Origin of the sequence: Marivirga lumbricoides, assembly GCF_014636295.1 — a bacterium.
Taxonomy (GTDB): Bacteria; Bacteroidota; Bacteroidia; order Cytophagales; family Cyclobacteriaceae; genus Marivirga; species Marivirga lumbricoides.
In genome coordinates this window covers 1-163,619 of sequence record NZ_BMEC01000015.1, presented here as the reverse complement: position 1 = coordinate 163,619, position 163,619 = coordinate 1, and the positions used below count along the sequence as shown (strand labels likewise).

Genomic DNA, 163,619 nt, shown 5'->3' with positions numbered 1-163,619 from the left:
TAACCTGGAAGTACTCAAGAATGCCTTCAGGCAAAAACAACTCAATTAAACCCTGATCCACTTTAACTTTTTTTTTGTGCAAAGTTAATCCTTCATCTATAAATCCCCAGATTTTCAGATTGATCCACTATTGTCAGGTCACTTCAAGTTTGAACTAACTCTTAAGTATAAAATGCAGCAGGTAGAGGTAATTAATTGCTGGCATTGTGCTTTCATAACTCATTTAGTGGTATGAAAAATTGAGGTGTTCCACATACGTCTCTAAATACTTGAGAAATTAATAACCGTCTTCTCTCTCTATATAAGTCTGGCTATTTAATAAAATCAAAAGTAGCTGAGGGTTTAAGGTTAAAAAGTAGCGTATAATTTATATGATTTTATAATGCTGTATTTATCCTCTTAGTATTTTTCAAATTACTGATTTTTAGAAATCGATTGCGTAACTTGATTTAACTTTTTATATTTCATCCTTAATGGAGACTTATATGATGAAATTTAGAAAAGTAATAGTTCGAATATTGGTGCCAATTGTCTTTTTGGTATCCGCATGCCAGGTAAATCCGGAAAGCAAGAGTGAAGAGGCTGATGATGTGGTGGGGAATAGGCAAACATATTACCAGAACCCTATTTTAGCAGGATGGTATCCTGACCCTGCTATCACTGATGATGGGAAGGGGAATTTTTACATGGTTCATTCTACCTTTGCTTTTTATCCGGGAATCCCTATATTTCATAGTACGGATCTGGTTAATTGGAAGCAAATTGGCCATGTACTGGAAAGACCGGAACAACTGGATTTAGAAGGCTTTGGAGTGTCTCGTGCTATCTTCGCACCTGACATCAGTTATGATAATGGAATTTTTTACGTTACTTGTACGGTGGTAGATGGACAAGGTAATTTTGTGGTTACCGCAACTGATCCTGCAGGGGAATGGTCAAACCCAGTATATTTGCCGAAGGTGATTGGTATAGATCCGGGCTTATTTTTTGATGAAGATAAAACTTACTTAGTATATAATAGTGATGCACCTGATAACAAGCCTCTTTACCAGGGGCACAGAACCATCAGAATGGTAGAGTTCGATAAAGAGAATTTAAAAGTGATAAGTGAGGATAGAATTCTTGTAAATGGAGGGGTAGATATTTCTACTAAGCCAATTTGGGCTGAGGGACCGCGAATTTACAAGTTAAATGGCTATTATTATTTGATGACTGCTGAAGGCGGAACAGCAGTTAACCATTCAGAAATGATTTACCGCACCAAGGATATTAATGATGACTTCATTCCTTATAAAGACAATCCTATTCTGACGCAGCGCTCCTTAGATCCTGGCAGAAAACACCCAATAACCTCTGCAGGCCATGCTGATCTTATACAGCATCCGAATGGAAATTGGTATGGAGTTTTTCTTGCTTGCAGAGATTATGATCAGGACCACTACAATACAGGGAGGGAGACCTTCATGGCACCGGTAAAATGGGTTAATGATTGGCCTGTTTTTGATCTTGAAGGTGAAGAAATCAGATATAAATATGATTTACCGGAAGGGGTGCTTGTTGATACTACCTTATTCCCACTCAATGGAAATTTTTCATTTACTGATTCCTTCGAAGATTCTTTAGGTTACCACTGGTACTTTTTAAGAACGGTGAAAGACCCCTGGTATTCTGTTGGGGAGAAACTTGGCTTTTTAACATTGGAAACTCGTCCTGAAACTATTTCTGGAGAGAGTAATCCTAGTTTTATAGCACACAGACAGCAGCATCAGAAATTTTCAGCTGAGGTTTCGCTTGCGTTTAAGCCTACTGATCAGAATGAAAAAGCTGGAATTGTAGCTTTTCAAAATGAAACGCACTATTATTTCTTAGCTTTAGCCCAGGAAAAGGGGAAAATGTTTGTGCAGGTTTTAAAAGGAGGTGATGATGGTGAAGAATTAGTTGCTTCAAAGGAATTAGAGACAGATTCTGATGGTTTGATCAGGCTTAAAATTAGTTCTGATGTAACAAGCTATGCGTTTCATTTTGCCACAGATAACGATAACTGGGAGCTATTAAAAGAAGGGCTTGATTCGCGCTATTTAAGCACCAGAGAAGCTGGAGGATTTGTAGGGGTTAGTTTGGCTATGTATACAAGCTCATATGGTAAAGAAAGTGAAGCCAGGGCGCATTTTGGCGAGTTTACCTATAGCGGTAATGATGCGATGTTCAAATGAAATGATTTGTTAATTAACTGAGTAAATGAGTAAAATAGGTTGACTAGTGACTAGTCCTAAAAAAAAAATCCCTCAGCAAGTTGCTTTGCTGGGGGATTTTTATTTCTGCTGATTATAAACTTTTATAATGAATCGGCACTTACCATAGCATCAATTGTTTTTATGGTTCCATCATTATTGTATTGAAGTTCTGTAGCTTTTACACTCCTCAAATGGGTTTGACCTCCGGAAAGTGAGCTATCATGAAAAAACAGGTACCATTTTCCTTTGTATTCCACGATAGAGTGGTGATTAGTCCAGCCTAACACAGGTTTTAGAATAACTCCTTCATAGGTGAAAGGTCCATAAGGATTGTCGCCAATGGCATAAGCTATGTTATGAGTATCTCCTGTAGAATAAGAGAAATAATACTTGCCCTGATAAGTGTGCACCCATGCAGCTTCAAAAAATCTCTTTTCATTATCTCCTGTTAAAATCGGCTTTCCCTCTTTATCCAGAATCTTAATGTCTTTTGGTGTTTCGGCAAATTCCAGCATATTATCAGAAAGCTTTGCTATTTTAGCACTTAAGGCAGGTGCGTCATTAGCAGGATAATCATCTACCTCAGAGTAAGCCCCGCTAGTCCACTTTTGAAGTTGGCCGCCCCAAATACCACCAAAATACATATAATAGGAGCCGTCTTTATCTTTAAATACTGCCGGGTCAATGCTAAAACTTCCTTTCATGGGTTTTTCTTCAGCGCTAAATGGACCTGCCGGACTGGAGCTTTTAGCGACCCCCATTCTAAAAATGCCCTTTTCATCTTTAGCAGGGAAGTATAAATAATAGGTACCATTTTTTTCTGCTGCATCCGGTGCCCACATCTGTCTTTCAGCCCAGGCCACATCTTCAACATCAAGTACTTTGCCGTGGTCAGTCACTTTTCCTTCAATGCTATCCATAGAAAATACATGGTAATCTTTCATGTTAAAGTGACTGCCTAAATCGTCCTCCGGAATACCGGATTCATAGTCATGAGAAGGATATAAATATATTTTGCCTTCAAAAACATGAGCTGAAGGATCAGCGGTATACAAATCTGTAATTAAAGGTTTAATGGATACATCTACCTCTTCGGTTTTTGTGGTGATCGATTCTTCAGCAGAATCTCCAGTGTTATTCTCCTGCTGAGATCCGGAACAACTTACAATAAATGATAATGCTGCAGCTTGAAGCATTATAAATGGTGCTTTCTTCATTTTAAAGTGGTTTAATTAATTTGATTTAATAGTGAATACTAAAATAAACAGATTCTATCACATGTTTATGTATTCGTAATAGTGTTTATTAAAAGTAGAGAATTAACCCAGAAAACGCAATCGATTTCGTTTTAAAATTATGGCAATCGATTTCAATGTGCTTCATTAAATTTGAATTTACAAGAGATATTAAATACTTTAAGTATTAAAAGCGGTCAATTTGTAGCTAATGAGGCTATTTTGAGTGAGAGTTAAGCTCCATAAAATAATTGAAAAATTTTACGCAATCGATTTCATAAATAAAATTTTTATGTATCTTTAATTCTTGAAACTGAAATACAGACTATTTCAGTAAATGCCAAATTTTATTTTTCATAATAAAAAATAAACAATATGACCAATCAATTACTACTATTAAGAGGGAATACATTAAAGCAACATCGATTGCTTTTAAGTATGTTCCTGTTTTTTGCATCAGTCTTTTGCGCCAGTGCGCAAACGATTACAGTGTCTGGTACAGTTGCTGATAAAGAAGGGCCTCTGCCTGGTGCCACTGTGTTAGTAGAGGGTACATCCAATGGAACTGTAACAGATTTGGACGGAAGATTTTCAATTTCAGTTGATTCTGATGGAGTACTAAAAGTGAGCTATCTTGGCTATGCCACTCAAAGTGTAGCTGTTAATGGAAGAACTAACATTGACATTAAACTAGAAGAAGATTTACAGCAATTATCCGAAGTGGTTGTTGTAGGTTATGGTGTAGTGCAGCGTAAGGAATCTGTAACTGGTTCCGTTGCTTCTATACAAGGAGATGCTATACGTGACGTGCCTGCAGGTAACGTCTCTGAATCACTTCAAGGAAGATTACCAGGAGTAGAGTTTGCAAAAACTTCCTCCAAGCCTGGCGCTACCAGGCAAATTAGAATTCGTGGTACTCGTTCTTTAACGGCCAGTAATGATCCTTTGATTGTGCTTGATGGTATTACTTTTTCAGGATCACTTGCTGATATCAGTCCCAATGATATAAAAAGTGTAGACGTGTTGAAAGATGCCTCTGCTACAGCAATTTATGGTTCCAGAGGTGCTAACGGAGTTATTTTAATAACCACTGAAAGAGGGCAAAGAGGACAGCAAGCTCGTTTGAGTTATAATTCATTTACCGGAGTTCAAACTCCATTTTCTGAATTTCCAATGATGGATGGTCCGGATTTAATAGCTTTAAGAGAGGCTGCAGGTCAGTTTACAAATGGAGCTGATGAGTCAAATGATACAGATACAAATTGGCAAGACTTGTTTTATGAGCCGGGTATCATTACTAATCATGATATAGGTATATCAGGAGGAAGCCAAACTGGTAAATATAACTTTGGAATTGCCTATTATAAAGAGGAGGCTGTTATCCCTTCTCAGGAATATGAAAGGATTTCATTGCGTGGGAGCCTTGATCAGCAGATAGGGGATTATTTTTCAATTGGCTTTACAACTAATAATAATTATTCAGTTTCAGATGGCTTTAATTTAGGATTATATGGGGTTTTAAGTAGCTCACCCTTAGCAAGCCCTTATAATGAAGATGGCTCCCTTAAAAGAGTTGTAAGTCTGGCTGCTGATGATCAATGGGTTTATACGAAAGAATCGGTAAACAATATTGGAGATGGTTGGATAGATAGAAACAATTCGTTTGGTACTTATAACAGTCTTTATTCAGAGTTGAGCATCCCTGGGATTGAGGGTCTTAAATACCGTGTTAATCTAGGGTTAAATCTAAACATGACAAGAGATGGAGAATATACCGGTAGCGGAGTATTTAGTGCAACTGAAGATAATTTATCACAGGCTTCCGTAGCTAATACAATTAACACAAGGTGGTTGGTTGAAAACCTTTTGTCCTACGACAGGAATTTTGGAGAGAAACATAATTTGAATTTGGTAGCACTGTATTCTGCGGAAGAAACAGAATACAATAGATCATCAGTAGTCGCCAGGGATATACCTGCAGATTACCTTCAATTTTATAATCTTGGCCAGGCAAATGGTGAAATCTCAATTAATCCTGATGCACAAGATTATCAAAGATATGGTCTAATGTCATGGATGGGACGAGCAATCTACTCTTATGATAGCCGCTATCTATTTACGGCTACCATAAGATCCGATGGTTCATCAAGGCTCGCTGATGGAAAAAAGTGGAATACATACCCAGCGGTATCTTTGGGCTGGAATATTACTGAAGAAAACTTCATGCAGGGAATTAACAGCCTCAATCTATTAAAAATACGTGCCGGTTATGGTGAAACATCAAATCAAGCCATTGCTCCTTATGCAACATTAGGTAGTCTTAGCACCAGGCCTTATAACTTTGGCAATGATATTTATAGAACAGGTTATTATGTAACGCAATTGCCTAATGATGATTTAGGGTGGGAATATTCAACCACCTGGAACATAGGTCTGGATTTTGGATTATTGCAGAATCGCTTAACGGGTACTGTTGAATATTATAAAACGAATACTAAAGACATTCTATTAGCTGTTAGTTTACCTAGTACTTCTGGAGTAAATAGTTATACAGCAAATATAGGAGAGACTCAAAATAAGGGGGTAGAACTTTCTCTTAATGCCATTATTCTTGATAACCAGGATGGATTTACCTGGGAAGTAGGAGCCAATTTATATGCTAATAGAAACGAGTTGGTCTCACTATCTTCAGGGCAGGATAGAGATGAAGGAAATGGCTGGTTTGTAGGACATCCGATCAATGTGATCTATGACTATGAGAAGATCGGTCTATGGCAGCAGGAAGATCCATACCGTGAAATTCTTGAACCTGGAGATAATGTAGTAGGATCAATTAAAGTTAAATATACTGGTGAATACAATGCTGATGGAACACCAGTCAGAGCAATTAGTCCTGATGACCGTCAAATATTAGATACAAACCCTGATTTCCTTGGAGGATTTAATACACGTTTGGCCTACAAGGATTTCGATTTAACTGCAGTGGGAGCATTTCAAAGTGGAGGGATTATAATTAGTACACTTTATGGCTCAACGGGTTATCTTAACTTGTTAAGTGGCCGTAGAGGGAATGTAGATGTAGATTACTGGACCCCTGAAAATACGGATGCAGATTATCCTAATCCCGCAGGAATTAGAAGTGGAGACAACCCTAAGTACGGAACCACATTAGGTTACTTTGACGCTTCGTATCTTAAAATAAGGACGATCTCTTTAGGTTATAACTTTAATCAGAACCTACTTGAACGCATTGGAATTAGCAGGTTTAGAATTTATGCTACTGTGCAAAACCCTTTCGTATTATTCTCACCTTACAATAGAGAGTCAGGAATGGATCCTGAACCAAATTCTTTTGGTGATGAAAATGCAGCTACTACCGGCACTTACCAAAGTAGATTGCTAACTATCGGTACAAACACACCTGCTACGCGTAATTATTTGCTAGGAATTAATTTAACATTTTAAAAGTTTGCTATCATGAAAATGAAAAATATATATAAATCAGGCTTGTTAAGATTAGCCTTACTTATTGCGCTTTTCTCAACAAGCTGTACTGATATACTTGAAGAAGAACCACGTGATTTTTTCGAGCCTTCTTTCTTTCAAACTGAGGAGGGTGTAAGGGGTGGTTTAACTTCATTGTACGCTCATTTGAGATACATATACGGTCAGGCTTATTATTACAACACTCATCTTACAGGCACAGATGAAGTTACTTATGCACAAAGTGCAGATCAAAACTTTACTGTAATGGACATGACTGGACAAGGAGCAATTACACCAGAAAACAGTAGGTCCGATGCATTATGGGGAGTAGCCTTCTCCAATATAAATACTGCCAGTGGCATTATTGAAAATGCTGCAGAAGTAGGGATTTCAGATGAATTAATTGCGGAGGCCAGATTTTTCCGTGCTTTCGATTATTTTTTATTGGTTCAAACTTTCGGAGGAGTACCTCTAGACTTAGGAGCCGGAGTATTGACGTTTAATACCAATCCAGTAAGAACTTCTGTAAGAAATACTGTGCCTGAAGTATATACAGTTGGTATTTTCCCAGATTTAATACAGGCAATTGAAGACTTGCCTGAGATGCCTAGATTAACAGGAACTGTTACTAAAAATGTCGCACGTCTTTATTTAGCGAAAGCCTATCTTACTTATGCCTGGTGGCTTGAGAACCCGAATGGAATTCCTACCTATCCTGAAGCATCAAGGACTGACCCCGATGGAAATGATGCGCAATATTATTTTCAACAGGCTTATGATTTAGCATTAGCAGGTATAAATAATCCAGGACCCTATTCGCTTCAAGCAACGTATTATGATGTTAATGTTGGAACAAATGATCGTAATAGTGAAATAATGCTTTATGCTGATCATACTGAGACAAGTGAATTTTATAATGCAAGTAGCCTTAGTTACTCTAATGGTGAAGCACCAGAGAATTTTGCAGGATGGATGATGACCTGGAATTATACTACGCTGCGAAGTAGTTCCTCTCCTAATGAGTGGGAGCCAGTAAGCTCCGTTCAGCGTGAGGCTTCTCAAGATTTGGGGAGGCCATGGACACGGATGTGCCCTACAATAGAGGTAGTTACTAATACCTTTGCAGACAAAACAAACGATTCCAGATACGATGGTACATTTACCTATATTTTCAGAGCTAATTTTGATAAGGCAGGACTCTCAGGCCCACTTTACAATGCTAATTTTCTTGAAATTAATCCCGGAGACCCGGTTTTCACGATTTTAAAAGAAGAACCAAGTACAGCTATTGATTACCCTGAAGATGCTGGAAACAGCAATATTGGTGCGGGAACACTCCCCGGTAGAGCAGATTTTGTTATTTCCCCTAGTGCAATCAGTAGACTGAAATATCCAAAACTATGGAAATTGGGTACTTTTAGGACTGATAATAATGGAGGATTAGGTCAGCCAAATGCTGCAAGCACCAGACCTTTCAATATAGCTAAATTTTCGGAATTCTATTTTATAGCTGCCGAAGCGGCTGTTAAAGGTGCTTCAGGCGCAAGAACAGCCCGGGATTTAATCAATGTAATAAGAGCAAGAGCTGGTGTTTGGAGATGGGATAACAACGGTAATGAAGCAAAAATAGAAGATAATAGTGCTGCAATGGTTGCTGCTACACCTGGTACAATAGATATTGACTATATTTTAGCTGAACGATCCAGAGAATACTATGGAGAAGGATACAGATGGTTTGATTTAGTCCGTACACAAAAGTGGGGAGAAATTGCCTCTACTTACTCAATTTGTGGAAGTGCGCCTGGTGATCGCACCCCTCAAACTTTTACACGGGATATTGAGCCATACCTTTATTTACGTCCTATTCCGCAAGGACAAATTGACGGCATGGAAGGAGTTACAGACTTGTATCAAAATCCTGGGTATAATCAATAGTGGGTAGTTTAAATATTTAATTTAGTTAAGGTTAATAATAAATAATTTAAAGACAATTGTTAGTAGTTTAATTTTCAATAGTTTTAGATCGGTAAAAGCCACCAGTTTAGGTTCTGGTGGCTTTTCTATTCGTACTTTTTCGGAAACAAAGATTGTTTTAGCTGAGATGAACAAAAACATACTATACAAAGGTTGTCGATCAATTAGATCTAATGATTTACCTTACATTACTGCTGATGGAAAGACCTTGTTTTTCTATGACAAACACTTGATGAATGGCCTAAAAATACCCTATGCTAATTCTGAAATAAGTTTTACACTTAGAAGTGCCAAGTGAAATTACAACTACTGATTATGAGGGTTAATTAACAGGGACTTATTTTCTCTCTAAGACCACCTTTTATTGATGTGTAGTAGTGATTATGGTCTATAAAATGAGCTGGAATAATTATCTTAATGGTGAATTATCAGGTATAATGAACCGAAATAAAAATTGAAACAAAGAAGTTATAAAATCAAAACCAGATGAAAAAAACTATAATCTTAATACTTTCCTTGACGTTTACGCTTTCTCTTTTTGGACAAAAGAAAGCTACTAATGTGGAAATCAATGCGCAAAATGTAAAAGATACCATAAGCAGACATATCTACGGTCATTTTGCAGAACACCTGGGCCGAGGTGTATATGATGGAATTTATGTAGGGGAATCTGCGAAGATTCCTACTACATATGGTGTGAGAAATGACATTATTGAGGCTTTAAAGGAACTGAAAATACCGAATTTAAGATGGCCGGGTGGTTGTTTCGCAGATACTTACCACTGGAAAGATGCTATTGGCCCAAAAGAAGATAGAAAAGCGATTGAAAACATGTCCTGGGGAGGCTACAGGGAAGATAATAGCTTTGGTACCCATGAATTTCTGAACCTGTGCGAATCGCTTGGTGCTGAACCCTATTTAGCAGTGAACATGAATTCAGGTTCTGTAGCTGAGGCTGTTGATTGGAAACAATATGTTAACCATAAAAACGGATCAAGTTACCTGACGGATCTTCGGAAAGAAAATGGAAGGGAAAAACCCTGGAATGTTAAATATTGGGGAATAGGCAATGAATCATGGGGTTGTGGAGGAGAAATGACTGTTGATTATTATGTCAATCTATACAAAAGATATGCAATTGCCATGGCAGGTAATGACATGTATAGGATTGCGGTAGGGCCCGGAGAGCCGGATTATAATTGGACAGAAGTGCTGATGAAGGAAATTCCTTTACGATTGATGGAGGGAATATCAGTGCACCATTATTCAGTAATTGACTGGTCTGAAAAAGGCTCGTCAACAGCGTTTTCTACTGATGAATATTTTCAAACGATGGCCAAAGCCTGGTTTATGGAAGAGTTCATCACCAAAAACAGCGAAATTATGGATCAATATGATCCTGAAAAGAAGGTAGCTTTAATAGTAGATGAGTGGGGTGGCTGGTACGAAACTGACCCTGAAGGAAATGGAGCTTTGTATCAGCAAAACACCATGCGCGATGCCATGATTGCAGGGGTCACTCTGAATGTTTTTAATAACCATGCTGATAGGGTAAAAATGGCTAATCTGGCGCAGACAGTAAATGTTTTGCAGGCAATTATACTCACCGAAGGACAAAAAATGTTGCTTACACCAACCTACCATGTAATGGAAATGTATAAGGTGCATCAGGATGCGGCTCTCTTACCGATTGAAATGAATTCAGATGCAATGTATAGCAGAGGTGATAAAGAAATTCCAGCACTTTCAGTTTCTGCCTCTAAAGATAAAGCAGGTGTTACACATGTTTCCATAGTAAATATTCATGATAGTGAAAGCCAGGAGGTAAATTTCATGTTAGCTGATTTGAAAGGTAAATCAGTTTCTGCAGAAATTTTACAATCTGAGAAATTACAGGATCTAAATGATTTCGATAATCCTGATAAAGTAGCTCCTAAAGTATTTAAGGGTTTCAAAAGCAGACAGGGTCAAATCAATATGAATATTCCTCCTTTTAGTGTAGTAGTTTTTGAAATTAAGTAATAATCAAATGAAAGTTTTTAAAAAACGTTTAACATTATTTTTTCTTTTACTCCCGTTATACTCTGCCTTTGCTCAGGTAAAATTGCCTCAGCTGGTTAGCGATGGAATGGTATTACAACGTCAGACAGAATTAAAAATATGGGGTTGGGCTTCACCGGGAGAAAAAATAAGTATTGAGTTTAGGAAGAAGAAATATAGTGGGCAGGCCGATAAACATGGGAATTGGCAAGTGATGTTGCCTCAGCAAAATGCGGGTGGTCCTTACTCAATGAAGATAAAAGGTAAAAATGAAATCAAACTGGAAAACATTTTAATTGGGGATGTGTGGCTGTGTTCCGGTCAATCAAATATGGAGCATTTTTTTGGTGTACACCAGGAGCGCTTTGCAGAAGAAATCAGCCAGGCAAGCAATACCGAAATAAGACAATTTAATATTCCTATGACTCCTGTACTCACCGGCCCGCAGGATGATTTTCCTGTAATTCAATGGAAAGCTGCAACGGCTGATAATATCCTGGAATTTTCTGTAGTAGCTTATTTCTTTGCTAAAAACCTGCATGAAAAATATGGAATTCCTATCGGAATTATCAAATCTACTGTTGGTGGCTCTCCTATTGAAGCATGGATCAGTGAGGAAGGGCTGATGGAATTTCCTGGTATCATGAGCACAGTTGAACGCAATAAGGATACTGCTTTCGTTTTTTCTGAAAATAGAAAGGCCGATGCAATCAATCAACAGATTGCCGAAGAGCGTCCAAAAGATGAAGGGCTTACTGGTGAAAAGCATTGGTATGACCCTTCTTACCAACCAAAAGACTGGAACAGGATGAACATTCCCGGCTTCTGGGAAGATCAGGGAGTTCAAAACCTGGATGGTATCGTGTGGTTCCGTAAGGAAATAGAGGTGCCTGCCCACATGGTAGGCAAGCCGGCTAAAGTGAAATTGGGACGTATTGTGGATGCTGATGAACTGTACATCAACGGAAAAAAGGTAGGCAATACCAGCTATCAATATCCACAGAGGAGGTATGATGTCCCTGCTGATCTCTTAAAAACCGGCAAAAATGTTTTTACCATCCGCCTGACAAATTATTGGGGAAAAGGAGGGTTCGTGACAGATAAACCTTATTATTTAGCCACAGAAAATGACACCATCGATCTAAAGGGCTACTGGGATTATAAAATCGGATCTGTTTTTCCTAAAACCAAGCGCAATCCCGGAGGTATTTCTATGCGCCATCAACCAGCTAGCTTTTATAATGGCATGATTGCTCCTGCCACCAACTATAAAGTGAAAGGCTTTGTGTGGTACCAGGGTGAAAGCAATGCCGGAAGGCCTTACACTTACGAGGCACTCCAAAAGGCACAAATTAAGGACTGGCGTAAAAAGTGGAATAACGAAAAGCTTCCTTTTCTATTTGTACAGCTTCCTAACTTTATGGATGCTAATTACCTGCCTTCAGAAAGCAATTGGGCAGCTTTACGTCAAGCGCAGCTCAATGCGCGCAGTGTACCGAACACAGGGATGGCAATAGCCATTGACTTGGGGGAATGGAACGATATCCACCCGGGCAATAAAAAACCAGTTGGCGATAGGTTAGCCCTGGCAGCGCAAAAGCTGGCTTATGGAGAAACCAATGTCGTTTCTTCGGGACCACTATTCAAATCGGCCTGGATGGAAGAGGGGAAAGTTATTCTAACATTTGATCATGTAGGTAGCGGATTAATAGCAAGAGATGGGAAGCCCTTACGATGGTTTGCGCTGGCCGGTGCGGACAGAGATTTCCAATGGGCGGAAGCAAAGATTGAAAATACTCAGGTGGTTTTATCTTCTGAGGAAGTGAAAAACCCTGTTTATGTGCGTTATGCCTGGGCGGATAATCCTGATCAAGTCAATTTTTACAATTTAGAGGGCTTACCGGCATCACCTTTTGAAGCAGAACTTCCGGCAGCCAAACAACGGTGGTATGGAAAGAAAGCAGCTGTTGTGCTCACTTATGATGATGCACTGGAAGTTCATTTGGATAATGCAATTCCTGCACTTGAAGAGAGAGGCTTTGTAGGTACCTTTTATTTATCTGCCAATTATGAAGGCAGCGAAAACCGCATTGCTGATTGGAGAAGAGCCGCACAAAAAGGCCATGAGCTGGGGAACCACACTTTATACCATCCTTGTGATAATAGTGATGGCACCAGAAACTGGATTACCCCTGAAAATGACTTAGCCAATTACACTACTGCTCAAATAGTGCGGGAAGTTCATATGACCAATGTTTTCCTCAAGGCTTTGGACGGAAAGAGCGAACGGACTTTCGCATACACTTGTGGAGATACTGAAACTTCTGAAGGCTCATTTGTAGAGGCAATAGAAGATCAGTTTGTAGCACTCAGAGGTGTGCATGGAGATGTGAACCGTATTGGTGAAATGGACTTCACCAGCCTTAATTGCTATGTGGTAGATAACAGCAATGCTGATCAGTTGGTAAAATGGGCGGAAAAAGCCAAAGTGGGAAATGCACTTTTAGTTGTATTGTTTCATGGCGTAGGCGGTGGCCATCCTCTCAATATTGATTTAGACAAGCATAATGCATTTCTGGATTACCTAAAGTCCAACGAGGAGGATTTTTGGGTAACTACTTTATTGGAGGCAAGTAAGCATGCGAAGGAACATAAAAAATAGCAAAATGGATAAGTGGAGGATTGTTGTCCTATTTTTAGGCCTACCCGTTTTTAGCTTTGCACAATTTTCTCAGGCAGAAAGGGATAGCATTTACAGGTTATCTGTAATCGATCACCAGCAAATGAAAGAGCAACTGGGAATAATAGCACCTAACAGGCCTGGTCCTTCAGGCAATCCTGATGATCCAAATGCTGCCAATACGGATGAAAAGAATGTGAGAGATTACCAACTTCCTGATCCACTAATACTGAATAACGGAAAAAAAGTGACCACTTCGGAAGGCTGGTGGCAGAAGAGAAGACCAGAATTAGTCAGGCTTTTTGAAGAGGAAATGTACGGAAGAGTTCCGGAAAATGTGCCAACCGTTGCGTGGAAAGTGGAATACGTGAAAGATACTGTTGTGGGTAATTTTCCAGTGAAAGAGAAAATGCTTTCAGGTGTGGTGGACAATGCCGCCTATCCTGAAATTGAAGTGAAAATCAAAATGTTACTGGTTACTCCCGCTGATGCCAATGATCCTGTACCCGTTGTCACAGAACTGGGCTTTATCCGTTGGCCATTTGGCGATCCGCCCCAAAGGACAAATTCATTATTTTCCCCTCACGAGCCTGAATGGAAAGAGCAATTAATTACCCAAGGCTGGGGCTTTGCCATTATTAATACTTCAAGTATTCAGGCGGATAATGGAGCAGGATTGAGGCAAGGTATTATAGGTTTGGTAAATAAAGGGGAGCCCCGAAAACCTGATCAGTGGGGCGTACTGCGTGCCTGGGCATGGGGAGCAAGCAGAGCCATTGATTATTTTGAAAGGGATTCTGATGTTGATACCAGTCGGCTGGCCATTGAAGGTCTTTCCCGCTATGGAAAAGCAGCCCTGGTGGCTATGGCTTTTGAACCTCGCTTTTCTTTAGGCTTTATTGGTTCTTCCGGTGCAGGCGGTGCTAAAATTTTGAGAAGAAATCTGGGTGAACAGGTTGAAAACCTGGCTTCCACTGCAGAATATCATTGGTTTTCCGGCAATTTTATTCAATATGCCAGCACAAAAACGGTCGATGATTTGCCTGTGGATGCTCATGAACTTATTGCATTATGTGCTCCCCGACCTGTTTTTATCAGTGCAGGTTCTCCTTTTGTGGAGGGGCAGTGGATAGATGCCAAAGGTACTTTTGTGGCAGCTGTACATGCCAGCCCTGTTTATGAGCTTTTAGGGAAAGAAGGCTTAGGCGCTGCTACATTTCCATATATAGGAACGCCTATAGTTTCTGGAGAAATTGCTTTCCGGCAGCATGCAGGTGGCCACAGCACCGGCCCCAACTGGAGTACCTGGATTGCCTGGGCCAGCAGGTACTGGGAGGAATGATACATTTGAGAAGAAACTACGGTATTATTTATCTCTGGAGAATAGTTTACAAGAAGTAATACTATAGTTAAACCTTATTTACAGCTATATTATAAACTATTAATTCAAAAATTCAATTTGATTGTAAAATATTATATGTTTCAATGATTTGCATTATTTGTTTTTAAGTTATTACTTGAACAATTAAGCGAATAATTATTCAAACATAAAAAAGATTAAAATGAAAAATTTCTTGTTTACAACCTGCTTTATTCTTGTCTACACATTAAGTTATGCTCAGGATGGCCCTCTCTACGCAGTACAGTTCAAAACGGATGGAGGAGTATTACTTTCTACTCAAAATATTAGCGCACCTAAAGATTCAAAGGCCAGTAATATCGAGTTCTTCACAGAGAGTGAAGAAAACCCTACTGCATATTTTCCATTTGGAAGTATTAAAGAACTAGGTAATGAATTCGATATGCTCAAATTGTTTTCTGACAATATCCCATTCAGCTATGATGTATCTTCTACAAAATATTATCTTTCTTTTATGAAAGAGAAAACAGCTGGTAATAATTTTGTTATTCAACTAGCAAATGTACCTGTGGTAGAAAGTATTGATAAATCCAGTTCTATGTATTTTTTGCCTACAAAGTTTGAATCAAAAGTGGATGTGGAAAAGCTCGTGAAGAAGCTAAAAGCAAATTTTGACCAGAATTACTATGATAAATTTGTTTCTTTTGGAGTTAAGTAAGTGTTACTTCTGACATATTATTATGGTATACTTAGCATGGGATGGTGTGTAGTGCCATCCCGTAATTCTGAGGCTGCTGAAGGATTAATAATTGAAGTAAATGGGCAGTATTTGGGACTGTAACATGGTATAATGACTTCTGATATAGATACATGTACATGAACTGGGGGTAATAATGAAGAATTAATCTACCTGTCTAGTGGAAATGATAGCTGAGAGCAATAAGGCTTTCAAAATAAAATATTAGAAGTAAAAGCATGGCTTGAAACAATAGCTATGTGGTAGGTTAGATTATTTTAGTTGGGTTTAGCAACTTGATACGATGGACCACGAATCACTTCGATTATCCTACTGACTATAGCCTCAGAGTTAAATCCCCTCCATTCCAAAACCAAATTAATCACCCTCTTTCTCAATCCATTCACAGAACCTTATTTTCCTCGATGTTAAATGTTCAATATGTTCTGTCTGAAGATAAATCGACCATGTAAGATTTTGTAAAAATATTATTTTTCCTTTCAACTGAAAAAGCTGCTTCTGCTCTAATAAATCATTTGAGTTATAATTAATATAATATATTTAAATCATTTGAGTTATAATTAATATAATATATTGATTGTCAATTCAATAAAAAGCATTTATTAACTTTATATTCAGTATATTCTATTCTCGAAAATTCGATTTTAATGAACCTTCACACTGTAATAAAAAGCTTAAGGAACGATGAATTTCATGTAATATTATGAATTTTTAAGATATTTTTTTAATTTTAAATATTACTCGAAAAAAGCGCTTTGCCGATATTTTTTAATTTTTTGATGGGCAAACGGTAATAGCCAATATAATGAAGGATGATTTTTTAGACAGTCTTTTATTAAATTCTCTGGTTATTTAATTCTATAGAAATCACACTAGGTGTGGAACATATTTTTGCAGAAAGGTTTTCTTTCTATGCATAAGAAAGAACTATTTATATGCTGCCTATAAGCCGGGCAATGACGACTTTCTTGTAAACGAACACAGAACCATCTCCGCTCCCCTAGTGGCAGCTGTAAACTATCACCGGAAAAACCTTTTCCTGCCATGAAAAAACAAATACAAAGCTTACTGCTCATCAGCATTTTTTTAGGGATGAGTGCAAATTTATTATTAGCAATACCCCCCAACATCTCCAAAACTTTTTATAATACCTATCTGGAAGCCCTGGAAAATAGTCCATTCTCGAAAAACAAAAGCTTTGAGAAAAGGGCTTATATCGCTTCAGGTACAATAAAAGAGGGCGCGCGACAAGTCTCTCCAGGCGCTCGTGACAAAAAATCTTTGCCCCCTACTGGCTACTTTGTTAATATCGATCAGCCAAGTATCAACCTTGCTAACCAAACAGCTGTAAGCTTCACTATTTCTGATGCGGAAGTTGGTGCCACTTTTAATTATACCTTTACCAGCGATGGTGTTGGTGGAGGAGGAAGTGGAGGCAGCGGTGGTACAGTATCGGGTTCAGGAACTATTACCGCTACTGAACAACAAATTACCGGCATTGACCTTACCAGTTTAGATGACGGAACTGTTACACTTATGCTTACCCTTACGAGTGGTGGAGAAACCGGTGATCCGGTAACGGACAATGAAACCAAGGATACAGTGGAGCCGGAAGGTTATACTGTCTCTATTGATCAGAATCTAATTAATTCAACTAATGAGGATGAAGTCAGCTTCACTTTTGACAATGCAGAGGTGGGTGCCAGCTATAATTATACTTTTACTTCTAGTGGAGGAGCCGGATCTGTTAGTAACACAGGCTTCATCAACTCGCTTACAGAACAAGTGACAGGGATTGATTTAAGCACTCTTGCCGATGGTATTATTACCTTATCGGTGACCCTCACTGATATAGGAAACAATACCGGGGACCCTGCGGACGATACAGTGACTAAAGACGCAACCGCACCAACCGGTTATACTGTCTCTATCGATCAAAATCCTATTAATGCTAGTAATGAGAATGAAGTGAGCTTCACTTTTGCAGGAGCAGAGGTGGGATCCAACTATGACTACACTTTTACAAGCAGTGGTGGTGGCGGATCCGTAACAGGATCTGGAACCATAAATACTGCTACTGACCAAATTACCAATATCGATTTGAGCAGTTTGGCAGATGGAACGATCACATTGACTGTAACATTAACTGATACCAATAACAACACAGGAGATGAAGCTACAGATACTGCAATTAAAGATACAGTAGCGCCTGCTGGCTATAGTGTTACCATAGATCAGTCGCTAATAGTTGTAGCAAATGAGGAGGCAGTTAGTTAGCTTCACCTTCGCTGGGGCGGAGGTAGGAGCTACCTATAACTACTCATTCACCACCGATAGAGGTTTGGGGTCTGTTACAGGTACTGGCACGATTACTACAGGAACGGATCAGATCACAGGCATTGACCTGAGTGGGTTAGCTGACGGAACCATCACCTTAAGCGTTACGCTAACAGACAGCAATGGCAATACTGGAGATGAGGCGGTAGATACAGCAATTAAGGACACCTCCGCACCTGAAGAATATAGTGTGAACATTGATCAGACCAGTATTACTGAGGCTAATCAATCGTCAGTAAGCTTCACATTTGCTAATGCTGAGGTAGGCGCTACGTATAACTATTCCTTTACGAGCAGTGGAGGTGGAACAGAGGTTTCAGGAACATGTACTATCACAACCGCTACTGATCAAATTACAGGAATTGATTTAAGTGGCCTGCAAGATGGTACAGTTACCCTTTCAGTAACATTGACTGATAATGCCGGAAATACAGGTCCTGAAGTAACTGATACCGTAGTGAAAGATGTTGCTGCTCCTGCTGGCTACACTGTTTCAATAGACCAAACAGAGATCAATAACAGCAACAAGAATGCTTTAAGTTTCACCTTCAATTCGGCTGAAGTTGGAGCTACTTACAATTATAGTATTAATAGTTCTGGCGGTGGAGCTAATGTAACCGGAACTGGTGTAATTGTTACGCCTGCGGATCAAATAACAGGTATAGACGTTAGCGGTCTGAATGATGGATTGCTTACTTTATCAGTAACATTAACCGATGTAGCAGGAAATATTGGTGAACCTGCCACAAGTACTGTAATTAAAAAGACAGTAAGCATTGAATTCACTTCTTCAGCAAGCACAGGTTTTGAGTCGCAGCCTTCCGCCAGTATACAGGTGGAGTTATCTAATATCAGTGACAAAGATGTTACCGTGGAATATTCAGTTTCGGGAACAGCAACAGGATCAGGCATAGATTATACGCTTGCAGATGGCAGCTTGATAATTCCTGCAGGAAATGAAGCTGCTAACATTTTTATTTCAGATATTGTAAATGATACTCTGCCGGAAGATGATGAAACAGTTATTATCACACTGTCTAATCCTCAGAATGCCAGTTTAGGTTTCAATAATGTGCATACTTATACCATTCTTGATAATGATGAGATGCAAACTCAAACCATCACTTTTCCTCCTATTGAAGACCAGAGACTCATTGAAGGTCAACTTGATTTAGAAGCCAGTGGAGGAGATTCCGGAGAGCCAATTACTTTTAGTATTGTTACATCACCTGCTTCCGGTGTGGCTAGCTTATCAAACGGAACCATCATATTCGAAGGAGTAGGAACAGTAACCGTAACAGCTAGCCAGGCAGGTAATGATTTTTATTTGCCTGCCCAAGATGTAACGAGAACCTTTTCAATTCTCACAGACGAATTCTTACTGCCTACTCTGTTTACACCCAATAATGATGGGTTTAACGATGATTTATTGCTGAGGGGCGCTGCCAGAGTTGAGCGTATTGAATTTATAGTTTTTGACAGAGCAGGAAATGAGGTTTATAGTGCTGACAATATTGATGAGTTGAGCCAGCGGGGATGGGATGGTACTACAAATGGAGCTTACCAACCTCAAGGCACTTACATTTGGGTGGTTTCTGGTAATCTTACTGACGGTACCAGGATTTTAATCAATGGTAAGCAAAAAGGAATAATTGCCTTAGCCAGATAAAAATGAAGGAGACGAAAACATAAAATTAGGAAGATGAAAATTTTAAATAAATATACAATAGTATTGATCGCCTTCATTATCTGTCAATTACCGGCAGCAGAGGCGCAAACGGGTAATTTTTCGTTGTATGATTATACACCTTTTCTAACCAACCCGGGCATGATCGGGAGAACTGAACAAACCCACTTTACACTGAACACAAGGATTCAACCTTTAAATGTTGGAGAGAATTTGACGAGTACTTTGATTTCTGGTTATTTCCCTATTCGTTTTGAAAACCAGCATAAATTGGTGATAGCAGCCAGCTTTAAAACAGAGCAGGCCGCATCACTATTTGACATTAATGGCGGGCTTATAGGTTTGTCCTATGCAGTGGCATTAAGTCAGCGATCCGAATTAAGTTTTGGTGCTCAGGGAGGGTATTTCCTACGGGAAATAGGAGGTTCATTTGTAACTGACAATCAGATTACGGGCGGAATAATGGATCCGGCCGCTGCTCCATTCGACCCCGTTTTGGGGCAACAAACAACTTATCCTACTATCAGTAGTGGTATTTTCTACCGTTTAAAGGATGGTTATGGTAAAGCCGATAAAGCGTTTGTAGGGGTGTCTTTTTTCAATATGATGGAACCCAACAGGAGTTTTGTGGAAGGTGAAGCAGAGGATAATTTACCGATCAGCATTAAAGCCATTGCCGGTTATAAAGTGTATAGTAATGCCTCAATAGCAGTTTCTCCTATAGTAAGATGGATTAATCAGGCGGATATTAATGCTTTTGACTATGGAGCAAATATAGATTATACAATTTCACAGAGACAAAATTCCTTTAAGAAAATGATTTTAGGCTTGCGTTATAATTCCAACTCAGTAGGTATTCTTACGCTTGCTTATGAGCAGGAAAGAGTAATTGTAGGCGCTGGTTATGACCTGCCTATGGCTGATACAGGTTTTAATGAAGCGCAAAACGGAATTTTTGAATTAGCTGTCACTTTCAAGCTTAAAAGGAAAAACAATGAAGAAGAAACAACAATAACAAAAAAGGAAGAAGAGGAAAAGATTGAATTCGAGCCAAGAGAAGTGTCGGAAGAATATAAGGACACTCCACCTAGTTATAAATCAAAATCTAAGTTAACCTGGAGAGAAAAATGGCTATTGTCCAAAACGGCAAAGTTTAATTTAGATTCCGATGTTTTGACCGGAGACACCAAGGATTTCATAGATAATATTATTGCTATTTTAAAGGATAAGCCAGCTTATGACCTTAGGCTTGTAGGGCACACCTGTAACCTGGGTGAGCGCGAATATAATGGTGATTTAGGAATGGAAAGGGCTGAGTCTGTAAGAGATTACATGGTCAGTCAGGGAATCTCAGCAGATAGACTTGAAACAATCTCCAAAGGAGAAACGGAACCTCTTGTGAAAAATATCAATAAAAAGAACAGACAAAAGAATAGAAGAGTAGAGTTTGAAGTGATTTCTGAAGATTGATACGCTAATTGTTATAAAGATTGGAAGGAGGGGTAAGCATTATCTCCTCTTTTTTATCTCCTGGCAATGTCATTGTATACCAACTATTAACATGGCACTTATAGTGATCCGTTTTCAAATCATTTTACCAGCAATACTATTGTGTTCCGTCCGATTGTTTACTAGCTATTTTTTTTCTGTTGCTGATGCATTATGCCTTGTTCAAGTCCGCTTAAAGCAGCCAAACCATTCAGTCTTCCTGTTAAGGAATAACCCGGGTAGCTATTTTTATGCTGATCCACGGTATGCAAAAAGCCATGGTCAGGGCGCATGGGCAAGCGTAGATTTCGTTTTTGCATAGTCACTAAAATCTGCTCTACAATTTCTTCCATAGGGTTATCTCCCTCCAAATGGAGTGATTCCCTAAAGTCTCCGTTGGGTTCTTTAATTACATTGCGCAAATGCAGAAAATGTACTCGTTCTTTATGCTGATGCCATATTTCTAACAAATTATTGTAAGGGTCAGCTCCCAGAGATCCTGTACAATAGCAAAGGCCGTTTGTTGCAGAAGGTATTTCTTTAAATAACCATTCCAAATCAGCTGCATTACTTACTACTCTTGGGAGCCCCAGCACAGGAAACGGAGGGTCATCCGGGTGAATAGCTAAAACAGCTCCTGCCTGCTCCGCTAGAGGAAGCACCTCCTTTAAAAAATGAAGCAGGTTTTTACGGAGCTGAGTGGCATCAATTTTCTCATATTGCTTTAAAAAACTTAGGACTTCGCCTGCGGTAAAATTTTTAGTGCTGCCCGGAAGTCCCAGCAACACCTGTTTAAAAAGTAATTCTTTTTCAGAATCAGTTAAGTTGCTTCCATAACTTTTTGCTTCTTCAATGGCTTGCTTGCTATAACTTTTCTCAGCATCAGGCCTTTTCAACAGAAAAAGGTCAAAATAAGCAAATGCTAAGTACTCAAATGCCAAAGCCTGAGTGCCATCTTCATTTTGATATTGATGATTGGTGCGTACCCAGTCCAATACAGGCATAAAATTGTAAGTGATAATAGAAATGCCGCAGTCTGCGAGGTTTCCAATGCTTTTCCTGTAGTTGGCAAGGTATTGCGCTCTATTCTCTGCACCTCTTTTAATATCTTCATGTACAGGAAGGCTTTCCACTACCGACCATTCAAGTCCGGCTTTCCTTATTTTCTCCTGATGGGCTTTAATGGCTTCAACAGGCCAAACCTTTCCCACCGGGATTGAATGCAAGGCGGATACCACACCTTCAGCACCACATTGCCTTATGTCCGACAGAGTGGTAGGATCATTATCCCCAAACCAGCGCATTGTTTTTAGCATTGTTTGCATAAACGCTGAGTTAAAATCCTATACTATTTCCGCCATCAATTGGTAAAATAACTCCGGTAGTGTACTTAGAACCTTCCTGTACCAAATAGTTAACCGCATTGGCCACATCTTCGGGGCAGCCTAATTTCTTCATCGGTGTGCGGGCCATTACCCTGCTTTTTCTTTCAGGATCGTCATTTAGAGCTTTTGCAGACATAGGTGTTTCAATAAATCCCGGAGCTATACAGTTTACCCGAATTCCATATTGAGCTAAATCAACTGCCATGGAGCGCGTCATTCCTTCAATGGCCGTTTTGCTGGCTGTGTAGGCAATTACTTTCGGAATTCCATACTGCGCAGCCATGGAACTGATATTAACTATGCTACCGCCACCTTGCTCCTTCATCACCTTTACCACCTCCCTGCTGATGCTAAAAACACTACTTACGTTGGTGTGTAGAATGTTTCCGAATTCCTCATCTGTTACTTCCAGGAAATCCTTTTTCATATTGATACCCGCATTATTTACTAAAATATCAATTCGGCCGGCTTCTTCTTTAATAGCTTCTACCAATTTAGGGATGGCCTTCAAGTCATTAAGGTCACAAATAAGTGCTCTGGCATTTTCACCAAGCTCACATATGGCTTGAGCAGTTTTTTCCTTAGAGCGGCCAATAATGTAAGTGATGATTCCCTGCTCGCAGAAATTTTTAGCTGTGGCAAAACCGAGACCAGAGTTCCCGCCAGTTACTATTGCTATCTTTCTATTCATTTTAATATTTCTTCTATATGCTAAGGATTCTTAAATCGAATCCCCAAATTTTGTTTTCTACTATAATTGCTGGTTTATTACTACTATTTTTAAAGTAGTTTAATCAGTTTTTTAGTCCCATTTAGGTCTTATGCCCGGTGCAAATGGAAATTTTAAAGACTGATAATATTCAAGACTTTTTTCCGGCTTTTCCATTTCAGCGGGAAATGGTTTATCCGAAAATTGCTGGAAATACAGCATGCAGGCGTTTTTCCACCATTTTGCTTCTTTCAGCTGTATGGAAAGAAGCATTTCGACTTCTTTAAATTCTAATTTACTAATATATGGCTCCATTTTATGCCAGGTGCTTACCATTTCTTCTACCTCATCAACACCTTCCTGATAAGTAAGTGCCAGGTTGTTCCATAGCGTTTTTCCATTAAGCATTTGATAATCCCAGGGCACATGATGGAACCATAACAGATACTTTTGAGGAGTGTTGCTTATGTTGTTAAATTGTGCTGCTACAGGATCTGCATATTGGCTGGTCGCATTACTGCCGCTCGTTGTTCTGTCGAAACCAATTCCAATGCTGTCGGCCTTATGGTAATACACAGAAGTCCAATCGGGTCTTCCCATTTTAGAAATCCATGGACCCGGTCCATAATGGTGGTGCGCGTCCATAATGTGATGTAAACCTAAAGGAGTCATGTATTTTACTACAGTTTCCCTTGACTGAATAAGAAGCTTCTTCATGGGTTCTACAAAATCTTCATTAGTAGAAAAAGTAAGTCTGAGCCACTCCTCCGCTATTTCTTCGGAAGATAAGTAAGGATCCCATGCCAGGCGGCCGAAACCATACCAGTTGGCTTGCCCAAAGGGGTGGCCTGTCCAGTTGTCATCTGTTCCAATATTTGCCACACCTGCCATGCCTGTAAGCTTTTTGTTATGCAAAGTGCCATCTACTACCTTGGCTACTATGCTCTCTTTTCCTTTCCTGTAAGTATCTGATTGTAATACTTCTTCAAAAAGTTTCGGAAGAAAAACCAGATGTGTGCTAAAACCGAGATATTCCTGTGTTATTTGAAACTCCATCATGAGTGGCGTTTGCGGCATGGCACCAAACATAGGGTGAAAAGGTTCACGTGGCTGAAAATCAATGGCTCCATTTTTTACCTGTACTAAAACATTATCCGCAAACTGTCCATCAAAAGGAACAAACTCACTGTAAGCCTGCTTGGCTCTGTCAGAGGGGTCATGTTCTGAGTACACAAAAGCACGCCACATTACAATTCCATTATGAGGTTTAAGTGCTTTTGCCAGCATGTTAGCTCCGTCAACATGTGTTCTTCCATAGTTTTGCGGACCAGGTTGACCTTCGGAATTGGCTTTCACCAGAAATCCGCCAAAATCAGGTACAGATCGATAGATTTCATCCGTTTTTTGTTGCCACCATTTCTGAACTTCCGAATTTAGTGGGTCTGCGGTTTTCAATCCGCCAATTTCCATGGGAGCTGAAAAGCGAGCTGTTAAGTATACTTTTAAGCCATACGGGCGAAACACATCAGCAAGTGCTTTTACTTTTTCAATGTAGGACGGAGTAAGCACGAGCGCATTGGCGTTTACATTGGTTAAAACGGTACCATTAATTCCTATAGAAGCATTCGCGCGAGCGTATTCTATATATCGCTGATCAATGTATTCAGGTAGCGTATGCCAATTCCAGATAGAAAATCCTGCGTAACCCCGCTCTACTGTACGATCCAGATTATCCCAATGGTTAAGTACGCGAATCTGTGTTTTTGGAGATTGCACAATGGAAAGATCATCGATGGGTTGCTCAGTTTGCAACAGTCTTAAAAAATGAAAAGTGCCATATAACAGTCCAATATCAGTTTTAGAAGTAATAATAGTATTGCCCTCTATAGACTGAATCAGATAGCCTTCATCGGTTAACTGAGCTAATTCATTAGATAGAGAAGAACTATTTTTTCCGGATTTAAGTGAAATAGATTTAGAAATTATTAATGAGTTTGAATTTTTATTTGCTGTCGGTGTTTTTTGCTGAAGCATCGTGTTCAATGCATGTTTCACCTCCTCATTGATAATATCCAATGTTTCACTCCCCTTCTGAATGGATATTGATTGAATGGCTTGTTGGTAATCTTTTAAAACCTTTTTATTTTCAATAGTTCTGTAGTGAAGCCATAAACTATCAGTACTATTTCCTAAGGATAATTGAGAAATAAGTAATAGATAAAAAACGAATAAATGCTGAGCCTTTTTCAAATTTAAAATATATTTATGCAATCGATTTAAAATTTCATAATCCCCACAATTATAGTGATTATTGCGATTTAATTTAGTAAATAAAGATAAAATTTTAGAATATATCAAAAATTTACGCAATCGATTGTGTTTATAATTTTTTTCAGTTAAAATTACGGATGAAGCAAAAATTTAAGGATATTGAATTCTATTTCCATAAAAATTTAACGATGCACAATAATACTTTATACTTTCTAGCCGGATTTGTATTGCTCTTTTTTACAGGTTGTAATAAAGAGGAGAAGTCATCAAAAGAGAATATTGATGTCGTAGAGCAAAATACGCAACCGGATTTTCCTTTTTATGACACCTCTCTTTCCCTCGATGATAGGGTAGCCAATCTTATTGCAGAGCTTAGCCTTGAAGAAAAAGCTTTGCAGATGATGCACAATACTCCGGGCATTGAGCGTTTAGGCATTCCTCCTTATAGCTACTGGAATGAGGCTTTGCATGGGGTGGGTCGCTCAGGAGTGGCTACTGTTTTCCCACAGGCAATTGGTTTAGGAGCTACTTTTGATGAAGACTTAGCTTTTCGGGTGTCCTCTGCTATTTCTGACGAAGCACGTGCTATGCATAATGCAGCCAAGGCAAAAGGTTATCATAAACAATATGGAGGCCTCACTTTCTGGACACCAAATGTGAATATATTTCGGGATCCTCGCTGGGGAAGAGGTCAGGAGACATATGGTGAAGATCCTTACCTTACTTCCAAAATTGGCGCTGCCTTTGTAAAAGGCTTACAAGGTGACAACCCTGATTATTTAAAAACTGCTGCCTGCGCGAAGCATTTTGCTGTGCATAGCGGCCCTGAAAAATTACGACATGAGTTTAATGCCGAAGCCACTATGCAGGATATGCACGAAACTTACCTGCCTGCTTTTAAAGCTTTGGTAGATGCCGGTGTAGAGTCTGTAATGTGTGCTTACAACAGCACCAATGGAGAGCCTTGTTGTGCTAATAATTACCTTTTGGACACTGTTCTACGAGATAAATGGAATTTTAAAGGACATGTATTAAGTGATTGCTGGGCAATAATTGATTTTTATGAGCAGGAAAAAGGACACGGAGTAGTAGAAACTCCGGCTCAGGCAGCTGCACTGGCAGTAAAGAGTGGGGTTAGTTTGAATTGTGGTAGTACCTACGAAGCTTTGCCTGAAGCTGTAGAACAGGGCTTAATTACTGAAGAAGAAATTGATGAACAATTGGCTATTCTTCTCCGCACACGCTTTAAATTAGGTTTATTTGATCCTGCCGGAAGTAACCCATATGATGATATTTCTGTGGATGTTGTAAACAGCGAGGAGCATAGGGACCTTGCCAGGGAAGTAGCGCAAAAAAGCATTGTAATGTTAAAGAACAACGGTGCGCTTCCTTTAAAAAATGATTTGTCAAAATACTTCATTACCGGGCCAAATGCTGCCAATGTTGATGTACTTTTGGGTAACTACTATGGTGTTAATCCTAAGATGGTCACAATTTTAGAAGGCGTAGCTGCAGCCATACATCCCGCCTCTCAACTTCAATATAGAATGGGAGCACTATTGGATCGCGATCCTGTGAATCCGATGGATTGGGCTACAGGAAATGCCGGTAATAGTGATGTAACTATTGCAGTAATAGGTATCTCAAGCCTGCTGGAAGGTGAAGAGGGAGAATCGCTGGCATCTGCTACAGCAGGAGACAGGCTAGACTATAATTTACCATCTAATCAAATTGATTTTCTGAAAAAGTTAAGAGCTGCTGCCGGTGAAAGGCCAATTGTTGCAGTAGTAACAGGCGGAAGCCCCATGAACCTTGCGGAAGTACATGAACTGGCTGATGCTGTATTGTTAACATGGTATCCTGGCGAGGAAGGTGGAACAGCGGTAGCAGATGTGCTTTTTGGAAAAATTTCACCATCCGGAAGGCTTCCTATAACCTTCCCTAAATCTCTTGATCAACTACCGGATTATGAAGATTATTCCATGGAGGGAAGAACCTATAAATACATGAATGAAGAGCCACTGTATCCATTTGGATTTGGCCTCAGCTATACTTCTTTTAATTATAGTGACTTAAAAATTAATTCCGGCAGTGTGGCTGAAAACGACAACCTGCAGCTAAGTTTTACTATAACCAATACCGGAGATATTGCTGCCGATGAGGTGGTTCAACTTTATATTTCTGATGTGGAATCTTCATTTAGAGCTCCTAACTATGAATTGATAGGCATAAAAAGAACTAATTTGAAACCTGGAGGCAGTCAGGAAATTTCTTTCGTGGTTACTCCTGAGATGCGCTCTATAGTAAATGAGTCCGGAGAGCATATGATGGAATCAGGAGAGTTTAAGCTTTTTGTGGGAGGAGCATCTCCAATGAAGAGAAGTGAAGCTTTAGGGGCTTCTCAAATGCAATCTGTTTCTTTTACTGTAAATTAAATTAAGAGTAAGCCGGGTAAATGCTCAAGGAAGAGTATTTTTTGGAATGTGTTAACAGAGATCTACTATGAATAGATGAAATTTTTAAAATCGATGCAGATTTTACGATTTAGCTTCCTTTTTCTTCTCTTATGCTTCTCCTGTAAAGAGGAGGGGAAAGTTAAAACTATAAAACTGGCTCATAGTCTAAGCGAGGCTCACCCTGTTCATCAGGCAATGGTATTTATGGCCGGGGAGGTAGTGAAAAATTCGAAGGGCCGGTTACAATTGGAAATCTATCCCGGAAGCCAGTTAGGTTCTGAGCAGCAATGTTTAGAGCTTTTGCAAATTGGCAGTCTGGGAATGACAAAAGTATCGGCTGCTGTTATGGAGAATTTTTCTCCCAGTCTGAAAGTTTTTGGTTTCCCTTATTTGTTCAGAAATGATGAACATAGATTTTCTGTTTATGATGGTGCTATAGGCCAGCAACTTTTAAAGGAAGGTCAGCAATACTGGCTGAGAGGGCTTGCGTATTTTGATGCGGGAAACAGGTCTTTTTACACCAAAGACAAACAAATCAAAGAGCCGAAAGACCTTGAAGGTTTAAAAATAAGGGTAATGCAAAGCCCTACAGCCATTGAGCTCGTGAAAAGTTTTGGGGGCTCTCCTACGCCTATTTCCTGGGGAGAATTATACACGGCTCTACAGCAAGGTGTTGTTGATGGAGCAGAAAATAATCTGCCTAGTTTCTATTCTTCAAGACATTATGAAGTTTCCCAATTTTTAACTGTTAATGAACATTCCTCCATTCCTGATATACTGGTAATCAGCACCATCATTTGGGATGACCTGTCTGATGATGAAAGAGCCTGGCTAATGGATGCCGTGGAGGAAGCCACAATTTATCAGAGGAAGCTTTGGAAGAAAGCTGAAGAGGAAGCTTTGTTTGAAGTGAAAAAAGCAGGTGTAACAATTTATTATCCTGATAAAGAATTGTTTGAAACGCTATCATCTGGTATGGTAAAGCAACTACAAAAAACTGATCCTGAAATGTATGAATTGATAAAAGAGATTAAAAATGTAGAATAATGCGAGTAAAACTAGATACCTTTTTGGAATGGATTTTGGCCATTTTACTAGCAATTATGACGCTGGATGTTTTATGGGGCGTTTTCACTCGCTATGTGATGAACAGCCAAAGCTCGTGGACAGATGAGCTTGCCCGTTTTCTACTGATCTGGATTAGCATTTTAGGAGCAGCCTATGCTTCTGGGAAAAGATTACATATCTCAATTGATCTCATATCGTCTCATTTAAGTGACAAGAACAAAAAGAAACTTTACATCTTTGTATCTCTCGTAATTTTATTGTTTGTATTGCTGGTATTTGTTTTAGGGGGCCTTTGGTATGTTTACATAGCCTTTAAGCTTGGTCAATTATCTCCCGCACTTCAGTTGCCTATGGGTTGTGTATACTCCGTTTTACCCATTGCCGGACTTTTTATCGCCTATTATAAACTCACAGATTTATATTGTCTTTTTATTAACACACAAAGCGTAAACGAATGGAAATAGCTATTCTGGTACTCAGTTTTATTATCCTGATAGCTTTAAGGGTTCCTGTAGCATGGAGCCTTGGTATAGCGGCCCTACTTACTCTAATTGTTAGTGTGCAGGCTATTCCCACTTTCACCACTGTGGCTCAGCGAGTAATAACAGGGTTAGATAGCTTTTCCCTTTTAGCAATTCCATTTTTCATTCTGGCAGGCCATATCATGAGCAAAGGGGGGATAGCTAATCGCTTGATCAGTTTTGCCAAAGCATTAGTTGGGTCACTTCCCGGTGGGCTGGCACATGTAAATATTGTAGCAGCTATGTTATTTGGCGCTATAGCTGGTTCAGCGGGAGCAGCTGCAGCTGCAATTGGTAGCTTTATGTCTACCCAAATGGAAAAAGAAGGCTATAATAAAGAATATGGGGTAGCTGTTAATGTTACTTCAGCTACAACAGGTTTACTAATTCCGCCCAGCAATATTTTTATAATATACTCGCTTGCCAGTGGAGGAGTAAGTATTGGTGCCTTATTTCTGGCAGGCTATATTCCAGGTATTTTAACAGGACTAATGCTCATGATAGTTGCCTATATATGGGCCAAAAAGAAAGGATATCCAACAGCAAGTAAAACTTCTTTAAAAGTGCTTTTTAGAACTTTTATAGCAGCAGTTCCCAGTTTATTCTTACTAATTGTAGTAATCGGAGGGATTGTGGCAGGTGTTTTTACAGCCACTGAAGCCTCCTCTGTAGCGGTGGTTTATTGTATAATCCTTTCCTTAATTTATAAAGAAATTTCTCCAAAAGATTTTAAATCAATATTTGTGGAGTCATCAGTAACAATCTCTGTGGTAATGCTTTTGATTGCGATGTCAATTGCCATGTCATGGGTAATGTCTTATGAAAATATTCCGCAAATGGTGACAGACAGCTTATTGAGCATTAGTGATAATAAGTGGGCGGTTTTAATTCTTATCAATTTGATTCTGTTATTTGTAGGGATTTTTATGGATATGACTCCAGCTGTTCTGATTTTTACACCCATTTTTCTGCCTGTGGTAACTTCATTAGGTATTGATCCGGTTCATTTTGGAATTATCATGGTATTAAACCTCTGCATCGGCTTGTGTACACCTCCTGTAGGATCAGTTTTATTTATTGGTGTTGGCGTTGCAGATACCACTATTCAAAAAGTGATAAAACCATTGCTTCCTTTATTTATGGCAATGCTTGTGGCATTATTGCTGGTCAGTGTGTTCCCTCAATTAAGTCTCTGGCTGCCTGGTTTATTTGGGTTTTGATATTGCCTGCTTTAAGCCAAGCCTGGCCAGATAAAATGCTTACAAAGAATTTCGCTTTTCATTTGAATGGCTGCAATTATGAATATTGAAAGCCGAACACAAACTTACCCTTTCTTTTTAGAAGACTCTCTTACAATCAAATCAGTATTTAAAATAGTCACTTCTGAAACGCTATTATCATACATCTCATCCGTATGATTGAGCACCCTTTGGGCTGAAATTTTTCCCATTTGATAGGCAGGATGAGTAATGGTAGATAATCCGGGGTCTACAATAGAAGCCATTGGATCATCATTAAAACCTATAATGGCTAACTCCTCCGGGATTTTTATTTGATGCTTTTTGGCATAAATTATTGCTCCAAGAGCGGCAGTATCATTTGCTGAAAATAAGCCATCAGGTACAAGGTCTAATGACGTTACTTTTTTGGCTGCTTTATAGCCTTCTTCAAAACTCAAAGTTTTAAATTTAACAATTAGCTCCTTATCTATAGGCAGGTTATACTCTCGAAGAGCATCCAGATAGCCTTTCATCCTGTCCTTGTAAACATTTCGGTGCTGAGCTCCCGCAAAATGGGCTATCCGCCTACAACCTTGCTCTATTAAATGTTTTGTTGCTTTATAACCTGCAGAATAATTATCAATAAGCACTCGGTACGAGTTGAACTCTTCAGGCACCCTGTCTACAAATACAATGGGAATTCGTTGATCTACGAATTGCTGAAAATGAGCAAAATCTTTGGTTTCCATAGCCAAAGAAACAATTAAGCCGCTTATTCTGGTATCGAAAAGCACTTTGGCATTGTTCACCTCATTTTCATATATGTCGTCACTTTGGCTAATGATAACATTGTATCCTTCTTTACGGGCGTAATCTTCCACACCACTGATTAGGGAAGCAATAAAAGGCCTGTTAATGCGAGATATCATAATGCCAATTGTATTGCTTTTGCTGTTTCGTAAACTGGCTGCTAAAGAATTTCTTCTGTAGCCCATTTCTTCTGCAGCTTCCTTAATTATTTTTATTGCTTTTTTACTGATACTTTTATCATCGTTTAAAGCTCTGGATATAGTAGAAGGGGAGTAGTTTATTTTTTTTGCAAGATCGTAAATGGTGATCTTCTTTTTCTTATTCATAAGCAATAAAATAAATGCTACCTAGCAGTTGACGGTAGCATGCGTACTAGCTGATAAAGGTACAAATTAAATGTTATACTTATATTAAGGCAAAATTGCTTTTTTATTAGTTGATTTCAAAACTTTGAGGCGGCCCCAAATAAGTCTCTCTTAGCCCCCCTGTATCAATTACTATTTTCTGTAATACCAGTCCATTGTGCAGAGCGTAATAATTTAAAGTATGATTTCCTTTTTTAATATGGTGCGATGTAGTAAGAATTTTAATATTATTTGCTACTGACTGATTCCATGCCCTGCCGGATGTATCTTCATGGAAATTTACAATCAGGGGCTTCTCATTATCAAAACCTACTGCATATTTAAAACCATTTCCTGCAGTGTAGTTTAACGTAGGGGAAAAGTATAAATGTACCTTCACTTCTCCTTCACTTAAAAAGTTGATGTTGTAAGAAAGTCTCGGGCTTTTTTCTATATCCTCACCAAGGTTTAGTACAGCTGGGCTGGTACTTACAGACGAATTTGTTTTTCCTAAATTTGGTATGGTAATCCATATTGTACTGTCAGTCTCTCTTTTATCACTATAATTTTCAGCATGTATTGATACATACCCGTTGGTTTCAAGAAAACCGGGTTTTATTGGCTCTCCAATTTTATTAACAGGAACGGATACCTCCACCTTATCACCAGCTCCTTTTATAATAATCTCTCCAATGGATTCCCCTTCCGGAGCCTTTGACCAATCTATAGATACCATTATTTTTTCCAGTTTTTCTATTTTACCCTTCTTTTCAGATACTATTATCCAATCGTAATTACTTGAGAGCTGAAAATCAAATGGTTTTTTTCCTTTATTGAAAATCTCTATTTCATATTGAGGGCGGTTAAAGGAATCATAGTTAGGCAGTATTGCTTTTTCAGTATTAGTGGGATACACCTCTGCGGAACCTGAAATGGAAACACCCATTTTAGCTTTTTCAGTTAAGCTGATTTTTTTTATTTCTGGCATTGCGTTTACTTCCGGCTGTTGCCAGTAAGTATAGCCAATATGCGTCTGCGACATCATATGGTTCCACTTTCCATCAGCCAATTCAGTATGGTAATATTGAGTTAATGCTGCGTCTTTTTGGAATAGTTCTTCAGCTTTTTCAGCATAAGAATTAGTTAAAGCTCTTCCCTGCTTGGCATAAAGCCGGTTTTTGGCAGTTACAAAGTACAATTCATTTAAGTTGGCACTTGCTGCTACCGGGAAATAAACCAGCTGGTAATAAGCATCTTGTAATTCTGATGGGACTAACTTCTTTACTGATTCTGCTTTCTTGAGCAATTCCTGATATTCATTATTAACTCTCTCAGCTTCATTGTAATGGACAAGGCTGTAAGTATCAGCATTTAATAATTCCGGCTTTCTGCGTGCGTTATATTTAGTATAAAGCCGCATAATCTCTGCAATACCTTTTGCTTGCTCCTTACCAAATATTTCAGTTGCCCAACTTACATAATAGTCCGGCAAGTCCGGAGCGGTAAAAGCTTCCGGATTCCAGGCAAGATCAAGGAAAAACTGTGTTGGAAATTCCATAGGTTTAATATCACCTACATTTACAATCCACACTTTTTTTACATTATGCTCATAAGCTAAATTCATTTGCTCCCAGGTTCGCTCAATCTGGTTAGTATTGAGCCATTTGTAGTTTCTTGGGCCACCAACGTAGTCATAATGATAGTATATTCCGTAACCACCGGATCTTTCGACAGCCTGAGGATCAGGTAGTTTTCTGATATTTCCCCAATTGTCATCACAAAGCAATAAAGTAACATCATCCGGCACTCGCATTCCTTTATCATAATAATCCTGTACTTCTTTATAGAGTGCCCACATCTGTGGTGTTTGTGAGGCAGGTTTGCCAGTTGTTTCAGCAATAATTTCACGTTGCCTCTTCACTATATTTTCCAGCAATTCAATAGCGGTTCCTTCAGTCATTGGTTCATCTCCATCTCCACGCATACCTATTGATACAATGGTTTCGGTATCACCCATCCTTTCCATTCCCTTTCTCCAGAATTCTTCCAGTTGTTCAGGATTTGTGTTGTAGTTCCAGTCGCCCTTGCCAAATTGCTTCCATTCAGCATGTGCACGTGTAAGAGGCTCATGGTGCGATGTTCCCATTACAATTCCGTATTCATCTGCTAACTCTGCGTTTTTAGGGTCGTCAACATAAAACATTCTGCCCCACATAGCAGGCCAAAGGTAATTACCTCTCATCCGGAGGATTAATTCAAAAACTTTGTCGTAAAACTGAGCATTGAAACCACCATATCTTTCATAAGCCCAACCTGCAAGAGCAGGAGCTTCATCATTTATAAAAATACCCCGATACTTTACTTTTGGTTCTCCCAATGTGTGAATACCGCTTTTAACATATAGCTCCGGATGTTTCTGTGCAGGAATATCTGCCCAAAAATGCCATGGATGTACACCTATTTGTCTGGATAGATCATACATGCCATAAATAGTACCTCGTTTATCACTACCGGCAATTACCAGCGCCTGCTCCACTCCGGGAAAAGGCTTTTCTACAGTTTGAGTTGTAAATTTTTCCCATTTGCCCTTTAGTAGTGATACATCTAGCTTACCGTTTGCTACTAATTGATCAATCAGTTTGCTTTTACCCAGTGTCCCGATTATTACTATTTTTTTGTGAGCAAGCTTTAAGTCAGAGATTATTACAGGTTTTTCACCTGTTACTCTTAGTATATCGTTTTGTAAATGGCCCGCTACTTTTATTACTCCTTTGAAATCTGATTCACTTATCATGAATGAGGCTGCCCCCTGTTGGGTTACCAACGGAAATGAGTCATCTTTTTCTGAGAAATCCACATAGTGCTGTTCCTGTGCTAAACAGTTAACAACAGAAAGAGTACTGAAAAAAATAAGTAGAAAGGGATAATAATAAGATTTAAATTTCATGCTTTATTGATCGAATGAGGTTACTTTATAATAAGCTTTTTTAGGTTTTAATTCCTGGTCAAAAAGTAAAGGGTAGTTCTTACGGCCTTCTACAGGGTAGGTATCGAGCCAGGTGTATTGATCCGAAATATTCCAGAAGGTTACCCCTGTTAAAGTCTCTTTATAGTCGCGAAAAACACGAAAGAACATATCATACTGCTTCAGTTGTTTTTCCTCCAACTCATTTGTAAACTCGTCAGATTCCCCCGGCTTCATAGCTCTTCTTTCCTTCTCCCACGGATAAATAGAAACATCTAATTCAGTAATTTGTACGTCAAGACCTAGTGAGGCATATTTATCAATTGCATATCGTAAATCTTTTTCAGAGGGCTCAAATATGGACCAATGGCCTTGAATTCCCACTCCATGAATGGGGACACCCGCATCTTTTAATTTTTTAACCAATGTATAAATGCGATCAACTTTTTCAGGCCTTGCTGCATTATAATCGTTATAAAATAATTTGGCCTGAGGATCAGCAGCATGGGCAAACTCAAAAGCTTTGGCTAAATATTCCTCTCCTGCAATTTGATAATACGGAGATTCCTGCCTATAAACGAAATCTGAGTTATCAGAAACCGCTTCATTTACTACATCCCACGCATAAATAACATCTTTGTAGCGGTTAACCACTTCTGTAATGTGGCTTTTCATCCTGGCATATAAAGTATCCTTACTTATTTGGTCACCGTTTTCATCTTTAAAAAACCAGCCAGGATATTGTTGATGCCAAACCAGTGCATGTCCTCTTAATTTCAAGTCATTTTCCTTTGCATAATAGCTGACAGCATCTGCTGGTCCCCAATTATATTGGTTAGGGCTAGGATGAATGGGACCTGCTTTCATAACATTTTCAGGTGTCATGCTATTAAATTCTCTCAGTATAAGAGCACTTTGTGCAGAGTCTTCCAGCGCCCTTGGTGAAACCGCCACTCCTATAGGGAAATAACCGGAGTAATATTCATGAAGTCCATTTGCACTTTGTTCCTTTTCTTCGGAAACGGAAGAGCATTGTGTAAAATAAAGGCTCCCTGCACATAGTAATCCAATGGCAAGTGAATTGATTTTCTTAATATTAGTAAACATGTCAACAAGTTATGCAATCGATTTCGTAAAGACGAATTTTTCATAAAAAAATCTTAGACTTGTTATTTTATGTATTAGTCTATATAAAATTAAGAGCAGAATCTAAGGTATTGTCTTATCTTAAAGGATATTTTATCCTATACTCAGTTTACTTGTTCGCATGGATCACCTAACAAAGTAAATAATAGAATAATTAAATAGAACTAACTATTAGTCCCATTTATATTTTGAAATCTATTGATGCTTTATGCCTGTATTTATTACTAATGGTCTATGTGCGTTTCTTTTTAGCGTAAATAATCCAGATGATAAGCACTAAAACTAATAGTACAATGAAAATATCTGACAAAACCCAGTTTCAATAATTCCCTGGACCTTAAAGTAGAGAGTAGGATACAAGTATTAGATTAACCCTTCTGCTAGTTTGAAATTATATAAAACAATATGTGCATCAGGCTGATATTTAGTGAATTAGAGTTGAAAAACAAAACATACTAAATAAGCCGATGCACGATATTAAGATTAATTTCAACAAAGTTTTTCAGACTATCAAATCTCTTGATTTACCTGTTTTTGATGCAACTGATAACTTACAAAAATCAGATGCCAGGTCGCAATTTTCTGATTCAGAGGAAATTGACCTGACAACTACCTCTGAATACATGTCTTTGGACAGTGAAAATTGGCTGTTCAATAAAATCAAATCCGATTATGCCGATGCTTTTGCCCATTTGATCAATAGGTCAAGGTTCAACCGAAGGAAAAGAGGGCTTTTCAATATTTTAGAGTTAGTAAGAAAAAGCTGGCTGAAAAATTTCTGTAATTCAAAGACTATTACATCATAGATTTCATGCCTCTGGAAATTTGTAAAAATGCCAAGGAAAAGCTCGAAAATTTGCCGGGAAGTTTTTGAAACCTCACCCGAAAAAGACTTTTGCGCATCGTAAGACATGTGCTTTTACGGCTATAAACTTCAGGACGTTTGTTCAGTGAAGGGTGTTTTTCAGTCGATTGAACTCACTAAAGCAAATGTAAATAATGCTACTTTTCTCTCGCAAAGAAAACACAACTATCTGATTGTGTTTTAATTGGAGGAAAATGCTACTTGTCTTCTTACCAACAACTGGACTTATTCCCACCACTAATATAAGACTTGAAACGCCAATGCGGTCAAACCAGAAAACTATGTGAAACAAAATTGGCTGTTCAGAAAAACAAGGAAAAGGATGGAGACTCTATTTTCACAACTTTGTGACCAGTTTATGATCCGCAGAGATTATGCTAAAACTTTTAGTGGGTTTAAAACAATAATATTGGCTGAAATTACTGTCCTAACTTTAGTACAGTTCATCAATAAATTTGATTTTAACAGGCAATTAATAACTTGAAAGTTGCAATTACTTAAAATTAGCACAAGAGGTTAGATTAAATAGGTTATAATGCCTCATAAGCTTTAATTTTAAGAATCAATCAACATATAGTATTAAAGATGCATTTATACAAATTACAAAGATTTTATAGCACTTTAATGTATATTATGGAATTATACAAAATTGAAAAAAACAACTTGGCCAAGACCAACAACTTGGCCAAGTTGTTTTTTAATTATAAACAATTATTTATTAATCCAGATATTATCATTTGAGGATTACATGAGATAATTGCGGGGGCTGTGTCGGGTGTATCACCAGTAAAATCAATAGCTCCTAAATGAAATGAAGGGCTTGCATTTAAAGGATTAGTAGGATGTATCCAGCTTATTAAACCAGCACTTCCATAATAAGAATTTACATTACCTGGGTTAATATGGCAATCAAAAAATTCAGTATTATTCCATGTCCCGAAGGGAAGGAAAGTCCCATCATCAATAAAGTCAAGTCTTGCTCTTAGTTTACCTGTTATGGTTCTACTAGCATAATACCAAACACCTAAGGTTTTTTTGTACGGACGTATTAACCATTCAGAACTAATTAACCAAGGAGTATCATTATAAGACCTCTTTGCTGTGACTTCAATTCTTATGTATGTTCTATTTTTTCCATTATCCTCTCTATCAGTCATTTCTTGACCGCAATTATAAGCTAAATCTCTATTGTTATTATTTAAAATTTCGCTTCTCGTTTGTTTAATTGAAAAGTTGATTTCTGGAGGTTGGTTTTTGCCAAAAGTTTCCTCTTTTACCTCCTTCAATAAATGTAAATTATTAATATCTGTAGAGGCATATCCAGAATTAAATATTTTAACAGCTCTATCTTTTATGAGTAAGATATGATCATCATTTACTAAATAACTTTCAGGTCTATCTCTTAAAATAGTTTCTAATGTAAATTCACCATTTTCATCTTTAATTAATTCAAGATAATTACTATTTTGTGATACATAATCTTTTATTTCTTCGAGAGAGTTTAATGATTCTATATTCAAATTTTTGTATACTTCCATGGCATTCAGTCCCCATGAATTCATTTGTTTCTTTTCTAACCACTCCTTTTTTTCATCATGGTTATACTGTCTAAATTCGTTTAAGGTATTTAAGAATTCATCATATGAACTAAATTTTATATAGTTATCCTTATCTATATAAAGAGATTCTTCATTACAGGAATATAACACTGTAATGAGTAGCAAAAATTTAAATAAATTTTTCATTTTTTTTGTCTTTTTTAAAGTCTTGGTTAAAATATTTTAATGTTGGTTTTATAAAGTAAACATAATTAGATTATTTTTATTTATTCACAATGTTAGTATATTTTTTTTTAATATGAACCTGCAAAAAAAATATACTAAACTAAAAAGGCACAACTATCCGCTGTGCCTTTCGTGATTTAGACGAGGTATGTTTTAACAAACTTTAAAACTTCTCAATATCTGAAAAAAAGAAACTTCCTTCTATTTGCGCATTTTCGTCTGAGTCAGAGCCATGAACAGCATTAGCCTCAATAGATGTTGCATACAATTTACGAATAGTTCCTTCTTCAGCATCAGCAGGGTTCGTTGCTCCTATCAATTTTCTAAAATCAGCAATAGCATTGTCTTTTTCCAGAATCATAGCAACAATATGCCCGCTGGACATATATTGGCATAGATCATTATAAAAAGGTCTTTCTTTATGTACAGCATAAAATTGTCCGGCTCTTTCAGCAGAAAGCTTGGTCATTTTCATTGCAACAATTCTAAATCCTGCCTCTTCTATCATTTTGGTAATAGCTCCAATATTGTTAGCAGCCACAGCATCGGGCTTAATCATTGTGAAGGTTCTGTTTCCAGCCATGTTTTTTGTTTATTATTGTTTGAATTTAATCACAAATTTAAAGGATATTTCTGATTACAAATATTTTATCAGCTTTAAATACAGCGGAAATTCAAGTTTTAAAAGAAGCATCCAACTTTCTTTAACATTTGTTTTTCTTCAAATTCTTAGCAACTTTGCGAATCAATTTAAGCCGAAACGGGTTAAGGACTGCTCATGCAAGATTTATTAAAACTTAAAGAGGTTCTTCAATCACCTCAAAATGTTGTAATCACTACGCATCATAAACCTGATGCCGATGCTTTAGGCAGTAGCTTGGGTCTTTATAATTACCTTGTTAAGAAAGGACATCATGTAACTGTCGTTTCTCCATCTGATTACGCTAGTTTTTTGCATTGGATGAAGGGTAATGAAAAAGTGATGGTGTTTTCTGAAAACACTAAAAAGCAGGCAGAAGAATTAGTAAATAAGGCTGATGTTATTTTCTGTCTTGATTTTTCTAACCTAAGCAGAATTAAGCAATTTGGTGAATTAGTAAGAAATTCTTCAGCTAAAAAAGTACTGATTGATCACCATAGAGACCCTGAACAGTTTGCAGACTATGCTTCTCATGATATTAATTCTGCCTCAACTGCCCAATTAGTATATAAAATGATTGTTAGCTATGGCGATAAAGCCTTAATTGATAAGGACATCGCTGAATGCTTTTATGCGGGTATCATGACGGATACAGGGTCCTTCAAACACCCAAATACCAATAAAGAAGTACATGAAATAGTAGCTGAATTGATTGATTTGGGTGCCAATAACTCAGAAGTATCCCGACTTATCTATGATACTAACTCTTTAGACAGGTTAAAATTTTTGGGTTTTGCTTTGAGTCAGAGGTTAACAGTCTATCCTGAATACCATACTGCTTTTTTTGCAATATCAATGAAAGACCTGGAGAAATTTAAATCGCGAACGGGTGATACTGAAGGACTTGTAAATTATGCATTATCGATCAACGGAATTACTATGGCTGCCTTATTTACTGAAAGTGAAGAAGGGGTGAAGCTTTCACTTCGATCAATCGGTGATTTTCAGGTGAATACACTGGCAGCTCACTATTTTGAAGGAGGCGGGCATAAAAATGCTGCCGGAGGTATTTCTCATAAATCTTTAAAAGAAACAGTCGCCCTTTTTGAAGATTTAATTAAAGAATATTCAGAACAACTTAAAAATAAAACACCAATTGAAACCTATGTATAATAATATGAAATTTTTGAATTTTAGCCTGGCTATCTGTATGGCATTATTGTTTGCCTGCAACTCCAATGAAAAGAAAACTACCGCTGATGGCGTAGAATATGTGCTATTAAGCTCTGATAATGGAGAGGCATTTGAAGAAGGTGACTTTGCCATTTACTCTCTTAAAATGACAGATTCCAAGGATTCCGTATTAATTGATAGCGAAGAAGTGGGAGATATGCCATTGCAGATCGATTCAGCAGTTTTAACACAGCGAGGTCCTCTCTTTTCTGTTTTGGGGGATATGAAAGTTAAGGATAGTATTAAAACTTCTTTGACTGCCACTGAAATATTTACAAAAGGTTTCAGACAGCCTTTGCAGGAAAGTATGAAAGCAGATGAAAAAATAACTGTTTTTGCTAAAGCTAAAGAAAAATTAGATTCAGCTGGTTTTATGGATTGGCAGCAGAAAAGAAGAGAAGAAATGATGGAGAAAATGCAGAAAGATGCTGAAGCACAAAAAACTAAAGATGAAGAAATCATCAAAGCATATATAGAAGATAATAACCTGGAGGCTCAGCGTACAGAGTCTGGTTTATATTATGTAATTACTGAAGAAGGCACTGGTGAAAAGCCAGAGGCGGGAGATACTGTTAAAGTAGATTACATCGGTATGTTGTTGGATGGCTCAATTTTCGATACTTCTAATGAAGCAATAGCTAAAGAAAATGATATATTCAGCGAACAAAGACCAGCTTACGCTCCTTTGGAATTCCCTGTAGGACAAGGAAGAGTTATTCCAGGTTGGGATGAAGGCCTTCAATTATTAACTGAAGGTGCTAAAGCTACATTTATAATTCCCTCTGGTCTTGCTTACGGAGCAAGAGGTGCAGGTGCAGGTATACCACCTAATTCAATTCTTCTTTTTGAAGTAGAATTAGTAGATGTTGTAGAATAAGCGCTAAAATGCTGCGTTATTTTATATGTTTATTCTTCGCAGGTATTCTTTTGAGTGCCTGCGATAAAGATTGTGAGGACAATCCACAAGAATGTGCTGAAGAGCAATTGGCCACAGATATTGCTATTATTGAAGAATATCTGACAGAAAATAATCTTGAAGCGCAAAAGCACCCTTCAGGTTTATTTTACCATATTAAAGAGCAGGGTTCAGGAGAGCTGCCTGATTTCGGTCAAATAGTAAGTGTAAACTATGTAGGTAAGTTTTTAGATGGTCGCGTTTTTGACACTTCTGTGGACTCTGTTGCCAGAGAGGCGGGTATTTATGATGAAAAAAGGGACTATCAGCCTTTTCAATTTACTTTAGGAAGAGGTGTAATTACAGGATGGAATATCGGCATTTCGCTTTTGAAAGAAGGAGGTTCGGCTACTTTATTAATACCTTCAGGTTATGCTTATGGCCCTGAGGGTCGTCAATCAATCCCTCCTAATGCTGTTTTAATATTCGAGGTTGAATTAGTAGATATTAAATTTTAAATTAAGTTTCTAAATGAACAAAATTATTATTTGTTTAATTATTCCTGCCTTATTATTTGGCCTCTCTTCATGTGTAAAAGAAAGAGATTGCAATGCAGGTCCTAATATTTCTGATTTAGACCAAGAGCAATTACGAGAAGATATTGAGGGGATAGAAAAATATCTGGAAGAAAATAATATACCATACGAAACAGATGCCTCTGGAATAAGATTTTCAATTATAGAAAGAGGAACAGGTGTGCCTCCTAATTACTGTAGTTCAGTAATAGTTGATTATGAAGGAAGAGTTCTTGGAGAAACAGAAATATTTGATGCTAATAATCCTAATGCTGCGAGACCTTTTCAGGTGGAGGTAAATGGAAATATAATTCTAGGGTGGAAGTTTGCCTTGGTGAGAATGAACAGAAATGCAGACTATAGGGTTTTTATACCTTCTCAACTTGCTTATGGTGAAGAGGGTAGATTAGCATCTGATAGCACCTATATTATTCCTCCAAATGCCAATTTGGAATTTCGTATAAGGCTTAACAATTATTAAAGTTTTGGAACTCTGTTTTGCTACCAATAATCTCAACAAAATAAAGGAGATTGAAGCTATGCTGGAGGGAGAAGTAAAACTCCTGAGTCTGAAGGATATTGGCTGTACTGAAGAGCTGGCCGAGGATCAACAAACTTTGCAAGGCAATGCAGAACAGAAAGCAGCCTACATAGCAAACAAGTATAAAATCAATTGCTTTGCTGATGACACAGGCCTTGAAGTAGAAGCGCTGAATGGCGCTCCTGGTGTTTACTCTGCTCGTTATGCGGGGGCTCAAAGATCAAATGATGATAATATCAGGTTTTTATTGGAGAATCTTGGTGATTCAGAAAATAGATCCGCCCAATTCAGAACTGTTATTTGTGCAATAATTCAGAATGAAACTTATTTTTTCGAAGGGGTTGTAAAGGGGGCTATTGCTAAGAAACTAGCAGGAAATGGAGGTTTTGGCTACGATCCTGTATTTATTCCGGAAGGTTATGAGAAATCATTTGCTGAAATGCCTTTAGCGGAAAAAAATGCAATCTCCCATAGAGGAAGAGCTGTTCGAAGTTTTGTGGAATTTTTACAAACTAATTTTCTAAAAGCAGATTAAGCCGTAGTTTTGTACTGTTGAAGTCTGCAAAGCTAAGAATCATAACTTTGTTGCTTGTAAATACCTAAAGCTCGTAAAAATCAATTATTAAATGAACAATCCTTTCATTGTTGGTATTACAGGAGGAAGTGCGTCCGGAAAAACTATGTTTCTGAAAAGCTTGCTCAGTCACTTCAAAAGTGATGAAATTTGTCTTGTCTCTCAGGATAACTACTATCGTGACAGGCATTTACAGCCTAAAGATGCCAACGGTATAGAAAATTTTGATACGCCTCAATCCATTGAGTTTGACGAGTATGCCAGGGATATTAAAGCACTTAAGGATGGTAACCCTGTTACCCGAAAGGAGTATACTTTTAACAATCCAGATATTATCCCTCAGATATTGCACTTTAATCCCTCCAAAATAATCGTAGTGGAAGGACTATTTGTCTTTTATTTTCCAGAATTAGCTAAATTACTTGATTTAAAGGTTTTTATTGATGCCAAAGATTATGTGAAATTAAAGAGAAGGATTATCAGGGACAATACAGAAAGAGGATACGATCTGGATGACGTGCTTTATAGATATGAGAAACATGTAGCCCCCACCTATGAAAAATACATAGAACCATTTAAGTACGATGCTGATATAATTATTCCAAATAATAGTAAGTTTGACAAAGGATTGGAAGTACTCGTTTCATATTTGAAAAGTAAAAGCTTATGACCAACAGATTTGCAGTAATAGGATTGGGCCAATTTGGAGAATCTATTGCCAGAACACTTGCCGACAGAGGTGCTGAAGTGCTCGCTATTGATATAGACCTGGATAAAGTAGAGTCTTTAAAGGATGATGTGGCTTATGCGGTAGCACTGGATTCTACAGATGTGAAAGCACTTAAAGCACAGAATATCCAGGATATGGATGCTGTGGTTGTAGCAATTGGTGAAAATTTTGAAGGCTTACTTTTAACCACTGTGCTTTTGTTGGAATTGGAAGTAAAGAGAGTAATTGCAAGGGCAGCCAATTCACAACAGCGAATGATCCTTGAAAAAATGGGTATTGATGAAATTCTTTCTCCTGAAGAGACGGTAGGTAAAACTGTTGCTGAAATGTTATTGCACCCCAATATGCGCTCCTTCCTTCCTCTGCCCGATGATTATGAGATTGTAGAAATTAACACTCCTTCACGCGTGGTAGATCAAACAATCAGTGAAATCGGTCTGCGTGAAAAGTATAACCTAAATTTGATAACGGTTAAACGCTTTTTCGAAGAAAAGAAAGGCAACGAAATTCAAAAGGTAGAACACATTATTGGAGTGCCGAGAGCAGATACTTTTCTGAAAGAAACGGATATTATGATCATCCTTGGCAAATCACAGGATGTGAATAAATTTATTGAGGTGAATAAGTAGTTTATTTATACCTAACGGAGTAGTGTTAACTTCTTTGCATTCATAGGTTTTTTCCACGATTGCTTGATTTCGTATCTCAAAATCAGCTGATTGCAGTTTTCGTAATATGTTTTTTTCATCTAGTACCTGCTTTAAAAATAGTTAAAAACCTGAGTTCGATTTTGAATTTGCTTTAAAAACTCATCAGAACGTACCCACTTTGGCGGCACAAGTTATTTCGGTCACGATCAATTGAGATTACAGTTTCCTAAAAATGAAAATTAAACTGTACCTCCCCAGTGCGGTATCCGTAATCTTATTGTATTATAACTGGAAATATGCCGATTGGTCAGCACAGGTAGCAAAATTAAGACTTTTTGGAAAAGTAAATCTTAATTTTGCGGCATAGCCTGCCCCCCCTAGCGGGGACGCCATTTTTATTAATCGAACTCAGGTTAAAACCTTGCTTTTGCCCAATAATTAAAAAGAACAGAAGGTTCCTTGAGACCTTCATAACCCTCATAAATTATAACCTGCTTGGGTTTTATCATTAATTATTTAATATCTCGTCTAAAAAATATTAATTTGAGATTGCAAATGGATTCAACCGAATAATGAAACAAAAAGTAGCTTTAGTTTTAGGGAGTGGGGGCGCCAGAGGAGTGGCTCATATAGGAGTGATTGAGGCACTACTTGATAATAACTTTGAGATCACTTCTGTTGCAGGCTCCAGTATGGGCGCTGTTGTGGGTGGTATTTACGCAGCTGGTAAGCTAGGTCCTTATAAGGATTGGGTGACCAATTTCGATAAAATTGATGTTTTTAAATTATTGGATTTCACTTTCAGTCTCCAGGGCTTTGTGAGAGGAGAGCGTGTATTTAAGGAAATGAGTAAAATTTTAGGGGATATTGATATTGAAGATATGCAGATCCCCTTCTCAGCGATTGCTTCAAATATTAGAAGCCAGCAGGAAGTTATTTTCAACAAAGGAAACCTTATGGATGCTTTACGTGCCTCATGTGCCATTCCCACAGTAATGAAACCAGTGTACGTTGAAGGTGAGGAAATTGTAGATGGTGGTGTTTTGAACCCTATACCTATTAACAGAGTGAAGAGAACACCCGGTGATATTTTGGTGGTAGTGGATGTTAATTCTAATATTCCTTTTGTGGCAAAAGCTCCTGCCACAGTAGCAGAAGAGCAGGAGGTACAAAAGCATAATCAGTTTTTGGAGGAGTTTAAACTCAGAATGAAAATCATATGGCCTTCTTCACCTAAAGATTCATCTCCTCCTGCCGAAAATCACCAGTCTATTAAGAAGTTTGGTTATTTTGATTTGCTCAATCGCTCTATTGATCTAATGCAGGAAAGAATTACCGCACTTCAAATGGAACTGTTAAAGCCTGATATTGTTGTGAGAGTTTCCCGTGAATCATGCGGTACATTTGAATTTTACAAGAGCAAAGCTTTGGTAAAAGCAGGTAAAGAGGCTTTTACAGAATCACTAAGAGTTTACAGGAATGCATTGGAGAACAATTAACCAGGTACTCGGAAATATAGATCTTTATTGGCTTGACTTCATTTTAAAGGGATACTTAGGAGATAAAGACAGAATTTTAGATGTAGGGTGTGGTGAAGGAAGAAATCTGGTATACTGTATGCGACAAGGATATGATGTTTTTGGTATTGATAAGAATACTGATGCAATTAAATTTTTACGAATACTAGGTAGACAACTGAAGCTTTCTGATGTGGGAGCTCGTTTTCAGGTAATGGATATGAGTAATTTACGATTTCCAGACCATAGTTTTGATGTAATTATAAACTCTGCTGTTTTGCATTTTGCAAATGATGAAGAACATTTTCTTCAAATGTTTAAGGAATGTTTAAGGGTGCTTAAGCCAGGAGCTAAACTTTTTATTCGTACAATGACGGATGCTCATTTTGCCGATAATGAGTTCGCTATATCTGCGCAAAATCTTTCATCAGAATATGGTCATAGATTTGTCTTAAATGAAAGTCTTTTGAATCGCTTATTATGTGATTACCCCATTGGGTGGTTTGAAACCCCTAAGAATGTGATAGTTGGAAATGAACGATCTATGAGTGTTTTTATTTTAGAGAAAAAAAATAATGCATAATTACTAGAAATATTACATCAAATATTTAGGTGTTTGAACTTACTTATTCTCGTTTCAGATTAAATGAGTTCATCTTTAGTTTTAAAAGTTACAAGAAACGCACATCGATAAAAGTAATTATACTTTAAAAAAAATCCTTTAATATCAATATATAAGTATATTTACTTTGTAAGATGTTGAGGTTGTCCATTAAAGATATTGTTTTAGGAAAAAACATTCATATTCCTTCTGAAAGTGATTACAGAAAATCTCTTTTGGTGGGGGTTTGTTGTATCATTTTAGCTTTTATTTGTCTGGTAAATGGAGTGCTTAATGTTCTGGTTTGGGATCTAAATCTCACTCCCTATTTTATGATAGGAATATCCGGAGGAACTTTAGGGTATATGCTTAACAGGTTCCAAAAATTTGAGCTGGCCAAGCATACTCTTCTGTTAATTTCACTCTTTCTCATATTTATTTTTATGAGCAATGAGGGTAAATATTATGGTTCTCAGCTTTATTTGTTTACTGTTTTGGTAGCATCTATTTCCTTATTTGGCTATAGAAGGATAGGGATATGGTTGTCCTATGCCATCTTAGCATTTATTTGTTTTTCTGTAAGTGAGCTTACTAATTTTAAAGTCATTTCAGTAGATGCCGCTAGTGAATCAAAAGAAGATAAAATATATTTTATCAATTATCTCTTCACATTTGTAGGGCTTACAGTGATCATTTACTTCCAGGTAAAACTCCAATATAAATCTGAGGAGAAGTTAATAAAAAAAGATCAGCAGCTTAAGGAGAGTGAAGAACGTTTTCGTATGGCTGTGGAAGGAACAAATGCTGGCATTTGGGATTGGGAAAATATTAATAAAGATCAGCAATGGTGGTCTCCAAAACTGTATGAACTTCTTGGTTATAAACCTGAGGAAATCGAGGCTAATAGAGTAACTTTTAAAAATCTGCTAGCTCAGAAAGAAGATTACCCTAAACTAGTGAATGATTTTAAAAAGCATTTCCGGGATAAAGAACCATTTTCAGTAGAATATAAATTTAAGTGTAAAGACGGTAGTTATAAATGGTTTCATGGCTCAGGACAGGCAAAGTGGTCGGAAAATAAGATGCCTGTAAGAATGGTGGGTTCTTTGGTGGACATTACTGAGAAAAAGATTAAAGAAGAAGAGATACAAGAGAAGAATAGCTTACTGGAGAAGACAAATGCAGAACTGGATCGCTTCGTATATAGCGTTTCGCATGATTTGCGAGCACCTTTAAATTCAATTCAGGGCCTTATTAATATCAGTGATACAACTGAAGATAGCCAGGAATTGAAACAATTGATGAGTATGATGAAGAATAGGGTTAAAAAGCTCTATTCGTTTATTGATGAGATCATAAACTTTGCGAGAAATTCCAGGACAGAAATCATTAAAGAGCCGGTTAATTTATTTGCAATAACCTCTGATGCATTTGACAATGCGCAATTTAGAGAGCAGGCTGTTGCAATCGATTTCCGTATTTTGGTAGATAAAGAGTTATCAATAAATACAGATAAGGGAAGAATTAGTATAGTGTTGAATAACCTGATAGATAACGCTATTAAATACCATAGGCACTCACAACCTGGTAAGTTTATTGCGCTTAAAGCTATTAATGATACTAATGCCGTTATAATACAAATAATTGATAACGGACAAGGAATTCCTTTGCAGGCTCAGGATAAAATTTTTGACATGTTTTACAGAGCATCCGATACTTCCAAGGGCTCAGGATTAGGCTTGTACATAGTTAAAGAAATGATAGAGCGCATAGGAGGAGAAATATTTCTTCAATCGGAACCTGGCGAAGGCACTACTTTCTCCATAAAATTGCCAAAAGTTTGAATTTGATTACAATTTTTAAACTTTCACTTCCAATCAGTTAATGATTTAATTTATCTTTGCCACATGGCAAAAAATGAACAAATTTCAGAAAATACTTTATTTAAAGATATTGTATCACATGCAAAGGAATATGGTTTTGTATTTCAGTCCAGCGAAATATATGATGGATTACAGGCTGTATATGACTACGGCCCCTTTGGCGCAGAATTAAAGAAAAACATCAAAGATTTGTGGTGGAGTACCATGACTCGTTTTAATGATGACATAGTAGGGTTGGATTCTGCCATATTTATGCATCCGGATACATGGAAGGCTTCAGGCCATATTGATAGCTTTAATGATCCGATGATTGATAATAAGGATTCCAAAAAAAGATATAGAGCTGATGTTCTTTTAGAAGAAAAAGCTGCTTTGTATGAAAAAGAAGGTTCTCCTGAGAAATCTGAGGCATTATTAAAGAAAATGGGGGAGCTATTGACAGCAGAAGATTTAAGTGGAGTACGTGAACTCATCATTTCAGAGGGAATTGCCTGCCCTGTTTCAGGTACTACTAACTGGACAGAAGTTAGACAGTTCAACCTGATGTTTTCAACACAGATAGGAAGTCTTGCTGAAGATTCCAATAAAATATACTTAAGGCCTGAAACTGCTCAGGGTATTTTTGTTAATTTCCTGAATGTTCAGAAGTCTGCCAGAATGAAAGTGCCATTCGGTATTGCGCAAATTGGTAAAGCATTTAGAAATGAAATTGTAGCCAGACAATTTATTTTCAGGATGAGGGAATTTGAGCAAATGGAAATGCAGTTTTTTGTAAGGCCGGGGGAAGAATTACAGTGGTATCAGAAATGGAGGGATATGAGAATGCAGTGGCATGTAGCTCTGGGGATTCCTGAGAGCAAGCTACGCTATCATGATCATGATAAGCTTGCTCATTATGCCAATGCTGCAGTAGATGTAGAGTTTGAGTTTCCTTTTGGTTTCAAAGAAGTGGAAGGTGTACATAGTCGAACGGATTTTGACTTGAAGAGTCATCAGGAAGTATCCAGAAAGAAGATGCAATATTTTGATCCGGAAGTAAATAAAAACTATATCCCGTACGTGGTTGAAACTTCTGTAGGCTGTGACAGGCTTTTCCTAATGTTGCTCTGCAATGCGTACACAGAAGAGGTAAGTGGAGATGCTGATAATCAAAAAACAAGAATTTATTTAAAATTTCATCCTGCTTTGGCTCCTGTTAAGGCGGCTATTTTACCTCTTACTAAAAAAGATGGTCTGCCTGAGAAAGGTCAGGAGATTTATAAGAAGTTAAAAGGTAGTTTTAATGTAATTTATGAAGAAGCAGCATCTATTGGTAAAAGGTATACCCGGCAGGATTTAATTGGTACTCCATATTGTATTGCAGTTGACCACCAAACGCTGGAAGACAATACAATTACTATACGCCACAGAGATACTACGGAGCAAGAGAGAATAAGCATTGATGATTTGGAACCATTTTTACAAAGAGAGTGCTCTTTCAACAGGATCTTTGAGAAGCTGAGTTAATTAAAAAAGTAATTTGTGCACTACAACCTTTAGATTGTTTTTATCTATAGGCTGATGAGCAATATTGATTATGCTTAATGAAACTAAGTGCTAATTTTGCGTTATTAAACATAAACATAAAAGCGATGATTGAATTAACTGAAGATAACTTAAAGGAAATAGTTGAAACTAACGAGATGGTGATGGTACAGTATGGTGCTACCTGGTGTGGTAATTGTAAAATCACTAAACCTAAATTCAGAAGATTAGGAGATGAAAATGAAAATATAAAGTTTGTCTATGTTGATGCAGAAAAATTACCTAATTCCAGGGCTTTGGCCGAAGTGAGTAATTTACCCACCTTTGCAGGTTTTAGAAATGGTAAATTAGTGAATTCGGTAGCAGGAAATAAACCAAGTATTATAACAGATTTACTCAATGAGGTTACCAATAATTAAGCACGTAGTAGAATTCATAGAGAAAAACGATGAGGATTATGTCGTTGAATCTATGGAGCTTTTGGAAGATTTAATCGAGGCAAAGGGCATCAAAGATGAAGAGCTTGATGTAATTGGTGAGCTTTTGTCTAATTTTTCAGGAGCTTTAGAGGTAAGTAAGGAAATAAAAAAAGGAACCCCTCAAAAAGAAGCTTTGAATGGCTTTATGAAAAGAGTGATGGGTTCAATTGATAAATAGTTTATTACACTTTTAGAAGTGAGAAAGCATGGTTAGTAGTAGCCATGCTTTTTTTATTCTGGATCTGTTAAAATATAGCTTTAATATATATTCCTTACATGTGTTATGATTATGAGGATTGAGCCAATTATTTAAGTAAAGAAAGTACTTCTTTTATATTGGAATCCTGTTGAGTTTAAAAAAATAACCTCAATTAAAATATAGTGTTATGAAAAAAATATTAAAATGTGCTTTTGTTAATCTATTAATTGCCATGGTAGGAGGTTTTACTTCTGTATATGCACAGGCAACGGGTGATTCTTTTGCAACTGCCTTAAAGAATAAGAGTGCTAATCTTGTATATATTTATTCAGAAGCACCTGGTTTTGCCGCTGAAAAAGGAGGTAAAGTAGAAGGTGTTACTGTAGATGTAATGCGGGATTTTGAGGCGTTTCTTCTGGATAAATATGGAATAACAGTTCAGTCAACTATAAATAAACAGCATGCTAACAATTTCACCACATACCTTAGTGCGGTAAAAAGATCTAGTGGTGGAGTATTTGGTTTAAGTAACACAACTATTACAGAAGCAAGAAAGAGGGCCTATACTTTCAGTCCTTCTTATATTTCTAACATAGCTATGCTATTGACTCATAAAGATGTGCCTACCTTAGGAAGTCTTCAACAGATAGCTGAAGCTTTTAAAGGCAAAACAGCAATTACAATTAAAGAAACCACCAACGAGGATGAAATACTTAAGATTAAAGCTAAATATATGCCTGCTTTAAAAATAGAGTATGTGAATTACTTTGATGAAGCTATGGTGAAGATTAGTAATAGCACTGACTATTTCACAAATGTAGATTTCACCTATTACCTAAATGCTCTAAATACCAAAAAGCCAGTCAAGAGACATCCGGTTGGAGATAATGCAACAGAGGAATTCGGAATAATAATGCCTAAAAATAGTGATTGGGTGGAACCATTTAATGAATTTCTAAATGAAGATTACCAGACAGGTTCAAATTATAGAAAAATTATAGCAACTCATTTAGGACCTAATGCCCTCCAATTATTAGACGCAATTACTTTAAGTAAGTAATGGCTCCTTGATAAATAGAATAGAAAATTTGGTTCATCATAAAAAAAGCCATCCGCCATAGGGCGGAATGGCTTTTTACTTACCAAAACATCAACCATTCACTATGAATTAAACTATTATCTATTAAAGAGAAAATAGTTGTTTTTAGTTCCTGTATTTAATAAATATTTTTTTCATGTCATCTTCAAGAAGCAAATCTGCATTTCTTAAGGCTTTCGGATCGACATTTTCTTCAAGAAAGCTATAAAGTAATTTCCCTTCAGGTGTATAAATATCAATCGTTTTTCCGAAATTGAAATCTTCGATCTCTACCTCTTCTAATGATTTAATAACTTCATTTATCAGTTTTGCTTCCTTGGTCAATTCTTTATCGTCTGCGAAAACGTTACTGTTTGTAGCAATTAATAAAGCGAAAATTAGAATAATGTTTTTCATTTTATTTGGTTCCATTTGTTTTTATTACCTGACGCTTGCCAATATCATTTAGTTGCATGGTATTTTTAATATTTTATTTGGCTCATGTAAGTTGTGTGTAATATTTTGGAGTGAATTCACGTAAAATGAAAATTTTATAATATTTTAAGTTTTTTTTGCTCATTTAGTGTAAAATTTTATTTCGTTGAAAGGTTTATTTGCATGATAAAATGTGTAATTTTTAATGTAGAGTACTATATATATTCACCTCTCCATGTTAAATTGACCTTTTGATAAATAAGAGAGCAGATGTATTTAAATTTTCTCTTTTAATCAAAATCACTGTTATCTCGTAGAATAAACTGAATCCTAAACATCTTTTTATGGAAGTAAATGACATTCTAAAAATACCAAAATCAGACAATCCAAGAATAGTAATTATAGGCGGTGGCTTTGCAGGCATCCAAATGGCAAAAATGCTGGATAAAAAGCCGGTTCAGGTGGTGTTGTTTGACAGGCACAATTACCACACCTTTCAGCCGCTTTTGTATCAGGTAGCAACTGCCGGGCTGGAGCCTGACGCAATTGCCGGACCATTACGAAAGATTATTGAGAAAAGTAGAAATGTGCATTTTAGGATGGCCATGGTAAATGAGATTAATACGAATGAAAATACAGTGTATACTGAGAAAGGCAACCTACAGTATGATTACCTAGTGATTGCCGCGGGATCTAAAACCAATTATTTCGGAAATTATGAAAATTTAAAAAAGGCTTTTCCTCTGAAGCAGGTTCCTCAGGCTTTGGATTTGCGAAGTCATATACTTCAGAATTTTGAGCAGGCTGTTTTGACTTCTGATGAAGAGCAACTGAATAAGTTATTGAATATTGTAATTGTAGGTGGAGGGCCTACGGGGGTGGAATTGGCAGGCGCAATAGGTGAGTTGAAAAAACATGTAATGCCTCATGATTATCCTGAGCTAGATCTTTCTAAAATGAATATATATTTGGCGGAAGGATTAGATAGGTTGTTAGCTGGAATGTCAGAATTTGCGGATAAAAAAGCTCAACAGTATCTCAAGAAATTTGACGTTCAGGTAAAGTTGGGCTCAATGGTTACTGAGTTTGATGGTGAAACTGTTACTTTTAAAAATGGAGAAAAGCTTACTTCCAGTACTTTAATTTGGGCTGCAGGGGTGCGAGGTAATTTAATTAAAGGAATGCCAGAGACCAGCATTGAGAAAAGCATGTACATAGTAGATGAGTTCAACAAGGTAATTAATACTGAGAATATTTATGCTGTAGGCGATAATGCTTTTATGAAATCTGATAAACGACCCAAAGGCTATCCTATGCTTGCACCAGTAGCTATGCAACAAGGTGAAAACTTGGCTAATAATATTTTAAGAAAGATAAATAATAAAAAACTTAAGCCTTTCAAATATACCAATAGAGGTACGATGGCTACAATCGGTAGAAACCGTGCGATAGCTGAACTGCCAAATAAAATAAGGTTTGGAGGTTTTTTTGCATGGATTGCCTGGATGTTCGTTCATTTGATTCAAATTGTGGGTTTTAGAAGTAAAATCGTAATTCTCGCAAACTGGATTTGGAATTATTTTACTTATGACCGAGGCACCCGATTAATTATAAGACCATATACCCCTCCGAAAGTTGAAGATTTAAAGAAGGAAGAAGAGACTGACAGATGATTTGACAGACGGTTTCTTAATCAGATAATTTCCTGTTATTTTTCCGACTAGTAACCTGTAAAGTAAGCAGGTTACTTTTTATGTAATTTAATGAATAAGAAATCACTTTACTGGACTTTACAAATTATTGGATGGACTGCCTATGGATTGCTAAACATTTATTTAGCATTTCTGGGAGAAAGGCTTTCTACTGAGCAGGCGATAGGTCAATTAACACTTGTACCTTTTTATATAGGAATAACCCATCTATATAGGAATTTTATAGTAAGAAACGGCTGGCTGCAACTTATTATCCAAAAACTGGTGACAAGAGTAATATTGGCATGCTTTGTTCTTAGTATATTGAACTATGGCTTTCTGTTTATCATCTCTTCTATCTTAGGATTACTCAATCCTGAATATGACCTTAACCCTATAGTAATATTTCTAAGTATTTTAGCTAACCTGATTCTTTACTTCCTTTGGTCACTGGTTTATTTTATGTATCACTATGTTGAGAATTATAACCGTTCCTTAAAATACAATGCAGCTTTATACGAGATAGAACTGAACAATTTAAAATCGCAGCTTAACCCACATTTTATTTTCAATGCATTAAATAGTGTAAGAGCTTTAGTAGATGAAAATCCCGTAAAAGCCAAAAATGCTATTACTCAATTATCTAATATATTGAGAAACTCCTTAATACTTGATAAAAAAAGATTGATTAATTTTAATGATGAATTAAACACTGTAATTGATTTCCTGGCCCTGGAAAAAATAAGGTATGAGGAAAGGTTGACAACAGAGTTCACCATTCATCCGGAATCCTATAAATACCAGGTGCCTCCCCTCATGCTGCAAACCCTGGTTGAAAACGGAATTAAACATGGTATATCTAATTTAACTTATGGTGGCTTAATTGCTATTGAAACAACTGTTGAGCAAAATCATTTGATTATATTTATTAGGAATTCGGGTCAGTTAATTATGGATAAAAAGAAGAAAAGAAAAGGTTTTGGTATAGAAAATACCAAGCAAAGATTAAAATTAATCTTTGATAAAGCTGCTTCGTTTAGCATTAAAAATGAAACCGATGAGTTAGTTTTGACAACTGTGAAAATTCCACAGTTAAATTATTAGACTGTAAATTTATAGATAGATGAAAGCATTAGTAATTGATGATGAAAGATTGGCCAGGAAAGAACTTATGAATTTGTTGGCTGAATATAAAGATGTGGAAATTGTAGGAGAAGCTGTAAATGCTGAAGAGGCGGAAGATTTAATAGATAAGTTACAGCCTGATCTTATCTTTCTGGATATCCAAATGCCAGGAAAAACAGGTTTTGAGCTTCTTGAATCGCTGGATAGAACACCTAAAGTTATATTTACTACCGCCTACGATGAGTATGCACTTAAAGCTTTTGAGTTTAATGCTCTTGATTACCTCTTAAAGCCTATTGAGCCTAAGAGATTAGGTGATTCCATTGAAAAAATAAGGAAAGAGATTCATACTGTTGATGAAGTTAAAAATAACAAATCCAAACTGACAATTAACGATCAGGTGTTTGTGAAAGACGGTGACAACTGCTGGTTTGTCAGGTTAAGGGATGTAAGACTTTTTGAATCGGATGGTAACTATATCAAGGTTTACTTTGACAAGTATAAACCCATGATTCACAAATCTTTGAATGCATTAGATGAGCGGCTAGATAATAAATCTTTCTTCAGAGTAAGTAGAAAGCATATCATCAACCTAGACTGGGTGGATGAAATAGAAACCTGGTTTAATGGAGGGTTAATGGTAAAGTTAAAAGGTGGAGAAAAAGTGGAAGTGAGCAGAAGGCAAGCCACAAAATTTAAGGACTTAATGAGTCTTTAATCTACAAGGAATAAATCAGCAGCTAACTTGTCGGCCAGTAATTTTCCTTCTGGCGTAAGGATTATTTTCTGTTGATTTACTTCGCATAGCCCCTGCTTTCGCCATTGATTGATGGTAGAAGAATTTTCCTCTTGGAAGTTGTAATTGTACTTATGTTGTAGATAATCTAAGTCGCAGCCTTCGGATGTTCTTAAAGAAGTCATGAGGTATTCATTAATCTGGTCGTTGCGGCTTAATATTTCTTTTTCAAATGGCAATTTCCCTTCTTTAATTGATCGGATAAACAAAGCATTATTAGCAATATTGAACTGTCTGCTAAAACCATTATAAGAATGTGCCCCGGGACCTAATCCTAAATATGGCTTCTGCTGCCAATAGGAGCTATTATGTTTTGATTCAAATGTAGGAAGGCAAAAATTAGATACCTCGTAGTGCTGATATCCAATAGCACTTAAGTAATTGGTCAGTTCCATAAATTGCTCGGCAGCATAATCCTCAGAAGCCTCTGATAAATCTCCTTTTTTTTGCCACTTCCCAAAAACAGTGTTAGGCTCAATAGTTAAGCAGTAGGAAGAAATATGAGGAGGGTGATATTTTGTAAGATTTTTTAAATCTTCAGCCCACTTGGCATGCGTACTAATAGGAATTCCATAAATGAGATCAACACTATAATTTTTAAATGAGCTGTCATTTATCCACTTTAGGCATTGATGTGCATGTGTAGCATCGTGAGCTCTATTCATCCACTTCAAAACCTTCTCATCGAACGATTGTACACCAACACTGAGTCTGTTAATTCCCGCTAAATATAAATCAGCTAATTTTTTAGGAGTTATGTCATCCGGATTTGCCTCTATAGTAATCTCACTTTGCTTACTAATCGCAAAGTACCGATAAAGCGTGTCCATTATTTTACAGAGTTGCTTTTCACTTAGTAAAGAGGGTGTGCCTCCTCCAAAATAAATTGAAGTTATTTTTTCATTTTCCAAATAATCTTTCTGGAGCTTGATTTCTTCACAAATAGAATTTGCCATTTCATCCTTTAATGCCATATTGGTAGAGAAATGAAAGTCGCAATAAAAACAAGCTTGTTTGCAAAATGGAATATGTATGTATATACCTGCCAATGTTACTACAAAGTTAACCCGAAATATACTAAAAAAGGGCTTTTGCTTCTGTCTTTATTTATTTAGTATAAATGTTTTGGCCCAAAATTATTCGTTTCAAAAAATAAGAGAAGAAACTGCTTCTGGCACTAAGGAATTTAAGCCTTCTGTTGTAATAGATTCTTTACAATTGATAGGGTTTTTATCAGCGAATTTTGAAATAAGTGAGACCGATTCTTCTACTATTTATACTTTTTATCCAAATGAAAGATATATGTGGGGTGGATTAAGTTATCGGATGAATGGAGTGACAGAAAAAAGACTTTTTAAAGAACTTGAAAATGGAAAATATGCTAACAGACTATTATTAAAAAAGAAACTCAATCAATACCTAAAAGAACAAGCTCATAATAAAGGGTATCCATTTGCTGAGGCAAACTTAATTATTGACAGTGTTATTAAAAAGAGTGTCTTTGCTACTGTAGATATCGACTTTAAAAATCAAATTGTTTACGATTCCATAGAGGTAGTATCAGAAAATGAAATAGTAAAAGTAAATTACCTGCAAAATTTCTTAAATATGCCGGTTGGGAAATTATTTAATACGTCCGATTATTTGAACATCCCTGATAAGCTAAAACAGCTTCGGTTCATTAAACTCACCGAACCCCCTCTCATAGAATTTAGCAATGGAAGAAGTCAAATCACCTTATTTGTAGAGAAAATTAAAAATAGCCAGCTCGATGCTTTTATCGGTTTAGTGCCTGAAGGTGAGAGTACTTATGTTACAGGGCAGGTGGATGTATCTTTTCAAAACCTTTTTAGAAGAGCAGTTAATTGGCAGTTGAATTGGCAGAAGTATAGTGCCAGCTCACAATTTCTTTATACCCAATTGTCTCAAAAATCTGCTTTCAAAACGTCTTTGGGAATTAATTCTCAATTTGGATTGCTACAGGAAGATAGCACGTTTCTACAAAACTCTTTTGAATTGGGTGTATTCTACCCAGTAACCGAATCTATTACATTGGGAGTAAGTTATAAAGGTATTTTTAATAATCTTATACGGGATTTTGACTCAACAGAGGTAAGTCAAAATAATGATCCTTTTCGAAGTAGCAGAATAAATTCTGCAGGTTTCTCTGTTGCGTACAGGCAGAAAGAGACCTATCCTGTTTTAAAAAACAACCTTTACTTTATTTTGAATTTTGATGTTGGTTTAAAAACGTTAAGAAATGTTGAAAATTTGCCGGAAGAATGGAGCAATGTGCCAGTTAGTAGTACAAATTATACAGGTATGATTGAACTCGGAAGCCAGCAGAAGTTGAGCAAGAGGTTTTTGCTTGAAGAAAAGTTGCAAATGGGTATAGTGGAAAATGAGGCTTTATCTCATAATGATTTGCTTAGGCTTGGAGGCCTGCAAAACCTTAGAGGCTTTGATAGAAACTTTTTCTATACAACTTACTACGCAATGCTTAATTTAAATTACAGATATTTCTTGGACAATAATTCAAGTTTTTTTTTATTAACTGATTTAGCCCAATTAGATAACTCCATAGGCAGTGTATATGCCTTTGGCGCTGGTTTAGACATAAAATCAAAGAATGGATGGTTTCGACTGATCTATGCAATAGGATCTCAGATAGACGAACAAATAAATTTTTCTACTGCAAAAGTGCATTTTGGATATATAGCAGTATTTTAGCATTTAATTTTGAGCGCCTTGAATAAATATTTAATCATAATCATTTTTTCTTCTTTCATTAGCTGGCCTGGAAATAGCCAATCACCTTCTGGAGTGTTCAGTTTATTTGCTGAGGAAGACTCTGGTCAATTTAGATTGGAATGGCTGGAGAAACATAGCTTAAATTTAGATGAAGATAAATATGTGATCGGTCTTTCCACACATAAGCAAGAGAATAGCCGCCTGTACATTCATTCCGATGAGGAATTCTATATTTTTGATAATTCAGCTTTAATTGGTAAGTCTTCCAATAACAATGTTATTGATGTAGCACTCGATAGCTTAAAAAGAGTATATACTTCTGATTCAATTACCATTCTATTAAATCCAAAAGCTGAAAACTTACACTATGGAGTGTATCATAAAATTAAAGGGAAAATAGCTACGGTTGCTTCTTTGAATATAACCCCAAAAGAAAGTGACAATCACTTAAATAATATTTTTATGATATTATTGTTACTATTTTCTGTTTTGCTTGTAAGTCTAAAGCTAAGCTTTTCTAAAAGGTTTGTTGATGTATTTTCAGTTTCGAGAAATTTTTCTTTCCGGCCTTATGAGGGAGATAATCTACGTGTAAGACTGTTCGATCAGGACGGAATATTCTTATCAATACTATATACTTTCGCTACAGCTATAATTATCTACCTCTACTTTCAACCTGCAGACACAAATTATAACATTTCAGATAATATTGATGTGGTCTCGAGATTCTTGAGATACTGGGGTGCAATTGTGATTCTTCTGGTGCTTAAACTACTCCTGATTTTCACAATGTCATTGTTGTATAGGTCGGGCAGAATCAATACGTTCTATATCAAAGAGATGCTTAATATTAGTACTCTCCTCATTACTTTATTGATTATTTTCACAGCAATTGTTTATTTGTTTAATGGATTTCTGCCAGAGATATGGTGGAGTTTGGTAAGGAACATTTTGGTATTATTCTATATAATAAGGGTATTTTTAGTCTATTTTAAAATATTAAAACTGAGTGGTTTTACTAATGTATATTTATTTTCTTACTTTTGCACCACAGAAATATTCCCATTTGTAATAGGACTTAAATATTTCTATTGATTCATCTTTTTATTGTAGAACCGAAAATATGTCAACAACCACAAAGGATCGTTTTTATCCCGTAAAAAGTATTTTAGTTTCACAGCCTGAACCTGCCGATATTAGTAATTCCCCTTATCACAAGCTAGCGGATAAATATGGAATTAAGATCGACTTTCGTCAGTTTATAAAGGTAGATCCCATAAATGCGAAAGACTTCAGAAAGCAAAAGATAGATATCTTAAAGCATACTGCTATTATATTTACCAGTAGAAATGCTGTTGATCATTTTTTCAAGATTTGCAAGGATAGTAAAATAGAAATGCCTCCTGAAATGAAGTATTTCTGTATTTCAGAGCAAACTGCTAATTATTTGCAGAAATATATAGTGGTAAGAAAGAGAAAAGTATTCGTGGGAGAAAGGACCGCTCAGGATATCCTTGATGTAATTAAAAAACACAAGAATGAAAAGTATTTATTTCCTTGTTCCAATATAAGAAAGGATGATATCCCTTCTTACATGAACGATAATGGCTATAATTTTACAGAAGCTATTATTTATGAAACTGTAGCAGCAGATTTATCAGATCTTGATAATGTTAGCTACGACATTATCGCTTTTTTCAGTCCATCAGGAATTAACTCACTATTTGTTAACTTTCCTAAATTCCAGCAAAATAAAACCAGAATAGCTGTATTTGGCCCTACAACAGCCCAGGCAGCAAATGAGGCAGGTTTAATTCTGGATATTGAAGCTCCTTTGCCTAATGCCCCTTCAATGACAGGTGCTTTGGAGTTATATATTAAAAAATGCAATGGTCTTAAATAGCTGTTATTAAGTATTTTAAATGCTTGATTTTATACAATTACTTTAAATATATTACATAATTACTTGCACGGAGTTAATTTTTATTATATTTATCCCCTAAAGTAAATAGTCTATGAAATAAGGGAGTTATTTCTTAACTTACTTTTAAGAATAATACTCCTTGTTTCTTAGAACTAATCAGGACTTGAAAATTGTTTGCCTGAAACTAAACGTTATAAAATGAAGCACTCTATACATAAATTATTTTTTGTATTTATACTATTTGTTGCATCCGCAGCAAAGGGGCAAGGTCCTCAGTTTTCTCACTATATGTTTAATAACATATATAATAACCCGGCTTACTCAGGAGTGGAGGGTTATACGAAACTTACAGCTCTACACAGAACCCAGTGGGCAGGTTATTCAGCTACCAATGGCCTGGGCAATTCACTCAATACTCAATTGCTTTCTATTACCTCTCCCATTAACAGGCTCAATAGTGGCTTTGGTTTTTATGTATTAAATGATGATGTCCAAAACTTGAACTTTATTCATGTTCAGGCATCGGGAGCATATCATTTAGGAATTAAAGATTCAAAACTAAGTATTGGTTTTAGAGCTGGAGCTATAACGCTCACTACTAATAAAGATGGCTATATCGTTATTGATGATGAAGACCAGGTGGTTGAAAATATTCAGGGCACCGAAGTAAGACCAGACTTTTCTATGGGCTTGCATTTTCAGCATGAGAAATTTTATGCAGGGGTATCTTTTAATCATATGATAGAAGCCGACTTTGGTTTTGGTTCTGATGCAGAAAGAAATAGTTACCCTCAAGAGTTAATTTTTACCGGGGGATATACTTTTCCGCTTACTTATGATGTAAGTGTTACGCCAAGTGTGTTAGTTAGGTCAACTGAATTTACAAGTTACACATTCGATATTTCAACAATAGCCACTTATAAAGATAAAATTTGGGGTGGTTTGTCATTTAGGCAACAAGAAGCTATAATAATAATGGCCGGATACAGTTTCTTTAAGGAGAACTCTTTAAGGTTTGGATATGCTTTTGATTATACAGTAGTGGCGCAGGATGCAAAGAGTTTAACATCGCATGAAGTGATGCTAAGCTACAGGCTTCCTGCAATATCTACATCGGGTAAAAAGGTAGTAAGAACGCCCAGATTCCGACATTAATCGTAAAATATTTGCTTAATATATCTTTTTTGTGAAGATTGTGAGTAGATTTCTATATTTTCTTTAATATACAATAAAACCTTACAAGTGAGGGTTTTATTAATAAGGTGTGAAACGTTAAATAAATAAATAGCAATATATTAGCGTTTAGTTTGAAACAAATAGGTGTTATGAATAATAAAAGTGTTTTGAAAAATGTAAGCCTATCACTGGTGTTTGTAGCTACATTATTCCTTCAAGGCTGTGGTCTTTTTGGAGGTGGAGCAGGTGATCAGGGAGAGCTAGTTGGTGTAGCAGGCCGGGAAGGCTGGTATATGTCCGTACCCTATGGAATGGTTCCCGTTCCCGCTGGTACTTTTCATATGGGCCAGGCTGACGAGGATGTTGCACATTCGCAAATCAACTTCAACAGGCAAGTAACAATCGGTGGATTCTACATGGATGATACCGAAATCACGAACAATGAGTACCGTCAATTTATTACCAGAATGTTCGAAGATTCTGCTTCAACATTAGGTAATGACTATATAAAAACGGAGTTGTATCCTGATACCACTGTCTGGATGAAAGATTTTACCCATCATTTAGGAGATCCAATGCAGGAGTATTATTATATGCATCCGGCTTTTGATGATTATCCGGTTGTTGGGGTGGACTGGGAAGCTGCAAAAGTTTTCTCAAAATGGAGAACAGAATATCTGAACTCTTACAGAGAGTCTTTGGGGGAATTTCCTATGCCTGCCTTCAGGTTACCATCTGAAGCAGAATGGGAGTACGCTGCCAGAGGAGGACGAGATATGGCTAAGTATCCTTGGGGTAATCCTTATGTGAGAAATGCAAAAGGATGTATGCTTGCAAACTTTAAGCCTGGCAGAGGTAACTATTTTGATGATGGTTTTGCCTATACAGCACCAACCGCTGCTTATTTTGCAAATGACTTTGGACTTTATGATATGTCAGGAAACGTATCTGAATGGTGCGAAGATGCATATAATCCAGCTTCAGTTCCATTAGTGTGGGATTTGAACCCTACGTTCTTTGATGAGACAGAGCCTAGAAAAGTAATCAGAGGTGGCTCATGGAAAGATATAGCTTATTATCTTGAGACAGGTACCAGGGCCTTTGAAAACAAGGATTCTACAAGGGCTTATATAGGTTTCAGATGTGCTATGACTTATTTAGGAAGATCAGCAGGTTCAGAATTTTAATTAAATTATCTAAGAAAAATTTAAAAGTTATAAAAAGCATTAACCATTAAATATCTACAAACATGAGCAATAAGAAAGGCGGATTTCAGGAATTACTTTTTACTACCATAATGCCTAAGGTTTATGGGATTGGTGCGGCAATCGTAATTGTCGGTGCCATGTTCAAAATTTTGCACCTTCCGGGAGCAGCTTTAATGCTAGGTGTGGGTCTTACCACTGAAGCAATTATATTCCTTTTAAGTGCGTTTGAACCTAAGCACGAGGAGCTTGATTGGAGTAAAGTTTACCCTGAATTATCAGAAGACTATGATGGCGCCCCTAGAAAAAAAGCAATTGCTACTACTACTGGAGGACCTTCAACAGCACAGCAATTAGATAAAGTTTTAGAAGACGGTAAAATCGGACCTGATTTGGTTAAAAGTTTAGGTGAAGGGATGAAAAGCATGGCTGAGTCAGCTAAGCAAATGTCAAACCTAAGCAGTGCAGCAGTTGCAACAAATGATTATGCAAACAATGTGAAAATTGCTAGCAAATCGTTATTAGAAATGAATAAGTCTTACGATAGCACTGTTAAGGCGATGTCAGAAATGTCAAATGCATCAGTTGACGCTAAACAGTATCATTCTCAAGTACAGGCAGTTACTAAAAACCTATCAGCTTTAAACCAGGTTTACGAAATGGAATTGCAGGATTCTCAGAACCATGTAAAAGCAATGAATAAATTCTATTCAAACCTTTCTGTGGCTATGGAGAATATGACTCAGGCATCTAAAGATACCGAGCAATTTAAAACTGAAGTTAAGAACCTTACAACTAATCTATCCCAATTGAATAAAGTATATGGAAATATGCTTTCTGCAATGAAGGGTTAATTAATTGTTAATTATTAAATAGAAATCTATGGCTGGAGGAAATGAAACCCCAAGACAGAAGATGATTGGTATGATGTACCTGGTGTTAACAGCCCTGTTAGCATTGAACGTAAGTGTTACGGTACTAGACAAATTCATCGACATAAACAACTCACTTGAAGTGTCTTTAGAGGCTGCCAAGGAGCAGAATAATAATACTGTAAAGAGAATAGAAAATGCTGTAGAGGAATCTGGAAACAGAGCAGCAGATGTTGCTATTCTTAAGAAAGCGAAAGAAATAAGAGAGAAAACTCAAGCGATGGTTAGTGAACTTTCCACTTATAAAGATAAGTTCATTGAGATCACGGGAGGATACAATGAGGATGGAGAGATTCTAGGTAAAACAGATTATGATATGGTTGGTAACTATATGATGCCAGAGAATCAAAACAATGGGGAAGCACTTAAGCAGTCATTAAATGAGTATTCTACATATCTAAATAATACTGTCAAAGATCCAGCAGTATCTTTTCAACCTTTGGCTTTAGATGCAGACGAGAATCCGAGGTTCAAAAATGATCCCAACCAAAAAGGTAAAGATTGGGCTACTTTAGAGTTTATGGATACCCCTACTCCTGCTGGTTTGGCTACAATAAGCGATTATCAAAATAAAGTGATGGCTTATGAGGCAAGAGCTTTAGATTTATTGGCAAGAAAAGTGGGTGCAGCAGATTTGAAATTTGACAACATTAATTTGGTTGCCTTACCGGAATCTAAAATTGTTGCTGCAGGAGCTAAATATAAAGCCCAATTGATTGTAGCAGCTTCTTCTTCTGCAGAGGATCCTGAAATGACTAGAGATGGTGCACCAATTCCTGTAACAGGAGGTAAAGGAGAAATTGAATTCACTGCAACTCCGGGAAACTATGATAAAGACGGATTAGTTAGAAAGACTTATGTTGCTACTGCTAAATTAAAGGACAGTGTTTACAGAGATGAGATAGAGTACTTTGTAGCAAAACCTGTAATTCAGGTGCAATCTGCTTCATTAAGTACTTTATACTTAAACTGTGGTAACAAATTAAACGTAGCTGTTCCTGCTTTAGGGACTTCCTATAGCCCTACTTTCAGTGTAACAGGTGGTTCGTCAATAGCTGGAAAAGATATAGGATTGGTAACCATTGTACCAAATGCACCTAAAGTAAAGCTGGGGGTTTCTTCAGGAGGCAATAAAATTGGAGATGTTGAGTTTGATGTACAAAGAATCCCTAAACCAACAGTTGAAGTTTATAATGGCTCTAAACCAATTAATAAGAAACAAGGTGAAAGCATTAGTGCTTTAAGAATTTTAAGAACTGCTGCAATTGCAGAAGACAACTTCAAAAGACAGTTGCCTGATGATGCGCAGTACAAAGTAACTCAATGGACTATCAGATTGGCAAGAGGCCCAAGACCAATTGGCCAGCCAATCAAAGCTACTAGTGAGACAGTTAACCTTTCTCAATTAATGGGTGATGCAAGACCAGGAGATAGGTTGGTAGTAGAAGTGGTGCAGGTGCTTAGAAGAAATTTCAGAGGAAATACCGAAGAGGTTAATATTGGTGAATTTACTGAAGTAATACCTCTTAATTAAGAATTTAAATATTTGTGTTATGAAAAAGTTTGTGTTTTTATTTGTGATACTTCCGGCATTATTTTCAGTGCCAGTAGTCGCACAGGAGTCTCAGAGTGATGGTTTTAATCCTAATTCTGTGCATCCTATTCATGAAGATGATATGATGTACAAAAAGAGGGTTTGGCGTAGAATGGATTTGAAGGAGAAGCAGAATAAATCTTTTTTTGCTAGCGGCAACGAAATTACTAAGATAATTATTGATGCAGCAAAAGCAGGTATATTACCTATCTATGCTACAGATTCTTTAACCTCCAGGTTAACAAAGGAAGAGTTTTTAACTAACCTTGAGAATCCTCAGTTAAGAGGTATGGATGAGCAGTTAGGCGGTGGTGGTGATGATTGGGGCGGTGGCGCTGATGATGGTTGGGGAGATACTGGTGGCGATGACACTTCCGGGGGAGATAGTTGGGGAGATGAAAGTACAGCTTCAGCAGACATAGGCCCTATAGATACAAAATTTGCTCCTAGAGACGTTTCTGTTCTTGAAATTATTGAAGATATGATTTTCGATAAAAAGAGGTCTGTTTTGGTATGGGATATTCAAGCAATTAAACTTGTTATTCCTGCTGAGAAATTTACTGCTGGAATTTTAAGAGAGGTTGGAGTATTTAAGTACAAAGATCTCGTGAAACTATTCAGAAGTATGCCAGATGAAGCTATCTGGTTTAATGCTCAAAATAGTGCAGCTCACAAGAATCTTGCTGATGCATTTGCTTTGAGATTATTTAACGCAAGAATCATTAAAGTAGCTAACCCTAATGATGATGCTGTAATTGATGTTTACAGTGAGTCTCCAAGACAAGGCATTCTGGCTTCTCAATGGATGGAGTATGAATTGATGGAGAAAGAGCACGAATTATGGTCTTACTAAGATTTAAATATCTATAAAATAAAAAGGAGAGTTGTTACAACTCTCCTTTTTTATTTTGCAATGACCTGACAAGAATTTCTGCTTGAGTTTGACACGATATTGAGTTAACATATTGATATACAGATAAATAATATTTTGCTTTCGATATACAATTATTTACAAGTATTTGGTTACCTGATCTTTAGGAAAGAGGTCTGGCAAATCCTTTTCAGATACTGCCTGTAGTAATTGTTGGCTGATTTCGGTTTTCCTGGAGCGCAGATAAAAGAGGTTTCCTCCCTGGTTTACCAGGCTTACTTGCATTTTTGATAGGTGATCCCTGATTGTTTGCTCGCTGTGTTTAGAACCGTTTTTTGCAAGTCTTAGCTGAAGGTTGTTCAAAAGACTGTAGGCCATGTAGCACAGACAAATATGTCCCTCTATTCGTTTGTTGGTCCAATGGAACATAGGCCTTGTTTCCAAGTAACTTTTGAATGTTCTGAAGCTGTGTTCTATTTGATATAAATGGTGATAATGGTCGAGGGCCTGCTCGTGTGTAATACCTTTGGCATTATAAGCGATGGCAAGGATACCATCATATTTTTCATTGTTCTTTATTTTTTCATCACCTACCTCGTACTTTTCCCCTTCTGTATTTTTCAGGTAGTAATGACTGGCTTTTTTCTTTAATTGAGAAGGGTTTTTGAGTAGTTTATCAGCTTTGATAAGTTTATCTTCCCTCTCTTTTTGATCTTTTTCCTTACGCTTTTGACTAAAAGTGCCTATAATTTTCCTGTCCTGGTATTCTACTACGGTGTAGGATACCTTTATAGGGTCCGATGAGCTGCTTGTCCAGTTGTGCCTATAATCTTCAAGATTAAGCAACTTTTCCTTAACCGACTTTGGCAATGTCTTGAGCCTTTCGCCCATTATAAATTCATATCCCTTCTCCAAGGTAGCTTCCAGATTGACTTTATTGATCATTCCCCTGTCTGCCACCAGAATAATATCATCGATAAGGTATTCCTTCTTCAGCCTCTCCACCATATCTTCATAGGTTTTGCCTTCCCACTGGTCGCCCTTGTAGAGTTGATAGCCGATCGGCTGTTTGTATTTATCTATGAGCATACCAAATACTACTTGGGTCTTGCCAACCTTGCCGTCTTTACCGAAGCCTTTTTGACGAAGGGCATCTTCTTCTTCCTGTTCGGAATCAAAATAAAAAGTGGTCACATCGTAAAAGACCACATCAAGGTGCTGGTTAAAAAGGTTTCTTCCTGTCTGGTAAATGCTTTGCTGGATAAGCTTATTATGGTCAGCCAAATAGTCTAGGCACCTATAAAGGTGTTGCAAGGGTACGGCTGGGAGGCCTAAGTATTCATTTTGATGGAAAAAGCTGCTTCGTTTGCTACATGGGTCGTTCAGGCGTTCAACAAGCAGCAGCAAAACCACATCCACAAGCGAATATGTAAGTTTTTTCTTTTTGGTGATACGCTCCAAAATACGGTCAATACCAAAATGGCACAATATTTTCCGGTAAACTAAAACAAACCCGTAATTGAACCTTCCTTCTTCCTTTACCTGCTCTCCAAGCAGGTCTTTTAAATCTCCGCCTCCCAACTGGTACAACCGCTGCCCCATTCGTTTAAGAGATTCAGGAGAAAAACTGTCAACCCTGCCCAAACTGAAAAGCGTCCGGCTTCGCGGCTTGCCTAACTCATCACGGTAGGACTCCACTATCCGAATATATTCTCCCGATGGCTTTTTATCGATAATGATACTTGGCATAAATCACCGATTATTCAGCAAATTTCTCCAAATAAACAGAAAAAATCAAGAGGTCTTTCGATATACAAAATTCCTGAAAAGCATCAAAAATCACTCAATAATTCCATTAATCACAGTCTTTTAAAAGTAGCGTGTCAAACTCAAGACAACTCTCCTTTTTTATTTTGCAATGACCTGACAAGAATTTCTGCCTTTGAGTTTCCCACAACTTTACTCAGCTCTTCAAAGGAGGCATTCTTAATTTTTGTTAAGGATTTAAAGTGGGATAGTAGTTCATCAATAGTTTTTTCACCGATTCCCTGAATCCCTTCAAGTTCGCTTACAAAAGTTTTTTTACTCCTAATATTACGGTGAAAAGTTATGGCAAATCTATGCGCTTCATCTCGTAACCTCTGTAAAAGCTTTAGCGACTCACTTTTTTTGCTAATGTGAATAGGGTATTGATCTCCTGGAAAATATATCTCTTCTAATCTTTTAGCTATGCCTATGATGGGAATTTCTCCGTAAAGGTTTAATTCTTTTAAAGCGATGCAAGCGGCATTAAGTTGTCCCTTTCCCCCATCAATCACAATTAAATTGGGCATAGGACGGTTCTCTTTTTGTAAGCGAGAATATCTACGGCCTACTATCTCAGTCATTGAAGCAAAGTCATCTGGTCCAACAACGGTTTTTACATGGTAATGCCGATATTCATTTTTAGCCGGCCTTCCATTTTTAAAATGCACCATTGAGGCTACCGGATTAGTGCCCCCCAGGTTAGAGTTATCAAAACACTCAATTCGCAAAGGAAGATCTTTTAATTGTAAATCTGCTTGAAGCTGCTTTACCACCCTAAGTTCTTTAATCTTGCTTGACTCATTTTGATTTAACTTTTCCTTTTTAAAGAACAGGGCATTTTTTAAGCTCATTTCAACCAGCTTCTTTTTATCACCAATCTGTGGCGTTATAGTATGGAATTCTTTAAATATATTTTCTACTTCAATATTAGTCAGAATTTCTTTTGATTCACTTTGATAGAGTTGCTGAAGATCAATAATTCCCATTAGCAATAACTCCTCATCGGTTTCCTCAAGTTTTTTCTTAATTTCTATAGTATGAGTTACTATGATGCTACCATTCTTAATTTTCATATAATTAAGAAAAGCTGATTTTTCCTCTGATATAATTGTGCATACATCAATATCGGTAAGTCTGGGATTTACTACCAGTGATTTTGATTGGAATTTCTCCAGAAGCTCCAATTTTTCTTTAAATTTCTGAGCTTCTTCAAAATTAAATTGTTCTGCCTCTCTCTCCATATGTTCCCTGAAATATTGCTTAGGAATATTTAGGTTACCTCTGAGAATTTGTTCCGCCAGGGATATATCTTTATTGTAACTTTTTTGATTTTGCAGTCCTTCACAGGGGCCTTTACAATTGCCTATATGATATTCCAGACACACTTTGAATTTATTGGCCTGAATATTTTGGTCTGTTAAAGAAAGCTTACACGTTCTGATGGTGTATAGCTTTCTTATTAATTCAAGCACATTATTCATAGCTCTCACGCTGGCATAGGGACCAAAGTAAGTGCCATTCCGGGTATTTTTATTTCGGGTAGCAATTATTCTCGGGAATGGCTCATTAGTTACACAGAGATAAGGGAAAGATTTATCGTCCTTAAGTAAGATATTATATTTTGGTTGAAGCTCCTTAATGAGGGAGTTTTCCAATAAGAGTGCATCAAACTCTGAATTTACTATGGAGATTTCTATTTTGTGAATTTCCCTTACTAGCTTGAGGGTTTTTCTATTGTGTGTTTTTGACTGGTTAAAATAACTGGAGACTCTGTTTTTTAAGCTTTTAGCCTTACCAACATAAATAACAATCCCTTCACTATTATGAAATTTGTATACGCCTGGGGCTTGAGGCAGTAAATGAAGTTCGCTGGTTTTAAAAAAGGGAGATTCATACATAGAAAATATAGTAACTCTAACCTTTGGTCAAATTCTTAATTATGAGCTTTAATAGTAGTTCCTCCTTATAATTTATAAAGAAGAACTACTTTAGTGATGTGAGAAGATCAACCTTGGCCTCTCTGTTTATTGAATGCCATCTACATCAAATTGGTTCACTTGTTCTACAGAGTCAGATAAATTCATCTGTTGCATGTTGTATTCTTCGCAATTCAACTGAATTGAGAGATTAGCTGGTCTTTTAAACTCACCTTTAGTAATTCCCAGTTCTTCATCGGCATACACTTTCTCCATAAAAAGTTCCCATATAGGCATTGCCATTCTTGCTCCTTGTCCTAGGCTGATGTTCCTAAAGTGAATACTTCTGTCGTCTCCACCTACCCATGCTCCTGCTACCAAATCTTTTGTAACCCCCATAAACCAGCCATCAGAATAGTTCTGCGTGGTACCAGTTTTTGCGCCTATTTCATTATCAACCCTTAGCTCTCTATCCAAACCTAAAGCAGTACCGCCTGAAATTTCAGTGGCACCTTTAAGCATATATAACATGGCGTAAGCCGTTTCCGAACTTAGGGCTTCATTTGTTTTAGGAACAAACTGCTGTAGAACACGACCATTTTTGTCCTCTATCCTATCAATGTAAAAAGGCTTAGTATAAAAACCTTCATTAACAAAAGTACTGTACGCACCTACTAATTCATATACTGATACATCCGAAGTGCCCAAACAGAGTGAGGGTACTGCCTCAAGAGGACTTTCCACACCCAATCTTTTTGCATAATTTACCACAGTTTCAGGCCCTATTTTTCGCATCACATAAGCTGTTCCTGAATTTAATGATCTTGCCATAGCCTGTCTGATAGTCATGGTCTCTCCTGTATATTGTCCTGTAGAATTTGCTGGTGTCCAAGTTGGTGGGTCACCTACTACTTCAAAAGTAACGGGTACATCCTGAATTTGGTAACATGGGGAGTAACCATTATCAATTGCTGCTGCGTATACTAAAGGCTTAAAAGTTGACCCAGGCTGCCTTCTTCCCTGTTTTACGTGGTCATATTTAAAATATTTATAATTTATTCCTCCTACCCAGGCTTTAATGTGACCATTGTGAGGATCCATTGCCATAAACCCAGTATGCAGAAACTTCTTGAAGTATCTGATGGAATCCATAGTACTCATTACTGTATCTATTTCGCCATCCCAACTAAAAACAGTCATTGGCTTAGGTTCATTTAATTTTTTTAAGATCTCATCTTCATCATTTCCATATTTCTTTTTTAAGGAGCGATAGTATTGAGTTCTCTTAGCTTCATTGATTAGGAAATTTTTAATCTCGTTTCCTTTTTCATCTCTCCATGGGTTTTTGCCTGCCCAGTGCTCATCAAATAATTTCTGTTGATAAGCCATATGTTTCTCTACAGCCTCTTCTGCATATTTTTGCATACGACTATCGATGGTTGTATAAATTTTTAAACCATCTTCATACAAATCGTATCCGTTTTCTTTTGACCAGGCAAGAAGATCCCATAAAATAGTTCCTCTGAAGTAAGTAGCTAAACCGTCATTTTGGTTTTGAACATCGTAATCCAGCTCGATTGGCTTAGTCTTTAATGAATCAAAAGCAGCATCATCAATATAACCATACTTATGCATTTGCGCTAATACGGTATTTTTTCTATGAAATGCATTTTCCGGTTGATATACCGGGCTAAATAAGTTAGGGTTTTTACAAAGCCCTACTAAAACGGCTGCCTGTTGCTTTGTCAATTGATCCGGAGTGGTATTGAAGAAAGTTTTAGCAGCTGTTTTAATACCAAATGCATTGCTTCCGAACTCGAATGTATTAAGGTACATAGCTATAATTTCCTTTTTAGTATAAGACTGCTCCAGCTTCACTGCAACAATCCACTCTTTCATTTTTGCTATTACCAATCCCAAACCTGGCACATCATTTAACGAGCCGTTGGAAAGGTCACTTCTGGTCCGAAATAGGATTTTGGCTAATTGCTGAGTGATGGTACTCCCACCTCCGGAGCTCTTGTCAAACATTAGCACTGATTTAAAAAACACCCTGCCTAATCCTCTTAGATCAATGCCGGAATGTTCTGTAAAACGAATGTCCTCAGTGGCAATTAGTGCATCTACAACATTAGGAGAGAGTTCGTCAAAAGTGATAGAGCTTCTGTTAAAACGGAAATACTTTCCCATTTCTACATTATCAGCAAAATACATTACGGATGATAAATCGCTTTTAGGATTTTCCAACGATTTTAAGCTGGGTAATTCCCCATACCATCCATTGAAATTTATACTGATGGAATAAATAAATATAAATATGGCGACTAATCCGCCTAAAAATATTGCCCACAGGGCTATAATTGCTTTTCTAAGCAGTGATTTTTTCTTTTTTTCTGATGTCATGGTATGAGTTTGTAATTCTCTTTGAAGAAATCGTTATAACTATCCGGCATTTTAGCTTGATAAAAAATCTGAAAATTATCTTTAGATATTATAAAATTACTAAAATTTAATGAGCTGAAATTTTTAACAGGTGATAAATCGCTATTAAATTTTTTATAAAATGCTTCTGCTGTTTCTTTATCTTTAAATTCACTTAAAAGTATCATTGAATGATCCTCATCAAAAATAAGATTTCCTGCATTTAAGTTCTCATTCGGGAAGAATTTTTTAGCAAAATCTTCTATTTCTCCTGGAAGTATTGTAGATATCGCCTTATTATTTTCGTAAAGCAAAACAAAGTAATGTGCCTGCTTAAAATAAGGAACATATTTTATTTCATTCATTGCTCGCTGCTTTTTCTCCAGCTGGTCAACAGAAGCCAGAAGCTGCTTGGCAAAGTCTAATAACTCACTTTCAGGATAGTTACTAATAAACTGTTGCAGCTTGTACACATAATTATTTCTACCCTCTGTTTTGCCAATAATTAATGCCTCCAATAACTTAAGGTTATCTTCATAATCATTTTCCGGGTACTCCTGCAGGCCTCTTTCAATATGTGAGAGTGCCGTTTTGAAGTCATTTACATTATAGGCTTTATAGGCATCTTCATATATTAGTTTTACTTTGGCACTTGCTAAATTACTTTCTTCCTGATAATTAGGGTTCAAAATTAACTTTGCATAAATAGTTTCCGGGAATTTTGTTGTTAATTCTTTAGCATATGTTTTTGCTTTAGCAGGATCAGTTTCCTGATGATAGATGTAAAGTAAATATAGAACTTCAGGCTTATGCTCTGTGGAAGGATACCGGTTAAGAAGGGTAGTATAGGCTACTACAGCGTCATTTTTCTCTTTTAAATCAAAATTGTAAATATTTCCTAATTTAAAATAGGCCTCTTCAATTTCTTTATTAAGAGTGCTTTTTTGCTCCTCCGAAAAAGGAATATTCGCAAAAAATGTATTTCGCTCCTGCAAAAGTTGGGCCTCTTCCGATGCTGGTGCTGCAATATCGCCTTGTGAGACATTGGCAATATTATTTTGATCTTCAGTGCTTGCTTGCTGCTGAGTTATTACATTTTGTTTAGTACGCCAATTATCTTGCAGGGAGCGGTCTCCCCATACTCTTTTAAATTCATTTCTTCCTGAGGCCACAGTGGTTGGATCATAGAAATAAAACTTGCCATTACTTGAAGCAGTAGTTTGTTGAAATGAGGGTGCGCCAAAGGTATTTTGTTGATTAAGCGATGCTTTATTCCTTTCCTCCTTACGCCTCTGTTTTAACTCCTGCTTCTGTAGTGCAATTCTTTTTTCCCTTTCACCAATAAATATTTTATCTAGTTGGGCAGAGTCAAGCGTTGCTAAATGTAATAAACTGTCATTTACCTCTATGGTATTTATTTGCTCAATGAATTCTTCTAATACTGCTTGCCGTGAGGCTACCTGAGGATAAATTTCCTCATCCTGAGGCATTATGCTTGCAGCACTGTCATAATAAGCTTTTGCTAAAGGGTATTCTTTGAGCTTGTCGAAGTAAAGAACTCCCAGTTTATGATAAGCAAAAGATTTCTGGCGCGGATTATTTACACTTTCCTGAATAGAAGACTTATAATAAGGTATAGCTTTGTCGATATTGGACTGTTTCATTTCAAATTCAGCCATTTCATAATAAATCTTATCTCTGAACTCCGTATTTTTTCCATCCTTGAGAAGCTGCTCAAAGTACTTCCTTATTTTTTTAACATCTGCTCCTTTACTCAATTCTGTTACCTGTGCGATATTTAATCTTGCGTAGAAGGAGAATTCATAAGGAGGCTGGTTTTTTAATACTTTTTGGTAATTTTCATAAGCCATTGCATCTAGTCCTACTTTTTGAAAAAGTTGAGCTAATATATAATGGATTTTAGCTTTCTCCTCTCCCTTAGGCATGAGTTCAACTGCTGCGCTCAGATATTTTATTACATTATTAGGATCGTTAGTGATTTGATAAAAATAAGCAGCATTTAAATAAAGTTTTTGCTTATTTTCTTTCGTCAGCTTTTGTCTGTTCAGATAGTCTATTACAGCAAGAGCATTATTTAGCTCATTATATTCAGTAAATGTTCTTACTAAATTGATTAAGGCGAGATGCTTAGTAGCATCATCTTTACTGTTAACATTTACATATTTTAATGTCTCAATTGATTCTTCGTATTCCCTATTAAGCATTCTGGCAATCCCTACCAAAATATAACTATCATCCACCCACTTACTTACTTTGTGTCTTTGAATAGCAATAGATGCTTTTTTAATTATATCAGCAATTTTTTCTTCATTAGCATTTACCACATTAGTATCAATAGGGGCAAATACTTTCAGCGTTTTATTAAAGTTATGTATATGGGCATTGTTAATTTCCAGTAAAACTTCATCTAATTTTTCTTTTGCAATAAAATAAGCGTTGAATTTTGCCGTAACATTATGATAAGCATAGCTTGTAACACCGGTATTGGCCGGAGAGCAGGCAGACGCTGCCATAATAAGGAGATAGATGAGGACTCGATATTGATATAAAATTGTTTTCACAGAGAGTATAAACGACTAAATTGCATGATTCATATAATTTTACTGTTGAGACTGATCGATATTATGTAAATTTGCTCAAAATAAATAAAATTAACCTTGCGCATAAGAAAAACAATGTCTAATTGGCTCACTACACGTTACCAAATGGTAGTGAGAAACGAAGAAAACCTCGCGGAAGTCTCTTCTTTTAACTTTACCTATGCAAAGGTAATAGTTATAAGTTTATTGCTCTTCATTTTACTTTTTATTGCTGGTCTTTTTCTTGCTCAAACCGTACTTTCTCAATGGTTTGATCCCAGGCATCAAACAATGGAGTATAACCGTCAGCTTTTAACACTTACTACAGAGTTGGACTCCTTAAAAGGAAAGCTTCGTGCTCAGGATAGATTTATTAATAATTTTCAAAACATTTTGAACGGAGATGTCCCTTCTGGTTCTGTATACAAAACGCCAGATAATATTAATGCTGAAGGTCTTAACAGGGATATGAACCCTGCTAAAATCTCTGAAGGAGACTCATTAATAAGAGAGGAATTTGAACAGATTGAGGTTTCTCTAACAAGCTACAACAGAAATAATTATTCGGAAGAGCTGAAAGATATTTTCTTTTTTACCCCTTTGCAGGGAATAGTAAGTTCCCCTTACGATTTATCAATTGATCATTACGGGGTAGATATTGTTGCAAAAAATAATGAGCCGGTAAAATCTATTGCCGATGGCACCGTTATACTTTCATCCTGGACACAGGAAGGTGGCTATGTAATTGCCGTACAGCATAGAGCAAATTTAATCTCCGTAATAAGACATAATTCTGCTTTATTAAAAAAAGTTGGTAATTTCGTGAATGCAGGAGAGGTAATTTCAATAATTGGTAATTCCGGGGAACTAACTTCAGGTCCTCATGTTCATTTAGAACTATGGTACAATGGTAACCCGGTAGACCCTGAGGAATTTATAACATTTTAAAAAAAGGGAAACGAGATGTTTAATAAGAAACAAGACAAAATAATGGCACAGGATATAACTAGTTCAAGTAATACTGTTGGAAAAGGGACTACAATAAATGGAGATATCGAAACTTTCGGCAATATACGTATTGATGGAAAGGTGATGGGAAATATTAAAACCAAATCTAAATTAGTACTAGGGAGCACTTCTCATATTGAGGGAAATGTACTCTCACAGAATGCTGAAATTGAAGGAGAAGTAAAAGGAATTGTGGAAATTACTGAGCTTTTAGTATTAAAGCCTTCTGCAGTTGTGCATGGTGATATTATTACTAATAAAATGATTGTGGAGTCAGGTGCTACTTTTAACGGGTCATGTAAAATGGGAGTATCAACAAAAACTATTAAAATAGGAGAAGAAGCAGTTAAGGATAGCAATGGCCAAGCAACCCCAAAAATCAAAGAAGCAAAAGCAGTTTGATTCTTATATAAAATATTCCGGTCTCGCATTTCAAATGCTGGCCACGATCGGCATTTTTGTTTTTATAGGATATAAACTAGACGAGTGGTACGATAAGACCACACCTGTAAACCTCATTATATTTTCTTTAATAGGTATTGGAGTTTCTCTTTACCAGGTGATAAGAGAATTTGTTTGAACAATTTCAATGCGTTGAAAAAAATACTATTAGAATTTTTAAAGCTTCTGCTAATTGCCATAGTACAGATTAGTCTGATTTTTATTTTCTCAAGTACAGAATCATTAGCTTTTTTAGTGCATGAGTCAGCCTATTTAATGGTTGGCTTTCTTTTTGTCTCCATGAGTTTTATACATTTTGTTAATGGTATAGCTTTTAGATTGGAGCCTCACAAAAGAGGGGGGCAGCTTTTTGCAGCTATAATAATGAGGCTATTAATGTCATTAGTGTTTGTGCTGATAATGGTTTACTTTGGTATAGAGCACAAGGTAACTTTTGCTCTCAATTTTTTTGTATTGTATTTATCATATATGTTGTTTGAAATCAAAGGTGTAATGACTAACTTGCGCGAAATTTCAGCAACAACTGATAAAGCATTCAAAAATGATTAAAAACAACCATTTTAGGTTTATATCCTTGGGATTTATTTTTTTATTTTCGTTTTTATTTATCGAAAACGTTAACGCTTCAGGAAGCGAAGGGGATTTTAATGCTAATGAGATGATTATGCATCACATTGCTGATTCACATGAGTTTCATTTGTGGGGTGAAGGACAGGAAAGCTTATCTATTCCTCTTCCTGTAATTCTATGGACTGAAAATGGTCTTGATATATTCATGTCGGGTAAATTTCATCATGGTGAAGAAACGGTTACAACGGATAAAGGTTCTTATGAGTTAATTCATGATAAAATTTATTATGCAGGTACTTATTCAGAAGAAGCGCACACTGGTGAACAACCGCTGGATTTTTCAATTACCAAGAACGTATTTACTTTAATTCTTTCTTCTATATTAATATGTCTCATATTTATTACTGTTGCAAAAGGTTATAAGAAAAGGCCAGGTGCTCCAAAAGGTCTTCAGTCATTAATGGAGCCCTTGGTGATATTCGTGAGAGATGAAATTGCTATTCCTAATATTGGAGAAAAGAAGCACCATATATTTATGCCGTTTTTATTAACCGTATTCTTTTTTATATGGTTAAATAACTTAATAGGCTTAGTTCCTTTCTTTCCTGGTAGTGCCAACTTAAGTGGGAACGTTTCTTTTACAGGTACTTTAGCAGTTATTACACTGTTTGTGGTAAATTTCAGTGGTAATAAAGAATACTGGAAACATATTTTCTGGATGCCAGGTGTGCCTGTTCCGGTAAAAATTCTTTTAGCTCCTATAGAGCTGATAAGTGTGTTTGCCAAGCCTTTCGCTCTGGCAGTTCGTTTGTTTGCAAACATTACGGCAGGGCATATTGTAGTATTATCATTAATCGCATTAATTTTTATCTTAGGTTCATATGCAGCTTCTTTAGTAGCGGTGCCATTAGCATTATTCATTAACATTCTTGAATTGTTAGTAGCATTTTTACAGGCGTTTGTATTTACCTTACTGGCAGCATTGTTCATTGGCCAGGCAGTAGCAGAACATGAACATCATTAATTTAGGATTCGCATTTTCAATGTTTAATTAAATATAAATAAAAATGACAGGAACGTTAGCAGCAATCGGAGCAGGTCTTGCAGTAATAGGTGCAGGATATGGTATTGGTAAAATTGGTAGTTCAGCAATGGAATCAATAGCCAGACAGCCGGAAGCATCAGGTAAGATTCAGGGTGCAATGATTATTGCCGCAGCCTTAATAGAAGGTGTGGCTCTATTCGGCGTGGTAGTTGCCTTATTACAACAAGGTTAATTTGTATGATAATTAAAACCTGCAGCGCTAGGCTGCAGGTTTTTCAACACTCCAGAAAGTCATTTGTAAAAAAAGTTAAAGAAAATGGATTTAATAACCCCTTCAATAGGTCTTGTATTTTGGACAGGCCTTGTATTTTTGATTTTAATTATCATTTTACGTGCATTTGCATGGAAACCAATACTTTCTGCTTTAAAAGCACGTGAAGATAGCATTGAAGATGCCTTAAAGTCAGCTGAACTAGCCAAGCAGGAAATGGCCAAGCTTCAGGCGGATAATCAAAAGTTATTACAGGAGGCCAGAGCTGAGCGTGATAAGCTTTTGAAAGAGGCTACTGATGTAGCTACAAAAATTAAAGAAGAGGCTAAGGCTGACGCTTCGAAACAAACGGAGAAAATGATCGGTGATGCTAAGAAAGCAATTGAATTAGAGAAAAATGCTGCTTTAAGAGAAGTTACTGTTAAAGTTGCAGAGCTTTCACTTGAGATTGCCGAAAAAGTTTTGCGTAAAAATTTATCTGATGATAAAGAGCAAAAGGCTTTAGTAGATGATTATATAAAGGATTTAAAACTCAATTAATCTGATCTATGTCAGAATTTAGAATTGCTTCAAGGTACGCTAAATCGCTTTTGGATCTTTCAGTAGAGAGGAATACTCTTGATGAAACCAAAAATGATATGGATTTATTTTTAAAGGTAAGTGAGCAAAATAGAGACTTCGTCCTGTTACTGAAAAATCCTATTGTTAAAAGTGCGAAGAAAAGTGCTATTATCAAGGAGATTTTCTCAGGTAAAGTTTCTGATTTAAGTTTAGCCTTTTTCGATATCATAGCAAAAAAGGGAAGAGAATCTTACTTACTTGATATCACTCAGGCTTTTCAAACACTTTATAACAAGTATAAAGGGATTATGAAAGCCGAGGTTACAACCACCTTCCCTCTTACTGACAACTTACGTGATGAAGTTAAAAGACTTGTTAATGAGATTACTGGTAAAACTATAGATCTTAAGGAAAATATAGATAAAAGTATAATTGGCGGTTTTTTATTGAAAGTAGGTGACAGGCAGATAGATGATACGGTAAGCGCTAAATTGAGTGCTTTAAGAAGAGAATTGACAAAGAATCAATACATCAAACAGATATAAAATTAATTAACCTATAATAATATAATAATGGCAGAGGTTAGACCAGATGAGGTTTCGGCAATATTAAGAGAACAACTTTCCAGTTTCAAAACAGAGGCTGAATTAGAAGAAGTAGGCACCGTACTCCAAATTGGTGATGGTGTAGCTCGTATTTATGGCTTAACACAAGCACAAGCAGGTGAGTTATTGGAGTTTGAAACAGGATTACAAGCTTTGGTATTGAACCTTGAAGAAGATAATGTTGGAGCTGTATTGTTAGGTGAATCGAAAGGTATTAAAGAAGGCGATACTGTAAAACGTACAGGAAAAATTGCCTCTATCAAGGTTGGTGATAGTATTATGGGTAGAGTAGTTAATGCTCTAGGACGACCAATTGATGGAAAGGGCCCAATTGAAGGAGAACTTTTCGAGATGCCTTTGGAACGAAAAGCACCAGGTGTTATCTTCAGAGAGCCAGTAACTGAGCCTTTGCAGACCGGTATTAAACCAATTGATGCCATGATTCCTGTAGGAAGAGGTCAAAGAGAGTTGATCATTGGTGACCGTCAGACTGGTAAGACAGCTGTTGCTATTGATACCATTATTAATCAAAAAGAATTTTACGATGCAGGGAAACCTGTTTACTGTATTTATGTTGCTATCGGGCAAAAGGCTTCTACTGTAGCTCAAATTGTAGCTGAGTTAGAAAAAGCCGGAGCTATGGATTATACAACAATTGTCTCAGCATCGGCTGCTGATCCTGCTCCTTTGCAGTTCTACGCTCCTTTTGCAGGTGCTGCTATAGGTGAGTTTTTCAGAGATACCGGAAGGCCTGCTTTAGTGGTTTATGATGATTTATCTAAGCAAGCTGTGGCATACCGTGAGGTTTCCCTTCTTCTTAGAAGACCGCCGGGTCGTGAGGCTTATCCTGGGGATGTATTCTACTTACACTCTCGTTTGTTGGAAAGAGCCGCTAAAGTGATCAATGATGATAAGATTGCTAAAGATATGAATGACTTACCTGAGACTTTAAAAGATAAAGTAAAAGGTGGTGGATCATTAACTGCATTGCCAATTATTGAAACACAAGCTGGTGACGTTTCTGCCTATATTCCTACAAACGTGATTTCAATTACTGACGGACAGATTTTTCTTGATACTGACTTATTTAACTCTGGTATCAGGCCAGCTATTAACGTAGGTATTTCTGTATCTCGTGTAGGGGGTAATGCTCAGATTAAATCAATGAAGAAGGTTTCAGGTACACTGAAACTAGATCAGGCTCAGTTCCGTGAATTAGAGGCTTTCTCTAAATTTGGTTCTGACCTTGACCCTACAACAAAAAGAGTAATTGAAAGAGGTAAGCGTAACCAGGAAATTTTGAAGCAAGCACAATACTCTCCTGTTTCCGTGGAGCAGCAAGTGGCAATTATTATTGCCTCTACTAAAGGCTTTATTGATAAAGTTCCGGTAAATAAGGTGAAGCAATTTGAGAAGGAATTTGCCACCATGATGGAAGCACAGGAGCAAGAAACCTTAAACGCTTTTAAAGCAGGTAAGCTTTCAGATGAGCTTATTGCTAATGTTGAAAAAGTAGCTAAAGACTTAGCTTCTAAGTATTAAGTTAAAATTATGGGAGGAGTAGTTTTGCTACTCCTCCTTTTATGAATAGATTATTTATTGCCTTATTTTTTTAGGGAATAAAACTTACTCAAAGGCTGTATGGCAAATCTTAAGGAAGTAAAGAACAGAATTAATTCGGTAGTTTCTACACAACAAATAACCAAAGCCATGAAAATGGTGGCGGCAGCAAAGTTGAAAAGAGCGCAGGATAGAATTACTATGATGCGTCCATATTCTCAGAAATTATCGGCTATTTTGCAGAATGTAAGTGGAAGCGAAGATAGCAGTATGGAGAATCCGTATGGTGAGCATAGGCCGGTACAAAGAGTACTTATTGTACTGGTTACATCTGATAAAGGATTGTGTGGTGCTTTCAACAGCTTTGTAGTTCGTAAAGCCAGAAGCTTAATGGAAGGCAAATATGCTGATTTAGTAACTGCAGGGAATCTTGAATTCTTACCTGTAGGGAAGAAGGGTTTGGAATATATTAAAAGAAACAAGTTGCCATATAATGGTGAGTTTGTAAACCTTTTTAATCCCCTAAGCTTTGAAGACTCAAGCAGGGCTGCAAGATATATAATGGAGGCATTTAAAAAAGGCACTTACGATAAAGTAGAAATAATTTATAATGAATTTGTAAATGCAGCTACCCAGGTAGTGAATGTTGAACAGTTTCTACCAATTGAAAAAAGTGAAGAGGTTGATAAAAATCAGGCTTCTTCTGCAAATGACTACATCTACGAACCTTCAAAAACATATATAGAAGAGGAGTTAATACCTACTTCATTAAAAACGCAGTTTTTTAAGGCTTTGCTTGACTCTAATGCATCTGAGCATGGTGCAAGAATGACTGCAATGGATAAAGCAACAGAAAACGCTGGAGAGCTTCTGAAAGACTTAAGATTAACGTATAACAGAACTCGTCAGGCAGCAATTACTACAGAAATTCTTGAAATTACTGCAGGTGCAGAAGCTTTGGCAGCTAAGTAATTTTCAGACATAATATTTCAGTAAGCCTCATTTATTAATTAAGTGGGGCTTTTTTTATTTTGTGCTTGAAGTGAAGAATGCTTAGTGCTTCCAGTTAACTTCTTTCATGCTTTGCACGGCTCGCATAATATCTCTTTGACTTATCTGCCCGATAAGTTTTTCCTCTTTAATTACAGGAAATCTCCTGAAACGCATTCTTAAGAACATATTTGCCGCTTCAAAAATGTTTGTTTCCGGTGGAATAGAGATGATGTTGGTGGCCATATGATCCTTCACTAAGCCCGGCAGTTTCGGAGTATTATTATATTTCCCTCTTACTATTTCTTTAAGACAATCTCCTTCGGATATTATGCCAATGATTTCGTTGTCTTCATTACAAACTGGTCCACCAGAAATTTTATTTTTGAGTAGAAGCTCCATCACTTCATTTATCGGTTGGTACTCCTTAAACGTAATTAGTTTTGTAGCCATATAATCCGCAACAGTCACCGACTGGGGCTCCTCTATTTGTGTGCTCTTCATTGTGAATGCACCCTGATAACTTTTAACCATAGTTGAAAAAATTTTAAGTTTCTCTTAATATAGGAAAAAGTAAAACGGAATACAATTTAATGTACTACTAATCAAAGGATTACTTATTGTAGAGAGTAGTCAACCTTCCTGATATTTCAAATTTTTCAAAATCAAAGTGTTTGCAAATCCATTCAAATGTATCGTTCTGGTAGAAAAACACATGAGTAGGGTCATTTTTGTAGTACCACTCTGCGAAGTCGATTTCACCTTTAAAAAGGTCAGTCATGATGAATAAGCTTCCTTTGGGATGCAGTAGTTTTTTAAGTAATTTAAATTCTTTGGCCGGCTGATGGAAATGCTCTGCTACTTCGCAACAAGCAATAAAATGATATTTTTCATTTAGTACTTCAGGTCTGTAATCAAAAAATGGGTCATAGGTGTTTATTTGATACCCCTTTTCTCTGAGAACTTCAGTAATCACAGGGCCTGATCCGCAGCCAAAATCAAGCCCTAGATGACTATCCCTGAATGACGCCTGTACAGCACCTGTAATAGGACTAACAAATTTTCTGTAGCGTGGGTCAGTAGTGTCATTATTATGAGCTTGATAGCGCTCTTCTTCAGTCTCAGCATCTAAAAGGTAAGATGAGTCGACAAATATACCTTTGCAGGTGGGGCATTTAAAAAACCTGGACGTTTCGGATTGATGAAATAATTTGCTTTTGCTATCACATAACCTGCAAATTGCCTGCTTGTCAAATGAATCTTGTGTTTTCATCAATTCAAGTACTATTTTTTACATCTATAATAATAAGTATCGCGATAATGAAGTTAATTGATATTAAATTAGCCTTTTTCAGAAGTGCTATCAGGCAGATCTCTTAGCTGATAGAACTCATATTCTCTAACGATTCTTGCAGCAATTTCATATTCTGAAGCTTTTGATATAAAGGAATTATCTAAATTCAGGTATTCCATAAAATCTGTGAGCTGATCATCTTTTAAACCAGTTAAGGATTCCACCAATTCTCTGTTATACTTATAAGAGTTACTAATGCTATTGCTTTGTGAGGCTACTACTTCGTAATATTTCACCTTTTCTTTATAGCTTTTGTTCAGCTTTTTTGTGATGAAAGAAACAGGCTTGTTAATAATATACCCGAGGCTGTTCGTCACATTCTTATCATAATTTGCAGGGATTTTGCCCATTGGTTTCCCGGGCGTCACTCCGTAAGGCAGGAAGTTGCCATTATCTTGCATGGGCATATCAATAATTCTTTTTTTGAAAGCTTTTTGTGTTGCAGGCATATTAGTCACTACCACTTCATCAAGTTGTATATCTGCGGGCGTTAGCCATATTTCTACTTCTCTTGAAGAGCCCACAGTAAGTTGCTTTGTATTAAAGCTGATGTTACTAATTACTAACGTGTCGCCACTGCTAGCTTCAATTGTAAAAACTCCAAGCCCTGAGGATATGGCCATTTGATTTTTAGTGGTGTTGATAATGTGGGCTCCTTCTATTACGGTATTGTCTTGTTTTGAAAATAATGTTCCTGTTAACTGTGCTTTTAATAAACCATTGCAGAAAATAGTAAAAATTAATAATAGTAATATTTTTCTCATGCTTGCGATCGTAATTCCTTTAGTAGTTATTATTCTGATACTTTAAGTTAGTTAAATTAAATAATATCGCTTCAAAATCCTCACTTATTCTTCCACGCCATATGAAAACGGATTTTTCACTATGGTTAGTATGGTTGTATTATTATTTAATAATTGTAACTACAGCCATCAGTAGTAAGAGGTATTAACCTTGTAGCATGTAGAATTAAGAATTAGAATTATATGAAATTTTATTCCGAAGATCTGTCAAGCAATCGCGAATCAATGCTTTTACTCGCTCTTGCTCCTAAGTCCTTCAGCTTCTCAGTTTTTCTGATAAGATTGTCTTTCCCATCAGCTAATTTTTTCATAGCATCTGTATAACTATTTTGGGTAGTGTTCAAATTGTTTCCTATTTTGAGCAAATCCTCAGAGAAATTAACAAATTTATCGTACAGTTTCCCTGCCTGAACAGCTATGTCTATTGCATTTCTATTTTGCAAATCCTGCTTCCAGATATAAGAAATGGTTCGCAGAGTAGCCATTAATGTGCTGGTGGATACCAATACAATATTCCTGTTAAGTGCTTTTTCATATAAATTAGCATCTTCTTTTAATGCCATCATAAGAGCTGGTTCATTAGCAATAAACATAAGAATGAAATCCGGTTGATTAATTTCGTAAAGGTTTTGATAATTCTTGTCGCCCAGTAGTTTGATGTGCTGATTGATACTTTCCAGGTGACTTTTGAGGTGTTTAGCCTTATTGAGTTCATCTGTTGCTCCGAAATAATTACTGTATGCAGTTAAGGATACCTTTGAATCGAGCACAAGGTACTTTTCATCTGGCATTTTTATGATGTAATCCAGTCTTTGATTAGCGCCTACCTCATTTTTGTAGTTTTTTTCTTTTTCGTAATGCGTACCTTTTTGTAAACCTACTTTTTCAAAAATAGCTTCCAATTGCATTTCTCCCCAATTTCCTTGTGCTTTGGAGTCTCCTTTAAGTGCTTTTGTAAGGTTTTCAGCTTCTTTGGTAATTTGCAGGTTTAGTTCTTTTAGCGAGGTAATCTGCTCCTTTAAAGCACTGTTCCACAAAAGATTTTCTTTACTGCTTTTTTCTGCCCTCTCTTCAAATTTTTCGATTCTCTCCTTCAGTGGATTGAGTAATTCTCCTAAATTTGATTTATTCTGATCAGTGAACTTTTTACTTTTCTCTTCAAATATTTCCTGGGCCAGGTTTTTAAATTCATTTCTGAATTGCGCATGTATGTCTGCTATTTCAACCTTCTGTTCCTCCAGTTTTTGCCTCAGGTTTTTATAATGTGCCTCAATAGTAGATAGTTCCTTATTAAGCTGGATGTTTTTATTTCGCTCAAGTTGAAGTTCCTTTCTACCGGTGATCAGGTCAGCTCTTAAATTTTCTCTGTCATTTTTTAGCAGACTAATTTGAGTAGAATGGTTCTGGTTTTCTTTCTTTAATGCCTCAAAGTTGACGCTGCTTCTATTGTGTATAGCAAAATAGGCTATCACTGATCCTATTAATAAACCTGATATAAGCCAGAGAATTTCCATGGTAAAATACTTTTATTTGAATTCAGCAGCCAGTTTGTAACCAAACTCTTTTGAAGTATCCTTTGGCTTTAAAGTGAGCAGGTACATTTTGGTTTTGGCAGGTACTTCAAATTGGTGAGGCAGTGACTTTGTACTTTCCATATTAGTGATGGTAATTATTAATTTCCCACTCATTTTTTTGTTAAATCCGTTGTCAACATAAATGAGGGTAAAGTCATCTAAGCTTTCAGAGGTGATCTTAATGTTGTCCTTTAAACCCGATTTTTCTAATTTCTGCTCATAAAGCTTTTCATTAAAATTTGATGTTTCCTGAACATCAAAAGCCGGTTTTCCTTGATGAAATGCATAATAGGTCTTTCCTTCAGTAGGTATAATCGATTTGCCATCATAGTTAAGAAACTTTACAGGTAGTGTCAGCGTCTGAAAATCTCTGTTGTAAGTAACCATAAAATGTAAGTGGGGCCCGGAACTGTAACCTGTATTTCCACTAATTCCTATCTTATCTCCAGCCTTTACTGTTTCACCCACGTGAACCAAGCTTCCGTTCTTTTGTAAATGGACGTAGCTTGCAATTGTTCCATCCTCATGATAGATACGTATGTAATTCCCGTCTTTTTCAAACTTCGGGTTATTTCCACCTGTATTAGAATCTTCTTTTACTTCAATTACTAAACCTTCTCTTGCAGCATGCACAGCCTCACCTTCTTCTAAATTAAAATCTATTGCATTTAAACCCTGATGTGTTCCTGAGCCGTTATTTCCCTGAGCTACTCGTTCCTTTTTACCATGGCGGTAAGGAAACCAATAAGCGAAATCTGTGTCAGGTTGTTGGCCTGGTTTTCCTACTGTAAATATATAATTAAAGTTGTAAGAAGAGGCAGACCCTTCTTTAACTCTGCGTAAACGTAAGATTTCAACCTTATTACTTTTAGCGGGAGCTAAAGCAATGTAGCTTTTCAAGTCTTTATCAGGCTGTAGGTTTTTTAGTTCTTCAAAATTTAACTTTACTGAATATGGAACCAGAGCAGTATTATCGGCATAAAAAATGTATCCGTTATCACTTTTTTCCTGGTATATTTTTAAGTCGTCATTTTGAGCTGAAGCATCGGTATGAATAAATAAATATACTAGTGTTAAAAGAATTAAGTTTATTTTCATCTTTATAGGGTTGTTTGCTGTTCAGTAAAGTTAAAAATAAGAAAAATGATTCCTTCCTTTAAGTTAAAAACCTGTTAAGAAGCAGGGTTTAAATTGAGGCTAAGAAAATAGTTAAAATCGAATTACTTTTCTGAGCTCTTTTTCTTTGATAGAGGCAGATAGTAGCTGATATTCACTGAAGGAACCTGGTTTGTAGAAACTGCTGGGTTTTCCGCAGTTATAGGATTTCTTGGAAGAATATTAGCAAAACCGGTTTTAAAGCTACCTTCCAATTGAATAATACCGAAAGGAAACTCATAGGATACACCACCTCCCATGGTCAAACCAAAATCTCCTCTATTGTCTGTGTCAATATTGTACTGAAGTACCACCCTATCAAGATCCTGATCAGTTTGTATAGTTCTTTCGGTGCTGATGGCATATGCCACATACAATCCTGCATCAATGTTGAACTTCAAATTGCTTTTTCCTAATGCAATATGCATGTAAATAGGCACTTCAAGATAGTTGATGTCTGTTCTGACAGCATTGGTTTGTATTGTGCCGGTTTGGTCAAAAGTATTTTGTTGCCAGCCTTTTGCGGAGTAAGCAATTTCAGCTTGCACCCCCACTACGGGATGGTGCATATATCTATAGGTGAGGCTAAAGTATGGAGTAGTATTAATGCCGGTGCTAAACCTGTAATCCGTAACGAAGTCAGTAAAATTGACAAATGGAATATTCACTCCGCCTTTTACACCAATGTAAGACTGAGCGCGTAAATCGGGTATGCAGAGTATAAATAAAAACAGGATGAAAATGATCCTTTTCTTTTTCATACTCTATTAACTTATATTGTAATTAAAAATTATGATTCGCTTTCAGATTCTTTATCTGTATTTCTTTTGTCAATAAATATAATAGCGTTTACTAATCCTACAAGACCTGCTAAAATCCAAAAGAAAGTATTTGCTCCTTCAGTTACCGGAATATCAAAAAACATAATTTCTAAATTTAAATGTGGTTACAAAAATAAGTTAAGGTTTGCTTACTAGCAAATAAAGCAAATATTTACTTTACCTGCTTATCTTTTTCTAAATCGAACAGGTTATTTAACACATCAATTAATGTCTCAGCCTCTCCTCTTTTACAAGCTGCTTTTAGTTGTAAAACAGGAAGCTTTATGATTTTTTGCATCATGCTTTTGGTTACTTTTTCTACCAATTCACTTTCAGCGGAACCATTAATTTCCTTTAAATATCTCGCCAACTCTTCCTGACGAATCTGCTCAAGTGCATTTTTAAGGTTATTGATGGTGGGGGAAACAATCATTTCCTTCGACCAATCATTAAATTCCTCAATAGCTTCTGCAATAATTTGCTGCACTTGCGGAATTGCTTTTGTTCTTTTTTCTAAAGCCTGATCTGCTTTGCTTTTTATGCTATCTACATTGTATACAATAGCAGCAGGGTTTTCTTCTACATCAATTCCTACACTTCTCGGTACAGAAAGATCAATAAAGTATTTAAAGCTCAAAATATCCAGCTCGTCAACTTTATCTTTTGTGAAAATTGGTTCTTCCGTACCTACAGAGGAAATAATTACATCTGCCTCATCTACTGCTTCCCAAAGCTGCTCGAATGACTGCACCTGGAAATTACATTCAGCGGCAAGCTGTTCTGCTTTACTTTGGGTTCTGTTGGTGATTTTAACAGACATGCTCTGCTGACCAATCAAGTTTCTGCAAACATCTTCTCCAATTTCGCCAACACCTACTACTAAAATTCTGGGAGAGTTTATTTCTGAGGTAAGTGTTTTAACTAGCTCAGTGGCAGCATAAGAAATAGAAGCTGCGCCATCCCTAAAAGATGTTTCCTGCACCACTCTTTTATTCGAGAAGAATATGGTGTGCATCAATCTATGTAAAAAAGGACCCGCCAGCTGCAAATCAGCAGAGGCCTGATAGGCTCTTTTTACCTGATTTGAAATTTGTATGTCTCCAACCACCTGAGCTTCCAGACCCATGGATACATAAAATAAATGCTGAATGGCCTGCTCATGCTCATTAATCTTATCGAAAAAAGGTTTTATATGATCTAAATTACTGATCCCTTTTTCAATACCAATGAGTTTTATAATGTCTTCAGAAAGATCATTTTCGCTCAGATAATATACTTCTGTTCGGTTGCAGGTAGATAATACCATTACATCCGTGGCAGAAGTAAACTCTTTAAAATAATGAAGTAATCTTCCAACGGCTTCCTCACTAAGGGAAACCTGCTCCCTGATTTGAATAGGGGCGTTTTTAAAAGATAAACTTAAAGCTTTAAAATCCTGATACATATCTAAAATTACAGAATGCAAAATTAATAGTTAACTACTAAGAAAAGAAGCAGATGTAACACGTTTGTCTTATTTATCATCTGTCTAAATAGTGTTAGATATTTAGTTGTATTTTAACCAGTGCTTTAACAAGCATCACATCTATTAAATTCCACCTATTCAATCTCTTTGAGTAGAAAAAATTACATGACATGATGGCTATTATTCTGGGGTGATGGTTTGCCCGCAAATAGAAGATGTATAATTTTTTTGATTCAATTATTTCACGAAATTTGTGCAAAATTTACACTATGCAGACAGAAACTTTATTAATTATAGGTGCCGGAGGGCAATTAGGGACTGAATTGACAGCTGAATTGAGGTCTGTTTATGGAAGTGCCAATGTAATTGCTTCTGATATTCAGCCCCCTAAGCCTGAGCAGTTGGAAGAAGGCCCTTTCGAGCAACTGGATGCAATGGATGCTCAAAGGTTAGCTGCTATTATTGATCAATATAAAGTTACTCAAGTGTATTTATTGGCCGCTATACTTTCCGCTAAGGGTGAGCAAAACCCAAAGTTCGCCTGGGATTTGAACATGAAGAGTCTTTTAAATGTATTGGATATTGCAAAAGAAAAAAAGCTTTCGAGAGTATATTGGCCTAGTTCAATAGCGGTTTTTGGTCCTAATTCACCAGTAGATAATACTCCTCAGGACTGTGTAATGGATCCTAACACTGTGTATGGTATTAGTAAATTAGCAGGTGAGAGATGGTGTGAGTACTACTTTCATAAATACAATGTAGACGTTAGAAGTTTAAGATACCCCGGATTAATAGGCTATAAAACTTTGCCAGGTGGCGGTACTACAGATTATGCGGTAGATATTTTTCATAAAGCATTGAAAAATGAAACTTTCGAATGCTTCTTAAAAGAAGACTCTTATTTACCGATGATGTATATGCCGGATGCTATTAAAGCCACTATTGATTTAATGCATGCTCCATCTGAAAAACTTTCTGTGCGTTCCAGTTACAATGTAGGAGCCATAAGCTTTAGCCCTAAAGAAATTTTTGAAGCTATTAAGAAGCATCAACCCTCATTTCAGATCAGTTATAATCCTGACTATAGACAAAAAATAGCAGATACCTGGCCTAACAGTGTAGACGATAGCAGAGCCAGGGAAGATTGGGGTTGGAAACCAAAATACTTGTTGGATGGTATGGTAGAAGATATATTGGAAAATCTTCCTGTCTATCACTCCATATGATGTTGAATTTAGCAGGGGGCTAATTAAGTGTATTTTAAACTTTCTGTCTGTTTTGCGTTTTATTATCATAGTTGATAAGAAGTTTCTTTCATCATTAAGAAGAAAATATGCAATCACATTATGATGTTGTTATAATAGGAGCAGGTCCTATTGGCTTAGCCTGTGGAATAAAAGCACAGGAAGCAGGTTTGTCTCATATAATAATTGATAAAGGCACGCTGGTCAATTCCATCTATAATTATCCTTACGGAATGACCTTTTTTAGTACATCCGAAAAGCTGGAAATTGGTGGAGTCCCATTTATTTCACATAATCCAAAGCCTACAAGAATGGAGGCTCTTGAGTACTACAGAAGGGTTACTACCTCCAAAAAGTTAAACACTTCTCTTTACAATGAAGTAAAAGGTGTGGAAAAAACTGTGGATGGATTTATCGTAGAAACGAAAAAACAAACCATCCATGCAAATCAGGTTATTTTAGCAACAGGATTTTACGATTTGCCTCATCTGTTAGGTATACCGGGAGAAGACCTCCCGATGGTTACTCACTATTACAAGGAGCCTCACCCATATTTCGACCAGCGCGTTACAATTATTGGAGCAGCCAATTCAGCTGTTGATGCAGCGCTAGAATGTTATAGAAAGGGTGCCAGTGAGGTAACCATGGTTATTAGAGAAAATGAAATCAGAAACACTGTAAAATATTGGGTAAAGCCTGATATTGAAAACAGAATAAAAGAGGGTAGTATCAATGCTTATTTTGAAAGTAGTCTCACTGCAATCAGGGAAGGTGAAATTGATATAACTACTCCTGAAGGAAGCTTGACAATTGAGACAGATTTTGTTTTGGCCATGACCGGCTATGAACCAGATTATAGCTTTATTAGAAGTATGGGAATCAAAATCAATGATGAATATCCTCAGGCGCCAGTCTATAACCCTGAATCAATGGAAACCAATATTGAGGGTATATATCTTGCAGGCGTAATTTGTGGAGGTTTGGAAACTAATAAATGGTTTATTGAAAACAGCCGGGTGCATGCGGATATGATTGTAGATCATATAAAGGCCAAGTCTCTAAAAATAGTTTAATCTGGTAGCTTATAGGCATTTAATTATTTTATCCTTCATAGTTTCATATAGAAGATTTTGAGTAATTTTAGGGATTAAATGAATATCCTTTATATCCATCAATATTTCAAAACACCTGATGAAGGTGGAGCCAACCGCTCTTATTACATGGCTAAAGCCCTAGTAAAGCAAGGTCATAGGGTGACAATGCTTACTTCACACAATGAGAGTTTCAAAAAAACAAAGTCTATTGAAGGGATTGAGGTAGTTTATCTTCCTGTAAATTATTCTAACTTCTTTGGGTTTTATAAACGTATACTTTCTTTTCTGAAGTTTGTGAAGCTAAGCAAAAATTTTCTTCGGAAAAGCAATTCATACGATAAGTGTATCGCAACAAGTACGCCCTTAACTGTAGGCTTGGTGGCCTTATGGCTAAAGAGGAAATTTGAAATTCCCTATATTTTTGAGGTGAGAGATTTATGGCCCGAGGCACCTATCCAAATGGGTGTTATTAAGGATCCGCTTTTGAAATGTACACTCAGAAAGCTGGAATCCAGGATTTATAAAAAAGCTGAACGGATTATTGCGCTTTCTCCTGGAATGCGTAATCATATTGAAAAGATAGTCTCTGATGTTCCTGTGGATTTGATTCCTAACATGGCAGATTGCAAGTTTTTTGAAAAAGTAGAGACTAAGAATGAAAATCTAGTGGTGCAATTGGGTGTAAAAGATAAGTTTGTGATCTCCTATTTTGGTGCTGTGGGGCCCGTAAATGATTTAATGAGCCTTATTCATTGCGCAGAAATTTCTCTGGATCTACCCATCAGGTTTTTAATAATGGGAGAAGGAAACGGACTGCTAGCCTTAAAAAAGTATGTGCAAAATAAACAATTGAATAACGTATTTTTCATTCCTTATGGAAACAAGGAGGAGGTAAAAGATGTATTGAATGTCACTGATGCCTGTTACGTTTCTTTTTTGCATAAACCAGTGCTCAGAACCAATTCACCTAACAAATTTTTTGACGCTATAGCTTCGGGTAAACTCATTATAACCAATATTCAGGGTTGGATCAGAGGATTAGTTGAAAAAAAGCATATTGGCATTTTTGCCGATTCAGACTTTCCTGCAGAGTTTAAAGAGAAAATACAGCCCTTCCTTGATTCCCCGCAGCTTTTAAAGCAATATCAGTCTACTGCACGATTTGTTGCGGAACAATTTTTCTCCCGTGAGGAATTGACCAGTCATTTTGTTCAGGTAGTAGAAGGAAAAAGCATTAAACAACAGGCGTCTGTTCGTTCTATCTTTAGTTTAAGCGCCTAAAATTGCTGTAGGAATTCGATTACTAGCTTTTGAATGCTGTTGTAACCATATAGGCTTAAGCCCTCTGCAGTGTCATCAATGTCATGATATGCCTGTCGCCCTCCCAAAGTATAGATGAAAATGGCCGGAACCCCTGCCTGATCAAAAAGGCAATGATCACTGTTGCAAGCTTCTCCTCTTGCTTTTATTTCAGGGATGCTTTCAGGCTTCAATGCTTTGAGCTTTTCAAAGACTTTCGAATGTTTCTTCGCATTTACCACCATTATTCCTTCCTCGCCTGTTCCCAGCAAGTCCAGGTTGATTAGTAGCTTTATTTTTCTGAGGTCTACTAATGGATTTTGCACAAAAAAGTAACTTCCGAGCAAACCAATTTCTTCAGCAGTGGTGAAAAGAAAATAGGTGTCAAACTTAGGAGGGTTATCAGCAAAATGCTCCGCAAGTGTTATCAACATGGCTACTCCCGAGGCATTGTCATGAGCTCCCGGAAATATTGCTTCATCTCCCATTTTTCCCAGGTGATCGTAATGAGCAGTAAACAGAATCATTGAATCGCTGCGCGAACCGGATACTTTAGCAAAAATATTTGAAGAACTAAACTGCTCTTCAAATTGAGTTTGCCATTTGGCTGTTATTGAGTTTTCCTTAAGCTCAGCTCTTAAGTAAACTACTGCGTTTTTACTTTGAAAATTAGCCGGAAACCAGGTAAGCTTTCCGCTGTCTAAGACCAAGAGTAAAGACTTCTTGAAGTTTTTACTTTTCAAAAAGTTGTTAACCAATTCATTAACAGCAGCAGCATTTTCAGCAGTTTTTTTAATACTGTAGACTTTCCCGGATTTCACCTTCTCTAGTGAGGTGAAAGAGTCTAATGCATTAACTTCCTGGTTTTTTAGAGAAATACTGCCTGAGGCAGGGTGAATGAGGAAATCACTTCCAGGCTGATATAAGTTTTCACTCTTTTTTTCTTTAGCCGCAAGCATGATTTCTTTTGGAAAAGTATTTACCGGATAGCTGAGTGTCTGCCGGGTACTGGATATGCCGTAGGAGAAAAGTTTGTTTGATATAAATTGAGCAGCTTTTTCTTGCCCCTTTGCCACATACCCTCTCCCGGCCAGAGAATCTGAAGCCAATACCTCAATTATTTGCTTTGCCTTTTTATCTTGTGAAAAAGCATGAATTGTTAAGCTTGCTAAAATAATTGTAAGTATAATTCGCATCAGAGGCAATTGATTAGTTGTGAATTACTTATTTCAATATTTTTGTTATTTGCTTTTCGGTATACCTGACAGGCTTCTAATTCCTTTTCCATTTCAAGATAACAATTTATTAGGTATTGATAAGCTTTTTCTTTTTGTGGTTCGAAAAAGATTACCCATTCTAACAATTTAGAGGCTTCAGCATAATCTCTTTTTTGAAAATACAATTCGGCCGCTCCAAAATAAATCTTTTTATAAGTAGTAGGTGTTCTTTCAGCAGAAACCAGCAATCGGTAAGCCTCGCCATAAATCTCTTTAAACTGTTGCTTGATGGTTAATAACCCCATCTCATAATATTTCAGCGCCAGTTCTTTATCCTTCATATCCTCTTTGTATATTTTGGCAAGTAGTTCCATCATTTCCAAACGCTTGAAATCCTGGTTCATCAGGTTGTTTAAAATAAATACTGCATTAGCCGATTGACCAATTTGCCGGTAACAATTAGCAGTCCGGTAGAGCATTTCCACATCCTGCCTCCCAGTATATTCCATGTAGAAGAGGTAGCCCCAAAGTGCATCCTGATAGGCTTTGTTTTTGTAATCAATGTCTGCCTGTTGTTGCCTGAAGTTTAAATAATTGATCTCGTAAGACTTAAGTTGTGTAACAGTTTGTGAGGAAGACTTAATGTCAGAAATGTATAAAAGTGCTGCTTTTATTTTACCTGCATAATAAAGGCTGTCTGCATATTGAATCTGATTATTGAAATTCTCAACTACTTTTTCCAGCTTATGAGCCTGGTAAAATTCAAAAATTGTAACGCTAACATAGATTATAAAAGCAACTGCTCCCACCATTGCTATGGCATAAAGCGTTCCTTTTCTTTCCATTTCAGGACTAATGTGTTTTTTCTTAGGACGATAACTATAAGTTTGGCGAGGCTTATTCCAAGGCTGCTCCTTTCTTTTTTGATAGTTCTGAGAAGCAAATTTTGCTCTTCTTAGCCTTTCGCTAGCTAGTTGGTGATCGTGCTGAAACCTATAATCGCTGTTGGAGAGCATTTTGTAAGCTACAGAAATTAACTTAAAATGTTCCTCTGCTGCTGGGGACGGGTTGATATCAGGGTGATATTTTTTAGCCAGGCTTTTATAGGCAGATTTAATTTCTGCCAACGTAGCAGTTTCACTCACTCCTAATATTTGATAGTAATTATTCAAAATGAAAAAAAATTGACTTCTCTTAAACAAACTTAGCAATTATTTATTGCTAATATTGATTGATAATCTGAAATTTAACACATGGCTTACTTCACTACAGACTTCATTCATTTCTTCAAAGAATTAGCTCAGAACAACCATAAGGCATGGTTTGATGATAACAGGGAACGCTACGAGCAAAATGTAAAAAAGCCTTTTAAAGAATTTGTTACAGATTTAATTCTGGAGGTGCAGAAGTTTGATCCTGAAATAATGATTGAAGCCAAAAATGCAATCTTCAGAATTAACAGGGATGTACGATTTTCAAAAAATAAAAATCCCTATAAAAATAATGTTGGCGCTTATATTTCTAAAATCTCTAAAAAAGAAGAGTTCCCTGGCTATTATGTGCAGATTGATGCGAATAACTTATGGGTTGGTGGCGGGTTGTATGACCTTTCTACAGAAAACCTGTATAAAGTGCGTCAGGAAATTTTGTACAATGAAGCTGAAATTAAAAAGGTTCTTTCTTCAAAAGAATTTATAAGTAGTTACGGCCAACTATTGGGAGCAAAAAATAAAATTCTAAAACCTCCATTTAAAGAAGCTGCTGAGGAAACTCCTTTGTTGTTGAATAAACAATTTTATTTTATGAAGCAGTTTCCAGCAAATACCATTATAAAAGACGATCTGCCTCGGTTTGTTGCCGAAGAAATGGAAAAAGCTTATCCTTTGAATAAATTTTTTCGCACTGCCCTGGAAGATTAAATATCAAAAACAGGTCAGAAAGGGAAGATTCCCTTTCTGAATATACCGGAATACAAAGCAGCTATTTAAAATTGGTAAGCTCTTTTTTACTGTTTAAGAGAAAGGACAAAGAGAATTTTTTACTTTTGCATTCCTGAATAATCAAAAATGAATAAATTAAAACATATTGCAATAGCCGGAAATATTGGAGCCGGTAAAACCACTTTGGCTAAAAAGCTTTCCAAACATTATGGCTGGCATACTGAGTTTGAGGCAGTAGAGAATAACCCTTACCTGGTAGATTTTTACAAGGATATGAAAATGTGGGCATTCCACCTACAGGTGTATTTTTTGAATAGCAGGCTTAATCAGGTAAAAAGAATAAGGGAAGACGAACGTACTGTGGTGCAGGACCGTTCCATCTATGAAGATTGTTATGTGTTCGCTAAAAATTTGCACCAATCAGGAAATATGTCCGACAGGGATTATCGAAATTACCTGGATTTGTTTGACTCTATGTCGCCTGTGATAACGCCACCTGATCTCTTAATTTATTTACGAGCGGATATTCCTAAGTTGGTGGGACAGATTGAAAAGCGAGGAAGAGAATATGAAGAGAGTATTCGTATAGATTATTTGAAGACATTGAACCAGCATTATGAGGAATGGATTAAGCAGTATAACCTGGGAAAGCTGATAATCATTGATGTAAATCAGCTGGATTACTTGCAAAATGTGGAGGACTTCGCACTCATCATCAGTAAAATTGATACTGAAATGCACGGTCTTTTTTCACACCAGCGATAATCAGCTGCAGGTAATCTTCCACATTTCTTCATTCAACAAGTAAGAATATATTAAAAAAGTATTTATATGAACCATGTTGCTATTATCCGGGAAGATAAAGTGCCGATTGACCGAAGAAGCCCTATTACACCCGCTCAAGCGAAGGAATTGGAACAGCGCTTTGATGTCTCAGTGAAAATTCAGAATAGCAATGTACGGGTTTTTAAGGCTGAAGAATTTCTGCACAACGGTTTAAAAATGGTAGATGATGTTTCTTCTGCAGACATTCTATTTGGTGTGAAAGAAGTGCCTATTGATAAACTTATCTCCAATAAAACCTATTTTTTCTTTTCTCATACCATAAAAGAGCAAGCCTATAACAGGAGATTGTTAAAAGCCATTTTGGATAAGAAAATCAGGCTGGTGGATTATGAATGTCTTTTAGATCCTACTACTAAACAAAGAATAGTAGCCTTTGGAAGATATGCAGGCATCGTGGGAGCGTACAATACTATCCTTACATTTGGCAGGCGCTACAATCTGTTCAAATTAAGGAGAGCACATGAGTGTTTTGATTTAGCAGATATGCAATCTGAATATAAGAAAGTAAAGTTACCTGCTATTAAAATTGCAATTACCGGTGGAGGTAGAGTGGCCAAAGGAGCTATTGAAGTGTTGTATGGTATGAATATTCTGAAAGTAACACCTTATGAATTTCTGAATGAACGCTTTGACAGGCCTGTATTTACACAGTTGAATAGCCATGATTACCACGAAAGAAAAGGAGTAGGCGGATTTAACAGGGATGAATTTCATAAGAATCCGGGTGCTTACAGAGCGGATTTTTTAAAGTATGCTAAAGTAGCTGATGTATTAATTGCCTGTGCCTTTTGGGATCCGAGGGCTCCTGTGTTGTTCAACAGAGAGGATGCCATTCGTCCTGAATTCAAAATAAAGGTAATTGGTGATATTACCTGCGATATTGAAGGCTCCATACCTTCTACCAAAAAACCGGCCACTATTGATGACCCGGTGTATGATTATAACCCTGATGCAGATACAGTTGAGCCTCCTTACAGTGTGGAGAGTAATTTAACAGTGATGGCGGTAGATAATTTGCCTTGTGAGTTGCCCAGAGATGCTTCGGAGAGTTTTGGAAGAGAGCTCATCGATAAAGTAATTCCGCATTTATTAAATGGGGATACTGATGGAGTAATTAAAAATGCAACCATCGCAGAAGAGGGAAAGCTGACTGAAAAGTTTAGCTACCTGCAGGATTATGTGGATGGAAATTAATTGAAATTACTACCGTTGGTTAAATAATTTTTTGAATAATTACTCCGGTGTAAACTATTTCTGTGAAATGAATATTGGCTTCCTGCCAGTGAATTTCTTTTACATTTTCCTGAAAAGAGGTACAATCTTCTTTACTGAATTCCCTGATCATTGAGTTCTTTGTTGGTGCCGAAATAATTTGCTGTGAGTCATCATTAAAAACGAGTGTAAAATGTGGCATAACTAATTTTTTATGGAGATTAGTTTAGCAACAGCCTGTTTATTTTTAATGTTTAGAAAAATATTTTAGGATTCTCAAGAAGTAAATACTGTGCTAAATACTAATGATAAAGCAAATCCAGAATTCTCTTACTCCTTCACCTGCGCAAAAACAGTTCTGCTATCTTCACTACCATTTTCAGCAACTACTTTGAGATAGTTTTTACCAGGCTTAAAGTGAATAGCCATTTTATGATTTTCTTCTGTACTTCCCAAAAAGGATTCATTTAGGTACCAATACACTTTTTCTACAGCCTGTGTATTTCCCACTTTACAGATTACTTCCTGAATTTCCCCATCATAATCCCTGGGCAGAAATAGCTTGGCATCCAGGTTAGGGTAAATAATTTCTATAGACTGCTCTGATTTATATCGCGGACAATCAGGAAAATGCCTGGGTATAGCTTCTATGTATTGGCCATTTTCACGAAGGTAATAAGCAATATCAGGTGCATAGAGGGTCACACTTTTTTCAACAGCACCTAATTTATCCCAGCAATGGGAGCATGTTTGGTATTTTCCATCAGTTGAGAAATACCGGGTTTCATGGTAATCGCAGGTGCGCAATGGCTTCATGAAATAGGGTGCATCAACTGTATCTACTTCAGTGCAAGCTTTTGTGGCTGCAAAACCGGAAAGGCTGCAGATTTTTTTTGGAGTAAAATCCATTTCATTTTTAATGAACCATTTTTTACCTGGTTTTACGGGCAAGGCTTGTAATAAATCGAACAAGATAGGGCCGGCAGAAGAAGCACCACTTAAATTTTTATTAGTCTCTCCATTAAAATTACCTACCCACACTGCAATAGTGTACTGAGGATTTACTCCAATGGCCCAGGCATCCTTATGTCCAAAACTTGTGCCTGTTTTCCATGCAAATTGTTGCTGGTTGCTAAAACGTCTCCAGTAATATTCACTCCCAGGTCGCACCAGTTCCTTCATCATTTCCAAAGTAAGAAAAGAGGCTCCGGCACTCATTACCTGTTTTCCTTGCTGAGAGCTCTCCTCTTTAAGAAGGCTATTGTTTTGCACCACCCCTTCATTGGCCAAAGCCCTGTAGAGCGTTACCATATCCCACATATTTACTTCTGCCCCTCCTAAAATCAGTGGTAAACCATAGTCATCGGCACTTCGGAATAGAGTACTTACTCCTGCCATTTTTAAGAAAGTATAAAACTGAAAGATACCATAAGCATTAAGCAAGCGCACAGCGGGAATGTTGAGGGAACTCACTAAAGCCTCTTTGGCTGTAGCCACTCCCTGGAAAGTTTCATTGGCATTGCTTGGGGCAAATCCATCGAAGTATGTTGGTAAATCCCGAATAAGCGATTGTGGCAAAATCAATCCTTCATCCATACTTAATGCATATAAAAAAGGCTTCAAAATAGATCCGCTGGACCTTGCTGCCTGAACTCCATCCACCTGACCGTTATGTTGTGCATCAAAAAAATCAGGCGAGCCTACATAAGCTTTAATGGCCCCTGTTTTGGTATCTGCAATAAGGATGGAGAGGTTGTGAATGGAATAAGGAGCTAAAACAGTATGATGTTTTTCGGCTATTTGATTGCTTATTCGCTGTATTTTTTTGCTGATGGTGGTATTGAGCTCTTTCTGATCCGGGTACTTCATTTTTAAAAACCGCGAGAGATGTGGTGCATCTTTAGCGAAGGTGATAAATTGGTCAGGAACAGGCTCTATGCTTGCGAGCTGATAAGTTAATTCTTCAATTGTGCCTCTATCCAACAGCTTTTTTAACAGAGAGTTTCTTTTTACTTCTAACAACTTGCTTGGCTCTCCGGGATAAATTAAACCGGGAGCATTGGGAAGTACCGCAAGAGTGGCAGCCTCTCCCCATGTGAGTTGCTGAGGCTTTTTACCAAAAAATTTGTAAGCGGCAGTCTGGTAGCCAATTACATTACCACCATAAGGTGCATGGTTTAGGTATAGGTTCAGGATTTCTTCTTTTGAGTAGTGTAATTCAATTTTTAGCGCATCAATAACCTCCAAAAGTTTGTGAAAATAGCTTCTGCTTTTAGGGTTTCGCATTCTCGCTAATTGCATTGTGAGTGTACTTGCTCCGCTTGTGATTTCTCCCTCTTTTAAATTGTTATACAATGCCCGGGCAATAGCTGAAGGGTCTATGCCTGGGTGGCTGTAGAAAGCTTCATCTTCATAAGAAATAACTGCCTTTTTGAGTTTTTCTGGGATAATACCTTCTGAAGGTGGAAAATGCCACTGTTCTTCTTTATTGATGTAGGCGTGAAGTAAATCTCCCTGCTCATCACGTATCACTGTACTGTATTCTGTATTGAATAAAGGGTTATCAGGAGGGATAGCAAAATAAAGCAGAGCAATGGAGAGGAATGTTATTACTCCCCACTGCCATGGCTTTATTTTTTTGAGGTATTGCATGCAGAAAAATTGTTCATTAGTTAATTGGCCACTGGTAAATTAGTCATTAGTGATCAGTCATTAGTTAATTGGTTCTAGAGGATTATAAAGCTGTCTAATAACTGGCTACCCTTCCCCAAGACTAATCCTTAGTGGCTATTGACTAATTACTAATGATGCACATTTTATTCTACTATTTTACCTACATATTAATTACTTTATGCTATTTAGATGATAAAGTCTCTCTTATTTAAAAGGAGCGACAACAACTTTTTTACCTTCTTTACTTGCTTTAAAATCGTTGTTATACATCGCTTCTGTAAGCGTTCCCGGAAGCCAGAATTCACCTGCAGTTACACAATTGAGTTTAACAATGAAATCCAGCTTTTCTTTATTTGCTAAATCAAAGAACCACATAGCACGATCATCACGCAAGTCAAGGTAATCTTCTTTGTTTAAGTTCCAGCTATTGGTCCAATCTGGCATCATTTCATTGTTAAGTCTGGTGTTTTCTATTTGCCAGCCGGATGGAAAAATCTGTACTAAGGCAATTTCCGACACATTGCTTATCGGGCTTTCATTGCTTACAGTGAACCGACCATAAAATGTATCACCTTGTTTCAAACTTTGCGGATTGATGGTTTTACCTTGTCTGTCATACCAGCTTACTTCCAATCCCAGGTTTTTGCTCTTCTCAACACTTTGATCTTTTAGAGGTACACCATTGTAAGAAACCGTAGCATAAATTTGCTCAGCATTAGAAGCATTTGTCAGTTCTACTGTTATGCTTTTACCAAAATTATCTTTTATAGGAATGGTATATCTGCCTTCCTCATTAAAATCAATAGTTTGTCCGTTAGCTAAGGTAATTTTACCTGTAATTACCTGGCCGTTTGCCATGGAAATACCTGCTTTTTCAAAATATTTACCTAAAGCCAACAGCATGTATCCTGAACTTTGAGTGCTTAAATACTCTTTTCCTGAAAGTGTGGAGGCTACTGATTTAGCCATCAGTTCGGCTGTTTCCATGTCTTCCATTAGGGTAGCAGCATATAAAATGATGGCGTTGTCACGATATTTAGAGCCATAACTATAGGAGAACGGATCGTATTCCTTCGTTTCAGTGCCTGCACTATTCAAAATAGTAGTTTTAACATTTTCAACACCTTTTAAATGATAGGCTGCAGCCAGCATCCATTTTTCGGCATTGCTCAAATGAGGTAGTGAGTTTTCCATTATAAGGTTCATTTCACCAACCGGAGCCCTGTTAGCAAGCGCCAATATAAATGTTCTGTAGACCCTGGTAGTTAATTTGCCACTATGGTTTCTTGCATCAGAATCCAGATTGGAAATTGCATTATTGTATAAATAATCAGGAACTGAATAACCTGCTTTTCTTGCCTCTATAAGAAAGTGTGTAGCATAGTTACTGCCCCATTCTGAAGGTGTTTGCTGTCCCGGCCAGTAGGAGAATGCTCCGCTGCTTAGGACAAACTGTTGCAAACGTAAAATGGCTTCGTTAATATTCTTATCAATTTCACTGATTTCATCTTTCCTGAAATATCCCATTTGCTTCAGTGTTAATTGAGGGAATACTGCCGAAGTAGTTTGTTCAATACATCCGTAAGGATAGCGAATCAGCCATTTTAATCTATGATCAAAATCCATATCAGGGAAGATGTTCAAATCCAGCGTAGCATTATTTGTTCCCTCAAGCCCTAAAGCAGGAATGCTGATAGAAACGCTTTGGCCTTTTGCTACTTTTTTAGTGCTCTTATCGTACACTCTTGTAGAAGTAGGTACTACTTTAATATCAGTTTCATTATTGATTTTGATATTTCCTGCTGTTCCTAAAATAGAGATTTTTGCTTGTCCAATAGCTTCTTTTACTCTCACTTTAAAGCTGATATCTGCTTCTTCCTTTTGCGAGAAATTTACTGAGGCAGAGTTATTTCCAATTACTTCCAATGGGCCTTCAAGGGCTAATTTAAATTGTGCAGTTTTTATATCAGGATTGATCTTGAACAAGGAAACAGGAAGAATGAATTCGTCTCCCGGATTAAGTAATCTTGGAATAGTTGGCTGTAAAATAATATCAGATCGTACCGGAATAGTTTTATCTGCACTTCCGTAACTGTTGCCAGATGCGCCTACTACCATTACTCTTACTGCTCCATTATAATTTGGCATATCAAACTGAACTGTAGCTTTTCCTCTGGAATCGGTCATTAATGGCCCTTTGAACATGCTTACAGGTTTAAACCTTTTTTTTCCGTTTACCGGGTCTATCTGAGATTCACGATAATCCAATGCCTCATCCCCTCCGATGGAGAATGTTTGGAATACATCACCTTTGTTGGCACTGATTACATGAGAGAAAATATCATAGGTTTGAACGAATAAGCCGGTTTTCTTAAAGAATTCATCCCAGGGCTGAGGTGTTCTGAACTGAGTGAGGCTTAACAAACCTTCATCTACTACAGCAATGCTGAATTGTGCCTGCTGTTGATTGATGGTGCTAATTTCAACTTCAAAAGTTTTATTAGGCACTAAATTTTTAGCTGCTTTTATTTCAAACTCAATTTTAGTAGAGGGATCAATTACCATAATTGGCAATATTCCGAAAGTACGGATAGGTCTGTCGTTCATAGTTTGATCATGAGGCTGAATTACTGAAACAGTAACATAAGCATTAGGAAGCATTTCCCGTGTAACCGGAACTTCCAAAGTAAGCTCATTTGCTGTGTTTCCGGAAGGTTTTATCCATTTCCAGCTAAGCATTTCGCCACCTTTTTCAATAGTCATGAGCATATTACCTTGCTGTGGATTAGGAAGCTTTATTTTAGCTGTTTCACCTGGTTTGTAACTTTCTTTGTCAGATTTCAGTGCAAGATTACCTTCATTCAAGTCACCACCCGGCACGCTTCCATAGCGGTAGGCACTGAAGAACATTGAGGCAATGTGCCCGTTTTCTCCTTCGCTCACTTCAATTAGATACTCACCATTTTCGGCAGGGTTAAAACTGATAGTATTGTTGCTGCTTTGGGTAGTAATGCTTCCTTCAGTTTCAAGGTAAGTCTGGCTGTCTTCTTTGTACTTAAGTTGATAGTTTCTTCTGCTGTCATATTGATACCACCAGTTTTTATCGTTTCGATATACTTTATAGTAAAGTTTTTTGCCACTGATTTTATCTCCTTTGCTGTCCAAAAGCACCACCGGGAACCTTACTTCTTCACCTGTTTTGTAATAACCATAGCCGCTCGGATCCATCAATCCAACAAAATAAGGGTAAGGTTCAATGTTTACAATATTCCATCCTTCATTAGGCATTCCTCCTTTTTCCAGCACTTTAGCATTTAGTTTTGCTTTTAGCATGGAAGGTACGGAACCCATAGCAGGTAAAACCCATTCAGCTTTTACTTTACCATCTGCTCCTAAAGTAGTTTTAAGGATATTTTTGGTGAAAGACTTATATTCAATGTCTGCCCTTGTGAAGGTATAGTCCTTGTATTTCGGATAGCTTTTTTCATATGGAATTACCTCAACATCCACTTCGGCCTTTAAACTGGCTGCTGGTGCGCCAAACAGATAATTGGCTTCCACTGCATAATTAATGGTTTTGTCGGAGTGTGAGAGTGTTTTTTTCTCAGGATTAACCACTACTTTTAGTTTCTCAGCCACTACAGTTTCAATTTTTAGCGGTTGGCTAAAATAAGAGCCTCCTGCCTGGATGTTAATGGAGTAATTTCCTGTTGGTGCATTTTCACTTGTGTTAAAGCCAAATACATAGAAGCCGTCAGTCGACTTTACCTTAGTTTGCTCATAGATAATGTTGTATTCAGGATCACGAACATTGATGGTAACCGGATGATCTTTAGGGAAAGTTTTATTGCTGTTTCTGGCAATAAAGCTCACATGAACGGAATCTCCGGGGCGGTAAACACCTCTTTCTGTATAAATGAAGCCTTTGGTATTGTTGTAAGATTCATTAACACCTCCTATGTCGAAACCAGAATTACTCCAGCGCATATCATTTTTTTTCAATGCACTGATGTCATTCCCATTTCGGGCAATTACATGGTAAAAATATCTGTCAGAGCTGAAATAGGCTACCCCTTCACTGTTAGATTTGACAGACTCCACTTCATCACCATAGTAATCAAGTAAAGAAACTCTAACATTCGATAGTGGCTTAGCTGTTACTAAATCAGTAACAAAAACTCTGCTATCGTTATCAGTAATTTTAAGTGTCATGCCAATATCACTTAAAAATACAGGCTTGTAAATTTGTCCTTTTTCCTGAATATAGCTGAGTTTATCTCCTTCTACAGGAATCATTAGATCTTCAGGCGTGAAATTAATCCTGATTAAATAAATACCATCCTGGTAATTAGTGAACAGTTCTGATAAATCAAATTCATTCAGTAGCCATTCGTTTTTGTCTTTTTCTTTACCTATTTCTAATGATTGATTTTTGATAATTACACCAATAGTACTGGAGTAGCTGTCATTAAAGCCTTGATTTCTGGTTTTTGTGCTGGCTAATTGCTCAGATTCAATAAATTGGCCTACTTTTTCAGTGAAAATTTTCTTTACTTCTAAATGTACTCTTTTTAGGTTGGTAGTATAAAACTGTATTTTCTTATTGTTAGAGCTTGGTAAAATGATGCCATCAGAAGCAAATTCCAATTGTGGGGCTATATTGGAAAACTGTATTTGCTTGTTAAAAGCTTTTACAGTTTTTGTACCCCATTTACTTCTCAAGCCTTCTTTAACGTTAACCTCATAGCTTGTTCCAAACTTAAAATCACCGTCTAAAATAATGGTGCTGCCAAGCTTCTTGGCTTCAAATTTTACAGTAGGAGACACTGAAACCAAGCCGTCAATATTTTGCTCCATATCCAATTCATCAGAGAAATTTATTCTGATTCTTGGTTTTTTACCAGCTTCCTCCGCTTTTACTTCTACCGGCCTCATCTCTTTCAAAGGAACCAGTACAAACTGAGCTGTGAATACTTCTTCTAATTCTAGTTCATCATTTTCAATCTTGAAATCGTAGGTGGCTTCTCCATCAGTTCTGGTGATATCATCACTTATAAACTGAAAGGTTTTGTCATCTATTTTGCTCCAACTTAATTTAGGAGACCCTTCTCCTTTAAGGCTGGCTTCTTCTTTAAGAATTTCAATATCAGTTTTTTCAGTAAATGAGATAGTACCTTTATAGATTAAGATTTTAGGGTCATTTCTATCTTTAAGTTTCAGCTGAGCATTGAAATCAGAGATTTCTCTACCCAAAACATTTAGGTAAAACTTAAGATCCTCCAGGTCGATCTCTTTAAATCTAGCTGATAGTTTTTGAAGATTCAATGTTCCACTTATCTGCTCACGAATAGGTAACCCCTCATCCGTAATAAACTGCAATACACTTCGGGATTTCCACACGGCTTTTCCGTCAATATCAGGATCAAAATCAAAAACATCAGCCGGAGAGCTATCAATTTCGCTTTCCTCAATTACATCGGTATTAAAGATTACTTTAATTTCATCATCAAAGTGTACATCACCATTGGTTACAAAACTGATTTCCTGGGCCAGGGCTTCGGAATACTCAATGTTAGATTGCTTTACCTCTTTGTCATCAGAGCCACAAGCCTGCCAAAATACGGCAATGCTACCTATTAGTAGCCCTTTTGCTAGTTTTTGAATTGTCATTTAATTGGATAGTTAAAAAGAAAACTTAAAAGTATTGAAATTATTTTCTCTGTAAGTCACTACATCTGGTGAAAATGTATTTCACAGAAAGCAAGTATTAATCACCGGTAAAGATTAAGAGAGATAATTATTTAATGACATAAAAGTACATTTATTGTCGGAATAATTATATAGTATGTAATATTTTAAATTAAAAAAGCCATTATGAATTTTCATAATGGCTTTTAAAGCTTGTTGTGAAGCTAATTCTATTTTCTATTAGCTCTGCTCATCTCATTATCCGCAGGAGATTGACCTCTAGGTGTACTTTCTCTTCTTTGATAAAGTTCAAACCTATTAGGAATGCTGCGTGGTGGCCAATAGTTGTTTTCTTCATCCACATCAGCAGTTTCTCTTTTAGGATCAATCTGGAACTGAGCTACTTCTTTTTTGGTGATGAAGACTTTTGAAACTTCATTTTCATGCTTTCTCCATATTTCAGCAGGTACATGTACAGTTTCAGAGCTTCCATCAGTATAGCTCATTTTAAGTATGATTGGCATTACCAAACCACCTTTGTTTTCAAATTTGATTTCATAAAAGTTGTACCCCCCATCAATTAACTCCTTTTCTTTGGCAGATAGGGAAGCCCTGAAAGTTTTATAGGCTTTTTTATCTGAGTCAGTTACATCATACTCATCCCAGTTATTGTAAAAATCTTTCAGTTCAGGATGTTTCTCCACTACAGTAACAACACCTTCCTCTCGGTTTTTGTCAGGAGTAACATGATAAGCTTCACTGTCTCTCTTTTCTTTTTTGAGTTTATTTTCTACATCAGGATTTTTCGAATCTAATTTATACCACTGCACATTCTCGATGGCAATGTCCACATGGTCAGTGGAGTAAAACCATCCTCTCCAGAACCAATCCAGATCAACAGCTGAGGCATCTTCCATGGTACGGAAGAAATCAGTAGGGGTCGGGTGCTTAAATGCCCATCTTTCAGAGTAAGTTTTGAAAGCTTTATCGAATAAGTCCCTGCCCATTACAGTCTCTCTCAAAATATTTAAAGCAGTAGCTGGCTTTCCATAGGCATTATTTCCAAACTGGATAACATTTTCTGAATTGGTCATAATAGGCCGGATATTGGTTTTATCACCTTTCATATAAGATACAATATTGCCTGCCGGTCCTCTTCTGCTCGGATAATTTGGCTCCCATTCCTGTTCAGCAATAAATTGCAAGAAGCTGTTCAGTCCTTCATCCATCCATGTCCATTGTCTCTCGTCAGAGTTTACAATCATAGGGAAAAAATTATGTCCTACTTCATGAATAATTACTCCAATCATACCATATTTTGTACGGGCTGAATACGTGCCATCCGGTGCCGGACGACCATAGTTGAAACAAATCATAGGATATTCCATTCCGTTGGCAGCTTCCACAGAAATAGCAACCGGGTAAGGATAAGGAATACTCATGCGTGAATAAACTTTTAAAGTATGGGCAACAACTCTTGTTGAATATTTGTCCCATAAGCCCCATGCTTCTTTAGGGTAGTATGACATAGCCATAACTGTACGTCCTTCAATATCTACCCCCATTGCATCCCAAATAAATTTTCTGGAGGAACCAAAAGCAAAATCTCTTACATTTTCAGCTTTATACTTCCATGTTTTAGTACCTGATGCTTTACTTTTTTCTGCTTTTTCTGCCTCTTTTTTATTTACAATTAAAACAGGTAGTTCAGAAGTTTTTGATTTTTCCCATCTTTCTTTCTGCGCTGCTGTTAAAATTTCGTCAGCATTCTGTAACTCTCCTGTTGAGGCCACAATGTGATCTGCAGGAACAGTGATATTTACCTCATAATCTCCAAATGGGAGTGCAAATTCCCCGCTTCCTAAGAACTGCTTATTTTGCCATCCTTCAAAGTCATTGTAAACAGCCATTCTTGGAAACCACTGGGTGATGGTGTAAACGGTATTTCCATCTTCATCAAAATAGTCATAGCCACCTCGGCCGCCCATTCGTGCACGGTCGTTAATGTTATAATACCAGTCGATGGAGAAAGAAATTGATTCACCGGCCTTCAGAGGTTTCTCCAGATCTATTCGCATCATCGTATAATTGATGGTGTAATTCATGGCTTTTCCCTGTGAATCTACCAACTTCTGGATTTTATGTCCGCCATCATAATCAGGATAGCCCATCATAGCATCAATAGTTCCTTCTGTGGCTCTATCAGGTACTGTAGACTCATCAGAGGTATATGACTGGCTGTTTTTTGCTCTCATATTCTGATCTAACTGCACCCATAAATAGGTAAGGTCATCAGGGGAATTATTAGTGTAAGTAATAGTTTCAGAACCTTTTATCTGATTTTTTACTTCATCAAGCGTTACATCTATTTTATAATCTGCTCTTTGTTGCCAGTACATATGGCCTGGTGCTCCTGAAGCTGTGCGATAAACGTTTGGCGAGCGGAGTATATAATCCAGTTGCTCAAATTTTCCCTGGTTTTGATATTGTTGGGCTACAGTAGTAAAACCGAACAACATTAAACCTGCAATTAATAATCTTCTCATACTCTAAAATTTATTTTTACCAAAATTTAGTTTCTAACATAAGGGTAATTGCAATACCAGCTATTGCACTGGAAATAATAAGTACCCAATCTCTTCTTTTCATTCCAAACAGATCAATAAATATAAATGAAATAATCAAAAAACAGACTACAATAATGATTTGTCCTACCTCAAGGCCCAGGTTAAAGGCAAGTAGCTCACCAACAATAGAACTGTTTTTACCTAGTAAGCTTTTAAGATAATTACTAAATCCCAGACCATGAATGAGACCGAAAACAAGTGCGAAAATATAGTTTAACTGCATATTCCCTGATTGCTTCAGACTTTTTTCCTTTTTGAATAAATTAGCAAAGGCGGTTATAAATATGGTGACAGGAATCAGGAACTCTATTACTTCCGGTTGAATCACTACATAATTTAATGTGGAAAGAGCCAATGTAACAGAGTGGCCTATTGTAAAGGCAGTTACAAGGATCAAAACTTTTTTCCAATCTCTCAGCAAGTAAACTGCTGCCAAAGCTAAAACAAATAAAATATGATCGTAGCCGTTGATATCGAGAATGTGTTCGAAACCAAGGTCAAAATACACTTTAAAATTGGACATCTCCATTTATATAAATTTCGCGTTTTTTGTAAACCAAACATAATATTAACATAATTTTGTAAATCTGTAATCAGACTTTAAAAAATGATATTTAGCAATTATATAATCGGCCTTATTTGGGTGCTTAGTGGCTTTCACCCTTTCCACGTTTCAATTACTGAATTAATTTATAAAGAGGAAAGCAAATCAGTTCAGGTTATGCATAAAGTATTTGTAGATGATTTCGAACAAACTCTTAATAAAAATTATAATGTTAATCTGGATATTCTGGTAATGACAAGCACTGAGGCAATAGATTCGCTAGTAGAAGATTACTTAAAGCGTAACTTCAGTGTGGAAATAAATGGAAAAAAGCAGGACATAGTTTATCTGGGAAGCGAGCTGGAAGATAATGTACTTTGGTGTTATCAGGAAATATACAAAGTGCGGAAACCAGAGGTTTTTACTGTAACTAATTCAATTATGTTTGATGAGTTCGATGATCAATCGAACCTTGTACATACTACCGTGAAAGATAAATTGAAAACTATGCGGCTGATGGAAAGGAATAAAACGGATGTAGTGAGGTTTAATTAGAATTTTTAAAAGGGAAAAAATCATATTCATCCCATGAGTTTCCATTATGCCGAAAGAGCGTTAGTCCGCCAGCCCGGAAACTCTTTTCAAAGTTTTTATCGCAGACTTCATTCCAAAGTGGATAGAAATTTTTCTTTTTTAAATCCCGGAAGGCAATTGTAATATGAGGATGAAAACCTCTGTTTTTATGAGTGCTATTAAAAACCTGATGTTTTTTTAACATTGTTTGCAGCTTATTTTGCACTTGATCCAACTCCTGGTTTTCTTCCAAGGCAATAAACACCACCCGAGGTTCAAAAGCACCAAAACCATTCAATTCAATTTTAAAATCATATACCAGGTTTGAAAAGCCTTCAAGATCCGTTCTAAGGGCTTCTAATTTATTTGTCCCCAATTTAAATGGCATTTGTAGAGTAATATGTGCAGATGAACGAAAAGCGCCTTTTGTATCATATTTTTGACCAAACTCTATTTTTAGCCCATGAATCTCCTTTTTAAGAGGATTAGGAGGGCAAATTCCAATAAAAAATAGTTCTTTTGGCATATATTAAATAATTATTGACTTACATTTATCTTAAAAATAATGATAAATTTGAGCAATTTAATCTAAGTATGCATATGAATGTTAAGAAAGCAATTCTTTTCCTGGGTATAGCTGGCACGTTATTCATGGGCGGATGTTATTCCGAACTTGACGATCTATCTTTAGGAAACATTCAATGGAATCCCGAATTAGGGCTTCCATTGGTTAACTCTTCTTTTACTATAAAAGACTTACTCGAAGCTTCTGATTCCAGTTTTGAGTATAAGGAAGAAAATGATGTTATAGTAATTGTTGTTAAGGAAGATAGTTTGTTTAGTTCCAGCGCACAAGACTATTACAGTTTAGGAGACAAGACCTTTCCTACACTCCCTTTGATGCTTACTCCTGAAGAAGTAGATGAGTTTAACAATAACGGAGCAGTACTTGTAAACAGAGAGGTAGCAGTAGATTATGGAAGTGATTTGGATTCTATTATCATTGCTATGGGTACTATCAGCCTGAACCTTCAGGAGAATTTCCCAGCAAATGGCAGTTTGGATTTACAATTTAGTTCAGGAAGTACCCCGGGCTCAGCCAATATTTTAGACTATCAGTATAATTGGAATTATAACGGAGTTAACCCTATCACCAATGCGAGTACTCAAAATACCTTCTTTAATACCAGTTTTGTGTTTAAAGGTAATGATGATCAGGGCAAAATTATAGTTTCTTACCAATTGAGCTTGCAAAAAGTAAATGATGTTGATCTGGTAGAAGGGCAAAATAGTGTTGATCTGGATTTTAGCTTCATCAATATGGAGTTTGAGGCTCTGTATGGTGACTTAAATACTCAGGGGATCTCTACTGAGGAAAATACTATTGAAACCAATTTTTTTGATGCAGATAATGAAATCGGAGAATTTTCTTATTATCTGGACGATCCCAGATTTAAAATTATCTACACAAACACAATGGGCCTTCCTGTTTTGTTTACTGTAAATAGCTTTATAAGCTTTAAAGATGGAGAAGAAGAAGAGTTGACCTATGGTGATGATATAAACCTTCCGGCTGCCTCATTCAATAGTCCGGCGGTACAAGAAGTTGCTTTTAATGAAGCCATTAAAACATTGCTTAACGATTTACCAGATTCTGTCCGGTTGCAAATAGATGGTGTAATTGACCCTGATGATGTTGCCAATAATTTTGTTACACGTCAGTCTGCCATTAAAATCGGCTATGAATTGGAGATTCCTTTAAAGCTTTCTCTGGAGAATTTACTTTTCAATGAAGCATTTGAAGTAAGTGACTTGGATACTGAGGATGTACAATCTATCATGTTTAAATTTAACTCTGTCAACAGACTTCCTATTGATGTAAATTTAAAAGCTGTTTTTCTTGATGAAGACAGTGTTGTTCAGGAAGTGCTTTTTGATGGGTTGCTTCTAAAAGCAGGACAATCAGGTCAGGCATCAAATATTTTGGAGTACATCACGCTTAGTGATAATCCTGATACTGCGATCAATGAACTGAAGTTTCTTGAAGAGACAAAGCAAATAGGAATCAGCATTCGTGTGGCTACTTCCACTCCTGTAGACGGAGTGCAATCAGTAGAGATTTCAGCGCAGGATCAGATAGACTTTAGCCTTGCAATGCAGGCTAAATATAAAGCCACCATTGAAAACGATTAATTTTCATAAGATGAAAAATAGATACTTAATATTATTAATACTGATAGTGATCTCCTTTCATGTGAAAGGGCAATCAGATATGATTGGCTATGGACTGGCTAAAACGCTGCCTCAAGCCAATGCTTTAAACCCGGCAATCCTACCTGATTATAAATTTTCTTTAGGTCTTCCTGGTGTTTCTGGTTTTTATGTTAATGCCGGAAACAACTTTACAAGCCTGGGACTACTCACTTCAAAGGATGATGAAGGAAATATGGCAATTGACGAGGTCTATGATGGCTTGAAGAAGAATAACAGGGTAACGGGAAATGCAAACATTAATTTATTCCATTTAGGCATCAGAGGAAAAAATGGCTATTCTGCCTTCAGCATAAATTCAAGAGTTTTTGTAAGATCAAGCATACCTAAATCACTTTTAGCTTTACCCTACTATGGAAATGCTTCAGATGAGCTGGAAGATGGAATAGTTGATTTAAAGAAATTTTCTGCAAAGTCAATGGCTTTTACAGAAGTTGCATTATCTCATGGAAGAAGCCTGTTTACTGAAAAGTTAACTTTAGGAGTTCGTTTAAAATATCTGATTGGTCATGCATATGCTGATATGCCAAGTTTAGATGCCAGCATTAGAACTTTCGGAAATGATGAATTCAGGGGAGACTCAATTCAGTTTACCAGCAAAGGATTTAATGTGAGAGCCGGGGGTATTGCAGGTGCAGCTGCTAATGACGAGGATAATAGCGATGATATTGCCAATGCTTTTAACAACGGAGGGTTCGCAGTAGACTTAGGGGCAACCTATCAATTTACAGAAAAAATTCAGTTTTTCGCGTCCTTAAATGACCTTGGGTTCATTAAATGGAAAAATAATACGTATAATGCCTATATCCCTTCAACTTCTGTAACTTTTACTGGTGTGGATGTAATTGATTTGGTAAATGGCGATGACAGTGCATTGGAAGATGAGCTGGATAGTTTGGTGGATGAGCTGGAAATTGAGGAAACCAGTGGCGATGCATTTAGTACTCCGCTGACGGGAAAATTATATGCTGGAGCTTCCTATAAATTTACCCCGAGGCAAACAGCCAGTGCCATTATGTATTCTGAAATTTACAGAGGAACTATCATTCCTGCATTTACAGCTATGTATAATTTTCAGTTAAATACTTTCTTTAATTTTGCATTGTCAGGAACTTTAATGAATGGCAGACCCAATATAGGAACAGGTTTTACACTTAACCTGATCGGATTTCAATTCTACGTAGCTACTAATGACCTGCTATCATTAACAAATCCTATAAACGGGAAGATGGCCGATGTAAGAGCAGGGTTGAACTTCACTTTCGGAAAAATAAATAAAGTAAAATCAAAAAAGAGCAAGAAAGGTACAATTGACACAATTGATTTAGGTGTTGATTAAATTTTTTTAAAAAAATGTCCTATTTTGAGAAATATTCTGAAAATCAGTATACATTTAAATAATTTTTAAATTAATGTTGGATAACATAAACACAAGCAAGATGGATTTGAATGTTAATTTCATCAAGTCAGTATTAAGTTTATTCTCTGAAATGCAGGGGAATGGAATTTCTTTAGTTTATCTGGGAGAGTTCAATCATGAGATAACCAAAATGTTTACATCCATGGCTGAATCAGACATGGACCGTAAAAATGAGGATAGATATGTTAAGAAGAGAGTTTACCATGTGATGGTAGAAACGCTTCAAAACATGAATAAGCATTCTGATGAAATTACAGATGCCCATATTGGTAATGGTTTATTTATCATCGGCCAAAAGGAAGAAATTTATTATGTAATTACCAGTAATAAGGTGGCCAGGTCAAAAGTAGATGGTTTAAGAGCTGCCATAGATGAGGTAAATGCTGCCAGTGCTGACGAGTTAAAGAAAATGTATATGCAGCAGATTAAGCATGGTAAACTTTCCGATAAAGGAGGAGCAGGTTTAGGCTTAATTGATATTGCCAGAAAAACCGGAGAGCAGTTAGTTTATAAATTTCTTCCTATCGATGAAGAATTTGATTTGTTCATACTTAAAGTGGAAATTAACGGAGAAAAGATTAAAGACGAAAAGAATAAATAATTCTCCATTAAAATATTCAGTTTGTTTTTTTGCCTTCCTTCCCCTGTTATAGGTGGAGGAAGGCTTTTTATTTATAAGCCAGCTTATTCCTTTTTCGGAAGATCGTTAATTTATTAGTGTAAGAAATATTATTTTTGCCGATATCAGAAATTTTTAAAAGTATAACATGTCATTAAGTCAATTCGATAGTCAGAAGAGAATAGGTGTTTTAGGAGGAGGTCAGTTAGGTAGAATGCTTCATCAAAGTGCAATTAATCTTAATTTGAACTTGCAGATGATGGATCCTGACGAAAATGCACCCTGTGCTTCATTAATTGAAGACTTTACAGTGGGTGATCTGGAGGATTTTGACACTGTTTATGCTTTCGGAAAGGAATGCGATGTGGTGACCATAGAAATTGAAAAGGTAAATACTGATGCACTCAAAAAACTTCAATCTGAAGGGGTTTTAGTCTATCCGGAGCCTGAAGTTATCGCTCTTATACAGGATAAGAGAATACAGAAGCAGTTTTACAAAGACAACAATATTCCCACGGCAGACTTTGTATTAACAGAATCTGCAGAAGACTTAAAGCAACATGAAGATAAGTTGCCAGCTGTACATAAGATGGGGAAAGGCGGTTATGATGGTCGGGGTGTACAGGTAATCAAATCAGCCAATGATATTGAAAAAGGATTTAATGGCCCTGCTCTACTGGAGAGCTTTGTTCCATTTAAGAAAGAGTTGGCTGTGATTGTAGCGCGTAATCAGGCAGGAGAAGTTGAATCATTCCCTCCTGTAGAAATGGTATTTCACCCTGAACATAACCTTGTTGAATACCTTTTATCACCTGCTTTACTAGCCCCTGAAATTAATGAAGAAGCCGAAAAAATAGCCAAAGAACTGATAGTTAAACTAAACATGACTGGTTTGTTGGCTGTGGAAATGTTTCTGACCAAGGATAATGAAATATTAGTAAATGAAATCGCTCCGAGGCCTCATAATAGTGGTCACCAGAGTATTGAGGGCAATTTCACATCTCAATATGATCAAATGTTAAGGGCTGTTTTAAATTTACCCCTTGGTGATACAAATGTAAAAATATGCTCAGCTATGGTAAATGTTTTGGGGGAAGATGGTTTTACAGGTGAGGCGAAATATGAAGGGATGAATGAGGTATTAAAAATTCCGGGGGCACATGTTCATTTGTATGGTAAAAAGATTACCAAACCGTTCAGGAAAATGGGACATGTAACTATTACAGATCCAAGTTTAGCATCCTTAAGGAAAAAGATTGAAACAGTTAAGAACACTTTAAAAGTAAAAGCATGAGCAAGGGAAAAGTAGCTATTATTATGGGCAGCCAGTCAGATTTGAAAGTGATGAGTGAAGCAGCCAATGTGTTAGAAGAATTAAAGCTTTCGTATGATTTAACTATAGTCTCTGCTCACCGCACACCTGAGAGGATGTTTGAGTTTGCTAAATCCGCTAAATCAAATGGCTATCATGTTATTATTGCCGGAGCAGGGGGGGCGGCCCATTTACCTGGGATGGTAGCATCCCTGACAACACTTCCTGTAATAGGTGTTCCTGTAAAGTCAAGTAATTCAATAGATGGCTGGGATTCTGTACTTTCTATATTGCAGATGCCGGGAGGTGTTCCTGTGGCAACGGTAGCTTTAGATGGAGCAAAAAATGCAGGCATATTAGCTGCTCAGATTGTCGCTAACTTCGATTCAGAAGTTGATAAAGCACTCAGTGAATATAAAGAGCAGTTAAAAGAAAAAGTAATGGATTCTGCGAATACCATTGAAGAGAATGGATGGAAATCAAAGAAGGTTGGGTTTTAAAAAGCTGTTAGCATATACGCCTTCATTCTTTCATGTACTTCAGTAAAAAGATTGGGGAAATATATTTTTATATTTTCCTAATCGTATACAATTTTCACTTTCATTCAACAAAGAAACGTAATAGCATAAAATCAGGGGGTAGAAGGGGTGAGCCCTTTTGTAAACACAAATTATTGTTATCTTCTATTTTTAAATCATTTATAGTTTTGCTTACCTCCAAACAGAAAATATCCAATTATATTTATTAATCCAACATAGGAAAGGTTAGTGTAAATTCACTGAATTTATCCTTTTCTGAATTAAGACTTATTTTCCCATTTAATCTGTCAGTAAGTGTTTTCACAATGGCCAGGCCTAAGCCGTTGGAGCTTTCACCACCAGTAGGCCTTGCACTCAGTCTCTTGAATTTACCAAATATAGTCTTTTGATCTTCTTCAGTAAATCCGAGTCCAAAATCTTTTACTGAAATCCAAAATGAATTACTGTCCTTACCGGCTGACAGTATTATTTCTGAACCCAAATGTGAAAACTTAATAGCATTGGATATTAGGTTTTCCAAGATACGATTAAGGAATGCTTTATCAGTAGAGACTATAAGATCAGGGTCACACTTAATCTTAAGACCTAACTCCTTATTAGCTATCTCCACAACAAAATTAGCTCCCTGGTTTTCTAGTAATGTTTTCAGGTTAATATTTGTAGGAACAGGTTTAGATTTATCAATTTCCATAGCATTTACATCCAGTAAATCGTTGATTAAATAGGAGCCATGTTTTGAATTGGTTCGGATCATTTGTACATATTGTTCCTGTTCTATGGATAGTTTTGTGTATTTAAGAAGATCTGTTAAACCAATAATCCTGCTAAAAGGTAATTTCAAATCATGTACTACTATACCCAGTAATGAATCTTTTTCATTATTGAGATCATCTAATGTTTTATTGTGAATGGTCAGCTTATCATTTTGCTTTTTAATTTCTTCATTTTGCGCGGTAATTTTTAATTGATGAGCTTCTATTTCTTCGTTCTTATTCACGAGAATTTTATTAAACTTTTGTCTTTTTCTTGCAGTGCTCCAAATAATGATAAGTAGCAATACAACTAATGACGCAATAACTGAAAGTGCGATACTAAGAGCTCTCTGTTTTTCTATTACTGCTTTATAGGCCGATTCGTTCGATTTAAGAAGTTGATTTTCTTTTTCTGTAACTTCAATTTCCAGACGAGATTCCAGCTTCTGTATTTCTCTGGCAGCTTCAATATTGTCTGTCTTTTCTTTCATATTAGCAAAAAGCTTAAAGTTATTGTAAGCTTCTTCTACCATACCTTCATTTTCGTAAATTTTAGCTAAAAACAAAAGAGCATCTCTTTCATACACTATATCATTATTCTCTGAAGCCTGTTTTTTAACCTTTTCAAAATAGATTTTCGCACGATTAAAGTTATTTTGGGTATAATATATTAGTCCCATCTGGTAGTTAACCTTAATAAGTAAATTGTTATTATTGGATTTCTCCGCAAAATTGAGGGCATCAATCGCATTTAATAAAGCGATGCCTAAATGGCCTCTTTGCGTATTAAGTTTAGCTATTTCTAATTTAATAATGGCAAGATTAGCTTCATCGTTAATATTTTCTGCAATGTCATAGGCCTTTGTAAAATAGCTTAATGCACTATTGTAATCTTTCATTGAGATGTAAATACTGGCAATTTCAAGGTAAATGGAAATAATGCCTGATGGATCATTAAAGCTTTTTCTGATTTCAGCTGTTTTCATGGACATTTCCAGTGCTTTCTCCAGGTTATTCTGCGACTGATAGAGCTCCGAAAGGCTCTTGTATCCGTAACTTATGGCTGTCTTATCTTCGGTTTCCTCAAAAACTTCCATTGATCTCATGAAATAATTGTAGGCAGAAATATAATTACCTTGATTGAAATAGATTCTTCCAATATTATTTAAAGCATGTCCATATTGTAAAGAATCTCCATTGCTGAGTGCTACATCTTTGGCCTGACTATAATATTCATAAGCTTTAAGATTTTCACCCAGATAGTAGTAGCCAACTCCAAGGAAATTGAGAGGTTGAGCTTTATAAAGCTGATATTCTTCCTGAGAGGCAACGTCAAGCGCAATTTGACTGTAGAAAATTGTACTATCTGGATGTGATTTACGGTATTCCCATGCAATTTGATTATAGAGCTGTATGTTTTGGGCAGTTTTATCCTTGCTCAAACTCTTTTTTAAACTGTCAATGGTTGCTTTATTCTGTCCGTGAAGCACGTTGCTCACTAACAAACAAAGTATTAAAATACCGGGTAATAAACTTTTCACTATTTAGTAAAATTTGTGCAATTTACAGTCTTTTAGTGAATTACCTATTAAATTTCCGCTGTGGTACATTAATTTATCTTTAACAATATTATAGATTTTAAGTATGTCTTCCCACCATGTAATAAGAGATGAGCAAGAACCTCCCGTTTTTATTTTATCTGTTGATAATAATCTAACTTTAATTAGGCAGCTTTTAGGTTGGTCTCCAACAGTTTGGGTGTCGGAAGAATATGCAGAATGGGTAATGTCTCAAAATATAAAAGTAGATGGTGTTTTTGCTATTGATCCTTCTAATTATGTCCCTCTCGATCTTCAGACAGGAAATTATGCTGTGAAGAAATTTGATGAAGGAAATATGCTAGGTAGCCTTATATCTGTACTGGAGGATAAAGAATTTACGGGGATAAATATTTTTTGTAATAAGTTAGTGCGAGAGAAATTGCTCAAATCAGTATTTAACCAGAGTTTAAAAATTCCAATAAGTATATTTGTGGAGGAAGAAATTACTGTGGTAAGTTTTAAAAATTATTTGAAGAAATGGTATCCTTCAGGTAGCAGAATTCACATATTAAGTGGTGAACTTCAGAGTAGCAACACAGAAAAGCAATCAGAAGGGTTTGTTGTGAAAGAAGAGGGGTTCATTCAGATTGAATCTGAGAGCTCCCCCATTATTTTTACTGAATTTTAGCCATAAATATCATTCAACACTTCAGCAAGTCTAACTCCTGCTTTTAATAACTGCTGTTGAACAGTATCCCAGTTTTTGTAAGCATATTCGTATCGTAAATTTCCGTCATCACTAAAGTCGTACACCTGAGGCCTCAAAGCAATTACTTCAATTATCCATTGTTCTAAAGGATCTTTCTGCCATTTTTCAATTTGCTCTTTGGTGGAAATATTATTAACAGCGTTGGCCAATTCGGTATAACTCAATTGCTTTCCATCAATCATTTCACTGTCCCACACTTTGTGTAAGTTGGAGTTTTTACCAAACCACTTTACTTTGATCTGATTAGAGCCCTGGTCTTCACCATTACCCACATGGCATGGCTGATGGATGTCTCCTACAAGATGGAGAAGCATTTTTAAGTGCTCTTGTTCTGTTTTAGGATCAAGTCCCCCCGCTTTCAGCTCTTTAATTAGTCTTTCAATGGTCATGATGATATCACCATTGGGGTTCTTCTTAGCTTCTTCATACGTCATTCCATCCGGAATTTCCGTCCAATGCCAATCGTGAGTGTGATCATAAGCGTCATCAGATTTTATTTCATCCATCCAAACACTGGCAATAGCTAGTGACTCGCCTTGCAGAACAGTATTAATTTTTCTTTGTGCTTTTTTACTAAGATAGAATGATGCTACCTCACCCACAGCTCTATGTCCCGTTTGCCCCCATGAGAAAGCCTGTGGTACAAGAAAAATCATTAATAAAATTGTACTGATTAATTTAATGCGCATGTTTTTTAATTACTATTTGTGTGCAAATATAAATTATTAAATTTATTTACTGTCCCTCAATTTCTGTAGTTCCTGCCATTCATCGCGAAGTCTTGCTGCTTCAATGAAGTCCAGTTCTTTGGCAGCAGCTTCCATTTTTTTCTGTGTGGCTTTTATCATTTTATCCAGTCCTGTCTTATCCATATATTGTACTACAGGGTCTGCAGCAACTGAAACTTCCTCAGCTCCTGCATAGTATTTCTGCTGAGAAGTTTTCTTAGAGTCCACTGCAATAGTTTGTCCCAAAATATGCTCCCTTGATTTGAAAACAGTTTTAGGTACAATATTATGCTGTTTATTATACTCAATTTGTACAGCTCTTCTTCTATTGGTTTCATCAATTGCCAACTGCATGGATTCAGTCACCTTATCAGCGTACATAATTACCTTCCCCTTTTCATTTCGTGCAGCTCTTCCAATAGTTTGAATAAGTGATCGATGATTTCTAAGAAAACCTTCTTTATCAGCATCCAGGATAGCCACAAGTGATACTTCAGGCAGGTCAAGCCCTTCTCTTAACAAGTTCACTCCAACTAATACATCAAACTCACCTAATCGCAAATCTCTCAGAATTTCCACTCTGTCCAACGTGGTTACTTCCGAATGAATGTAGCGGGATTTAATATTTGCTCTTCCCAGAAACTTATTCATTTCTTCAGCCATTCGCTTGGTAAGGGTAGTAATTAAAACCCTTTCTTTAAGTTTTACCCTTTCATCAATTTCTTCCAGTAAATCATCAATTTGGTTGCCACTTGGCCTCACATCAATTTCAGGATCTAATAACCCTGTAGGCCTGATTACTTGCTCCACTACAGTGCCTTCCGTTTTTCTCAATTCATATTCAGCAGGAGTGGCGCTCACATATACAGTCTGGCCCATCATTGCTTCAAACTCATTAAATGTAAGAGGTCGGTTGTCCATTGCTGAAGGTAATCTGTAGCCATAGTCCACCAGGTTGATCTTTCTCGCCCTGTCACCACCATACATGGCTCTTACCTGTGGTACTGTAACATGGCTTTCATCAATCACCATCAAATAATCATCAGGAAAGTAATCCAATAGGCAGAAAGGCCGGGTGCCTGGAGCTCTTCTGTCAAAATATCGAGAGTAGTTTTCTACTCCTGAACAGTAGCCTAGCTCTCGCATCATTTCAATGTCAAATTCTGTTCTTTCCTTTAATCTTTTTGCTTCCAAAAACCTGCCATCCCTCTCAAAGAACTTCACCTGCTCTACCATGTCATCCTGTATTTCTTTAATAGCCTGATGAAGCACATCTTTTCCTGTCACGAATAAATTGGCCGGGAAAATACTAATTATTTTTTCATCAGATATCTTTTTCCCTGAATCAGGTTCAATCCTTTGAATGGATTCGACCTCATCTCCCCAGAACATGATTCTGTAAGCAAAATCTGCATAAGCAACAAAAATATCAACTGTGTCTCCTTTAACGCGAAAGGTTCCTCTTTTAAATTCTGCTGTAGTTCTGTTGTATAAAATATCTACAAAAGCAAATAATAACTGATTCCTGGGTATCTTATCTCCTTGTTGAATTCTGATAATATTTTTTCCGAATTCATCAGGATTACCAATACCATAAATGCATGAAACAGAAGCAATCACCATCACATCTCTTCGGCCTGAGAGCAATGCAGAGGTTGCACTTAATCTCAGTTTCTCTATTTCTTCATTGATGGAAAGATCTTTTTCTATGTATAAATTACTGGTGGGAATAAATGCTTCAGGCTGATAATAATCATAGTAAGAGATAAAATATTCTACTGCATTATCAGGAAAGAATTGTTTAAACTCCCCATATAGCTGAGCAGCAAGGGTTTTATTATGACTTAAAATTAAAGTGGGTTTTTGTACTCTCTCAATCAGGTTGGCTACTGTAAAGGTTTTGCCCGAGCCCGTTACTCCTAACAATACCTGGTCCTGCTCACCAGCTTCTATGCCTTTTTGGAGTTCACCAATAGCTCTTGGCTGATCTCCTGTTGGTATATAATCGCTCTTAATTTTAAAATCCATAAGTACTACAAACGGGGATTTGATAAAATGTTTGCAAAAATTTTATTTTCACTCATTCCATATCTCCCAGGCTTTTTCTGCTTGTTCCACTAGCATTTCATAGCCATTTTTAACACTAGCATTTCTGGCTATTCCTTCTTTCATGAAAGCAGTTTGTTCAGGATTATAAACCAAATCATAGAGAAAATGATTCTCTCCTATCCTATCATATGGAAGGTCAGGTTTTTCTTCAACGGAAGGGTAGGTACCCAACGGTGTTGTATTTACAATTAAGTGAAAATGGCGGAGTAATTCCGGGTTATTTAAAAGAGATTGATAGCTCAAACCTCTTGTACTATCTCTTGAGACTACTTGAAATGGAAGCTCCATGGTGCCTAATGCAAAATTTATTGCTTTTGACGCACCTCCTGTTCCCAGAACTAAGGCTTTCCCTTCAAAGTTTTGAGGTAAAAAATCTTGTAGTGATTTTCTAAAGCCATAGTAGTCAGAATTATAGCCTGTTTTTTTTCCATTATCTAACTTGATAACATTAACAGCACCAATTTTTTCTGCACTTTCATCTAGCTCGTCAAGATAAGGGATGACTTTTTCTTTATAAGGAATAGTGACGTTCAGTCCTTTCAGGTTAGGAAATGCGTTGAGTAAAGCTGGAAATTCTGAAATATCTTTTAGAGGGAATAATTGGTAATCGTAATCTGAGAGACCTTCCTTAAGAAACTTATTGCTGAAATAAGCTTTAGAAAAAGAGTGCCCCAGAGGATAACCAATTAAACCCAGTAGTTTCATTCTGCTTTTGCTTTGAAGACATTTGCTACTTTTTCTATTATCACCACCACAAGAATACCAAAACAGGCCATCATAATGGCCTCCATTAATTGCGGTTCACCAACTTGTTGTAAATACTGGTGCGGTAAAACATTATGGTCCAGGAAAGGAACCTGTTCTCCTTTGCTGTTTAATCTGAATGTATCTACTACCTTCCAGGGCCATACTTTATTAAGCGAACCAATCATAAAACCGGCCAGCATTGCAACAGTAATTGACTGATAGTTAGTAAGAAACCATGAAATAACTCTGGAGAAACTTAATATGCCAAATATACAACCAAAGATAAATATTAGAATTACTGAGAAATTTAAAGTGTGAACAGCCTCCATTACGTACTGATATTTTCCCAGAATTAGTAAAATAAAAGCACCGGAGATTCCAGGAAGTATCATAGCGCAAATGGCTATAGCTCCTGAAAGAAATACAAACCATCCTGCCTCAGTAGTTTCTGCGGGTGCTGCTTCCGAAATAAAGTAAGCTATAGCTATTCCTATAATTCCGGCAAGAAGAGCCTTCCAATCTTTTTTATCAATATCCCTTGCCACAATGATAGCGGCAATGACGATGAGTCCGAAAAAGAAAGACCATACCATAATGGGATAGGTTGCTAAAAGGTAGGTAATCAGCTTTGCAAAGCTGAATACGCTAATGGCAATTCCTCCTACCAAAGTAAGGAGAAAATTGCCATTAACATGTTCCCAGAAATCCTTTAGTTTTAACTTAAACAAAAGTCTGAAAGCTTCCGCATCAATAGATTTAATACTGCGAAGTAATTCCTCGTAAATTCCTGTGATAAATGCTATTGTACCTCCGGATACGCCCGGTACAACATCTGCACTACCCATTGCCACACCTTTCAAGAGTAGTGTCAAATAATCTTTTATTGAGCGCATTACGTTTCTAAAATTTTGTTAAAGTTTATTAAGGAAATGATGGAAAGTGTCTCCTCTTAAGCCCAATCGTATTGTTTCCAAAGGAATTACTTCATTAGGTGCGATATTCCCCAGGTTAACATTTGCCCCTATTAGCTTAATAAAATATACTTGCTGAGATTTCTGTGGAGCTTCCCAAATAATTTTTTCAAATGGAATCTTGGTAAGTATTTCCTGAACCAACCCTGATCTTACTTCACCTGAAGACCTGAAAAGCCCTACGTTACCGGCTTCTCTTGATTCCCCAATTACTTTCCATGCTCCTGCATCTAGTTCAGCCTGCATTAAAGATATCCATTGGTAAGGAGGTATAATTTTATCTTCATCCTTAGATCCTACCTCTGAAAGTACTGTAACCTGTTCTGACAACTTTCTGATGTATTCACACTTAATATCATGCGGAAGCTCAATAGAACCATCAGAAACTTCTGCAAATGGTAAGTCATATTTGTCCAGAAGTTTTCTATAATCGTCAAATTGGTCTCTAATGACAAAAGCTTCAAATAAAGTGCCTCCAAAATAGACAGGAATGCCTGCATCCTTATAAATAGCTAATTTGTCCTTCAGGTTATTGGTAACATATGACGTAGCCCAACCCAGCTTCACAATATCTACGTACTCTCCACTACCATCGATAAAATCTTCTACTTCTCTGTTGCTAAGACCTTTGTCCATAGCCATAGTGAACCCTACATCTCTTGGCTTTGAAGGACGCTCGGGTATTTGCTTTAAACTGTAATTCATTAGTGATTATCTTTTCTGAATTGATCAATAATTTTATACAATGCTTTCTGCGTTTTCACTTGCGGAAAAAAGTCATAAAGCACTGTGTGCATTTCAAAGTCCAAAACTAATGCATTTTCCAGAAAGATAAAGGCTTCTTTGTATTTACCTGATTCAATTAAATAGGCAGTCATTCTATAATAGAGTTCAGCAGCCTCAGGATTTTCATCTAATCCTTCTTTAATAATATTCATTGCAACATCTATTTCACCTGAATCAAAGTAGATGTATGACCAGTCTAAATAAATGCTAACTTCTTCAGGATCAAGTGAAACGGCTTCCTCATATGCGTCAATGGCGGCATTTTGGTTGCCTAGTTGATACTCTGCAAAACCAGCTGCCTGCCAGTATTTAGCTTCGTGCATATTTATTTTTAATGCTTTTCTTGCATAATGCACTGCTTCAATCCATTTTTCCTGTGCAGTAAGTGTTTTAGCCAATCCGTAGAAAGCTTCATCATACAGAGGATCGTACTTAATGGCCTTCTGAAAATATTTTACAGCCAAATCAATTTGATCTAACTGATCATAAGTTTCAGCCATTCTGCAATATACTTCAGCGCTGGCGCCTTCAATTCTTAAAGTTTGAGAGAAAGCATCCAGTGCTTTGGTATACTCTTCCATTTCAGCATAGCTATTGCCCATATTAAAATAGGCAGATGCAAATTGATCATCAATAGCTATAGCATATTCGTAAGCTTCAATGGCTTTTTGGTACTTTTTGAGCTTATGATATACTACTCCCAAATTATACCATGCGTGGTATGAGTAGGGGTCAGCATCTATAAACTTTTCATAGTAGGAGATACTTCCCTCCAGCTGATCTGTAACATCAAGGCAATAGGCAAGTTCATAAATGGCATTTTCAAAATCCACATTTTCTTCCAGTACCTTTTTATAATATTCTATAGCTTGCTCAAACTTAGCCATCTGTTGGTAGCACATCCCTATCTGGAAAAGAATCTCGTCTTTTTCTTCGGCAAAAGTAAGTGCATGCAACAAACTCTCTATTGCTTCATTATTTCTTTCGCAAATAGTGAGTATGTTGGCTTTAGTCATAAGTAAGTCAACATCATTAGGCTGAAAGTTTTCAGCTTTTTCCAGTACAGAAAGTGCTTCATCATATTTCTGATTGGTTGCCAGTACATGGGCATTTAATACAATCAGTTCTATTGAAAACGGATATTGTTCAACAGCAAATTCACAGGCCTTTAGTGCTTTCTTGTTGTTGTTCTCGTCCAGATAAAATTCTACAACCTGTTCCAGTTCTTCAACATCAAAGAAGTGAAAGGCTTTACCCTGAACGTGGTTTTCGAATTTCTTCACTAACTCTTTTTCTCCGTCTTTTCGGCTTCTATAAAATTCGCTCATAGGTTATTTACTATCCAATACAATTTAGTAATTACAGGGTTAAAATCAACAACGCTGGTATAAAAATTATAGTTTTTAACCAATCATTTATTTTCATTGTGTCAATGGTGTTTTTAACTGCATCAGCTAACGGGGAAAAATCTATTTTGATGTCTCTCTTTACTTTAGCTGCGCTATAAATATTTTTACTGCCTGCCATTCTTGCTGTTTCCATAGAGAGCGTAGGTGTTTTTCCTTTTATTCTACTATAAATATTTTCCAGAAGAGCTCCTGCTAATACAGCAAATTTAGGCACATTGTATTGTGGAGGTTTTACATTCATATAGTTTGCTACTATTGAGAAAAAACCTTTATAGCTAATCCATCCTCCATTCAAAATCCACTGTTGATTGATGTAACTACTCTTAATTCCTTTTATGATTGCAGAAGAAACATCATCAACGAAAATATAGTTGAGCATACCTGATGTGTAAAAGGGTTTGCCATCAGCCACATAACCGATTAGACGAGCACTACTTTGGTCCGGTTTAGCAGGGCCAACAATAATTGAAGGGTTAAAAATTAAATAAGGCAGACCTTTTTCTTTACTTAATGTTTTTATACTCTCCTCAGCAGCTTTTTTGCTTCTTCCATAATTACTGGAAAATTGATTTTTATCCCAGGGAGTGGTTTCGTCTAAAATCTTTGAAGGGTCTTGCTTCCCTATTGCAGAGATGCTACTGACCAATATAAATTTTTCCACATTAAGTTTTAATGCTGCAATGCCCATTTTAGTTGTCAGCTTAGTATTAACTTCGAAAAGCTTTGCTTTATCCTTTTTTTGATAAGAAATAAATCCTGCAGCATGTATAATATAATTAAATGGAATATTTAAACCAATTACAGATTCCACGTCTATAGAATCTATATTTATCCATGTGATTTTGCTGCTTTCAGGGCAAAGGCTTAGATCAGATTTATTTCTTTTTATAGCAAAAACGTGATAACCTTCCCGAATTAGATGGTGAAGCAAATTACTGCCCAACAGTCCGGTTGCACCAGTTAACAATACCTTTTTAGAGGGCATTAAAAATTAAAAATTTTCTTTAGTGTGGAAAGTGATTTGCTGCCATTATCATTGTAGTAGTCCTGATAATATCCATAGCTTTTATTGTCTTTTTTGGCAGCGTTAAATATGAGCGAAACATTCTCAATGCCATTGAGGTCTATACTTCTGTGTAAATCTTTAATGAAACTTCTTTTAGAATAATCAGATCTCACCACAAAAAGAGAGTAATTCGATTTTTTGAGCGCTATGATACCATCTGATACTAAACCTATTGGAGGTGTATCCAACAAAATAATGTCATACTCTTTTCTTAATTCACTCAACAGCTGAGTGAAAAGGTTACTTTCCAGTAATTCTGCAGGATTAGGAGGTATTACACCGGAAGGGATAAAATGCAGGTTCTCATTTTTAGTTTTGTGTACACAATTTTTCCAATGCACTCCCCCGCTTAAGATAGAACTTATTCCATCATCATTTGATTGAATATTAAAGGCATGTTGCGCTCTGGGCTTCCTCATGTCCAAATCCAGGATAATTGTTTTCTTACTTGATAAAGAAAGGATAGCTGCAAGGTTTACAGCTATAAAGGTTTTACCTTCTCCACTTGTGCTAGAAGTAATAGAGATGACAGTTTTTCCTTCATTAATTCCCAGAAAACTTAAGCCTGTTCTCAAGGTACGAAAAGCTTCACTGATTTGAGACCTCGGTTTTTCGAATACAATTACCCCACCTTTTTTAGCGATACTTTTTCTTAAGCGACTGATGGAAGCAATGATGGGTAAATGAGTAAGGCGTTCCAATTCATTCAAGCTATTTATTTCATCATAAATGAGGTATTTAACCATTACAAATACGAAGCTTAGTATTAAACCGAAGACCACTGCCCCCATGTACAATATTTTAGAAGAGGGGCCAATAGGTAATTTGGGTAAGCTGGCAGGTGTTAAAATGACTACTTCCGCTAAAGTTCCGGCCTGAGCAATCTGAAACTCAGTCTTTTTTTGCATCAATGCGAGATATAGCTCTTCATACAATGAATAAAAGCGCATTTTCTGGTTTAGTTCATTATTTTTAGCCGGTAGTTTATTAAATGATTCTTCTAAAGCTTTTTTTCTGGTAAGTAAAGATGCTTGCTGCTGTTCCAGAAAAGTTATTCGGGAATCAATCATTTGTTGAATACGTACTAACAGCACTTCCTTTTTCTGAGCAGTTTCAGTTATAATTTGACTTCCGCTTTTGTAACGCATCTTTGCCAACAATAAAGAGTTATTAAGCTCTATAAGTTCATTAAAATGTTGGTAGATGTTTTGAGGTAAAAGAGTAGTGTTTATCTGGTAAATTTGGATGGAATCTTCCTTAATTATTTCCTGAGTTTTATTAAGCTCTTTTAGCTGAAAGCGGTAGTTAAAAAGCATAGAATCTACTTTTACTATTTCAGTAATCAGCTTGTTTAAATCATTTGCAGGATTAACCGTTTTGTTTTCGACTGTGAATTCTTCTATGGCTGCTTCATAGCCGGAAAGAACAGCTGCGGTTTGATTGAGCTGTTCATTTAAGAATTCGATTTTTAACTGATTGGCTTTGTTTTTCTGCTCTCTGCTATATTCAATATATAATTCACTAATAGTCTCAACTATTGATTGAACTTTATACAAATTATAATCTTCAAAAGTGATTTTTATGGTGTTGGCATTTAAGTTTTCCGGAGCAACTGAAAGGTTAGATTCAATATAATCAAGTGAGCTTTCTTCACTGTTGATTGTAAAAAATAAAGTTTCCCCAACAAAGAAATTTTCTGTTTTTTGAAGCTGATAGGTACATCCGCCAAAATCAAAATCCTGGTTAAATAACCCTTTCTTCCATTTGTTTTCTTCTGGGTTGAGGCTTATTCTAAAATTTTGTTCATCAATGATATCTACAAACATCTTGAGATGTTTTGGAGCGCAGGACTCCTGGTATTTTACTCGAAACGGTACATAGGCGTATCTTTCTTCATTTTTAAATCTGCCAATAACTTCATAGGTAACATCCAAAGGTAACTTTTTGATCACTTGCTTTAGGAAAAGCTTAGAGCGAATTAGTTCTACTTCTCCTGAAAGGGTATTCAGATTAGAGCTTTCCTCTGACAAAGGATTAAAGCCAAAAACGCTGGCTTCATTTCTTTTATTAAGTTTTAACTCTGCATAAGACTGGTATTTAACATTTGTATATCTTATGTACAGAAATATCGAGAGAAGGGCTAAAGTGAAGAAAAGAAAAACCCATATTATATTCTTTTTAAGTAAGATTAAAAACTTCTTAAAATCGAACATATCATTTCGGGACTGAGCTGTAGCAGGTGCGCCCTTGGCAATGTTTCTTTGATATATTGTTTTATTATCCAAAGCTATTGAGGATCGTCATTACTGGATTGGATGTTTTGAATAACAAGCACTAGAGTAGCTATATTAGCTATTATCCCCAGAATTGGTGCGAAATCCCGCACAGACTCGTTAAAGATTCTTCTCTGCGGTTCCACGTAAACAATATCACCGGGTATTATATCAAGGTTTGCTTTTTGCATGCCTTCTATGGTGCTTAAATCAATTATTTGAACGGCCGGATTGTCCAATGGTCCTCTAATTAAACGAATGTTACCCCCTTTTGAATCTTTAGTAAGGCCTCCTGAAAGTGCTAAAACCTCTAAAAGATTCATTTTCTCGTTAGCAAGAGGAATCACATGGCCGCCCATAGCACCTAGTACTATTACTCTTCTGTTTAGAGGTGAAACCCGAACATATGGCTCTATATAAATTTCGCTATATTGCTCCTGTAAAGTTTGCTGCAATAAATTAATTGAATACCCTGTTACCTTTACTTTGCCTAATAAAGGTAAATTGATTTCCCCTGTAGGCAATACATCGAACTCCTTACTTGGCTTAGATTGCATTTGTGCCCCTGCTCCGGTAGTAGAACCAATTTCCAGATTAGGGTCTAAAACCCTTTCTCCTTTATTGGTGTATACCTCTATCATGAGCTTATCTCCTGCTTTTATCTCGTAAGCTTCCTCAACTTTCGCTATCTCATTTTGAAATTGCTCTACATTCAAATCTTCTTCAGCCTGGAGAATAATATTTTGTTTATATACTTTACAGCCACTTAAAAAAAATGCAGCTATTAGTATATAAAATGGATAAGTATAAAAGGGTGTGCTGTTGTTTTTTCTCACTAAATGTAAAAATATAACCAATTCCGCAAAAGACAATGGTTAATTAAGAATGCTTAATTATTTATTTACGTATGCCAATTCCAGCTGAGGCTTAATTTGCCCATTGCTTTCAATAGCTTTCATATATCTGTCAATAATTATATGATGGTCAAACCTGCGTTCCACAATGTCCCGACCTTCCAGGCCCATTTTCCTTTGTTCCTCTTCCCCAAGATAAAACATGTTTTTCATTTTAAGGGCAAGGTCATTTTCATCTTTAACTTTACAAAGCAAGCCATTGCGCTTATCATCTACAATATTGTTGCAGCCGGGCACATTAGTAGCTACAATTGGTTTGGCACAAGCGGCAGCTTCTAATAGCGTTCTTGGTGTACCTTCTCTGTAGCTAGGCAAAACTATACAGTCGGCATTGTGAATGTAAGGCCGTACATCATCTGTACTTCCTAAATAGTTAATATAGCCTTCCTGAATCCATTCTTCAAGTTCCTCTGAGGCAATTCCTCGTGAGTGCTCTTCATCTAAGGTGCCTAATAAACTGAATGTTGCATTTATTCCTCTCTCCTGTAGAATTGCACAGGCAGCAACATATTCTCGTATACCTTTGTCAATGATTAAACGAGATATCATCAAAAATTCAAAAGGTTTTTCAGGTTTAATTTCGGTTTTCTCTTTCGGATAAAAATGACTTAAATCTATACCCGAGCCCGGAATTACTTCGCATATATTTCTTTGGATTAATTCTTTATCAAGGAATAGCTGCAGATCCTCCTGATTTTGAAAGAAAACCTGTTTGGGAAATTTAAATGAGAAACGATAAAGTGTCAGTGCTATTTTAGAAATCCATGTATCATTTAAAAATATGGTGCCAAGTCCGCTAATATTATTTATAACAGGAATGCTTAAAGCAGTAGCTGCTAATGTTCCGTAAATATTTGGTTTGATAGTATAGTGTAATATAACATCTGGCTTTGTCCTCTTATATATGTTGTAAAGTTCATAAGTGAGCCCTAAATCCTTAAAGGGGTTGGCTCCTCTGCTGTCCATAGTTACATCTTCGAAAGAGCATCCCATCTGGATCAGTTTTTCAGTGTAATCATCATGAGGAGCGATAGCTACCACTGAGTGTCCACTTCTAAGTAGCTCTTGTATGAGGGAAAATCTAAAGTTATAGATATTCCATGATGTATTTAATGTAATAGCTATTTTCATTGTCTTAAAGAGCTTAAAATTAAGAATTTATAAAAAGCTTTCAGGGTGAATTGGGGATAATTCGATAGGGGAGAAGATATAACTGATTAAACTTTTATAAAATCCTTCAAGATTACACATTCGGTTCAAATATAATGATATAAAAACAGGAATTATATAAAGCTTTTCTATTTTTGTAAAAAAAAAATCTTCTATTATGGAAATTGGTATCCTACATTCACATGTTACTATTGTTACACTATTTTTACTTTTTTTATTGTTTAAATCTATTTTACTGTTTACTAATAAAAATCAACTTCTTAATAAAGTACGAACTAAATTCAAAATGGCAGACCCTATTTTAGGGGTGCTAATGTTAGCTACCGGAGGTTATTTACTTTATCTTTATGGAGCTGAAGCCCCTACTTACCTGTGGGTGAAATTGATTATTGTACTATTGATTATTCCCATAGGTATTGTAGCTTTTAAAAAAGAAAATAAAGCCATGGCACTTATCGCACTTTTGCTTACTTTTTATATATACGGAGTTTCTGAAGCTGGCAGTTTGACTTTTTCAAAAGAATCTACACTGGCAGAGGATACAAGTGATCCTCAACCTGAAATTTCTATGGACGATCAGCCTGGGATAATTTCCCAAAATATGGAAAATGTTTTAGAGACCGGAAAAGAGATTTACTTGGCAGAATGTAAAAAGTGTCATGGAAAGGATGGGAAAAAAGGATTGTTTAAATCCCCGGATTTAACTCAAAGTAAATTAAACCTGGAAGAAAGAATTGCGTGGATAAAGAAAGGAAAAGGAGTTATGCCAGCCTATAAGGATCAGCTTTCCGAATCAGACATAGAGGCAGTAGCTGCTTATTTAGATGAACTAAAATAATATCCCGCAGCAGGGACAAAATATGTACGAAGTTACCACAGAAAATAGTGTTGTTGTAAAGGCAGTTTTGGTAGCATTAATTACCAGAGAGCAGTCCGCTGAAAAAACTGATGAATATTTGGACGAACTTGCATTTTTAACCAGTACTCTGGGTGCAACTACTGAAAAGATGTTTACTCAAAGGTTAGAGAAACCTGATGTTCGAAGCTTTGTTGGTAAAGGGAAGCTGGAGGAAATCAGTGCTTATGTAAAAGCTGAAAATATTGATTGGGTTATTTTTGACGATGACCTAACTCCTTCACAATTGAGAAACCTGGAAAAGGAGTTGAGCTGTAAAATTTATGATCGAAGTTTGCTCATTCTTGATATCTTTTTGAGCAGGGCGCAAACTGCTCAGGCCAAAACACAGGTCGAGCTGGCTCGAAATCAATATCTTTTACCAAGATTAACCCGGATGTGGACGCACCTGGAAAGACAAAGAGGAGGGACAGGAACCCGGGGTGGTGCCGGAGAGAAAGAGATTGAGACAGATAGAAGGATGATTCGTAACACGATAGATGTGTTGAAGAAGAAGCTGGAGAAAATAGATAAGCAAAATATGACTCAGCGCAAATCTCGCGGAAAGATAGTACGAGTTGCTATTGTGGGTTATACCAATGTTGGTAAATCAACCTTAATGACATTGCTTTCAAAGTCGGATATTTTAGCGGAGAATAAATTATTTGCTACAGTTGATTCAACAGTAAGAAAAGTAAATTTTGAGGATATTCCTTTTCTACTTTCAGATACTGTTGGTTTTATCAGGAAGTTGCCTACACATTTAATTGAGTCTTTTAAGTCAACCCTTGATGAAATTCGTGAGGCAGATGTTCTTATTCATGTGGTGGATGTGAGTCATCCTGTGCTGGATGACCATATCCATGTAGTTAATAATACATTGGCGGACATAAAAGCGAGTGATAAGCCCACTTTGCTTGTTTTTAATAAAGTAGATTTGTTAAAGGATGAGGAAGAAGGACTGACAGTGAAGGAGAAAATTGAGCAACTAAAGACTACCTATCTTAATAAAGAAGAAAATGATGTAGTCTTTATTTCTGCAGCTAACAAAGAAAATATTGAGGAATTGAAAAGTAAGTTAAGAAAACTGGTGGAGGCTAAGCATTTTACTATATTCCCCAATTATTTAAAAAACACCTACTATTAGGTATTACACGTGAGGATGTAGTTTTTATTTTCTTTTTGTTGTAATCACTTAGATCCCCATAAGGAATTTGAAAATGAAATATGGGGGTTGTCTTAAATCAGCAATTTCATTACTTTTGCAAACCTAGAGAAATACACCTCTTGTACAGATTACAGAGGTTTCAACAGATGGCACCGTAGTTCAATGGATAGAATAGAAGTTTCCTAAACCCTACTTTTCTTATTCTATTTGAAACATCCTCTTCAAATACCCCGCTATTTGCTTACTTTCGGCCTTTATTTTGGAGCGATTGTTGATCAGCATCCGATTATTATGAATTATGTTCACTAATTGTTCACTAATTTTTTAAGTCAAAATGAATGTAAGTATAAGCTTTGAGTGTAAGTCTGGCTACATTTCTAGAAACGGAACTATTCCTTTAACTCTAAGAATCACTATTAATAGGAAGAACAATTACCTCAATTTAGGTCGGAAAATCAATGTTGATCAGTACGACCCTAGACTCAAGAGAATCAAACCCGGAATAAAGGGTCATACCCAAATAGTCACTTTTATAAAGAGGCAAGAAGTTAAGGTGGACGAGATTATACATGAGCTGGAAAGAACTGGTCAGACGATCACTTTTAAGCGAATAAAGGATGAATATAATGGAGTGACTGGTAAAGTAAAAAGTAACGATTTCTATGAGTATGTTGAAGCAGAATTGATCAAGGAAAAGGAAGAGACACTAATTAAGGAATCTACCTTAAAGGGGTATGAAAAGCAGTTAAATATTCTAAAAGGTTTTCAAAAAAGGCTTTCAATTCATGAAATCGATGAAGATTATTTAGGTAAGCTTAAAAAGTATCTTATCCCTAAATACGCCTCAAATACTCAGTACCATGTTTTCTCCTTTTTAAGAAAGTATACTTTAAGACTTCATAAGTCGGGGGAGATTAAAAATTATCCATTTACAAATTTTATTGTTGGCCAGCCTGAGTTGGTTGATATTAATTACCTCGAGCCCGAAGAAATCACACTTTTACACGATTTATATGATAGCAAAGAGTTGCTAAAGTATGTCAAGAAAGCTACCAGTAAACATGCGCAAGATTTTCATGTGGGTGCTCGATATCAAAGTACGCTTCAGCATGCATTAGTAGCTTGTTATTGTGGACTAAGACATTCTGATATTAAAACACTGAGGCGTGAGCATATCCAGAAGAATTATATCGTTAAGCAGATGGAGAAGGACAGGCTCGGTAAGAAAAAGACAGTTAGAATTCCAATAAAATCAAGATTGCTTTCTCTATTAAAGCTGGAAAGCAAATCCGGATTATTATTTGAACAACCTGTTCAGGAAAATGGTACAACTAATAATTATTTGAAAGAAATCTTTAAAATTGCCGGCATCAACAAGCATATTACCTTTCATGGTTTTCGCCATGCTTTTGCTATCAACTCATTATTGCTAGGATTAAAAATAGAAGTAGTGAGTGATATTCTCGGCCATTCGGAGTTAACTACTACTCAAAGATATGCAAGAGTTGTGGATCGGTTAAGGGAAAAGGAAATGGATAAATGGGATGGCTTTAATTTAGATGTGAGTAAGGAAACGAATAATAAAATTATAGCTATGCTCCCTAAGTTAAGCGCTGCTGAATCAGAGAGAGTTCTTGACTTTATTGGAGAAATAACGAATTCTAGTAATAAATAAGCCCTTGTATGGTACTAATGTTATCTAACCAATATTCAAGATTAGAAGGAGCTACACAAATTGGGACAGTTATACAAATCAGGTAATTACGAAAAAGCTTGAGCCAATCAGTTTATCAAAGCAACTATATTTGTACAAATTGAAGTGAATGATCAATTAATCACTATAAAGTTCCTCCAAAAATGATTCTCTCTTAAGCACTACCTCAAGAACAAGGTAGAAAAGCTCAGTATTTTTTACTTGGGATGGTGAAAAAGCCGTATTTCGTCACATTTCTTCATGTAATCTTTTTAATAATTAGTAAGATTCTTTGGAGTATCTAAGAAAATATTTCTATGTTTAAAGAAAAAAAGCTTGCTACGATAAATAGTAGAGAATGTTTCAATCAAATAAGTACCCTTATTTTCAATCCTTGCCTTTAAAGCATCTTCTGCTGGGGCTTGTAATATTTTGGTTGATTCAGCCTCTTCGTGCGCAAGTTTCCACTCAAAAACCGGATAGTCTATTACATTCTGCTGACAGTCTTTCGGGAGGAATAAAAGAGCCGGGAAAGCAAATAAATACTGCCCTCCATTCATTTAGCGACTCTATTAACAGCAATGTGACTTTATTTATTGATTCACTTTCTTTCGTGAATGATACTTCTTTCAGAAGAATTCAAAAGTTAATTCTACTTGAAGCTCGTGATTTGCCAGAATTAAAGGGAATCCCTCTTCCTGAAGAAAGTGCTCATAAGCTTAAACTGCCTTCTGTTTCTGGCAAAGTAAAAAACCAGATCTCTAAAAAACCATTGATAGATACTCCCCTGAAAGAAGCAAAACAGGTAAAAGCACAGCTGGATAGTGGAAACTATGAAGCATTAGAAAAAAAGTCCCAAGCTTTGCTGGTGGAGCATGTAGATGAATTTAAAGAACTCAATGCTTTACAAGCTGAAGGAGGCTTAGTTTCTGAGTTGGGAGCCAGTAAGCCCTTGGAATGGGATCCTTCCAAAGTGGCAGCCTCACAGCAAATAGCAGAAAAGCTGGGGGAGCATGCTGATAAGATCCAATCTGCATTAAAAGGCATGGAAGGGATAAAACAGAAATACAGCAAAGTAAACCTGATGAACCCTAATGGCCCGGTGCTGACCGAGCTGGATAAAAGCCCTGCAGACCGCTGGCAATTTGGCTTAGGCCTGGAAGCCAAATGGATGAATGGACTGCTCTTAAAAACCGCTCCTTTAGTGGCTTATAAATTTACTAATAAATGGTCGGCCGGCTTAAGTGGCAGTGCAGATATTTTAGTGTACCACAAAGATTCACTCGCAGCAAAATTCAACAGGGAAATCTCTTACCGACTGTTCAGCCAGTACAAGTTTTACAAAAACATTTTTGCCCATGTGGAATTTGAGCAGCCTTATGCTACTAAAAGCGAGGAACTGAGAGAAAATTGGTATGACCTTAAGCAGGTACAGCCCAAAGGCTGGCTGGGTTTGGGCATAGAATATAGAATTTACAAAAAGCTGAAAGGCCAGACACAGGTATTATATAATATAGTTCCCCCAGATTATACGAAACCATCAGAAAGTAGATTGGGGGTTAGGATTAATTTGATAATGGAATAATTTAGTTGCCATATGAAAAAAACAGTAAGTATAGTCTTTTTTTTATTCAGTATTTATTTAGGATATGGTCAGGAAGAATTTTCCCAACCGCAAATGCTTGATGTACAGCCAGTAAGTCCAGAGGCGATGCCATTTTTAAAGCATACAGATATAGACGTGAATGAGTTTACTGGAAAGCCTAATATTAATTTGCCATTGTATACATTCAAATTAAACAATTTTGAGTGGCCTGTCTCAATAAGTTATGATGCGGGAGGGCTAAAAGTAGAAGAAGAGGCAAGTTGGATTGGTGCAGGATGGACATTGAATGCCAATGGTTTAATAGGAAGATCAGTAAAAGGATTACCAGATGAGTTAGGTGCTAATAATGGGGTTTCTGTACCTCAAAAGCATGGTTATTTTTCTGACCTGGCAAAGCTTGCTTTTGTTAGTGCGGGAGCAGTAGATCATTCTAAACTAACAAATATGGATAATTATGAAAATGAAATTTCAGGATCAGCGGAATATGCGACTGGAAGTTATCTTGATTCAATTGCTGATGGCTATATTGATTTGCAGGCAGATTTATATTTCTACAATTTCGGAACACATAGCGGAAAATTTTATTTTGATCAAGATCAACAACTTAACCATCTAATGTATAATACTTTAAATTTCGTGGATTATCCCTTTAAAAATGGGATGTTTCAATATGAACTACCAGGTGAAGACTATAATTGGACTATTACTGACAATACGGGAATTACTTATGAATTTAGGAAAACTGAAAAAACCACCACTATTTCCCAGACATTTCCTTCTATAGAGCAAGTAGTTAGTGAGTATCAAAGCTCCTGGTACCTCACCAAAGTGTCTATTGGAGGAGAATATTTAATTTTTGATTATGAGAGTGATTATCATACAGATACACAGCTGTATAATGAGAGTAGAAAATTTAGTATCTCCGGTTATGGCACCACTACCTCCAGTTATTCAATTAATGATACCAACCGGTCCGGTCAGAGATTAAAATCAATAGAATCATCACGTGGTGATAAGGTGGAATTTATTGCAGCAACTGAAAGACTTGATTATGACAATAGTGAAAAATTAGACAGAATAGTAATCTACAAAAATGATGAGGTAGTCAAAGAGTGGGTTTTTTCCCACTCTTATTTTGGAAATAATGCAAAGCTTAAGCTGGATTCTGTGAGGGAAGAATCCGGTAATTCAAATTTACCTCCTTATAAATTTACATATTTTGATGCAGCCGCTGTACCTGAAACTGATAGCAAGTCCCAGGATTTTTGGGGATATTTTAATAACAACTCTTCATATACTCTCATTCCTGAATTCAAGAATGACCTTTATCACTTTGATAATCAAACAGCTAACAGAGAGCCAAGTTTTTACTATACTAAAATGGGTGTGCTAACCAAAATCACTTATCCTACCGGAGGGTTCCATGAATTTGAATATGAGTTAAATGAAGTTTACGACCCTGATTTTCTGCAAACTTATTTTTACCAGGCCATTGCCTTTGAAGGAACTGCTTTTAACCCTGAAACAGACGAAGTTATTTTCACGGTTCCTTATGAAGTAAGTGCGACATTTAAAAGCAATATTCATGAGCAGGATGGAATAGGCATGAATACATTCTCTTCAATTTATAAAAAGAATTCGAGTGGATCTTATATAGCCTTTAGTGGAGAAAATGTCAACCCTTTTGCTTATTCAAATAGAATACTTCTTCCTGCCGGAGAATATAAACTGTTTGCTACTAATGCCGGAGAAGGAGGGCATGATGAAATATCTATTAGTATTGAATTTGAATTACTGAAACCTCAGAATAAAAAAGTTGGAGGTTTAAGGATTAAAACAGTAAAGTCTAATGGAGGAGGCTTGTCAAACTCATCACAAGTTAAAAGTTATTATTATAATGATGAAGTGGATGAAACTAAAAGCAGTGGAGTCCAATATAATATACCTTATTTTGGAGGTTACAAATCAGAATATGTAATCGGGGGGATGAGAACAGATGATCATGCTCTTCCAATATGTCTTCAAGATGATAGCGAGATTGATGCAGGGATTAATGTGCAATCTTATTCAAGCAATTTATTAACTTATCTTGGTAGTCATGTTGGCTATGAAAATGTAGACATAATAGTTAGAGGAAATAAAATTCCAGGCCATTTAACTAGCTTAACAGAGGACCCTGCTGGAAAAATCAATAAAAAATTTATAGCAGAACGACCCTTTAATATGATTGACCATCCTTATATTGATCCAGCATATGTAGGACATGTAAATGGCAAACTGAAAACAGAGATTGTGAGAAACCATAATAATCTTGTGTTGAAAGAAAAACATAATTATTACAGCGAGCATCAATACAATACTAATTTTATAATCTTAAATGCTTACAGACAAAAACGCTCTTTCTGTTACAGAAAATATCCCATTATTTACTCTACTACCCAATACCGTCCTCAATATTATTTTAAGGATAGTGCCTATGTTGTCTCAAGAGATACTTTAGGGCACGAAAGCCATAGCAGGCATTTTTATCAATATGACAAGAATATTATTAAACCAGTCAGGATAACTAGCATTTTAAATGAGCATACTGCCGAAGATCAATATTTAGCCTGGTATCCGGGAGCCAGTGATCGCCTTAAATGGGTAGCTAAGTATCAATATGACAATTTAAACGAAGCAGACCCTTTCTCTCAGGCTTTATTTGAGACATTGGATTATAGAAAAGAATACACTGAATACCAATATAATAATAACCAGTTAGCGCTGAAACGCCAATGGATGAGGAATGATTATCCGATTGATTTTACTTGGGCACCTAACAGGTTGGATAGTGTGAAAATGACATATGATACGGATACGATGCTTGAAGTATATAAAGCATCTTTTGGTAGTAAAAGTAATCTCATTAAACAGAGGTATTCTCAACAAGGAGATTTGAAAAAGTTATACCAATGGGGATACAATGACAGCTATCCGATAGCTCAACTCGTTACTTCAGGGGAAAATGAGTTTTTTAAACACTATAATTTTGAAGCAGATGGAAATACCCTGACGAGTGCCACAGGATTCAAAGGGATGGCCGGCCAGCATATTATAAGTATAGGCAATGTACCAGCCGAAGGCAGTTACTATGTCTCCTTTAAGGCGAAAAAGCAAAGCCAGGATGTAGAGGTAAGCCTAAGCGGGGGTGTGGGGGGCACTATTAATCAGGAAGTGACCAGTACAAATTGGCAATATTTTAAAAGATTGGTAGGCACCGGAAGTATAGAAACTACCATTACTATTTCTATTCCATCAGGAGCTATACTAGATGATGTAAGCATTTATTCTGCAGATGCTGAACTGACTACTTTTACTTACGATGTAGGCAAAGGATTGTCAAGCATGACTGATACAAATGGAACCGCTCAATATTTTGAATATGATGCATTGGGAAGGCTGATTACCAAAAAGGATGACAATAAAAATGTCCTATCTAAAGTATATTATAAATACAAAAACCAGGCAGAATGAAGAAGGTATTATTAGTAAGTATTCTTTTCATGACCGTAATAAAAGCAAGTGCCCAAATATCGGGACAAACTTCCGTATGCCCGGGTCAGACCTATACTTATACAGTGACATCTCCTGGCGGAGGAATTGGATCAGGGTTTTATATATGGACTTTAAATGGAGTAAGAGTACCAGTAAGTAGAAATAGTCCTTCTATTGCGAATATTACCATGCCTACTACAGGCATAAGTCATACGTTATCAGTCACGGTTGATATTACAGGAGAACCTAGCCAAACGTATTACCTCACACTTGTTACTCCCTTCGCAGGTAATGCCTCAATTGAATCATCTCCTACTGTTTGCTATAATGGAGGTGCACAAATAGCAGTCAATTTACAAAATCTTGGCTATGGGGGAACAGGTAATTTTCAGAAAAGAACGGGTACCGCCTGGATAGATTTAAGCAATACAGGAACCCCTATTTATGTTAATAATCTTACTTCTGATACTGATTTTCGCTATAAAGTAAGTAATTCATGTGGTACTCTGTATTCCAATATAGTTACAGTGAACGTTAATCCAGCCCTAAACCCCGGCAGCATCAATGGCACAAAAACCATATGTTATAATAGTTCAGCAGGTACTTTAGGCAATGCATCCTCCCCAACAGGCGGAGACAATAGCTATAGCTATCAATGGCAGGTAAGTACCAGCAGCGGAGGAAGCTACAGTAATATCAGCGGGGCCAATGCTGCCAGCTATAGTCCCGGCAACCTAAGCGCCACGCGGTATTACCGAAGAAGGGTAGTTTCCTGTGGTGAAACCAAATATACCAATGCAGTGGCCGTTACAGTACGGCCTGCTTTGAGCCCGGGAAGCGTAACCGGTACCAAAACCATTTGCTACAATAGTCCGGCAGGTACTTTAGGGAATGCATCCTCCCCAACAGGCGGAGACAATAGCTATAGCTATCAATGGCAGGTAAGTACCAGCATCGGAGGAACCTACAACGATATCAGTGGAGCCAATGCTGCAACCTATAGCGCAGGTAATTTAACAGCTACTCGGTATTACCGAAGAAGGGTCATTTCTTGCGGAGAAACCAAGTATAGCAATATTGTTTCAGTTACCGTGCGGCCCACTCTGAGCCCGGGCAGCATTAATGGAACAAAATTTATCTGTTACAATACCTCAGCAGGTACTTTAGGCCATGCTTCTTCTGCGACAGGCGGAGATAACAATTATACTTATCAGTGGCAGGTAAGCAGCAGTAGTGGAGGAACCTACAGCAATATAACCGGTGCCACTTCTACCACCTATAATCCCGGCAATTTAACTGCTACCAGCTTTTATCGCAGAAGGGTTACTTCTTGCGGGGAAACAAAGTACAGCAATGTGGTGACAATAACAGTTGATATTTACATCCAGGTTTCAGCTGGCAATACTTTTTCTATCTACCAGTTTGAAGGTAATAGAAGTTTAGTTAATACCGGAGAATCCCCTTCCGGAGGTGCTTTTTCCGGAGGCTATGTGAGCAACAATACTTTTAATGCGGCACAAAGTGATCCTGGCAGTAAAACGATCACTTACACCTATACCAACGGGAATGGATGTTCCGCATTTGCTACCAAAAATATTACTGTGCTGGCCAACCCAACCATGAGCGTTCAGGGGGGCAATGAAATTGTATGGGGAGAAAACAAAGTGCTTACAGTCCCTTCAGGCTTTAGCAGTTACCAGTGGCATAAAAATGGAGCATCCATATCAGGAGGCACCAGCCGCTCCTACACAGTCACCCACCCGGGCACTTATTATGTGCGAATTACAGCTGCTTCAGGCGCTTCATTAAACGTTTCACCTGCCAATATTATCAACAAAGCCTCTCAGCAGAATGAAAACTTTGTGCAGATCATTAGCTATAAAACAGCAAAAAAGGAAGGGGAGGCCGTCTCCACTATAGGAGAAGTAATGGAACATTTTACCTATTATGACGGACTGGGCAGGCCTATGCAGACCTTGCAAACGCAAGCCTCCCCTAATAGAAGGGATATGATTAAGCCCATAGCCTATGATGAACTGGGGCGGGTAAACAAAGAATATCTGCCCTATGCAGCTAATAAAAATGACGGAGTGCTGGATCCTTCCGCTTTAAGAACTACAGGGGGAAGCTATGAAACCTCCAACCAATTCGGCTTCTATGACGGTACTGAAAGCACTGTGGCGGCTACAAATTACCCTTATGCAGAAGTCTCCTACGAGCCCTCGCCCCTCAACCGCCCCATTGCTCAATATGCCCCGGGAGAAGACTGGGCAAAAGAAAGTGGGAATAAACCAGTCACTACCGACTACTTAATCAGCACTGCTGCTGATAATGTAAAACGCTTTATAATAGTCAATGGCCAATTAACTAAAAGCACGCCTTATGGCAATGGCGCGTTCGAAAAACTGCTGGTCACAGACGAAAACGGCAATCAATCCGCCACCTTTACCGATGCCTTCGGCAAAACATTGCTTAAGCGCAATTACGGAGAGGGCACTGACCAGTTTGATACCTACTATGTGTATGATATTTTTGATAATCTCAGGTTCGTTATCCCACCGGAAGCCTCGTGGCAAATTATCGGTACCTTAGGGGCTGTGGATAGTAATCTTTTAGAACAATTTGCTTTCCAATACCAGTATGATGACCGCCAACGCATGGAGTGGAAGAAAGTACCCGGTGCCGAGCCCGTGATCATGGTCTATGACGACCGTAATAGATTGGTGCTTACCCAGGATGGAGAGCAAAGAAAGGATAGCCTTTTTAGTTTTACTAAATACGATGTGCAAAACAGGCCTATTATGACGGGTGAAACAGAAATCGTTTATTCATTGGACTCTATCAGAAATAGGTTAGTCAGAGGGAAAGAGAAGGTAGTCGGAGGACAACAATTTTTAGATGAACTTTATGAGGTATATTCCAATAGCCATCATCTCTATGGCTATACCAATAACAGTTACCCGTCAGTAAGTGAAGCAGAAATTTATACCATTACTTATTACGACAACTATGATTTTCGCACTGCTGCCGGAATGGATGGCAGCACTTACAACTATTCCACCAATGGAGTAACCAATGAGTTTGCGCAGAACAACTTGGTAAAAGGGCAGGTGACAGGAAGCCTTACCCGCGTTTTAGGCACTGCCGAAATGCTGGGCAGTATCAATTATTATGATGAGCGCTACCGACTGGTGCAAAGTATTAGTCAGCAGCCGGATGGTAAGTTTATCACTGCCAATAATGGCTATGATTTTATCGGAAACCTGAAAAAAGCCAAAACTATTTATAGTATAGGAGCCGACACCCAAACCATTACCGAGACCTTTACCCACGACCATGCCGACCGACTGATGACGGTAACACACCAGGTAAACCAGGAAAATCCTGTACTCATGGTCTCCAACGAATACAACGAGCTTGGGGAACTTATCACCAAAAGCCTGCATGAAGAAGCGGGCGCCTTCGCCCAGTCGGTAGACTACCGCTATAACATCAGGGGCTGGCTGGAGCGCATTAACCATGCCGACCTCAGCGCGGACCATGCCAATGAAGCCTCCGACCTCTTCGGGATGGAACTGGGTTATACTGATAATTTAGGTATGGGTTCGGATGCTCAGTATAATGGCAATATTGCAGCTATTAAGTGGGGCGGGAAACGTAATGATATGACTGAAGCAGAAACCATCTTGCAAAATGCCTATGGCTACGCGTATGATCCACTCAATAGAATTACAGAAGCCAATTATTTTGAAGGGCCTGCTCAAACAACTAGTCAAAAATACCAACTGCGTGTTAATGAGTATGATATGAACGGAAACATCAAATTGCTGCAACGCAGGGATGAAACAGGCGCTTTGATGGATAACCTCACCTATAATTATGCGAACAATGGCAACAGGCTGAATTATGTGACAGATGCCGGTAATATTGAAAAAGGCTTTAAAGATAGCAATACTTCAGGCAATGATTATAGCTATGATGACAATGGTAATATGATTTCAGATGCCAACAAAGATATTACTACTATTGATTATAATTACCTGAACTTACCAAAAGAAGTAATATTTGCCGGTGATAAACAAATCAAGTATATTTATGATGCTTCCGGCATTAAACACCGCCAGGAAGTGTACGAGAACAATACTTTGATAAAAGCTACAGACTATATCGGTGCCATGATTATGGAAAATGACACTTTGCAATTTATCCAGACTGCAGAAGGTCGCGTAGTGCCAAAAGCGGTAGATGGGCAGGCGAAAATGGAATACCAGTACCATTTAAAAGACCATTTGGGCAATGTACGCACCACCTTTGCGGTAAGGGATGATGATTATCCTACTGATTTTGAGACAAGTAGCAACCCTTATTTTGATAATTACGATCAGGTAACCAAGCTTACCAGCGCCTTAAAAAGGAGCGGAAGCTCCAGTCATAGACTGGCAGGTGGAAGCAATGAAACAGTGGGCTTAATGAAGTCACTCTATGTAAGCAAAGGCGACAAAGTAAAAGCAGAAGTATACGGTAAATACATCGCAGCCACTAACCAGGACGATGCCATCAATACAGGCGCATTGATTACTGCTTTGGTGAACATGCTTTCGGGCGGTGCGGTAACAGGCGAAGGCAATGTGGTATCTGACAACTTAACGGCAGGCTATACTTCAGCTGCCATAGCAGATAACTCCAATGAGCAAAGCCCGAGGGCTTACCTGAACTACATCATGCTGGACAAAGACTTTAACTACCTGAACAGTGGTTTTGACAGGCTCAGCACCAGTGCAGAAGACCCGGGAGATGGAAGTGGCAACCACCAGAGGCTCTCTTTTGAAGAAATAGCGATTGATCAGGATGGCTATTTGATTATATTTTTAAGTAATGAAAGCCAGCAGACAGTGGAAGTGTTCTGGGATGACTTCAGGATAGACCATCATCATAATGCTGTGATACAGGCTGATTCGTATTATCCGGGAGGTGGCACTTTTGATTCTTATAAAAAGGAATACAATAAAGAAAACAAGCACCTTTACCAAGGCAAAGAATGGATAGCAGATGGGGGATTAAACTGGTACGACTCTGAGGCCAGGATGTATGATCCGTATTTGTGGCGAACATCAGTAATGGATCCGCATATGGAGAATTATTTTAGTTTATCTCCTTATAGTTGGGCAGCTAATAATCCCTTACTGTATACTGACCCTGATGGGAAAGATATTATTATATATTATCAAGATGAAGCTGGTAAAAACCAAAAATTTATTTTTAATGGTTCTAATGCAAGTGATGCACCCAAGAATGAATTTGTTCAACAGTTTTTTAAAGCATATAATACTCTACAGGAAAATGGTGTAGGAGAAAACGTTAGAGCTATTGCAGAGAATTCTAAAACACAGGTTAATTTGTATAAGGCGGATAGGAGTACAAGTGAGGGGTATTCTATATGGTGGAATCCAGAAGGGGGGAGTAAAACAGATCAAGGTGTAGTAATGTCACCTGCAACAGTGTTGGAACATGAAAGCGATCATCGAAATCATTATGATTTAAAACCTGAAGAACATCGAAAACTGCAGAGTCAGAAATTGCCAGGTTGGACAAATGCAGAAGAAAAAAGAGTGATTACCGGGTCGGAATTGAGAACATCTAGAGCTTTAGGAGAGATTCCTAAAAATGGTGTAACAAGAACAAATCATAAGGGTGAGACAGTAATTACTTATGGCCCAACTTCTAATAAAGTTAACAAGAATGCTACTTATAAATATTATAAAATGATGGAGAGCAAATCTAGTTCTTCATACTATAAAAGATACTATGCGACACAAGCTGAAAAATATAACACTGGAAATTAATACTCTTTTACTTTTATTGTTCTTATTAGTTTCATGCCAGAGTAGTTCAAATCAATTAACTATTTTATACATGGGTGAAGATTCTACAGCTCAATATCCAATTCCTTGTGATGCTTTTGAACCAGAATTTGAGCCGCATTATAGAGATACTTTAATCACTGACGAGGCTATTTTGGAAAAAATCGACAAAGAAATATCATCATTGGAACGAATAGAGTCCAATGAAAAAGTTGAAGATCAGGATATTAGGATAAAACTGGTTAGGGATTATACATCAGGAAATAAAGATACACTTTGTTTAGGCTCTTTTTTTGGAACAGTACTGAATGGAGAGGTAATGAAGGACGATAAAGAGTTATTGCAAACTGTAAAGAGAATAATTTATAATAGGGAGTAAATAAATCCTTTTGAGAGCAAGCGTATCGCTGGTATCCATATCTAAAATTGAAACCCCAAGCTTATGGATAGGCTTGGGTTATTTTTTAGGCCTTGGCACCACTTCAGCAGGAACTTTTGTTCCAGGCCTTGGGTGCTGTATAGGTTCAGGATTTGTTCTAGGTGGTTGCTTAGCCATTGTCTTTTTTCTTTTTACTGGTTGTTATAATAGGCCTTGGAGCGATCTCGGCACCTTTACGAATGATGTCAGTATCTTTTTTTGATTCTCCAATGAAATCTCCACTATCTCTTCTTTTATAGTTAGGTTTTTTCTTTGGATCAGGTCTGTTTTGCTTATTGTCGTCTGCCATAATTATTAAAGATTAAGGTTAATAAATTTAATCAAAAAAATCGAACCAACCAGTAAAGCTACAATCATTGTAATATTGAGAAACCTGATCGGAAAGTTCCAATATTTTATGCCTTTATTGAAAGCTTCATCGCTCAGGTTCTGATTTTTAGCAGCCCAGGTATTGGCCAACATAGAAATAAAATGAGTAACCAAGCTCAAAAAGATAACACCTGCGTAGGTATACCATGCATTTATTAAATATGCCTTATTAACGGCAGCTTTTAAGTCAGGTATTATATCTTTTATAAATGCAAAAGAAACTACCAGCGCACCAGAAGCAATAAAGGTTATTGTCTTATCGAATTGTTCTGTACTGTATCTTAATGTCTCAGCAACGGTCTTATTATGGTCTTCATTAGCCATCTACTGCATCAATTTTTGTTGCAGGTCTTTTTGGAAGATGAAAGCGTTGAGGAGTTCTTTAACGGTGTCTCGTTGCTTGTCGGAGAGCAGTTCCACTTTTTGGAACAAGCCGATCAGTTCGCGATCTTTAATAGTCTGTTCCAGCTTTTGGTCTTTATCACCAAAAACCAGCTCATCAATGGAAATGTCCAGAGCTTCTGAAATTTTCTGTACCACATCAATAGAAGGAGTGGAAAGTCCTCTTTCATATCGTGAAAACTGCACGGCATGGCTCCCAATCTTCCTAGAAAGTTCATCCTGTGAAATCCCTTTAGCGGTTCTGTACTTCTTTAAGTTCTCTGCAAATCCCATATGATAGACTATAATACAGGTATAAAATTAGCTTATATGTATGTATAAATCAATTAATGGAGAGTGTTTATGTTTAGTCGGTGTAAAATATTAACATAAAAGTTTTGACTTAATAGAACTTATATGCTAAGTTTGATAACAAATATGCTATCACGAAAAAAAAGTTATCAAATGAGTACAACCAAAGGAACATTAGAGACTTCAAACCCCGACCACCTGACTTTTGAAAGCGGAATGCTTCAGATCACGATCCTGGGCGGTATCAGATTGGAAGGCCTGGACAGGTTGCGGGTGACATTAAAGATCGGTACGGAAGAAGGCTTTAGTGCGGTACGGCATAACCTGGACCTGTACAATGACACGCAGGTGGAGAAACTATGCAGGAAAACGGCTGAAAGGTTAGAAATCGGTACCAGCGTGATTGCCACAGCACTGGAAAACCTGACCGATGCACTGGAAGCCTACAGGCTGGAAGAAATAGAAGCAAAAGTCCAAACACAGGACAAGCGCAAACAGCTGAGCAGCGAAGAAATTAAACAAGCACAGCAATACCTGAAAGCCCCGAACCTGATGAAACGCACCAAAGAGGACATCGGGAAATCGGGCGTGATAGGAGAGGAAAACAACAGGCTATTGATGTATCTAATCTTTACCAGTCGAAAGCGAGACAATCCGCTCCATGTGATCAGCTTTGGAAGTTCAGGGATAGGAAAGACCCATTTGCAAGAGAAAGTAAGTGCCTTGATCCCCGAAGAAGACAAACTGGAAATTACCACATTGAGCAGCAATGCCTTTTATTATTTTGGTCAGCAGGAACTCAGGAACAAACTGATATTGATAGAAGATTTAGACGGGGCAGAAAGCGTGCTGTACCCGTTACGGGAAATCCAATCCAAGAAACACATTACCAAAACACTGGCGGTGAAGAATACCAAAGGGGAAACCCGGACAGTGACTTTGAAAGTGGAAGGCCCTGTGAGCGTGGCAGGCTGTACCACCAAAGAAAGCCTGTATGAAGACAATGCCAACCGCAGTTTTTTAATCTATATAGACGAAAGCAAAGAGCAGGATCAAAAAATCATGAGCTACCAGCGGAAGCTCTCAGCAGGCAAAATAGATGGAAGTGAAGAACACAAAATAGCAGAATTGCTAAAGAATACCCAAAGAGTATTAAAGCCTGTGAGCATTAGAAATCCTTTTGCTGAACAATTAAAAATCCCTGATGAAGTGTTCAAGCCAAGAAGAAGCAATGCGCATTACCTGGCCTTTATTGAAGCAGTCACCTTTTACCATCAATACCAGCGTGAAAACCAATACGACAAAGAAACGGGAGAAGAATATATAGAAACCACACTGGAAGATATACAGGAAGCCAACCAACTGATGAAGGAAGTGTTGATCCGTAAATCAGACCCATTGAACACCGCCTGCAGGAAATATTTAGAGTGGCTGAAAGCATGGCTGAAGATGGAGAAGAAAAGCACATTTACCAACAAAGAAGTGAGACAGTTTTTACGGATTAATCCCAGCAACCAGAAGCGGTATATGGTGCAATTACAGGAATATGACTACGTGGAAAAAGTGTCCGGAAAGTGCGGAAAAGCTCATGAGTACAGAATTAGCCAACTAGACGAATACGAAACCCTAAAAAACGGCATTACAAGCATACTGGACAAGATTGTGAGTAGTTTAGAAGGCGTAAAGAAGCAAAAGTGAGACTGCTCTGAGAGTAGTACTCGGTGGATGTTATAAGACACGCACCGTAACCAAAGGAATTAGGAGAAAGAGAGAAGCAGAGAATAAGAGAGAAAGCAGGACGAAATAAGTACAAAGTTCAGAGCGGTTCACTACCAGTTCATAACCACAATGAACCACTAAAAGCAAAGAGCTACAATAAGTTACAGGCAAAGTTCAAAAGTTCTGAAAACACCAACCGAAGCAAAATTAAAAATATGAAAAAACTACCCTTAAAAAGCGCATCCTTCAGGTATCTGGAACAAAGCTTTGGCGAGTGGCTGGACGTATTGGGCTATGCGCCTACCACAGTAAAGTCTTTTCCTGTGTACGTGCGTGAGTTGCTGTATTACATGGAATCCAAAGGAAAGCAGCAGGTCAACCAAATTGATATTCCTATAATCAAAAGCCATTACAGAGAGCTGAGTCAAAGAGCCAATCAAAGACAAGGCGGTGGCCTATCGAACAACTATTTAAACACCCACCTGAACGCACTGGAAAGGCTGCTGGAATATTTAAGGAAACAGGCACGGATGGAAATCCCCGCCTTAAGCATCCCGCATGAAACACCTAACCCCAAAGAAGTAATCCCGCTGAGCATTGCCCAGGTGAAAGCCCTTTATGAAGTGGCCGGAATGGAAGAAGATACCCAGCCAGTGGAAGCCTTACGGGACAAAGCCTTGTTGGCCTTGTACTATGATTGCGGGCTGAGAAGGAGTGAGGGAACAGCATTAAATATAGGCGACATAGATTTTGACAACAGACTGGTGGCCGTAAGAAAAGGGAAAGGGAGCAAAGCAAGGTACGTGCCTTTTGGCAAACAGACCGCAAGGCACCTGGAAAACTATTGCTATGAAGGCAGACCAAGGCTACTCAACCCAAACAGTAAAGAAGATGCTTTTTTATTGGGAAAAAGAGGGCGTGTATGTGGCGACACCCTGAACAAAAGACTCAAAGAACTGGTGGAGCTGGTCAATGAACAAACCCCAAATCCCCAATCACCCAATGACCCTTTTCCCAATGACCAAATTACCATCACCCAACCCGTCCACCTGCATGTATTGCGGCATAGCATCGCCACGCATTTATTGTACCAGGGCATGGAAATAGAAAAAGTATCACAGTTTTTAGGGCATGACAGCCTTGAAAGCACCCAAGTATATACCCACATCATGGAAAAATTTTACGGATAAAATGGAAGAACTCATCAATTACCTGAAGAAAAAAGGATGCTCAAAGAGTACCATAGAAAGCTACAAAGCAATCAATGACATCTTTCTGCAATGGGCAGCATCCAGGCACCTTGAACCCTGCTTTATCAAATACAGCGAGCTAATGGATTATGTTAGCCACCTGAAAAAAAGAGGGATCAGCCAGCGCACCGTACAGAGCTATATGATAGCCATAGCCCATTATTTTGAAGCCCTTCACCAGTCAGATCCGGAGAATTACCCGACAAACCCTGCAGGCTATTTAAACATCAAAAGCAAGCAGGCAAAGAAACTCTACCCGAACCTCAGCAGGGAGCAGCTGGAAGCATTGTATACAGACTATGACCTGCATTTAAGGAACACCAAGCCCACGGCAAGGGCATCAGCGATCAGGAATAAAATAGCAGTAGGCTTGATGGTGTACCAGGGTCTGGAAGTGACCACGCTATCCAGGCTGAATGTAAAAGATGTGGATGTACTGAACGGGAAAGTAAGCATCAGAAGGGGCAGGAACTATAATGAAAGGACATTGGCACTACATGCAGGACAGATTATTATGATGGATCGTTATATCAACCAGACCAGGAAAGAGCTGCAGGAAAGCTTTGGCCAACAGGACAGCGACTTATTGCTTATAACAGGTTACCAGCATTACAGGGAAATGCATATTAGGATTGTTAAGCGGTTACGGAAGCAGCAGCCCTTGTTGCAAAATGCCCACCAGGTCAGGGCAAGCGTGATTACTTTGTGGCTGAAACAATACAACATCAGGGAAGTGCAGTATATGGCAGGCCACAGGCGCATCTTCAGCACAGAAGCCTATTTACAAAACGACATGGAAGGCCTGAAAGTGGCAGTGGACAAGTTCCATCCGTTGGGATGAGGAAAATAAATTTGCAGATTGCAACTAAATATAGTTACTTTGAGTTATGTCTAAAAAGCAGAAATTAATTGACAGGTTTTTAAGTATGCCAGCTGATTTTCATTATGATGAGATGGCTAAATTACTTGGATATTTTGGTTTTGAAGAAGTGAAGATAGGAAAGACCTCGGGTTCGAGGGTAAAGTTCGAGAATAGTGAAGGGGTTCCCGTTATGCTTCATAAACCACATCCAAGCGGCATCATGAAAAAATATCAAATGAAACAAGTAAAAGAAATATTAGGGCTATGAAATATCTTGAATATAAAGGTTATACAGGAAGTATAGAGTACAGCCAGGAAGATAATTTACTTTATGGAAAAGTACTTGGGTTAAAAGGGCTGATCTCTTATGAAGGAGAAACGGGCAAATCATTAGAAGTTGATTTTAAGGAGGCTATTGATGTTTATTTAGCCGATTGCAAAGCAGCTGGAAAAACACCTGAAAAGCCGTTTAAAGGAAGCTTTAATGTACGTATACCAGCAACATTGCATCAAAAGGCTGCTCTTTTAGCTATGGAGACAAAGACCTCACTTAACAATCTTGTTGCAGAAGCAATTAGGTCAAGAGTAACAAAAGAGAGTGCATAAAGCCGGCAGTTTTACTAATATAAATCCCGTTCCAAAAGATTTACCGCTTGCAGGCGGTACGCTCCCAGCTTATGGCTGGTAGCGGAAAAGCGGTGTGCCTGTGGTGCGGCTAGCAAGGCTGCAGTCCGGAAAAATGCAAATCCTCACGCCTTAAACCACTCCACCCCGCAAAAAGGCGGGGCTCCGCTATTTAGCTAACCCTCAAAAAGCCCATTTGCATTTTCCTCCCTTTGCTTGCCATCCGCTCCTCGGCACGTCTGTTCCCTTTTATTTTTTTGATTTGTTTGATCCCTGCGGGGCAAAGGCAAAAAAACAAAACCACAGCCAGAGTTAGGCGGGCCTGCGACCACCGCCAGACACTGCCAAGCCTCTTCGCTGCGCTTCGTTCCCCCTTGGCAGGCTGGCTGGTGGTACCCGCAGTGGCCCGCGGAGCAAACAGCGTAGGTCAGGAAAGTTGAGTAGTCCCGGCAATCATTATCAAATCTTTAGTGAGTAGAAACCTTCCGCGCTCTGTTAGTAGATTTACATTTAATGGAGTGCAGCAGTTCGCTTGGAGCATCCCGATAAAAACCAAATGGCAGGAAAGCAAGTGCAAAACAGCAAAGTAAAATGATGCCATTTACTTTTTTCCGAGATGTTTAAAATTTTGATAATCAATTATTTAAAGGTGATATTTTTTGTGTCCTCTGATTAATGATGCAAATATTAGTCCTTTACTGCCGAACAAAAAATATCAGTTATTATGAATGATTATTATTTAGAAACCAGAGAATTAGAGGACTTTTTAAGTGGAGTGCTTAATCAAAACCAGAGATCAAAAACCTTAAGTGATCTAAAGGGAGCCTATCAAGCTATTAAACTCAATGAAAAAAGTAGGTTGTTAACTCCTGCAGAGTGCCGTGAAATAGTAGGAAGAGTTTTAAAGTATTTTAGTAAAGCGATTGATGTACTAATTAAAAGAAATCCAGAAATGAAGAGCAGAGGTGAAAACCTAAAATCACAAATAGAACATATGAAAAGCCCTGATGATATCTGGTATTTATATGAAGAAGTTCGAAAGATGAAATAAGAAACGTTTTTATGAACGATGTAAAAAACAGCCAAAAAATCAACACTAGTTTTTTGCATCGCTCATAAAAATGAAACAACCGAAGGGCGTTAGGCAAACACAATCGCAGTTATCCAATCGCGAAGCACGCGAGCCGTGAGAAAGCGGCCCGACCAGTTGGCGGGCGGCTGCCGAGCAAAACGCAGCGAGCCAGACACATGGTGAAGCTTATGCATTTTAAGGAAATGCCGAAGGGGACAGGAAGCAAAAAACATGACAAGCTTAAGGGATGAAAGAGGGTAAGCAGCTTGGCGGGTTTTATTGCCCTGCCTGACTGAATGCATGTGCTGAACACCTTATAACTGCGACCATCTCCATTATGAATATCAAGTAAAATTAGTATATTGAAAGCGCATTGGGCTGTTTAAAAATACCATATCGACAGGGAGGGAGAGGCACGGAAAAAAACGTGTTTTTGACAGGGAAAGCCCTGGAAAAAAGCGAAAAAGCGTTAAAAAAGTGCTTAAAGGACTACCAGTACCATTTAAAAGATCATTTGGGCAATGTACGCACCACCTTTGCGGTAAGGGATGATGACTATCCTACTGATTTTGAGACTGCTAGCAACCCATATTTTGACAATTACGACCAAATAACCAAGCTTACAAGCGCATTGAAAAGGAGCGGAAACAATAGCCACAGGCTTGCAGGCGGTAGCAACGAAACAGTGGGCCTAATGAAATCTTTATTAGTGAGCAAAGGCGACAAAGTAAAAGCAGAAGTGTATGGGAAATACATCGCGGCCACCAATCAGGACGATGCCATTAATACAGGCGCATTGATTACTGCTTTGGTGAACATGCTTTCGGGTGGGGCAGTGACAGGCGAAGGCAATATAGTGTCCGATAATTTAACTTCCGGCTATACCTCTGCTGCCATAGCAGACAACTCCAATGAGCAGAGCCCAAGGGCTTACCTGAACTACATCATGCTGGATAAGGACTTCAACTACCTGAACAGTGGTTTTGACAGGTTAAGCACCAGCGCAGCAGACCCGGGGGATGGCAGCGGTATGCACCAGAAGCTCTCTTTTGAAGAAATACTCATTGACCAGGATGGATATTTGATGGTATTCCTCAGCAATGAAAGCCAGCAGACAGTGGAAGTGTTTTGGGATGACTTTAGGGTGGATCATCACCATAATGCGGTGATACAAGCCTCAGATTATTTTCCCTTCGGCCTGACTTTTAATAGCTATACAAGGAACTACTCAAAGGCGAATAATTATCTCTATAATCAGGGAACAGGGGAGAAGACTTTTAAAACAGAAAGAGTTCCAGAATTAGGGGTAGATTTCACCAAGTTTAGAGTTTATGATCCGGCATTAGGAAGGTTTTGGCAAGTCGACCCAATGGCTGATGCAGCTGGACAAGAAAGTTGGAACCCTTACCACTACTCCTTTAACAACCCAATTCGTTACAACGATCCTTTTGGTGATTGTCCTCCAGGAACAATTTGTGATAAATATGTCCCATCAGCTAGTGTAATGACTAAGCTGTCAGCAGCTAAGCAAAGCTTTTCTAAAATATTAGATGGTAGTGTTAGTTTAAGCGGCAAGCTTTATGGGGCAGGAGGCAAAGCACAAGTAGGTCCTTTGCAACTGAAAGGATCTGCCAGTGCTGTTAGTGTTTCTGGTAAAGCTAGTCCAAACGGTTTAGAAATTGGTGCAAAAGGGTTGAGTGCGAGTGGTGAGGCAGGTTTTGCATCGGTTTCAGTTAAAACATCTGTTTCGGCTATTGAAGGTAAAGTTACTGCAAACAATGAAGGGGTAAATGTCAGTGGAGATGCTTTTAAAGAACCTACTTTGAAAGGGACAGTCGGAGAGAATGGTATGGAGTTTACGGCTGATAATTCCGCTAAAGTAGGTGTGGGGGTTCAAGTAAGCGTTGTTAAAGTTGAAGCTTCTGTTAACGTAGGTGAAGCAGTAAAAGGTATGGCCTCATTTATTGAAGCTGGTTTAGAATATACGTTCGATGTGATGTCAAAAGAAATGGAAAGTATTCAAAATAGTATTGATTTTTAAGAAAACAGAATTATGAAATTAAATAAGTATAAAGATCTACCTAGTGGATTATTTGGTAAGCTTTTTTGGAATATCTTTTTTGCTTACTTAGTTTTATTTTTGATAGTAGGATTATTATCATTATTTGGTATAAAATCAGTCAGTTTTAATGATGAACCGACCTTTGGGCTTATGGGACTATTATCTGCTTTGCTTATAGCTCCATTGACAGCTTTGTCTACATCTTTTGCGATATGGCTTCTTATGATGATCGGTAACGTTGTTATGAAGATGTTTGTGAAATAAACTTGAGCTTAATTACTCATTAAGCTCAAGTTTATTAATACGTAAAGCCTCTTCCAACTCACTATCTAATGTATCGTCAAAACTAAAGTTTTGAAGCTGCCATTTGTCATTTGGCTTATAGAAAAGAATACTAAATCGTAAGGGTTGGCGGTCATATTTTATAAAATAAGTATGCAATTCTAATTGATTTATCTTCTTTTTAGCTAAGAGTTCATATCCATAATATTCTCCTAATAATTGTACAGTGCCAGCTAATTGGCTTTTTAGATTTTGAATTTGCTCTTTTGATTCCCCCATCCAATCGTTGCTATCAAACAAATAGCTTAACGCTTCCATATTATTTTGTTCATATTTGCTAAAGAAAGTTTTGACAATATCGTCAGGAGTTTGAGATATACAGGTGAAGTGCGAAACAGTTAATATTGTAGCTATTATTATATTTTTGTTAATCATGAATAAGCAGTTTTGGTTTTATAATCTCTTATGATGAGGTCCATGTAATCAAATATGCGTTTTTTTTCTTGATCGGGCAGGCTCTCCACCTGATCAAGCCGTTTTACCATCTCTTTATCGAAGTTGGCATTTTGTCCTTCACCGAGCAGGAAATCCACGGATACATCAAAGGCTTTGGCAAGCTTTACAATGACCTCGATAGAAGGGGAGTTATCACTCCTTTCATACTTGCCAATCATTACCCGTGAAGACTCAATGCGTTTAGCCAGTTCATCTTGTGACCAGCCTTTTTGCTTCCTAAGCTGCGTTATACGCTCTCCAATGCTAACCATGTTTATCTAAAGACCTCCTTTTTGATGATAATCACTCAAATTTAGGTAAAAGAATTTACCAAAAGAAATACTTGTTGCTTGCTTAAAAGAAAAACATGCGCTACTTTTGAATCACATGTTTATCAAATAAAATTTTCTTATGAAGACTGAGAAGCAAGCCTTGGACACCACAGCCCATCCCGTACTTGACACGGGAAACCCCGACCACCTGACCTTTGAAATCGGAGTGCTGCAAATCACCATTTTAGGCGGGATAAGATTAGAAGGCCTGGACAGGTTGCGGGTGACGTTAAAGATCGGGACAGAGGAAGGCTTTAGCGCGGTACGGCATAACCTGGACTTGTACAATGACACCCAGGTGGAGAAACTTTGCAGGAAAACGGCTGAAAGATTAGAGATAGGCACCAGCGTAATTGCCACAGCACTGGAAAACCTGACCGATGCACTGGAAGCCTACAGATTACAGGAAATAGAGCGGATAGCATCCGCAGGCAATAAAAACCAGAAAAAACTATTAAGTCCTGAAGAAATCAAAGCAGCACAGCAATACCTGAAAGCCCCGAACCTGATGGGCAGGACAATGGAGGATATAGGCAAAGCAGGTGTGATAGGAGAAGAAAACAACAGGCTTTTAATGTATTTAATATTTACCAGCCGGAAAAGAGATAACCCGCTGCACGTGATCAGCTTTGGCAGCTCAGGCATAGGCAAAACCCACCTGCAGGAGAAAGTAAGTGCTTTGATCCCCGAAGAAGACAAACTGGAAATCACCACATTGAGCAGCAATGCCTTTTACTATTTTGGGCAACAGGAACTAAAGAATAAACTGATATTGATAGAAGACCTGGACGGTGCAGAAAGTGTACTGTACCCATTAAGGGAAATCCAGTCCAAGAAACATATTACCAAAACACTGGCCGTAAAGAATACCAAAGGCGAAACCCGTACGGTGAGTTTAAAAGTAGAGGGACCTGTAAGTGTGGCAGGCTGCACCACCAAAGAAAGCCTGTATGAAGATAATGCCAACCGTTCCTTCCTGATCCATATCGATGAAAGCAAAGAACAGGACGAAAAGATCATGGCCTACCAAAGAGCTGACTCGGCCGGACGAATAGATAAAACAGCACAATATGAAATAGCAGAACTGCTAAAGAACACACAGCGTATCTTAAAACCCGTGAGCATCCGCAACCCTTATGCAGAGCAGCTGAAAATCCCCGATGAAGTGTTCAAGCCCAGGAGAAGCAATGCGCATTACTTAGCTTTTATAGAAGCAGTCACTTTCTACCACCAGTACCAGAGAGCCGAAGAAGCAGACAAGGAAACAGGGGAAATATACATTAACACAACACTGGAAGATATACAGGAAGCCAACAAACTGATGAAGGAAGTACTGATCCGGAAATCAGATCCTCTGAACGATGCCGGAAGGAAATATTTAGAGTGGCTCAAAACATGGCTTAATAAACGGGATAAAGCTTTGCCTGCCGAAGCTAAAGCGAAGGCAGGCAGTTTTACCAACAAAGAAGTGCGGCAGTTTTTACGAATTAATCCCAGCAACCAGAAGCGCTATATGGTGCAATTACAGGAATATGACTACGTGAAAAAAGTGGCCGGAGAGAAAGGAAAACCACATGAATACAGGATTACGCAACTGGACGAATACGAGCAACTCAAAAACGGTATTACAGGCATACTGGACAAGATAATGAGCGGATTAGCAGGAGCAAAGAAGCAGAAGTAAAAGTCGCCCTTAGATACTACACGGTGCATGTTATAAGACAGAGCACCGACACAGTAAAACCAAGGAAGATAGGCAAGGCAGTCCACAGTGGTTCACCACCAGTTCAAAGCACAAATGAACCACTAAAGACCAAGAGCAACAGTAAGTTACAGGCAAAGTTCAAAAGTTCTGAAAACACCAACCGAAGCAAAAAACAGAGCCTGTTAGGCATTATACGAGAAACTTCAATAACTACCTGATAACCAGTACCAAATAACAATTTATGAAAAAACTACCCTTAAAAAGTGCATCCTTCAGGTATTTGGAACAAAGTTTTGGCGAGTGGCTGGACGTATTGGGCTATGCGCCTACAACGGTAAAGTCTTTTCCTGTGTACGTGCGGGAGTTGCTGCATTACATGGAATCCAAAGGAAAACAGCAAGTGAGCCAGATCGATATTCCTATAATCAAAAGCCATTACAGGGAGCTGAGCCAAAGAGCCAACCAAAGACAGGGCGGAGGGCTATCGAACAACTATTTAAATGCCCACCTCAATGCACTGGAAAGGCTGCTGGAATATCTGCGGAAACAGGCACGCATGGAAATCCCGGCCTTAAGCATCCCGCACGAAACACCTAACCCCAAAGAAGTAATCCCGCTGAGCATCGCCCAGGTGAAAGCCCTGTATGAAGCTGCGGGAATGGAAGAAGATACTAGGCCAGTGGCAGCCTTACGGGACAAAGCCTTTTTGGCCTTGTTTTATGATTGCGGGCTGAGAAGAAGCGAAGGAACAGCTTTGAATATAGGCGATATTGATTTTGACAACAGGCTGGTGGCCGTAAGAAAAGGGAAAGGGAGCAAAGCAAGGTATGTGCCTTTTGGCAAACAGACAGCAAGACAGCTGGAAAACTATTGCTATGAAGGCAGGCCAAGGCTGCTAAGCCCAAACAGTAAAGAAGACGCTTTTTTATTGGGCAACAGGGGGACAAGGATATGTGGCAACACCCTGAACAGAAGGCTGAAAGAACTGGTGGAACTGGTCAATGAACACTTTCCCAATCCCCAATCAACCAATGACCAAACCCCTAATGACTCTTTTCCTAATGACCAATTACTAATCTCCATCACCCAACCCGTACACCTGCATGTATTACGGCACAGCATTGCCACGCATTTGTTGTACCAGGGCATGGAAATAGAAAAAGTATCACAGTTTTTAGGACATGACAGCCTTGAAAGCACCCAAGTATATACCCACATCATGGAAAGATTTTACCTGTCCGACCGAAATAACATGAAGGTGGACTTGTCCAACGAAATGACATGAAATAAAATGAAGTTGAATGGATAAAATGGATGAATTAACAAATTACCTGAAGAAAAAAGGATGCTCAAAGAGTACCATAGAAAGCTACAAAGCAATCAATGACATCTTTCTGCAATGGGCAGCATCCCGGCACCTAGAACCCTGTTTTATCAAATACAACGAGCTAATGGATTATGTTAGCCACCTGAGAAAAAGAGGGGTGTGCCAACGTACCATACAGGGCTATATGATCGCCATAGCCCATTATTTTGAAGCCCTTCACCAGTCAGATCCGGAGAACTACCCCACCAACCCTACAGGCTATTTAAATATAAAAAGCAAGCAGGCCAAGAAACTATGCCCGAACCTCAATAAAGAACAGCTGGAAGCACTCTATACAGATTATGACATCCATTTAAGGAACACCAAACCCACGGCAAGGGCATCAGCGATAAGGAACAAAATAGCAGTAGGGCTGATGGTGTACCAGGGGCTGGAAGTCACTACTTTGTCCAGGTTGAGTGTAAAAGATGTGGATGTGTTGAACGGGAAAGTAAGCATAAGAAGGGGCAGGAGCTATAACGAAAGGACATTGTCACTACAGGCAGGACAGATCATTATGATGGATCGTTACATCAACCAAACAAGGAAAGAGCTACAGGAAAGCTTTGGCAAACAGGATAGTGACTTATTGCTTGTTACAGGTTATAAAAATTACCGTGACATGCACAAAAGGATCATTAAGCAATTACGAAAGCAACAGCCATTGTTGCAAAGCGCCCACCAGCTCAGGGCAAGCGTGATCACTTTGTGGCTGAAGCAATACAACATCAGGGAAGTGCAGTACATGGCAGGCCACAGGCGCATCTTCAGCACAGAAGCCTATTTACAAAACGATATGGAAGGCCTGAAAGTGGCAGTGGATAAATTTCATCCGTTGGGTTGAAAATCAATAAATGAAACTAAAATAGAAAATGAAAATGTTATCTTTACGAAAAGCAAACTTAAAAAATATGGACATAAGAGCTGAAAAACTAAGTTTATTAGAATGGTTGGCAGGATTGAATGATCCCAAGACACTCAAAGAGTTCATTACATTAAAAAAATCCAAAGAAGTTGATTGGTGGGATGAAATTAGTGAAGAAGAACGATCAGCTATTGATGAAGGTTTAGCTCAACTAAACCGAGGGGAAAGCATACCACATGAGCAAGTGATGAAAGAGGTTAGGGAGAAGTTTAAGTTATGAGTAAACCGATTGAATGGTCACCCCGTGCCAGACAAGACTATCTGAAATTACTTGACTACCTAGCGGACAAATGGGGAAACAAGACGGTCAATAAGTTTAATAACCGCTTACAATCGATTCTTAAACTTATATCTGAAATGCCTGACCTGTATCCTTCTTCAGGCAAAAGAAAACAAGTAAGAAGGTGTGTGATAAGTAAACAAACCAGCCTTTATTATCAAATCAAGAAAGATAAAATAGAGCTAATCACTATGTTCGACAACCGACAAAATCCTACAAAAAAGAAACTTTAAATCCCCCGTTCCAAAAGTTTACCGCTTGCAGGCGGTACGCTCCCAGCTTATGGCTGGTAGCGGAAAAGCGGTGTGCCTGTGGTGCGGCTAGCAAGGCTGCAGTCCGGAAAAATGCAAATCCTCACGCCTTAAACCACTCCACCCCGCAAAAAGGCGGGGCTCCGCTATTTAGCTGACCCTCAAAAAGCCCATTTGCATTTTCCTCCCTTTGCTTGCCATCCGCTCCTCGGCACGTCTGTTCCCTTTTATTTTTTTGATTTGTTTGATCCCTGCGGGGCAAAGGCAAAAAAACAAAACCACAGCCAGAGTTAGGCGGGCCTGCGACCACCGCCAGACACTGCCAAGCCTCTTCGCTGCGCTTCGTTCCCCCTTGGCAGGCTGGCTGGTGGTACCCGCAGTGGCCCGCGGAGCAAACAGCGTAGGTCAGGAAAGTTGAGTAGTCCCGGCAATCATTATCAAATCTTTAGTGAGTAGAAACCTTCCGCGCTCTGTTAGTAGATTTACATTTAATGGAGTGCAGCAGTTCGCTTGGAGCATCCCGATAAAAACCAAATGGCAGGAAAGCAAGTGCAAAACAGCAAAGTAAAATGATGCCATTTACTTTTTTCCGAGATGTTTAAAATTTTGATAATCAATTATTTAAAGGTGATATTTTTTGTGTCCTCTGATTAATGATGCAAATATTAGTCCTTTACTGCCGAACAAAAAATATCAGTTATTATGAATGATTATTATTTAGAAACCAGAGAATTAGAGGACTTTTTAAGTGGAGTGCTTAATCAAAACCAGAGATCAAAAACCTTAAGTGATCTAAAGGGAGCCTATCAAGCTATTAAACTCAATGAAAAAAGTAGGTTGTTAACTCCTGCAGAGTGCCGTGAAATAGTAGGAAGAGTTTTAAAGTATTTTAGTAAAGCGATTGATGTACTAATTAAAAGAAATCCAGAAATGAAGAGCAGAGGTGAAAACCTAAAATCACAAATAGAACATATGAAAAGCCCTGATGATATCTGGTATTTATATGAAGAAGTTCGAAAGATGAAATAAGAAACGTTTTTATGAACGATGTAAAAAACAGCCAAAAAATCAACACTAGTTTTTTGCATCGCTCATAAAAATGAAACAACCGAAGGGCGTTAGGCAAACACAATCGCAGTTATCCAATCGCGAAGCACGCGAGCCGTGAGAAAGCGGCCCGACCAGTTGGCGGGCGGCTGCCGAGCAAAACGCAGCGAGCCAGACACATGGTGAAGCTTATGCATTTTAAGGAAATGCCGAAGGGGACAGGAAGCAAAAAACATGACAAGCTTAAGGGATGAAAGAGGGTAAGCAGCTTGGCGGGTTTTATTGCCCTGCCTGACTGAATGCATGTGCTGAACACCTTATAACTGCGACCATCTCCATTATGAATATCAAGTAAAATTAGTATATTGAAAGCGCATTGGGCTGTTTAAAAATACCATATCGACAGGGAGGGAGAGGCACGGAAAAAAACGTGTTTTTGACAGGGAAAGCCCTGGAAAAAAGCGAAAAAGCGTTAAAAAAGTGCTTAAAGGACTACCAGTACCATTTAAAAGACCATTTAGGCAATGTGCGGACCACTTTTGCAGTAAGGGATGATGACTATGCTACCGATTTTGAGACTACTGAAAATCCATACTTTGACAATTACGACCAGGTAACAAAGCTTACCAGTGCCTTAAAGAGAAGCGGAAGCTCCAGTCATAGACTTGCAGGCGGAAGCAATGAAACAGTGGGTTTAATGAAGTCACTTTATGTAAGTAAAGGCGATAAAATAAGCGCAGAAGTGTACGGCAAATACATAGCGGCCACTAACCAGGACGATGCCATTAATACAGGTGCCTTGATCAGCGCTTTGGTGAACATGCTTTCAGGCGGTGCGGTTAGTGGAGAAGCTGCATTAACTTCGGAGAATTTAACAGGATTTAGCTCAGCTGCCATAGCAGACAACTCTAATGAGCAAAGTCCGAGGGCTTACCTGAACTACATTGTGCTGGACAAGGACTTTAATTACCTGAACAGTGGCTTTGACAGGTTAAGTACCAGCGCAGCAGACCCGGGGGATGGCAGTGGTACGCACCAAAAGCTCTCCTTCGAAGAAATACTCATAGATCAGGATGGCTATTTGATCGTGTTCCTGAGCAATGAAAGCCAGCAAACCGTGGAAGTGTTTTGGGATGATTTTAGGGTAGACCATCATCATAATGCGGTGTTGCAGGCAGATGATTACTACCCCTTCGGTCTGACTTTTAATAGTTACCAAAGAAGCTATACAACAGCCAATAACTTTAAATTTAATGGGATAGAAAGAGACCCTATTTTAGATCTTGACATGGCATTTTTTAGATCATA

Annotated in this window: 132 protein-coding genes and 1 pseudogene; 86 read left to right on the top strand and 47 right to left on the bottom strand. The window is 37.4% G+C overall.

Going from position 1 to position 163,619, the window contains the following annotated elements; translation table 11 throughout:
* The first annotated feature begins 485 nt into the window (after window positions 1–485).
* Window positions 486–2,213, top strand: coding sequence for a glycoside hydrolase family 43 protein (locus tag IEV85_RS21095; RefSeq protein WP_229712681.1), 1,728 nt, complete (start codon window positions 486–488; stop codon window positions 2,211–2,213).
* Between the two features lie 122 nt (window positions 2,214–2,335).
* On the opposite strand, the gene IEV85_RS21090 is transcribed toward IEV85_RS21095, so the two are convergent.
* Window positions 2,336–3,451 (bottom strand): glycoside hydrolase family 43 protein, encoded by a 1,116-nt coding sequence (locus IEV85_RS21090; protein ID WP_229712680.1) that lies wholly within the window; start codon window positions 3,449–3,451, stop codon window positions 2,336–2,338.
* A 393-nt stretch (window positions 3,452–3,844) separates the two neighbouring features.
* Here IEV85_RS21090 and IEV85_RS21085 point away from each other — a divergent pair, with 393 nt between their 5' ends.
* The 9 genes from IEV85_RS21085 (at window position 3,845) to IEV85_RS21045 (ending at window position 21,260) form a co-directional block, all read left to right on the top strand.
* On the top strand, window positions 3,845–6,934 hold the full coding sequence (locus IEV85_RS21085; protein ID WP_188467250.1) for a SusC/RagA family TonB-linked outer membrane protein: 3,090 nt from the start codon (window positions 3,845–3,847) through the stop codon (window positions 6,932–6,934).
* Window positions 6,935–6,946: 12 nt separating this feature from the next.
* Window positions 6,947–8,890: a RagB/SusD family nutrient uptake outer membrane protein gene (locus IEV85_RS21080; protein ID WP_188467249.1), complete on the top strand. Its 1,944-nt coding sequence runs from the start codon at window positions 6,947–6,949 to the stop codon at window positions 8,888–8,890.
* Between the two features lie 525 nt (window positions 8,891–9,415).
* Window positions 9,416–10,951, top strand: a complete 1,536-nt coding sequence (locus IEV85_RS21075) for an alpha-N-arabinofuranosidase (protein ID WP_188467248.1) — start codon at window positions 9,416–9,418, stop codon at window positions 10,949–10,951.
* Window positions 10,952–10,958: 7 nt separating this feature from the next.
* Window positions 10,959–13,631, top strand: coding sequence for a sialate O-acetylesterase (locus IEV85_RS21070; protein WP_188467247.1), 2,673 nt, complete (start codon window positions 10,959–10,961; stop codon window positions 13,629–13,631).
* Between the two features lie 4 nt (window positions 13,632–13,635).
* Window positions 13,636–14,991 (top strand): glucuronyl esterase domain-containing protein, encoded by a 1,356-nt coding sequence (locus IEV85_RS21065; RefSeq protein ID WP_188467246.1) that lies wholly within the window; start codon window positions 13,636–13,638, stop codon window positions 14,989–14,991.
* Between the two features lie 220 nt (window positions 14,992–15,211).
* Window positions 15,212–15,727, top strand: coding sequence for a hypothetical protein (locus tag IEV85_RS21060; protein WP_188467245.1), 516 nt, complete (start codon window positions 15,212–15,214; stop codon window positions 15,725–15,727).
* Between the two features lie 1,083 nt (window positions 15,728–16,810).
* A complete protein-coding gene (locus tag IEV85_RS21055) occupies window positions 16,811–18,043 on the top strand; it encodes a hypothetical protein (RefSeq protein WP_188467244.1) in 1,233 nt (410 codons plus the stop codon).
* Window positions 18,024–19,772 (top strand): T9SS type B sorting domain-containing protein, encoded by a 1,749-nt coding sequence (locus tag IEV85_RS21050; protein ID WP_188467243.1) that lies wholly within the window; start codon window positions 18,024–18,026, stop codon window positions 19,770–19,772. Before IEV85_RS21055 ends, IEV85_RS21050 begins: the two co-directional genes overlap by 20 nt.
* Before the next feature lie 33 nt (window positions 19,773–19,805).
* A complete protein-coding gene (locus IEV85_RS21045) occupies window positions 19,806–21,260 on the top strand; it encodes a PorP/SprF family type IX secretion system membrane protein (RefSeq protein ID WP_188467242.1) in 1,455 nt (484 codons plus the stop codon).
* Between the two features lie 161 nt (window positions 21,261–21,421).
* Here IEV85_RS21045 and uxuA read toward each other — a convergent pair whose 3' ends face one another.
* From uxuA to IEV85_RS21030, 3 genes are all read right to left on the bottom strand, one after another.
* Complete coding sequence (uxuA, locus tag IEV85_RS21040; protein WP_229712679.1) at window positions 21,422–22,603, bottom strand: mannonate dehydratase; 1,182 nt, start codon at window positions 22,601–22,603, stop codon at window positions 21,422–21,424.
* 10 nt (window positions 22,604–22,613) lie between these two features.
* Entirely contained in the window at window positions 22,614–23,354 is a 741-nt protein-coding gene (locus IEV85_RS21035) for an SDR family NAD(P)-dependent oxidoreductase (RefSeq protein WP_188467241.1), read from the bottom strand.
* 111 nt (window positions 23,355–23,465) lie between these two features.
* Entirely contained in the window at window positions 23,466–25,622 is a 2,157-nt protein-coding gene (locus IEV85_RS21030; RefSeq protein ID WP_188467240.1) for an alpha-glucuronidase family glycosyl hydrolase, read from the bottom strand.
* Window positions 25,623–25,780: 158 nt separating this feature from the next.
* Between IEV85_RS21030 and IEV85_RS21025 the strand changes: the two genes are divergently transcribed.
* The 4 genes from IEV85_RS21025 to IEV85_RS21010 all read left to right on the top strand — a co-directional run bounded on the left by IEV85_RS21025 (window position 25,781) and on the right by IEV85_RS21010 (window position 30,908).
* Window positions 25,781–28,078, top strand: a complete 2,298-nt coding sequence (locus IEV85_RS21025) for a glycoside hydrolase family 3 C-terminal domain-containing protein (RefSeq protein WP_229712678.1) — start codon at window positions 25,781–25,783, stop codon at window positions 28,076–28,078.
* Window positions 28,079–28,153: 75 nt separating this feature from the next.
* On the top strand, window positions 28,154–29,146 hold the full coding sequence (locus tag IEV85_RS21020; RefSeq protein WP_188467239.1) for a TRAP transporter substrate-binding protein DctP: 993 nt from the start codon (window positions 28,154–28,156) through the stop codon (window positions 29,144–29,146).
* The gene (locus IEV85_RS21015; RefSeq protein WP_188467238.1) at window positions 29,146–29,631 is read left to right on the top strand and encodes a TRAP transporter small permease; all 486 of its coding nucleotides are present in this window, start codon (window positions 29,146–29,148) and stop codon (window positions 29,629–29,631) included. Before IEV85_RS21020 ends, IEV85_RS21015 begins: the two co-directional genes overlap by 1 nt.
* A complete protein-coding gene (locus IEV85_RS21010) occupies window positions 29,622–30,908 on the top strand; it encodes a TRAP transporter large permease (protein WP_188467237.1) in 1,287 nt (428 codons plus the stop codon). Before IEV85_RS21015 ends, IEV85_RS21010 begins: the two co-directional genes overlap by 10 nt.
* 104 nt (window positions 30,909–31,012) lie before the next feature.
* Here IEV85_RS21010 and IEV85_RS21005 read toward each other — a convergent pair whose 3' ends face one another.
* The 3 genes from IEV85_RS21005 to IEV85_RS20995 all read right to left on the bottom strand — a co-directional run bounded on the left by IEV85_RS21005 (window position 31,013) and on the right by IEV85_RS20995 (window position 36,134).
* Window positions 31,013–32,044 (bottom strand): LacI family DNA-binding transcriptional regulator, encoded by a 1,032-nt coding sequence (locus IEV85_RS21005; protein ID WP_188467236.1) that lies wholly within the window; start codon window positions 32,042–32,044, stop codon window positions 31,013–31,015.
* A gap of 106 nt (window positions 32,045–32,150) precedes the next feature.
* Window positions 32,151–35,009 (bottom strand): glycosyl hydrolase 115 family protein, encoded by a 2,859-nt coding sequence (locus IEV85_RS21000; protein ID WP_188467235.1) that lies wholly within the window; start codon window positions 35,007–35,009, stop codon window positions 32,151–32,153.
* A gap of 3 nt (window positions 35,010–35,012) precedes the next feature.
* Window positions 35,013–36,134 carry an endo-1,4-beta-xylanase gene (locus IEV85_RS20995; protein WP_188467234.1) on the bottom strand — a complete coding sequence of 374 codons (1,122 nt, stop codon included), beginning with the start codon at window positions 36,132–36,134 and terminating at the stop codon, window positions 35,013–35,015.
* A 506-nt stretch (window positions 36,135–36,640) separates the two neighbouring features.
* Here IEV85_RS20995 and IEV85_RS20990 point away from each other — a divergent pair.
* Window positions 36,641–37,539, top strand: a pseudogene (locus IEV85_RS20990) (IS982 family transposase).
* 200 nt (window positions 37,540–37,739) lie between these two features.
* Here IEV85_RS20990 and IEV85_RS20985 read toward each other — a convergent pair.
* Together IEV85_RS20985 and IEV85_RS20980 are read right to left on the bottom strand one after the other, a co-directional pair.
* Window positions 37,740–38,783, bottom strand: coding sequence for a hypothetical protein (locus IEV85_RS20985; RefSeq protein WP_188467233.1), 1,044 nt, complete (start codon window positions 38,781–38,783; stop codon window positions 37,740–37,742).
* A 202-nt stretch (window positions 38,784–38,985) separates the two neighbouring features.
* Window positions 38,986–39,405 carry a nucleoside-diphosphate kinase gene (locus IEV85_RS20980; protein ID WP_188467232.1) on the bottom strand — a complete coding sequence of 140 codons (420 nt, stop codon included), beginning with the start codon at window positions 39,403–39,405 and terminating at the stop codon, window positions 38,986–38,988.
* 195 nt (window positions 39,406–39,600) lie between these two features.
* Here IEV85_RS20980 and IEV85_RS20975 point away from each other — a divergent pair, with 195 nt between their 5' ends.
* The 15 genes from IEV85_RS20975 (at window position 39,601) to IEV85_RS20910 (ending at window position 51,923) form a co-directional block, all read left to right on the top strand.
* Entirely contained in the window at window positions 39,601–40,635 is a 1,035-nt protein-coding gene (locus IEV85_RS20975; protein ID WP_188467231.1) for a DHH family phosphoesterase, read from the top strand.
* Between the two features lie 4 nt (window positions 40,636–40,639).
* Window positions 40,640–41,572, top strand: a complete 933-nt coding sequence (locus tag IEV85_RS20970; protein WP_188467230.1) for an FKBP-type peptidyl-prolyl cis-trans isomerase — start codon at window positions 40,640–40,642, stop codon at window positions 41,570–41,572.
* A gap of 8 nt (window positions 41,573–41,580) precedes the next feature.
* The gene (locus tag IEV85_RS20965) at window positions 41,581–42,108 is read left to right on the top strand and encodes an FKBP-type peptidyl-prolyl cis-trans isomerase (protein ID WP_188467229.1); all 528 of its coding nucleotides are present in this window, start codon (window positions 41,581–41,583) and stop codon (window positions 42,106–42,108) included.
* A gap of 13 nt (window positions 42,109–42,121) precedes the next feature.
* Window positions 42,122–42,646: an FKBP-type peptidyl-prolyl cis-trans isomerase gene (locus IEV85_RS20960; RefSeq protein ID WP_188467228.1), complete on the top strand. Its 525-nt coding sequence runs from the start codon at window positions 42,122–42,124 to the stop codon at window positions 42,644–42,646.
* A gap of 4 nt (window positions 42,647–42,650) precedes the next feature.
* The gene (locus tag IEV85_RS20955; RefSeq protein WP_188467227.1) at window positions 42,651–43,241 is read left to right on the top strand and encodes a non-canonical purine NTP diphosphatase; all 591 of its coding nucleotides are present in this window, start codon (window positions 42,651–42,653) and stop codon (window positions 43,239–43,241) included.
* A 91-nt stretch (window positions 43,242–43,332) separates the two neighbouring features.
* Window positions 43,333–43,950, top strand: coding sequence for a uridine kinase family protein (locus IEV85_RS20950; RefSeq protein ID WP_188467226.1), 618 nt, complete (start codon window positions 43,333–43,335; stop codon window positions 43,948–43,950).
* Complete coding sequence (locus IEV85_RS20945) at window positions 43,947–44,639, top strand: potassium channel family protein (RefSeq protein WP_188467225.1); 693 nt, start codon at window positions 43,947–43,949, stop codon at window positions 44,637–44,639. Before IEV85_RS20950 ends, IEV85_RS20945 begins: the two co-directional genes overlap by 4 nt.
* Before the next feature lie 253 nt (window positions 44,640–44,892).
* The gene (locus tag IEV85_RS25130; RefSeq protein ID WP_262892162.1) at window positions 44,893–45,027 is read left to right on the top strand and encodes a hypothetical protein; all 135 of its coding nucleotides are present in this window, start codon (window positions 44,893–44,895) and stop codon (window positions 45,025–45,027) included.
* A 205-nt stretch (window positions 45,028–45,232) separates the two neighbouring features.
* Window positions 45,233–46,159, top strand: coding sequence for a patatin-like phospholipase family protein (locus IEV85_RS20940; protein ID WP_188467224.1), 927 nt, complete (start codon window positions 45,233–45,235; stop codon window positions 46,157–46,159).
* A complete protein-coding gene (locus IEV85_RS20935; protein WP_188467223.1) occupies window positions 46,140–46,760 on the top strand; it encodes a class I SAM-dependent methyltransferase in 621 nt (206 codons plus the stop codon). Before IEV85_RS20940 ends, IEV85_RS20935 begins: the two co-directional genes overlap by 20 nt.
* Before the next feature lie 182 nt (window positions 46,761–46,942).
* Window positions 46,943–48,622, top strand: a complete 1,680-nt coding sequence (locus IEV85_RS20930; RefSeq protein ID WP_188467222.1) for an ATP-binding protein — start codon at window positions 46,943–46,945, stop codon at window positions 48,620–48,622.
* 63 nt (window positions 48,623–48,685) lie between these two features.
* Window positions 48,686–50,167, top strand: coding sequence for a glycine--tRNA ligase (locus IEV85_RS20925; RefSeq protein ID WP_188467221.1), 1,482 nt, complete (start codon window positions 48,686–48,688; stop codon window positions 50,165–50,167).
* Window positions 50,168–50,292: 125 nt separating this feature from the next.
* Window positions 50,293–50,604, top strand: a complete 312-nt coding sequence (locus tag IEV85_RS20920) for a thioredoxin domain-containing protein (protein ID WP_188467220.1) — start codon at window positions 50,293–50,295, stop codon at window positions 50,602–50,604.
* On the top strand, window positions 50,585–50,842 hold the full coding sequence (locus tag IEV85_RS20915) for a DUF6952 family protein (protein WP_188467219.1): 258 nt from the start codon (window positions 50,585–50,587) through the stop codon (window positions 50,840–50,842). The genes IEV85_RS20920 and IEV85_RS20915 overlap by 20 nt, the downstream gene beginning before the upstream one ends.
* 208 nt (window positions 50,843–51,050) lie before the next feature.
* Window positions 51,051–51,923, top strand: a complete 873-nt coding sequence (locus IEV85_RS20910) for a substrate-binding periplasmic protein (RefSeq protein WP_188467218.1) — start codon at window positions 51,051–51,053, stop codon at window positions 51,921–51,923.
* A 144-nt stretch (window positions 51,924–52,067) separates the two neighbouring features.
* On the opposite strand, the gene IEV85_RS20905 is transcribed toward IEV85_RS20910, so the two are convergent.
* Complete coding sequence (locus IEV85_RS20905; RefSeq protein WP_188467217.1) at window positions 52,068–52,358, bottom strand: hypothetical protein; 291 nt, start codon at window positions 52,356–52,358, stop codon at window positions 52,068–52,070.
* Between the two features lie 362 nt (window positions 52,359–52,720).
* On the opposite strand from IEV85_RS20905, the gene IEV85_RS20900 reads away from it, so the two are divergent.
* The 3 genes from IEV85_RS20900 (at window position 52,721) to IEV85_RS20890 (ending at window position 55,910) form a co-directional block, all read left to right on the top strand.
* Window positions 52,721–54,049 carry an NAD(P)/FAD-dependent oxidoreductase gene (locus tag IEV85_RS20900; protein ID WP_188467216.1) on the top strand — a complete coding sequence of 443 codons (1,329 nt, stop codon included), beginning with the start codon at window positions 52,721–52,723 and terminating at the stop codon, window positions 54,047–54,049.
* 90 nt (window positions 54,050–54,139) lie between these two features.
* Entirely contained in the window at window positions 54,140–55,171 is a 1,032-nt protein-coding gene (locus IEV85_RS20895) for a sensor histidine kinase (protein ID WP_188467215.1), read from the top strand.
* 19 nt (window positions 55,172–55,190) lie between these two features.
* On the top strand, window positions 55,191–55,910 hold the full coding sequence (locus tag IEV85_RS20890) for a LytR/AlgR family response regulator transcription factor (RefSeq protein WP_188467214.1): 720 nt from the start codon (window positions 55,191–55,193) through the stop codon (window positions 55,908–55,910).
* Here the strand turns inward: IEV85_RS20890 and hemW are convergent.
* Entirely contained in the window at window positions 55,907–57,037 is a 1,131-nt protein-coding gene (gene hemW, locus IEV85_RS20885) for a radical SAM family heme chaperone HemW (RefSeq protein WP_188467213.1), read from the bottom strand. The genes IEV85_RS20890 and hemW overlap by 4 nt on opposite strands.
* Between hemW and IEV85_RS20880 the strand changes: the two genes are divergently transcribed.
* The 8 genes from IEV85_RS20880 (at window position 57,021) to porN (ending at window position 66,423) form a co-directional block, all read left to right on the top strand.
* Window positions 57,021–58,718, top strand: a complete 1,698-nt coding sequence (locus IEV85_RS20880; RefSeq protein WP_188467212.1) for a BamA/TamA family outer membrane protein — start codon at window positions 57,021–57,023, stop codon at window positions 58,716–58,718. The two genes, hemW and IEV85_RS20880, sit on opposite strands and share 17 nt — an antisense overlap.
* A gap of 18 nt (window positions 58,719–58,736) precedes the next feature.
* Window positions 58,737–59,834: a DUF4271 domain-containing protein gene (locus tag IEV85_RS20875; RefSeq protein WP_188467211.1), complete on the top strand. Its 1,098-nt coding sequence runs from the start codon at window positions 58,737–58,739 to the stop codon at window positions 59,832–59,834.
* 28 nt (window positions 59,835–59,862) lie between these two features.
* On the top strand, window positions 59,863–60,642 hold the full coding sequence (locus tag IEV85_RS20870; protein WP_188467210.1) for a uroporphyrinogen-III synthase: 780 nt from the start codon (window positions 59,863–59,865) through the stop codon (window positions 60,640–60,642).
* A 219-nt stretch (window positions 60,643–60,861) separates the two neighbouring features.
* Window positions 60,862–61,818 carry a PorP/SprF family type IX secretion system membrane protein gene (locus tag IEV85_RS20865; RefSeq protein WP_188467209.1) on the top strand — a complete coding sequence of 319 codons (957 nt, stop codon included), beginning with the start codon at window positions 60,862–60,864 and terminating at the stop codon, window positions 61,816–61,818.
* A 170-nt stretch (window positions 61,819–61,988) separates the two neighbouring features.
* On the top strand, window positions 61,989–63,026 hold the full coding sequence (porK, locus tag IEV85_RS20860) for a T9SS ring complex lipoprotein PorK/GldK (protein WP_188467208.1): 1,038 nt from the start codon (window positions 61,989–61,991) through the stop codon (window positions 63,024–63,026).
* Between the two features lie 62 nt (window positions 63,027–63,088).
* Window positions 63,089–63,898: a type IX secretion system motor protein PorL/GldL gene (porL, locus tag IEV85_RS20855; RefSeq protein WP_188467207.1), complete on the top strand. Its 810-nt coding sequence runs from the start codon at window positions 63,089–63,091 to the stop codon at window positions 63,896–63,898.
* A gap of 28 nt (window positions 63,899–63,926) precedes the next feature.
* Window positions 63,927–65,510 carry a type IX secretion system motor protein PorM/GldM gene (gene porM / locus IEV85_RS20850; RefSeq protein ID WP_188467206.1) on the top strand — a complete coding sequence of 528 codons (1,584 nt, stop codon included), beginning with the start codon at window positions 63,927–63,929 and terminating at the stop codon, window positions 65,508–65,510.
* Between the two features lie 19 nt (window positions 65,511–65,529).
* A complete protein-coding gene (gene porN / locus IEV85_RS20845; protein WP_188467205.1) occupies window positions 65,530–66,423 on the top strand; it encodes a type IX secretion system ring subunit PorN/GldN in 894 nt (297 codons plus the stop codon).
* Window positions 66,424–66,579: 156 nt separating this feature from the next.
* Here the strand turns inward: porN and IEV85_RS20840 are convergent, their stop codons facing one another.
* The 4 genes from IEV85_RS20840 to porW all read right to left on the bottom strand — a co-directional run bounded on the left by IEV85_RS20840 (window position 66,580) and on the right by porW (window position 75,118).
* Window positions 66,580–68,190, bottom strand: a complete 1,611-nt coding sequence (locus IEV85_RS20840; protein WP_188467204.1) for an IS1634 family transposase — start codon at window positions 68,188–68,190, stop codon at window positions 66,580–66,582.
* 140 nt (window positions 68,191–68,330) lie between these two features.
* Window positions 68,331–70,145, bottom strand: a complete 1,815-nt coding sequence (gene uvrC, locus IEV85_RS20835) for an excinuclease ABC subunit UvrC (protein ID WP_188467203.1) — start codon at window positions 70,143–70,145, stop codon at window positions 68,331–68,333.
* A 126-nt stretch (window positions 70,146–70,271) separates the two neighbouring features.
* Complete coding sequence (locus IEV85_RS20830; RefSeq protein WP_188467202.1) at window positions 70,272–72,566, bottom strand: penicillin-binding protein 1A; 2,295 nt, start codon at window positions 72,564–72,566, stop codon at window positions 70,272–70,274.
* Window positions 72,563–75,118: a type IX secretion system periplasmic lipoprotein PorW/SprE gene (gene porW / locus IEV85_RS20825; protein WP_188467201.1), complete on the bottom strand. Its 2,556-nt coding sequence runs from the start codon at window positions 75,116–75,118 to the stop codon at window positions 72,563–72,565. The genes IEV85_RS20830 and porW overlap by 4 nt, the downstream gene beginning before the upstream one ends.
* Window positions 75,119–75,280: 162 nt before the next feature.
* Here porW and IEV85_RS20820 point away from each other — a divergent pair, with 162 nt between their 5' ends.
* From IEV85_RS20820 to atpG, 10 genes are all read left to right on the top strand, one after another.
* Window positions 75,281–76,132 carry a M23 family metallopeptidase gene (locus IEV85_RS20820; RefSeq protein ID WP_229712677.1) on the top strand — a complete coding sequence of 284 codons (852 nt, stop codon included), beginning with the start codon at window positions 75,281–75,283 and terminating at the stop codon, window positions 76,130–76,132.
* Window positions 76,133–76,147: 15 nt separating this feature from the next.
* On the top strand, window positions 76,148–76,594 hold the full coding sequence (locus IEV85_RS20815) for a bactofilin family protein (protein WP_188467199.1): 447 nt from the start codon (window positions 76,148–76,150) through the stop codon (window positions 76,592–76,594).
* A complete protein-coding gene (locus IEV85_RS20810) occupies window positions 76,551–76,772 on the top strand; it encodes an AtpZ/AtpI family protein (RefSeq protein WP_188467198.1) in 222 nt (73 codons plus the stop codon). Before IEV85_RS20815 ends, IEV85_RS20810 begins: the two co-directional genes overlap by 44 nt.
* Window positions 76,773–76,786: 14 nt before the next feature.
* Window positions 76,787–77,203, top strand: a complete 417-nt coding sequence (locus IEV85_RS20805) for a hypothetical protein (RefSeq protein ID WP_188467197.1) — start codon at window positions 76,787–76,789, stop codon at window positions 77,201–77,203.
* A complete protein-coding gene (gene atpB / locus IEV85_RS20800; protein ID WP_188467196.1) occupies window positions 77,196–78,248 on the top strand; it encodes a F0F1 ATP synthase subunit A in 1,053 nt (350 codons plus the stop codon). The genes IEV85_RS20805 and atpB overlap by 8 nt, the downstream gene beginning before the upstream one ends.
* 43 nt (window positions 78,249–78,291) lie before the next feature.
* A complete protein-coding gene (gene atpE, locus IEV85_RS20795; protein WP_188467195.1) occupies window positions 78,292–78,501 on the top strand; it encodes an ATP synthase F0 subunit C in 210 nt (69 codons plus the stop codon).
* Window positions 78,502–78,585: 84 nt separating this feature from the next.
* Window positions 78,586–79,080, top strand: a complete 495-nt coding sequence (locus IEV85_RS20790; protein WP_188467194.1) for a F0F1 ATP synthase subunit B — start codon at window positions 78,586–78,588, stop codon at window positions 79,078–79,080.
* An 8-nt stretch (window positions 79,081–79,088) separates the two neighbouring features.
* The gene (atpH, locus tag IEV85_RS20785; protein WP_188467193.1) at window positions 79,089–79,646 is read left to right on the top strand and encodes an ATP synthase F1 subunit delta; all 558 of its coding nucleotides are present in this window, start codon (window positions 79,089–79,091) and stop codon (window positions 79,644–79,646) included.
* A gap of 27 nt (window positions 79,647–79,673) precedes the next feature.
* Complete coding sequence (atpA, locus tag IEV85_RS20780) at window positions 79,674–81,248, top strand: F0F1 ATP synthase subunit alpha (RefSeq protein ID WP_188467192.1); 1,575 nt, start codon at window positions 79,674–79,676, stop codon at window positions 81,246–81,248.
* A 99-nt stretch (window positions 81,249–81,347) separates the two neighbouring features.
* Complete coding sequence (atpG, locus tag IEV85_RS20775; protein WP_188467191.1) at window positions 81,348–82,238, top strand: ATP synthase F1 subunit gamma; 891 nt, start codon at window positions 81,348–81,350, stop codon at window positions 82,236–82,238.
* A gap of 81 nt (window positions 82,239–82,319) precedes the next feature.
* Here the strand turns inward: atpG and IEV85_RS20770 are convergent, their stop codons facing one another.
* The 8 genes from IEV85_RS20770 to hemA all read right to left on the bottom strand — a co-directional run bounded on the left by IEV85_RS20770 (window position 82,320) and on the right by hemA (window position 89,407).
* Complete coding sequence (locus IEV85_RS20770; RefSeq protein WP_188467189.1) at window positions 82,320–82,790, bottom strand: CBS domain-containing protein; 471 nt, start codon at window positions 82,788–82,790, stop codon at window positions 82,320–82,322.
* 79 nt (window positions 82,791–82,869) lie between these two features.
* Window positions 82,870–83,529, bottom strand: a complete 660-nt coding sequence (locus IEV85_RS20765; protein ID WP_188467187.1) for a class I SAM-dependent methyltransferase — start codon at window positions 83,527–83,529, stop codon at window positions 82,870–82,872.
* Between the two features lie 68 nt (window positions 83,530–83,597).
* A complete protein-coding gene (locus IEV85_RS20760; RefSeq protein ID WP_188467185.1) occupies window positions 83,598–84,374 on the bottom strand; it encodes a carboxypeptidase-like regulatory domain-containing protein in 777 nt (258 codons plus the stop codon).
* A gap of 230 nt (window positions 84,375–84,604) precedes the next feature.
* Window positions 84,605–85,927 (bottom strand): DNA recombination protein RmuC, encoded by a 1,323-nt coding sequence (locus IEV85_RS20755; RefSeq protein WP_188467183.1) that lies wholly within the window; start codon window positions 85,925–85,927, stop codon window positions 84,605–84,607.
* Between the two features lie 12 nt (window positions 85,928–85,939).
* Window positions 85,940–87,085, bottom strand: a complete 1,146-nt coding sequence (locus IEV85_RS20750) for a M23 family metallopeptidase (protein ID WP_188467181.1) — start codon at window positions 87,083–87,085, stop codon at window positions 85,940–85,942.
* 122 nt (window positions 87,086–87,207) lie between these two features.
* A complete protein-coding gene (locus IEV85_RS20745; RefSeq protein ID WP_188467179.1) occupies window positions 87,208–87,903 on the bottom strand; it encodes a porin family protein in 696 nt (231 codons plus the stop codon).
* A 29-nt stretch (window positions 87,904–87,932) separates the two neighbouring features.
* Window positions 87,933–88,067 carry a hypothetical protein gene (locus tag IEV85_RS25125; RefSeq protein ID WP_262892161.1) on the bottom strand — a complete coding sequence of 45 codons (135 nt, stop codon included), beginning with the start codon at window positions 88,065–88,067 and terminating at the stop codon, window positions 87,933–87,935.
* Between the two features lie 68 nt (window positions 88,068–88,135).
* Window positions 88,136–89,407, bottom strand: coding sequence for a glutamyl-tRNA reductase (gene hemA / locus IEV85_RS20740; protein ID WP_188467253.1), 1,272 nt, complete (start codon window positions 89,405–89,407; stop codon window positions 88,136–88,138).
* Window positions 89,408–89,697: 290 nt separating this feature from the next.
* On the opposite strand from hemA, the gene IEV85_RS20735 reads away from it, so the two are divergent.
* The 3 genes from IEV85_RS20735 (at window position 89,698) to IEV85_RS20725 (ending at window position 93,047) form a co-directional block, all read left to right on the top strand.
* Window positions 89,698–90,654: an NAD-dependent epimerase/dehydratase family protein gene (locus tag IEV85_RS20735; protein ID WP_188467177.1), complete on the top strand. Its 957-nt coding sequence runs from the start codon at window positions 89,698–89,700 to the stop codon at window positions 90,652–90,654.
* A gap of 107 nt (window positions 90,655–90,761) precedes the next feature.
* Window positions 90,762–91,745 carry a YpdA family putative bacillithiol disulfide reductase gene (locus IEV85_RS20730; RefSeq protein ID WP_188467175.1) on the top strand — a complete coding sequence of 328 codons (984 nt, stop codon included), beginning with the start codon at window positions 90,762–90,764 and terminating at the stop codon, window positions 91,743–91,745.
* A 78-nt stretch (window positions 91,746–91,823) separates the two neighbouring features.
* On the top strand, window positions 91,824–93,047 hold the full coding sequence (locus IEV85_RS20725; RefSeq protein ID WP_188467173.1) for a glycosyltransferase family 4 protein: 1,224 nt from the start codon (window positions 91,824–91,826) through the stop codon (window positions 93,045–93,047).
* Here IEV85_RS20725 and IEV85_RS20720 read toward each other — a convergent pair.
* Together IEV85_RS20720 and IEV85_RS20715 are read right to left on the bottom strand one after the other, a co-directional pair.
* Window positions 93,044–94,261: a M28 family metallopeptidase gene (locus IEV85_RS20720; protein WP_188467171.1), complete on the bottom strand. Its 1,218-nt coding sequence runs from the start codon at window positions 94,259–94,261 to the stop codon at window positions 93,044–93,046. The genes IEV85_RS20725 and IEV85_RS20720 overlap by 4 nt on opposite strands.
* On the bottom strand, window positions 94,261–95,454 hold the full coding sequence (locus tag IEV85_RS20715; RefSeq protein ID WP_229712676.1) for a J domain-containing protein: 1,194 nt from the start codon (window positions 95,452–95,454) through the stop codon (window positions 94,261–94,263). The genes IEV85_RS20720 and IEV85_RS20715 overlap by 1 nt, the downstream gene beginning before the upstream one ends.
* Before the next feature lie 81 nt (window positions 95,455–95,535).
* Between IEV85_RS20715 and IEV85_RS20710 the strand changes: the two genes are divergently transcribed.
* The 3 genes from IEV85_RS20710 (at window position 95,536) to IEV85_RS20700 (ending at window position 98,262) form a co-directional block, all read left to right on the top strand.
* Window positions 95,536–96,201 carry a DUF2461 domain-containing protein gene (locus IEV85_RS20710; RefSeq protein WP_188467169.1) on the top strand — a complete coding sequence of 222 codons (666 nt, stop codon included), beginning with the start codon at window positions 95,536–95,538 and terminating at the stop codon, window positions 96,199–96,201.
* Window positions 96,202–96,348: 147 nt separating this feature from the next.
* Window positions 96,349–96,987 (top strand): deoxynucleoside kinase, encoded by a 639-nt coding sequence (locus IEV85_RS20705; protein WP_188467167.1) that lies wholly within the window; start codon window positions 96,349–96,351, stop codon window positions 96,985–96,987.
* A 66-nt stretch (window positions 96,988–97,053) separates the two neighbouring features.
* Window positions 97,054–98,262, top strand: coding sequence for an NAD(P)-dependent oxidoreductase (locus IEV85_RS20700; RefSeq protein WP_188467165.1), 1,209 nt, complete (start codon window positions 97,054–97,056; stop codon window positions 98,260–98,262).
* Between the two features lie 19 nt (window positions 98,263–98,281).
* On the opposite strand, the gene IEV85_RS20695 is transcribed toward IEV85_RS20700, so the two are convergent.
* The 5 genes from IEV85_RS20695 to IEV85_RS20675 all read right to left on the bottom strand — a co-directional run bounded on the left by IEV85_RS20695 (window position 98,282) and on the right by IEV85_RS20675 (window position 109,791).
* Window positions 98,282–98,482 (bottom strand): hypothetical protein, encoded by a 201-nt coding sequence (locus IEV85_RS20695; protein WP_188467163.1) that lies wholly within the window; start codon window positions 98,480–98,482, stop codon window positions 98,282–98,284.
* A 128-nt stretch (window positions 98,483–98,610) separates the two neighbouring features.
* Window positions 98,611–100,932, bottom strand: coding sequence for a penicillin-binding protein 1C (gene pbpC, locus IEV85_RS20690; RefSeq protein ID WP_188467161.1), 2,322 nt, complete (start codon window positions 100,930–100,932; stop codon window positions 98,611–98,613).
* Window positions 100,933–101,157: 225 nt separating this feature from the next.
* On the bottom strand, window positions 101,158–106,623 hold the full coding sequence (locus tag IEV85_RS20685) for an alpha-2-macroglobulin family protein (RefSeq protein ID WP_188467159.1): 5,466 nt from the start codon (window positions 106,621–106,623) through the stop codon (window positions 101,158–101,160).
* A gap of 248 nt (window positions 106,624–106,871) precedes the next feature.
* Window positions 106,872–109,187, bottom strand: coding sequence for a M1 family metallopeptidase (locus IEV85_RS20680; RefSeq protein WP_188467157.1), 2,316 nt, complete (start codon window positions 109,185–109,187; stop codon window positions 106,872–106,874).
* A gap of 16 nt (window positions 109,188–109,203) precedes the next feature.
* Window positions 109,204–109,791 (bottom strand): HupE/UreJ family protein, encoded by a 588-nt coding sequence (locus tag IEV85_RS20675; protein WP_188467155.1) that lies wholly within the window; start codon window positions 109,789–109,791, stop codon window positions 109,204–109,206.
* 84 nt (window positions 109,792–109,875) lie between these two features.
* Between IEV85_RS20675 and IEV85_RS20670 the strand changes: the two genes are divergently transcribed.
* Window positions 109,876–110,367 (top strand): DUF6702 family protein, encoded by a 492-nt coding sequence (locus IEV85_RS20670; RefSeq protein ID WP_188467153.1) that lies wholly within the window; start codon window positions 109,876–109,878, stop codon window positions 110,365–110,367.
* Here IEV85_RS20670 and IEV85_RS20665 read toward each other — a convergent pair.
* Window positions 110,360–110,911 (bottom strand): 2'-5' RNA ligase family protein, encoded by a 552-nt coding sequence (locus IEV85_RS20665; RefSeq protein ID WP_188467151.1) that lies wholly within the window; start codon window positions 110,909–110,911, stop codon window positions 110,360–110,362. The genes IEV85_RS20670 and IEV85_RS20665 overlap by 8 nt on opposite strands.
* A gap of 74 nt (window positions 110,912–110,985) precedes the next feature.
* On the opposite strand from IEV85_RS20665, the gene IEV85_RS20660 reads away from it, so the two are divergent.
* From IEV85_RS20660 to purE, 5 genes are all read left to right on the top strand, one after another.
* Window positions 110,986–112,578, top strand: a complete 1,593-nt coding sequence (locus IEV85_RS20660) for a hypothetical protein (RefSeq protein ID WP_188467148.1) — start codon at window positions 110,986–110,988, stop codon at window positions 112,576–112,578.
* A gap of 10 nt (window positions 112,579–112,588) precedes the next feature.
* Window positions 112,589–113,995: a DUF5723 family protein gene (locus IEV85_RS20655; protein WP_188467146.1), complete on the top strand. Its 1,407-nt coding sequence runs from the start codon at window positions 112,589–112,591 to the stop codon at window positions 113,993–113,995.
* Between the two features lie 73 nt (window positions 113,996–114,068).
* Window positions 114,069–114,677, top strand: coding sequence for a SiaB family protein kinase (locus IEV85_RS20650; RefSeq protein WP_188467144.1), 609 nt, complete (start codon window positions 114,069–114,071; stop codon window positions 114,675–114,677).
* A 166-nt stretch (window positions 114,678–114,843) separates the two neighbouring features.
* Complete coding sequence (locus tag IEV85_RS20645) at window positions 114,844–115,989, top strand: 5-(carboxyamino)imidazole ribonucleotide synthase (protein WP_188467142.1); 1,146 nt, start codon at window positions 114,844–114,846, stop codon at window positions 115,987–115,989.
* A complete protein-coding gene (gene purE, locus IEV85_RS20640) occupies window positions 115,986–116,507 on the top strand; it encodes a 5-(carboxyamino)imidazole ribonucleotide mutase (protein WP_188467140.1) in 522 nt (173 codons plus the stop codon). The genes IEV85_RS20645 and purE overlap by 4 nt, the downstream gene beginning before the upstream one ends.
* A gap of 244 nt (window positions 116,508–116,751) precedes the next feature.
* On the opposite strand, the gene IEV85_RS20635 is transcribed toward purE, so the two are convergent.
* On the bottom strand, window positions 116,752–118,839 hold the full coding sequence (locus IEV85_RS20635) for a tetratricopeptide repeat protein (RefSeq protein WP_188467138.1): 2,088 nt from the start codon (window positions 118,837–118,839) through the stop codon (window positions 116,752–116,754).
* A 103-nt stretch (window positions 118,840–118,942) separates the two neighbouring features.
* Here IEV85_RS20635 and IEV85_RS20630 point away from each other — a divergent pair, with 103 nt between their 5' ends.
* Entirely contained in the window at window positions 118,943–119,527 is a 585-nt protein-coding gene (locus IEV85_RS20630; protein ID WP_188467136.1) for a hypothetical protein, read from the top strand.
* Here the strand turns inward: IEV85_RS20630 and IEV85_RS20625 are convergent.
* From IEV85_RS20625 to IEV85_RS20580, 10 genes are read right to left on the bottom strand one after another with little or no spacing between them, the layout of a single operon-like run.
* On the bottom strand, window positions 119,524–120,297 hold the full coding sequence (locus IEV85_RS20625; protein WP_229712675.1) for a S1/P1 nuclease: 774 nt from the start codon (window positions 120,295–120,297) through the stop codon (window positions 119,524–119,526). The genes IEV85_RS20630 and IEV85_RS20625 overlap by 4 nt on opposite strands.
* A 42-nt stretch (window positions 120,298–120,339) precedes the next feature.
* A complete protein-coding gene (gene uvrB, locus IEV85_RS20620; RefSeq protein ID WP_188467134.1) occupies window positions 120,340–122,364 on the bottom strand; it encodes an excinuclease ABC subunit UvrB in 2,025 nt (674 codons plus the stop codon).
* A gap of 48 nt (window positions 122,365–122,412) precedes the next feature.
* Window positions 122,413–123,150: a shikimate dehydrogenase family protein gene (locus tag IEV85_RS20615; protein ID WP_188467132.1), complete on the bottom strand. Its 738-nt coding sequence runs from the start codon at window positions 123,148–123,150 to the stop codon at window positions 122,413–122,415.
* Complete coding sequence (locus tag IEV85_RS20610) at window positions 123,147–124,085, bottom strand: polyprenyl-phosphate transporter (protein ID WP_188467130.1); 939 nt, start codon at window positions 124,083–124,085, stop codon at window positions 123,147–123,149. The genes IEV85_RS20615 and IEV85_RS20610 overlap by 4 nt, the downstream gene beginning before the upstream one ends.
* 18 nt (window positions 124,086–124,103) lie before the next feature.
* Window positions 124,104–124,868, bottom strand: a complete 765-nt coding sequence (locus tag IEV85_RS20605; RefSeq protein ID WP_188467128.1) for a phosphosulfolactate synthase — start codon at window positions 124,866–124,868, stop codon at window positions 124,104–124,106.
* Window positions 124,868–126,277, bottom strand: a complete 1,410-nt coding sequence (locus IEV85_RS20600) for a tetratricopeptide repeat protein (protein WP_188467126.1) — start codon at window positions 126,275–126,277, stop codon at window positions 124,868–124,870. Before IEV85_RS20600 ends, IEV85_RS20605 begins: the two co-directional genes overlap by 1 nt.
* Window positions 126,278–126,308: 31 nt before the next feature.
* Complete coding sequence (locus IEV85_RS20595) at window positions 126,309–127,343, bottom strand: NAD-dependent epimerase/dehydratase family protein (RefSeq protein ID WP_188467124.1); 1,035 nt, start codon at window positions 127,341–127,343, stop codon at window positions 126,309–126,311.
* A complete protein-coding gene (locus IEV85_RS20590; protein ID WP_188467122.1) occupies window positions 127,343–129,709 on the bottom strand; it encodes a GumC family protein in 2,367 nt (788 codons plus the stop codon). The genes IEV85_RS20595 and IEV85_RS20590 overlap by 1 nt, the downstream gene beginning before the upstream one ends.
* 2 nt (window positions 129,710–129,711) lie before the next feature.
* Window positions 129,712–130,533, bottom strand: coding sequence for a polysaccharide biosynthesis/export family protein (locus IEV85_RS20585; protein WP_188467120.1), 822 nt, complete (start codon window positions 130,531–130,533; stop codon window positions 129,712–129,714).
* Between the two features lie 57 nt (window positions 130,534–130,590).
* The gene (locus tag IEV85_RS20580; protein WP_188467118.1) at window positions 130,591–131,742 is read right to left on the bottom strand and encodes a glycosyltransferase family 4 protein; all 1,152 of its coding nucleotides are present in this window, start codon (window positions 131,740–131,742) and stop codon (window positions 130,591–130,593) included.
* 196 nt (window positions 131,743–131,938) lie between these two features.
* On the opposite strand from IEV85_RS20580, the gene IEV85_RS20575 reads away from it, so the two are divergent.
* The 7 genes from IEV85_RS20575 (at window position 131,939) to IEV85_RS20545 (ending at window position 146,917) form a co-directional block, all read left to right on the top strand.
* Window positions 131,939–132,619: a c-type cytochrome gene (locus IEV85_RS20575; RefSeq protein WP_188467116.1), complete on the top strand. Its 681-nt coding sequence runs from the start codon at window positions 131,939–131,941 to the stop codon at window positions 132,617–132,619.
* 22 nt (window positions 132,620–132,641) lie between these two features.
* Complete coding sequence (gene hflX, locus IEV85_RS20570; RefSeq protein WP_188467113.1) at window positions 132,642–133,823, top strand: GTPase HflX; 1,182 nt, start codon at window positions 132,642–132,644, stop codon at window positions 133,821–133,823.
* Window positions 133,824–134,178: 355 nt separating this feature from the next.
* The gene (locus IEV85_RS20565) at window positions 134,179–135,519 is read left to right on the top strand and encodes a site-specific integrase (RefSeq protein ID WP_188467111.1); all 1,341 of its coding nucleotides are present in this window, start codon (window positions 134,179–134,181) and stop codon (window positions 135,517–135,519) included.
* A 376-nt stretch (window positions 135,520–135,895) separates the two neighbouring features.
* Window positions 135,896–137,122: a hypothetical protein gene (locus tag IEV85_RS20560; protein ID WP_188467109.1), complete on the top strand. Its 1,227-nt coding sequence runs from the start codon at window positions 135,896–135,898 to the stop codon at window positions 137,120–137,122.
* Between the two features lie 12 nt (window positions 137,123–137,134).
* Window positions 137,135–140,656: a hypothetical protein gene (locus tag IEV85_RS20555; RefSeq protein ID WP_188467107.1), complete on the top strand. Its 3,522-nt coding sequence runs from the start codon at window positions 137,135–137,137 to the stop codon at window positions 140,654–140,656.
* Window positions 140,653–146,520, top strand: a complete 5,868-nt coding sequence (locus IEV85_RS20550; RefSeq protein ID WP_188467105.1) for a DUF6443 domain-containing protein — start codon at window positions 140,653–140,655, stop codon at window positions 146,518–146,520. The genes IEV85_RS20555 and IEV85_RS20550 overlap by 4 nt, the downstream gene beginning before the upstream one ends.
* Before the next feature lie 70 nt (window positions 146,521–146,590).
* Window positions 146,591–146,917: a hypothetical protein gene (locus tag IEV85_RS20545; protein ID WP_188467103.1), complete on the top strand. Its 327-nt coding sequence runs from the start codon at window positions 146,591–146,593 to the stop codon at window positions 146,915–146,917.
* Window positions 146,918–147,086: 169 nt separating this feature from the next.
* Here IEV85_RS20545 and IEV85_RS20540 read toward each other — a convergent pair whose 3' ends face one another.
* Genes IEV85_RS20540 through IEV85_RS20530 form a run of 3 tightly spaced genes read right to left on the bottom strand, consistent with a single transcriptional unit; the run spans window position 147,087 to window position 148,021 of the window.
* A complete protein-coding gene (locus tag IEV85_RS20540) occupies window positions 147,087–147,266 on the bottom strand; it encodes a hypothetical protein (RefSeq protein WP_188467101.1) in 180 nt (59 codons plus the stop codon).
* 5 nt (window positions 147,267–147,271) lie between these two features.
* Window positions 147,272–147,670: a hypothetical protein gene (locus IEV85_RS20535; protein ID WP_188467099.1), complete on the bottom strand. Its 399-nt coding sequence runs from the start codon at window positions 147,668–147,670 to the stop codon at window positions 147,272–147,274.
* Window positions 147,671–148,021 carry a helix-turn-helix domain-containing protein gene (locus tag IEV85_RS20530; protein WP_188467097.1) on the bottom strand — a complete coding sequence of 117 codons (351 nt, stop codon included), beginning with the start codon at window positions 148,019–148,021 and terminating at the stop codon, window positions 147,671–147,673.
* A gap of 171 nt (window positions 148,022–148,192) precedes the next feature.
* Between IEV85_RS20530 and IEV85_RS20525 the strand changes: the two genes are divergently transcribed.
* The 8 genes from IEV85_RS20525 (at window position 148,193) to IEV85_RS20490 (ending at window position 155,892) form a co-directional block, all read left to right on the top strand.
* Window positions 148,193–149,737 carry a hypothetical protein gene (locus IEV85_RS20525; RefSeq protein ID WP_188467095.1) on the top strand — a complete coding sequence of 515 codons (1,545 nt, stop codon included), beginning with the start codon at window positions 148,193–148,195 and terminating at the stop codon, window positions 149,735–149,737.
* Between the two features lie 236 nt (window positions 149,738–149,973).
* Complete coding sequence (locus IEV85_RS20520) at window positions 149,974–150,948, top strand: tyrosine-type recombinase/integrase (RefSeq protein ID WP_188467093.1); 975 nt, start codon at window positions 149,974–149,976, stop codon at window positions 150,946–150,948.
* Window positions 150,890–151,849 (top strand): tyrosine-type recombinase/integrase, encoded by a 960-nt coding sequence (locus tag IEV85_RS20515; RefSeq protein WP_229712674.1) that lies wholly within the window; start codon window positions 150,890–150,892, stop codon window positions 151,847–151,849. The genes IEV85_RS20520 and IEV85_RS20515 overlap by 59 nt, the downstream gene beginning before the upstream one ends.
* Window positions 151,850–151,895: 46 nt before the next feature.
* Window positions 151,896–152,138 (top strand): type II toxin-antitoxin system HicA family toxin, encoded by a 243-nt coding sequence (locus IEV85_RS20510; protein ID WP_188467089.1) that lies wholly within the window; start codon window positions 151,896–151,898, stop codon window positions 152,136–152,138.
* A complete protein-coding gene (locus tag IEV85_RS20505; RefSeq protein ID WP_188467087.1) occupies window positions 152,135–152,476 on the top strand; it encodes a type II toxin-antitoxin system HicB family antitoxin in 342 nt (113 codons plus the stop codon). The genes IEV85_RS20510 and IEV85_RS20505 overlap by 4 nt, the downstream gene beginning before the upstream one ends.
* A 742-nt stretch (window positions 152,477–153,218) precedes the next feature.
* On the top strand, window positions 153,219–153,545 hold the full coding sequence (locus IEV85_RS20500; protein WP_188467066.1) for a hypothetical protein: 327 nt from the start codon (window positions 153,219–153,221) through the stop codon (window positions 153,543–153,545).
* A 454-nt stretch (window positions 153,546–153,999) separates the two neighbouring features.
* The gene (locus IEV85_RS20495) at window positions 154,000–155,607 is read left to right on the top strand and encodes an RHS repeat-associated core domain-containing protein (RefSeq protein WP_188467085.1); all 1,608 of its coding nucleotides are present in this window, start codon (window positions 154,000–154,002) and stop codon (window positions 155,605–155,607) included.
* A gap of 12 nt (window positions 155,608–155,619) precedes the next feature.
* Window positions 155,620–155,892 (top strand): hypothetical protein, encoded by a 273-nt coding sequence (locus tag IEV85_RS20490; protein WP_188467082.1) that lies wholly within the window; start codon window positions 155,620–155,622, stop codon window positions 155,890–155,892.
* A 12-nt stretch (window positions 155,893–155,904) separates the two neighbouring features.
* On the opposite strand, the gene IEV85_RS20485 is transcribed toward IEV85_RS20490, so the two are convergent.
* Window positions 155,905–156,345: a hypothetical protein gene (locus IEV85_RS20485; protein WP_188467080.1), complete on the bottom strand. Its 441-nt coding sequence runs from the start codon at window positions 156,343–156,345 to the stop codon at window positions 155,905–155,907.
* Window positions 156,342–156,677 carry a helix-turn-helix domain-containing protein gene (locus tag IEV85_RS20480; RefSeq protein ID WP_188467078.1) on the bottom strand — a complete coding sequence of 112 codons (336 nt, stop codon included), beginning with the start codon at window positions 156,675–156,677 and terminating at the stop codon, window positions 156,342–156,344. The genes IEV85_RS20485 and IEV85_RS20480 overlap by 4 nt, the downstream gene beginning before the upstream one ends.
* A gap of 139 nt (window positions 156,678–156,816) precedes the next feature.
* Here IEV85_RS20480 and IEV85_RS20475 point away from each other — a divergent pair, with 139 nt between their 5' ends.
* The 7 genes from IEV85_RS20475 to IEV85_RS20445 all read left to right on the top strand — a co-directional run.
* Window positions 156,817–158,421 (top strand): hypothetical protein, encoded by a 1,605-nt coding sequence (locus tag IEV85_RS20475; RefSeq protein WP_188467076.1) that lies wholly within the window; start codon window positions 156,817–156,819, stop codon window positions 158,419–158,421.
* A gap of 262 nt (window positions 158,422–158,683) precedes the next feature.
* The gene (locus IEV85_RS20470; protein WP_188467074.1) at window positions 158,684–159,727 is read left to right on the top strand and encodes a tyrosine-type recombinase/integrase; all 1,044 of its coding nucleotides are present in this window, start codon (window positions 158,684–158,686) and stop codon (window positions 159,725–159,727) included.
* A 16-nt stretch (window positions 159,728–159,743) separates the two neighbouring features.
* On the top strand, window positions 159,744–160,652 hold the full coding sequence (locus tag IEV85_RS20465; RefSeq protein ID WP_188467072.1) for a tyrosine-type recombinase/integrase: 909 nt from the start codon (window positions 159,744–159,746) through the stop codon (window positions 160,650–160,652).
* Between the two features lie 67 nt (window positions 160,653–160,719).
* Window positions 160,720–160,953, top strand: a complete 234-nt coding sequence (locus tag IEV85_RS20460; protein ID WP_188467070.1) for a hypothetical protein — start codon at window positions 160,720–160,722, stop codon at window positions 160,951–160,953.
* Complete coding sequence (locus IEV85_RS20455; RefSeq protein ID WP_188467068.1) at window positions 160,950–161,246, top strand: type II toxin-antitoxin system RelE/ParE family toxin; 297 nt, start codon at window positions 160,950–160,952, stop codon at window positions 161,244–161,246. The genes IEV85_RS20460 and IEV85_RS20455 overlap by 4 nt, the downstream gene beginning before the upstream one ends.
* 720 nt (window positions 161,247–161,966) lie before the next feature.
* Window positions 161,967–162,293 (top strand): hypothetical protein, encoded by a 327-nt coding sequence (locus IEV85_RS20450; protein WP_188467066.1) that lies wholly within the window; start codon window positions 161,967–161,969, stop codon window positions 162,291–162,293.
* Between the two features lie 454 nt (window positions 162,294–162,747).
* Window positions 162,748–163,619: hypothetical protein (locus tag IEV85_RS20445; RefSeq protein ID WP_229712673.1), on the top strand; the 872-nt coding region annotated here is incomplete at its 3' end.

What these genes read in the sequence shown, in the direction of transcription:
- IEV85_RS21095 (WP_229712681.1), top strand. Translation starts at nt 486, where the DNA reads ATGATGAAATTTAGAAAAGTAATAGTTCGAATATTGGTGCCAATTGTC.
- IEV85_RS21090 (WP_229712680.1), bottom strand. Translation starts at nt 3,451, where the DNA reads ATGAAGAAAGCACCATTTATAATGCTTCAAGCTGCAGCATTATCATTT.
- IEV85_RS21085 (WP_188467250.1), top strand. Translation starts at nt 3,845, where the DNA reads ATGACCAATCAATTACTACTATTAAGAGGGAATACATTAAAGCAACAT.
- IEV85_RS21080 (WP_188467249.1), top strand. Translation starts at nt 6,947, where the DNA reads ATGAAAATGAAAAATATATATAAATCAGGCTTGTTAAGATTAGCCTTA.
- IEV85_RS21075 (WP_188467248.1), top strand. Translation starts at nt 9,416, where the DNA reads ATGAAAAAAACTATAATCTTAATACTTTCCTTGACGTTTACGCTTTCT.
- IEV85_RS21070 (WP_188467247.1), top strand. Translation starts at nt 10,959, where the DNA reads ATGAAAGTTTTTAAAAAACGTTTAACATTATTTTTTCTTTTACTCCCG.
- IEV85_RS21065 (WP_188467246.1), top strand. Translation starts at nt 13,636, where the DNA reads ATGGATAAGTGGAGGATTGTTGTCCTATTTTTAGGCCTACCCGTTTTT.
- IEV85_RS21060 (WP_188467245.1), top strand. Translation starts at nt 15,212, where the DNA reads ATGAAAAATTTCTTGTTTACAACCTGCTTTATTCTTGTCTACACATTA.
- IEV85_RS21055 (WP_188467244.1), top strand. Translation starts at nt 16,811, where the DNA reads ATGAAAAAACAAATACAAAGCTTACTGCTCATCAGCATTTTTTTAGGG.
- IEV85_RS21050 (WP_188467243.1), top strand. Translation starts at nt 18,024, where the DNA reads ATGAGGAGGCAGTTAGTTAGCTTCACCTTCGCTGGGGCGGAGGTAGGA.
- IEV85_RS21045 (WP_188467242.1), top strand. Translation starts at nt 19,806, where the DNA reads ATGAAAATTTTAAATAAATATACAATAGTATTGATCGCCTTCATTATC.
- uxuA (WP_229712679.1), bottom strand. Translation starts at nt 22,603, where the DNA reads ATGCAAACAATGCTAAAAACAATGCGCTGGTTTGGGGATAATGATCCT.
- IEV85_RS21035 (WP_188467241.1), bottom strand. Translation starts at nt 23,354, where the DNA reads ATGAATAGAAAGATAGCAATAGTAACTGGCGGGAACTCTGGTCTCGGT.
- IEV85_RS21025 (WP_229712678.1), top strand. Translation starts at nt 25,781, where the DNA reads ATGAAGCAAAAATTTAAGGATATTGAATTCTATTTCCATAAAAATTTA.
- IEV85_RS21020 (WP_188467239.1), top strand. Translation starts at nt 28,154, where the DNA reads ATGAAATTTTTAAAATCGATGCAGATTTTACGATTTAGCTTCCTTTTT.
- IEV85_RS21015 (WP_188467238.1), top strand. Translation starts at nt 29,146, where the DNA reads ATGCGAGTAAAACTAGATACCTTTTTGGAATGGATTTTGGCCATTTTA.
- IEV85_RS21010 (WP_188467237.1), top strand. Translation starts at nt 29,622, where the DNA reads ATGGAAATAGCTATTCTGGTACTCAGTTTTATTATCCTGATAGCTTTA.
- IEV85_RS21005 (WP_188467236.1), bottom strand. Translation starts at nt 32,044, where the DNA reads ATGAATAAGAAAAAGAAGATCACCATTTACGATCTTGCAAAAAAAATA.
- IEV85_RS21000 (WP_188467235.1), bottom strand. Translation starts at nt 35,009, where the DNA reads ATGAAATTTAAATCTTATTATTATCCCTTTCTACTTATTTTTTTCAGT.
- IEV85_RS20995 (WP_188467234.1), bottom strand. Translation starts at nt 36,134, where the DNA reads ATGTTTACTAATATTAAGAAAATCAATTCACTTGCCATTGGATTACTA.
- IEV85_RS20985 (WP_188467233.1), bottom strand. Translation starts at nt 38,783, where the DNA reads ATGAAAAATTTATTTAAATTTTTGCTACTCATTACAGTGTTATATTCC.
- IEV85_RS20980 (WP_188467232.1), bottom strand. Translation starts at nt 39,405, where the DNA reads ATGGCTGGAAACAGAACCTTCACAATGATTAAGCCCGATGCTGTGGCT.
- IEV85_RS20975 (WP_188467231.1), top strand. Translation starts at nt 39,601, where the DNA reads ATGCAAGATTTATTAAAACTTAAAGAGGTTCTTCAATCACCTCAAAAT.
- IEV85_RS20970 (WP_188467230.1), top strand. Translation starts at nt 40,640, where the DNA reads ATGAAATTTTTGAATTTTAGCCTGGCTATCTGTATGGCATTATTGTTT.
- IEV85_RS20965 (WP_188467229.1), top strand. Translation starts at nt 41,581, where the DNA reads ATGCTGCGTTATTTTATATGTTTATTCTTCGCAGGTATTCTTTTGAGT.
- IEV85_RS20960 (WP_188467228.1), top strand. Translation starts at nt 42,122, where the DNA reads ATGAACAAAATTATTATTTGTTTAATTATTCCTGCCTTATTATTTGGC.
- IEV85_RS20950 (WP_188467226.1), top strand. Translation starts at nt 43,333, where the DNA reads ATGAACAATCCTTTCATTGTTGGTATTACAGGAGGAAGTGCGTCCGGA.
- IEV85_RS20945 (WP_188467225.1), top strand. Translation starts at nt 43,947, where the DNA reads ATGACCAACAGATTTGCAGTAATAGGATTGGGCCAATTTGGAGAATCT.
- IEV85_RS25130 (WP_262892162.1), top strand. Translation starts at nt 44,893, where the DNA reads ATGAAAATTAAACTGTACCTCCCCAGTGCGGTATCCGTAATCTTATTG.
- IEV85_RS20940 (WP_188467224.1), top strand. Translation starts at nt 45,233, where the DNA reads ATGAAACAAAAAGTAGCTTTAGTTTTAGGGAGTGGGGGCGCCAGAGGA.
- IEV85_RS20935 (WP_188467223.1), top strand. Translation starts at nt 46,140, where the DNA reads ATGCATTGGAGAACAATTAACCAGGTACTCGGAAATATAGATCTTTAT.
- IEV85_RS20925 (WP_188467221.1), top strand. Translation starts at nt 48,686, where the DNA reads ATGGCAAAAAATGAACAAATTTCAGAAAATACTTTATTTAAAGATATT.
- IEV85_RS20920 (WP_188467220.1), top strand. Translation starts at nt 50,293, where the DNA reads ATGATTGAATTAACTGAAGATAACTTAAAGGAAATAGTTGAAACTAAC.
- IEV85_RS20915 (WP_188467219.1), top strand. Translation starts at nt 50,585, where the DNA reads ATGAGGTTACCAATAATTAAGCACGTAGTAGAATTCATAGAGAAAAAC.
- IEV85_RS20910 (WP_188467218.1), top strand. Translation starts at nt 51,051, where the DNA reads ATGAAAAAAATATTAAAATGTGCTTTTGTTAATCTATTAATTGCCATG.
- IEV85_RS20905 (WP_188467217.1), bottom strand. Translation starts at nt 52,358, where the DNA reads ATGAAAAACATTATTCTAATTTTCGCTTTATTAATTGCTACAAACAGT.
- IEV85_RS20900 (WP_188467216.1), top strand. Translation starts at nt 52,721, where the DNA reads ATGGAAGTAAATGACATTCTAAAAATACCAAAATCAGACAATCCAAGA.
- IEV85_RS20895 (WP_188467215.1), top strand. Translation starts at nt 54,140, where the DNA reads ATGAATAAGAAATCACTTTACTGGACTTTACAAATTATTGGATGGACT.
- IEV85_RS20890 (WP_188467214.1), top strand. Translation starts at nt 55,191, where the DNA reads ATGAAAGCATTAGTAATTGATGATGAAAGATTGGCCAGGAAAGAACTT.
- IEV85_RS20880 (WP_188467212.1), top strand. Translation starts at nt 57,021, where the DNA reads ATGTATATACCTGCCAATGTTACTACAAAGTTAACCCGAAATATACTA.
- IEV85_RS20870 (WP_188467210.1), top strand. Translation starts at nt 59,863, where the DNA reads ATGTCAACAACCACAAAGGATCGTTTTTATCCCGTAAAAAGTATTTTA.
- IEV85_RS20865 (WP_188467209.1), top strand. Translation starts at nt 60,862, where the DNA reads ATGAAGCACTCTATACATAAATTATTTTTTGTATTTATACTATTTGTT.
- porK (WP_188467208.1), top strand. Translation starts at nt 61,989, where the DNA reads ATGAATAATAAAAGTGTTTTGAAAAATGTAAGCCTATCACTGGTGTTT.
- porL (WP_188467207.1), top strand. Translation starts at nt 63,089, where the DNA reads ATGAGCAATAAGAAAGGCGGATTTCAGGAATTACTTTTTACTACCATA.
- porM (WP_188467206.1), top strand. Translation starts at nt 63,927, where the DNA reads ATGGCTGGAGGAAATGAAACCCCAAGACAGAAGATGATTGGTATGATG.
- porN (WP_188467205.1), top strand. Translation starts at nt 65,530, where the DNA reads ATGAAAAAGTTTGTGTTTTTATTTGTGATACTTCCGGCATTATTTTCA.
- IEV85_RS20840 (WP_188467204.1), bottom strand. Translation starts at nt 68,190, where the DNA reads ATGCCAAGTATCATTATCGATAAAAAGCCATCGGGAGAATATATTCGG.
- uvrC (WP_188467203.1), bottom strand. Translation starts at nt 70,145, where the DNA reads ATGTATGAATCTCCCTTTTTTAAAACCAGCGAACTTCATTTACTGCCT.
- IEV85_RS20830 (WP_188467202.1), bottom strand. Translation starts at nt 72,566, where the DNA reads ATGACATCAGAAAAAAAGAAAAAATCACTGCTTAGAAAAGCAATTATA.
- porW (WP_188467201.1), bottom strand. Translation starts at nt 75,118, where the DNA reads ATGGCAGCGTCTGCCTGCTCTCCGGCCAATACCGGTGTTACAAGCTAT.
- IEV85_RS20820 (WP_229712677.1), top strand. Translation starts at nt 75,281, where the DNA reads ATGTCTAATTGGCTCACTACACGTTACCAAATGGTAGTGAGAAACGAA.
- IEV85_RS20815 (WP_188467199.1), top strand. Translation starts at nt 76,148, where the DNA reads ATGTTTAATAAGAAACAAGACAAAATAATGGCACAGGATATAACTAGT.
- IEV85_RS20810 (WP_188467198.1), top strand. Translation starts at nt 76,551, where the DNA reads ATGGCCAAGCAACCCCAAAAATCAAAGAAGCAAAAGCAGTTTGATTCT.
- atpB (WP_188467196.1), top strand. Translation starts at nt 77,196, where the DNA reads ATGATTAAAAACAACCATTTTAGGTTTATATCCTTGGGATTTATTTTT.
- atpE (WP_188467195.1), top strand. Translation starts at nt 78,292, where the DNA reads ATGACAGGAACGTTAGCAGCAATCGGAGCAGGTCTTGCAGTAATAGGT.
- IEV85_RS20790 (WP_188467194.1), top strand. Translation starts at nt 78,586, where the DNA reads ATGGATTTAATAACCCCTTCAATAGGTCTTGTATTTTGGACAGGCCTT.
- atpH (WP_188467193.1), top strand. Translation starts at nt 79,089, where the DNA reads ATGTCAGAATTTAGAATTGCTTCAAGGTACGCTAAATCGCTTTTGGAT.
- atpA (WP_188467192.1), top strand. Translation starts at nt 79,674, where the DNA reads ATGGCAGAGGTTAGACCAGATGAGGTTTCGGCAATATTAAGAGAACAA.
- atpG (WP_188467191.1), top strand. Translation starts at nt 81,348, where the DNA reads ATGGCAAATCTTAAGGAAGTAAAGAACAGAATTAATTCGGTAGTTTCT.
- IEV85_RS20770 (WP_188467189.1), bottom strand. Translation starts at nt 82,790, where the DNA reads ATGGTTAAAAGTTATCAGGGTGCATTCACAATGAAGAGCACACAAATA.
- IEV85_RS20765 (WP_188467187.1), bottom strand. Translation starts at nt 83,529, where the DNA reads ATGAAAACACAAGATTCATTTGACAAGCAGGCAATTTGCAGGTTATGT.
- IEV85_RS20760 (WP_188467185.1), bottom strand. Translation starts at nt 84,374, where the DNA reads ATGAGAAAAATATTACTATTATTAATTTTTACTATTTTCTGCAATGGT.
- IEV85_RS20755 (WP_188467183.1), bottom strand. Translation starts at nt 85,927, where the DNA reads ATGGAAATTCTCTGGCTTATATCAGGTTTATTAATAGGATCAGTGATA.
- IEV85_RS20750 (WP_188467181.1), bottom strand. Translation starts at nt 87,085, where the DNA reads ATGAAAATAAACTTAATTCTTTTAACACTAGTATATTTATTTATTCAT.
- IEV85_RS20745 (WP_188467179.1), bottom strand. Translation starts at nt 87,903, where the DNA reads ATGAAAAAGAAAAGGATCATTTTCATCCTGTTTTTATTTATACTCTGC.
- IEV85_RS25125 (WP_262892161.1), bottom strand. Translation starts at nt 88,067, where the DNA reads ATGTTTTTTGATATTCCGGTAACTGAAGGAGCAAATACTTTCTTTTGG.
- hemA (WP_188467253.1), bottom strand. Translation starts at nt 89,407, where the DNA reads ATGTATCAGGATTTTAAAGCTTTAAGTTTATCTTTTAAAAACGCCCCT.
- IEV85_RS20735 (WP_188467177.1), top strand. Translation starts at nt 89,698, where the DNA reads ATGCAGACAGAAACTTTATTAATTATAGGTGCCGGAGGGCAATTAGGG.
- IEV85_RS20730 (WP_188467175.1), top strand. Translation starts at nt 90,762, where the DNA reads ATGCAATCACATTATGATGTTGTTATAATAGGAGCAGGTCCTATTGGC.
- IEV85_RS20725 (WP_188467173.1), top strand. Translation starts at nt 91,824, where the DNA reads ATGAATATCCTTTATATCCATCAATATTTCAAAACACCTGATGAAGGT.
- IEV85_RS20720 (WP_188467171.1), bottom strand. Translation starts at nt 94,261, where the DNA reads ATGCGAATTATACTTACAATTATTTTAGCAAGCTTAACAATTCATGCT.
- IEV85_RS20710 (WP_188467169.1), top strand. Translation starts at nt 95,536, where the DNA reads ATGGCTTACTTCACTACAGACTTCATTCATTTCTTCAAAGAATTAGCT.
- IEV85_RS20705 (WP_188467167.1), top strand. Translation starts at nt 96,349, where the DNA reads ATGAATAAATTAAAACATATTGCAATAGCCGGAAATATTGGAGCCGGT.
- IEV85_RS20700 (WP_188467165.1), top strand. Translation starts at nt 97,054, where the DNA reads ATGAACCATGTTGCTATTATCCGGGAAGATAAAGTGCCGATTGACCGA.
- IEV85_RS20695 (WP_188467163.1), bottom strand. Translation starts at nt 98,482, where the DNA reads ATGCCACATTTTACACTCGTTTTTAATGATGACTCACAGCAAATTATT.
- pbpC (WP_188467161.1), bottom strand. Translation starts at nt 100,932, where the DNA reads ATGCAATACCTCAAAAAAATAAAGCCATGGCAGTGGGGAGTAATAACA.
- IEV85_RS20685 (WP_188467159.1), bottom strand. Translation starts at nt 106,623, where the DNA reads ATGACAATTCAAAAACTAGCAAAAGGGCTACTAATAGGTAGCATTGCC.
- IEV85_RS20680 (WP_188467157.1), bottom strand. Translation starts at nt 109,187, where the DNA reads ATGAGAAGATTATTAATTGCAGGTTTAATGTTGTTCGGTTTTACTACT.
- IEV85_RS20675 (WP_188467155.1), bottom strand. Translation starts at nt 109,791, where the DNA reads ATGTCCAATTTTAAAGTGTATTTTGACCTTGGTTTCGAACACATTCTC.
- IEV85_RS20670 (WP_188467153.1), top strand. Translation starts at nt 109,876, where the DNA reads ATGATATTTAGCAATTATATAATCGGCCTTATTTGGGTGCTTAGTGGC.
- IEV85_RS20665 (WP_188467151.1), bottom strand. Translation starts at nt 110,911, where the DNA reads ATGCCAAAAGAACTATTTTTTATTGGAATTTGCCCTCCTAATCCTCTT.
- IEV85_RS20660 (WP_188467148.1), top strand. Translation starts at nt 110,986, where the DNA reads ATGAATGTTAAGAAAGCAATTCTTTTCCTGGGTATAGCTGGCACGTTA.
- IEV85_RS20655 (WP_188467146.1), top strand. Translation starts at nt 112,589, where the DNA reads ATGAAAAATAGATACTTAATATTATTAATACTGATAGTGATCTCCTTT.
- IEV85_RS20650 (WP_188467144.1), top strand. Translation starts at nt 114,069, where the DNA reads ATGTTGGATAACATAAACACAAGCAAGATGGATTTGAATGTTAATTTC.
- IEV85_RS20645 (WP_188467142.1), top strand. Translation starts at nt 114,844, where the DNA reads ATGTCATTAAGTCAATTCGATAGTCAGAAGAGAATAGGTGTTTTAGGA.
- purE (WP_188467140.1), top strand. Translation starts at nt 115,986, where the DNA reads ATGAGCAAGGGAAAAGTAGCTATTATTATGGGCAGCCAGTCAGATTTG.
- IEV85_RS20630 (WP_188467136.1), top strand. Translation starts at nt 118,943, where the DNA reads ATGTCTTCCCACCATGTAATAAGAGATGAGCAAGAACCTCCCGTTTTT.
- IEV85_RS20625 (WP_229712675.1), bottom strand. Translation starts at nt 120,297, where the DNA reads ATGCGCATTAAATTAATCAGTACAATTTTATTAATGATTTTTCTTGTA.
- uvrB (WP_188467134.1), bottom strand. Translation starts at nt 122,364, where the DNA reads ATGGATTTTAAAATTAAGAGCGATTATATACCAACAGGAGATCAGCCA.
- IEV85_RS20615 (WP_188467132.1), bottom strand. Translation starts at nt 123,150, where the DNA reads ATGAAACTACTGGGTTTAATTGGTTATCCTCTGGGGCACTCTTTTTCT.
- IEV85_RS20610 (WP_188467130.1), bottom strand. Translation starts at nt 124,085, where the DNA reads ATGCGCTCAATAAAAGATTATTTGACACTACTCTTGAAAGGTGTGGCA.
- IEV85_RS20605 (WP_188467128.1), bottom strand. Translation starts at nt 124,868, where the DNA reads ATGAATTACAGTTTAAAGCAAATACCCGAGCGTCCTTCAAAGCCAAGA.
- IEV85_RS20600 (WP_188467126.1), bottom strand. Translation starts at nt 126,277, where the DNA reads ATGAGCGAATTTTATAGAAGCCGAAAAGACGGAGAAAAAGAGTTAGTG.
- IEV85_RS20595 (WP_188467124.1), bottom strand. Translation starts at nt 127,343, where the DNA reads ATGCCCTCTAAAAAGGTATTGTTAACTGGTGCAACCGGACTGTTGGGC.
- IEV85_RS20580 (WP_188467118.1), bottom strand. Translation starts at nt 131,742, where the DNA reads ATGAAAATAGCTATTACATTAAATACATCATGGAATATCTATAACTTT.
- IEV85_RS20575 (WP_188467116.1), top strand. Translation starts at nt 131,939, where the DNA reads ATGGAAATTGGTATCCTACATTCACATGTTACTATTGTTACACTATTT.
- hflX (WP_188467113.1), top strand. Translation starts at nt 132,642, where the DNA reads ATGTACGAAGTTACCACAGAAAATAGTGTTGTTGTAAAGGCAGTTTTG.
- IEV85_RS20565 (WP_188467111.1), top strand. Translation starts at nt 134,179, where the DNA reads ATGAATGTAAGTATAAGCTTTGAGTGTAAGTCTGGCTACATTTCTAGA.
- IEV85_RS20560 (WP_188467109.1), top strand. Translation starts at nt 135,896, where the DNA reads ATGTTTCAATCAAATAAGTACCCTTATTTTCAATCCTTGCCTTTAAAG.
- IEV85_RS20555 (WP_188467107.1), top strand. Translation starts at nt 137,135, where the DNA reads ATGAAAAAAACAGTAAGTATAGTCTTTTTTTTATTCAGTATTTATTTA.
- IEV85_RS20550 (WP_188467105.1), top strand. Translation starts at nt 140,653, where the DNA reads ATGAAGAAGGTATTATTAGTAAGTATTCTTTTCATGACCGTAATAAAA.
- IEV85_RS20545 (WP_188467103.1), top strand. Translation starts at nt 146,591, where the DNA reads ATGGGTGAAGATTCTACAGCTCAATATCCAATTCCTTGTGATGCTTTT.
- IEV85_RS20540 (WP_188467101.1), bottom strand. Translation starts at nt 147,266, where the DNA reads ATGGCAGACGACAATAAGCAAAACAGACCTGATCCAAAGAAAAAACCT.
- IEV85_RS20535 (WP_188467099.1), bottom strand. Translation starts at nt 147,670, where the DNA reads ATGGCTAATGAAGACCATAATAAGACCGTTGCTGAGACATTAAGATAC.
- IEV85_RS20530 (WP_188467097.1), bottom strand. Translation starts at nt 148,021, where the DNA reads ATGGGATTTGCAGAGAACTTAAAGAAGTACAGAACCGCTAAAGGGATT.
- IEV85_RS20525 (WP_188467095.1), top strand. Translation starts at nt 148,193, where the DNA reads ATGAGTACAACCAAAGGAACATTAGAGACTTCAAACCCCGACCACCTG.
- IEV85_RS20520 (WP_188467093.1), top strand. Translation starts at nt 149,974, where the DNA reads ATGAAAAAACTACCCTTAAAAAGCGCATCCTTCAGGTATCTGGAACAA.
- IEV85_RS20515 (WP_229712674.1), top strand. Translation starts at nt 150,890, where the DNA reads ATGACAGCCTTGAAAGCACCCAAGTATATACCCACATCATGGAAAAAT.
- IEV85_RS20510 (WP_188467089.1), top strand. Translation starts at nt 151,896, where the DNA reads ATGTCTAAAAAGCAGAAATTAATTGACAGGTTTTTAAGTATGCCAGCT.
- IEV85_RS20505 (WP_188467087.1), top strand. Translation starts at nt 152,135, where the DNA reads ATGAAATATCTTGAATATAAAGGTTATACAGGAAGTATAGAGTACAGC.
- IEV85_RS20500 (WP_188467066.1), top strand. Translation starts at nt 153,219, where the DNA reads ATGAATGATTATTATTTAGAAACCAGAGAATTAGAGGACTTTTTAAGT.
- IEV85_RS20490 (WP_188467082.1), top strand. Translation starts at nt 155,620, where the DNA reads ATGAAATTAAATAAGTATAAAGATCTACCTAGTGGATTATTTGGTAAG.
- IEV85_RS20485 (WP_188467080.1), bottom strand. Translation starts at nt 156,345, where the DNA reads ATGATTAACAAAAATATAATAATAGCTACAATATTAACTGTTTCGCAC.
- IEV85_RS20480 (WP_188467078.1), bottom strand. Translation starts at nt 156,677, where the DNA reads ATGGTTAGCATTGGAGAGCGTATAACGCAGCTTAGGAAGCAAAAAGGC.
- IEV85_RS20475 (WP_188467076.1), top strand. Translation starts at nt 156,817, where the DNA reads ATGAAGACTGAGAAGCAAGCCTTGGACACCACAGCCCATCCCGTACTT.
- IEV85_RS20470 (WP_188467074.1), top strand. Translation starts at nt 158,684, where the DNA reads ATGAAAAAACTACCCTTAAAAAGTGCATCCTTCAGGTATTTGGAACAA.
- IEV85_RS20465 (WP_188467072.1), top strand. Translation starts at nt 159,744, where the DNA reads ATGGATAAAATGGATGAATTAACAAATTACCTGAAGAAAAAAGGATGC.
- IEV85_RS20460 (WP_188467070.1), top strand. Translation starts at nt 160,720, where the DNA reads ATGGACATAAGAGCTGAAAAACTAAGTTTATTAGAATGGTTGGCAGGA.
- IEV85_RS20455 (WP_188467068.1), top strand. Translation starts at nt 160,950, where the DNA reads ATGAGTAAACCGATTGAATGGTCACCCCGTGCCAGACAAGACTATCTG.
- IEV85_RS20450 (WP_188467066.1), top strand. Translation starts at nt 161,967, where the DNA reads ATGAATGATTATTATTTAGAAACCAGAGAATTAGAGGACTTTTTAAGT.